This window comes from Pseudomonas graminis, assembly GCF_013201545.1.
GTDB lineage: Bacteria > Pseudomonadota > Gammaproteobacteria > Pseudomonadales > Pseudomonadaceae > Aquipseudomonas.
This window is the reverse complement of the sequence record NZ_CP053746.1, coordinates 4,846,197-5,076,882: the sequence shown is the minus strand read 5'-3', so window position 1 is coordinate 5,076,882 and position 230,686 is coordinate 4,846,197. Positions and strand designations below refer to the sequence as shown.

At 61.5% G+C, this 230,686-nt stretch carries 177 protein-coding genes and 3 pseudogenes (2 of these 180 only partly in view); 103 read left to right on the top strand and 77 right to left on the bottom strand.

Annotation, left to right across the window (positions count from 1 at the left end; genetic code table 11):
* Positions 1 to 1,767: the 5' portion of an ABC transporter permease gene (locus FX982_RS22530; RefSeq protein WP_172612660.1), read on the bottom strand. The gene continues 747 nt to the left of window position 1, outside the view; 1,767 of the gene's 2,514 nt are visible here — the first part of the coding sequence; its start codon is at positions 1,765 to 1,767; its stop codon lies off the left edge, out of view.
* Positions 1,767 to 2,450: an ABC transporter ATP-binding protein gene (locus FX982_RS22525; protein ID WP_065988527.1), complete on the bottom strand. Its 684-nt coding sequence runs from the start codon at positions 2,448 to 2,450 to the stop codon at positions 1,767 to 1,769. The genes FX982_RS22530 and FX982_RS22525 overlap by 1 nt, the downstream gene beginning before the upstream one ends.
* A 10-nt stretch (positions 2,451 to 2,460) precedes the next feature.
* On the opposite strand from FX982_RS22525, the gene FX982_RS22520 reads away from it, so the two are divergent.
* A complete protein-coding gene (locus FX982_RS22520; protein WP_172612659.1) occupies positions 2,461 to 3,066 on the top strand; it encodes an arylesterase in 606 nt (201 codons plus the stop codon).
* 6 nt (positions 3,067 to 3,072) lie between these two features.
* Here the strand turns inward: FX982_RS22520 and FX982_RS22515 are convergent, their stop codons facing one another.
* Complete coding sequence (locus FX982_RS22515) at positions 3,073 to 3,990, bottom strand: LysR family transcriptional regulator (RefSeq protein ID WP_172612658.1); 918 nt, start codon at positions 3,988 to 3,990, stop codon at positions 3,073 to 3,075.
* Between the two features lie 114 nt (positions 3,991 to 4,104).
* On the opposite strand from FX982_RS22515, the gene FX982_RS22510 reads away from it, so the two are divergent.
* From FX982_RS22510 to FX982_RS22495, 4 genes are all read left to right on the top strand, one after another.
* Positions 4,105 to 4,701 carry a flavodoxin family protein gene (locus FX982_RS22510; RefSeq protein WP_172612657.1) on the top strand — a complete coding sequence of 199 codons (597 nt, stop codon included), beginning with the start codon at positions 4,105 to 4,107 and terminating at the stop codon, positions 4,699 to 4,701.
* 76 nt (positions 4,702 to 4,777) lie between these two features.
* Entirely contained in the window at positions 4,778 to 5,236 is a 459-nt protein-coding gene (locus FX982_RS22505; RefSeq protein WP_172612656.1) for a thiol-disulfide oxidoreductase DCC family protein, read from the top strand.
* Positions 5,237 to 5,307: 71 nt separating this feature from the next.
* Positions 5,308 to 5,604: a hypothetical protein gene (locus FX982_RS22500; RefSeq protein WP_065988524.1), complete on the top strand. Its 297-nt coding sequence runs from the start codon at positions 5,308 to 5,310 to the stop codon at positions 5,602 to 5,604.
* An 83-nt stretch (positions 5,605 to 5,687) separates the two neighbouring features.
* Positions 5,688 to 6,656 (top strand): L,D-transpeptidase family protein, encoded by a 969-nt coding sequence (locus FX982_RS22495; protein ID WP_172612655.1) that lies wholly within the window; start codon positions 5,688 to 5,690, stop codon positions 6,654 to 6,656.
* A gap of 89 nt (positions 6,657 to 6,745) precedes the next feature.
* Here FX982_RS22495 and oprI read toward each other — a convergent pair whose 3' ends face one another.
* The gene (oprI, locus tag FX982_RS22490) at positions 6,746 to 6,997 is read right to left on the bottom strand and encodes an outer membrane lipoprotei OprI (RefSeq protein ID WP_003199355.1); all 252 of its coding nucleotides are present in this window, start codon (positions 6,995 to 6,997) and stop codon (positions 6,746 to 6,748) included.
* Positions 6,998 to 7,614: 617 nt separating this feature from the next.
* Between oprI and FX982_RS22485 the strand changes: the two genes are divergently transcribed.
* Positions 7,615 to 7,896, top strand: coding sequence for a GNAT family N-acetyltransferase (locus tag FX982_RS22485; RefSeq protein WP_172612654.1), 282 nt, complete (start codon positions 7,615 to 7,617; stop codon positions 7,894 to 7,896).
* 65 nt (positions 7,897 to 7,961) lie between these two features.
* Here the strand turns inward: FX982_RS22485 and FX982_RS22480 are convergent, their stop codons facing one another.
* Positions 7,962 to 9,038: a 3-deoxy-7-phosphoheptulonate synthase gene (locus FX982_RS22480; RefSeq protein WP_172612653.1), complete on the bottom strand. Its 1,077-nt coding sequence runs from the start codon at positions 9,036 to 9,038 to the stop codon at positions 7,962 to 7,964.
* A gap of 212 nt (positions 9,039 to 9,250) precedes the next feature.
* Between FX982_RS22480 and FX982_RS22475 the strand changes: the two genes are divergently transcribed.
* From FX982_RS22475 to cysB, 5 genes are all read left to right on the top strand, one after another.
* The gene (locus FX982_RS22475; protein WP_172612652.1) at positions 9,251 to 9,586 is read left to right on the top strand and encodes a thioredoxin family protein; all 336 of its coding nucleotides are present in this window, start codon (positions 9,251 to 9,253) and stop codon (positions 9,584 to 9,586) included.
* A gap of 12 nt (positions 9,587 to 9,598) precedes the next feature.
* Positions 9,599 to 10,567 (top strand): putative 2-dehydropantoate 2-reductase, encoded by a 969-nt coding sequence (locus FX982_RS22470; RefSeq protein WP_172612651.1) that lies wholly within the window; start codon positions 9,599 to 9,601, stop codon positions 10,565 to 10,567.
* Between the two features lie 46 nt (positions 10,568 to 10,613).
* Positions 10,614 to 11,534, top strand: a complete 921-nt coding sequence (locus FX982_RS22465) for a 5'-nucleotidase (protein WP_172612650.1) — start codon at positions 10,614 to 10,616, stop codon at positions 11,532 to 11,534.
* Between the two features lie 94 nt (positions 11,535 to 11,628).
* Positions 11,629 to 12,123: a universal stress protein gene (locus FX982_RS22460; protein ID WP_172612649.1), complete on the top strand. Its 495-nt coding sequence runs from the start codon at positions 11,629 to 11,631 to the stop codon at positions 12,121 to 12,123.
* Between the two features lie 151 nt (positions 12,124 to 12,274).
* On the top strand, positions 12,275 to 13,249 hold the full coding sequence (cysB, locus tag FX982_RS22455) for an HTH-type transcriptional regulator CysB (RefSeq protein WP_122534560.1): 975 nt from the start codon (positions 12,275 to 12,277) through the stop codon (positions 13,247 to 13,249).
* 123 nt (positions 13,250 to 13,372) lie between these two features.
* Here cysB and FX982_RS22450 read toward each other — a convergent pair whose 3' ends face one another.
* The 9 genes and pseudogenes from FX982_RS22450 to FX982_RS22410 all read right to left on the bottom strand — a co-directional run bounded on the left by FX982_RS22450 (position 13,373) and on the right by FX982_RS22410 (position 24,376).
* Positions 13,373 to 14,107, bottom strand: coding sequence for a phosphoadenylyl-sulfate reductase (locus FX982_RS22450; RefSeq protein WP_172612648.1), 735 nt, complete (start codon positions 14,105 to 14,107; stop codon positions 13,373 to 13,375).
* A 391-nt stretch (positions 14,108 to 14,498) separates the two neighbouring features.
* On the bottom strand, positions 14,499 to 15,842 hold the full coding sequence (gene pabB, locus FX982_RS22445; protein ID WP_172612647.1) for an aminodeoxychorismate synthase component I: 1,344 nt from the start codon (positions 15,840 to 15,842) through the stop codon (positions 14,499 to 14,501).
* 61 nt (positions 15,843 to 15,903) lie between these two features.
* Complete coding sequence (locus tag FX982_RS22440) at positions 15,904 to 16,965, bottom strand: ABC transporter substrate-binding protein (RefSeq protein ID WP_172612646.1); 1,062 nt, start codon at positions 16,963 to 16,965, stop codon at positions 15,904 to 15,906.
* A 17-nt stretch (positions 16,966 to 16,982) separates the two neighbouring features.
* A complete protein-coding gene (locus FX982_RS22435) occupies positions 16,983 to 19,094 on the bottom strand; it encodes a TonB-dependent receptor (RefSeq protein WP_254074855.1) in 2,112 nt (703 codons plus the stop codon).
* Positions 19,095 to 19,102: 8 nt separating this feature from the next.
* Positions 19,103 to 19,867, bottom strand: a complete 765-nt coding sequence (locus tag FX982_RS22430; RefSeq protein WP_254074854.1) for an ABC transporter ATP-binding protein — start codon at positions 19,865 to 19,867, stop codon at positions 19,103 to 19,105.
* Positions 19,864 to 20,883, bottom strand: a pseudogene (locus FX982_RS22425) (FecCD family ABC transporter permease). The gene FX982_RS22430 and the pseudogene FX982_RS22425 overlap by 4 nt, the downstream one beginning before the upstream one ends.
* 391 nt (positions 20,884 to 21,274) lie before the next feature.
* Entirely contained in the window at positions 21,275 to 22,243 is a 969-nt protein-coding gene (locus FX982_RS22420) for an alpha-L-glutamate ligase-like protein (protein ID WP_172613146.1), read from the bottom strand.
* Entirely contained in the window at positions 22,243 to 23,793 is a 1,551-nt protein-coding gene (locus FX982_RS22415) for an inactive transglutaminase family protein (protein WP_172612645.1), read from the bottom strand. The genes FX982_RS22420 and FX982_RS22415 overlap by 1 nt, the downstream gene beginning before the upstream one ends.
* Positions 23,794 to 23,797: 4 nt before the next feature.
* Positions 23,798 to 24,376, bottom strand: coding sequence for an ATP-dependent zinc protease family protein (locus FX982_RS22410; RefSeq protein ID WP_172613145.1), 579 nt, complete (start codon positions 24,374 to 24,376; stop codon positions 23,798 to 23,800).
* Positions 24,377 to 24,673: 297 nt separating this feature from the next.
* Here FX982_RS22410 and FX982_RS22405 point away from each other — a divergent pair, with 297 nt between their 5' ends.
* From FX982_RS22405 to prpF, 5 genes are all read left to right on the top strand, one after another.
* Positions 24,674 to 25,381, top strand: a complete 708-nt coding sequence (locus FX982_RS22405) for a GntR family transcriptional regulator (RefSeq protein WP_172612644.1) — start codon at positions 24,674 to 24,676, stop codon at positions 25,379 to 25,381.
* Positions 25,378 to 26,268 (top strand): methylisocitrate lyase, encoded by an 891-nt coding sequence (gene prpB, locus FX982_RS22400; RefSeq protein ID WP_172612643.1) that lies wholly within the window; start codon positions 25,378 to 25,380, stop codon positions 26,266 to 26,268. Before FX982_RS22405 ends, prpB begins: the two co-directional genes overlap by 4 nt.
* 186 nt (positions 26,269 to 26,454) lie before the next feature.
* Positions 26,455 to 27,582: a bifunctional 2-methylcitrate synthase/citrate synthase gene (gene prpC / locus FX982_RS22395; protein WP_172612642.1), complete on the top strand. Its 1,128-nt coding sequence runs from the start codon at positions 26,455 to 26,457 to the stop codon at positions 27,580 to 27,582.
* 62 nt (positions 27,583 to 27,644) lie between these two features.
* Complete coding sequence (gene acnD, locus FX982_RS22390; RefSeq protein ID WP_172612641.1) at positions 27,645 to 30,239, top strand: Fe/S-dependent 2-methylisocitrate dehydratase AcnD; 2,595 nt, start codon at positions 27,645 to 27,647, stop codon at positions 30,237 to 30,239.
* Positions 30,240 to 30,291: 52 nt separating this feature from the next.
* A complete protein-coding gene (prpF, locus tag FX982_RS22385) occupies positions 30,292 to 31,482 on the top strand; it encodes a 2-methylaconitate cis-trans isomerase PrpF (protein ID WP_172612640.1) in 1,191 nt (396 codons plus the stop codon).
* 63 nt (positions 31,483 to 31,545) lie between these two features.
* On the opposite strand, the gene ppsR is transcribed toward prpF, so the two are convergent.
* Positions 31,546 to 32,364: a posphoenolpyruvate synthetase regulatory kinase/phosphorylase PpsR gene (gene ppsR / locus FX982_RS22380; RefSeq protein WP_074887131.1), complete on the bottom strand. Its 819-nt coding sequence runs from the start codon at positions 32,362 to 32,364 to the stop codon at positions 31,546 to 31,548.
* 150 nt (positions 32,365 to 32,514) lie between these two features.
* On the opposite strand from ppsR, the gene ppsA reads away from it, so the two are divergent.
* The 8 genes from ppsA (at position 32,515) to FX982_RS22340 (ending at position 40,818) form a co-directional block, all read left to right on the top strand.
* Positions 32,515 to 34,890, top strand: a complete 2,376-nt coding sequence (ppsA, locus tag FX982_RS22375; protein ID WP_074887134.1) for a phosphoenolpyruvate synthase — start codon at positions 32,515 to 32,517, stop codon at positions 34,888 to 34,890.
* Positions 34,891 to 35,061: 171 nt separating this feature from the next.
* Positions 35,062 to 36,057, top strand: a complete 996-nt coding sequence (locus FX982_RS22370) for an alpha/beta fold hydrolase (RefSeq protein ID WP_172612639.1) — start codon at positions 35,062 to 35,064, stop codon at positions 36,055 to 36,057.
* A gap of 220 nt (positions 36,058 to 36,277) precedes the next feature.
* Entirely contained in the window at positions 36,278 to 36,766 is a 489-nt protein-coding gene (rraA, locus tag FX982_RS22365) for a ribonuclease E activity regulator RraA (RefSeq protein WP_172612638.1), read from the top strand.
* Between the two features lie 51 nt (positions 36,767 to 36,817).
* Positions 36,818 to 37,813, top strand: a complete 996-nt coding sequence (locus FX982_RS22360; protein ID WP_172612637.1) for a zinc transporter ZntB — start codon at positions 36,818 to 36,820, stop codon at positions 37,811 to 37,813.
* 86 nt (positions 37,814 to 37,899) lie between these two features.
* Positions 37,900 to 38,169: a CrfX protein gene (locus FX982_RS22355; protein WP_122534576.1), complete on the top strand. Its 270-nt coding sequence runs from the start codon at positions 37,900 to 37,902 to the stop codon at positions 38,167 to 38,169.
* Between the two features lie 2 nt (positions 38,170 to 38,171).
* Positions 38,172 to 38,996 carry a mechanosensitive ion channel family protein gene (locus FX982_RS22350; RefSeq protein WP_172612636.1) on the top strand — a complete coding sequence of 275 codons (825 nt, stop codon included), beginning with the start codon at positions 38,172 to 38,174 and terminating at the stop codon, positions 38,994 to 38,996.
* An 89-nt stretch (positions 38,997 to 39,085) separates the two neighbouring features.
* Complete coding sequence (gene sigX, locus FX982_RS22345; RefSeq protein ID WP_122534578.1) at positions 39,086 to 39,676, top strand: RNA polymerase sigma factor SigX; 591 nt, start codon at positions 39,086 to 39,088, stop codon at positions 39,674 to 39,676.
* 107 nt (positions 39,677 to 39,783) lie between these two features.
* Entirely contained in the window at positions 39,784 to 40,818 is a 1,035-nt protein-coding gene (locus FX982_RS22340) for an OmpA family protein (RefSeq protein WP_065988496.1), read from the top strand.
* Positions 40,819 to 40,988: 170 nt separating this feature from the next.
* Here FX982_RS22340 and FX982_RS22335 read toward each other — a convergent pair whose 3' ends face one another.
* From FX982_RS22335 to FX982_RS22320, 4 genes are all read right to left on the bottom strand, one after another.
* A complete protein-coding gene (locus FX982_RS22335; RefSeq protein WP_172612635.1) occupies positions 40,989 to 42,641 on the bottom strand; it encodes a bifunctional protein-serine/threonine kinase/phosphatase in 1,653 nt (550 codons plus the stop codon).
* Positions 42,642 to 42,692: 51 nt separating this feature from the next.
* Positions 42,693 to 43,904, bottom strand: coding sequence for a nitrate/nitrite transporter (locus FX982_RS22330; RefSeq protein WP_172612634.1), 1,212 nt, complete (start codon positions 43,902 to 43,904; stop codon positions 42,693 to 42,695).
* Between the two features lie 292 nt (positions 43,905 to 44,196).
* Entirely contained in the window at positions 44,197 to 44,772 is a 576-nt protein-coding gene (locus FX982_RS22325; RefSeq protein WP_172612633.1) for an ANTAR domain-containing response regulator, read from the bottom strand.
* 12 nt (positions 44,773 to 44,784) lie between these two features.
* Positions 44,785 to 45,993 (bottom strand): CmpA/NrtA family ABC transporter substrate-binding protein, encoded by a 1,209-nt coding sequence (locus tag FX982_RS22320; RefSeq protein ID WP_172612632.1) that lies wholly within the window; start codon positions 45,991 to 45,993, stop codon positions 44,785 to 44,787.
* Positions 45,994 to 46,265: 272 nt separating this feature from the next.
* Between FX982_RS22320 and FX982_RS22315 the strand changes: the two genes are divergently transcribed.
* The gene (locus tag FX982_RS22315; RefSeq protein WP_172612631.1) at positions 46,266 to 47,288 is read left to right on the top strand and encodes a quinone-dependent dihydroorotate dehydrogenase; all 1,023 of its coding nucleotides are present in this window, start codon (positions 46,266 to 46,268) and stop codon (positions 47,286 to 47,288) included.
* A 154-nt stretch (positions 47,289 to 47,442) separates the two neighbouring features.
* On the opposite strand, the gene rmf is transcribed toward FX982_RS22315, so the two are convergent.
* On the bottom strand, positions 47,443 to 47,658 hold the full coding sequence (gene rmf / locus FX982_RS22310) for a ribosome modulation factor (RefSeq protein ID WP_074887169.1): 216 nt from the start codon (positions 47,656 to 47,658) through the stop codon (positions 47,443 to 47,445).
* A gap of 570 nt (positions 47,659 to 48,228) precedes the next feature.
* Between rmf and rlmKL the strand changes: the two genes are divergently transcribed.
* Entirely contained in the window at positions 48,229 to 50,499 is a 2,271-nt protein-coding gene (gene rlmKL, locus FX982_RS22305) for a bifunctional 23S rRNA (guanine(2069)-N(7))-methyltransferase RlmK/23S rRNA (guanine(2445)-N(2))-methyltransferase RlmL (RefSeq protein ID WP_172612630.1), read from the top strand.
* 169 nt (positions 50,500 to 50,668) lie between these two features.
* On the opposite strand, the gene FX982_RS22300 is transcribed toward rlmKL, so the two are convergent.
* The 4 genes from FX982_RS22300 to xylA all read right to left on the bottom strand — a co-directional run bounded on the left by FX982_RS22300 (position 50,669) and on the right by xylA (position 56,128).
* Positions 50,669 to 51,805 (bottom strand): sugar ABC transporter permease, encoded by a 1,137-nt coding sequence (locus tag FX982_RS22300; RefSeq protein ID WP_172612629.1) that lies wholly within the window; start codon positions 51,803 to 51,805, stop codon positions 50,669 to 50,671.
* Positions 51,802 to 53,394 carry a D-xylose ABC transporter ATP-binding protein gene (gene xylG, locus FX982_RS22295; protein WP_254074853.1) on the bottom strand — a complete coding sequence of 531 codons (1,593 nt, stop codon included), beginning with the start codon at positions 53,392 to 53,394 and terminating at the stop codon, positions 51,802 to 51,804. The genes FX982_RS22300 and xylG overlap by 4 nt, the downstream gene beginning before the upstream one ends.
* A 115-nt stretch (positions 53,395 to 53,509) precedes the next feature.
* Positions 53,510 to 54,511 carry a D-xylose ABC transporter substrate-binding protein gene (gene xylF, locus FX982_RS22290; protein WP_122534585.1) on the bottom strand — a complete coding sequence of 334 codons (1,002 nt, stop codon included), beginning with the start codon at positions 54,509 to 54,511 and terminating at the stop codon, positions 53,510 to 53,512.
* 300 nt (positions 54,512 to 54,811) lie between these two features.
* Complete coding sequence (xylA, locus tag FX982_RS22285; RefSeq protein ID WP_172612628.1) at positions 54,812 to 56,128, bottom strand: xylose isomerase; 1,317 nt, start codon at positions 56,126 to 56,128, stop codon at positions 54,812 to 54,814.
* Between the two features lie 189 nt (positions 56,129 to 56,317).
* Between xylA and FX982_RS22280 the strand changes: the two genes are divergently transcribed.
* The 19 genes and pseudogenes from FX982_RS22280 to FX982_RS24950 all read left to right on the top strand — a co-directional run bounded on the left by FX982_RS22280 (position 56,318) and on the right by FX982_RS24950 (position 105,511).
* Positions 56,318 to 57,505 (top strand): XylR family transcriptional regulator, encoded by a 1,188-nt coding sequence (locus FX982_RS22280; protein ID WP_172612627.1) that lies wholly within the window; start codon positions 56,318 to 56,320, stop codon positions 57,503 to 57,505.
* Between the two features lie 66 nt (positions 57,506 to 57,571).
* Complete coding sequence (locus FX982_RS22275) at positions 57,572 to 58,498, top strand: Gfo/Idh/MocA family protein (RefSeq protein ID WP_172612626.1); 927 nt, start codon at positions 57,572 to 57,574, stop codon at positions 58,496 to 58,498.
* Positions 58,499 to 59,155: 657 nt separating this feature from the next.
* Positions 59,156 to 59,743, top strand: a complete 588-nt coding sequence (gene nudK / locus FX982_RS22270) for a GDP-mannose pyrophosphatase NudK (RefSeq protein WP_172612625.1) — start codon at positions 59,156 to 59,158, stop codon at positions 59,741 to 59,743.
* A gap of 1,186 nt (positions 59,744 to 60,929) precedes the next feature.
* Positions 60,930 to 61,160, top strand: coding sequence for a hypothetical protein (locus FX982_RS22265; protein WP_172612624.1), 231 nt, complete (start codon positions 60,930 to 60,932; stop codon positions 61,158 to 61,160).
* Between the two features lie 21 nt (positions 61,161 to 61,181).
* Complete coding sequence (locus FX982_RS22260) at positions 61,182 to 62,861, top strand: hypothetical protein (RefSeq protein WP_172612623.1); 1,680 nt, start codon at positions 61,182 to 61,184, stop codon at positions 62,859 to 62,861.
* Positions 62,858 to 63,328: a toxin-activating lysine-acyltransferase gene (locus tag FX982_RS24680; protein WP_367948764.1), complete on the top strand. Its 471-nt coding sequence runs from the start codon at positions 62,858 to 62,860 to the stop codon at positions 63,326 to 63,328. Before FX982_RS22260 ends, FX982_RS24680 begins: the two co-directional genes overlap by 4 nt.
* A 43-nt stretch (positions 63,329 to 63,371) precedes the next feature.
* On the top strand, positions 63,372 to 64,646 hold the full coding sequence (locus FX982_RS22250; RefSeq protein WP_172612621.1) for an HlyD family secretion protein: 1,275 nt from the start codon (positions 63,372 to 63,374) through the stop codon (positions 64,644 to 64,646).
* Positions 64,643 to 66,748, top strand: a complete 2,106-nt coding sequence (locus FX982_RS22245; protein WP_172612620.1) for a peptidase domain-containing ABC transporter — start codon at positions 64,643 to 64,645, stop codon at positions 66,746 to 66,748. The genes FX982_RS22250 and FX982_RS22245 overlap by 4 nt, the downstream gene beginning before the upstream one ends.
* A gap of 40 nt (positions 66,749 to 66,788) precedes the next feature.
* Positions 66,789 to 68,177, top strand: coding sequence for a TolC family protein (locus tag FX982_RS22240; protein WP_172612619.1), 1,389 nt, complete (start codon positions 66,789 to 66,791; stop codon positions 68,175 to 68,177).
* A 203-nt stretch (positions 68,178 to 68,380) separates the two neighbouring features.
* Positions 68,381 to 68,950 (top strand): sigma-70 family RNA polymerase sigma factor, encoded by a 570-nt coding sequence (locus FX982_RS22235; RefSeq protein WP_163022028.1) that lies wholly within the window; start codon positions 68,381 to 68,383, stop codon positions 68,948 to 68,950.
* Between the two features lie 45 nt (positions 68,951 to 68,995).
* Entirely contained in the window at positions 68,996 to 70,690 is a 1,695-nt protein-coding gene (locus tag FX982_RS22230; protein ID WP_172612618.1) for a multidrug ABC transporter permease/ATP-binding protein, read from the top strand.
* A 163-nt stretch (positions 70,691 to 70,853) separates the two neighbouring features.
* Positions 70,854 to 72,200, top strand: a complete 1,347-nt coding sequence (locus FX982_RS22225) for a lysine N(6)-hydroxylase/L-ornithine N(5)-oxygenase family protein (RefSeq protein WP_172612617.1) — start codon at positions 70,854 to 70,856, stop codon at positions 72,198 to 72,200.
* Between the two features lie 129 nt (positions 72,201 to 72,329).
* Positions 72,330 to 82,064 carry a non-ribosomal peptide synthetase gene (locus FX982_RS22220; protein ID WP_254074852.1) on the top strand — a complete coding sequence of 3,245 codons (9,735 nt, stop codon included), beginning with the start codon at positions 72,330 to 72,332 and terminating at the stop codon, positions 82,062 to 82,064.
* Entirely contained in the window at positions 82,064 to 98,248 is a 16,185-nt protein-coding gene (locus tag FX982_RS22215; protein ID WP_254074851.1) for a non-ribosomal peptide synthase/polyketide synthase, read from the top strand. Before FX982_RS22220 ends, FX982_RS22215 begins: the two co-directional genes overlap by 1 nt.
* On the top strand, positions 98,241 to 99,671 hold the full coding sequence (locus FX982_RS22210) for an aspartate aminotransferase family protein (RefSeq protein ID WP_172612616.1): 1,431 nt from the start codon (positions 98,241 to 98,243) through the stop codon (positions 99,669 to 99,671). Before FX982_RS22215 ends, FX982_RS22210 begins: the two co-directional genes overlap by 8 nt.
* Before the next feature lie 317 nt (positions 99,672 to 99,988).
* The gene (locus tag FX982_RS22205; protein ID WP_254074945.1) at positions 99,989 to 102,064 is read left to right on the top strand and encodes a TonB-dependent siderophore receptor; all 2,076 of its coding nucleotides are present in this window, start codon (positions 99,989 to 99,991) and stop codon (positions 102,062 to 102,064) included.
* Between the two features lie 634 nt (positions 102,065 to 102,698).
* Positions 102,699 to 103,400, top strand: a complete 702-nt coding sequence (locus tag FX982_RS22200; protein ID WP_172613142.1) for a hypothetical protein — start codon at positions 102,699 to 102,701, stop codon at positions 103,398 to 103,400.
* A 104-nt stretch (positions 103,401 to 103,504) separates the two neighbouring features.
* A pseudogene (locus FX982_RS24955) lies at positions 103,505 to 104,590 on the top strand (cache domain-containing protein); the annotation flags it as partial.
* A gap of 75 nt (positions 104,591 to 104,665) precedes the next feature.
* Positions 104,666 to 105,511 (top strand): methyl-accepting chemotaxis protein, encoded by an 846-nt coding sequence (locus FX982_RS24950; protein WP_420793089.1) that lies wholly within the window; start codon positions 104,666 to 104,668, stop codon positions 105,509 to 105,511.
* Between the two features lie 68 nt (positions 105,512 to 105,579).
* Here FX982_RS24950 and FX982_RS22190 read toward each other — a convergent pair whose 3' ends face one another.
* The 3 genes from FX982_RS22190 to ppnN all read right to left on the bottom strand — a co-directional run bounded on the left by FX982_RS22190 (position 105,580) and on the right by ppnN (position 108,364).
* Complete coding sequence (locus FX982_RS22190) at positions 105,580 to 106,026, bottom strand: CBS domain-containing protein (protein ID WP_172612613.1); 447 nt, start codon at positions 106,024 to 106,026, stop codon at positions 105,580 to 105,582.
* Positions 106,027 to 106,173: 147 nt separating this feature from the next.
* Positions 106,174 to 106,767: a GNAT family N-acetyltransferase gene (locus FX982_RS22185; RefSeq protein WP_172612612.1), complete on the bottom strand. Its 594-nt coding sequence runs from the start codon at positions 106,765 to 106,767 to the stop codon at positions 106,174 to 106,176.
* A 223-nt stretch (positions 106,768 to 106,990) separates the two neighbouring features.
* Complete coding sequence (gene ppnN / locus FX982_RS22180) at positions 106,991 to 108,364, bottom strand: nucleotide 5'-monophosphate nucleosidase PpnN (RefSeq protein ID WP_172612611.1); 1,374 nt, start codon at positions 108,362 to 108,364, stop codon at positions 106,991 to 106,993.
* A 200-nt stretch (positions 108,365 to 108,564) separates the two neighbouring features.
* Here ppnN and FX982_RS22175 point away from each other — a divergent pair, with 200 nt between their 5' ends.
* Entirely contained in the window at positions 108,565 to 109,092 is a 528-nt protein-coding gene (locus tag FX982_RS22175; protein ID WP_172613141.1) for a sterol desaturase family protein, read from the top strand.
* A 131-nt stretch (positions 109,093 to 109,223) separates the two neighbouring features.
* Complete coding sequence (locus tag FX982_RS22170) at positions 109,224 to 109,943, top strand: dienelactone hydrolase family protein (protein ID WP_172612610.1); 720 nt, start codon at positions 109,224 to 109,226, stop codon at positions 109,941 to 109,943.
* 21 nt (positions 109,944 to 109,964) lie between these two features.
* Here the strand turns inward: FX982_RS22170 and FX982_RS22165 are convergent, their stop codons facing one another.
* The 5 genes from FX982_RS22165 to FX982_RS22145 form a co-directional block, all read right to left on the bottom strand.
* Complete coding sequence (locus tag FX982_RS22165) at positions 109,965 to 110,684, bottom strand: SDR family oxidoreductase (protein WP_172612609.1); 720 nt, start codon at positions 110,682 to 110,684, stop codon at positions 109,965 to 109,967.
* Between the two features lie 22 nt (positions 110,685 to 110,706).
* On the bottom strand, positions 110,707 to 111,687 hold the full coding sequence (locus tag FX982_RS22160; RefSeq protein WP_172612608.1) for a sugar-binding transcriptional regulator: 981 nt from the start codon (positions 111,685 to 111,687) through the stop codon (positions 110,707 to 110,709).
* 36 nt (positions 111,688 to 111,723) lie between these two features.
* Positions 111,724 to 112,590 carry a carbohydrate ABC transporter permease gene (locus FX982_RS22155; protein ID WP_172612607.1) on the bottom strand — a complete coding sequence of 289 codons (867 nt, stop codon included), beginning with the start codon at positions 112,588 to 112,590 and terminating at the stop codon, positions 111,724 to 111,726.
* Position 112,591: 1 nt separating this feature from the next.
* A complete protein-coding gene (locus FX982_RS22150) occupies positions 112,592 to 113,497 on the bottom strand; it encodes a carbohydrate ABC transporter permease (protein WP_172612606.1) in 906 nt (301 codons plus the stop codon).
* 91 nt (positions 113,498 to 113,588) lie between these two features.
* Complete coding sequence (locus FX982_RS22145) at positions 113,589 to 114,923, bottom strand: ABC transporter substrate-binding protein (protein WP_172612605.1); 1,335 nt, start codon at positions 114,921 to 114,923, stop codon at positions 113,589 to 113,591.
* Positions 114,924 to 115,165: 242 nt separating this feature from the next.
* Between FX982_RS22145 and FX982_RS22140 the strand changes: the two genes are divergently transcribed.
* Both FX982_RS22140 and FX982_RS22135 read left to right on the top strand, forming a co-directional pair.
* Complete coding sequence (locus FX982_RS22140) at positions 115,166 to 116,317, top strand: ABC transporter ATP-binding protein (protein WP_301952915.1); 1,152 nt, start codon at positions 115,166 to 115,168, stop codon at positions 116,315 to 116,317.
* 146 nt (positions 116,318 to 116,463) lie between these two features.
* A complete protein-coding gene (locus tag FX982_RS22135) occupies positions 116,464 to 117,063 on the top strand; it encodes a hypothetical protein (RefSeq protein WP_122534605.1) in 600 nt (199 codons plus the stop codon).
* Between the two features lie 44 nt (positions 117,064 to 117,107).
* Here FX982_RS22135 and FX982_RS22130 read toward each other — a convergent pair whose 3' ends face one another.
* Positions 117,108 to 117,905, bottom strand: coding sequence for a CAP domain-containing protein (locus FX982_RS22130; protein WP_438826348.1), 798 nt, complete (start codon positions 117,903 to 117,905; stop codon positions 117,108 to 117,110).
* A 353-nt stretch (positions 117,906 to 118,258) separates the two neighbouring features.
* Here FX982_RS22130 and FX982_RS22125 point away from each other — a divergent pair, with 353 nt between their 5' ends.
* Positions 118,259 to 118,990 carry a GNAT family N-acetyltransferase gene (locus FX982_RS22125; protein WP_172612603.1) on the top strand — a complete coding sequence of 244 codons (732 nt, stop codon included), beginning with the start codon at positions 118,259 to 118,261 and terminating at the stop codon, positions 118,988 to 118,990.
* 8 nt (positions 118,991 to 118,998) lie between these two features.
* Here FX982_RS22125 and FX982_RS22120 read toward each other — a convergent pair whose 3' ends face one another.
* Genes FX982_RS22120 through FX982_RS22110 form a run of 3 tightly spaced genes read right to left on the bottom strand, consistent with a single transcriptional unit; the run spans position 118,999 to position 121,384 of the window.
* Complete coding sequence (locus FX982_RS22120; protein ID WP_172612602.1) at positions 118,999 to 119,598, bottom strand: class I SAM-dependent methyltransferase; 600 nt, start codon at positions 119,596 to 119,598, stop codon at positions 118,999 to 119,001.
* Positions 119,595 to 120,356: a PIG-L deacetylase family protein gene (locus FX982_RS22115; RefSeq protein WP_172612601.1), complete on the bottom strand. Its 762-nt coding sequence runs from the start codon at positions 120,354 to 120,356 to the stop codon at positions 119,595 to 119,597. The genes FX982_RS22120 and FX982_RS22115 overlap by 4 nt, the downstream gene beginning before the upstream one ends.
* Positions 120,353 to 121,384 carry an acyl-CoA dehydrogenase family protein gene (locus FX982_RS22110; RefSeq protein WP_254074849.1) on the bottom strand — a complete coding sequence of 344 codons (1,032 nt, stop codon included), beginning with the start codon at positions 121,382 to 121,384 and terminating at the stop codon, positions 120,353 to 120,355. The genes FX982_RS22115 and FX982_RS22110 overlap by 4 nt, the downstream gene beginning before the upstream one ends.
* Before the next feature lie 439 nt (positions 121,385 to 121,823).
* Between FX982_RS22110 and FX982_RS22105 the strand changes: the two genes are divergently transcribed.
* Together FX982_RS22105 and FX982_RS22100 are read left to right on the top strand one after the other, a co-directional pair.
* Entirely contained in the window at positions 121,824 to 122,432 is a 609-nt protein-coding gene (locus tag FX982_RS22105; RefSeq protein WP_172612599.1) for an SCO family protein, read from the top strand.
* Entirely contained in the window at positions 122,432 to 122,932 is a 501-nt protein-coding gene (locus tag FX982_RS22100) for a copper chaperone PCu(A)C (RefSeq protein WP_172612598.1), read from the top strand. The genes FX982_RS22105 and FX982_RS22100 overlap by 1 nt, the downstream gene beginning before the upstream one ends.
* Before the next feature lie 317 nt (positions 122,933 to 123,249).
* Here the strand turns inward: FX982_RS22100 and FX982_RS22095 are convergent, their stop codons facing one another.
* From FX982_RS22095 to FX982_RS22080, 4 genes are all read right to left on the bottom strand, one after another.
* Entirely contained in the window at positions 123,250 to 124,524 is a 1,275-nt protein-coding gene (locus FX982_RS22095) for an Nramp family divalent metal transporter (RefSeq protein ID WP_216843222.1), read from the bottom strand.
* A 151-nt stretch (positions 124,525 to 124,675) separates the two neighbouring features.
* Complete coding sequence (locus FX982_RS22090) at positions 124,676 to 125,341, bottom strand: glycosyltransferase (RefSeq protein ID WP_172612596.1); 666 nt, start codon at positions 125,339 to 125,341, stop codon at positions 124,676 to 124,678.
* Between the two features lie 197 nt (positions 125,342 to 125,538).
* Positions 125,539 to 126,102: a type 1 glutamine amidotransferase domain-containing protein gene (locus FX982_RS22085; RefSeq protein ID WP_172612595.1), complete on the bottom strand. Its 564-nt coding sequence runs from the start codon at positions 126,100 to 126,102 to the stop codon at positions 125,539 to 125,541.
* Between the two features lie 217 nt (positions 126,103 to 126,319).
* Entirely contained in the window at positions 126,320 to 126,667 is a 348-nt protein-coding gene (locus tag FX982_RS22080) for a hypothetical protein (protein WP_122624867.1), read from the bottom strand.
* Positions 126,668 to 126,966: 299 nt separating this feature from the next.
* On the opposite strand from FX982_RS22080, the gene FX982_RS22075 reads away from it, so the two are divergent.
* The 4 genes from FX982_RS22075 to FX982_RS22060 all read left to right on the top strand — a co-directional run bounded on the left by FX982_RS22075 (position 126,967) and on the right by FX982_RS22060 (position 130,459).
* Positions 126,967 to 128,052, top strand: a complete 1,086-nt coding sequence (locus tag FX982_RS22075) for a glycoside hydrolase family 3 protein (protein WP_172612594.1) — start codon at positions 126,967 to 126,969, stop codon at positions 128,050 to 128,052.
* 136 nt (positions 128,053 to 128,188) lie between these two features.
* A complete protein-coding gene (tam, locus tag FX982_RS22070; protein ID WP_172612593.1) occupies positions 128,189 to 128,953 on the top strand; it encodes a trans-aconitate 2-methyltransferase in 765 nt (254 codons plus the stop codon).
* A 71-nt stretch (positions 128,954 to 129,024) separates the two neighbouring features.
* Positions 129,025 to 129,528, top strand: coding sequence for a cupin domain-containing protein (locus FX982_RS22065; protein WP_172612592.1), 504 nt, complete (start codon positions 129,025 to 129,027; stop codon positions 129,526 to 129,528).
* A 145-nt stretch (positions 129,529 to 129,673) separates the two neighbouring features.
* Positions 129,674 to 130,459: a sulfite exporter TauE/SafE family protein gene (locus tag FX982_RS22060; protein ID WP_172612591.1), complete on the top strand. Its 786-nt coding sequence runs from the start codon at positions 129,674 to 129,676 to the stop codon at positions 130,457 to 130,459.
* A gap of 427 nt (positions 130,460 to 130,886) precedes the next feature.
* On the opposite strand, the gene FX982_RS22055 is transcribed toward FX982_RS22060, so the two are convergent.
* The gene (locus tag FX982_RS22055; protein ID WP_172612590.1) at positions 130,887 to 131,318 is read right to left on the bottom strand and encodes a potassium channel family protein; all 432 of its coding nucleotides are present in this window, start codon (positions 131,316 to 131,318) and stop codon (positions 130,887 to 130,889) included.
* A gap of 14 nt (positions 131,319 to 131,332) precedes the next feature.
* On the bottom strand, positions 131,333 to 131,467 hold the full coding sequence (locus tag FX982_RS24640) for a hypothetical protein (RefSeq protein ID WP_301952914.1): 135 nt from the start codon (positions 131,465 to 131,467) through the stop codon (positions 131,333 to 131,335).
* 269 nt (positions 131,468 to 131,736) lie between these two features.
* On the opposite strand from FX982_RS24640, the gene adhP reads away from it, so the two are divergent.
* Positions 131,737 to 132,768 carry an alcohol dehydrogenase AdhP gene (adhP, locus tag FX982_RS22050; protein WP_172612589.1) on the top strand — a complete coding sequence of 344 codons (1,032 nt, stop codon included), beginning with the start codon at positions 131,737 to 131,739 and terminating at the stop codon, positions 132,766 to 132,768.
* Between the two features lie 227 nt (positions 132,769 to 132,995).
* Here the strand turns inward: adhP and FX982_RS22045 are convergent, their stop codons facing one another.
* From FX982_RS22045 to glgA, 8 genes are all read right to left on the bottom strand, one after another.
* On the bottom strand, positions 132,996 to 133,301 hold the full coding sequence (locus FX982_RS22045; RefSeq protein ID WP_172612588.1) for a DUF6482 family protein: 306 nt from the start codon (positions 133,299 to 133,301) through the stop codon (positions 132,996 to 132,998).
* A 209-nt stretch (positions 133,302 to 133,510) separates the two neighbouring features.
* Positions 133,511 to 133,840, bottom strand: a complete 330-nt coding sequence (locus FX982_RS22040; protein ID WP_074885710.1) for a hypothetical protein — start codon at positions 133,838 to 133,840, stop codon at positions 133,511 to 133,513.
* Positions 133,841 to 134,504: 664 nt separating this feature from the next.
* Positions 134,505 to 136,691: a glycogen debranching protein GlgX gene (glgX, locus tag FX982_RS22035; RefSeq protein WP_122534623.1), complete on the bottom strand. Its 2,187-nt coding sequence runs from the start codon at positions 136,689 to 136,691 to the stop codon at positions 134,505 to 134,507.
* A 174-nt stretch (positions 136,692 to 136,865) separates the two neighbouring features.
* The gene (locus FX982_RS22030) at positions 136,866 to 137,312 is read right to left on the bottom strand and encodes a DUF2934 domain-containing protein (RefSeq protein ID WP_172612587.1); all 447 of its coding nucleotides are present in this window, start codon (positions 137,310 to 137,312) and stop codon (positions 136,866 to 136,868) included.
* Between the two features lie 16 nt (positions 137,313 to 137,328).
* A complete protein-coding gene (locus FX982_RS22025) occupies positions 137,329 to 140,115 on the bottom strand; it encodes a malto-oligosyltrehalose synthase (protein WP_172612586.1) in 2,787 nt (928 codons plus the stop codon).
* Positions 140,112 to 142,184, bottom strand: a complete 2,073-nt coding sequence (malQ, locus tag FX982_RS22020) for a 4-alpha-glucanotransferase (protein WP_172612585.1) — start codon at positions 142,182 to 142,184, stop codon at positions 140,112 to 140,114. The genes FX982_RS22025 and malQ overlap by 4 nt, the downstream gene beginning before the upstream one ends.
* Positions 142,174 to 144,000 (bottom strand): malto-oligosyltrehalose trehalohydrolase, encoded by a 1,827-nt coding sequence (gene treZ, locus FX982_RS22015; protein ID WP_172612584.1) that lies wholly within the window; start codon positions 143,998 to 144,000, stop codon positions 142,174 to 142,176. Before treZ ends, malQ begins: the two co-directional genes overlap by 11 nt.
* A gap of 26 nt (positions 144,001 to 144,026) precedes the next feature.
* On the bottom strand, positions 144,027 to 145,613 hold the full coding sequence (gene glgA / locus FX982_RS22010) for a glycogen synthase GlgA (RefSeq protein WP_172612583.1): 1,587 nt from the start codon (positions 145,611 to 145,613) through the stop codon (positions 144,027 to 144,029).
* 604 nt (positions 145,614 to 146,217) lie between these two features.
* Here glgA and FX982_RS22005 point away from each other — a divergent pair.
* Positions 146,218 to 146,709, top strand: a complete 492-nt coding sequence (locus tag FX982_RS22005) for a GNAT family N-acetyltransferase (protein ID WP_122534629.1) — start codon at positions 146,218 to 146,220, stop codon at positions 146,707 to 146,709.
* Between the two features lie 289 nt (positions 146,710 to 146,998).
* Positions 146,999 to 148,555 (top strand): TerC family protein, encoded by a 1,557-nt coding sequence (locus FX982_RS22000; RefSeq protein ID WP_172612582.1) that lies wholly within the window; start codon positions 146,999 to 147,001, stop codon positions 148,553 to 148,555.
* A gap of 93 nt (positions 148,556 to 148,648) precedes the next feature.
* On the opposite strand, the gene FX982_RS21995 is transcribed toward FX982_RS22000, so the two are convergent.
* Both FX982_RS21995 and FX982_RS21990 read right to left on the bottom strand, forming a co-directional pair.
* Positions 148,649 to 150,394, bottom strand: a complete 1,746-nt coding sequence (locus FX982_RS21995; protein WP_172612581.1) for a phosphoethanolamine transferase CptA — start codon at positions 150,392 to 150,394, stop codon at positions 148,649 to 148,651.
* Positions 150,395 to 150,744: 350 nt separating this feature from the next.
* Positions 150,745 to 150,918 (bottom strand): DUF6026 family protein, encoded by a 174-nt coding sequence (locus FX982_RS21990; RefSeq protein ID WP_254074848.1) that lies wholly within the window; start codon positions 150,916 to 150,918, stop codon positions 150,745 to 150,747.
* 321 nt (positions 150,919 to 151,239) lie between these two features.
* Here FX982_RS21990 and gnd point away from each other — a divergent pair, with 321 nt between their 5' ends.
* The 4 genes from gnd to FX982_RS21970 all read left to right on the top strand — a co-directional run bounded on the left by gnd (position 151,240) and on the right by FX982_RS21970 (position 156,457).
* Positions 151,240 to 152,217, top strand: coding sequence for a phosphogluconate dehydrogenase (NAD(+)-dependent, decarboxylating) (gene gnd, locus FX982_RS21985; protein WP_172612580.1), 978 nt, complete (start codon positions 151,240 to 151,242; stop codon positions 152,215 to 152,217).
* The gene (zwf, locus tag FX982_RS21980) at positions 152,217 to 153,740 is read left to right on the top strand and encodes a glucose-6-phosphate dehydrogenase (RefSeq protein ID WP_172612579.1); all 1,524 of its coding nucleotides are present in this window, start codon (positions 152,217 to 152,219) and stop codon (positions 153,738 to 153,740) included. The genes gnd and zwf overlap by 1 nt, the downstream gene beginning before the upstream one ends.
* Entirely contained in the window at positions 153,737 to 154,555 is an 819-nt protein-coding gene (locus FX982_RS21975; protein ID WP_172612578.1) for an HAD family hydrolase, read from the top strand. Before zwf ends, FX982_RS21975 begins: the two co-directional genes overlap by 4 nt.
* A 96-nt stretch (positions 154,556 to 154,651) precedes the next feature.
* Complete coding sequence (locus tag FX982_RS21970; RefSeq protein ID WP_172612577.1) at positions 154,652 to 156,457, top strand: glycoside hydrolase family 15 protein; 1,806 nt, start codon at positions 154,652 to 154,654, stop codon at positions 156,455 to 156,457.
* 572 nt (positions 156,458 to 157,029) lie between these two features.
* Here FX982_RS21970 and alkB read toward each other — a convergent pair.
* The 3 genes from alkB to FX982_RS21955 all read right to left on the bottom strand — a co-directional run bounded on the left by alkB (position 157,030) and on the right by FX982_RS21955 (position 158,303).
* Positions 157,030 to 157,713: a DNA oxidative demethylase AlkB gene (gene alkB, locus FX982_RS21965; RefSeq protein ID WP_172612576.1), complete on the bottom strand. Its 684-nt coding sequence runs from the start codon at positions 157,711 to 157,713 to the stop codon at positions 157,030 to 157,032.
* Positions 157,714 to 157,737: 24 nt separating this feature from the next.
* A complete protein-coding gene (locus FX982_RS21960) occupies positions 157,738 to 157,917 on the bottom strand; it encodes a hypothetical protein (protein WP_172612575.1) in 180 nt (59 codons plus the stop codon).
* 80 nt (positions 157,918 to 157,997) lie between these two features.
* Positions 157,998 to 158,303 carry a DUF1883 domain-containing protein gene (locus FX982_RS21955; protein ID WP_037010615.1) on the bottom strand — a complete coding sequence of 102 codons (306 nt, stop codon included), beginning with the start codon at positions 158,301 to 158,303 and terminating at the stop codon, positions 157,998 to 158,000.
* 202 nt (positions 158,304 to 158,505) lie between these two features.
* Here FX982_RS21955 and FX982_RS21950 point away from each other — a divergent pair, with 202 nt between their 5' ends.
* A complete protein-coding gene (locus FX982_RS21950; protein ID WP_122534636.1) occupies positions 158,506 to 158,862 on the top strand; it encodes a hypothetical protein in 357 nt (118 codons plus the stop codon).
* 55 nt (positions 158,863 to 158,917) lie between these two features.
* On the opposite strand, the gene FX982_RS21945 is transcribed toward FX982_RS21950, so the two are convergent.
* Both FX982_RS21945 and FX982_RS21940 read right to left on the bottom strand, forming a co-directional pair.
* Positions 158,918 to 159,199 carry a hypothetical protein gene (locus FX982_RS21945; RefSeq protein WP_065987192.1) on the bottom strand — a complete coding sequence of 94 codons (282 nt, stop codon included), beginning with the start codon at positions 159,197 to 159,199 and terminating at the stop codon, positions 158,918 to 158,920.
* A gap of 181 nt (positions 159,200 to 159,380) precedes the next feature.
* Entirely contained in the window at positions 159,381 to 159,566 is a 186-nt protein-coding gene (locus tag FX982_RS21940) for a hypothetical protein (protein WP_172612574.1), read from the bottom strand.
* Between the two features lie 349 nt (positions 159,567 to 159,915).
* Between FX982_RS21940 and galU the strand changes: the two genes are divergently transcribed.
* The 6 genes and pseudogenes from galU to FX982_RS21910 all read left to right on the top strand — a co-directional run bounded on the left by galU (position 159,916) and on the right by FX982_RS21910 (position 167,028).
* Positions 159,916 to 160,758, top strand: coding sequence for a UTP--glucose-1-phosphate uridylyltransferase GalU (gene galU / locus FX982_RS21935; RefSeq protein ID WP_172612573.1), 843 nt, complete (start codon positions 159,916 to 159,918; stop codon positions 160,756 to 160,758).
* Positions 160,759 to 160,894: 136 nt separating this feature from the next.
* Complete coding sequence (gene gorA / locus FX982_RS21930; RefSeq protein WP_172612572.1) at positions 160,895 to 162,250, top strand: glutathione-disulfide reductase; 1,356 nt, start codon at positions 160,895 to 160,897, stop codon at positions 162,248 to 162,250.
* 168 nt (positions 162,251 to 162,418) lie between these two features.
* Positions 162,419 to 164,077, top strand: a pseudogene (locus FX982_RS21925) (ATP-binding protein); the annotation flags it as partial.
* Positions 164,078 to 164,233: 156 nt separating this feature from the next.
* Positions 164,234 to 164,797, top strand: a complete 564-nt coding sequence (ahpC, locus tag FX982_RS21920) for an alkyl hydroperoxide reductase subunit C (RefSeq protein ID WP_122534640.1) — start codon at positions 164,234 to 164,236, stop codon at positions 164,795 to 164,797.
* A gap of 158 nt (positions 164,798 to 164,955) precedes the next feature.
* Positions 164,956 to 166,518: an alkyl hydroperoxide reductase subunit F gene (ahpF, locus tag FX982_RS21915; protein WP_172612570.1), complete on the top strand. Its 1,563-nt coding sequence runs from the start codon at positions 164,956 to 164,958 to the stop codon at positions 166,516 to 166,518.
* Between the two features lie 204 nt (positions 166,519 to 166,722).
* The gene (locus FX982_RS21910) at positions 166,723 to 167,028 is read left to right on the top strand and encodes a DUF1883 domain-containing protein (RefSeq protein ID WP_172612569.1); all 306 of its coding nucleotides are present in this window, start codon (positions 166,723 to 166,725) and stop codon (positions 167,026 to 167,028) included.
* Positions 167,029 to 167,097: 69 nt separating this feature from the next.
* Here FX982_RS21910 and FX982_RS21905 read toward each other — a convergent pair whose 3' ends face one another.
* A complete protein-coding gene (locus FX982_RS21905; RefSeq protein WP_172612568.1) occupies positions 167,098 to 168,834 on the bottom strand; it encodes a dipeptidase in 1,737 nt (578 codons plus the stop codon).
* Entirely contained in the window at positions 168,798 to 169,094 is a 297-nt protein-coding gene (locus FX982_RS21900) for a hypothetical protein (RefSeq protein WP_172612567.1), read from the bottom strand. Before FX982_RS21900 ends, FX982_RS21905 begins: the two co-directional genes overlap by 37 nt.
* Positions 169,095 to 169,142: 48 nt before the next feature.
* Between FX982_RS21900 and FX982_RS21895 the strand changes: the two genes are divergently transcribed.
* Positions 169,143 to 170,171, top strand: coding sequence for an alpha/beta fold hydrolase (locus FX982_RS21895; RefSeq protein ID WP_172612566.1), 1,029 nt, complete (start codon positions 169,143 to 169,145; stop codon positions 170,169 to 170,171).
* A gap of 210 nt (positions 170,172 to 170,381) precedes the next feature.
* Positions 170,382 to 170,996: a hypothetical protein gene (locus tag FX982_RS21890; protein WP_172612565.1), complete on the top strand. Its 615-nt coding sequence runs from the start codon at positions 170,382 to 170,384 to the stop codon at positions 170,994 to 170,996.
* 960 nt (positions 170,997 to 171,956) lie between these two features.
* On the opposite strand, the gene FX982_RS21885 is transcribed toward FX982_RS21890, so the two are convergent.
* The 8 genes from FX982_RS21885 to FX982_RS21850 all read right to left on the bottom strand — a co-directional run bounded on the left by FX982_RS21885 (position 171,957) and on the right by FX982_RS21850 (position 181,494).
* Positions 171,957 to 172,892, bottom strand: a complete 936-nt coding sequence (locus FX982_RS21885; protein ID WP_172612564.1) for a carbohydrate kinase family protein — start codon at positions 172,890 to 172,892, stop codon at positions 171,957 to 171,959.
* A 32-nt stretch (positions 172,893 to 172,924) separates the two neighbouring features.
* Entirely contained in the window at positions 172,925 to 174,406 is a 1,482-nt protein-coding gene (xylB, locus tag FX982_RS21880) for a xylulokinase (protein WP_172612563.1), read from the bottom strand.
* Between the two features lie 8 nt (positions 174,407 to 174,414).
* Entirely contained in the window at positions 174,415 to 175,932 is a 1,518-nt protein-coding gene (locus FX982_RS21875) for a mannitol dehydrogenase family protein (protein WP_172612562.1), read from the bottom strand.
* A 34-nt stretch (positions 175,933 to 175,966) separates the two neighbouring features.
* Positions 175,967 to 177,070 carry an ABC transporter ATP-binding protein gene (locus FX982_RS21870; RefSeq protein ID WP_172612561.1) on the bottom strand — a complete coding sequence of 368 codons (1,104 nt, stop codon included), beginning with the start codon at positions 177,068 to 177,070 and terminating at the stop codon, positions 175,967 to 175,969.
* Positions 177,071 to 177,165: 95 nt separating this feature from the next.
* Entirely contained in the window at positions 177,166 to 177,999 is an 834-nt protein-coding gene (locus FX982_RS21865; RefSeq protein WP_065991391.1) for a carbohydrate ABC transporter permease, read from the bottom strand.
* Positions 178,000 to 178,009: 10 nt separating this feature from the next.
* The gene (locus FX982_RS21860) at positions 178,010 to 178,942 is read right to left on the bottom strand and encodes a carbohydrate ABC transporter permease (RefSeq protein ID WP_172612560.1); all 933 of its coding nucleotides are present in this window, start codon (positions 178,940 to 178,942) and stop codon (positions 178,010 to 178,012) included.
* Between the two features lie 81 nt (positions 178,943 to 179,023).
* A complete protein-coding gene (locus FX982_RS21855) occupies positions 179,024 to 180,346 on the bottom strand; it encodes an ABC transporter substrate-binding protein (protein WP_172612559.1) in 1,323 nt (440 codons plus the stop codon).
* A gap of 242 nt (positions 180,347 to 180,588) precedes the next feature.
* The gene (locus FX982_RS21850; RefSeq protein ID WP_172612558.1) at positions 180,589 to 181,494 is read right to left on the bottom strand and encodes an AraC family transcriptional regulator; all 906 of its coding nucleotides are present in this window, start codon (positions 181,492 to 181,494) and stop codon (positions 180,589 to 180,591) included.
* Positions 181,495 to 181,969: 475 nt separating this feature from the next.
* Here FX982_RS21850 and cobF point away from each other — a divergent pair, with 475 nt between their 5' ends.
* Positions 181,970 to 182,731: a precorrin-6A synthase (deacetylating) gene (gene cobF, locus FX982_RS21845; RefSeq protein WP_172612557.1), complete on the top strand. Its 762-nt coding sequence runs from the start codon at positions 181,970 to 181,972 to the stop codon at positions 182,729 to 182,731.
* Positions 182,732 to 182,741: 10 nt separating this feature from the next.
* Here the strand turns inward: cobF and FX982_RS21840 are convergent, their stop codons facing one another.
* Both FX982_RS21840 and FX982_RS21835 read right to left on the bottom strand, forming a co-directional pair.
* Positions 182,742 to 183,956, bottom strand: coding sequence for a glycosyltransferase family 4 protein (locus FX982_RS21840; protein ID WP_172613140.1), 1,215 nt, complete (start codon positions 183,954 to 183,956; stop codon positions 182,742 to 182,744).
* Between the two features lie 88 nt (positions 183,957 to 184,044).
* Positions 184,045 to 184,407, bottom strand: a complete 363-nt coding sequence (locus FX982_RS21835; RefSeq protein ID WP_172612556.1) for a response regulator — start codon at positions 184,405 to 184,407, stop codon at positions 184,045 to 184,047.
* A gap of 268 nt (positions 184,408 to 184,675) precedes the next feature.
* Between FX982_RS21835 and FX982_RS21830 the strand changes: the two genes are divergently transcribed.
* From FX982_RS21830 to FX982_RS21790, 9 genes are all read left to right on the top strand, one after another.
* On the top strand, positions 184,676 to 188,185 hold the full coding sequence (locus FX982_RS21830; protein WP_172612555.1) for a response regulator: 3,510 nt from the start codon (positions 184,676 to 184,678) through the stop codon (positions 188,183 to 188,185).
* Positions 188,186 to 188,233: 48 nt separating this feature from the next.
* Positions 188,234 to 189,055 (top strand): CheR family methyltransferase, encoded by an 822-nt coding sequence (locus tag FX982_RS21825; RefSeq protein WP_172612554.1) that lies wholly within the window; start codon positions 188,234 to 188,236, stop codon positions 189,053 to 189,055.
* Positions 189,052 to 189,669 (top strand): chemotaxis protein CheB, encoded by a 618-nt coding sequence (locus tag FX982_RS21820; protein WP_172612553.1) that lies wholly within the window; start codon positions 189,052 to 189,054, stop codon positions 189,667 to 189,669. Before FX982_RS21825 ends, FX982_RS21820 begins: the two co-directional genes overlap by 4 nt.
* A complete protein-coding gene (locus tag FX982_RS21815; protein WP_122534659.1) occupies positions 189,663 to 190,844 on the top strand; it encodes a hybrid sensor histidine kinase/response regulator in 1,182 nt (393 codons plus the stop codon). Before FX982_RS21820 ends, FX982_RS21815 begins: the two co-directional genes overlap by 7 nt.
* 586 nt (positions 190,845 to 191,430) lie before the next feature.
* Positions 191,431 to 192,270: an alpha/beta fold hydrolase gene (locus FX982_RS21810; protein ID WP_172612552.1), complete on the top strand. Its 840-nt coding sequence runs from the start codon at positions 191,431 to 191,433 to the stop codon at positions 192,268 to 192,270.
* A complete protein-coding gene (locus tag FX982_RS21805) occupies positions 192,267 to 193,121 on the top strand; it encodes an alpha/beta hydrolase (RefSeq protein ID WP_172612551.1) in 855 nt (284 codons plus the stop codon). Before FX982_RS21810 ends, FX982_RS21805 begins: the two co-directional genes overlap by 4 nt.
* 186 nt (positions 193,122 to 193,307) lie before the next feature.
* A complete protein-coding gene (locus tag FX982_RS21800; protein WP_172612550.1) occupies positions 193,308 to 194,150 on the top strand; it encodes a DUF4892 domain-containing protein in 843 nt (280 codons plus the stop codon).
* A gap of 73 nt (positions 194,151 to 194,223) precedes the next feature.
* On the top strand, positions 194,224 to 195,144 hold the full coding sequence (locus FX982_RS21795) for a cation diffusion facilitator family transporter (protein ID WP_172612549.1): 921 nt from the start codon (positions 194,224 to 194,226) through the stop codon (positions 195,142 to 195,144).
* A gap of 164 nt (positions 195,145 to 195,308) precedes the next feature.
* A complete protein-coding gene (locus FX982_RS21790; RefSeq protein ID WP_172612548.1) occupies positions 195,309 to 196,361 on the top strand; it encodes an AI-2E family transporter in 1,053 nt (350 codons plus the stop codon).
* Between the two features lie 99 nt (positions 196,362 to 196,460).
* Here FX982_RS21790 and FX982_RS21785 read toward each other — a convergent pair whose 3' ends face one another.
* Both FX982_RS21785 and FX982_RS21780 read right to left on the bottom strand, forming a co-directional pair.
* Positions 196,461 to 197,540: a sensor histidine kinase gene (locus FX982_RS21785; RefSeq protein WP_172612547.1), complete on the bottom strand. Its 1,080-nt coding sequence runs from the start codon at positions 197,538 to 197,540 to the stop codon at positions 196,461 to 196,463.
* Positions 197,537 to 198,289 (bottom strand): response regulator, encoded by a 753-nt coding sequence (locus FX982_RS21780; RefSeq protein ID WP_122538444.1) that lies wholly within the window; start codon positions 198,287 to 198,289, stop codon positions 197,537 to 197,539. The genes FX982_RS21785 and FX982_RS21780 overlap by 4 nt, the downstream gene beginning before the upstream one ends.
* Before the next feature lie 1,146 nt (positions 198,290 to 199,435).
* Between FX982_RS21780 and kdpF the strand changes: the two genes are divergently transcribed.
* The 6 genes from kdpF (at position 199,436) to FX982_RS21750 (ending at position 207,436) form a co-directional block, all read left to right on the top strand.
* Positions 199,436 to 199,531 (top strand): K(+)-transporting ATPase subunit F, encoded by a 96-nt coding sequence (kdpF, locus tag FX982_RS21775; protein WP_037009437.1) that lies wholly within the window; start codon positions 199,436 to 199,438, stop codon positions 199,529 to 199,531.
* Positions 199,532 to 199,536: 5 nt separating this feature from the next.
* On the top strand, positions 199,537 to 201,231 hold the full coding sequence (kdpA, locus tag FX982_RS21770) for a potassium-transporting ATPase subunit KdpA (RefSeq protein WP_172612546.1): 1,695 nt from the start codon (positions 199,537 to 199,539) through the stop codon (positions 201,229 to 201,231).
* Positions 201,232 to 201,241: 10 nt separating this feature from the next.
* On the top strand, positions 201,242 to 203,338 hold the full coding sequence (gene kdpB, locus FX982_RS21765; RefSeq protein WP_172612545.1) for a potassium-transporting ATPase subunit KdpB: 2,097 nt from the start codon (positions 201,242 to 201,244) through the stop codon (positions 203,336 to 203,338).
* A 65-nt stretch (positions 203,339 to 203,403) separates the two neighbouring features.
* A complete protein-coding gene (kdpC, locus tag FX982_RS21760) occupies positions 203,404 to 203,970 on the top strand; it encodes a potassium-transporting ATPase subunit KdpC (protein WP_172612544.1) in 567 nt (188 codons plus the stop codon).
* A 55-nt stretch (positions 203,971 to 204,025) separates the two neighbouring features.
* Entirely contained in the window at positions 204,026 to 206,683 is a 2,658-nt protein-coding gene (locus FX982_RS21755; RefSeq protein WP_172612543.1) for a sensor histidine kinase, read from the top strand.
* A gap of 63 nt (positions 206,684 to 206,746) precedes the next feature.
* Positions 206,747 to 207,436 (top strand): response regulator, encoded by a 690-nt coding sequence (locus FX982_RS21750; protein ID WP_172612542.1) that lies wholly within the window; start codon positions 206,747 to 206,749, stop codon positions 207,434 to 207,436.
* Positions 207,437 to 207,684: 248 nt separating this feature from the next.
* On the opposite strand, the gene FX982_RS21745 is transcribed toward FX982_RS21750, so the two are convergent.
* Positions 207,685 to 208,746: a patatin-like phospholipase family protein gene (locus FX982_RS21745; protein ID WP_172612541.1), complete on the bottom strand. Its 1,062-nt coding sequence runs from the start codon at positions 208,744 to 208,746 to the stop codon at positions 207,685 to 207,687.
* 160 nt (positions 208,747 to 208,906) lie between these two features.
* On the opposite strand from FX982_RS21745, the gene FX982_RS21740 reads away from it, so the two are divergent.
* The 6 genes from FX982_RS21740 (at position 208,907) to FX982_RS21715 (ending at position 214,991) form a co-directional block, all read left to right on the top strand.
* A complete protein-coding gene (locus FX982_RS21740) occupies positions 208,907 to 209,185 on the top strand; it encodes a hypothetical protein (protein ID WP_062381160.1) in 279 nt (92 codons plus the stop codon).
* Between the two features lie 175 nt (positions 209,186 to 209,360).
* Positions 209,361 to 210,278, top strand: coding sequence for an AAA family ATPase (locus FX982_RS21735; protein ID WP_172612540.1), 918 nt, complete (start codon positions 209,361 to 209,363; stop codon positions 210,276 to 210,278).
* Positions 210,248 to 211,231 (top strand): DUF58 domain-containing protein, encoded by a 984-nt coding sequence (locus FX982_RS21730; RefSeq protein ID WP_172612539.1) that lies wholly within the window; start codon positions 210,248 to 210,250, stop codon positions 211,229 to 211,231. Before FX982_RS21735 ends, FX982_RS21730 begins: the two co-directional genes overlap by 31 nt.
* A gap of 13 nt (positions 211,232 to 211,244) precedes the next feature.
* Positions 211,245 to 213,245, top strand: coding sequence for a transglutaminase TgpA family protein (locus FX982_RS21725; protein WP_172612538.1), 2,001 nt, complete (start codon positions 211,245 to 211,247; stop codon positions 213,243 to 213,245).
* A gap of 45 nt (positions 213,246 to 213,290) precedes the next feature.
* Entirely contained in the window at positions 213,291 to 214,061 is a 771-nt protein-coding gene (locus FX982_RS21720) for a CHAD domain-containing protein (RefSeq protein ID WP_172613139.1), read from the top strand.
* 135 nt (positions 214,062 to 214,196) lie between these two features.
* On the top strand, positions 214,197 to 214,991 hold the full coding sequence (locus tag FX982_RS21715; RefSeq protein WP_172612537.1) for an acyl-CoA thioesterase: 795 nt from the start codon (positions 214,197 to 214,199) through the stop codon (positions 214,989 to 214,991).
* A 65-nt stretch (positions 214,992 to 215,056) separates the two neighbouring features.
* Here FX982_RS21715 and FX982_RS21710 read toward each other — a convergent pair whose 3' ends face one another.
* Both FX982_RS21710 and FX982_RS21705 read right to left on the bottom strand, forming a co-directional pair.
* On the bottom strand, positions 215,057 to 215,278 hold the full coding sequence (locus FX982_RS21710; RefSeq protein WP_172612536.1) for a hypothetical protein: 222 nt from the start codon (positions 215,276 to 215,278) through the stop codon (positions 215,057 to 215,059).
* A gap of 201 nt (positions 215,279 to 215,479) precedes the next feature.
* Positions 215,480 to 216,304 carry a TatD family hydrolase gene (locus FX982_RS21705; protein WP_172612535.1) on the bottom strand — a complete coding sequence of 275 codons (825 nt, stop codon included), beginning with the start codon at positions 216,302 to 216,304 and terminating at the stop codon, positions 215,480 to 215,482.
* A 197-nt stretch (positions 216,305 to 216,501) separates the two neighbouring features.
* Here FX982_RS21705 and FX982_RS21700 point away from each other — a divergent pair, with 197 nt between their 5' ends.
* From FX982_RS21700 to FX982_RS21690, 3 genes are all read left to right on the top strand, one after another.
* The gene (locus FX982_RS21700; RefSeq protein WP_172612534.1) at positions 216,502 to 217,905 is read left to right on the top strand and encodes a transglycosylase SLT domain-containing protein; all 1,404 of its coding nucleotides are present in this window, start codon (positions 216,502 to 216,504) and stop codon (positions 217,903 to 217,905) included.
* 104 nt (positions 217,906 to 218,009) lie between these two features.
* The gene (locus FX982_RS21695; RefSeq protein WP_172612533.1) at positions 218,010 to 218,447 is read left to right on the top strand and encodes a DoxX family protein; all 438 of its coding nucleotides are present in this window, start codon (positions 218,010 to 218,012) and stop codon (positions 218,445 to 218,447) included.
* Between the two features lie 283 nt (positions 218,448 to 218,730).
* Positions 218,731 to 219,048: a class I SAM-dependent methyltransferase gene (locus tag FX982_RS21690; RefSeq protein WP_122538480.1), complete on the top strand. Its 318-nt coding sequence runs from the start codon at positions 218,731 to 218,733 to the stop codon at positions 219,046 to 219,048.
* Here the strand turns inward: FX982_RS21690 and FX982_RS21685 are convergent.
* From FX982_RS21685 to FX982_RS21675, 3 genes are all read right to left on the bottom strand, one after another.
* Positions 219,035 to 219,973, bottom strand: a complete 939-nt coding sequence (locus FX982_RS21685; RefSeq protein ID WP_216843200.1) for a hypothetical protein — start codon at positions 219,971 to 219,973, stop codon at positions 219,035 to 219,037. The genes FX982_RS21690 and FX982_RS21685 overlap by 14 nt on opposite strands.
* Positions 219,974 to 220,201: 228 nt before the next feature.
* Positions 220,202 to 221,218, bottom strand: a complete 1,017-nt coding sequence (locus FX982_RS21680; RefSeq protein WP_172612532.1) for a zinc-dependent alcohol dehydrogenase family protein — start codon at positions 221,216 to 221,218, stop codon at positions 220,202 to 220,204.
* Positions 221,219 to 221,350: 132 nt separating this feature from the next.
* Positions 221,351 to 222,253, bottom strand: a complete 903-nt coding sequence (locus tag FX982_RS21675) for a LysR family transcriptional regulator (protein WP_172612531.1) — start codon at positions 222,251 to 222,253, stop codon at positions 221,351 to 221,353.
* A 99-nt stretch (positions 222,254 to 222,352) separates the two neighbouring features.
* Between FX982_RS21675 and FX982_RS21670 the strand changes: the two genes are divergently transcribed.
* From FX982_RS21670 to FX982_RS21645, 6 genes are all read left to right on the top strand, one after another.
* Positions 222,353 to 223,537 (top strand): aspartate aminotransferase family protein, encoded by a 1,185-nt coding sequence (locus FX982_RS21670; protein WP_172612530.1) that lies wholly within the window; start codon positions 222,353 to 222,355, stop codon positions 223,535 to 223,537.
* A gap of 440 nt (positions 223,538 to 223,977) precedes the next feature.
* Positions 223,978 to 224,661, top strand: coding sequence for a type VI secretion system protein TssL, short form (tssL, locus tag FX982_RS21665; protein ID WP_172612529.1), 684 nt, complete (start codon positions 223,978 to 223,980; stop codon positions 224,659 to 224,661).
* Between the two features lie 2 nt (positions 224,662 to 224,663).
* Positions 224,664 to 227,390 (top strand): type VI secretion system Vgr family protein, encoded by a 2,727-nt coding sequence (locus tag FX982_RS21660; RefSeq protein WP_172612528.1) that lies wholly within the window; start codon positions 224,664 to 224,666, stop codon positions 227,388 to 227,390.
* On the top strand, positions 227,387 to 229,309 hold the full coding sequence (locus tag FX982_RS21655) for a phospholipase D-like domain-containing protein (protein ID WP_172612527.1): 1,923 nt from the start codon (positions 227,387 to 227,389) through the stop codon (positions 229,307 to 229,309). Before FX982_RS21660 ends, FX982_RS21655 begins: the two co-directional genes overlap by 4 nt.
* Positions 229,309 to 230,592 (top strand): SEL1-like repeat protein, encoded by a 1,284-nt coding sequence (locus FX982_RS21650; RefSeq protein WP_172612526.1) that lies wholly within the window; start codon positions 229,309 to 229,311, stop codon positions 230,590 to 230,592. The genes FX982_RS21655 and FX982_RS21650 overlap by 1 nt, the downstream gene beginning before the upstream one ends.
* A protein-coding gene (locus FX982_RS21645; RefSeq protein ID WP_216843199.1) for an SEL1-like repeat protein crosses the window boundary here: on the top strand, positions 230,589 to 230,686 show its 5' end (the start). The gene runs 946 nt beyond the window's last position; the window shows 98 of its 1,044 coding nt (coding positions 1–98); the start codon lies at positions 230,589 to 230,591; the stop codon falls past the right edge of the window. The genes FX982_RS21650 and FX982_RS21645 overlap by 4 nt, the downstream gene beginning before the upstream one ends.

The window sequence follows — 230,686 nt, the reverse complement described above, 5'->3', positions numbered from 1 at the left end:
ACCGGCGGTGATGCTGTTGCCTTCCGGCAACGTTGCTGCCCACGTCAGGTTGAGGTCACGCTGAGTGGCGTTTTCGCCACGGGAGTCTTTGGTGACAAACTTGCTCACCGGCTCGCCGTTGATCGTCATCAAACGCCCTGGAATCATCGGGTACAGCGGCGCGCTGTGGGTCGACAGGCGGCCCATCCGTTCGGCGAAATGATCCTTGTCGTTGGGCAGGATGTTCAGCGCGAAGTAGTTCGGCGCATCCTTGGGCAGCTGGTTCTGCCAAGTGTCGAGCAACTCGCCGCGCAGCAGCGCAATCAGCCCCATGGACAGCAGAATCAGACCGAACGCCAAGGACTGGCCGGCGGCGGCCATGGGGTGGCGCAGCAGTTGACCCAGGCCCAGACGCCACGGCAGCGAGGCCCCGGCGAGCAAACGGCGCAGGCTTTTCAGGGCCAGCAGCAACACGCCGCCGAGTATTAGCGCCGCGATCAGACCGCCACCGAGCAGGGCGAAGGTCAGCACCAGGTCCAGACTCAGGCGCCACATGATCAGGCCCAGTGCGAGCAGCGCCGCGCCGTAGACCAACCAGGTGCTGGCCGGGATGGGCAGCATGTCCCGACGCAATACCCGCAGCGGCGGCACGCGACCCAGCGCAGCCAGCGGCGGCAGTGCGAAGCCGGCGAGGGCGACCAGCCCGGTGCCGATACCGGCGACTGCCGGCAGCCAGCCCCCGGGCGGCACCGCAGCAGGCAGCAGGTTTTCCAGCAAATGAAACAGCCCGAGTTGGGCGAACCAGCCGAGCAACGCGCCGGCCGCGCTGGCGACTACGCCCAACATGGCCAGCTGCAAACCGAACAGCACCAGCGCTTCGTTGCGCGACAGGCCCAGGCAACGCAATAGCGCGCTGGCGTCAAAGCGGCGCACCGCGAATCGCGCCGCCGACAAGGCCACGGCCACGCCTGCCAGCAGCACGGCGACCAGACTGGCCATGTTCAGATAACGCTCGGCCTTGCCCAGTGCGCCGCCGATCTGTTGATTGCCATCCCGGGCGTCGTCGATTTTCTGGTTAGGCGCCAGCCCGGGTTCGATCGCTTTGCGATAAGCGGCGAGGTCCTGCGGCGTGCCGCGCCATAGGTCCCGATAACTGACACGGCTACCGGGCTGCACGACCTTGGTGGCTTCAAGGTCGGCCATATTGATCATCACCCGGGGCGTCAGGCTGTAGAAGTTGCCGGCGCGGTCGGGCTCGTAGGTCAGCACGCGGGTCAGCTTCAATGTCTTGGAACCGACGTCAATGCTGTCGCCGACTTTCAGGTTCAGCGCCACCAGAATTCGCGCTTCCGCCCAGGCCTCGCCGGCTTGGGGCTCACCGCCAACGGTTTCGGCTTCATAGGGGGCAGGGGCGCTTTTCAGCTCGCCGCGCAATGGATACGCCCCATCGACGGCCTTGACGCTAGCCAGCTGAATGCCGTTGTCGGTGGCCACAACGCTGGAGAAAATCACGATCTGCGAATGATCCAGCTTCAGCGCCTTGCCGGCGTCGATCTGCGCAGGGGTGGCTGGCGTGGAACCGCCGAGGATCAGGTCGGCGCCGAGAAACTCGGTGGCTCGCAGCAGCATGGCGCTGTTGAGGCGCGCGCCGAAATAGCCGATGGCCGTGCTGGCGGCAACTGCCACCACCAAGGCGAAGAACAGCACGCGCAGCTCGCCGGCGCGGGCATCGCGCATGAGCTGACGCGCCGCAAGGCTAAGCAGACGGGAAAAAGGCAGGCGTGCCATCAAGGCTCCATGGGGGCGACCAGTCGGCCACCCTCGAGACGGATCAGGCGCCGGCAACGGTGGGCCAGACGCTCATCGTGGGTGACCAGCACCAGGGTGGTGTTGCGTTCCTGGTTCAGCTCGAACAGCAGGTCACTGATGCGCTCGCCGGTGTGGCTGTCCAGGTTGCCGGTGGGCTCATCGGCAAACAGCACGTCCGGGTCGGCAGCAAACGCCCGGGCGATGGCCACCCGTTGCTGCTCGCCGCCCGACAACTGGCGTGGCGTGTGGGTCAGGCGCTGACCCAGGCCGACGCGCTCCAGCAGATGCCGGGCCTGATCGCGGGCGTCTTTGCGGCCTTCCAGCTCCATCGGCAGCATGACGTTTTCCAGCGCGTTCAGGCTGTCGAGCAACTGGAAGGACTGAAACACAAAGCCCACATGTTCGGCGCGAACCCGGGCGCGTTGATCTTCATCCAGCTCGCTGAGGTTGCGCCCGGACAGGACGACGGAGCCGGCGCTGGGCAGGTCGAGGCCGGCCAGCAGACCGAGAAGGGTGGATTTGCCTGAGCCCGACGCGCCGACGATGGCCAGCGTGTCGCCCTTGTTTAGTTCCAGGGAGAGTTCGTGCAGGATGGTCAAGTCACCTTCGGTGCTTGGGACCACTTTGCTGAGGTTCCGAGCACTGAGAATACTTTCGCTCATGGAGAATCCGATGCGTGCGTGGTTTTTAAGTGCTGGCCTGGGTTTGCTGCTGTTGTCACAAGGCGCGATGGCAGGCACGGTATTGATCGTTGGCGATAGTATCAGCGCGGCTTTCGGCCTGGATACCCGCGTCGGTTGGGTCAGTCTGCTGGAACAGCGCCTGGCGAAGGAAGGCTTCAAGGATAAAGTGGTCAATGCGTCGGTCAGCGGCGACACCAGTGCCGGGGGCCAGGCGCGGCTGCCGTCGCTGCTTGCCGAGCACAAACCGGATCTGGTGATCCTCGAACTGGGCGGTAATGACGGCCTGCGCGGGCAGCCGCCGGCGCAATTGCAACAAAACCTTACTGACATGGTTGAGCAGTCCAAAGCGGCCGGCGCCAAGGTGCTGTTGCTGGGCATGAAAATTCCGCCCAACTATGGTGAGCGTTACACCACGGCCTTTGCGGCGGTGTACCCGAAAGTCGCCGAAGCCACCGATGCCGCGCTGGTGCCGTTCATGCTGGAGGGTGTGGGCGGCAGGCCTGACATGACGCAGCAGGATGGCATTCACCCCAACGTCCAGGCTCAGCCTTACCTGCTGGATAATGTCTGGCCGGTGCTCAAGCCATTGCTCTAGCCGCTCTCACGGAATCGGGTGATCAAGGTACGGCTCTAGAACCCCTTCGAGCCACGTCATGAACGCCCGGACGCGCGGCGACAAGTTGCGCCGATGGGCCACCACGAGGTATGCGTTCAAGGGTTCCGGCCTCAGGTGCGGCATGACTTCCACCAGCGCGCCATTGGCGATGTGCGGCGCGAGGGCCGAGTGGCCACCCTGAATCAAGCCAATCCCGGCAAGCCCCGCCGCGTGATAGGTTTGCACATTATTGACCTGCATCGCGCCGGGCAGGTCAAGCGTCCCGTAACCGTCTCCTTCCGGGTATTCCCAACCCGCCAGGCGAGCGCCGAGCGTCGGCGCGTAATGCACCATTCGGTGACCCTGAATGCGCAAATCCGCCAACGAGTGCGGCGTGCCGTGACGCGCCAGGTAATCAGGGCTCGCGGCGTTGATCATGCGCAGTTTGCCCAGCGGGCGTGCGATCAGCGTTTCGTCCAACACAGCCCCCAGCCGGATTACGCAATCGAAACCCTCCTGAACCAGATCGACGCGGCGGTCTGTGCTGGACAGTTCGATTTCCAGCTGCGGGTGGACCGCGAGCAGTTGCGGCAGGGCGGGGATGATGACCGTTTGCGCCAGCTCGGTGGGCATGTCCACGCGCAACTTCCCACGGAGCGGCGCGCCGTTGCTTGCGAACATCGACTGCAGGTCCTGGACTTCGGCGAGCAGGTCCAGCGTGCGGGCATAAAACGCGCGGCCGTCCTCGGTCAGTCGCACGGTTCGGGTGGTGCGATGCAGGAGGGTGGCGCCCACCTCTCGTTCCAGCTGACGAATTGCCGTGGACACGCGGCCTTTCTGGATGCCGAGGGTTTCCGCCGCGCGGGTGAAGCTCATTAATTCGGCGACACGCACAAAAATAAACAGGACGAAGAGGTCGGGCATTGTTCTCTCAGGGTGTAACAGTGCGTTCGGTTTGCCGTGATTTATAGCGCATTTCTCAATCAGTAGAGTGGTTCCCCTGTCATCCATCCGCACATTTCACACAGGGCGCCCCCCATGGACTTCCACGCCACACCCGTCAAAACCGTCATCATTTATCACTCTGGCTATGGTCATACCGCGCGGATGGCCAGCGCGGTTGCTGAAGGGGCGGGTATGGGTGCCGAACTGATCGCCATCGACGCCGAGGGAAACATTCCGGACGCCGCATGGCAGAGCCTTGAAGACGCAGACGCCATCGTGCTGGGCTCGCCCACTTACATGGGCGGCCCCAGCTGGCAGTTCAAGAAGTTCGCCGACGCGTCTTCCAGGCCCTGGTTCGAGGGTCAGTGGCAGAACAAGGTCTTCGGCGGCTTCACCAACAGTGCCAGCGTCAACGGCGACAAGCTCAATACGCTCGAGTATTTCGTCCTGCTCTGCGGGCAGCACGCTGGCATCTGGGTCGGCCTTGATATCAAACCCGCGAACGTCAAGGCATCAAAGCGCGATGACCTGAACCGCATGGGATCCTACATCGCGCCGATGGCCCAGACGCCGGCCGATGCGACGCCGGATGAAATGTCGGCGGGGGATCTGCAGACGGCGCAACTATACGGCGCACGCGTGGCATTGATTGCCGGGCAGTTGCGCGCAGGAAAGCTTCAAACGGTTTGACGCTCTGGTGCGAGCATCCGTTGTCAGCGGCCGGGTTTGCGCCTATGGTGGACCAAACCTATACAGGACCAAAAAGATGTACAAGAAAGAGCAGTGGCCACTCACGCTGTACTTCGACGGTGACTGTCCGCTGTGTGCGCGGGAGATCAAACTCCTGCGTTCCCACGCGTCGGCCCACTCGACGACTGACGCCACACAGGCGCGGCTTCAGCTCGTCGACATGAGCGAAGAGGGGTTTGATGCCCCGGCGCTCGGATTCACTTACGAGCAGATGCAGTCTGTGTTGCACGCCCGGTTCGGCGATGGCACCTGGGTGACGGGCCTGGATGCAACGCTCTGGAGCTGGCGGGCAGCCGGCCTCGGCGCGTGGGCTGCGCCGCTGTCATGGCGGCCACTGAGGCCCTTGCTGAACCTCGGTTACCGCTTGTTCTGCCGCTGGCGTCCCCATCTGGCATGGTTGCCTCATCCGGACGGCAGTCGTCGATGCCGCGACGACCGTTGCGCGATTTCCAGACCCTCAGACGAAAACCGCTGATTTAAAGGCCTGCAGGCCTTTTCCGGACGGGGGCTTTCGGCTAATGTGGCGCCCCCGCTCTGGAGCCCCCGATGCCGCGCCGTCCTGCCTGGTCCCTTTATGCCTATCAACTGATCGAGCCTGACGAACAGCTCGACCTGTTCGCGTGCCAGGAAATCCTTGTGCATCTGGTCGCTCGTCAGCTCGAACTGGCAGGCTCCGCTGATCGCACCTTGTGCGGCACCTTGCTGCCCGCCCAACCACGCTGGTCGGAAGTCCAGCAGACGGTTTATCAGGATGAGCGGCTGTGCCCGCTGTGCCGGGCGATCATCGACGCGCAACGGCGCGGCTGGCACCCGATCTGGCCTGAACTGGAGGCCGGTGTTTAAGGCCGCGCGAACACTCCCGGACGCGCAGGGGTGCGTGTACAATCGCGCACAATCAAGCCTTCCGTTTACCAAGGATTCTCCGGATGTTGTCGCGCATTCCAGCTTTCGCCCGCTGTCTGTCGCTCGCTGCGCTGTGCGCGGCCGGCCCCGTCTCCGCCCTGGAGTTTCCGTTGCCGCCGCCGGGCGAGGACATCATCGGCCAGGTGCAGACTGTCACTGCCAGGTACGAAGACACCTTCGCCGACCTGGCCACCCGCTACGACCTGGGCTATCTGGAAATGATTGCCGCCAACCCCGGTGTCGATGCCTGGCTGCCGGGCGCAGGCACTCAAATAGTGTTGCCGACGCGTTTCATCCTGCCGCCGGGTCCGCGCGAAGGCATCGTCATCAACCTCGCCGAGTACCGCTTGTATTACTACCCGAAAGGCCGGAACGTGGTGTACACCTTTCCGCTGGGCATTGGTCGCGAGGGCTGGGGTTCGCCGGTTTCCACCACCAAGGTGACTGCCAAAACGCCCAACCCGACCTGGACGCCGCCGGCTTCAGTCAAGGCCGAGCACGCCGCCGACGGCGACATCCTGCCCAACGTGGTGCCGGCCGGGCCGGACAACCCGCTGGGCCCGTTCAAATTCGGCCTCGGCCTGCCGGGCTACCTGATCCATGGCTCGAACAAAAAGTTCGGCATCGGCATGCGCACCAGCCACGGCTGCTTCCGCATGTACAACAACAACGTGCTGGAAATGGCGGACATGGTCCCGGTGGGCACCACCGTGCGCATCATGAGCGAGCCCTACAAGTTCGGCGTCAGCGGCGGCAAGGTCTACCTCGAGGCGCATACGCCGCTGGACGAAAGCGGCAAGCCCTCGGTGGTCGACAAGCACACCGCCGTGATCAACGCTCTGCTCAAACGTGAAGACTTGGCCAACAGCTTGCGCATCAACTGGGATGAGGTGCGAGACGTGGTGGCTGCCGAAGACGGCATGCCGGTCGAGATCGCCGTGCCGACCACGCCGGCGCCTGTGGTGGGCGGCGCGCCGATGACACTGCAATAAGACGACGCTGCGGCGCTTGGCAAAAAAGGTCAGGCAATAAAAAAGCCGACCCGTTAACGGATCGGCTTATCAATAATCCCGAGGGATTATTACTTGCGGCTAGCCTTGTCCAACATACGCAGAGCGCGTTCGTTGGCTTCGTCAGCAGTTTGCTGAGCTTTTTGAGCTGCAGCCAGCGCTTCGTCAGCCTTGCGATAGGCTTCATCGGCACGGGCTTGCGAACGAGCGGCTGCGTCTTCAGTTGCGGTCAGACGAGCTTCTGTTTCTTTGGATGCGCTGCTGCAACCGGTAGCCAGAACTGCGGCCAGGGCCAGAGCAGAGAATTTCAGAACGTTGTTCATCGTGTTCCCCTTAAAGGACTTCTATCAAATTAGTCATCTCTCGAAAGTGAGAAAATGACCGGCGTACATCTTACTCATTGTTTGTAGTAAGTAAACGGAGCGCGCGCAAGATCTGCAGAAAATTCTTGGGTTTGAACGAGTTCCGTGCAACTCCTCACGCTTTTTCTTCGTCCAGAAAAAGCCCCCGGCAGAGGCGTCTGTCAGGTGACTCCGGTCAAGGCGACTCCGCGGTACGGGCGACCTTTTTTGTATAGCCGATTATCGTGACAGGCGCATCTTTGAGGGCCGTTTAAATGACCTTCAAGTGACGGGTGTCCGGGCGTTGCGTCTCAGTGGACATTCATCGGCGACAACAGGTTCCATGGGTTACGCAGCAGATGTGCGGCAGCGCAATTAACAGTTGATTCACTTGAGCGCACTCGCCCAGGGCGCCTACTATTTGCCTGTGCTCAAATTGTTTGAGAACAGCGATGCTCTTCGCAGTGTCCAAACGGCACAGGGTGGCGCAGTCGGCTCTATTGCAGCAGCAATAGTTCTCTTCCTGCCTGTAAAGGTTCCTTCGCCGGGAAAATGTCGATAAGGTAAGGGTCCAATTCCAAGACCCGCGAGGAGTAGTGATGAGCGAGGCGTTGTCCATTCACCATGACGAGACCGGTCACCAGTTCGAAGTCAGCATCGACGGCTACCGTGCCTATCTGACGTACATGGACCTGGGTAAACAGACCCTGGATATCTACCGTACGTTTGTACCCAACGAGTTACGCGGAAAGGGCATAGCGGCAGCATTGACCAAAGTGGCCCTGGATTATGCCGACCGGATCGGCTACACCGTGATTCCTTCGTGCTCCTATGTGGAGCGCTATATGGAGCGCAACCAGCGGCAGGCGGCGAAGATCTGAACCCACCGCGGTCCATACAGTAAAACGCCGAGCATGGGCTCGGCGTTGTCGTTTCTGCGGTCAGGTCAATTGCGTGTGCGCTTGGGCAGTACGTCCTTGAGCTTGGCGTGCATGCTACGCAGGGTTTTTTCAGTGCTTTCCCAGTCGATGCAGGCATCGGTGATGGACACGCCGTACTGCAAGTCGGCGAGGTCTTTGGGAATGGCCTGGCAGCCCCAGTTCAGGTGACTCTCGACCATCAGACCGATGATCGACTGGTTGCCTTCGAGAATCTGGTTGGCAACGTTCTCCATCACCAGCGGCTGCAGCGCCGGGTCCTTGTTGGAGTTGGCGTGGCTGCAATCAACCATAATGTTCGGCTTGATCTTTGCCTTGTTCAGCGCCTGTTCACACAGGGCAACGCTGACCGAGTCATAGTTGGGCTTGCCGTTGCCGCCGCGCAAGACCACGTGACCGTAGGCGTTGCCTTTGGTGGTGACGATGGACACGCCGCCTTCCTGATTGATACCCAGAAAGCGATGAGGGCTGGACACCGATTGCAGGGCGTTGATCGCGACGGTCAGGCCGCCGTCCGTGCCATTCTTGAAACCGACTGCCGAGGACAGGCCGGAGGCCATCTCCCGGTGAGTCTGGGACTCAGTGGTGCGCGCGCCGATGGCCGACCAGCTGATCAGGTCTTGCAGGTACTGAGGTGAAATCGGGTCGAGCGCTTCGGTCGCGGTCGGCAGGCCTTTTTCGGCCAGGTCGCGCAGCAGTTGACGGCCGATGTGCAGGCCATCCTGAATCTTGAAGGAGTCGTCCAGGTACGGATCGTTGATCAGGCCTTTCCAGCCGACAGTGGTGCGTGGCTTCTCGAAATAGACGCGCATGACCAGATACAAGGTGTCGGACACCTCGGCCGCCAGCGCTTTCAGGCGATCGGCGTATTCGTGGGCGGCCTTGAGGTCGTGGATCGAGCAGGGTCCGATCACGATGAACAGGCGGTGATCCTTGCCATCGAGGATGTTGCGGATGACTTCGCGGCCCTGGCTGACAGTGGCCTGGGCGGCGGCGGTCAGCGGGATTTCGCGTTTCAGCTGATCCGGGGTGATCAGTGTCTCGTTGGACGCAACGTTGAGGTCGTCAATCGGTAAATCAGCCATCGTGTTACTCATCAGGTCACGGATGCTGGCCGCCAGCGTCCCCGTGCGGCGGAGCCGAGCATGATTGAGCGCAACGGGGGAGCCGAACCTTAGCGCGTTAGCCGGTGGTTCGACAATGGGTAAACGTGGCTTTCGTCCAACGGTTGCGGCATTGTCTGACCTGTCTGGGGTTGCGACAGGCATCACCCGAACATCATTCAGAGGAGAAGCGCGTGGATCAATTGCAACTGACGGACTTCGACCTCGATCAGCAACTTCTTGACCTCCCCGGCGTCTCACTGCTGATTTTCACCAGCCTTGGCTGCTCCAGTTGCCGCTGGGCCCGACAGCATTTGCCCGAGCAATCCCTGCCGCTCGACCGGTTGTGCTGGATCGATGCCGAGGAAAACGGCGGCGCGGTGCAGCGTTATGGCGTGTTTCACCTGCCGGCGATGTTTGTGGTGCGCGACGGCGCCTTCTTTGGGCCCCTGCGCACGCAGATGTCCGCCGACGCCATTGTCACGGGTCTTGGACACGCGCTGGCGACGCCGCCAGACGAATTACCCTGAAGCGGAGTTTCCATGAGCGAAAGCGCAGCGAGCGACAGCGCAACCATACCTCGGATCGGCATCATCGGCACCGGCGCGATCGGCGGCTTCTACGGCGTGATGCTGGCCCGGGCCGGCTTTGATGTGCATTTTCTGTTGCGCAGCGAGTTCGACGCCGTCGCCCGCAACGGCCTGCGCGTGGACAGTCAGGTGCACGGCCCGTTAGTGCTGGAAAATGTCCAGGCCTACGCCTCCGCCGCCGACATGCCGCGCTGCGACTGGCTGCTGATCGGGGCCAAGACCACCGGCAACGGCGGCGTCGCGTCTGTCATCGTTCAGGCTGCGGCGCCGGACGCCAGGGTTCTGCTGCTGCAAAACGGGTTGGGTGTCGAGGAAGAGCTGCGGGCCGAGCTACCGGATTCCCTTCATCTAATGGGCGGCCTGTGTTTTGTTTGCGTGCATCGAACAGGGCCAGGCCGGATCACCCACCAGGCCTTTGGCGCCGTGAATATCGGCTACCACAGTGGGCCGGCCGATACGGCTACACGCGGGAAATGGGTCGAGGAGGGGGCGTCACTGTTTCATCAGGCCGGCATCGACTCTGTGGCGATGGACAATCTCGACAAGGCGCGCTGGCAGAAACTGGTGTGGAACGTACCCTACAACGGGCTTTCCGTGCTGCTCAACGCCAGTACCACGCCGTTGATGGCCGATGCCGACAGCCGCGCGCTGGTCCAGGGCCTGATGGCGGAGGTGGTGCAGGGCGCCGAAGCATGCGGCCACGTGCTGCCGGAGGGCTATGCCGAGCAACTGCTCAAGGTCACCGGCCATATGCCGGATTACCGGCCGAGCATGTACCACGACTTGACTGAAAAACGCCCGCTGGAACTCGATGCCATCTACGCCCGGCCCCTCGCGGCTGCGCTCGCCGCCGGCTGCGACATGCCCAAGGTGCGCGCCCTGTATCACGCGCTGGCGTTTATTGATCGCGGCAATCGCTGACGGCGATTGCCGTGCGCTTGCCCACCTCCCGCTTTAAGGAAGACTGATGAGCACTGAGCTGAACGTTAAAACCCCGGGGAGCAAGCTGGTGCTGGCGATTTCCTCGCGGGCGCTGTTTGATTTGCGCGAAAGCCATGACGTTTACATGGCCAGCGGCGTCGCGGCCTATCGTCAGTATCAGATCGACCACGAGGATGAAATCCTCGAGCCCGGCGAAGCGTTCCGCCTGGTGGAAAAACTACTGAGCCTGAATGCCAGCCTGAACCAGTCCCGGGTGGAAGTGGTGCTGGTCTCCCGCAACAGCGCCGACACCGGCTTGCGCGTGTTCAATTCGATTCAGCACTACGGCCTCGACATTTCCCGCGCGGCGTTCGTCGGCGGCCGTAGTCCGTTTCCGTATCTGGCCGCTTTCGGCAGTCATCTGTTCCTTTCGACCCACGCCGACGACGTGCGCAGTGCGCTGGACGCGGGGTTCGCCGCGGCAACCATCCTCTCCGGTGGCGCCCGTCGCGCGGCCAGTGCCGAGCTGCGCATCGCTTTCGACGGCGACGCCGTGCTGTTTTCCGATGAGTCCGAGCGTGTGTATCAGTCCGGTGGGCTCGAGGCGTTTCAGGCCAACGAGCGCGAGGCGGCGCGACGGCCATTGCCCGGCGGTCCTTTCAAACCCTTCCTCGCGGCACTGAACGCCCTGCAGCGTGAATTCCCCGAAGAGTCCTGCCCGATCCGTACGGCACTTGTGACCGCGCGCTCGGCTCCGGCTCACGAGCGAGTGATCCGTACGTTGCGCGAGTGGGACATTCGTCTGGATGAGTCGCTGTTTCTCGGTGGCCTGGACAAATCGGCGTTTCTGGAAGCCTTCGCGGCGGACGTGTTCTTTGACGATCAACCGGGCCACTGTGAGCGCGCGCGCGACGTCGTGGCGACCGGGCACGTGCCCCATGGCATCAGCAACGAGCTAAAACCCTGAGGCGTTAGACCGAAAAGCAGCAGTCGGCCGTCGGAATGCGCGACGCGCTGCTACGCTGATGAAGTCTTCACTTCAATGGCAGACCGGGGGTCCCATGATCCGCTCGATGCTCTACGCCACGGACCTTGGTGCTTATGCGCCCTACACGCTGCAGCATGCGCTGATCCTGGCGCGTACCTTCGATGCCGAACTGCACGTCGTGCATGTGGTAGAGCCGATGGGCGTGTTCGCCGAGTCCGTGCTGCAGAGTTACCTCGCCGCAGACGTGCTCAAAGCGCTTCACAGCGAAGGCATCAACACGGTCATCGACGGCATCGAGGCGCGGGTGATGGCCAGTTTTCGCGAGGAGCTGGGCGAGGGGCATGAGGACCTGTCGCTGATCTGCAGCGTTCGCGTGGTCCAGGGCGATCCATCCAATGTGATACTCGATCAGGCGCGCCTGCTGGGTGTCGACCTGTTGGTGGTGGGCAGTCGCAGCCACGGCGGAGAGGGGGATACGCCGATTGGCCGAACGGCCGCGCGGGTCCTGCAACTGTCCGACGTGCCGGTGTACATGGTGCCGATGCTGCAAAGTCGTACACAAACGTGATCGCGTTCCGGGAATGTGCCAAGGGCGTTAAAAGCTGCGTGCCATTACCGGATAAAAGTGATAAAAAGTTCTAGCTTTGCCTTCCTGACCAATAATCCAGTTATATACCGTCGCTGATGCCTGTGGCGTCTTCCGGCTTTGAGGGATACATATGAAGCTTCAACAATTGCGCTACATCTGGGAAGTGGCGCACCACGACCTCAACGTTTCAGCGACCGCGCAAAGCCTCTACACCTCGCAGCCAGGTATCAGCAAGCAGATCCGCCTGCTGGAAGACGAGTTGGGCGTCGAAGTCTTCGCCCGCAGCGGCAAGCACCTGACCCGCGTCACCCCGGCAGGCGAGCGCATTATCACCACCGCCGGCGAGATCCTGCGCAAAGTCGAGAGCATCAAGCAGATCGCCCAGGAATTCTCCAACGAGAAAAAGGGCACGCTGTCCATCGCCACGACCCACACCCAGGCGCGTTATGCGCTGCCGCCGGTGATCAGCAATTTCATCAAGCAGTACCCGGACGTCGCGCTGCACATGCATCAGGGCTCACCGATGCAGATCGCCGAAATGGCCGCCGACGGCACGGTCGATTTCGCCATCGCCACCGAAGCGCTGGAGCTGTTCGGCGATCTGGTGATGATGCCGTGCTACACCTGGAACCGCTGCGTGGTCGTGCCCCAGGGCCACCCGCTGACCAAGGTGCCGAAGCTGACCCTCGAGATTCTCGCCGAATACCCGATCGTGACCTACGTGTTCGGCTTCACCGGCCGTTCCAAACTCGACGAAGCGTTCAGCCACCGCGGCCTGACGCCGAAAGTGGTGTTCACCGCCGCCGATGCGGACGTGATCAAAACCTACGTGAGACTGGGATTAGGCGTCGGCATCGTCGCGAAAATGGCGGTCGACCCGAAGCTGGACAGCGATCTGGTGGTGCTCGACGCCAGCGAATTGTTCGAAGCCAGCGTGACCAAGATCGGCTTCCGCCGCGGCACCTTCCTGCGCGGTTTCATGTGCGACTTTATCGAGAAATTCGCCCCGCACCTGACCCGCGACGTCATGGCCAAGGCCATTCAGTGCCACAACAAACAGGAACTGGAAGAGCTGTTTGCCGGGGTTGAACTGCCGGAGCATTGATAGGCTGCGCACGCAAAACCTGTAGGAGTGAGCTTGCTCGCGATGCGTCGGTTCAGACGCTGAATGCCGCGTGCTAGACCGTCATCGCGAGCAAGCTCACTCCTACAACGTTGCGATTTGCTCTCAGGACTTCGCGATCATATTCCCGGCGTGCAACCCGCATTCCTTCTGCGTCGCTTCTTCCCACCACCAGCGGCCTTCGCGTTCGTGCTGATTCGGCAGGACAGGGCGTGTGCAGGGTTCGCAGCCGATGCTGATGAAGCCGCGCTCGTGGAGGGTGTTGAAGGGCAGTTCGAGCATGCGGATGTAGTTCCACACGTCGGCACTGCTCATCTGGGCCAGCGGGTTGAATTTGTACAGCGTGCGCTCCGGGGTTGAGAACGCGCTGTCGATTTCGACCACGGCGACGTTGTTACGCGTGCTCGGGCTCTGATCACGACGCTGGCCGGTCGCCCAGGCGCTCACGCCGGACAGCTTGCGGCGCAACGGCTCGATCTTGCGGATCCCGCAGCACTCGCCATGGCCGTCGCGGTAGAAGCTGAACAAGCCCTTTTCCTTGACCATAGGCTCCAGCTTCTCGCGGTCCGGGCTGACGATGTCGATGTCGATCTTGTACTGCTCGCGAACCTGATCGATGAAGCGATAGGTCTCCGGGTGCAGCCGGCCGGTATCCAGGCTGAACACCTTGACGTTCTTGTTGATTTTCCAGGCCATGTCCACCAGCACCACGTCTTCCGCGCCGCTGAAGGAAATCCACAGGTCGTCGCCGAAGTGCTGGAAGGCGAATTTGAGAATGTCGGAAGGGGATTTGTTCGCGTAGGTGGCGGCGATGTCGTCGACGTCGAAAGGGTGGTTCATCTGGGCGGCTTCCTGATCAGGGCTGGCGCTTAGGCGCTCGTAATGGCGCAGATGGTAACAAAAACGTCGGGCCGTTTGGTTGAAAGCGGGGATTGGGCGGGGCGAGAAGCAAGGAGCAAGCGCGGAAAGAACGCTCATGGTGCGGCGACCGCAAGTCCAACGAACCGGCCGAGTTTCTGAGGCGACCCACGATCCTGTGGGAGCAAGCTTGCTCGCGAATGCTTACTGTCATTTCCCAGAGAAAGTGGCTGGCTGTCCTGGCGTCTTCGTGAGCAAGGTGGAGCGCCACCCCGGTCACTCTCACATGTACGGTGTTTGCCACCCAGCACCGCAGTGTCTGCTCGACCGGGAGTCCTACCATCACCTCGGGTCATCACACCCGCCACGCCTCTCACAACCCCTCAAGCGTCTCCATCAACACCCGCACTTTGGTGAAGGTCTCCTGATATTCCGCCTCCCACTGCGAATCAGCGACAATGCCGCCGCCGCCCCAGCAGGCCATCTGGCCGTCTTTGGCCAGCAGGCTGCGGATGGCGATGGAACTGTCCATGCTGCCGCGCACGTCGAGGTACATCAACGAACCGCAATACAGCGCCCGACGATTGCGCTCCAGTTCGTCGATGATCTGCATGGCGCGTATCTTCGGTGCACCGGTGATGGAGCCGCCGGGAAAACTGCCGCCAATCAGGTCCAGCGCGTCCTTGCCCTCGGCCAGTTCGCCCGTCACCGCGCTGACCAGATGATGCACGTTGGGATAGCTCTCCAGGCTGAACAGCTCCGGCACTTTTACCGAACCGATGCGGCAGGTCCGGCCCAGGTCGTTGCGCAGCAGGTCGACGATCATCAGGTTCTCGGCGCGGTCTTTCGAACTCGAAAGCAACTCCTGAGCAAATGCGGCGTCCTCATCGGCATCCCGCCCGCGCGGCCGTGTACCCTTGATCGGCCGGGTCTCGACCTGACGCTGACTGACTTTGACGAATCGCTCCGGTGATAGGCTCAACACTGCGTCGCCTCCTGGCAACGTTAAAAACCCGGCGAACGGCGTGGGGCAAGCCACTCGCAGCGCTTGATACGCCGCCCACGGATCACCGATGTACTGACCGCGAAAGCGCTGGGCGAAATTGACCTGATAGCAGTCGCCGGCCTGAATGTAGGCGTGAATCCGCTCGATGGCCTGCCGGTACTGCTCGGCATCGATGTCCGGTGCAAAGGGCGTTGTCAGCGTGAACGATGAGTCCGGTTGCGCCACCGGTTGCTCGAACAGCGCGATCAGGCGCTGGCGTTCGGCCTGATCAAGGGCAGGATGAAACACCAACTGGCTGGTGTGCTCGTGGTGATCGCTGATCAGTGCCCAGGCGTAGAGCCCCAGCCGGGCCGAGGGCAGGTGCAAGTCGTCGATGGCCTGATCGGGGAGAGGTTCGAACAGACGGCCGAAGTCATACCCCAGATAACCGAGCAATCCGCCGGCGAACGGCAGCGCGCAGTGCTCGGGTAGCTCGGCTTCACCGAGGCGCGCCAGTGATTCACGCAGGCGCTGAAGAAAGGCCGAACCGGATTCTTCCGCCACCGGCTGCAGGGTGTCCAGCGGCCAGGCGCTGAGCAGATCGAAGCGGCCACGATCCGCAGTTGGACGACCGCTGTCCAGCAGCACGGCGCCCGGGGCAACGCGCACGCGGGCGAAGTAACCGCTGGGGTCGGCGTGATAGGGCAGTGGATGTACGGAGCAAGTTGGCATGCGAGGCGTGGATCAGTCAGTGCGCGAGGATGGCGATTGTAGTCTTCCCCAAGGTCGAGTCCTAGGGGGAAGGCGCAGTCACCGGCGGCTCGCCTTGCAGAATTCTGCGGGCATCGTCAGGCGTGAGGGGGAAATCGAAAAAGCGCCGGTAAAAGTCCATTGTCTGTGCCGCCATGTCCACGTCCGGAAACAACGCGGGATGTAACTGCTGCGCGGCCCAGGCAACCTGAAGCGCCACTTCGGTGCCGTACCGATCCCACGGGAAAACCCCGGCAGGGTTGCGCAGCACGCGCCCGTTGCGCACGGCCGCAAGCTGGTTCAGCAGATGCGGTTGCGCTGCCTGGTCCAGCCGGCCTGCGCTGGCCGCGAGGAGGACGACATCCGGCTGCCAGGCCAGCAACTGCTCAGCCGACACGATCTGCAGATTGCCCTTGAGCCCCGTCGCGGCATTTCGGCCTCCGGCGAGCTTGATCCAGTCGTCGATCAGCGTGTTGGCGCCGTCCACTTTCAGCGGATTGACCGACGCGATGTGCAGCACTTTCGGTCGTTGCTCCGCCGGGATGCCGGCCACTGCGTCATTGACCGATGCCAGTTGCTGATCCAGAAACCCGTTGTAGGCGAGGGCCCGCGTGCGTGGTTCAGCACCGCCAAGGGCCTCGGCCGTGTTGAGCATCGAGCGTTTCAGCCCGGCCAGGTCGGTGTAGCCCATCTGCATGACCGGCAGGCCGAGCTGGCGGTAGGCGACGGCCTGCCGATCGCCGAGGGCGGTGAACACCAGATCGACGTGCTCGGCCAGCAAGGTCTCGGCATTGAACGCGGTGCCCTCGATGGCCGTGGCCTGGTTGAGCGCCGGAAGGACCTTGAACATCCACGGCTGGCTTTCGGGATGGTTGACCGTCGCGACAATGCGCGAACCGGCGCCCAGGGTCATCAGCAGCACATGATGGGCGTACCAGGCGTCGGCGATGCGCGCGGGTTCGGCCGACACGTTCGCCGGTTGACCGCTGTCGTCCTGCACCTGTCTGGATTCACGCGCGCTGGCCGGCGCGTTGTTGCCGCCATCGCCTGCCACGACGCTCGCACTCAGGCTGACAAGCAGCACACCGCTCAGCAAACGGCGCATGCCGAGCTGCCGTATCTTCACAGGTCCACCTGAATCGACGCCTGCACCATACGCGGCGCGGCCGGTGTCGCGCTGGCTTGCCCGGCACCGGTGTAGCCGTTCAGCCCGCCGGGGACGATGTTGGTCCAGTAGCGTTCGTTGGCCAGGTTGGTGACTTCGAGCCGGTAGACCGTGTCGCGCTTCATCAACCGGGTGCTGTAGCTGGCGCCGGCATCGAAGGTCTTATAGCTGCCCACCCAGTGATCGTTGCTGTCGTCGGTGGGGCGGGCGCTGGCGTAACGGGCATTCAGGTTGACCGCGAGGCCCGGCACCTGATCGATGCGGTATTCGGTCAACAGGCTGGCGGTAACTCGCGACAACCCGACAATGCGCGTGTCTTCCGTGCTTTCGTTGCCAGTGGACAGCAGTTTCGGGTCCAGCCAGGTGATGCCGCCGAACATCTTGAGATTTTGAGTCAGGTCACCGTCGGCGAGGAATTCCACCCCGCGATTGCGCTGATCCCCCGCCACGGCATAGACGTTATCCGGCTGTGTGTAGGCGAAGGGGCGTTTGATCTGAAACGCCGCCAGCGACAGGTTGACCCCGCGCGCGACCCATTTGCCGCCCAGCTCCCACATCCGGCTGCGATAAGGCGACAGGATCTCCCCGGCGTTGCTGCTGCCGGCCGCGGCGCTGTCGCCCTGTTGCAGGCTGTCGGCGTAGGTCAGGTACAGCGTCAGGTCGTCCATCGGCTTGTACATGACGCTGCTTGCCGTGCTGATGCCCGAGTCCCGGGATGACGTGTGGACGCCCGCTTGAGAATAGTTGTCGGCGGTCAGACGGCTCTGGCTGCCGCTGACCATCAGGCTCCATTTCGGTGTGAGCGTCAGGGTGTCGCCCAGCACGAAGGAACGCTGGCGGGCGTTGGCCGAGTGGTATCGGTCGGTGAAGTCGGGGAAATCCGGCTCGTCGAAACCGGCCGGGTTTCTCAACGACGCAGTGCCCAGGGTTTTCGTGCCGCCGGCCACGGGGTTGTAGTTGTCCCAGTCGAAACCGGTGACACCGACGGTCAAATCATGGCGAATGCCGGCGGTGTAGACGCTGCCGTTGAGGTTGGCGAGATAGCTGTTGATGGTGAAGCGGCTGGCGGTCGCGCTTGCCACCGAGCTGCGGTAGGTGCCGGCGTTATTGATCAGCGTGTTGGTCACCGCAGTGGATTCACGGTCGGCGATCTGCCGCAGTGCGCCGACGTCGAGTTTCCAGTTGCCGTCGAAGTCGTGCTTGAAGTGCGCGCTGGCGGTGTCCGTGGTGTTGTTGTCGCCGGAATAATTCTGCCCGAGGTTGCTGCGGGTCGGGTCCGGCGCGTGGGGCAGCGTCACGCCCGAGGCGACGGCAAACTTGCCCGGCAGGCCCTTGGACAGGTAGTTGTAGTGGCTGACGTTGGTTTCGATGACGCTGTCGTCACTGATCTGGAAGTCCGTGGCGAGGCTCACCAGCTGCCGGCGCAACGTGCTGCCAGGGGCATAACTGTGGCCCTGTTCGTCGGCCACGTTGAGGCGGTATTTGATCTTGCCGTCCGGATCGAACGGGCCGCTCAGGTCGGCGGCCTTGAGCCAGGTCAGCCCGGTGCCTACGCCGACCGTCACCCGATTACGGGTGAAAGCCGTCGGTCGTTTCGACAGCAGGTTGAAGGTGCCGGCCGGATTCGCCGGGCCATACAGCGACCCCGACAGCCCGCTCAGCACTTCGACGCCGCCCAGTTGCTCGGCCGGGTAGTCGGTGGTCGAGACCACATTGAGGCCGTCCAGCCGGCTGTTCTGCACCACGCTGCCCTGCAACCCCCGGGTCTGCGGCCGGGCGCCGTCGGCCTGCACCGAGGGCATGTAGCGGATGATGTCCTTGAAGCTTTTCAGCTGCTGGCTGTCGATCAGCTCCGATGACAGCACGCTGATGGAATAGGGCGTGTCCAGCAGCCTGCGCTCACCCATGGGGCCGAGGGTCGCCGACTTCTCCCGCGCCCGATCAGCAATCGACTGGTCGGCGGTGATGTCCATCGGCGCGAGGGTCATTTCTTGCGCCAGGCTGACCTGGGCGAAGCCGCCAAACAACAGCGGCGCGAAGGCCAGGCGCGATGGGAAGAATCGGGTCATGTAAACACTCAGCAAGGAATAAAAAAGCGGTGGCCGCCGGTGTCGATCTGCTCGACGGCGACCTGGTAAAGGCGCGCCATGAGGGCGCTGTCGATGACGTCGTGGGGCGCGCCGTCGGCGATGAGTCGGCCTTCGTGCAGGACCAGCACGCGATTGGCCGAGGCAAGGGCGTGTTCAGGGCGATGGGTGCTGGACAGAATGCTGATGCCTTGGGCGGCGAGGCGCTTGAGCAAGGCCAGCAGGCGCAACTGGTGGCCGTAGTCGAGCCCGGTGACCGGCTCGTCGAGCACGATGATATTGGCGCGCTGGACCATGGCCCGGGCGATCAGCACCAACTGACGCTCGCCACCGGACAGCTCGGTGTACGGCCGTTCACTCATTTGCAGGATGCCCAAGTCGGTCAGGGCCTGCTGCACAGAGGCCTTGTCGTCGCGGCTCGGCCCATGGCCCAGTCCGACCGTGGGCAATCGGCCCTGGCCGACGATGTGGGCGACGCGGAACGGGAAGCTCGGGACATGGCTCTGCGGCACGTAGGCAATCTGCCGGGCCACGGCGCGGCGCTTCATCGCGCGCATCGGTTGACCGTTGATCAGCACCTCGCCGGTGTGGGGCGCCAGCAACCCCAGCAGCAGTTTCATCAACGTGCTTTTTCCGGCGCCGTTGGCCCCCAGCAGCGCGATGTTGTCACCGGCTTTTATGTCCAGGCAGATGTTGTCGAGAATCACGCGGTCGCCGACTCGATAGCTGAGTTGGCGGGCCTGCAAGCGCTTCATAGCCAGCCCTTGCGCACGCGATGCAGCACCAGCACAAAGGCGATCGCGCCGAACAGTTCGGTGATGATGCCGAGGGGAATTTCGCCCGCCGACACGCTGCGAGCGACGCCGTCAGCCGCCAGCAGGAAGATCCCGCCCAGGCAGGCGCTGAGGGGCAGCAAGCGTGAATTGCCGGGGCCGACCAGCAGCCGCGCCAGGTGCGGAATCAACAGACCGATCCAGCCGACCATGCCCGCCAGACTCACAGTGAGTGCGCAGATCAGCGTGGTCAGCACGATTAGGCCGCCACGGATCTGCTCGACCGGCACGCCCAGGCTCAGCGCCTCGTCATCACTCAAGGACAGCGCATCGATGGCGCGGCCGGTCAGGCACAACAGCACGATGGCCACGGCCAGAATCGGCCCGATGATCCACAACGCCTGCACGTCGACGGCGCTGAGGCTGCCGAGCAGCCAGTAGACGATGCTTGGCAACTGATCGACCGGATCGGCCACGTATTGGGCGATGGACAGCAGCGAGGTGAAGAGGGCGTTCGCTACGATACCGCCGAGCACCAGCAGCAGGATGGAGCGGGTCTGGAACATGTGGGCGATGCCAAGACCGACCGCCACGGCGATGAGCCCAGTCACGCACGCCACCAGCGCAATGGCCAGGGGCGGCAGGTGCCAGATGATCCCCAGCGCAGCGCCGAACGCGCAGCCGCTCAACACCCCCAGCTAGCCCGGCGACACCAGCGGATTGCGGAACACGCCCTGATACGCCGCGCCCGAGACCGATAGCCCGGCGCCCACCAGTACCGCGGCAATGACCCGAGGCAGGCGCGCCTCGATGATCAGGCTGTGGAGCAGGTCGTAGCGGTGGGCGGGCATGTCGCTGATGCCCAGCATCGTTGCGATGAACATCAGGAATTCGTGGATTGAGATTTGATAGCGACCCAGCAACAGCGCGCAGATGGCCGTTGCGATCAAGGCCAGGAGGCTGAGTAACAGAGTGGGGTGCAGCCTGGGAGAGGACATCTGTTGCTCATTGTTTCGGTATGTAAAAAACTATACAGCGATGGGCGAGGCTTCTCTAGGGACGGAATGCCGCATGGGGTGAATCTTCATTTATCGGGGGGAGCGGCGGTGATGTTCGGCTCGGGTTTCGCGGAATGACGACTGACGTCTTCCCGGCTAAAGCCAGTCCTACGAATGTGAGCGGTGGTCTAGTGGGACCGGCTTCAGCCGGGAAGGGGCCGGTGTGAGCGCCATCCATTTTGCGGTGTGACGGATGATGCCTTCCCGGCTACAGCCGGCCCTACGAAATGCGCGCGGTGCCTGTAGGACTGGCTTCAGCCGGGAAGAGGCCGGCATGTTCGCCATCAATCTGTTAGGGGATCACCGATCCGCAAGATCAATAGACAAAAACTCAAACGTGCCCGAACAACCCCTGAGCAAACTTGACCCGCTCTTCCGGGTTTTCGTGTACACCTTCCGCCGCCAGCTCTTCCAGCCGCTTCTCCACGGCAACCGTGCGGTGAGTCAGCCCGCAGTCGTTGGCGATCTGGATGTTGAGCCCCGGCCGGGCGTTGAGCTCCAGAATCAGCGGCCCGCGATCCTGATCCAGCACCATGTCCACGCCGATATAACCCAGGCCACACAGCTCGTAGCACTCTGCCGCAAGCTTCATGAAACCGTCCCAGTTCGGCAGTTGCACGCCATCCACCGCATTGGTGGTGTCGGGGTGCTTGCTGATGATGTTGTTCAACCAGGTGCCGCGCAGCGTCAGGCCAGTGGCCAGATCGACGCCGACACCGATGGCGCCCTGGTGCAGGTTGGCCTTTCCGCCAGACTGCCGGGTGGGCAGGCGCAGCATGGCCATCACCGGATAACCCATCAGCACGATCACGCGGATGTCCGGGACGCCCTCGTAGCTGATGCTCTTGAAAATCTGATCCGGCGTGACCCGGTATTCGATCAGCGCCCGGTCGCGGTGGCCGCCCAGGGAATACAGCCCGGTGAGGATGCTGGAAATCTGATGCTCGATTTCGTCGTGGCTGATGATGCGCCCGGAGACCGTGCGGAAGCGCTCTTCGAACCGGTCGGCAACCACCAGGATGCCGTCGCCGCCTGCGCCCTTGGCCGGCTTGACGACGAAATCACTGCGCCCGCCAATGATCGTGTCGAGCTTGTCGATTTCCTTTTCGGTGGAAATGATCCCGTACAGCTCGGGCACATGAATGCCGGCGGCGATGGCCCGCTCCTTGGTGATGATCTTGTCATCCACAATGGGGTAGAGGCTGCGCTTGTTGTACTTGAGCACGTAGTCGGCGTTACGCCGGTTGATGCCCATGATCCCTTTGGCTTCCAGCGCCTTCCAGGTTTTCCACCAGCCGATCATTTGGGGGTTTCCCGCTCGGCGTCTTCCTTGAGGAAGGCCTTGAAGCGAATCAGCTCGGTCAGCCGATACCCGCGATAACGCCCCATCGCCAGCATGAAGCCCACCAGAATCAGCAAGATGGCCGGGAAGGTAAACACGAAGTAGATGAACTCCGGAATGCTCATGATGATGTGCGCCAGGGACGCCGCGAACAGCGTGCCGATGGCGACTTTCATGGCATGGCCGCCGCCGCGCTCCTCCCAGGTGATCGACAGGCGTTCGATGGTCATGGTCAGAATCACCATCGGGAACAGCGCCACCGACAGCCCGCGCTCAAGCCCCAGCTTGTGGCTGAACAGGCTGATGGCGGCAATCAGCACCACCACGAAGGTCAGCACCACCGACAGCCTCGGCAGCATCTGCAGCTTGAGGTGTTCGAGGTACGAGCGCAGGGACAGGCCCAGCGCGGTGATGATGGTGAACAACACGATGCCGAAGCCCAGCTGTGTCTCGCGGAACGCCAGCGCGATCAGGACCGGGGTGAAGGTCCCGAGGGTCTGCAGGCCTACGAGGTTGCGCAGGATCAGGATCACCAGCACGCCGATCGGGATCATCACCATGATCATGAAGGTCTGCTGGGTTTGCAGCGGCAAGCTGTACAGCGAGTATTCGAGGAAGTCGGCGTCGGTGCTTTCGTCGGTCAGTTTGGCCAGGCGAATGGCGTTCATCTCGCTGTTGTTCAGGCTGAAGCTCACAGTGGCCTTCTTGCCGCCCTCCACGGAGATCAGGTTGTCGTTGCCGGTCCACCACAGCAGTCGGTCCTGGGGCAGGCCCGCCTCGCCGGTTTCCGGATTGAAATACAGCCAGTCCTTGCCATTGAAGCTGCGCAGCCACAGTTCGGGTGACTGCGGCTGATCGGCAACCAGACGGATCGTGTGGACTTTCTCCACCGGCACGTGCGCTATGGACAGCAGCGTTTCGGTGATCCGCGCCTTGTTCTGCACCGACGTATCACCGGCCAGCAGCAGCTTGACGTTGTCATCGCTCAGGTTGTTGACGCGCTTGATGGCCTCGCTGACGAAAGTTTCGACGTCGGCCGAGTGCTGCCGGATCGGCGCGAGCAGTGCGTCGGCGGCGATTTTTTCCGGGCCTTCCACAACGATGCTGTCGCGGAAGATCGGGCCTTTGATCTTGGCTTTCTCGCCGCTGTAGCGCTTGGTCAATACCAGCCGGTAGTAGAGCGTCTGGTTGCCGTTGGCCCGGCGTGCGGACCAGGTCACCTTGCGATTGCCATCGGCGCGATTGACGTTCACGCCATAGTTGTTGGAGATGAAGCTTTCGTTGAGGCTGATGTAATCCCGCGAAAGGGGCGGCACGTACATTTGTACCTTGACCGTGTCCTTCGGGTTGGCGATGAACTCGACCTTGGCGTCGATGTTCCACAGGTCGTCGGTTTCGTCTTCGGTCACCGGAATGCCGAGTGCCAATATCTGATAAGCCGTGATCGCGATGCCCAGCGTGACGAGGGTCGCGATCAGGATTTTCAGATGGAGGTTAAGAGAGCGCATGTTGTTACTCTGCGGTTTGAGCATCGGTGACGCAGGCAGGCTTGCCTGCTGCGTATTTCAGGCTTGGGTCGACCAGCGCATCGAAGTGCTTGAGGGCTTCGGAGCCAATCAGAAGCGGGTATTGGAATGCGCTGCGGTCGGTCAAGTTCACTTCTATGGTGCGCAGCGCGCTGCCCATGCACACATCCAGGCTGATGACTGGGCGGGCGGTGTATTTCCTGTCGTCATCGGCGTCGATATCCCCCGCACGCCGCTTGATCCTGCTGACCCGGGCCAGGGGGCGTTCGATGGGGTGTTCGTGGGCATCGTCGATGGCCAGGTAAAAACGCACCCAGGATTCGCCATTGCGCTTGAAACGCTTGATGTCGCGGGCACTCAGGGAGGCGGTTTTCGCGCCGGTGTCCAGCTTGGCGGCGACTTGCAGGTCGATGTCGGCCAGTTCTGCGTACTCGTTCAAGCCATACACCGTCTTTTCAGCGGCCAGGCTCAGGCCGGGCAGAAAAAGCCCGGAAAGAAAAAGTCCGGGCAGAAAGAAGCCTGGCAGGTACAGGGATAAGAGAACGAGAGGGGGGTGACGGCTCATAAGTCCAGGTGCGATGAAAAGGTGAAAGAGCTGCTTTGACGTCGAAATACGGTTTTGGTTTGAACCAAGGTGCCGCGCCTGGGCAAGCCGTCTGTTGCCTGCATGGGTGATCTTCAACGGGCCGCATCTTAGCATGAAGCCTTTATGACGCCAGCGAAGGGCGTAGCGGACAGGTACGGTCAGACGCTTCATCAAAGGGTGTCGCCATTAGACGATTGTCGACAATCAGCCATTTAGCTTTGACGGAACGGCCTTCATTCGCTAGATTTGCTGGCATTCGATCATAAGGTGTCAACAATGTTGGATGCCGCAGAAACTCTGCCTGCTACGTCGTTGGACGCCGAGACGTTGTCCGAGAACGTCTTTCGTCGTATTCAGGCGGCCATCGTCAAGGGCGACATCGCCCCCGGCAGCAAGATCTCCGAGCCTGAGCTGGCGCGCACTTACGGCATCAGCCGGGGGCCTTTGCGCGAAGCCATCCACCGGCTTGAAGGTCAGCGCCTGTTGGTGCGCGTGCCCCACGTCGGCGCTCGCGTGGTTTCCCTGAGCCATGCCGAACTGGTCGAGCTGTACGAAATTCGCGAATCCCTCGAAGGCATGGCCTGTCGCCTGGCCGCCGAGCGCATGACCGTCGAAGAAGTCAACGAGCTGCGCCGCGTGCTGGAAACCCATGAATGCGACAGCGCCTTTCAGGCCGGCGTCGGCTATTACCAGCAGGAAGGCGACTTCGACTTTCATTACCGGATCATCCAGGGCGCGCGTAACAGCACGCTGACCCAGATGCTCTGCGATGACCTGTACCAACTGGTGCGCATGTACCGCATCCAGTTCTCGACGACGCCCAACCGCCCGCGCCAGGCGTTCGCCGAGCACCACCGTATTCTCGATGCCATCGCCGAACGTGACGGCGAGCTGGCCGAGCTGTTGATGCGCCGCCACATTGCCGCGTCCAAACGCAACATTGAGCAGCACTTTCACGCTGCAACTGCCCGAGGTGAACAATGACCACAAGAACCACTCCCGGCCAACGCTTCCGTGACGCTGTCGCCAGCGAGCATCCGCTGCAGGTGGTCGGCACGATTAACGCCAACCACGCGCTGCTGGCGCAACGGGCCGGCTTCAAGGCCATTTATCTGTCCGGCGGCGGTGTCGCGGCGGGTTCGCTGGGTGTGCCGGACCTCGGCATCACCGGCCTGGATGACGTGCTCACTGACGTGCGCCGCATCACCGACGTCTGCGACCTGCCGCTGCTGGTGGACGTCGACACCGGCTTCGGTGCCTCGGCGTTCAATGTGGCGCGTACGGTGAAGTCGATGATCAAGTTCGGCGCGGCGGCAATGCACATCGAAGACCAGGTCGGCGCCAAGCGCTGCGGTCACCGGCCCGGCAAGGAGATCGTCTCGCAACAGGAAATGGTTGATCGCATCAAAGCGGCGGTGGACGCGCGAACCGACGACAGTTTCGTGATCATGGCGCGCACCGATGCGCTGGCGGTGGAAGGGCTGGAATCAGCACTGGACCGAGCCGCTGCGTGCATCGAAGCGGGCGCGGACATGGTCTTCCCGGAAGCGATCACCGAGCTTGAGATGTACAAGCTGTTTGCCTCGCGGGTGAAGGCGCCGATCCTCGCCAACATCACCGAGTTCGGCTCGACGCCGCTGTTCACCACCGACGAGCTGAAGTCCGCCGAAGTGGCGCTGGTGCTCTACCCGCTGTCGGCATTCCGGGCGATGAACAAAGCCGCGGAAAACGTCTACACGGCGATTCGTCGCGACGGCACCCAGAAGAATGTCATCGACACCATGCAGACGCGCATGGAGTTGTACGAGCGCATTGACTATCACGCGTTCGAGCAGAAGCTCGATGCGCTGTTTGCGCAGAAGAAATCTTAGAAATGAAGTCACTGTGGGAGTGAGCTTGCTCATGAAGAGGGCGGTACATTCGAACCACTTCTATTAATTGCACCATTGCCTTCGCGAGCAAGCTCGCTCCCACGGGCCTATTTGTTGGCGTGAAGGCTGCGTAAAACACAGAAAAGAATTGCCGATTCCCACACAACTACAAGACTGGAGACAGCAATGGCTGAAGCAAAAGTATTGAGCGGCGCAGGCCTGCGAGGCCAGGTGGCCGGGCAGACCGCGTTGTCCACCGTCGGCCAGGCCGGCGCCGGATTGACCTACCGCGGCTATGACGTGCGTGAACTCGCCGCCGACGCCCGTTTTGAAGAAGTCGCGTACCTGCTGCTGTACGGCGATCTGCCGACCCAGGCGCAACTCGACGGCTACCTGAAGAAACTCCAGGGCCTGCGTGACCTGCCCCAAGCGCTAAAAGAAGTGCTGGAACGCATTCCCGCCGACACCCACCCGATGGACGTGATGCGCACCGGCTGCTCGATGCTCGGCAATCTCGAGCCCGAAGCCAGCTTCGCCCAGCAGCTCGATTCCACCGACCGGCTGCTCGCCGCGTTCCCTGCGATCATGTGCTATTGGTACCGCTTCAGCCACGAAGGCAAGCGCATCGACTGCGTCACCGACGAAGTGTCCATCGCCGGGCACTTCCTGAAACTGCTGCTGGACAAGGCGCCAAGCGAACTGCACCGCAAGGTCATGGACGTCTCGCTGATTCTTTACGCCGAGCACGAATTCAACGCCTCGACCTTCACCGCCAGGGTTTGCGCATCGACCCTGTCCGACCTGTTTTCCTGCATCACGGCCGCCATCGGCACCTTGCGCGGTCCGTTGCACGGCGGCGCCAATGAAGCGGCGATGGAGATGATCCAGAAGTTTTCCTCCGCCGAAGAAGCGACGAAGGGCACGTTGGCGATGCTGGAGCGCAAGGACAAGATCATGGGTTTCGGCCACGCGATCTATAAGGACAACGACCCGCGTAACGAGGTGATCAAGGGCTGGTCGAAAAAGCTCGCGGAGGAGGTGGGCGACACCGTGCTGTTCCCGGTGTCCGAAGCCATCGACAAGACCATGTGGGAGCAAAAGAAGCTCTTTCCCAACGCCGATTTCTACCACGCCTCGGCGTATCACTTCATGGGCATCCCTACCCAGCTGTTCACCCCGATCTTCGTCTGCTCGCGCCTGACCGGTTGGGCTTCCCACGTGTTTGAACAGCGCGCCAACAACCGCATCATCCGACCGAGCGCCGAATACATCGGCGTCGAACAGCGCAAATTCGTGCCCATCGAACAGCGCTGATGGGGAAAGGGGAGTTCCACGGGGCTCTCCACCCGTAACTTTTCCGTGATCGAGTCCTGACGATGAACACTGAATACCGCAAAGCCCTGCCCGGCACTGCGCTGGATTACTTCGATGCCCGCGCGGCGGTCGATGCGATCAAGCCCGGCGCCTATGCCACGCTGCCGTACACTTCCCGCGTGCTCGCCGAAAACCTGGTGCGCCGTTGCCATCCGACCACGCTGACCGCCTCGCTAACGCAACTGATCGAACGCAAGCGCGACCTGGATTTTCCGTGGTTTCCGGCGCGGGTGGTCTGCCACGACATTCTCGGCCAGACCGCGCTGGTGGACCTGGCCGGCTTGCGCGATGCCATTGCCGACATGGGCGGCGACCCCGCGCAGGTCAACCCGGTGGTGCCGGTGCAGTTAATCGTCGATCACTCGCTGGCCGTCGAATGCGGGGGTTACGACCCGGACGCGTTCAGCAAGAACCGGGCGATTGAAGACCGCCGCAACGAAGACCGCTTCCACTTCATCAACTGGACCAAGCAGGCCTTCAAGAACGTCGAAGTGATCCCGCCGGGCAACGGCATCATGCATCAGATCAATCTGGAGCGGATGTCACCGGTGATCCAGACGCTGAACGGCGTCGCCTTCCCGGACACCCTGGTCGGCACTGACAGCCATACGCCTCACGTGGATGCGCTGGGCGTCGTCGCCATTGGCGTCGGCGGTCTTGAAGCCGAGAACGTCATGCTCGGTCGTGCCTCGTGGATGCGCCTGCCGGACATCATCGGCGTTGAACTGTCGGGCCGTCCGCAGCCGGGCATTACCGCCACCGACGTGGTGCTGGCGCTCACCGAATACCTGCGTCAGCAGAAGGTTGTCGGCGCGTACCTGGAGTTTTACGGCGAGGGCGCCCGCGCGCTGACCCTTGGCGACCGCGCGACCATCTCGAACATGGCTCCAGAATACGGCGCGACCGCCGCCATGTTCAGCATCGATCAACAGACCATCGATTACCTCCGGCTGACCGGTCGCGAAGACCAGCAAGTGCAACTGGTCGAGACGTTCGCCCGCCACACCGGGCTCTGGGCCGACAGCCTGGTCACCGCCGAATACGAGCGGGTGCTGCGTTTCGACCTGTCCAGCGTGGTGCGCAACATGGCCGGACCGTCCAACCCCCACGCACGTGTGGCGACCGCTGATCTGGCCGCCAAAGGCATCGCGGCGCCGTGGGAGGAAACCCCGGGCGAAATGCCGGACGGCGCGGTGATCATCGCCGCCATCACCAGCTGCACCAACACCAGCAACCCGCGCAACGTCATCGCCGCAGGTTTGCTGGCGCGCAATGCCAATCGCCTGGGCCTGACGCGCAAACCCTGGGTCAAGTCGTCCCTGGCGCCGGGCTCGAAAACCGTCGCCCTGTACCTGGACGAAGCAGGGCTGACCGACGAGCTGGAGCAACTGGGTTTCGGCATCGTCGCGTTTGCCTGCACCACCTGCAATGGCATGTCCGGCGCGCTGGATCCGCTGATCCAGCAGGAAATCATCGACCGCGACCTGTACGCCACGGCGGTGTTGTCAGGCAACCGCAACTTCGACGGGCGCATTCACCCCTACGCCAAGCAGGCATTTCTCGCTTCGCCACCGCTGGTGGTGGCCTACGCCATCGCCGGAACGATCCGCTTCGATATCGAGAAAGACGTGCTGGGCCTTGGCCCGAATGGCGAAGAGATCCACCTGAAGGATCTCTGGCCTAGCGACGCCGAGATCGATCAGGTGGTAAAAGCCTCGGTCAAGCCGGAGCAGTTCCGTCAGGTGTACATCCCGATGTTTGCCATCCACGAAGACACCGGCCCGAAAGTCGCGCCGTTGTACGACTGGCGCCCGATGAGCACCTACATTCGTCGACCGCCGTACTGGGAAGGCGCGCTTGCCGGTGAACGAACCCTGCGGGGCATGCGGCCGCTGGCAGTGCTGCCGGACAACATCACCACCGATCACCTGTCGCCGTCCAACGCGATCATGCTCGACAGTGCGGCCGGCGAATACCTGGACAAAATGGGCCTGCCGGAAGAGGACTTCAACTCTTACGCCACCCATCGCGGCGATCACCTGACGGCCCAGCGCGCCACGTTCGCCAACCCCAAGCTGTTCAATGAAATGGTCGTGGAGAACGGCAAGGTCAAGCAGGGTTCCTACGCGCGGATCGAGCCAGAAGGTCAGGTCACGCGGATGTGGGAAGCCATCGAAACCTACATGGCCCGCAAGCAGCCACTGATCATCATTGCCGGCGCCGATTACGGCCAGGGTTCGTCCCGGGACTGGGCGGCCAAGGGCGTGCGCCTGGCGGGTGTCGAAGTCATCGTCGCCGAAGGCTTCGAGCGCATCCACCGCACCAATTTGGTGGGCATGGGCGTGCTGCCGCTGGAATTCAAGCCGGGCACCAATCGCCTGACCCTGGGCATCGATGGCAGTGAAACCTATGACGTGATCGGCACGCGCACCCCGGGGGCCACGCTGACGCTGATCATCCAGCGCAAGAATGGCGAGCGCGTGGAGGTGCCGGTGACCTGCCGCCTCGACACGGGGGAAGAGGTGTTGATCTACGAAGCCGGCGGCGTGCTGCAACGCTTCGCCCAGGACTTCCTCGAATCCTCGGCCGTCGCCTGAGCCGACGCCTGCGCTGCTCTCTATATACGAAAGAATCAGAAGGAACAGCTCCATGGCTTCCACAGCACAGATCAAAATTCCCGCGACCTACATGCGCGGTGGCACCAGCAAGGGCGTGTTTTTCCTCCGGGACGATCTGCCCGAAGCCGCGCAAACCCCCGGCGCTGCCCGTGACACCTTGTTACTGCGGGTGATCGGCAGCCCCGACCCCTACGCCAAGCAGATCGATGGCATGGGCGGCGCGACGTCGAGCACCAGCAAAACGGTGATCCTGTCAAAGAGCGAGAAAGCCGATCACGACGTCGATTACCTGTTCGGCCAGGTCGCCATCGACAAGCCCTTCGTCGACTGGAGCGGCAATTGCGGCAACCTGTCAGCGGCGGTCGGCCCGTTCGCCATCAGCAACGGTCTGGTCGACCCGGCGCGCATCCCCCGGAACGGCGTCGCAGTGGTGCGCATCTGGCAGGCCAACATCGGCAAAACCATCATCGCCCATGTGCCGATGACTGACGGCGCAGTGCAGGAAACCGGCGACTTCGAGCTCGACGGCGTGACCTTCCCGGCGGCGGAAGTGCAGCTGGAGTTCATGGACCCTGCGGCGGACGAGGAGGGCGCTGGCGGCTCGATGTTCCCCACGGGCAATCTGGTGGACGAGCTCGACGTGCCGGGCGTGGGCACGTTCACGGCGACGATGATCAATGCCGGCATCCCGACGATCTTCGTCAACGCCCGGGACATCGGCTATACCGGCAGCGAATTGCAGGACGCAATCAACAGTGACCCGAAGGCCTTGAGCATGTTTGAAACAATCCGGGCCTATGGCGCGGTGCGCATGGGGCTGATCGGCACGGTCGAGGAGGCAGCGACGCGTCAGCACACGCCCAAAGTAGCGTTCGTGGCCGCGCCCGCTGAATACCTGTCTTCCAGCGGCAAACGGGTCACCACCGCAGACACCGATCTGTTGGTGCGCGCCATGTCCATGGGCAAGCTGCATCACGCGATGATGGGCACGGCGGCAGTGGCCATCGGCACAGCGGCGGCGATACCGGGCACGCTGGTCAACCTGGCAGCGGGCGGCGGCGAGCGCAGTGCCGTGCGCTTCGGCCACCCCTCCGGAACTCTGCGTGTCGGCGCTGAAGCGGTATTGGTCGACGGCGAATGGCAGGTCAAAAAAGCCATCATGAGCCGCAGCGCGCGGGTGTTGATGGAAGGATGGGTGCGCGTGCCGGGCAACAGCTTCTGACCGGAGCGCATGGCCTGCTCCGGCCAACTTGCAGCTTGCAGTTTCAAACTTGCCGCTGCGCAGCTACTTAAACCGCCGCTCGACCCCTTTCTCCACCAGCACTTTCGCCGAGATTTCCTCGACCGAGAAATGCGTGGAGTTGATGTGCGGGATGTTCTCGCGGCGGAACAGGCCTTCGACTTCGCGCACTTCGAACTCGCACTGGGCGTAACTGGCGTAGCGGCTGTTGGGTTTGCGTTCGTGGCGGATCGCAGTCAGACGGTCGGGATCGATGGTCAGGCCGAACAGCTTGTCCCGGTGCAGTTTCAGCGCGGCGGGCAGCTGCAGACGCTCCATGTCGTCTTCGGTCAGCGGGTAATTGGCGGCGCGGATGCCGAACTGCATGGCCATGTACAGGCAGGTCGGGGTCTTGCCGCAGCGCGACACGCCCACCAGGATGATGTCGGCCTTGTCGTAATAATGGGTTCTGGCGCCGTCGTCGTTGTCCAGCGCGAAGTTCACCGCCTCGATCCGCTCCATGTAATTGGAGTTGTGCCCGATGGAGTGGGATTTTCCCACCGAGTAGGAAGAGTGTGAACTAAGCTCCAGCTCCAACGGGGCGAGGAAGGTCGAGAAAATATCGATCATGAAGCCGTCGGAGGTCGCGAGAATCTCGCGGATGTCCTGATTGACGATGGTGTCGAAAATGATCGGACGGGCTTCGTCCTTCTCGGCGGCCTTGTTGATTTGCTGAACCATGGCCCGGGCCTTCTCGACGCTGTCGATATAGGGCCGCGTGAACTTGTTGAAAGTAATGTTTTCAAATTGCGCTAGCAGACTCTGGCCAAGGGTTTCGGCGGTGATGCCGGTGCCATCGGAGATGAAAAAAGCGGATCGTTTCATTTGCGCCCCGGGGCCTTAAGCTGAAGACAATTTGTGGATATGATAGGCCGGCTTGCGGGCCATGACTGGCCGCATTCTACCTGTTTTCAATCGCCGCGATTCCCGCACCAAAAGCGTTTCCAACAATAACCGGTTAGTGGAGAGATCACCTTGGTAGAGTACGTAGTTTCCCTCGATAAGCTCGGCAAACATGATGTTGAGCACGTGGGGGGCAAGAACGCATCCCTCGGCGAGATGATCAGCAACCTGGCGGGTGCAGGCGTGTCCGTCCCCGGTGGCTTTGCCACTACCGCTCAGGCCTACCGTGATTTCCTCGAGCAGAGTGGCCTGAACGATCAGATCCATCAGGCCCTCGACGCGCTGGATGTCGACGACGTCAACGAGCTGGCCAGAACCGGCGCCAAGATTCGTCAGTGGATCATGGAGGCTGAATTCCCCGAAAAGCTCAACGCCGAGATCCGCACCGCCTTCGCCGAGCTCTCGGCGGGCAACCCGGACATCGCCGTGGCCGTGCGCTCTTCCGCCACCGCAGAAGATTTGCCGGACGCTTCCTTCGCCGGCCAGCAGGAAACCTTCCTGAACATTCGTGGCGTCGAAAACGTCATCCGCGCGGCGAAAGAGGTGTTTGCGTCGCTGTTCAACGACCGCGCCATTTCCTACCGCGTGCACCAAGGGTTCGACCACAAGCTGGTGGCGCTGTCCGCTGGCGTGCAGCGCATGGTGCGTTCTGAAACCGGCACCGCAGGCGTCATGTTCACCCTGGACACCGAATCCGGTTTCCGCGATGTCGTCTTCATCACTGGTGCCTATGGCCTGGGCGAGACCGTCGTCCAGGGCGCGGTCAACCCGGACGAATTCTACGTTCACAAAAACACCCTTGAAGCCGGTCGCCCGGCGATCCTGCGCCGCAACCTGGGCAGCAAGGCGATCAAGATGATCTACGGCGAAGAAGCCAAGGCCGGTAAATCGGTCAAGACCATCGACGTCGACCTGGCGGACCGCGCGCGTTTCTGCCTCAGCGACGAGGAAGTCAGCAACCTGGCCCGCCAGGCGATGATCATCGAAAAGCACTATCAGTGCCCGATGGATATCGAGTGGGCCAAAGACGGCGATGACGGCAAGCTCTACATCGTGCAGGCGCGGCCGGAAACCGTAAAAAGCCGCACCTCGTCCAATGTCATGGAACGCTACCTGCTGAAAGAGAAGGGCACCGTTCTGGTGGAAGGCCGCGCCATCGGCCAGCGCATCGGCGCCGGCAAGGTGCGGATCATCAAGGACGTGTCCGAGATGGACAAGGTTCAGCCGGGTGACGTGCTGGTCTCCGACATGACCGACCCGGACTGGGAACCGGTCATGAAACGCGCCAGCGCCATCGTCACCAACCGTGGCGGACGCACTTGCCACGCGGCGATCATCGCTCGCGAGTTGGGTATCCCGGCGGTAGTGGGTTGCGGCAACGCCACCGAGCTGTTGCAGGAAGGTCAGGGCGTCACCGTGTCCTGCGCCGAGGGCGACACCGGTTACATCTTCGAGGGCGAACTGGGATTCGACATCAAGCAGAATTCTGTCGACGCCATGCCTGATCTGCCGTTCAAAATCATGATGAACGTCGGCAACCCGGATCGCGCCTTTGATTTCGCCCAGTTGCCCAACGCCGGTATCGGCCTGGCGCGCCTGGAATTCATCATCAACCGCATGATCGGCGTGCACCCCAAGGCGCTGCTGAACTACGCCAATCTGCCCCAGGACATCAAGGAAAGCGTCGACAAGCGCATCGCCGGTTACGACGATCCGGTTGGTTTCTACGTCGAGAAACTGGTGGAAGGCATCAGCACCCTGGCGGCGGCGTTCTCGCCGAAGAAGGTCATCGTGCGTCTGTCGGACTTCAAGTCCAACGAATACGCCAACCTCATCGGCGGCAAGCTCTACGAGCCGGAAGAAGAAAACCCGATGCTGGGCTTCCGTGGCGCGTCGCGGTACATCAGCGAAAATTTCCGCGACTGCTTCGAGCTGGAATGCCGCGCCCTCAAGCGCGTGCGCAACGAGATGGGCCTGACCAACGTCGAGATCATGGTGCCGTTCGTCCGCACCCTGGGCGAAGCAAGTCAGGTCATCGATTTGCTCGCTGAAAACGGTCTGGCCCGTGGCGAGAACGGTCTGCGCGTGATCATGATGTGCGAGCTACCGTCCAACGCGCTGATGGCCGATGAATTCCTCGAATTCTTCGACGGCTTCTCCATTGGTTCCAACGACCTGACCCAGCTGACCCTGGGGCTGGACCGCGACTCCGGGATCATCGCTCACCTGTTCGACGAGCGAAATCCTGCGGTGAAGAAGCTGCTGTCCTACGCCATTCAGGCCTGTAACAAGGCCGGCAAGTACATCGGCATCTGTGGCCAGGGCCCGTCCGATCACCCGGATCTGGCGCGCTGGTTGATGGAGCAGGGCATCGAGAGCGTGTCCCTCAATCCTGATTCGGTACTGGAAACCTGGTTCTTCCTGTCCGAAGAGGACGCTCCGACCTGATCCATATCGAGTAAGATGCCGGCCCGTTTCCATGGGCCGGTTTCCCGACAGGGCGGTTTTTAACGAATCCGCCCTTTTTTGTGGGTGATTTTCAGCGCGCTGGCAGCGTCAACCTGCTGTCCCGCCCAACCGCCATTTACCCATCCACCAAGAGCGTCCAGCAAAAGCACCATGCAAAGCAGCAGTCATCTCTTTCCCGTGGCCCTGATCAGTGCCGAGCGTCGTGGCGACCTGACCGAGGACGTCTATCGTTTGAAGCCCGGCAACAGCCCGGATTTCACTGTCGAAATCGCCGTCACCCGGCTGGGTCTTGTGGCTGCGCCGGATGCCCGAGGCGTGCCGGTGGTTCTGCTGCACGGCAGCTTTTCCAATCGGCGCTTCTGGTACTCGCCCAAGGGCATCGGCCTGGGCGCGTATCTGGCCCGCGCCGGGTTCGATGTGTGGATCCCGGAAATGCGCGGTCACGGCCTGTCGGCGCGCAACAGTGCGTACAAAACCAATTGCGTGGCCGATTACGCACGCTTTGATCTGCCGGCCATCGCGGCGTTCGTGCGCGAGCAGACCGGCGAGGCGCCCCACTGGATCGGCCACTCCCTGGGCGGCACGACCCTGGCCGCAGCATTCGGCGGGCAGTACCTGACGGCGGACGATGCGGCCTCGGTGGCGCTGTTCGGCAGTCAGGTCACCCGCAGCCACTGGCCGCTGAAAGTGCCGCCGCTGCAATGGGCTGCACGGCTGCTGCTCAAACGCTTCGAGCACGTGTCAGGCCCCCGCTTCAAGCGCGGCCCGGAAGACGAGCCCATGGGCGTCCTGCTGGAAAGCATGCGCTGGCATGGCCTGTTCGGCGGCTTCGGGCACAAGAAGGAGGACTGGTGGGCCGGGCTGCAACAGGTGACGGTCCCGCTGCTGTGCGTGGCTGGCGCTGGCGACCATCAGGATCCGGAATGGGCGTGCCGCGAGCTCTTCGAGCGGTTCGGCAGCGAAGACAAGACGTTTCTCGTCCTGGGCCGCGAACAGGGCTTCAGCGAAGACTTCGGCCACGTGCCGATGCTGGTCAGCAAAGCCGCGCAAACCCAGGTGTGGCCGCGCGTAGCGGACTGGCTGAACCGTCATGTGGCTGTAGAAGAGGCTGAATCAACGCTGAACATGATGGCAACTCCGTCATAGTCACGGTTTCAGCCATTCCTTGGGCGCCGACTTGTCGCTAAGCTGCACACATTCTCATCACCGGGGCCGAACGGCAGGTGGCGACTCGTTGGTCAGATGTGTGTTCTGTGTGAGGTGCTATATAAGGATGCAGCCCGTTGAAGCGTCGGCCGTTGACGCAGGCCGTCTATCCTTGTAGTTGTTTTCCCCCATCACAGAGCTTTCCTGACAGGAGTTACCCATGCATTACATCACCCCGGACTTGTGCGACGCCTACCCTGAGCGGGTTCAGGTGGTGGAGCCGATGTTCAGCAACTTTGGTGGCCGTGATTCATTTGGCGGCGAGATCGTCACGCTCAAGTGCTTCGAAGACAATTCGCTGGTGCGCGAGCAGGCCGAACAGCCTGGTCACGGAAAAGTATTGGTCGTGGACGGCGGAGGCTCGCTGCGTTGCGCATTGCTGGGCGACATGATTGCCGAAAAAGCAGCGAAGAACGGTTGGGAGGGCATGGTGATCTTCGGCTGCGTCCGCGACGTCGATGTATTGGCACAGACCGACTTGGGTGTGCAGGCATTGGCCAGTCACCCGCTCAAGACCGAAAAGCGTGGCCTCGGTGACCTGAACAAGGTGGTGACCTTCGGCGGTGTGACGTTCAAGCCGGGCGAATTCATCTATGCCGACAACAACGGAATCATCGTTTCGCCCAGCGCACTGAAGATGCCGGACTGATCGGTTTTATCCCTCTTCACGCTGGTAGCCATTCACTCAGCAAGGACACGAATGTTCGACGAAACAAACGCGCAGTGGGGGCTGGTTCATGCCCTCGTGTTGGACGGGAAGGGCGGGGCGCGTTCAATCCCCCGAACTGCACTGGATGGCCTGCAGCTGGAGCCCCACGAAAGCGTGTGGCTCCACTGGGACCGCAGCCATCCGCAGACCCAGACGTGGTTGCGCAAGACCAGCGGTCTGAGCGAGTTCGTCTGCGACCTGATGCTGGAAGAGAACACCCGGCCGCGGCTGCTGGCTTTGCCGGACAACGAATTGCTGCTGTTCCTGCGCGGGATCAACCTGAACCCGGGTGCCGAGCCGGAAGACATGGTTTCGGTGCGCATTTTTGCCGCCGCCCAGCGCGTTATCTCATTGCGCCTGCGCTCGCTGCGGGCAACCGATGAGCTGATCTCGTCATTGAATGAAGGAAAGGGACCGAAAACGGCGTCGGAGCTGCTGCTGTATCTGGCCCAGTTTCTGACTGACAAGGTTCAGGCCGTGGTCAGCGAGCTGACCGAACTGGTCGATGACATGGAGGAACGCATAGATGCCGACGAGCGGTATCTGCCCGAGCACGGCAATATGGTGCATATCCGCAGACGAGCGGCGGGACTGCGTCGGTTTCTGGCGCCTCAGCGCGAACTCTACGCCCAGCTGACGCGCAGCAAGATGCCGTGGTTCGTGGAGGACGATGCGGATTACTGGAACGAATTGAACAACAGCCTGACGCGTTACCTTGAAGAGCTGGAATTGACCCGAGAGCGAGTGGGGCTGGTGCTTGAGGCTGAAGACAGGCGCCTCAACGAGCGGATGAACAGGACCATGTATCGGTTTGGGGTCATCACCGGCATCTTCCTGCCGATGACCTTCCTGACAGGTTTGCTGGGCATCAACGTGGGGGGTATCCCCGGGTCGGAAAATCCCTATGGATTTCTGTACGCCTGCGGCTTGATGCTCATCGTGGCCGTCGGCCAGACGTGGTTGTTCAAGCGGTTGCGGTGGGTGTGAGCGTAAAAAATCGGGAGGCGTTCGTGTGTGTCGTGTGACTCCGGCAGAATGGGATGCGTCTTTCAGTGACATTGCGTGAGGTGCCTATGCACGACCCGTTTGAAGAATCACTGCGAGACATGCTCAATGCTTCGTCCAGCAGCCGGGACGATGATGCCGTTCTGGGCCGAGTGTTGAAGACTGCCAACCGTCAGGTGGGCGCCGGTGATCTGTTCAGTCTTCTGGGTCGTTGCACGCAGGCTTTGATGATCGCCCTGAACAATGGCTCCGCTCACGTTTCACCTGTTTCCCGCCGCAAGGCGACCCGTGCCGGTACTACGTTTACCGGTACCGGTGCACAAGACAAGGCTGATTGAATATGGAATTGGATCTCTGGACGCAGAGCCTGGTTACTGCAATGACTGCGTTGTGGACCAAAGTCGCGAACTTCATCCCGAATCTGTTCGGCGCGCTGGTGGTAGTGCTTTTGGGTTTCGTGGTGGCAAAGCTGCTCGACACCCTGCTGTCCAAGTTGTTGGCCAAACTCGGTCTGGATCGCCTGATGGGTGGCACCGGGTTGACCAAGCTGATCAGCCGCGCGGGGGTTCAAGTCCCGATTTCGACGCTGATCGGCAAGATTGTGTATTGGTTCGTGCTCTTGATTTTTCTGGTGTCGGCGGCAGAATCGCTCGGGTTGGAGCGGGTGTCGGCAACGCTGGACATGCTGGCGCTGTACCTGCCGAAAGTTTTCGGCGCCGCGCTGGTGCTCCTAGTGGGTGTATTGCTGGCGCAACTGGTCAACGGTATTGTGCGGGGCGCCGCCGAAGGGGTGGGGCTGGATTACTCGGCCGGCCTGGGGCGAATCGCCCAGTGGCTGGTGATCATCATCAGTATTTCGGTAGCGATCAGTCAGCTCGAGGTCAAAACCGACCTGCTGAACCATGTGATTGTTATTGCGTTGATTACCGTTGGTCTGGCCGTTGCGCTGGCCATGGGGCTCGGCAGCCGCGAAATCGCGAGCCAGATCCTCGCAGGAATTTATGTACGTGAGTTGTACCAGGTAGGGCAACAAGTGCGTGTGGGTGAGGTCGAAGGGCAGATCGAAGAAATTGGCACGGTGAAGACCACCCTGCTGACCGAGGAAGGGGAGCTGGTGTCTTTGTCCAACCGGATCCTCCTCGACCAGCGAGTGAGCAGCCGTTGAGCCGGCGAATCTGCTAATGTATGCCGCCGCAAAACCCGGGCGATTCCCGGGTGCGGCGGACATCTATCCGACTGTCGGCACGACTTGTTTTGAATAACGCTCAATCGCCCTCTCTGCGCTACGACCCACGCGAGCTCTCCGATGAGGAGCTGGTTGCGCGTTCGCACGCCGAGCTGTTTCATGTGACGCGTGCCTATGAGGAGCTGATGCGTCGTTACCAGCGGACACTTTTTAACGTCTGCGCACGGTATCTGGGGAACGATCGCGATGCTGATGATGTCTGTCAGGAAGTGATGCTTAAGGTGTTGTATGGCTTGAAGAACTTCGAGGGTAAATCGAAGTTCAAAACCTGGCTCTACAGCATCACGTACAACGAATGCATCACGCAGTACAGGAAGGAGCGGCGAAAGCGTCGGTTGCTGGACGCTTTGAGTCTTGACCCCCTCGAGGAAGCGTCGGAAGAAAAGACGCCAAAACCAGAAGAAAAGGGCGGGCTTGATCGTTGGCTTGTGCATGTGAATCCGATTGACAGGGAAATTCTGGTGCTACGATTTGTCGCAGAGCTGGAATTTCAGGAGATCGCAGACATCATGCACATGGGCCTGAGTGCCACGAAAATGCGTTACAAGCGGGCACTTGATAAATTACGTGAGAAATTTGCAGGCGTTACCGAAACTTAACTCGGTGCAAATATCTCTAACGAGCAGGCAAGTTCTGATAGACTTGCCGACGAGTTGTCTCTCGCTAAGGGGGACTGCTTTACAATCACCAGATGGGGATTTAACGGATGAAACTGAAAAACACCTTGGGCTTGGCCATTGGTACTATTGTTGCCGCAACTTCGTTCGGCGCTCTGGCTCAAGGCCAAGGCGCAGTCGAAATCGAAGGCTTCGCCAAGAAAGAACAGTTCGACAGCGCTCGTAACTTCAAAAACGACGGCAACCTGTTCGGCGGTTCTGTTGGCTACTTCCTGACCGACGACGTTGAATTGCGTCTGGGCTATGACGAAGTGCACAACGTCCGTAGCGACAATGGCCAGAACATCAAGGGCGCGAACACCGCTCTGGACGCTCTGTACCACTTCAACAACCCAGGCGACATGCTGCGTCCGTACGTTTCGGCTGGTTTCTCCGATCAGAGCATCGATCAGAACGGCAGCAACGGTCGTAACCGCTCCACCTTCGCCAACATCGGCGGCGGTGCCAAGCTGTACTTCACTGACAACTTCTATGCCCGTGCTGGCGTTGAAGCTCAGTACAACATCGACCAGGGCGACACCGAGTGGGCGCCAAGCGTCGGTATCGGTGTGAACTTCGGCGGCGGTTCGAAGAAAGTTGAAGCAGCACCGGCTCCAGTAGCTGAAGTGTGCTCCGACAGCGACAACGACGGCGTTTGCGACAACGTTGACAAGTGCCCTGACACCCCTGCAAACGTGACTGTAGACGCTAACGGCTGCCCAGCTGTTGCTGAAGTCGTTCGCGTTGAGCTGGACGTTAAATTCGACTTCAACAAGTCGGTTGTGAAGCCAAACAGCTACGGCGACATCAAGAACCTGGCTGACTTCATGAAGCAGTACCCACAAACCACCACCACTGTTGAAGGTCACACTGACTCCGTCGGTCCTGACGCTTACAACCAGAAGCTGTCCGAGCGTCGTGCAAACGCCGTTAAGCAAGTTCTGGTTAACCAGTACGGTGTTGGCGCTAACCGCGTAAACTCGGTTGGCTACGGCGAATCCCGTCCAGTTGCTGACAACGCAACTGACGCTGGCCGCGCTGTAAACCGTCGCGTAGAAGCACAAGTAGAAGCCCAAGCTAAGTAATTAGCCTCGCTTCACGAAAAACCCGGCCTCGGCCGGGTTTTTCTTTGCCTGCGATTTAACCCTGGCTGCGATCCTTTCGCCTGAGAATTCGCTGTCTAGGTGTCTAAGCCAAGAGAGTTGCATCAATGTGGATCCATCTAAGTCGGTGCCCTTAAACGACTAAGTCCGTACTAGCGTTTGAACAGCAACACCCACAAAACCAGATTGATCATCAGCGAGATCAGTGCGACTGCGCGCCAGACCTTGAGCGGCTCACGCTCCAGCAGCGGCGTAGTACGTTGGTTCCGCGGCGTCAGCTCGCCCTGTTTAAAGTGCACGAGCCAGTGCTCGGCGGTTTCGAAGCGCTTCAGCGGATCAGCCTGCAGGGCGCGTTGCAGATGCTGGTCCAACCATTCCGGCACATCTGGACGGTAACGACTGGCGGGCAACGGATTGCCAAAGCGCCGGCGCTGGAAGGGCTCGACTTCGCCGTAGGGATAGTGACCGGTCAGCAGGAAATACAGCGTGACGCTGGCGGCATACAGGTCGAAACCAGGGCTGGGTTCTGCGCCTTCGAAAGCTTCAGGCGCCATGAAGCTGGGCGTGCCGGGCACGTCGCTGGCTTGATCCACTGACAGACCTGGGCTGTAGGCGAGCCCGAAATCCAGAATGCGCACACCTCCCGCCTCCTCAAGCAGCACATTCTCCGGCTTGATGTCACGGTGAATGATGTTGCGCCGGTGCAGCAGACCGACGGCAGCGATCAGTTCCCGGGCCAGATTCAACCACGGCGACAGCGCCATCGGCCCTTCCTGATCGAAGCTGTCAGCCAGGGTATGGCCGGCATACTCGCGCATCACGTAGTACAGATGCTGGCGCTGGCCGAGGGGGTGAAGCTCGGGAAAGAAGCGACCGGCGACGCGACGCACGAACCACTCTTCGAGCAGCAAGGCCTCCGCCGCGCCGGCCTCGTCAACCCGTGAGGGCGGCAGCGTCTTCAGTAACCACGGTCGCTGTTGACTGTCGCGTACGCGGTAGAGCAGCGATTGTCGCGAGTCGCTCAAACGCGTTTCGACCTGCCAGCCTTCAAACATCTGGCCTGCCTTGAGAAAGGGTGGAGCTGGCCACTGCTGCAGTTGCAACAGCGTCTCGCCCAGGCTGTCCGAGCCCAGTTGATCGACCTGAATCATCAAGGCGCTGGCGTTATCGGCGCTGCCAGACAGATGCGCGGCGTTGACCAGCGTTCTGACGGCCGTGTCCAGATCGGCCTGCTCGTTGAGAATCGAACCGATTCGGTCATCGCCCAGCGTTGCCCACACGCCGTCGCTGACCAGCAGCAGCCGCTCGCCGATGCGCAGTTCACCGTCCCGATAATCCATGACCACGTATTGATCCAGGCCCAGCGCCCGTTTCAGCACATGCTGCATGTCCGGCTGTTCCCAGACATGGTCCTGGCTGATGCGCTGGAGCAGCCCTGCATGCCAGCGGTACACGCGGCAGTCGCCGACATGGGCGAGGGTGAAGCGACGCCCGCGCAGGATTAGGGCGCTGAGGGTGGTCAACAAGCCATTGGCCAGCAGCCAGCGGTTTTGTGCCAGCAGCAGGCGGTCGAGGGCCTGGACGACGCTCCAGGTTTCCGGCGTCGCGTAGTAGTCCATTGCCAGCGCTTGCAGCGTGGCGCGGGATGCCAGGCCGCCGTCGGCGCACTGGCTGACGCCGTCAGCGAGGGCGAACAGATAACCCTTGCTGGCGGCCAGCGCCGGAGCAGGAGTGACCACGCGAATGGCATCCTGATTTTCCGCCCTGGGCCCGGTGGCGCTGAACTCGGCGACGCGGAGTTGCAAGCCGTTCGCTCTGGCAGCAACTGCCGGAATCGGCTGATCGACACTCACGGCCTAGACGCGGGCGGCGGTAACGGCGGCCGAGCCCCAGGTGGTTCTCCAGCGACGCTTGACGTTCATCAGGCCGAACCAGGCCAGCACGCCAAGGAATGCGAACAGCCACAGGCCCAGTTGGTACTCGCCGGTGTTCTGCTTGATCGCGCCGAGCCCGGCGGCCAGCAGGAAGCCACCGATGCCGCCGGCCATGCCGATCAGGCCGGTCATCACGCCGATCTCTTTGCGAAAACGTTGCGGCACCAGTTGAAAGACCGCGCCGTTACCAGCGCCCAGGCCGAGCATGGCCGCGACGAACAGCGCCAGTGCGGCCCATGAGCTGGGCAGGTTGAAACCCACGGCGGCGATGCAGATCGCGGCGACGGCGTACATGCCTGACAGCGTGCGAATCCCGCCAAAGCGGTCGGCGAGGGCGCCGCCCAGTGGCCGCATCATGCTGCCGCCGAAGACGCAGGCGGCGGTGTAGTAACCGGCGGTCACCGGGCTCAAACCGTATTGATCGTTGAAATAGCCGGGCAGGGCGCTGGCCAGGCCGATGAAGCCGCCGAAGGTCACGCTGTAGAAGAACATGAACCACCAGCTGTCGCGGTCGCCCAAGGCCTTGAAATAGTCAGCCATGGATTTGGCTTTGGGCCGTTCGGGGGCATTCTTTGCCATGAGCGAGAACGCGATGAGGGTCAACAGCAGCGGCGCCACGGCAAAACCGAACACGTTGTTCCAGCCGAAGCTGGCCGCGAGTACGGGTGCGATCAGGGCCGCGAACACGGTGCCCGAATTGCCGGCACCGGCGATGCCCATGGCTTTGCCCTGGTGCTGCGGCGGGTACCACTGGGAGGCCAGCGGCAGCGCCACGGCGAAGGACGCGCCGGCCATGCCGAGGAACACGCCGAGCAGTAGCGCCTGTTCATAGCTGTGAATACCCAACTGCCAGGCGCCCAGCAGCGCGGTGATGACGATGACCTGGCCGATGATCCCGGCGGTCTTGGGCGAAAGCTGGTCGGCGAGCATGCCCATGATGAAACGCAGCACGGCGCCCGCCAGAATCGGCGTTGCGACCATCAGGCCGCGTTGCTGGGTGGTCAGGTGCAGATCGGCGGCGATTTGCACGGCCATGGGACCGAGCAGGTACCAGACCATGAAGCTCAGGTCGAAATACAGGAACGCTGCGAACAGTGTCGGTTTATGGCCGGCTTTCCAGAAACTCGTGTTCATCTAACACCTCATCTGCAGGGATTCGCGTTCGGTCGAGAGGTTGCTCGCACCGCTACGGGTCAGGTCTTGCAGGTGAAGCACCAGACCGGTACTCCACCCGCCCCGATGTGTTCAGGGCAAAAACGAAAAAACGCCGCAGCCCTGTGCGCTTTCGCGAAGGGGTGCGACGTCTTTGTCGTGAGTGGGCAACCGCCGTTGGTTACCTGTTGGTTCTACTTAGCAATACGTGGGCCAAATGAGCGACGGGCCGCGGTCTGGACTGAATAAGCAGGCGCGGCCCGGAAAGGAAGGCTCAGCCCAGCAGTTCACTCATGGCAATGATCTGCTCCGCCACTTGAATCAGCTTCTGCTGCCGGCTCATGGCCTGACGTCGCATCAGGGTGTAGGCCTCTTCCTCGTTGCACTGCTTCATCTTCATCAACAGGCCTTTCGCCGTCTCGATACGCTTACGTTCTGCCAGTTGCTGATCGCGGGCGTGCAATTGCGCGCGTAGGTCCTGATCGCTTTCGAAGCGGGCCATGGCGACGTCGAGAATCGGCTGCAGGCGTTGTGCGTGGATGCCTTCGACGATGTAGGCGCTGACCCCGGACTTGATCGCCTGGCGCATCACAACGGGGTCGTGCTCGTCGGTGAACATCACGATCGGGCGCGGCAGATCGCGGGTCACCAGCACCACTTGCTCCAGCACGTCACGGCCCGGCGATTCGGTGTCGATGAGAATCACGTCCGGACGCACGGCCTGGACCCGGGCGGGCAGGTCGATGATGAGCCCGGATTCGTCGATCACCTCAAAACCGGCTTCGGTCAGCGCGGCCTTAAGGCGCCCGACCTTTTTGGGCGTGTCGTTGATCAGCAGGATTCGCAGCATGGTGGCGTCTCCTCAGCGATCAGCATGAACGGGGGCGGAATCGGCCAGCGCGTGCAGCTTGAAGCTGCGGGCGTAACGCGCCGGGTCGCTGCCGTCCCAGATTTTGCCGTCGATCAACTGGCTGCTGCGCATGGGCGAAGGCGGTACGGCAATGCCCAGCGCCTCGGCGGCCTGGCTGTACAGCCCCAATTGCTGGACGCCGCGGGCGACGCCGAGGTAATCCGGGTCTTCACGCAGCAAACCCCAGCGGCGGAACTGGGTCATGAACCACATGCCGTCGGACAGCCAGGGCATGTTGACCCGACCGTCGCCATGGAAGCGGATGGCGTGGTGGTCGTGCCACTGGTTGCCGAGCCCGTCGTCGTATTCGCCGAGCAGCCGCGATTCGATGGTGCCCACCGGTGCATTGACGTACTCGGCGGCGCTGAGTAATTGCGCGGTGCTGCGCCGGTTGTCAGCGCTCTCTTCGATGAAGCGACTGGCTTCGAGCACGGCCATCACCAGCGCCCGTGCTGTGTTCGGGTACTGCTCGGCGAATTCCAAGCTGCAGGCCAGGACCTTTTCCGGGTGATCCGGCCAGATGGCCTGGGACGTCGCCAGGGTGAAGCCCAGGTTCTGCTGAACCGCGCTGGCACCCCACGGCTCGCCGACGCAAAAGCCGTCGATGCGTCCGGCCTGCAAGTGCTCGACCATCTGCGGCGGCGGCACCACCACGCTGTCGACGTCGCGCAACGGATGGATGCCCTGACTCGCGAGCCAGTAATACAGCCACAAGGCGTGATTGCCGGTGGGGAAGGTCTGGGCGAAGGTCAGTTTTGAGTCGCTTTGGTGCGTGCGCCGGTCCAGTGCATCAGGAGTGGTCACGCCCGCGTTTTGCAGCGACCGCGACAAGTTGATGCTCTGACCGTTCTGATTCAGCCCCATCAGCACCGCCATGTCCTTCGCCGGTCCGGCCAGCCCCAGCTGGACGGCGTAGACCAGACCGTAGAGGCTGTGGGCCGCATGCAGCTCGCCGCTCACCAGTTTGTCGCGCAGGTTGGCCCACGACGTCTGCCGGTGCAGGTTGATGTGCAGGCCATAGGGCTGGGCGAAGCCTTGGGTCGCGGCGACGATCAGCGAGGCGCTGTCGGTGAGCGCCATGAAGCCAAGGTCGACGCTGGCCAGTTCGGGTGCATCGCTGCCGTCGACCCACGTCAGCGAGGGGGTGAGCGTGTGGTTCATGAGTGCCATTCCGCGTGGAGGCCGAAGCGGCTTACAGCGCTGCCGATCGTCCAAAAAAAACGTCGCCTCGCCCAGGTTGAACCGGGGCGACAGCGACGTCATTGTCCTGTGTCTCGCTCCGCCGTTGGATCGAGTCGATGCAAGGATTAAAGCAAGCGATATGCCAGCGGCGAGCGGGGGTGCCAGCAAAGTTCTCGACATGCCTCGCGCTCCCCTGCAGCGGCGTTTATAATCCGCCGCTGATCCCAGCCGCAAACGAGCCGCGCCCGCCCATGTATAACCTGGCCCGCCAGTTACTGTTCAAACTCTCCCCGGAAACTTCCCACGACCTGTCCATCGACCTGATCGGCGCGGGCGGGCGTCTGGGGCTCAACGGCCTGTTCAACAAGGCGCCGATGCAATTGCCGGTGACCGTCATGGGCCTGCGCTTCCCCAACCCGGTCGGGCTGGCGGCGGGGCTGGACAAGAACGGCGCGGCCATTAATGGTTTTTCCCAGCTGGGCTTCGGTTTTGTCGAGATCGGCACCGTCACGCCGCGTCCGCAGCCGGGCAATCCGAAACCGCGCATTTTCCGTCTGCCCCAGGCGGATGCCATCATCAATCGCATGGGCTTCAACAACCTGGGCGTGGACAATCTGGTCAGCCGGGTGCAGGCCGCGCAGTACAACGGCGTGCTGGGCATCAACATCGGCAAGAACGTCGACACTCCGGTCGAGCGGGCTGTCGACGACTACCTGATCTGCCTGGACAAGGTCTACGCCCACGCCAGTTACATCACCGTCAACGTCAGCTCGCCCAACACACCGGGCCTGCGCAGCTTGCAGTTCGGTGATTCGCTCAAGCAACTGCTGGAAGCCCTGCGGGTGCGCCAGGATGCGCTGACTCAGATCCATGGCAAGCGCGTGCCGCTCGCCATCAAGATTGCCCCGGACATGAGCGACGAAGAAACCGTGCTGGTGGCCAGCGCGTTGCTGGAGTCGGGGATGGACGCGGTGATTGCGACCAACACCACCCTCAGCCGCAAGGGCGTTGAAGGTCTGCCCCACGGCGATGAAGCGGGTGGCCTGTCAGGCGCGCCAGTGCGCGAGCAGAGCACGCACATCGTCAAGGTGTTGGCCGCTGAGTTGGGTGGGCGCTTGCCGATCATTGCGGCTGGCGGCATCACCGAGGGCAGGCACGCGGCCGAGAAAATCGCCGCTGGGGCGAGTCTGGTGCAGATCTATTCGGGCTTCATCTACAAGGGGCCGGCGCTGATTCGCCAGTCGGTGGACGCTATCGCAGCAATGCCTCGATAATCATCTGAAACGAAAAGAGGGGTTCCGACTGGAACCCCTCTTGGGCCTTGGCCCGCCGCCCGGGTGGGACGTGCGTGGTTACGGTGAAGCGGTCAGATGTTTTAAAAACGTTGGTTCAAGAAGCTTTAGGTCAGGCTGTAACGTGAGGGTTGCGTCAGCCGACCGCGTGAAGTTCGTTGAGTCTGTGAATGCCCGCAGTGCCGGTCATACCGTCCCAGTTGTCGCCGCGTCCTTCTCGCCAGCCATTGATCCAGGCTTGACGCACTGACGGTAGAGTAAATGGGCAAAGCTCACGGGATTTACCGGATACGCCGTACTGGTATCCGCGCGAAAATGCTCTTTCCATCGGATCACGCTTAAGTCTTCTCATAGGGTGTTGCCCTCGTTTGTTGACTGTAATGTCCCTGGAGACCTCAGGTTGAGGTCCGGCAGAAAATCTTCTGCCGTTAGCGGCCCGCTGCCGGCGTCGCGGGCTTGATGCCACCGCCGTTGCGGCGATGACCTTGGGTGATTTCTAACCAATGAGCGGTACGCTGTGAATGATCGTTTTGTCATAAGAACGTAACCATTCAGGCATTACGACCATAAGCGCTGATCCGTTTCAGCGGTATTTTGACAGAGAGCCCCCTCAAAACGGGGCTTTCACGTGGTAGTGCAAGTGTTTCGCAATTGAGAGTGCTGGCCGTTGGCAGCCGGTGTAAAAACGACGAAGGGTCAGCGATGTGACTTTTTATTGCCGCCGCCGTCGTGCTGAATAGCGTTTTTTAATCATTTGTCGTCAGCGCTCACGTGCTGGCGGACCGTCGCACTCGAAATGTATCGGTGCGAGGGACAGGCACAAATTGTGTGCCGCGCAGGCGTCCTCCCTGAAAGGCGTCTGTTGCAATCGGGCCGGACAATGCGTTGTCCGGCCGCTATAGCCCAAGGCTCTGGAATACTCATGTCGGACCGTTACGAACTTTTCCTCACCTGCCCAAAAGGCCTCGAAGGCTTGCTGGCTGAGGAAGCCACCGCCCTTGGTCTCGAGGAAACCCGCGAACACACTTCCGCCATCCGTGGCACCGCCGACATGGAAACCGCCTACCGGCTGTGTCTGTGGTCGCGTCTGGCGAACCGGGTGCTGCTGGTGCTCAAGCGTTTCCCGATGAAAGACGCCGAGGACCTTTATCACGGGGTTCACGACATCGAGTGGGCGGACCATCTGGAGGCGGAAGGCACGCTGGCCGTTGAGTTCAGCGGTCACGGTTCGGGCATCGATAACACCCATTTCGGCGCCTTGAAGGTTAAAGACGGCATTGTTGACCGCCTGCGCACGGCAGACGGCATACGCCCCTCGGTCGACAAACTCAATCCTGACCTGCGCGTGCACCTGCGTCTGGACCGGGGCGAAGCGATTCTGTCCCTGGACTTGTCCGGCCACAGCCTGCACCAGCGCGGCTACCGTTTGCAGCAGGGCGCCGCGCCGCTCAAGGAAAACCTGGCCGCCGCGATCCTCATCCGCTCGGGCTGGCCGCGCATTGCCGCTGAGGGTGGCGCGCTGGCTGACCCGATGTGCGGCGTGGGTACTTTTCTGGTCGAAGCCGCGATGATCGCCGCCGACATCGCGCCCAACCTCAAGCGCGAGCGCTGGGGTTTCTCCGCCTGGCTGGGCCACGTGCCGGCGATCTGGCGCAAGCTGCATGACGAAGCGCTGGAACGTGCGCAAGCGGGTCTGGCCAAGCCGCCGCTGTGGATTCGTGGTTATGAAGCCGATCCGCGGCTGATTCAGCCGGGCCGCAACAACGTCGAGCGCGCCGGCCTCAGCGAGTGGATCAAGATCTACCAGGGCGAAGTGGCGACCTTCGAGCCGCGTCCCGACCAGAACCAGACCGGTCTGGTGATCTGCAACCCGCCTTACGGCGAGCGTCTTGGCGACGAAGCCAGCCTGTTGTACCTCTACCAGAACCTCGGTGAGCGCCTGCGTCAGGCCTGCCTGAACTGGGAAGCGGCCGTGTTCACCGGTGCGCCCGATCTGGGCAAGCGCATGGGCATTCGCAGCCACAAGCAATACGCGTTCTGGAACGGCGCACTGCCGTGCAAGCTGCTGTTGATCAAAGTGCTGCCGGATCAGTTCGTGACCGGCGAGCGTCGCACCCCGGAGCAGCGTCAGGCCGAGCGTGAGCAAGCCGCTTATGACCAGACGCCGGACATCGCCCCGGAGCGCCAGTACAACAAGAACGGCAACCCGATCAAGCCGACGCCCGCACCTGCGCCGGTCATTGAGCAACCGCGCCTGAGCGAAGGCGGGCAAATGTTTGCCAACCGCCTGCAGAAGAACGTCAAGGCGCTGGGCAAATGGGTCAAGCGCGAGGCGATCGATTGCTACCGCGTCTACGATGCGGACATGCCCGAGTACGCCATGGCCATCGACCTGTACCACGACTGGGTCCACGTCCAGGAGTATGTGGCGCCGAAGTCCATTGATCCGGAAAAAGCGTCCATTCGCATGTTCGACGCCCTGGCAGCCATTCCCCAGGCGCTGGGCATCGACAAGAGCCGCGTGGTGGTCAAGCGTCGCGAACGCCAGAGCGGCACCAAGCAGTACGAGCGCCAGAGCGCCCAGGGCAAGTTCAATGAGGTCAACGAAGGCGGCGTGAAGCTGCTGGTCAACCTCACCGATTACCTGGACACCGGTCTGTTCCTCGATCACCGGCCGATGCGCATGCGCATCCAGCGCGAAGCGGCGGGCAAGCGCTTCCTCAACCTCTACTGCTACACCGCGACCGCCAGCGTGCACGCGGCCAAGGGCGGCGCGCGCAGCACCACCAGCGTCGACCTGTCGAAAACCTATCTGGACTGGGCGCGTCGCAATTTGTCGCTGAACGGCTTCTCGGACAAGAACCGTCTGGAGCAGAGCGACGTGATGGTGTGGCTGGAGGCCAGTCGTGAAGAGTACGACCTGATCTTCATCGACCCGCCGACGTTCTCCAACTCCAAGCGCATGGAAGGCGTGTTTGACGTGCAGCGCGATCAGGTGCAACTGATCGACCTGGCCATGGCGCGCCTGGCGCCCGGCGGCGTGCTGTATTTCTCCAACAACTTCCGCAAATTCCAGCTCGAAGAGACGCTGGTGGAGCGTTACGCGGTAGAGGAAATCACCCAGCACACCGTCGACCCGGACTTTGCGCGCAACGGCAAAATCCACCGCGCGTGGAAAATCACCGCGCGTTAACCGCTTGGTAGGGCGGATACAGCTCTGTTACTGCAGGACTGTATCCGCCTCTTCGCGAGCAAGCTCGCTCCCACAAGGGTCGTGTCCGACGCGGTCATTCGGTCGTACGCGCCTCCTCCGTTCGCTCCCACCCATTTCGCTTCCAATACAGACATTCAGGTGTCTGCACTTAACGCCGCCCAGCCCGGGTACTGACATCGACCCACACCGCCAGCACCAGAATGCTGCCCTTGACGATCATCTGCCAGTAGCTGTCGACGTCGAGCATGGACATACCGTTGTCGAGGCTGGTGATGACGAGGGCCCCGAGCAAGGCGCCGTAGACGGTGCCCGAGCCGCCTCGCATGGAGGTCCCGCCGATGAAGCAGGCGGCGATGGCATCGAGCTCACCCATGTTGCCCGCCGACGGCGAGCCCGCGGCCAGGCGTGCGGTGTTGACCAGGCCGGCGAGGGCGCACATGACACCCATGATGCCGAAGATCCACAACTTTACGGCCTGCACGTTGATGCCGGAGAGGCGCGTGGCCTCCATGTTGCTGCCCACCGAGTAGATGCGTCGGCCGAACACGGTCTGGCTGGTGATGTAGCTGAACACCCCAAGCAGGACCAACAGCAGCAGCACCGGCACCGGAATCCCGTCGTAGCTGTTCAGGGTGTAGACGAACCCGGCCAGGACGGCACCGATCGCCACCACCCGCACTGCATCCCGTGCCAGCGAGTGGGCGGCCAGCCCGTGCAATGCGCGGTTGGTGCGCTGACGCCAGGTCAGGAACAGCGTCAGGGCGAAGAGCAGCACGCCAAGCACGATGCCCACCATTGGCGGCAGATAACCCTGGCCGATGTAGACCAGTTCCGGCGACACCGGCGCGATGGTGGTGCCGCCGGTGATCCCCAGCAGAATCCCGCGAAACGCCAGCATGCCGCCCAGGCCGACGATGAATGACGGGATGCGCAGGTACGCCGTCATGCAGCCGTTGGCCAGACCGATCAACAGCCCGCAGCCGGCGACGATGCACAGGTTCAGCGGCAGCGGCACGTGGTACACCACGTCGAGAATCGCCGCCACGCCGCCGAGCAGGCCGAGCAACGACCCCACCGACAGATCGATCTCACCGCTGATGATCACCAGCACCATGCCGCAGGCGAGAATCCCGGTAATCGACATCTGCCGCAGCAGGTTGGACAGGTTGCGCGGCGTCAGAAAGCCTCCGTCGGTTTCCCAACTGAAGAACAGCCAGATGACCGCGATGGCGATCACCAGCGCGAGCATTTTGTAGCGGGTGAACAGTTGCTTGAGTTGATTCATTGACGCGCGTCTCCCACAGCACCGGGTCGGTCGTTATTGTTTTTGTCGGTCGCAGCCAGGCAGTCCGCGGACTGGCTGAGTGCGGCCGCGAGCAGCTGTTCCTGGGTCAGACCTTGGTTGATGAAATCCCCGCGCAGCTGGCCTTCGCCGATCACCAGCACCCGGTCGGAGACGCCGAGCACTTCGGCCAGCTCCGACGACACCATGATGATCGACACGCCGCTGGCCGCCAGCGCGCCCATCAGTTTGTAGATTTCGTATTTGGCGCCAACGTCTACGCCGCGGGTGGGCTCGTCGAGAATCAGCACCCGCGGCTTCGTCAGCAGCATCTTCGCCAGCACGGCTTTTTGCTGATTGCCGCCGGACAGGCTGGTGATCGGCAGGAACGGGCTCGCAGTCTTCAGGTGCATGCGCGCGATCTCCTTGTCGATGCTGCCCAGTTCGGCCTCGGCGTCGATCCGGGTCAGGTGGGCGAAGCTGTCGAGCACGGCGAGGGTGATGTTCTGGCCCACGCCCAGGTCGGGAATGATGCCCTGACGCTTGCGGTCCTCGGGGACCATGCACAGCCCTGCGCGGATGGATTTGAGCGGGGTGCGCGTGTCGATGGATTTGCCGTCCAGCCACACTTCACCGGTGTAGCGCCCCGGGTAGGCCCCGAACAGCGCCGAGACCAGTTCGGTGCGGCCGGCCCCGACCAGCCCGGCGATGCCGAGGATTTCCCCGCGCCTGAGCACGAATGAAATGTCATCCACGCGCTTGCGTTTCGGGTTGTCGACGTCGTAGCAGGTGACATGGCGCGCTTCGAAAATCACCTCGCCGACGGCGTGCGGTTCGGTGGGGTAGAGGTTGCTCATCTCGCGGCCGACCATCTGCGTGATGATTCTGGGGATGTCCATGTCGGCCATGGCCGTGGTTGCGATGTGCTTGCCATCGCGGATCACCGAGATGGTGTCGCAGACGGCGGCGACTTCATCGAGCTTGTGGGAGATGTAGACGCAGGCGACGCCCTTGGCTTTGAGCTCGCGAATGATGTCCAGCAGGACTTCGATTTCCGAGCGGGTCAGGGCCGAAGAGGGCTCGTCGAGGATCAGCAGGCGCGCCTGTTTGTTCAGCGCCTTGGCGATTTCCACCAATTGCTGATAGCCGCCGCCGTATTGCGAGACCGGCAGGGCCACGTTCATGTCCGGCACTTTCAGTTCGCGCATGAGGGCTTCGGCGCGGTGGATCATCGCCGGGTAATTCATGCGCCCGCCCGGCAGGGTCAGTTCGTGGCCCATGAAAATGTTTTCGGCCACCGACAGGTCGGGGACGAGGGTGAGTTCCTGGTGGATGATGACAATCCCGGCGGCCTCGGTTTCGCTGATGGATTGCGCCTTCAGCGGCTGGCCGTCCCAGAGGATTTCACCCTCCCAGGTGCCGTGGGGATAGACCGCCGAGAGGACTTTCATCAGCGTCGATTTGCCGGCGCCGTTCTCACCGCACAGGCCGACGCATTCGCCGGCCCGCACCTTGATGTCGATGCCATTGAGCGCCTTGACGCCGCCAAAGGATTTGACGATGCCGTTCATTTGCAGCAGGTAATCGGACATTTCGGGATCTCGCGCAGAAGCAAGCCAGTGAGGGATCAAGCTTCGCCCGCACTGGTTTTTACACAGCAGCTCTCACGGCCTCGTATTTGCTGAGACGGCGGGCAAATTGAGAAGACTACTTACCCGCGATCTGATCCTTGGTGTAGAACCCGTCCTTCTCCAGCAGATCGATGTTGTCCTTGGTCAGCGGCGTCGGGGTCAGGAGGATGGTGTCGACCTTTTTGGTGCCGTTGTCGTACTGCGAGCTGTAGGTCGGCTTCTCGTTGCGCGCCAGTTGCACCGACAGTTTTGCCGCTTCCGAGGCGATCAGTTTCAGCGGTTTGTAGACGGTCATGGTTTGGGTGCCGTCGATCACCCGTTTGACGGCTGCCAGGTCGGCGTCTTGCCCGGAGATCGGCACCTTGCCGGCCAGCTTCTGCGCGGCGAGGGCCTGAATCGCGCCGCCGGCGGTGGCGTCGTTGGAGGCGACGATGCCGTCGATCTTGTTGCTGTTTTTGGTCAGGGCGTTTTCGACGATGCTCAGGGCTTCGGTCGGGTTCCATTCCTTGACCCATTGCTGGCCGACGATCTTGATGTCGCCCTTGTCGATGGCCGGTTGCAGCACTTTCATCTGGCCTTCGCGAAGGACCTTGGCGTTGTTGTCGGTGGGCGCGCCGCCGAGCAGGAAGTAATTGCCTTTGGGCGCGGCCTTGAGCACGCCGGCCGCCTGCATTTCGCCGACCTTTTCGTTATCGAAGGAGATGTAGGCGTCGATGTCGGCATTGAGGATCAGCCGGTCGTAGGACACCACTTTGATGCCGGCCTTCTTGGCTTCGGCGACGGCGTTGGTCAGCACGGTGGCGTTGAACGGCACGATGACGATCACATCGACGCCGCGGGAGATCAGGTTTTCGATCTGGGAAATCTGTTTGCCTTCGTTGGCATCAGCGGACTGGACGTACACCTTGGCGTCCATTTTTTCTGCCGCTGCGACGAAGTAGTCGCGGTCCCGGGACCAGCGTTCGAGGCGCAGGTCATCAATGGAAAAGCCGATTTTCGGATGGGCCGAATCGGCCATGACGGGCAGGCTGAGCAGGGCCAGGGCACTGGCGAGCAGGGTGGTCTTGAAACTCTTCATGGGGTTGCGTCCTGTTATTTTTGTTTAGAGACACTTTTCGAGCATGTATGGGTTTGCCGGTGGAACTGTAGATACTGGCCGCGCGCCGCGAGCAGGGAATTGTCGTGAGAATGTAACCAACGCTATTCCCTTAGTAGGACCGGCTTTAGCCGGGAAGCTGTTGGCGTCACACCGCAAGATGGATGTTGCACGCATTGGCCTCTTCCCGGCTAAAGCCGGTCCTACGAAAAGCATCGCGTCCATCCAGCGGATTTGGTGATGACCTCGCCGGTCCTGCATGGGGATCGCGGGCGCCTGCTGTCAGGGATAGATAAACCGGTTCACCACGCCTTCGAGCATTTCCTGGCGGCCGCTCACGGCTTGCGGGTTGAGTTCGTTGTCCATGGCGTGCTGTGCCAGGGCATCCAGGCTGAAATCTCCCGACAGGACGGCGCGCCCGAACGGCTGGTCCCAGCCGGCGTAGCGCTGGTCCTTGAACGCCTGCAGCTTATCGTCCTGAATCATCGCCGCCGCCCGCTCCAGCGACAGCGCAAGCACGTCCATGGCCGCGACGTGGCCGTAGAACAGGTCGACCTCATCGAGACTCTGCCGGCGTACCTTGGAATCGAAGTTGTAGCCGCCATTTTTGAAACCGCCGGCCTTGAGGATCTCGTAGGTGGCCAAAGTCAGCTCTTCGACGCTATTGGGAAACTGATCGGTGTCCCAGCCGTTCTGCGGATCGCCGCGGTTGGCGTCGATGCTGCCGAAGATGCCGAGGGACGCCGCCGTGGCGATTTCATGGTGAAAACTGTGGCCGGCGAGGGTGGCGTGGTTGGCCTCGATATTGACCTTGATCTCCTTCTCCAGACCGAACTGCTGCAGAAAGCCGAACACCGTGGCCGTGTCGTAATCGTACTGGTGCTTGGTAGGCTCCTGGGGTTTGGGCTCGATCAGCAGGTCGCCGGTAAAACCGATCTTGTGTTTGTGCTCGACCACCATGCCCATGAATCGTCCCAGCTGTTCGCGTTCGCGTTTGAGGTCGGTGTTGAGCAGCGTCTCGTAACCCTCGCGACCGCCCCACAGCACGTAGTTCGAGCCCTTGAGCCGATGGGTCGCGTTCATCGCGCTGAACACCTGGGCGGCGGCGAAGGCGAACACTTCCGGGTCCGGATTGCTTGCGGCACCGGCCGCGAAGCGTGGGTTGCTGAAGCAGTTGGCGGTGCCCCACAGCAGGTGAATGCCGCTCTGTTCCTGATGGCGTTCCAGTTCGTCGACCATCTGCGCGAAGTTGTGGCTGTACTCTTTCAGGCTGGCGCCTTCGGGGGCGACGTCGGTGTCGTGGAAGCTGTAGTAGTCGATGCCCAGTTTGGAGAAGAATTCAAAGGCCGCGTCGGCTTTCAAACGCGCCAGCTCCATGGCGTCCCCCGGTTTGACCCATGGCCGCTTGAAGGTGCCGACGCCGAACATGTCGGCCCCCGGCCAGACGAAGGTGTGCCAGTAGCACGCGGCCATGCGCAGGTGTTCGCGCATGGGCTTGCCGAGGATAATTTTGTCGGCGTCGTAATGGCGGAAGGCGAGGGGCGACTCGCTGCCGGGGCCTTCGTAACGGATGGTGTCGATATCGGGGAAGCAGGGCATCGGGGTTTCCTTATTGTTTTATCGGCGGCGTTCTGCACGTTGTTGTTCTTGGCTGCTCCCGATACTAGCAACGGCCTCGTCGGCGCCGATTGCGAAAATCACCAACTCGGTGTTCGATTTTGAGTATTGAGATTCCCCCGGCGCAGGCCTAGTCTGTGCCGACTCGTTTCACAGGCCCTGGGAACAATAATGAAAACCGTCCCGCCCGCTCACCGCATCGCGCTGTTGTTCAACGGCGGCAAGGTCTACGACCGCGGCATCATCACCGGCATCGGCAACTACCTGAGCAGCACCCGGGCCTCCTGGGATCTGTTTCTGGAAGAAGATTTTCTCTGCCGGCTCAAAGGCATCGAGCGCTGGCAGGGCGACGGCATCATTGCCGACTTCGATGATCCGCTGATCGGCGAGGCGCTGGCCGGAAGTACTTTGCCGGTGGTGGCCGTGGGCGGTTCCTACGAGGACGAGCGGGCCTATCCGAAACACATTCCCTACGTCGCCACGGACAATTTCGCACTGATCAGACTGGCGTATGAGCACCTGATCGAAGCCGGTCTGACGCGCTTCGCCTGTTTCAGCCTGCCGGAAGCCCAGAGCAATCGCTGGGCCCAGGAACGTGAGAAAGCCTTCCGCCGGCTGTTGCAGCGCGATGGTTTGCACGGCGAGGTCTATCGCGGCCTGAGCACCAGCGCGCCGATGTGGGACAGCGCCGTGGAGCAGCAAATCACCTGGCTGCAAAGCCTGCCCAAACCCATCGGCATCATCGCCGTCAGCGACGCCCGCGCGCGTCAGTTGCTGCAGGCGTGCCTGACGGCGGGCATTGCGGTGCCCGAGCAGGTTGCGCTGATCGGCATCGACAACGACCCGCTGACCCGCACCCTCACGCGCGTGCCCCTCAGTTCGGTGACCCAGGGCACGCAAAGCATGGGGCGAACGGCGGCGCAGTTGCTGCACCAGATGCTCCACGGCATGCCCTCGACGGCCCGCCAGATTCTGGTGCCGCCCGAGGCCATCAACGTTCAGGCTTCCAGCCTGCATCAGCCGTTGGGTAATCCCTATGTCATGCAGGCGCTGCACTTCATTCGCCAGTACGCGTGCCAGGGCATCAAGACTGCCCAGGTTGCGGGCTACGTCGGCATTTCCCGTTCTTCGCTGGAATCGCACTTTCGCAAGGAGCGCGGCTGCAGCGTGCACGACGAGATTCTGAGTTTCAAACTCACGGCCGCCGCGTCAGGGCTGAAACACGGTGACGCGGCCATCGCCGAGATCGCGCAGAACTGCGGCTTCAAATCCGCGCAATACCTGCACACGGTGTTCCGCCGGGAATTCGGCTGCACTCCCCGCGAATTTCAGCAGGGCGAAGCAGCACCGATTCATTGATTTGCTTTAGGGCGCCCCGTTTGGGACGCGTCTGTCATAACAACGACAACATCACAGGAGTCATCGATGCATCCGATTCGTTTAGGGCTGGTGGGTTACGGCAAGATCGCCCAGGACCAGCACGTGCCGGCCATCCACGCCAGTGACCGCTTTGAGCTGGTGGCGGTGGCGACGCTGGGTCAGCGCTGTCCGGGCGTGCCCAATTTCAGCTCTCTGGCTGAGCTGCTCGCAGAAGGTCCGGCGGTGGACGCCATCGCCTTTTGCACCCCGCCCCAAGGGCGTTTTGCGCTGGTTGAACAGGCGCTGAAGGCTGGCAAACACGTGCTGGTGGAAAAACCGCCGTGCTCGACCCTGGGCGAAGCGCTCGCCCTGATCGACGAGGTCAATGCGGCGGGTGTCAGCGGATTGTTCGCCTGGCATTCACGCTTCGCCCCGGGCGTGCGCAACGCAGTGCAATGGCTGGAGGGCAAGACCCTTAAGCAGGTGCGGATCGACTGGAAAGAGCAGGTGCGCAAATGGCACCCGGGCCAGGCGTGGATCTGGCAGGCGGGCGGGCTGGGGGTGTTCGATCCGGGGATCAATGCGTTGTCGATCGTGACCGAATTGCTGCCCCGCGCGCTGTTCGTCGAATCGGCGAACCTCAGCGTGCCGAGCAACTGCCAGTCGCCGATTGCGGCGTCGTTGCAGATGCGCTCGGGTGAGAACGTTCAGGTGGTTGCCGAACTGGATTTCGATCACAGCGTCAACGAGCAGTGGAGCATTGAGTTGCATTGCGACGAAGGTGTGATGCGACTGGACGCGGGCGGCGCGCAGGTCAGCATCGACGGCGTGGCGCAGAGCGTTTCGGAGGAGGGCGAGTACCCGGCCATGTACGGGCACTTCGCGCGCCTGATCGACGCGGGCAAAAGCGATCTGGACCTGCAGCCGCTGCGCATCGTCGCCGACAGCTTTTTTGTCGGCAGCAAGGAGACGGTGGCAGCTTTCTACGAATGATCAGCGACTGTTGCCCGGTCTGGCGTACCGGATCGGGCTTCGGCGCTGACTGCAGGTCTGCGCGAAAGCGTTAGATATGCACCACGCCGGCCAGGGCGATGGAAAACGAAACGATAAGGGTCAACAGAATGGTCATGTTGATGGACATTGCGGGCAAATCCTTGTCTGGTTAATCAGTGCCGCCATCATCCGGATTTGCACAGGCAAACAGAACGGCGTTCGTGACTATGTTGGCAATCGATGGAAACAATAGTTCGGGGTTTTGCCAGGAACGCAGATGAAGTGGCGCATGCAGGTAATGTGGGAGTGAGCTTGCTCGCGAAGACGGCATTTCAGGCGCTGAAGATGCGGCGGATTTACCCAGGCCTTCGCGAGCAAGCTCGCTCCCACAGGATTTGCGGCAACTGATACATCTCTGGTGTGGTCATGATTGAGCAGAGCCCATCTTTCTGACGCGCTGCTTTCGCAAGGCAAACGCTGCCCTTGTGGGAGTGAGCTTGCTCACGAAGATGGCATTCCAGCCGCCGGAGATGTGGCGGATGTACCGGCCTCTTCACGAGCAAGCTCACTCCTACAAGGTTTGCGTCATTGCCTAATCCTCGGTAGCTGCCCCAGTCCAAGCCCAATCCAGCTAACCCCCTACCCATAAGGACCACCATGCCTTCCACCCCCATCCGCATCACCGATGAACAACTCCTCTCCGACAACTGGTACGTGCTCAAGAAATACAGCTTCGAGCTGCAACGCCGTGACGGCAGTTGGCAGTCCCAGACCCGCGAGGTCTACGACCGGGGCAATGGCGCGACGATTCTGTTGTACAACCTCGAACGCCGCACCGTGGTGCTGACCCGCCAGTTCCGCATGCCGGCCTTCGTCAATGGCCACAGCGGTTATTTGATCGAAGCGGCAGCAGGATTGCTGGACAACGCCAGCCCTGAAGAGCGCATCCGCATGGAAGCCGAGGAAGAAACCGGCTACGTCGTGCGTTCGGTGAAGAAGATCTTCGACGCCTTCATGAGCCCCGGTTCGGTGACCGAACGCATTCACTTTTTCATCGGCGAATACCAGCCCCATGATCGGGTCAGCGACGGCGGCGGGCTGGAAGAGGAGGGCGAAGACATCGAAGTCCTGGAGCTGGATTTCGAGCGGGCCATCGCCATGGTGGAAAGCGGCGAAATCAACGACGGCAAGACCATCATGCTCCTGCAGTATCTCGCGCTGAAATTGGTGCAGCTGGATGTCTAGTATTAAAACGCTGCGCAAGCAGAGACGCTGCGCGCGCCAGGTGACGGTTGAGCATAGCGATCGACTCTGGCAGACATAGGTCCTTTAGCTGCAAGCCAGTCATGCGGAGCCCTCTCACGTCTATATGTCGGGAAAAAAGCATTCACAGCTGAAACGTTTAACCATCGTTGCCACATTTATCCCGCCGAGACAGGATTTCTAAATAATGTCTAAAAATGCAGTTGAAGGATTTAAATGGCGAAGTAATGAGTTCTACCACTATCGGGTAATGGTTGGGGGAGGGGAATCAAACTTCGCCCCGTGGTTTCAGGGTAACTAGCAGGTAATTAACGACGTCTTCAGGATTTTTGAAAAAAAATTGTGCCGGGATTTCGATAATTATTGATTGACTCTAAAGCTCCCTTTGTTAATATTTTTCGAAAGGCCTGTTCGATGGTTTCAATAAAGACAAGGTGGTAAGACAGATGACTACACATAGGCGTAGGTGCTGGTCACATATAGCAGCGGGGGTGTTTGAAAGTGGTAATTCGCATAATGACTCCGTTGGGCAAGCATTGCTTCGTAGAAGTGGCTTAGAATTGGAGCGCATATTAGGTGAGGAAAGGCAGGAATTAGAGGCGTATTACTATATGCAGGGATCTATCAGAAGAATAAGCTGGCTCAAAAAAATGTCCGCTTGAACGGCGAGAACTACAAAGCATGTGTATTTTGTCTTTGTATGTAGTGAGGAAGTCTGTAGCAGACTTACCAGAATATAGATAGTTTAGCTCACGTTGCGAAGATGCTGACTGAGCCTGACTGAGGAACTGGTTGTAAATAACCGATTAAAAACCTCAGCTAAAACTTATGTTAAGGATAAAATCTTAATTCGTACAATTTCCCGAAGGGAGGAAGGACATGAGGCCATTAACGGCATACGAGATAGACTTGATTACGGGGGCGGATGGGCTAGCCGATGCAGCTGGTCTTGCCGCAAACATGGCTGGCGCCGGCGCTGCGCTTGGCGCTGGAATCGGGTCTGGAATTCCGGGCGTCGGGACAGCTGCAGGCGCAATAGCTGGAGGCGCATTAGGAGCATCATTTGCGGTGGGATATAGCATTGGTAAAGAAATAAATAGCGCAGCAAAATCATAAGTCGGCGACTGTAGGGACCTTAACATGGGTCCCTTACCAAGGTGGTGTGATTATGGAACATTTCATTAGAGATAAAACAGCTAAAATGACAGATCAAGAGAGACGTAAATTTGTCATTCAAGCCTGGTCAACGTCTTCATTGGTGTTTTCACTGATAGTATTAATGACGATATTCAATGACGGCGTATTTGGTGTGGACAAGTTGGTAGTGGCAGGCACAGTTGTGATGGTGGTATCGCCTATGTTGTTCGCTTTTTTCAAAGCCCATAGTCGGGCCGGTTAGTAATAAATGGTTCTAAACATAGTGGATAAACTGCCTGAATTATTGGTGCCTTTCTCAGCCTCATTTGTGCCATCGGCCAAACTGGTTTTTAGCAAAAAAAAAATAAGTTCACGTCGGCAAAAACAGTTGTTGAACGCGTATGCATATGTGGTCGAAGCCACCACACGGGCAGAAACGCATAAGGTATTTTACGCAGAGCGCTACGGAGGAAGCGGGATACTCCACAACGGAGGTGGTGGGCGATGCGGGATCGGGAATCAGCTTCAGGTGAAGGGGATAGGACTTACTCCTTTGATAGGAGACGGGTACGATATTTCTCAATTAGACGGAAAATTAACGTTGCAGAGTGCTGTTTGTGAAATCGTATGGTCAAGAATATTTAAAAATATACTGCCTTATGGTGTAGTAGATATTGAGCATCTACTTGCTTTGCCCTCAGGTGGGGTCGAAGATGAAATTTACAGTTTGATGTTAAGGTCTCAGCATCTGAGATTAGCACATTTCCAACGGGCGATCTATTTCAAGTCTCGCTTAGGTGGGTTAGCTGATGCTGAACGTGTGAAAGTCTCGGTCCAGAAACTAGCAGCTTACCTGCCCTATACTAAAACTGGTTGTGCATTAGATCGGGCCGGAATTGGCGCGATGCGTGATATACGACATGGATTGTTCGAGCTGGTGCAACGGTTCTTAGTTCAGTATGCAGAACTCAAAATCAGGCGGCTTGTGCATACCGCGTCACCATCTAACTTGACTATTGAAGGACGTTTGTTAGATTTCGGCACAGTAGATATCCTTCCAGCGTCTGAATCGACAACCTTTGTATGGGATCGCGAGCTAAAAAATCAAGATATGGTACTTATCGCAGCCATTGTTGACGTTGCGTATAACTGTGAAAAGTATTGTGCTGGCTGTGCAGGATTGACGGCGGAGGTACGAAGAGACGTTCAACGCCTATATGCGGAGAAATCGAAAACTATTCTGTTCAGCGCTTTGCTCAACCTTTTAGGGCTAGATCAGGGCATGTTGTCGGATGGTCTGAATGGGAGGGTGGTGGTTGAATCTATCACTCTACTACTAGAAATAGAAACAGCTCGTCGTTTCAAAGCTGGAGATGACGGATACCTAGGGGGTGCCAAGATCAGCTCATTAGGAAAAGTGCTGCTGTTAATTTTTTTTGAAGAGGGATCGATAGCCCAGCTGAAAAGGAGTCTCATGTCGTATGTGGATAGTTGCGCGTCAGACAAGTTAAGTTCAAATAAACACAATTTAAGGAATGAGCTAGCTGAATACTGTCTATTAAAGGGATACCGATTGGAATCTTTTTTGTATTTCCTAAACACTAGTATAGTAAGAGCTTTTCAGTGCAGGGAACAGATCGTCGTTAGTCAGAAGATGAATGAGATGCTGCGCTATTCTAATAAGCCTGGCCGGGGTGATATGTCTTGGATAGCCCACTATGTTGATGAGAAAGTTTGTGAGGGGGATTTTTTGTTCGGTCGTTCGTGTTTTTATGAACAGATAGTTTGGCCGGCTTCGCCCAAGATTGTCTACAAGGGGAGCGATAATCTATTTATAATCACAATTGACGGTGTGACTAGAACGGAGGGCTTTGATCGTATGATAACTTTTGGCCATCTTAAAGCCATCGCATATGATTGCTATAAATTTTATCTCCCGTGGTTAGTAGGGGTGGCAAGATGACTTACTGCAATTCGACAAGTAATACTGCGGTTGTTAGGCATGCGCACGACCTTGGCTATGCGGTCATGCTGATTACCAACTCACCTACCTACAGATTTTCGCAGGTACTGGCTTTGAAGATCTGGATCGAACCAGCAATATTACATCAGCAGATAGCCTTTATATTCTCAGGTTTTGGCGACGTTCGAGGATATTATACCTGGGCTTTATTAAGTGATGAGGTATCAAGTAGATTAATCAATGACGCTGATTTTATGCTTCATCCCTCCGAATGGAATGAGGGGAGTAGCCTATGGATCATAGACTTTTGCTTTCCATATGGCGATCTTAGTGCAGGAATACAAGATATTCGTTGCCGTTTTAGGGGTGATGACATTTCCTGGGTAAGAAGGGATGTAAGATTGGTACCTCGAAAAATAATTCGCAGTGGCAAATCTGGCTTTTCGTCTGAGATAATTTCTGCCTAGCAACGTTGAATGCATATTTTGGAGGCGTATCTAAGGTGCTGAGTTGAATCCAAGAGCAGGGTTATTTCGAACGGAGGCAGTCAAGGATTTCAATGCACTTGAAGTAGGCGAAATATTGATTGTACGCCCTATAACATTTAAGTATGTAGTGACTTTTAGCATGCTAGTAGTGGCGGCTTTAATTGTCTTATTTGGAGTAGGTACATTCAATAAGCGAACTCTGGTGGTGGGTGAAATTCTACCTGAGAAAGGCCTGATAAGAATCACTCCCGCGAGAGCTGGGTTAGTCGTAGCGCGACATGTCGAAGTAGGCAGTGTGGTGAAAAAAGGGGACGTTTTGTTTGTGGTTTCGAGTGAACGATACGATTTAGATAAGAAACCACTTATCAAGGCGGAGGTTGATGGGTTGGCTAAGAGCATTGAGCTACTTCAGGCGGAAATCAATCAACTGGAAATTCAGTCGGCCCACGAGGCTAGTGCGCTGCCACAGTCACTGAGCAGGCTTAAAGAGAAAGCCGCTCGTATTGAAAGCCAGATTAATAGTCAAAATCAGCTTTTGGCGGTAAGCTTAAACGCGGTCAGTAGGTATAGTGAATTATTAAAAAAAGGTTATGTGTCTGTAGAGCAGGTTCAGATTAAAAAAACAGAATATAATATTCAGCTTCAGCGTCGTGAGAGATTGCGGAGTGAAACGACAGCTGTCGATATTGAAGCAGATGAGTTGCGTGAAAAAAGTAGGCGAGCTGTCGTTAACCTTGGAACTCAAATCTCAACACTCAGAAGGCAGTTGGGTGTAATCACTAACAGCGCTAGACAAAAAGATCATGAGCGGGATTTTCCAGTTACTGCAACAGTAGCCGGGGTTGTCAGTTCCATTTCTGTTGGCGTCGGCCAGTCCGTGCTGGTGGGCGGTGAAGTGCTAACCCTTGTCCCTGAGCATTCAACAATGGAAGCGGTGCTATATGCCTCAAGTTCTGCAGTGGGCTTCGTAACGGCGGGGGACGAGGTCGAACTGCGGTTTGATGCTTATCCTTATCAGCACTATGGGTTTGGAAGGGGAAGGGTAATATCTGTAACGGGCTCTACCGCCAATCCTTATAACTCAGCAGGTCGCCACTATGTTGATGGAGCAAGCGCAAAAAGCGATTTCTTCTTGATTCGTGTTGCACTGCAAGATCAATCTATCACTGTTAATGACGTGCGCTATCAATTAAAGGCGGGCTTAACGGTGCAGGCTAATTTGATGAGGCCTAAACAACGATTATACGAACTATTCTTAGAACCTTTTTATAGAAAGCGCGATTTGGATATTAGATGAGTGTCTACGAGAGTTTAGTGTTTAGCGCTAAGAAAAAAGTTAAAATCGTTTATCAGTCTGAAATCTCCGAGTGCGGTTTGGCCTGTGTAACAATGATCAGTAATTATCACGGCAACTGCGTGCAGCTCAATGAAATGCGGGGCAAGTACGGTTCGTCTAATCAAGGCGTAAGCCTACGACATTTGATCGAGGTAGCAGCAGCTGAAAAATTAGGAAGTAGGGCACTGAGCGTTTCGCTTCCTGAATTGAGGAAGCTTAGTATGCCTTGCATTCTTCACTGGAAATTCAATCATTTTGTAGTGCTGCAGTCAGTGACTGAAAAGGGCGCAGTCATTTGCGATCCTGTCAAAGGTGTAGAGCGTCTCCCCATTAAATTACTGTCAAAGAGTTTTACCGGTGTTGCATTAGAACTTTGGCCAAAACTGGACTTCCAAAGAGTAAGTCGTCGCGAAAGGCTATCTCTGAAACACTTAAAGGCGTCTTTCATTGGTCTTGGGGGGTCTTTAACGCAAATCCTGATAATATCTTTTGTGCTTGAATTGCTAATGATCATAAGTCCATTGTATTTTCAGTGGTTGATAGATCACATTATACTAAATAATGATAATGAGTTTCTGCCCACCCTTGCGGGTGCGTTCATTTTTTTGTTATTAATACAACAGGCTCTCAAGTTCGCGCGCGAGTGGATGGTTATGTATTTTAGTACGTTGGCGGGAGTTCAATGGCGTTCTAACGTCCTAGATCATCTAATGAGGTTACCGATAAGCTTTTTTCAAAATCGTTCATTGGGTGATTTAATATCAAAATTTGGAAGTGTGAACGCTATTCAGCAAACTCTGACCTCGGGATTTTTAGTATCAATTTTGGATGGTTTCATGGCGCTTGTTACTATTGTAATGATGTTTTATTACAGCGCCGGGCTCGCCCTTGTAAGTGTTGCTGCAGCGTCGGCGCACTGCGCGTTGCGTTTTTTCTGGTTTGCACCTTTAAAAACTGCGACTGCTCAGCATATTGCATGCGCGACACGACAGGAAACTAACTTGATTGAGTCATTGCGCGGAATTAGAACGCTCAAAGCATTTGGTCGACAAGGTGATCGACACTCATCGTGGGTTGCCTTATATGTGAGACAGGTAAACGCTGGTACTAAATCTCACCGTCTGAACTTGTGCTACCAGCAAGCTACTGGTCTTATAGGTGGTTTAGAGCACATTATTGCCTTATGGATAGGGGCCGAGATGGTAATGGCGGGTTTTTTTTCAATTGGCGTATTAACTGCCTACAATTCATACAGAGTTCAGTTTGGTGCAAGATTGGTAAGCCTGATCGATAAAGTGCTGGAGCTTTGTGTGATGCGCCTTGAAGTAGAGAGGTTGTCAGACATCGTGCTGTCAGAGCCAGATTCGGTTCAATTATCCTGCGCAGAACCTAGCGGGTTTAAATTTGATCTGCTTGAGCTGCGTGACTTGAGTTACCGTTATGACAGCTCATCGCCATGGATATTAAGAAACTTGAATCTCACCATTAAGGCTGGCGATTTTTTGGCCATAACCGGCTCGTCCGGCAGCGGTAAGAGCACGCTTCTTAACATTTTGTTGGGCTTGTTGCGGCCCACTGAGGGGCATGTACTTCTCAATGGCATTGATGTCACTAATGGGCTCTCACTTCAAAAAATCTCTTCCTGCGTATTTCAAGATGACGTCTTGTTCGCTGGATCGCTTTTTGAAAATATTACATTTTTCGATCCTTCATTTGATGAGGAGAAAGTCGTAGATGCTGCTAAGTTTGCCGCCATTCACGAAGATATCATCAAGTTGCCGATGGGGTACCAAACTCTTGTAGGCGACATGGGAGTAGCTCTATCAGGCGGGCAGCGCCAGCGTGTAATGCTTGCGCGAGCTTTTTATAAACAGCCGTCGATTCTTTTTTTAGATGAGGCGACGAGTCATTTAGATATAGCTAACGAGTTCCTTGTTAATGAAGCTTTAAGCTTGTCGCATATAACGAAAGTTATGGTGGCTCATCGACCGCAGGCAATAGCGGCGGCTAACCGCGTTGTGATTCTCGAAGAAGGTGCCATAAAACATAACTTTAAGGCATAGCACGCAGGCGCTATGCCGGTGAAAGGATAGGAATTTTGGCTTGAACAAGTTGAATTTTTTAGCTGGTCTGATTTTAATTTCATTTGTTGGAGCGCTCAACGCTTCCCCAATAGCGATGCTTACTGAGCTTGGGTATCAACATCCCAAGTGTCCTTCAGATGTAAGTCTGAAACTTCTCTCATTGAAGGAGGTTCTCCTTTTGAGTATGGGGAGCAGTTCACATCGCCGTATTGCGCTTGTTGAACTCGACCAAAGTAGGCGAAATCTAACCATCGCGAAGTCGGATTATTACCCAGAGCTTAATTACTCAGTTGATTCCACTGTAAGTTCTTTAAATACCAGCTATAATGCTGGCCCACCTAAAAACAGAACGGCTGAAATATCGCAGAAGCTTTCTGCCCGTTGGTTGCTATTCGACTCAGGTGCCCGACGTGCTAACGTGGATCACTACAAAGCGCTTGACGAGGCTAAATTCTGGCATTGGACAGTGGTTTCTAATGATATATTGCTTCAGTCAGCAGCTTTATATTATGACGTGTTGTTAAGTCAGAATCGATTGCGGTCCTATGTGCAGGTTTCAGATGTATTGGAACGAAGTCTAGCTGTTGCCGATGCGCACTTCAAAAAAGGATTGTCGCCTTACTCTGATGCCCTTAAGGCAAAAATCGCCTACGACAAATCTGTCGCAGATGTGAATAGGGCACGCGTGATATTCAGCAAAAAGACAGGCCATCTCGCGACGCTGATAGGATGTCACTCTTCGGTAGAGATCCAACTCCAAGAAAACATCAGAGACACGTTCACTCGAGACATTTTTTCCGACTTAGACCAGCTTTTAGAGTTATCCCAAGAATTTAACCCTCAAATCAAAGCTGCGAGGGCGCGGGTTCAGGCTTCGTTACATGTTGTCGAAAGTGAAAGAGCATCGGGCAGGCCTACAGTGATGCTGGCAGCAAATGTTTCTAATAGCCGGGTCTATAAGTCTGACGTTCTGCCTGGAAACAGAAACAACAATCACAATGCAATTATGTTTAGTTTGAATATACCTCTTGATCCATGGGGAAAGCGCCGAATGTTAATGGAACGAGCGGCTCAACAAGCAAACATTCGGCTGATTGAGGCAGAATTCATCGAAGAAACAGTTCGCGCAAAACTATGGTCTGACTACCAAGAATTAATGGGCGCAAGAAAGCGCATAGAGCAATCTGGCCATCTGGTCCAGAATTCTCTCTTATCGCTAAATATCATTGAGGGACGCTACCGCTCTGGCGTTGGCTCGCTAGCCGAAGTGCTCCAGTCTACCGAGACCTACTCAACACTTGCAGAACAAAGCTTTGAAGATATTGTTGACTTGAATTTGTCTCATCTACGGATCGCTACTGCCATAGGGAGGGCTAGTATTGGGAACTCGCTTGAAATTGGTCCGTAGCGTCAGCGACTCTTACGACATTGCTTATCACTGTTCACATGCCCATCCACCTTTAGCTCTAGCGTCGATGTTGAGCAACCCTTGCTCGAGGAGTCATGATCGACAGGACTGGCTTTGCACATTTGTGGGAAAATTCCTACGTTGCAATGAGAATCGTTTGCGTTATCCTTCGCGTTCCTTTGTAACCAGGGATGTCGAACAAGATGGATTTTCGCCCTGCAACGGGCCACCCCACCCGGGTCGGCTCACCGTGTGTTGGCGCCACCCGTGGCGCGAGAGACCCGCGCCTCGACGCGCTGATGGGCACCTACAACACCCACCGCGAAGCGCTGTTGCGGCTGGCGGCAAAATTCCTCGGCTGTCGCGCTCGCGCCGAAGACGTGGTGCAGGACGCTTTCGTGAAGATGCTCGAAAGCGACCTCGCATCGGCGGAGCCTGCACGCTACATGTTTCGCGTTGTGCGCAATCTGTCCATCGACCGTCTTCGCCGCCAGCGTCTTGAACGCAACCACGGCGCTGAAGCCGAGCAGGAAGAGCAGATACGTTTCGAGGTGTCCCCCGAGCGTGTATTGGCGGGCCGCGAGTCCCTCGATCAACTGGTCGGTGCGCTCAACGAATTGCCCAAACGCATGCGCATTGTCTTCGACCTCAGCCAGATCCAGGGCTACACCCAGCGCGACGTGGCCAAGGTCATCGGCACCTCGCCGACCATGGTCAATTTCCTCCTGCGCGACACCCTCTCTCACTGCCGCGCGCGGCTCGGCGAGCTCTAGGCATCGCCGCGTCATGTCTTTCGTTTTCACTGCCCGGAGTCATTCATGAAATTAGTTCGTCTGGTCTTCCAGCAATACCGCTGGCCGCTTGCGATGGTGCTGCTGCTGAGCGTCAGCAGCGGGCTGTTGAGCGTCGGCGTGATTGCCTTCGTCAACCAACGCATGATCAGCAGTCACGACGGCCTCGGCACCGCGCTGTGGCAATTCGGCCTGATGCTCGCCGTGCTGCTGGCGCTGGCGTCCGGGGCGTCGCTGTCGCTGACCGCGCTGGGTCACCGGTTCGTTTATGGCCTGCGTCGGGTGATGGTCAAGCGCCTGCTGGACACCAACATCGAGCGCATCGAATCCATCGGCGGGGCGAAGATCTTCGCCAGCCTGTCCAGCGACATTCGCGCGGTGACCATGGCCTTCGTACAGCTGCCGGACCTGATCTACGGCTCGGTGCTCAGCGTCGCGTCGTTCAGTTACCTGGCCTGGCTGTCGCCGTCGCTGTTCATCACCACGCTGTGCTGGATGGCGTTCACGTTGGGGGTCGGCTGGCTGCTGGTGGGTAAACTCAACGCCCACATCCGCGCGCTGCGTGAGTCCGAAGACAAGCTCTATCAGAGCTATCAAGGGGTGATCGACGGGCGCAAAGAGCTGACCCTCAACCGCGACCGCGCGCGCCGTCTGTACGAAGAAACCTTCGACGTCGCCGCCCAGCGCTACCGAGAGCATTTCACCCTGGCCGACCGTTATCACGGACTGGCCAGCAACTGGGCCAACATCATGGTCCTCGGCACCATTGGCCTGGCGTTTTACCTGGCCAACGGCCTGGGCTGGGCGCCGACGGAAGTGGCGGCGACCTATGCGCTGACCGTGCTGTTCATGCGCACGCCGCTGGTGCTGGCGGTGGCGGCGATCCCGGCGCAGATCTCCGGGCGCGTGGCGCTGGATAAAGTCGAGTCGCTGGCCCTGGCCGACCATCACGAAAGCTTCGACGTCGCCCCGAGCCATATCGCCGGTCACTGGCAGACCCTCGAACTGCGTGACGTCGAATACCACTATGCGCCCCAGGGCGACGAGCCCGGTTTCGATGTCGGCCCGGTCAACCTGATCCTGCGCCGGGGCGAAACCGTGTTCCTTATGGGCGGCAACGGCAGCGGCAAATCCAGCCTGGCGCGCTTGCTCAGCGGCCTGTATCGACCGTCGGCAGGGACGATTCTGATCGACGGCCAGGTCATCGGTTCAGCCGACTGGCTGGCCTATCGTCAGCTGTTCGCCAGTGTGTTCACGGACTTCCACCTGTTTGCCCAACTGCTCGGGCCCGATGGGCAAAACGCTGACGTGGCTGACGTCGAGCATTGGCTGGAAAAGCTGCACATGAAGCACAAGGTGCAGCTCGCCGATGGGCATTTGCTCGACACCCGATTTTCCCAGGGGCAGCGCAAACGCCTGGCGCTGATGCTGGCGCTGCTGGAGAAACGCGACATTCTGCTGCTGGACGAATGGGCCGCCGACCAGGACCCGTTGTTCCGCCGCTTCTTCTACCGCGAGCTGCTGCCGATGTTCAAAAAGGCCGGCGTCACGGTGTTCGCCATCAGCCACGACGACCAGTACTTCGACCTCGCCGACCGCCTGGTGAAGATGGAGTCCGGGCAGCTCAGCGAGCTGCAAGGTGATCGCCGCGAAAACGCCAGCCGCGACGCGGTGGAAGAGATCGGCGCCGCGTATCAGCTCAAAACTGTAAAGGCTTTGTAAGTTTTTCGGCGACCGGGACTAAACAGCCGTCAGCTTCAGTCGTCATGTTAATGAGAATCAGTCTTAAACATTTTTGATGCGCGTGAACGGCCATCCGGCGCCAGCGACCTGGTCGTTCGGCCTGCCGGAGTCGATCGCGCATCGCGCCTTACGAGAGGGAAGCATGGAACTCGTCTACGACTTCATCGGCATCGGTTTCGGCCCGTCGAACCTGGCTTTGGCCATCGCCACCCGGGAGCATGCACAGCGCAGCGGTCTGGCGCCCCACGTGTGTTTCCTCGAGAAAAAGCCGGCGTTCAACTGGCACGAAGGCATGCTGATCGACGGTTCTACCATGCAGATTTCCTTCCTCAAGGACCTGGTGACCCTGCGCAATCCGGCCAGCCGTTTCACCTTCGTTAACTACCTCAACGAGCGCGGCCGCCTGCAGGACTTCATCAACCTCAAGACCTTCTTTCCGACCCGCGAGGAATACACCGATTACCTGACCTGGGCGGCCTCGCACTTCACCGATCAAGCCCATTACGGCGCCGAGGTGATGTCGGTGGAGCCGCATTTCGAAGACGGCCGCTTTGTCGCCATGGACGTGCTGTCCCGCGATGCGAACGGTGAAGTCTCACGCCGCCGCGCGCGCAATCTGGTGTTCGGCATCGGCGGCATTCCCCAGGCGCCGGCGGCCTTCGACGGCCTTGAAGATGCGCGCGTGCTGCACTCTGCGGGCTATCGCGGCGGCATCGAAAAGCTCCTCGCCAATCGCCCCGGCCCGGTGCGCGTGGCGGTGGTCGGCGGCGGTCAGAGCGCGGCGGAAATCTTCGAAGACCTGGCCTCGCGTTTCGACAACGTCGAGGCCACCCTGGTGATTCGAGGCAGCGCGCTGAAGCCCTCCGATGACAGCCCCTTCGTCAATCAGATCTTCAACCCGTCGTTCACCGACACGATCTTCAATCACAGCCAGGAGCGTCGCGTCGCGCTGTTCGACGAGTTCCGCAACACCAACTATTCAGTTGTCGACACCGACCTGATCGAGACGATTTTCCAGCGCATGTACCAGCAGAAGGTGCGCGGCGAAGAGCGTCACCGCATGCTCACCAACCGCGAAGTGGTGCACGCCGAAGTGGCCGCCGACGGCATCGAGCTGTTCCTGCGCGACGCGCCCCATGACCAGATGCACAGCGAGTCCTTCGACGTTGTCGTGCTCGCCACCGGTTACCGCCGCGACTACCACCTGGAACTGCTCTCGGGCATTCAGGAATACATCCAGGGCGCCAATGTCGACCGTCACTATCGCTTGCCCCTGAGCCCCGGCAGCGAGGCCGGCATTTTTCTCCAGGGTTGCTGCGAAGACAGCCACGGTTTGAGCGACACGCTGTTGTCGGTGCTGGCGATCCGCTCCCAGGAGGTCGTCGAATCGATCTTCGGCGATCAGGCGCAACCGTGCTCGGCGCGCTCTGCCCATGGGTCGTTGCAGGTGCAGACCGAGCCGCGCGTGGCACTCAAGCTGGCGCGCTAAGCCCGGGCCGATAAACAAAGCCCGTCATAGCGGTGGTCGTCAGCGGCCACCCACTCTTTTCTCACAACGTTGTGGGCCGCCTTCGCGCTGCCTGCGGGTTGAGCCTTGCCGATACAAACAGGTGAAAGAATGAAATCCATACGAGATCAGGCCGCGCATTTTCCCGAACTGGTGGGCTTTTATGCGCAGACCCAGCCGGACCGGATTGCCCTTCGACACATCGTCCACGAGGACCAGCCGCCGCTGCTGACCACCTATGCCCAGCTGGATGCCAAGGCGCGCTCGATTGCCGCGCACCTGCAGCAACACCTGGGCGTGCAGGGCGGTGAGCGTTGCGTGCTGATCCTGCCGACCGGCGCGGATTACGCGGCGGCGTTCCTCGGCTGTTTGTATGCCAAAGTCATCGCCGTACCGGCCTTCGCCCCCGAATACAACCGGCAGACGCACTTGGACCGGCTCACCGGCATCCTCCACGACGCCGCGCCGCAGATGGTCATCGGGCGTCGGGAAGATCTGGATAAATTCCAGCACCTGTTGCAGCCGTTCATGCCCGCTGGCGGGCGTTTCGCTGCCGTCGAGGAGATCAGCGACGGCCACGCAAGGTTTCTGGCGCCGCTGATCGACACCGCCTCGCTGGCCTTCCTGCAATACACCTCGGGCTCCACCAGCGCACCGAAAGGCGTGATGGTCTCCCACGACAACCTCATGGCCAACGAAGTCGCCATGGCCCGGCATTTTGTCTCCGATTCAGGGGTGGAGAGCTGGGTCAGCTGGCTGCCGCTGTACCACGACATGGGCCTGATGTGTGGCCTGCTGTTGCCGCTGTACTACGGCGGCACGCTGACGCTGATGTCGCCGAACTATTTCCTCGGCCGCCCGGCGCGCTGGCTGGAAGCGATGAGTCAGTACGGCGGGACCTTCTCTGGTGGCCCGGATTTCGCCTATCGCCTGTGCGTCGAACGCATCAAACCCAGCGCCGTGAAAGGCCTGAAGCTGGACCCTTGGAGCCTGGCGTTTTCCGGCTCCGAGCCCATCCGCATCGCCACCCTGGATGCTTTCAGTGAGCATTTTGCGCCGGCCGGCTTCGACCGCCGCGCCCTGACGCCGAGCTATGGCCTGGCCGAAGCGACCCTGTACGTGAGCGCCGCCGAGCGCGACAGGCCGTTCGGCATCAAGCATTTTGACGGCAGCCAGCTGGCCGCCGGTGAGGCCGCCGAGGCGGTGTTTGCCAACCAGAATTCGAAAAGTCGTTTGCCGGGGTGCGGCTGGTGTCGGCCCGATCACGACCTGAAGATTGTCGATCCGGCCACGCTGCAGCCCCTCGCCTCGGGCAACGTGGGCGAGATCTGGATTGCCGGGCCGAGTGTCGCCCAGGGCTACTGGCAGAACGCAGAAGCCACCGCCCAGACCTTCGTCGAGGAAGACGGCCAGCGCTGGCTGCGCAGCGGCGATCTGGGCATTGCCCGCGACAACGAGCTGTTCATCACCGGCCGCTTGAAGGATCTGATCATCCTCAACGGCCAGAACCTCTACCCCCAGGACATCGAGCAGGCGCTGGAGAAGAGCGTCGAGCTGCTGCGTCGCGGGCGCATCGCCGCCTTCCCGGTGACCGACGAGCAGGGCGTGGAAGGCGTCGGCCTGGCCCTGGAAATCAGCCGCAACGTGCGCCGCCTGATGAAGCCGCCGATGATCTGCGAAGCGGTGCGCGACGCGGTGTCCGAGCTGTTTCTGGTGGCGCCGAAAGTCATTGTGCTGCTGGAGCCGGGCGCACTGCCGCGCACCACCAGCGGCAAGCTGCAACGTTCCGCCTGCCGCAGCGGCTGGCAGAACGGCAGCCTCGACAGCTTCGCGATCTGGCAGGACGGCCGCGTGCTTGGTGCTGACAGCGCGAACGCCTCGCTTGAGGCTTCGCTGTTGCTGCCGGAAGTCGTCGCCGCGTGGCAGGAAGTCCTCGGCAAAAGCGACCTGAATGCCGCCGACCACTTCTTCGCCCGTGGCGGTGATTCGGTCGGCGTGGTGCAAGTGCTGTCGCGCCTGAACAGTGAGCTGGGCCTGACACTTGAGCCCGCGCACCTGTTCGAGCACCCGACCCTCGGCGCCTTCAACGCCCACGTAGCGGCGCACGTCTCCACCCACGGCCGCAGTGCCGAAGCCTCAGCGGGCGTGCCGCGTATTTCCCGCGACACCGATCCCGAGCAGTCCTTTGCCCAGCAGCGCCTGTGGTTCCTTGCGCAACTGGAACCGGACAGCAGCGCCTATCACCTGTGCGGCCAGCTGAGTCTGAACGGCGCGCTGGATGACGCCGCGCTGCAACGCAGTTTCGATGGCCTGGCCGCCCGCCACGAAAGCCTGCGCACCACCTTCGCCATCGACGCCAACGAACAACTGGTGCAGCGCCTTCACGCCCCGAGCCCGGTGCTGATCGAACGCCATTACCTGAGTGAGGACACCGATCCGCAGGCAGCGTTGGCCGAGCTGGCCAGAGCGGCCGTCGAGCAGCCAATGGATTTGCAGAACGGCCCGCTGTGGCGCGTGCTCAACGTGCGACTGGCCCCAGACCGGCAGCAATTGGTTTTGGTGCTGCACCACATCATCGCCGACGGCTGGTCGGTGCAGGTCATGCTCAAGGAGTTCGCCGCGCTGTACAGCGCCCACACTCAGGGGGCAGAGCCGGCATTGCCGCCGCTGCCGATTCAATACGCCGACTTCGCCGCCTGGCAGCGCGAGCGTCTGGCCGGAGGGGAAGGGCAGCGACAGCTGGCCTACTGGCGTGAGCAACTGGGTGATGCCCAGACCGTTCTGAACCTGCCTGCCGACCGCCTCCGTCCGGCCCAGCAAAGCCATCGCGGCGCCCGTTACGCCATCGCCCTCGACCGTGACTTGAGCCAGGGCCTGCGCGACCTCGCCAGCCGCCACGGCGCGACCCTGTTCATGGTCATGCTTGCCGCCTACAAAACCCTGTTGCAGCGCTACAGCAGCCAGACCGATCTGCGCGTCGGCGTGCCGGTGGCGGGGCGTACCTGCACCGAATCCGAAGGGCTGATCGGGCTGTTCGTCAACACCCTTGTGCTGCGCAGCGAGGTGTCGCCGCAACAGTCGTTCAGCACGCTGATTGAGGCCGTGCGCCACACCGCGCTGGGCGCGCAACACCATCAGGACCTGCCGTTCGAGCAACTGGTCGAAGCCCTCGGCGTGTCGCGCAACCTCAGCCACAACCCGCTGTGCCAGGTGAAATTCACCCAGCAGTTCCCGCTGCCACAGAACGTTGAAATGGCCGGCGTGCGCATGGACGTCAATCAGCTCGACGACTACTCGGCGCACTTCGATTTGGGGCTGGACATCACCGACGACGCCGACGGTATTCAGGCGGTGTTCACCTACGCTTGCGACCTGTTCGACGAACTGCGCATCGCCGGTCTTGCCGGCGACCTGCTGCGGATCTGCGCGCAAGTGGTGGCGCAACCTCAGGTGCGTCTGGCTGATCTGCAGATCGGTGCCGAGCCGTCATCCATCGCTGCCGAAACCGCGGTGTTCCCGGCCACCGATGTGCTGAGCCTGTGGAATACCAGCGTCCATGCACAGCCGAATCGTCTGGCCCTGCAAGACGAACAGCGCAGCGCCACTTTTGCCGAGCTCGATGCCCAGGCCAATCAATTGGCGCAGCACCTGCGCCAAGCGGGTGTGGGAATGGAAAGCCGCGTCGGCATTCTGCTTGAGCGCTCCCTGGAGTTCGTCGTTGGCCTGCTGGCGGTGCTCAAAAGCGGTGCCGCCTATGTGCCGCTGGAGCCGAAATGGCCGGCCGAGCGTCAGGCATTTGTCCTGGCCGACAGCGGCGCAAGCGCGTTGATCAGCGATGGGGCTGCGCCGGGTGACTTCCATGGCGACGTCATCAGCGTGGCTGCCGATGCCGCGTGGCGCTTGTTGCCGGCGCGAGCCACGGACCTGCGCCCCCACGCCGATCAAGCCGCGTACCTGATCTACACCTCCGGCACCAGTGGCACGCCAAAAGGGGTGGTCATCAGCCACGGCGCCTTGGCCGATTACGTGCAAGGCTTGCTCGCCCGTCTTGATCTGGCCCCCGAGGCGAGCATGGCGATGGTTTCCACCGTCGGCGCCGATCTGGGCCACACCGTGCTGTTCGGCGCGCTGTGCTCGGCGCGTTCGCTGCACCTGATCAGCCCCGACCGTACCAACGACGCCGACCGCTTCGCCGCTTACATGGCCGAGCACAAGGTCGGCGTGCTGAAGATCGTGCCGACCCATTTGAACGGCCTGTTGCAGGCGACGAATGCCGTCGATGTGCTGCCTGAACACGCGCTGATCCTTGGCGGCGATGCGCTGCCGTGGGAGTTGGTGGCTCAGGTGAAACGCTTGAAGCCCGGCTGCCGGGTGATCAACCACTACGGCCCAACCGAAACCACCGTCGGCGTGCTGAGCAATGAGGCTTTCCAAGAGTCGGTGGGCGACAGCGTGCCCGTCGGCCGGCCGCTGCCGAACGCCGTGGCGCTGATTCTCAACGACCACTTGCAGCCGGTGGTGCAGGGCGACATCGGTGAGCTGTACATCGGCGGGCCGGGGCTGGCGCGGGGGTATCACCAGCGTCCGGCCATGACCGCTGCGGCCTTCATTCCGGACCCGAGCGGCAGCGGTGCGCGGCTGTACCGCAGCGGCGACCGCGTGCGCTTGCTGGCCAACGGGCAGGTTCAATTCCTCGGCCGTGGCGACGATCAGGTCAAAGTGCGCGGCTACCGCGTGGCCCTGGGTGAAATTGCCCAGCGCCTGCGCCAGCTGAACGGCGTTCGTGACGCCCATGTGCGCGTCGACGATCGCGGTCAGTTGATCGCTTATGTGCTGGTAACAAGTGGTGCCACCGTAGACGGCGAGTCGCTGCGCGCGCAGCTGGCGCAAAGCCTGCCGGACTATATGGTGCCCAGCCACATCCTGACCCTCGACGCCTTCCCGCTGACCGCCAACGGCAAGCTCGACGCCAGCGCGCTGCCGACGCCGACCACAACCTCCGACGATTTCGAAGCGCCCCACGAAGGGGTCGAAGCCGCACTCGCAGCGCTGTGGCAAGCGGCGCTGAACGTCGAGGCGGTCGGTCGTCATGACAACTTCTTCACCCTCGGCGGCGATTCGATTCTTAGCCTGCAGATCATCGCCCGTGCTCGTCGTCAGGGCATTCGCCTGACACCCAAGCAGCTGTTCGAAAAACAGACCATCGCCGAACTCGCCCAGGTCGCCACGGTGGCCGAAGCCAAGCCTGCCGCCGCGCCTGTCACGGCAGCCGTCGCACCCCGCGAGTTTGCTCTGACGCCGATTCAGGCTCGCTTCTTCAGCCTGCCGGTCGCCCAGCGTCAGCACTGGAACCAGTCGCTGCTGCTCGACGTGCCCCAAGCGCTGGACACCGCAATGCTGCAGCAGGCCCTCGCCGCCGTGCTGGCCCATCACGACAGCCTGCGTCTGAGCTTCCATCAGAATGATGCAGGCCAGTGGCAGCAGCGTTATCGCGACAGCGAAAGTGCCGAGCGCGTGCTGTGGACCTGCGAACTGAGCCGCGAAGATGACCTCGATTCGCTCAACGACGAAGCCCAGCGCAGCCTGAACATCGACACCGGTCCGCTGCTGCGGGTGGTCCATGGGCGCCTGGCGTCAGGCGAAGCACGGCTGCTGCTGGCGATCCATCACCTGGCCGTGGACGGCGTGTCGTGGCGGGTGCTGCTGGAAGACCTGCAACTGGCTTACAGCCAACTGGCGGCTGGAAAGAGCGTGGCCCTGGCTGACAAAACCGCCAGCTTCCAGGCCTGGTCGCAGTCGTTGAGCAGCCTGGCGCGCAGCCCTGAGCTGCAACAACAACTGCCGTACTGGCAAGGGCTGAACGCTGCCGATGCCATCCTGCCCGGCGATGCGTCGGTGCAAAGCCTTGTTGGCGACAGCGAAACCCTGCACCTGACCCTCGACGCAGCTAACACCCGTCGCCTGCTCAGCGAAGCCCCGGCGGCGTATCGCACGCGCATCGACGACCTGCTGCTGGCGGCGCTGTCCCAGGCGCTGTGGCAGTGGAGCGGCCGTCGTCGCCACGTCATCAGCCTCGAAGGCCATGGCCGCGAGGACGCTACTGGCAACCTGGACCTGAGCCGCAGCGTCGGCTGGTTCACCAGCCTGTACCCGCTGGCGCTGGACGCGGCGGATGACGCGATCGCGACACTCAAGGCAGTCAAGGAAGCTGTGCGCGCCGTGCCGGAAAAAGGGCTCGCCTATGGCGTACTGAAATACCTGGCCGGCGCAGAGTTGCCGGATTTGACCGGTCAGGGCGTGACCTTCAACTATCTCGGGCGTTTCGACGACAGCGAGGGCGCGCTGTTCTCCCTGTCGAGCCGCACGCCGGGGAGTCTGCGTGACCCCCAAGGGCCGCTGGCCAATGCCCTGGCGCTCGACGGTCAGGTGCGCGACGGCCAGTTGCAGCTGGACTGGACCTTTAGCCGCGAACGTTTCAGCCGCGACAGCATCGAGCAACTGGTCGCGCTCTATAAAGCACAGCTGCTGCAGCTGATAGCCCATTGCGGCGACGAAAACAACGCCGGCCTGACGCCGTCGGATTTCCCGCTGGCGGGCTTGAATCAGGCCCAGCTCGACGGGCTGGGCATCCCCGCGCGGGAGATCGAAGACATCCTGCCGCTGGCGCCCATGCAGCAGGGCATTTTGCTGCACAGCCTGCTGGAGCAGGGCAACGGCATCTACCTGATGCAGGACCAGTACGACGTTGGCGCCCCGGTGGATTTCGACGCGTTCAAGTTCGCCTGGCAGCAAGTGGTGCAGCGCCACCCGGCGTTGCGCACGGCGTTTCACGGCCTGGAAAGCGGGGTGCAGCGTCAGATTGTCATGCGTCGCGTGCCGTCGCCGGTGCAACTGATCGACCTCAGCCATCTGTCCCGCACCGCCGCCGAAGCGGAGCTTGATGACCTGCTGAAAAGCGAGCGCGAGCAGGGCTTCGATTTCGCCCGGGCGCCGTTGCTGCGCCTGCGCCTGATCAAGTTCGGCGAGGCGGATTTCCGCATCGTTCAGAGCCACCACCACGCCTTGATCGACGCTTGGTGCCGGGGGCTGATGCTCACTGAATTCTTCGCCCATTACCGCGGGTTCCTCGAAGGTCGTCAGGTCAGCCTGCCGCCGGCGCGGCCGTTCCGCGACTTCCTCGCCTGGCTCGCCGAGCAGGACGAAGCGGTGAGCCGCGATTACTGGCGCAACGCGCTGGCCGGCTTCACCGACGTCACGCCGCTGCCGTACCGCAACAGTCCGCATGGTGAAGCGCAGATGCGCGACGTCACTCTGGCGCTGGGTGTCGAGCAGACTGCGAAGCTGGCCGAACAAGCCCGTCAGCATCGCCTGACGACAAACACCTTCGTGCAGGCCGCCTGGGCCTTGTTGCTGATGGGCCATGCCGACCGCGACGAAGTGCTGTTCGGCGTCACCGTGGCCGGTCGTCCGACCGAGCTGGAAGGCATCGAAGGCGCGCTGGGGCTGTTCATCAACACCTTGCCGCTGCGCATCCGCCGGCCGGGCATGGGCGCCTCGGCGCTGGAGCTGCTCAATGCATTGCAGGGGCAGAACGCCGACATGCGCCAGCACGAACACCTGTCCCTGGCCGACATTCAGCTGCTCGCCGACACCCCTCGCGGTCAGCCGCTGTTCGACAGCCTGTTTGTTTTCGAGAACGTTCCGTTGGGCGCCGAGGTGCAGCAGGCCGTGAACGAATACCGCATCAAGCCGCTGGCCAACCGCACCCACACCAACTACCCGCTGACCGTGGTGTTGCTGCCGGGTGAATCCCTGCAACTGCAGCTGACCTACGACACCCGGCACTTCAACGACGCCGACATGGGCACGCTGGTCGGCCACTTCCGTCGTCTGCTCACGCAGTTGATCGACAACCCGCAGCAGACGCTGAGTCAGTTGCAGATTCTTGAGCAAACGGAGCGCGAGCAGTTGCTGGCCCAAGGGCTCGGCCCGGTGCAAAAGCACTGGTACGACATCAGCTACCTGGAGCGTTTCGAGGCGCGGGTGCTGGCCCATCCGGCCCAGGAAGTGGCGCGCTGTCAGGGTCAAAGCCTGAGCTACCGCGAACTCAATCGTCAGGCCAACCGCGTTGGTCACGGCCTGATCGCGGCGGGCGTGCAGGGCGATGACGTGGTGGCGCTGTTCGCACCGCGCGGCCTGCCGTTGTTGAGCATGATCGTCGGCGCGTTCAAGGCCGGTGCAGCCTATCTGGCGCTGGATGATCGTCACCCGGCCGGTCGCAGTGCGCGCATGCTGGTGAGCAGCGCCGCGCCGGTATTGCTGACGCCCCGCGAGTGTCTGCCCCAGGTCGAGGCGATTGTTGCGCTGGCCGAACCCACGCCCCGTGTGCTGGTGCTTGAGGACGTGCTGACTGGCGCCGATCTGCTCGCTGACGAAAATCCGGGCCGCTACGCGACAGCCGAGCAACTGGCATACGTGATCTACACCTCCGGCTCCACCGGCGAGCCAAAAGGGGTGATGGTCAACCAGCGCGGCATGCTCAACAACCAGATGTCCAAGCTGCCGTACCTGCGGCTGGGCGAGGGCGATGTGATTGCCCAGACCGCTGCCACCGGGTTCGACATTTCCGTGTGGCAATTCCTCACCGCACCGCTGTTCGGCGGGCGCGTGGAGATTTTGCCCGACCCCGTGGTGCAGGACCCGCAACGCCTGCTGGAGGAAGTCGCTGCCAATCAGGTCAGCGTGCTGGAGTGCGTGCCGGCGGTGATCGACGCGATGCTCGTGGTCGCGCCCCAGCGGCTCGATGCCTTGCGCTGGCTGCTGCCAACCGGCGAAGCGCTGACCACCGACCTCGCCGCGCGCTGGTTTGCCCGCTACCCCGAAGTGCCGCTGGTCAACGCCTACGGCCCGGCGGAGTGCGCCGACGATGTCGCGCTGCACACCCTGACCGCCGCACCCGCCCTCAACGCCAACATGCCGATTGGCCGGCCCACCGACAACAACTGCCTGTACGTGCTGGATTCCAACCTGCAACTGGCCGCGCCGGGCGTGGTGGGCGAGCTGTACATCGGCGGCGTTGGTGTGGGCCGTGGCTATGCTGCCCGACCTGGACTGACCGCCGAGCGCTTCTTGCCCGATCCGTTCGGCGAAACCGGTGCGCGGCTGTATCGCAGCGGCGACCTGGCCCGCTGGAACGCCGACGGCGCGCTGGAATACGTCGGCCGCGCGGACTTCCAGGTGAAGATCCGCGGCCAGCGCATCGAGCTGGGCGAAATCGAAAACCTGCTGTTGGCGCAACCCTCGGTGCATGACGCCGTGGTCAGCGCGCAACCGACGGCCCATGGCCCACAACTGGTGGCCTACGTGGTCGCCGAGGCGCAGCAGGCGTTGTCCAGCGACGTGCTGAAAACCGCGCTGTCGCAAACCCTGCCGGCGTTCATGGTGCCGGCGCACATCGTCGTGCTGGCGCAGATGCCGCGCAACGCCAACGGCAAGCTCGACCGCAAGGCGCTGCCGGCGCCGAGCCTGGAAGAACGCGTGTTCGAAGCGCCACAGGGCGAGCGTGAGGAAGTCCTCGCCGAACTCTGGCAGAGCCTGCTGAAGGTTGAGCAGGTCGGCCGCCACGACAACTTCTTTGAACTCGGTGGCCATTCGTTGCTGGCGACGCGGCTGCTGTCGCGCATTCGCGAGCGCCTTGGGGTGAGCATCCCGCTGGCCCAGGCTTTCGAAGCCACCACCGTCGCCGCCCAGGCGTCGCTGATCGACACCTTGCAGGGGCAGACCCTGACACTCGACCGGCTCGATGCCCTGGACGAGTTAATGAATGAGCTGGAGGAAAGCAACTGATGTCGCAACCGAGCATGACTTCACAGAGCAAGCTGCTGGCCCTGGCCACGCGGTTCCTCAGCCTTGGCAGCGCTCAGCGTCGGGTGTTTTTGAACAAACTGCGTGAGCAGGGCCTGGACGCGTCGTCACTGCCGGTGCCGCCGGGCGTCGCGGGCGAGCGCAGCCCGGCGTCGTTTTCCCAGCAGCGTCTGTGGTTTCTCGAGCAACTGGAACCGGGCAACAGCACCTATCACCTGCCGGGTGCGTTGCGCCTGAAGGGCGAGTTGGATATCGGCGCCGTGCAAACGGCTTTCCAGCGCGTGGCCGAGCGTCATGCCAGCCTGCGCACGGTGTTCGCCACCGCTGAAGACGGCACGCCGGAGCAGGTGATTCTCGGCGATCAGTCGTTGCCATTCGAACGTCTGCACGCAGACGACGAGGGCGAGATGCAGGCACTGGCCGACGCCTTCGCCCGACGCCCGTTCGACCTGGCCCAAGGCCCGCTGTGGCGCGTGGCGTTGATCGAGCGCGCGGCAGACGATCACGTGCTGCTGGTGTGCCTGCACCACATCATCGCTGACGGTTGGTCGATTCAAGTGCTGCTGCTGGATTTCGTCGAGGCCTATCGCGCTGCCATTCAAAACGACACTGACTCACTGCCACCGCTGCCGCTGAGCTACGCCGATGTCGCCCTGTGGCAGCGTGCCTGCCTGGACGCAGGCGAGGGTGATCGGCAACTGGCCTACTGGCAGCAGCAACTGGGCGACGAGCCGCCGGTGCTGGAACTGCCGGCGGACCGTCCGCGCCCGGCGCGCCAGAGTTTCCGCGGCGCGCGCCTGCCGTTCAGCTTTGACAAGGCGCTGTCCGGCCGCATGCGCGAACTGGCTCGCCAGCGCGGCGTGACCTTGTTCACTGTCCTGCTCGCGGCTTATCAAGTGCTGTTGCAGCGGATGAGCGGGCAGACCGATCTGCGCATTGGCGTGCCCATTGCCGGGCGTCAGCGCGCCGAAACCGAGGGCCTGATCGGCTTCTTCGTCAACACTCAGATCCTGCGCGGCGAGGTCCAGGCCGACGCCAGTTTCAACCAGATCATCGACGGCGTTCGCCTGGCCTCCCAAGGCGCACAAGCCCATCAGGACCTGCCGTTCGAGCAACTGGTGGACGCCCTGGCGCCAGAACGCAGCCTGAGCCACAACCCGCTGTTTCAGGTGCTCTACAACCACCAGCAACGCCAGGACGAAGCGCTGCAATTGATGCCCGGCCTCAACGCCACGCTGATGCCGCTGGACAACGGCAGCGCGCAGTTCGACCTGGCGCTGCACACCTGGGAAAACGCCGCGGGTGAACTGGCGGGCAACTGGAACTACGCCACGGATCTGTTTGATCACGGCAGCATCGAGCGGCTGCATGGGCGTTTCGAGCAGCTGTTCGCCGCGTTGCTGGAGCGGCCGGATGCAGCGATTGGCGACTTCGAGTTGCTGGATGCTGAAGACCGCGCGCAGTTGCTGGCTGTGAATGACACGGCGCGGGATTGGGATTCCGAACCCTTTGTTCATCGCCACTTTGAGCGGCTGGCGCAGCTGCATCCCGAGCGGGGGGCGGTGCGCTTTGGCGATGAGTTGCTGAGTTATCAGGCGCTGGATCAGCGCGCGAATCAACTGGCGCATTACCTTCGGGAGCAGGGCGTCGGCCGGGAGTCGCTGGTCGGCGTCGCGGCGTTGCGTTCCGTGGAGATGGTGGTTGCGCTGTATGCGGTGCTGAAAGCCGGTGCCGCCTATGTGCCGCTGGACCCTGAATATCCCGCTGATCGTCTGCGCTACATGCTGGAAGATGCCGGAATTGGTCTGCTGCTGAGCCACGATGCGGTGATCGACGATCTGCCGGTTGTGGAAGGCCTGCAGGTGGTGAATCTGAATCATCTGGCGTTGACGTCTTATCCCGTCACCGCGCCTAAGGTTGATCTGCACCCCGAGCAACTGGCCTACATGATTTACACCTCGGGCTCGACCGGTAAACCCAAGGGCGCGGGCAACACTCACGCGGCGCTGTTCAACCGTCTGGCCTGGATGCAGGACGCTTATTCCCTCGACACCACCGACGCGGTACTGCAAAAAACGCCATTCAGTTTCGACGTGTCGGTCTGGGAGTTCTTCTGGCCGTTGATGGTCGGCGCGCGTCTGGTTGTCGCTCAACCGGGGGATCACCGCGATCCGCTGGTGTTGAAGACGCTGATCGAACAACAGCAGATCACCACGCTGCACTTCGTCCCGTCGATGCTCGGTGCCTTCATGGCTCAGGACGATCTGAGCGGCTGCGCCTCCCTGAAACGGATCGTCTGCAGCGGCGAAGCGTTGCCTGCCGAACTGGCGCGGGAAACCCTGCAGCGCCTGCCCAACGCCGGCCTGTTCAATCTGTATGGCCCGACCGAAGCGGCCATCGATGTCACCCACTGGACCTGCGTTGATGAACCGGGCGCTTCCGTACCCATCGGCGCCCCCATCGCCAATCTGCAGATCCACATCCTCGACAGCCGTCTCAACCCGCAACCCGTCGGCGTGCCGGGCGAGCTGTACATCGGAGGTGACGGTTTGGCTCGCGGCTATCACCTGCGTCCGGGCCTGACTGCTGAACGCTTTGTCGCCAGCCCATTCGGTAAAGGCGAGCGCCTGTATCGCACCGGCGATCTGGCCCGCTGGCGCGCCGACGGTGTAGTCGAATACCTCGGCCGTCTCGATCACCAGATCAAGCTGCGCGGCTTGCGCGTGGAAATCGGCGAAATCGAAGCGGCGCTGCTGGATCACCCAGCGGTCAGCGAAGCCGTGGTCATCGCCCGTGAACTCGCCACCGGCATGCAGCTGGTCGGCTATCTGGTCGCCGACGATTTCGACGATGAACACCTGCGGATCCAACTGAAACAACGCCTGCCGGACTACATGGTCCCGGCGCACTTCGTCACCCTGGACAGCCTGCCGCTGTCGGCCAACGGCAAGCTCGACCGCAAGGCACTGCCAGACCCGCAGATCCAGCAGCGTGCCTTCGAAGCGCCGCTGTCTGGGGTCGAAACCCAGCTCGCCGCGCTGTGGCAAGACCTGCTCGGCGTCGCGCAAATCGGTCGCCAGGACAACTTCTTTGCCCTCGGCGGCGACTCGATCCTCAGCCTGCAAATCATTTCCCGCGCTCGCAAGGCCGGCATCGTGCTGTCGCCCCGGCAGATGTTCGAACGCCAGACCATCGCCGAGCTGGCCCAGGTCGCTCAGGTGGTCAGTCAGGAAACGCCTGCGGTTGAGCGCATCGAGCTGAACCGCGACATCCCGCTGACGCCGATTCAGCACTGGTTCTTCCAGCAGCCAATGCGCAACCGCAGCCACTGGAACCAGTCGCTGCTGTTGAACCCGAGTGAAGCGCTGGACCTTCCGGCGCTGACCCAGGCCCTTCACGCGCTGGTAAACCATCACGACGCCCTGCGCATGAGGTTTGTGCAGCAGGACAACGGCCAGTGGCAGCAACGCTATCGTGCAGAGCTTTCTACTGACGAGCAGACCCGAAACGGCCTGGTCTGGCAGCGTGAAATCCCTCTGAACGAGCTGACCGCAGCCTGCGACGAAGCCCAGGCCAGCCTCGATCTGAGGGACGGCCCGTTGCTGCGCGCCGTGCATTTCGCCCTGGCCGAAGGCGGCGAGCGTCTGTTGCTGGTGGTGCATCACCTGGTGGTCGACGGCGTGTCGTGGCGCACCCTGCTGGAAGACCTGCAAAACGCCTACACCCAGGCGCAAGCGGGCCTCACCCTCGACCTCGGCGACAAGACTGCATCGTTCCAGCGCTGGGCCAACCGCCTGCTGGATTTCGCCTACAGCGACGCCGTGCTGGCGGAAGCTGATTACTGGCGCAATCTGCCCTCGGCCGCCGCATTGCCTTGCGGCAATCCCCAGGGCGAAGCGCGACAAGGCAATGTGCGTCAGCTGCATTTGCAACTGGACGCTGCTCGTACCGAAAAGCTGATCAGCGAGGCGCCGGCGGCGTACCGCACGCAAATCAACGACCTGCTGTTGACCGCGCTGGTCCGTGCAATGAAGCGCTGGAGCGGCGAAGCCCAGGCGATGATCGCCCTGGAAGGCCACGGCCGCGAAGACCTGTTCGACGGCGTTGATCCGGCGCGCACCGTCGGCTGGTTCACCAGCCTGTACCCGGTCAGCCTGCACGCCCACGACGACCTCGATGCTGCACTCAAACACACCAAGGAAACCCTGCGTGCCGTGCCCAACGGCGGGCTCGGTTATGGCCTGTTGCGCCACCTGCGTGGCGAAGCGTTGCCGGCGCTGGACGGCTGCGTGCTGTTCAATTACATGGGGCGGCTGCAACACAGCTGCGGGCTTTTCAATCTGGCCGAGGAGGGCAGCGGTGCCCAGCGCGCCGCCGATGCGCCGCTCAATGGCGAGCTGTCCATTGATGCGCGAATCCGTGGCGGCCAGTTCAGCCTGACCTGCAGTTTCAGCGGCGAGCGCCATGAGTCGGCGTCGATTCAACGCCTGCTTGATGCCTACGGCGAAGCGCTGGACGAGGTGATCGAACACTGCCGCCGCCACGCTGCGGTCACCCCCTCGGATTTCCCGGCGCTGGCGTTGACTCAGGTGCAACTCGACGCACTGCCGGTCGCCGCCTGGGACATCGAACAACTGTACCCGCTGACCCCGATGCAACAAGGCCTGCTGTTTCACACCGAGCTGAGCGGCAGCGAGGTCGTCGACACCGGCAGCGCCCGCGACCTGTACATCAATCAGGTCGCGCTGGACATCGAGCACCTGCCGGTGGCGCGCTTCACATCGGCGTGGGCGGCGGCGGTTCAGCGTCATCCGATCCTGCGTGCGGCGTTCCTGCGCGTGCCTGGCAGCGAACAGCCGGTGCAGTTGATCCGTCGTGATGCGGCGTTGGTGGTGCGGGAGCTGGACCTGCGCGACAGCGATCAGGTATTGACCGATGTATTGGCGAACGAGCGTGAAGCCCCCTTCGACCTGCACGCCGCGCCGCTGATGCGCGTGCTGCTGGTTCGCCAAAGCGAGACGCTGTGGAAACTGGTCTGGACCTTCCACCACATTCTGCTTGACGGCTGGAGCAGTGCCGCAGTGCTGGGCGATGTGATTCAGGCGGCAATGTCCGACGCCACGCCGCAACCCGCCGGGCATTACGCCGACTACGTGGAGTGGCTGCTGAGCCGCGATGCCGAGGGCAGCAAGACCTTCTGGCAGAACCATCTCGCCGGCTTCGACCAGCCGACGATGATGGCGGCGGCGCTGACCGCGCCGACCTCCAGCACCGGCGAGCCGCTGCCGAATCAGGTGCGGGTCACCTCCATGGATCTGAACAGTGAACTGCTGAACAGCGCCGCCCGCCGTCAGCGCGTGACCGTCAACACGCTGATTCAAGCGGTCTGGGTCCTGCTGTTGCAGCGCTACACCGGGCAGCAGCGGGTCGCGTTCGGCGCCACCGTGTCCGGTCGTTCCGCGCAGGTGCCGGGCATCGAGCGCATGCTCGGGCTGTTCATCAACACCCTGCCGCTGGTGCAGGCGCCGCAAGCGCAGCAGAAGGTCGGCGACTGGCTCAATGACCTGCAAGCCCACAACCTGGAACTGCGCGAGCACGAACACACGCCGCTGTTCGAGGCCCAGCGTTACGCGGGCCACGCCGGCCGTGACCTGTTCGACAGCCTGCTGGTGTTCGAAAACTACCCGGTGGACGCGGTGCTGCGGGACAAGCAGGCCAACGGTGTCAACCTGGGTTCCGTCGAACTCAGCGACAAGACCCACTACCCGTTGAGCCTGGCGGTGGTGGCGGGCGAGCACGCCCACGTTCACGTCAACTACCACAGCAACGTGTTCAGCGCCGAACAGATCGAGCGTTTGTGCGGGCATTTTCAGGCATTGCTGGACGGCCTCTGCCGCTTCCCCGAGGCGCGCATCGGCGAGCTGTCGATGCTCACCGAAGGCGACATCGACGCCATGCACGCCTGGAACACGCCGCCGTTTTCGCCTTACGTGGATCGGCCGATTCATGAGCTGATCGCCGACCACGCGCGTATCCGACCTGACGCCATCGCGCTGGTCCATGGCGAACAGCGCCTGACCTTTGCCGAGTTCGACCGTCGTGCCAACCAACTGGCCCACGCGTTGCGGGCCCGGCGCATTGGCACCGAAGTGCGGGTGGCAATCGCGATGGAGCGCGGAATTGATCTGTGGCTGGCGTTTTATGCCGTGCTGAAAGCCGGTGGCGCCTACATTCCGCTGGACCCGGATTACCCGACCGAGCGCCTGCGCTACATGCTGGAAGACGGCGGCGTTAAGTTGCTGATCAGCCATGACGCGGCGCTGGATCGCGTGCCGGTGGGTGATGTGCCGCTGCTGAATATCGACCAACTGGATTGCTCGTCCGAGCCGGTGACAGCGCCGGATGTGGTGATTCATCCGCAGCAACTGGCCTACCTGATTTACACCTCAGGCTCGACCGGCAAGCCCAAAGGTGCGGCCATCGCCCACGCCGACATCTCGATGCACATCCAGACCATCGGCGAGCGTTACCGCTTTACCCCGGAGGACCGCAAGTTCCACTTCCTGTCGATCAGCTTCGACGGCGCCCACGAAGGCTGGATGATGCCGCTGTGTTACGGCGCTCGCGTCGTGCTCCGCGATCAGGAATTGTGGAGCGTTGAGCAAACCTACGACACGCTGATCCGCGAAGGCATCACCGTCGCCTCATTCCCGCCGAGCTACCTGCGTCAGCTCTCTGACTGGGCTGGGGTGCAGGGCAAGGGGCCGGGGGTGAAGACCTACTGCTTCGCCGGCGAAGCCTTCAGCCGCGAGATGCTTCACGACGTGATCCGCAATTTGCAGCCGCTGTGGATCATCAACGGCTACGGCCCGACGGAAACCGTGGTCACACCGACCTTGTGGCTGGCCTCCGCCGAGACCGCTGATTTCAACACGGCCTACGCGCCGATTGGTGATCTGGTCGGCGATCGTCAGGGCTACGTGATGGACGCGGACCTCAATCCGCTACCCCAGGGCATTGCCGGTGAGCTGTACCTCGGCGGTGCCGTGGCGCGGGGTTATCTGGATCGTCCGGGCGCAACGGCTGAACGCTTCCTGCCGCACCCGTTCCGCGCCGGTGAACGCCTCTACCGCAGCGGCGACCGCGTTCGCCTGAACAGCGAGGGGCTGCTGGAATACCTCGGCCGTATCGACCACCAGATCAAAATCCGTGGCTTCCGCATCGAGGCCGGCGAAATCGAAGCAGCACTCAAGGCCTGCGACGGTGTGCGTGAGGCGCTGGTGATCGTCCGTGACAAAGGCAACGGCAAGCAGTTGCTCGGCTATGTCGGCGGCAATGACCTGTCTGAAGACAGCCTCAAGCAGCAGCTGAAAAACACCCTGCCGGAATACATGGTGCCGGCGCACATCGTGGTCATGGAACGCCTGCCGCAGTTGCCCAACGGCAAGCTCGACCGCAACGCGCTGCCTGACCCGCAGGTGATCTCCAGCGATTATCAGGCGCCGCAAACGGTGCTTGAACAGCAATTGGCGGCGCTGTGGCAGCCACTGTTGGGCATCGACGCCGTGGGCCGCAACGATCACTTCTTCGAACTCGGCGGCCACTCGCTGCTGGCGATGCAGCTGATCTCCCGGCTGCGTCATGAGCATCAATTGAGCGTGCCGTTGCGGGTGCTGTTCGACGCGCCGCGCCTCAGTGATTTCGCCCAGCGCATTGCGAATTTGGCATCCACCGAGGCCAGCCAACTTGAGCTGACCCCACGCCGGCAGGCCCTTGCCGTGCAGTCGTTTTCCCAGCAGCGCTTGTGGTTCCTCGATCAGCTGCAACCCGGCGGCCACGCCTACAACCTGCCGGGCGCCGTGCGCTTGTGCGGCGAATTGAACGAGGCTGCGTTGCAGGCGGCCTTCGACGGCCTGGCCGCGCGCCATGAAGTGCTGCGCACGCGGTTCCTGACGGTCGACGGCGTGCCGATGCAACAGGTCGAGCCTGCCCGGTCCGTGCAGATTGAGCGGATGGATATCCGTGATGAAGGGGATGTCGACGCCGCGTTCAACACCCTGGCCCAAAACTTCGTCAGGCGCCCCTTCGATCTGTCGAGCAGCCCGGTCTGGCGGCTGGCACTGGTGCGTGTTGCAGACGACGAACAGCGTTTGCTGCTGTGCCTGCACCACCTGATCTCGGACGGCTGGTCAGTGCGCGTGCTGCTGCAGGAATTCTGCGAGCTGTACCGCGCGGCCGTGGAAAACCGCGCGCCTAACTTAACGCCATTGCCGGTGCAATACGCCGACTTCGCCGCCTGGCAGCGCCAATGGCTGGCGGCGGGCGAGGGCGAGCGACAGCTGAACTACTGGCGCGAGCAACTGGGGGACGAGCACCCGGTGCTGGAGCTGCCCACCGATCGACCGCGTCCGCCCCAGCAGAGCTATCGCGGTGATCGCGTGCTGTTCGCCTTCGATGCCGCATTCAGCCAGCGCGTGCGTGAGTTCGCCAGACAGCAGGGTGTTACGCCGTTCATGGCGATTCTGTCGGCTTACCAAGTGTTGCTCCATCGCCTGAGCGGGCAGAACGACCTGCGCATTGGCGTGCCCATTGCCGGCCGTTCGCGGCTGGAAGTTGAAGGGCTGATCGGCTTTTTCGTCAGCACCCAAGTGCTGCGCGCCGAGGTGTCTGCCGAGCTGAGCTATTGCGAGGTGCTGGAGCAGGCCAAGGCGCGGACCCTCGGCGCGCAAGCCCATCAGGACTTGCCGTTCGAGCAATTGGTCGAAGCGCTGCAACCTGCGCGCAGCCTGAGCCACAACCCGTTGTTTCAGGTGGCCTACGACCATCAGCAGCAGAACTTTGAATCCCTGTCAGGTCTGCCCGGCCTGCGCGCCGAGGTGCTGCCGCTCGACGACGGCAGCAGCCAGTTCGACCTGGCGCTGAACACCTTTGAGGACGCCGAGGGCGGGGTGGGTGGGTCGTGGACTTACGCCACGGATCTGTTTGATCACGGCAGCATCGAGCGTTTGCATGCTCGCTTTGAGCAACTGTTTGCCGAGTTGATCGGGCGGCCGGACGCGGCGATTGGCGACTTCGAGTGGCTGGATGCTGAAGACCGTGCGCGGTTGGCGTTGGTCAATGACACGGCGCGGGATTGGGATTCCGAGCCATTTGTTCATCGGCAGTTTGAGCGGCTTGCCCAGACGCATCCGGAGCGGGAAGCCTTGCGCTTTGGCGAGGAGGTGTTGAGTTATCGCGAGCTGGATCAGCGTGCCAATCAGCTGGCGCATTACCTGCGGGAGCAGGGCGTAGGGCGGGAATCGTTGGTGGGCGTGGCGGCGTTGCGTTCGGTGGAAATGGTGGTTGCGCTGTATGCGGTGCTCAAAGCCGGTGCTGCGTACGTGCCGCTGGATCCCGAGTATCCCGCTGATCGTCTGCTTTACATGCTCGAGGACGCAGGGATTGGTTTGTTGCTGAGCCACGATGGGGTGATCGCTGATCTGCCGGTTGTGGAAGGCCTGCGGGTACTGAATCTGGACCATCTGGCGTTGGCGGGTTACCCCGTCACGGCGCCTGTCGTAGAGCTGCGCCCCGAACAACTGGCGTACATGATTTACACCTCCGGCTCGACCGGCAAACCGAAAGGCGCGGGCAACACCCACGCAGCGCTGTTCAACCGCCTGGCCTGGATGCAGGACGCCTACGCACTCGACGTATCGGACGCCGTGCTGCAAAAAACGCCATTCAGTTTTGACGTGTCGGTGTGGGAGTTCTTCTGGCCGTTAATGGTAGGTGCGCGGCTGGTTGTCGCCCAGCCGGGGGATCATCGCGATCCGCTGGTATTGAAAACGCTGATCGATCAGCAGCAGATCACTACGCTGCACTTCGTCCCGTCGATGCTCGGCGCCTTCATGGCCCAGGACGATCTGAGCGGTTGTGCTTCCCTGAAACGCATCCTCTGCAGCGGCGAAGCTTTGCCTGCCGATCTGGCGCGGGAAACCTTGCAGCGCCTGCCGAATGCCGGTTTGTTCAATCTCTACGGCCCGACCGAAGCCGCCATCGACGTCACCCACTGGACCTGCGTTGATGAGCCGGGAGCTTCTGTGCCCATCGGCCGCCCGATAAACAACCTGCAGATCCACATCCTCGACAGCCGCCTGAATCCTCAGCCCATCGGCGTGCCCGGCGAGCTGTACATCGGCGGAGACGGCCTCGCTCGCGGTTACCATATGCGTCCCGGCCTGACCGCCGAGCGCTTCGTTGCCAGCCCGTTCGGCACCGGCGAGCGGCTCTATCGCACCGGCGACCTGGCGCGCTGGCATGCGGACGGCGTGGTGGAATACCTCGGCCGTCTTGATCACCAGATCAAACTGCGCGGCCTGCGGGTTGAAATCGGCGAGATCGAAGCGACGCTGCTGGATCACCCAGCGGTCAGCGAAGCGGTGGTCATCGCCCGTGAACTCAGCACTGGCATGCAGCTCATTGGCTATCTGGTCGCCGACGATTTCGACGAAGAACACCTGCGCGGCCAACTGAAACAGCGCCTGCCGGACTACATGGTCCCGGCTCACTTCGTCACGCTGGACAGCCTGCCGCTGTCGGCCAACGGCAAGCTCGACCGCAAAGCGCTGCCCGACCCACACATCCAGCAACGGGCCTTCGAAGCGCCGCTGGCCGGCGTCGAAACCCAGCTGGCCGCGCTGTGGCAAGACCTGCTTGGCGTCGCGCAGATCGGCCGTCAGGACAACTTCTTCGCCTTGGGCGGGCATTCGCTGCTGGGTATTCAACTGGTGGCGCAGATCCGCCGCGACCTGAAACGTGAGCTGCCCCTGCGTGCACTGTTCGAGTCGCCGGTGCTGGCTGACCTCGCTCACTACCTGAACACCCAGGCGGTCGCCGCAGCGATGCCGGTTCTGCAGCGTCGCACCGACCGGGAGTTCGCGCCGCAGTCCTTCGCCCAGCAACGCCTGTGGTTTCTCGCGCAGCTGGAGCCCGAGAGCGTCGCGTACAACCTGCCGTGCGTGCTGAACCTCAGCGGCGCGCTGAGACTCGATGCCCTGCAGCAGACCTTCGACGCCCTGGCGGCCCGTCACGAAACCCTGCGTACCTGTTTCCGCCCGTCCTCGATGCACGGCGGCGAAGCGGTGCCCCAGCAACGGATTTTGCCGGTCAGCAGCGTGCACATTGCCCGCCACGACCTGCGCGACAACGCTGCGCCGGATGCCGCTTTCGACATGCTGGCCGAGGCGTTCATGAACCAGCCCTTCGACCTCGACGCCGAGCGCGCGCCGTGGCGGGTAGCCCTGGCGCGGGTGGCGGACGATCAATGGCGCCTGTTGCTGTGCATGCACCACATCATCTCCGACGGCTGGTCGGTGCAGGTCATGCTCGAAGACTTCGCCGCGCTGTACCGCCGCTTCGCCCAAGGCAGCGACGTGCAGTTGGCTGAGCTCAGCGTGCACTACGCCGACTACGCCCGCTGGCAGCGCGAACACCTGAGCGGCGCCGAGCGCGAGCGCCAGTTGAACTGGTGGCGCGAGGCATTGGGTGACGAGCAACCGGTGCTGGAACTGCCGGCGGACCGTGCGCGTCCGGCCGACCGCGATGGCAAGGGCGGGCGCCACGCCTTCGTGCTGCCGCAAGAACTGGCCGACACGCTGCGCCAGACCGCGAAAACCCACGACGCCACGCTGTTCATGCTGTTCCTGGCCTCGTTCGACACCCTGCTGTATCGCCTCAGCGGCCAGCGCGACCTGCGCATCGGTGTGCCGGTGGCCGGCCGCGCCGAGGTGCAGACCCAAGGCCTGATCGGCTTCTTCGTCAACACCCTGGTGCTGCGCGCCCAGGTCAGCGGCGACCAGCCGTTCACCGCGCTGCTCGCCCAGGTCAAGGACAACCTGCTCGGCGCCCATGCCCATCAGGACCTGCCGTTCGAGCAACTGGTGGAAGCGCTGCAACCGGCGCGCAGCCTGAGCGTCAACCCGCTGTTCCAGGTCAGCTACAACCACCAGCAGCAGCCGGATCTGTCCCTGCTGCAATTCGACGGCCTGAGCTGCGAAGCCCGCCAGTGGGACATCAAGGGCGCGCAATTCGACCTGGTGCTGGGCACCTTCGAACACCGCGACGGCCGCATCAGTGGCTACCTCGATTACGCCTCCGACCTGTTCGACGCGTCGACCGTGGCGCGTTTGTTCGAGCAACTGGTCACGCTGCTGCGGGCGATCTGCGCGCAACCTGAAGCTGCCATCGGCGACTTGCCGTTGCTCGGCGAGACCGACCTGGCCGCGCTGGATCAATGGAACACGCCGCCGTTTTCGCCTTACGTGGATCGGCCGATTCATGAGCTGATCGCCGACCACGCGCGCATCCGACCTGACGCCATCGCGCTGGTCCATGGCGAACAGCGCCTGACCTTCGCCGAGTTCGACCGTCGTGCCAACCAACTGGCCCACGCGTTGCGGGCCCGGCGCATTGGCACCGAAGTGCGGGTGGCAATCGCGATGGAGCGCGGAATTGATCTGTGGCTGGCGTTTTATGCCGTGCTGAAAGCCGGTGGCGCCTACATTCCGCTGGACCCGGATTACCCGACCGAGCGCCTGCGCTACATGCTGGAAGACGGCGGCGTTAAGTTGCTGATCAGCCATGACGCGGCGCTGGATCGCGTGCCGGTGGGTGATGTGCCGCTGCTGAATATCGACCAACTGGATTGCTCGTCCGAGCCGGTGACAGCGCCGGATGTGGTGATTCATCCGCAGCAACTGGCCTACCTGATTTACACCTCAGGCTCGACCGGCAAGCCCAAAGGTGCGGCCATCGCCCACGCCGACATCTCGATGCACATCCAGACCATCGGCGAGCGTTACCGCTTTACCCCGGAGGACCGCAAGTTCCACTTCCTGTCGATCAGCTTCGACGGCGCCCACGAAGGCTGGATGATGCCGCTGTGTTACGGCGCTCGCGTCGTGCTCCGCGATCAGGAATTGTGGAGCGTTGAGCAAACCTACGACACGCTGATCCGCGAAGGCATCACCGTCGCCTCATTCCCGCCGAGCTACCTGCGTCAGCTCTCTGACTGGGCTGGGGTGCAGGGCAAGGGGCCGGGGGTGAAGACCTACTGCTTCGCCGGCGAAGCCTTCAGCCGCGAGATGCTTCACGACGTGATCCGCAATTTGCAGCCGCTGTGGATCATCAACGGCTACGGCCCGACGGAAACCGTGGTCACACCGACCTTGTGGCTGGCCTCCGCCGAGACCGCTGATTTCAACACGGCCTACGCGCCGATTGGTGATCTGGTCGGCGATCGTCAGGGCTACGTGATGGACGCGGACCTCAATCCGCTACCCCAGGGCATTGCCGGTGAGCTGTACCTCGGCGGTGCCGTGGCGCGGGGTTATCTGGATCGTCCGGGCGCAACGGCTGAACGCTTCCTGCCGCACCCGTTCCGCGCCGGTGAACGCCTCTACCGCAGCGGCGACCGCGTGCGCCTGAACAGCGAAGGGCTGCTGGAATACCTCGGCCGTATCGACCACCAGATCAAAATCCGTGGCTTCCGCATCGAGGCCGGCGAGATTGAAGCGGCGCTCAAGGCTTGCGACGGCGTACGTGAAGCGCTGGTGATCGTGCGTGACAAAGGCAACGGCAAGCAGTTGCTCGGCTATGTCGGCGGCAACGGTCTGGCTGAAGACAGCCTCAAGCAGCAGCTGAAAAACACCCTGCCGGAATACATGGTGCCGGCGCACATCGTGGTCATGGAGCGCTTGCCGCAGTTGCCCAACGGCAAGCTCGATCGCAATGCATTGCCTGATCCGCAGCTCGGCAGTCAGGCCTTCGAAGCGCCGGAAGGTGAGCGCGAAGTCGAGCTGGCGCGGATCTGGCAGCAATTGCTGGGCGTCGAAACCATCAGCCGTCAGGACAGCTTCTTCGAGCTGGGCGGCGATTCGATCCAGTCGTTGGCGGTCATCACCCGTCTGCGTCAGGTCGGTTTCAAGCTGCTGCCCAAAGACGTGTTCAGCCATCCGCGGCTCAAGGATCTAGCTTTGCGCTTGACGGTCATTGAGGCCAGCGCAGCGCTGTTGATCGAAGACGCGCCCACTGGCGAGCTGCCGTTGACGCCGATTCAGGCGCATTTCTTCGAGCAACCGATGAGCAACCGCGCGCACTTCAACCAGGCGTTGTTGCTGGACGTGCAGCGTTCCTTGGAGGCGCCATTGTTGAGCCAGGCGCTGGCCGCGCTGCTGAGTCATCACGATGCCCTGAACCAGAGTTTCCATCAGCACGCCGACGGTCGCTGGCAGCAGCAGTATCGAGCAACACCGGCAGCCGACAGTCTCTGGTTGCGTGACGTGGCCGACGACCGCGCCATGACTGCGCTGTGCGAACGGGCCCAGCGCAGCCTTGATCTGCAAAACGGCCCGCTGCTGCGCGTGGTGCTGGCGCAGATGCCGGAAGGGCAAAAACTGTTGCTGGTCGCCCATCACCTGGTGGTCGATGGCGTGTCGTGGCGGGTGCTGCTGGAGGATCTGGCGCGGGCTTACGCCCAGGTCGCTTCGGGCAGTGCGGTTGATCTCGGGCCGAAATCCAGCAGCTTCCAGCGCTGGGCGCAGCATCTGGTCGATGCGGCACAGGCGCCTGAGCGCCAGGCCGAAGTCTTGCAGTGGCGAGAACAGGTCGGCAGCACCGAGCCGCTCTGGCCGGTGGACCACCCTGAGGGCCGCGCCACGCAACAGGACCTTGAGCAGTGCGAACTGCTGCTGGACGCCGGCCTGACCCGTCGCTTGCTGCGCGAAGCCCCGGCTGCACTGGGCGCGCGCACCGATGAAATCCTGTTGGCGGTGCTCGCCGACGCGCTAAAGGGTTGGAGTGGCCAGTCCGACACGCTCATCGCGCTAGAAGGCCATGGCCGCGAAGCTCTGGCTGACGGCCTGGATGTGGGCCGCACGGTGGGCTGGTTCACCAGTCTGTTCCCGCTGCGGGTGCGTGCCGCTGCCGATATCCGGCAGTCCCTGATCGGGGTGCGCGACAGCCTGCGGGGCTTGCCGGACAAGGGCGTCGGCTTCGGCCTGCTGCGCTATCTGGGCAACGATTCGGCGCGCCCGTCACTGGCCGCGCTGCCGGAACCCAAGGTGGTGTTCAACTACCTCGGTCAGTTCGATCAGGACCTGGGCGATGGCCGCTTCTCGCCGTCGAAGGCCTCGGCTGGCGCGCTGGTCGACCCGTCCACGCCGCTGAACCGCGAGCTGGAAATCAACGGTCAGGTGTTTGCCGGGCAACTGGGGCTGACTTTCCGTTTCAGTGGTCAGCGTTACCAGCGCCAGACCATCGAACGCCTGCAAACGGCCTATCGCGAGGGGTTGGTGGCGTTACTGGAAAGCCTGCCGTCTGCGCAGCCGGCTGCACCGCAATCTGCTCCATCGCAAAGCCAGCCTGTCAGCCGCGACGGCGCGCCGAATCCGCTGATTCGTCTGAGCAGCGGCGCCAGCGACAAGCCGCCGGTGTTCTGTGTGCACCCGGTCAGCGGCACGGTGGTCGGCTACTACGCGCTGGCCCGGCGGCTGTCCGCGCAATGGGACGTCTGGGGCATTCAGAACCGTCAGGTGCTGGACGGCCAGTGGCGCGACAGTTCTATCGAGCAAATGGCCCGGGACTACGTCAAGGCGCTGCTTGAACAGCAACCGTCCGGCCCCTACCGGCTGATCGGCTGGTCCATGGGCGGAACCATGGTCCTGGAAATGGCGCGACTGCTGACCCGACTCGGCAAGCGCGTGGAATTCGTCGGCCTGATCGACGGCTACGTGCCGGGCGCCGGCCAGCCGCGTCCTGCGGTGCCGGAAAGCGTGGCCCTTGACGCTGTTGACGGCGATGAAGGCCTGGAAGCCGACGCCCACTGGCAACAGTTGCTAGGCGTTGAGCGGCATATGCGCCAGTTGGCCAATCAATGCCGCGAGATCCACGCCCTCAGCGTGCCGGTCTACGCCTGGTGGGCCGAGCGCTCGCCGGAAAATAACGATAACGCACCGGCTCTTCTGGAGCAGGGCATGGGTGTTCGCTTGCAGGTTTCGGCCTGGATCGACGCCGACCACCTTTCGATCGTCCGTGATCAGCTGTTCATCACTCAGCTTGCCGAGGCCCTCGCGCGAGTCAACGAACGCCCTCATTCCCACGATTTCCAGGAGCACGAACATGCATAGCCAACACAACGTGACGCCGATTGCCGCCCGCCACAGCGAGGCGCTGTCGAGCAGCCCGGACGCCGCCGTGGCCAACGCCGACTACCGCTTTGCGCCGACCCCGCGACTGGAGCGCCAGGCCGCCGTGGAATCCAACGCGCGCAGCTACCCGCGGCGCATCCCCCTGGAACTCAAGCGCGCCCAGGGCATTCACGTGCAGGACAGCGAAGGGCGCTGGTTCATCGATTGCCTGGCCGGCGCCGGCACCCTGGCGCTGGGGCACAACCACCCCGAGGTGATCCAGGCCATGCGCGCCACCCTGGACGGTCAGCGTCCGCTGCACACCCTGGACCTGATGACCGAAGCCAAGGACGACTTCATCAACGAGCTGTTCGCCCTGCTGCCGGCGGAATTCGCCAAGGACGCGCGCATTCAGTTCTGCGGCCCGGCCGGCACCGATGCGGTGGAAGCGGCGCTGAAACTGGTGCGCACGGCCACCGGGCGCAGCAACCTGATGGCCTACCACGGCGCCTACCACGGCATGACCCAGGGCGCGCTGGCGCTGATGGGCAACCTCGGGCCGAAGACCTACCTGGACGGCATGGCCGGCGGCGCGCAGTTCCTGCCGTTTCCCTACGACTACCGCTGCCCGTTCGGCGTCGGTGGCGAAGCGGGCGAGCGCATCGGCCTGCACTACATCGAGAACCAGCTGACTGACCCGGAGAGCGGCGTGTTGCCGCCGGCCGGGATGATTCTGGAAACCCTGCAGGGGGAGGGCGGTGTGGTGCCGACCTCGGCCAACTGGCTGCGGGAAATCCGCCGCATCACCCGCGACGCCGGGGTGCCGCTGATTCTCGACGAGATCCAGTGTGGTGTGGGCCGCACCGGCAAGCCGTTCGCCTTCGAACACGCGGGCATCGTCCCGGACGTGCTGGTGCTGTCCAAAGCCATCGGCGGCAGCCAACCCATGGCGGTGGTGGTTTACAACAAGTCCTTGGACGTGTGGAAACCGGGCTCCCACGCCGGCACTTTCCGTGGCAATCAGCTGGCGATGGTGGCCGGGTCCACCACGCTGCGCATCGTCCGCGAACAGCAGCTGGACCTGCACGCCGCCGCCATGGGCGAGCGCCTGATCGGGCACCTGCGCTCATTGCAGAAGGACTTCCCGCAGATGGGCGATGTGCGCGGCATGGGCTTGATGCTGGGGGTGGAAATGGTCGATCTCGACGGCCTCCCCGACGCCCTCGGCCACTTCCCCCACAGCGGTGCGATGGCCTCGACCATCCAGCGTGAATGCCTGCAGCGCGGCTTGATCATCGAAGTGGGCGGGCGGCACTCGTCGGTCATCCGTTTCCTGCCACCGCTGATCGTCACCGCCGCGCAGATCGACCAGATCGGCGACATCTTTGCCGCCGCCGTTTCAGCGGCTGTTAAACACCGTTAAACCCTTGTTGTAACAGCGTTGAAACAGGGCGTAGGACCAGCGATGGCCCTTCGCCCTTTTTTTGCGATAAGAATGGTAATGAGAAACGTTCTTTGTTACATTTTCACGCTTTTTTGACATAAGCGGCCAATTTTGGGGCATTGCCCCGTGTGATATCAAAGGGAGGGGGAGTTCGGATGGCGAGCAATAACAAGGGTCAATTCAAGGTCAATGCCTTGGCAGCGTTGGTCGCAACGGTCGCCTGCCATGGCGCGGCCTGGGCCGCGGATGCCCCGGCCAAGGCCGAGCAGGGCGCCACCATCGAACTGCAGAATTCGATGGTCACCGGGGAAGCACCCGAAGGGGAGCAAACCGTTGGCTATCAGGTGAAAAACAGCACGGCTGGCACCAAGACCAGCACACCGCTGTCGGAAACCCCGCGCTCGGTGTCAGTGGTGACACGCCAGCGCATTCAGGATCAGGGCTCGCAAACCCTGACCGACATTCTCGGTTACGTCCCTGGTATCTTCGCCCCGCCATTCGCCGTCGGCGACGGACTCGCCGGCGACCTGTTCTCCATTCGCGGCTACAACGCCACTGACTACGGTTACGGCCTGCTCAAGGACGGCCTGCGTCTGCAAGGCAACCGCTACGACACCACCACCGAACCCTATGGCCTGGAGCGCACCGAAGTGTTCCGTGGCCCGAGCTCGATCCTCTACGGCGAAAACGCACCGGGCGGTCTGGTCAATCTGGTCAGCAAGCGCCCGACCGAAACCGCCCAGGGCGAAGCCAAATTCACCTACGGCAGCAACAACCGCCGCCAGCTGTCCCTCGACGTCTCCGGCCCGCTGACCGACGACAATCGCGTCCTCGGCCGCGTGGTCATGCTCGGCCGCAACGCCGACACCCAGGTCGATTCAGTACCGGACGACCGCATCTATATCGCGCCGTCGATGACCTTCAACTTCGACGAAGACACCGCGCTGACCCTGCTCTCGTCCTACCAGCGCGACCGCACCAAGCTGCTGCTCGGCTACCCCGCCGCAGGCACCTTGCTGAACAACGTCAACGGCAAGATCGGCAAGGACCAGTTCAATGGCAACCCGAACTGGGACGACTTCGAGCGGGAAACCTGGACCCTGGGTTACGAGTTCAAGCACCAGCTCAACGACACCTGGCAGTTCCGCCAGAACTCGCGGTTCATGGAATCGCGTCTGGACCGTCACGAGACCTGGCCGAACAACCTGAACAACCGCGGCTTCGGCAGCACGCTGAGCAGCACGGCGTACGACCGCGACAATAAATCGGTCACCTACTCGGTGGACAACCAGTTTGAAGGCCACTTCACGTCCGGTGCCCTGGATAACACCCTGTTGTTGGGCGTGAGCTACGACCGCACCTCGTTCAATCAGGACTGGAATGCAGGGCTCGGCGGAACCTACAACGTCTTCAATCCGGTGTTTTCGTCGGTTCCTCCGAGAACCACGCAATACGTGCAGAACTCGCAACTCGACCAGCACATGTATGGCACCTACACGCAGCTGCAAAGCAAGTATGACAACTGGATTTTCCTGCTGGGCGGCCGCCAGGACTGGGTGCACAGTGAATACCGTAACCGCGCCAGCGCCGCGCGGGCGGGCAGTGCTGCCGTTGCCGGCACCGATCTGGATGGATGGGATAACGAGTTCAGCTGGCAAACCGGATTGATGTACCAGTTTGAAAACGGCTTGTCGCCGTATGTCAGTTATTCCACTGCGTTTACCCCGGCACAGCAGTCGTCGAGTCCGACCGGAGGGCTGTTCGATCCGATCAAGAGCGAGCAGTACGAGATGGGTCTGAAGTATGAGCCGAGGGGCTGGAACACGACCTTCAGCGCGGCGGTGTTCAATCTCACCAAAACCGACGACGTCGTGCCCGATAGCACCGGTTTCAGCCGTCAGGTCGGCAAGAGCGAGTCCAAGGGCGTCGAGCTCGAGATGAACAGCGATGTGACGAAGAACCTCAGTTTGACGGCTTCGTATACGTACACCGATGCCCGCGTGACCAAGGACACAGCGGGTTCGCTGTTCAAGGATCATCAGTTGACCGGCATACCGCGTAATCAGGCGAGTACGTGGGCGACGTATCGGTTCCTTGATGGTCCGATGAGCGGTTTCCATGTGGGTGGCGGGGTGCGTTATTTCGATAATACTTTCGCGTATACCGCGCCGACGCTGTACGGGAAGTTGAAGACGGGTGATGTGACGCTGGTGGATGCATTGGTGGGGTATGACATCGATAAGCATTGGTCGGTGGATGTGAATGCGAAGAATCTGTTCGACAAGGAGTATGTGAGCGGCTGCAATAACGCGGGTCGGTGTTATTGGGGCGAAGAGCGGACCGTGCTCGGGACCGTCGCGTTTCGCTGGTAATCCGCTCTTAACATCAACAGCGTCTGCCTGGGGGCAGACGTTTCGCCTTCGGCGAGTTACTTGGAAAAGCACCCCAAGTAACCAAGGGTGCTTTGCTCCTGGTTGGGTTCCTCCTTCGTCGGAATACCTTCACTCCGGTCCCGCTCCGTGGGCCCGCGCCGAACGGACATCCATGTCCTGACGGCACTCTCGCCGCATCCATGCGGCTCGGCCCACTCCGCGGGACCTCCGTCCAGCCTGCACCCAAGTCGCGATGGGTGTCGTCTGGACTTCCTGCGTATGAAGATCAAAAGCAACGGCCACGGCAACGGCCACGGCTTCCCGGCTGAAGCCGGTCCCTCAGTCGAGGTCGCCGCGATGCTTGCTGACTGTACGCGCTGCTTTTAGTAGGACCGGCTTTAGCCGGGAAGGCGTCGGCAATCACACTGCGAGATTGATGGCGACCTAGCTGATCATTGAGCTGCGGCCCGACGCACGATCTATGGAAGCTTGCCGCCCGAATTGCACTTTTTGGCCGTGAGCCGTTCTGACCTTGGCCGGGACGCGGCGATTCACGCGGCGTCCAGTCCGTTGAAGCTTGGGATTGATGCTCGCCGTGTTCACTGTTTTTTCCGTTTGCCGACGCCTTCGCCCGCTGTTCGCCCTGTGCATTTTTGGGCTCGGCGCGGCAGGTTGTACCCGCCAGGACGGTCAGGACGTCGCCACGCAGTTCAGCGAGACGCGCCCCCAGGAGTTTTTCCAGACCAGCGTGGACCGCATGGCGACACTGGCCATGCGCGATAACCTCGACAGCCTCTATCTGCTGATGAACAAGCTCTACCTGCGCAATCCTGGTGAGTGGCGCAAGTCCGGCTTTGTTGACGCCGCTGCCGCAGAGCGCAACGTGCGCGAGGCCGTTGAGCAGCGAAAGCCGTTGCCGCAGCTGGGCACCCGGCGCGACCTTGCGGCGCTGAGCTACGCCCTGAGCCCGGAGTTTCTCGGCGATCGCGTAGGCGCCTTCATTTATGCCATTGGCAGCATGCTGGTCACGGCCCACGGCGGGCGCTTTGAATTCTTCATGACCGACCAGATCAACCCGACCTTCGTCAGCAACGCCGCGCGCAATATCGAGAAGGCCACCTGGCTGCTGAGCCAGCGCCAGAACGCCAATGGCGAGCTGTTGCTGTTCTCCAACGAGATTTCGGAGGAGGGCAGCAACCTCAGCTTCGCCACCGAATTTGGCAAGATCGTGGCGCGCCTTGATCTGCTCACCCAGATGCTCGACGAGCGATATAGACGCATCGGCTTGAATTACGCCCAGAGCCTGCTGTTCCTGAACTTCCTGCCAGTGCAATGACGCCCCGCTGCGCGGTGAAAAAACCTTTCCGCAGCCCCTCATCCTTGTCGACTTGCGGTCGATAGCTCATCAGGAGTACGCAAAACAATTACAAAATATTTGGCATGGGGTCGACGATGTTTAAAACAGTGCAGGCGCGCTACACGGTCATATTTGTGGCCTTGATTGTGGTGATCGCGGTGATCACCGAGCAGGGCATCGTGCATCTGGTCACGCCCAAGGTCCGCGCGACCCAGGAGCAGGTGGTGCTGAGCCAGGTCGACCAGATCGGTTCGCGCATCCTCTCGGACCTGGCCCGCGTCGAGGCCCAGTCCCGGGCGATCACCCAGGCGGTGCCGCTGCTGGACAGCGATGGCATCGACAAAGTGTTGCCAGGCCTGGTCGATCAATATGGCGATCAGAAAGTCTTTGGTGGCGGCGTCTGGCCGATGCCGGACAAGCGCACCCCGGGGCGCAACAAGCACAGCTCGTTTGTCCACCGCGACGGCAGCGGCCAGTTGGTGGTGAGCACGTTCTGGAACTCCGACCCTGCACCCAACTACTGGGAACAGCCGTGGCACCGTGCCGGGCAGAACGCACCCAAGGGCAAATGCGCCTGGGCCGCTGCCTATCAGGACGAAGCCAGCCCGCAGCCGCGCACCAACTGCGCCATGGGCATTTACAAGGATGGCGCGCTGTATGGCGTCTCGACCATCGACGTTACCCTGGGCTTCTTCAACGGCCTGATCCAGGAGAAGGAAAAAGACATCCAGGGTCAGGTGATGATCGTCGAGCGTGACGGCAAGATCCTCACCAACCAGAGCCGCATTCCCGGCGAAATCATCCTCAAGAACATTTCCGGCTTCAGCGGCCAGTCGATGTTCGCCAAGGCCATTCAGGACGGCCTGGGCAAAGTCTCCGGCGACGCTGTCTATTCCCAAGAATACATTGACCCGCAACTGGGTGACCTGACCTTCTTCCTGCGGCCGGTCGTGGGCACGCCGTGGGTCATCGCCACGTCGCTGCCGACGGCCATGCTCACCGCCAGCAGCACCGAAGTGCTCAAGACCCTGGGCTGGTTGCAGATTCCACTGGTCATTCTGCTGCTGGTGGTGCTGGGCTTTGCTTTCCATCGCCTGCTGGCACGCCTGACCGTGCTGCGCACCAACATCGACGCGCTGTCTTCGGGTGAAGCCGACCTGACCCGCCGTATTCCGATCAAAGGCCAAGACGAACTGGACGCTGTCGGCCATTCGGTCAACAAGTTCATTGCCTTCCAGCAAGCCATGATTGTCGAGGTGCGCAGCGGCACCGAGCAGATCTCGGCCGGGCTGGTGCAGTTGCAGGACCAGTCGCGCAACATCAACCAGATCCTTAACCGTCACGCCTCGGAAACCGATCAGGCCGTGACCGCGATCAACGAGATGAGCGCCACCGCCGACAGCGTCGCCGAGAGCGCGACGCAGACGGCGAGCTTTACTCAATCGGCGAACGATGCCGCCCAGCGTTCCCGTGACGTCGTCGACGAAGCGTCGGTCAGCGTGCGGGCGTTGGTGGCGGAAGTCGAAGACGCCACTAAATACGTGCAGGAAATGCAGGTTGACGCCAAGCGCATCACTGATGTGCTTGGGGTCATCGGCGGCATCGCCCAGCAAACCAACCTGCTGGCCCTGAACGCAGCCATCGAAGCCGCGCGGGCGGGCGAGCAGGGCCGTGGCTTCGCGGTGGTGGCCGATGAGGTGCGGGCGCTGGCCGGTCGCACTCAGCAGAGCACGTCGGAGATCAACGAGATGCTCGCGCGGCTGGAGCAGGGCGTGAGCACCGCGGTGGGCGCCATGGAAAAAACCAAGGTCAGCTGCCAGTCGACCGCGGACCGCACGTCGCGGGTCAACGAAGGCCTGGATGGCATGGCCGGTTCGGTGCTGCGCATCCATGATTTGAGCGCGCACATTGCAACTGCGGCAGAGGAGCAGAGCGCCGTGACCGAGGAGATCAACCAGAACATGATCGCCATTCGGCACATGGTCGGTGAACTGGTGGGCTGTGGTCAGCAGACCGACACCAGCGTTGACGCGCTGATGGCATCCAACGAGCGGCTGGTGGCGATGATCGATCGCTTCAAGGTTCGCTAAGCAGCGACCCATTCACTGCGCAAGACAAAGCCGGAGCCCATGAAGCTCCGGCTTTTTCGTCTGAGGGCTCAGTAGCTTTCGCCGCGAATGTATTCCTGCATTTTTTCGATCAGCCTGGCCTGCTCGGCGATGGCCGCCTTGACCAGGTCGCCGATGGATAACAGGCCGATCAGCCGGCCCTCGTCCACCACCGGCAAGTGGCGCAATCGGCGGTCGGTCATGATGTTCATGCAGTGCTCGACGGTGTGCTGCGAACCCACGGTCTGTACCTCGTGGGTCATGATGTCGCTGACGGGGGTCCCGGCCGAAGCGCGGCCCTTTAGCTCCATCTTGCGGGCGTAATCCCGCTCGCTGACGATGCCGACCACCTTGCCGGCCCGGACCACGGGCACGGCGCCGATGTTTTTCTCGGCCATCAATTTGATCGCCTCGATGACCATCTGTTCGGGCCCGACGGTATGGACGTCAGCGTGGTGTGAGTCTTTCAACTTCAGTAGTTCGGCTACGGTCGTCATGCTGGCCTCTCCGGCGCGTTTCTTGTGAGCACGGCCGGTCTGGCCGTGCATAGAGAATCGTCGAGAGATGGCATTCCGGCAAGTTTGAAAGCGCCATGCAGCGCCCCAAACGCGCCATGCCGGCGTGGGGAGTCGATGCCGGAAAGATCAGACAGGCCCGTCAGAGGGCTTGCGCCGGGGGCGGGAGATCACCGATTCGATGTTCTTGCGCCCGATCAGCAACGGGCTTTTGGCTTTGCGCGAGGACGGCATGTCCGCCAGCCATTTGTACATCACCAGACAATCCACCAGCCCGAGCCGGGCATGGCGGTAAGCGCGGGGCAGACGGCCGACGATCTCAAAACCGAGTTTCTGCCAGAGCGCGACGGCGACGTCGTTGGTGGCGACCACGGAGTTGAACTGCATGGCCGAGAAGCCGCTGTCCAGCGCCAGTTGCTGAGAGTGCTCGCACATCAGGCGCGCGACGCCACGACCGCGCGCGGCCGGGGTGACCATGTAGCCGCAGTTGCTGACATGGCTGCCAGGGCCGGCCGCGTTGGCCTTGAGGTAATAGCTGCCCAGCAATATGCCGTCTTCTTCGGCGATCAGTGTGTGCAGCGGATATTCCAGCCACAGGTGCCGGGCTTGCTCGACGCTCAGGTCGGGGGCGTAGGCGTAGGTTTCCTGCGCCAGAACAACAGCCTGAAAGGTGGGCCAGAAGACCGCGAAGTCGTCGGCGGTCATGGGGCGGATGTGGATCATGGGTGGGTTCCGGAATTTCGTGGAGATGCTGGTACTTGCGGCATAACACTTGTGGGAGTGACCGGGGTGGCGCTCTACCTTGCTCACGAAGGCGGCTACACAGCCGCCAGAGATGAGTTGGCTGAGCGGGCCTCTTCGCGAGCAAGCTCGCTCCCACAGGAACTGCGTTTATTCCAGACAGCGTGGCAGATCGCCGGATGTCAGAGAGCTCGCGTCAGCTGAGTCAGGAAACCACTCGATAACACGGCACATACGCCGCGCCGCCCGGCAGTTTCATCCGGTGCTGCTCGACGAAGGCCTGCAACAGCTTGTCGAGCGGCTGCATCACTTCCGCGTCGCCGTGGATTTCGTACGGGCCGTGTTCCTCGATCAGGCGAATGCCCTTGTCCTTGACGTTGCCCGCCACGATCCCGGAGAACGCCCGGCGCAGGTTGGCGGCCAGTTCGTGGGGCGGCAGGTCGCGGCGCAGTTGCAGGCTGGCCATGTTGGCGTGGGTCGGATCGAACGGACGCTGGAAGCTCTCTTCGATCTTCAGCAGCCAGTTGAAGTGGAACGCGTCAGCGCGGTCGCGGCGGAACTGGCGAACCGACGCAAGGCCCAGGGTCATCTGCCGCGCCACTTCAGACGGGTCGTCGATGATGATCTGATAATGCTTGTGCGCGGCGTCGCCCAGTGTCGCGCCGACGAACGCGTGCAGTTGCTCCAGGTACGGCGCCGTGCTTTTCGGGCCGGTGAGAATGACCGGGAACGGCAGGTCCTGGTTGTCCGGGTGCATGAGGATGCCGAGCAGGTAGAGGAATTCCTCTGCCGTGCCTGCGCCACCCGGGAAAATGATGATGCCGTGGCCGACACGGACGAAGGCTTCCAGGCGCTTTTCGATGTCCGGCAGGATGACCAGCTCGTTGACGATCGGATTCGGCGCCTCGGCCGCAATGATGCCCGGCTCGGTCAGGCCCAGATAACGGCCGCCGGTGATGCGCTGCTTGGCGTGGGCAATGGTCGCGCCCTTCATCGGGCCTTTCATCACGCCAGGGCCACAGCCGGTGCAGATGTCCAGCTTGCGCAGGCCCAGCTCATGGCCGACTTTCTTGGTGTATTTGTATTCTTCGGTGTTGATCGAGTGACCGCCCCAGCACACCACCATCTTCGGTTCGACGCCGGGGCGCAGGGTCCGGGCGTTGCGCAGCAGGTGGAAAACGTAATCGGTGATGCCCTGGGAGCTGCTCAGGTCGATGCGCTGGCTGTCGAGCTCGCTCTCGGTGTAGACGATGTCGCGCAGGGCGCTGAACAGCATTTCCCGGGTGCTGGCGATCATCTCGCCGTCGACGAAGGCGTCGGCCGGGGCGTTCAGCAGTTCGAGGCGCACGCCACGGTCCTGCTGGTGGATGCGCACTTCGAAGTCCTGGTAGGCCTCGAGGATGGTTTTGGCGTTATCGACATGGGCGCCGGTGTTGAGAATGGCCAGGGCGCACTGGCGGAAAAGGGTATAGATGCTGCCGGAGCCTGCGGCGCTGAGTTGCTGGACTTCACGCTGCGAGAGTGTTTCCAGGCTGCCCTTGGGGCTGACCGAAGCGTTGATGACGTGTCTTGGAGCCATTCTTGATTCCTTGAAAGCGGTGCCGGCCGCCGCGAGGGGGCAGGGCACGAATACAGTGAACGTCCGGGACGCTCACCCATGGGGCCATTTTTTACATCGGTTGGTCAGGAAAGCAAACGTTGTGAGCGCGAATCTGGAAATTTCCCGTGACCCCGGTATGCTGCACGTCGACGTCCAGACCCATCGGCCTTCCCGACGCTATGATCTTCAACTTCACGATTTTTCTCCTCACCCTTGTCGCCATGGAAGGGGTCGGCTTTCTGGCCCACAAGTACGTCATGCACGGCTGGGGCTGGTTCCTGCACAAATCCCACCACGAAGAACAGCTCGGCGCCTTCGAAACCAACGATATTTATTTGCTGGCCCTGGGCATGGTGGCGGTCGCGCTGATCGTTGCCGGCAACCACGGCCATGACCCGCTGCAATGGGTGGGCGCAGGCGTCGCGGCGTTCGGCCTGATTTACATGCTGTTCCACGACGGAATGGTCCATCGCCATTGGCCTTCGAGACCACGGCCGCGCAGTCGCTACCTCAAACGCCTCTACCACGCACACTTGATGCACCACGCGGTGAAAGGCCGACGCAACAGCGTGTCGTTCGGCTTTCTTTATGCGCCCTCGGCGGCCACCCTGAAAAAGCAGTTGCGCGAGCATCGCGCTGCCCCACGTGACGAGCGTCGTCGAGACATGACCGGCGCTGCCATGGGCACGGATCTGCAAAACGGTTGAACGGGGTTCACGCCGAACCTGTCAGTAATTTCACGTGGGTCACGCTGTTCACCGTCGTGTTGCTGCCGTAGAACTGACGGTCAGTCGTCTCACGCTGCTGATCCAACCGAATTTCTTTTCCGGAGAACCCCATGACTCAAGCATCGACACAAGCAACGGGCAAGACCATCACGTTCAAACGCCCGGACGGCAAAGAACTGAGTGGCTACCTGGCCAGCCCGGCCAAGACCGAAGGCGCACCGGCCGTGGTGGTGATTCAGGAATGGTGGGGCCTGAACGATCAGATCCGTGGCGTGGCTGATCGGCTGGCGGCGTCCGGGTACCTGGCGCTGGTGCCTGATCTTTATCGCGGCGAAATGACGGTCGAGGAAGAAGAAGCCCACCATTTGATGGACAAACTCGACTTCGCCGATGCCGCCAACCAGGACATCCGCGGCGCCGTGCAGTACCTCAAGGGCCACAGCCAGAAAGTCGGTGTCACCGGCTTTTGCATGGGCGGCGCACTGACCCTGCTGGCGCTGAACTTCATCCCCGAGCTGTCCGCCGGTGTGGCCTTCTACGGCATGCCGCCGCTGGAATTCCTCGACCCTGCCGCGATCAAGGTGCCGGTGATGGCGCACTGGGGCACCCAGGATGAATTCTTCCCGGCGGACGGCGTCGATCAGCTCGAAGCCAAGCTCAGCGAAGGCGGCGTTGACATCGAATTCCATCGCTACCTGGCGCACCACGCCTTTGCCAACGAAGAAGCCGTCGGCCCTGGCCGGATTCCGGGCACGCAATACGACCCGGTCTGGGCGCAACTGGCCATGGACCGCACGCTGACCTTCTTCGGCCGCACCTTGTGGGCCTGAGCCAGGCCTTGGGCGCGGGCATCAACCCGCGCTGAAACCGCCGTCCACGGTCAGGGTCACGCCGTTGATCATGCCGGCGTCTTCGCTGAGTAAAAAGGCGATGGTCGCGGCGATTTCCCCGGGCTGAACGAAGCGGCCCAGGGGAATCCGCGACAGCATCGCGCCGGCCTTGACCGGGTCGCTCCAGGCCTTGTCTGCCATCGGCGTCAGTGTCACCACCGGATTCACACTGTTGACCCGAATGCCGTAGGGGCCAAGCTCAACGGCCATGACCCGGGTCATGGCATCCAGCGCGGCTTTCGACGCGCAGTACGCCAGATGATCCCGGGTGCCCACCGCAGCGGCGAGGCTTGAGACGTTGACGAAGGCGCCCGGTACGCCGCGAGCGATCAGGTCGCGGGCGACAATTTGCGCAACGACCATGGGCGCCCGGGTGTTGACCGCCATCAAGTGATCGAAGGTCTCGACCGACGTGTCGAGAAATGATTCCAGCTCGACCACCCCCGCGCAGTTAACCAACAGGTCGATGGGCAGCACCGAGGCCACGGCCGCGCGGGTGGCGTCGACGTCGGCCAGGTCCGCCACCGCCGAGTGTGCGCAATAGGCCAGATCCTTCGGATTGCGCCCCATGGCGATCACCTCTGCACCGCAGCGCTCCAGCCACTGCACGGTTTCCCGGCCAATGCCCTTGCCTGCGCCGGTGACCAGAATCCGCTTGCCGGCAAAGTCATGATGGGCCATCGCGATCGCTCCAGAAGGGGATTTATTTGTCCTGATCGAGCAGTTGCCGGGCCGCGCTTTCGTCGATGACCAGCTCGTGGACGAAATTGCGCAGCAGCACCCCGCGAATGATGTCGGCCTTGTACGGCCCGCCGGAGACCAGCACGACCTTCTTGATCCGCCGCAGGTCTTCGAGGTCCAGGGATACGGCGCGACGGTTCAGCGGGTGATCGACTTCGATGCCGTCGCGGTCCAGCCAGCGGCCGAGCAGGTCACCGACGGCACCGGCGGCACGCAGCGAGCGCGCGTCCTCACCGTTGACCAGCCCCAGTTCCAGCATCAGTGAGCGCTCGCTCAAATCACCGACGGTGAGCAAGGCCAGGTCGGCCTGCCGCGCCTTGCCGAGCACGGCTTGCACCGAGGCTTCTTCGAGGTACATGTCGCGGTATTGCTCTGAAGGTGCGAACACCGGCGCGGCGAGGTAGTACCAGGAGCCGCCGAACAGCCCGGCAAAACTCGAGGCGATTTCCACCGTGTTGTTGGCCGAGCCGTAATGCAGGCCGCCGAGCAGCGACAGCACGGTCAGGTTTGGCAGCGCCCGCGCGGACAGTTCGCGCACGGCCTGGCGCAGGGTGCGGCCCCAACCCACGGCGACGATGCTGCCGTCGGTGAGGTATTCCTCGATGCTCGGCGCAATGCCGACGCCCAGCACGCGGAAGATGGTCGACGGATCGTCGGGTGATGGCACGACGGTGACGCGACGCAGGCCGAAGCGATTCTGCAGACGCTCTTCGAGTTCGATGCAGGCCGCCAGCGGCGAGGTGATGCGAATCTGCACCACGCCGGTTTCGCGGCAGGTCGCCAGGGCCTTGTTGACCCGAACGCGGGTGATGCCCAGCCGGTCGGCGATCTGCTGCTGGGTCATGCTGTTGACGTAATAGGACCAGGCGATGCGGATATTGAGCTGATCCTCGGCGTTCACCGGTTCGGTGGTGAAGGGGGTGTCCGGGTAAAGGTTTTGCACGGCGGTGTCCTTACTGTGGCCGGTAAAGCGGGGCGTCTATTTCACGGCGCCCATGGTCAGCCCTTGTACCAGATGCCTGGATACCATCAACGCGAAAATAATCACCGGGAACACGATCAGTGTGCCGGTGGCCATGATCTCGCCCCAGGGCAAGTCGTAGCCGCTCATGAAACTGGTGGCGGTTACCGGCGCGGTGCGGGCGGTATTGCGCGTCAGCACCAGCGCGTAGAGCAGCTCGTTCCAGGAAAAGATGAACGAGAAGATCGCCGACACCGCCACCCCCGGCATGGCCAGGGGCAGGGCGATGCGCCAGAAGATGGTGAAGCGCGACGCGCCCGACAGCCGCGCGGCTTCGTCCAGGTCCTTCGGCACGCCGCGAAACTGGTCGGTGCAGATCCACACGACGATGGGCAGGTTGAAGGTCAGGTAGATCAGGATCAGCACCAGATGGGTGTCGATCAGGCCCATGTTGCGCGCCATCAGAAAAATCGGTAGCGCCACGACAATCGGACTGAGCATGCGGTTGGTGATGAACCAGAACCACAGGTCTTCCTTGCCCTTGAATTCGAACCGCGCCAGCGCGTAGGCCGCCGGTGTGCCGAGGCCGACAGCGAGCACCGTGGTGCAGACCGCGACGATCAGCGAGTTGCCAAGGCTGTGCAGCACGTCGCGCTCGAACAGCACCTTTACGTAGTTATCCAGGTGCGGCGTGAACGCCCAGATCGGCGGCGAGGCGAGGGCTTCGGCCTGGGTCTTGAGGCTGGTGGCGACCATCCAGTAGAACGGAAACACCGCGAACAGGAAGATCGCCAGCAGGCCGACCAGATGCCAGGCATTGACCCTTTTGCGTGGGCGAGCGAGGGCGGGGGTGGCCGGGTTTTGTGCAGTCGCAACGGTGGCCATGTCAGATCTCCCGATAAACGAATTTGATGTACAGCCGGGCCAGCACGATGGTCAGGATCAGCATGAGAATCGCCTGCGCCGAGGCGACGCCCTGATCAAACACCCGAAAGCCGATGCGCTGGATGTACACGCTGACCAGTTCGGTCGCCGCGCCCGGCCCGCCGCGGGTCATGGTGAACACCGTGTCGAACATCTTGAGGATGTCAGCGGTGCGCAGAATCAGAATCACCGTCGCGCTGGGCAGCAGGAACGGCAGCTGCACGTAGCGCACGATCTGCCAGCGACTTCGGGTTTCCAGGCGCGCGGCCTCTTCGATTTCATTGGGGACCATGGTCAGCCCCGCCAGCAGCACCAGCGCGCAGAAGGGCGTCCATTGCCAGATGTCCATCAGTGCCACGGCAATGAAGGCATTGGTGGTGTCGCCCAGCCATTCGACCGGTCCGGCATTGACCACTGAGAGCAGCGCGTTGGCGACGCCGAAATCGCGGTTGAAGATCAGCCGGCCAATCAGCCCGGCCACGGCGGGCGCGGTCGCCAGCGGGATGACCAGGCTCATGCGCGCCAGCAGTTTGAATCCGGAAAGGCCGGGCTTGTGCAGCATCAAAGCGATGATCAGGCCCAGAGCGAGCTGGATCGGCACCACGGTGATGAGAAACAGCCCGGTTCGCCCCAGCGCCGTCCAGAACGAAGCGTCGTTGAGCACGTTGAGGTAGTTGTCGAAGCCAATGAACGGCGTCGCGTCTTTTGGCCGGGCGAGGTTGTACTGGCGGAACGAGTTGACCAGCGCAAACACCGTCGGAAAGATGCCGATCAGTGCCAGGGCAACGGTGGCCGGCGCGAGAAAGGCAAAGGCCGCGCGGGTGTTGTTCCACAGGGTCGGGAAGGGTGGTTTTTTCTTGTTGGTCATGGGAAGTCTCGAGGGTACGGACATCTCGCGGCGTTTTGCTGATTCACCGTGGGAATCGGCAGCCGCCGCCCCACGGTGGATGTTCAGCCCGTCACTTCAGCAATTTGACCTTGCCGTCGTAATACCCGGCCTTCTTCAGGATCTCCTCCATCCTGCTGCCTATCGCCTTGGCACCGTCTTCCACGCTGGTTTTGCCGAGCATGATCGCCGTGCCGTTTTCGCCGACCACTTCGGAAATTTCCGGCCATTGCGGGAAGCGCGGGCGGTAGTCAGGCACGCCGCCTTCCCACGAGGTCACCATCGGCTGCACGAATGGGTATTTCTTCTGCACGTCGGCGTCCTTGTACACCGACATCCGGCCGCTCACGCCACCGGCGTCCAGGTACGGCCGGGCCATGGCTTCGGAGGTGACCCACTGAATAAACAGCCACGCTGCCGCCTTCTGCTTATCGTCGGACTTGGCGTTGACGCCCAGCGAGAACCCGCCAAGCGCCGGCTTCAGACCGGCCGGGCCTTTTGGCTCGGTGGCCACGGCCAGGCAATCGGTGATCTTGGATTTTGTCGGGTCAGCCAGGGTGCCGTAGAACGCCGACCATTCGGTGATCATCGCCACTTTGCCCTGGGCAAGGGCGTTGACCGCTTCGTTGTGGTCGTAATCGACGATACCCGGCGGCATGTATTTCATCAGGTCCTGACGAAATTGCAGGCCTTGTTGGGACGCCTTGGAATTGAGATTGGATTTGAATTGATCGTCCAGCAGTGAGCCACCGAACGGCCAGAGGAAGCGCATGAAGCTGTCCGCCGATTGGGTTTCACCGCGCCGCGATTGCAGGGCGTAGGCGTAGCGGTCTTTGGTCTTGTCGGTGAGCTTGGGCGCGTAGTCCTTGAGCAGCTCGTCCCACGTGGCCGGCGGTTTGTCGAAGCCGGCGTCCTTGAGCATGCACTTGTTGTAGAACAGCAGGCCGGAGTAGTTATCGAAGGGCAGGCCGTAGGTCTGTTTGTCCCAACTGCCGAAGGACTCCAGCAGGATCGGGAAGAAACCCTCCAGCTTGAGGTCCGGGTCGGCGAGCTTGGCGTCCTGGGTGAACGTGGTGACCGGTTCAAGCCAGCCGTTGCCCGCGAACTCGCCGATCCACACCACGTCCGTCAGCACAACGTCGAGCTGCTCGCCGGAGGTGAAACTCAGCACCTCGCGTTCGCGGCTATTCTCGTAGGGGACGGTTTCGTAGCTGACCTTGATGCCGGTTTTCTTTTCGAACTCGGGCAGCAGTTTGATGGCGGCGGCATAACCGGGGCGGTCGAGGAAAATCGCCTTGATTTCGGTGCCCTTGTATGGCGCGGCGGCCTCTTCCAGTGTCCAGGCCTGTGCGGCGCCGGAACCCAGCGCAATCGACAGGGCGAGGGCATTCCAAACCAGCTTCTTCATTTACGTGACCTCATTATTGTTGTGGGTGAGGGTTACGCGGGGACATGTGCTTGCGATGCTGCAGGGGGTGCTGATGGTGATTTCTGGCTGACATGCTCGGCGGGCCAGCCGCTTTTGATGAGCTCCTTGACATTTGTAATTTACGAATTACAAATGATCGTAGGACAAAATACATCGCTGTCAAATCACGGCGCCATTGCGGTAAAAGATGTCCAAACAACAATAATTCAGGGGATACGATTTTGACTGAACTCAGTTTGAGTGGCGTCGAGAAGGCCTATGGCGAGATCAAGGTCTTGCATGACATCCACCTGAGTATCGAGAGCCGCGAGTTCGTGGTGTTCGTCGGGCCTTCGGGGTGCGGCAAGTCAACCCTGCTGCGCTGTATCGCGGGCCTGGAGAGCATCACCCAGGGCCAGATTCGCATCGGCGCTCGCGATGTGACCTACCTGGAGCCGGCCGATCGCGGCGTGGCCATGGTGTTCCAGTCCTACGCGCTGTACCCGCACATGTCGGTCTACGACAACATCGCCTTCGGGCTGAAGATGCAAAAGACCCCCAAGGACCAGATCGAAGCCAAGGTGCGCAACGCCGCACGCATCCTGCAGCTCGAACCGCTGCTCGACCGCAAGCCCAAGGCATTGTCCGGCGGACAGCGTCAGCGCGTCGCCATCGGCCGGGCCATCGTTCATGAGCCGGAAGTCTTTCTGTTCGACGAACCCCTTTCCAACCTTGATGCCTCCCTGCGCGTGCAGATGCGTATCGAGATCGCCAAGCTTCATGCCGACCTCCAGGCAACCATGGTTTACGTCACCCATGACCAGGTCGAAGCCATGACCCTGGCCGACAAAATCGTCGTGCTCAACAAGGGTTGCATCGAACAAGTGGGTTCGCCGCTGGAGCTCTATCACCATCCGCGCAACCGTTTCGTTGCCGGCTTCATCGGCTCGCCGCAGATGAGTTTTCTACCGGTCAAAGCGGTCGCCATCAGCACCGAAGCCGTTCAGGTCAGCCTGCCGGGTGGCGAGCTGTTGTGGGTTCCGGTGACGGGCGAGCAGGTGAAAGCGGGCGACGCGTTGACCCTGGGCCTGCGGCCCGAGCATCTGTCGGATCGGGGCGAGGGCGATGCGCAGATTCCGGTAAAAACCCTGGTGGTCGAGCATTTGGGCGGGGAGACGTTTACCCACGCACAGACGGACGAGGGCCATGATCTGATGGTCAAAGGCGAGGGCATGTCGGCGGTCAAGGCGGGGCAATTGCTGCGCGTCGGTGTGCAGGGCCACCGTTGCCATCTGTTCGATGAACAGGGTCAGGCGCTGGCGCACCGGCAACATTACACCGAGGCGAACGTGAGTGACGGGCAGGTTCCGGCGTCGGCGATCCAAGCGGGGTAATATGCCTGAGCTTCGATCAAGGCCCCTTGGGACGCCCGTTCCAGAGGCCTTGCGCTGATTTTTCATTCAAGAGAAAAGTGTCAGCGCCGATACAGCCCCGGGCTCGATCCGTTTTCGGGCCGGATGTTTATCTCAAGGAGCTGTAAATGCGCATTACCCACCTTCTGGCGTTGGTCGGCACCGTACTGCTGACCGGCTGTTCGTCCATGATGAAACCTGCCGACAACCAGGTTATCGAAGCCAGTCCCCAGGACAGCGCACAGGTTGTTTTCATGCGCAGCGCGTTCATGGCCAAGGCCATCGATGCCTCCGTGTATGACGTGACTGGCGGCAAAACCCAGTTCATCGGCATTCTGGCCAACGGCACCAAGGTCGCCTACCCGACGACGCCGGGCCACCACACCTTCATGGTGGTCTCCGAAGCGGCGGACTTCATGGAAGCCGACCTTGCCCCGGGCAAGACCTACTATTCGATGGTCATCCCGCGCATGGGCATGTGGAAAGCGCGCTTCTCGCCATGGCCGGTCGCCCGCGATCCGAAGGCTGAATACAGCTCTCAGTCCAGCGACTTCAAGGACTGGATCGCCGACACCAAGTTGATGACCAACTCGCCGAAATCCCTGAGCTGGTTCGAGAGCAACAAAACCTCGGTCGAGTCCAAGCGGGTTGAGTACTGGCCGGTCTGGCAGAAGAAAAGCGCGGCGGACGTTGAACTGCGCACGTTGCACGCTGCTGATGGCCTCTGATCGAGGAGCCGCCTGCTAAAGCGGCTCGCACTCGCGATCAGTCTTCACTGCACCCCGAACAGCGCCGTCCAGTAAATGCCGGCGTCGCTTTTCGGGTCGGTGGCGTACGCAGCGCCGAGGTCATGAAACTGAGGGTTCATGAGGTTGGCGCAATGGCCGGGGCTGGCCAGCCAGCCTTCGACCACCTTGCGCGCGTTGTCCTGCCCGGCGGCAATGTTCTCGCCGATCTGCTGGCCGATGTACCCGGCCAGTTCCGCGCGATCCCCCGGCGTCCCGCCGTTGCGGCCCTTGTGATCAAAATAGTTGTTGTTGGCCATGGAGCGCGAATGGCTTTCGGCTGCGCTCATCAGGGTGTCGTTCCACACCAGCGGGGCCGCAGCGGAAAACGACTGAGCGCCGCATTGCTGAGGCTGCCTGCGCGCTTCATTGATCAGGCCCAGCAGTTTCTGTCCCTCGGCCTGCGCATTGCCCAGGCCGCCTGCCAGCAGTGGACGCGCCAGTACGATGCGCCAGTCACGTTCGTTGCGGCTGACGCCGATGTCGACGAACTGCGGATTGAGCACCACCTGACAAAAACTTTCCTGAATCGCCGCCATGGCCGCTTGCGCATCGCGCGGGCCCGAGAGGGTGATCGCCTGAACGCTGACCATCGGATACGACGCCCGGGCCAGCATGGGTTGCAGATCGACCGTGCCGCTGGCGGGCAGGTTGAGGCGCGGGTCGCTGTTCAGCGGCGGCAGCTCGTTCGACGCCACATTGGCGCAAGGCTGGGCCTGGCTGCGGTATGAATTGATTGACTGGATCAGCTGCGTTTCTTCGCTGGCCACGGCTGTCCCTGCCATCAGCAATGCCAGGGGCACAACGGCGAGACACTGGATGAATGATCTGAAACCCATGGAAAATCTCCCTCGAACTGACGCGCCCACGGTGCGCGATTTTACCTGTCGCGAATAGTCTGAGCCGCACAAACCGTGGAGGTTGCAGCGATCAGCAAGGATTTTGCAATAGCCGGCGCGAAAACCAGGTGAATCGGTCAGTGACGAGCGCTTCTGAGTGGAGGTCAGCCGACGCGCTGTATCCATTTCAGCCTGCGCAGACCTTGATGAGTGCCGCGTGCCGGGCCGGCAGGTATGATGCAGCGCTCTACAAGTTACCGTTCTGTACGCTACCGCCAACGCCCGGATTCAGGATCACAATGCCCAGCCCCACGTTTACTGTCATGCGCCTCGACGCCACACCACCGGAATCGATCAAGAGCCAGATCATGCAGATGGTGATCGACTACGTCACCGAGCTCAGCATGGTCGCCATCGCCCCGAGCAATCCGCTGTACCCGCTGTATCAATACGGCGTCGGTCACGAAGTGCATCAGTACGTGCAGGCGATGGACGGTTCCCGCGGGATTGCGGTGGAACTGATCGTGGCGCTGGATGCCGAGGACCCTTCGATCGTCATCGGCTTTTTGCTCTATCTGCCGGTCCAGCAGGACCCGCAGGCGTGCGCCGTGGCGTACATGGCGGTGCAGACGGCGCGCCGTCGTCAGGGCGTGGCGCGGACCATGCTGGAGAAAATGACCGAACGCTACCCCCATGCCGAGCTGGCGTGCTTCGTCGCCAAGGTGCCGGTGTTCGAGGCGCTGGGCTTTCAAGTATTGGGCGCGCGCGGTCCACAGGTGCTGATGAACACCCGCGAGCAACAGACCGAGGGATTATTGGCGGTGCTCGACATCGCGCCGATCTACAACTCGCTGGAGGTGCGGCAAATCCACAGCTATCTATTGAAGCAGCACGGCAAGCGCGCGATGACCGATGCGGAAAAACAGCGTGATCGGCACATCGACCAGTTGACCCGCCAGGCGCGTCTGTTCGTGAACGGATTATTGGGCGAGTCGGGGGCGGACGCCTTTATCGGTCCGCGGCTGGTTTAACTCACGCTTCAGCGAACGGCCTCATTGAGGTCGATCCCGCGCGGGTCCTTGCTCCACATTTCCAGCAGGAAATCCCGCTCTGCGTGATGCAGCGAGCGTTCCATGGCCAGATGCCGCGCCAGGACCTGATGCACTTCGTGGCCTTCCATCGGGCAGCCTTCGATCGGGTGCAGCCAGTGGCAGGCGAGCACCGCGCCATCGGGGGTCAGGCTTTCGCGAATGCGCTCGATGATTTCCCCAAAGGCATCCGGCGTCAGGTAATAGGCCCATTCGCTGATGACCACCAGATCGAATTCCCCCGCCGGCCAGTCCCGGGGCAGACAGCCTTCCAGCACCTGAACATGGGCGTGCCCGCTCAAGCGGTCGCGGGCCAGGGTGACGGCCCGGGGGCTGAGGTCCATGCACAGTAGCGCGTCGCAGCGTTCGGCCAGGCGCAGGCTCAATTCCCCATTGGCACAGCCAGGCTCAAAGATGCGTCCATAGCGCTGGCGCGGCAGGGCGGCGAGGGTCAGGTCGCGTTTGCGGTGTTCGTACCAGCGCGTGCGGAAGGCCCACGGGTCGTCGCTGTTGGCGAACAATGCGTCGAAATACTCACCGGAAACGCTCACAGAAACACCAGTTCGAAAGGTTGCAGCAGACGCTCCAGCGTCTGGGGGTTCAACACCGCAGGCGCGCCGGTGCTCGGGTCTTTTTCCAGCTGGCTCAAGTGGGCGCCGATGGCCTCGCGCTTGCGCCGCAGTTGCTCATCGCTGAGCCAGAATTTGCGGGCCTGTTCCCAGGGTATGCGCGGGTCGTTCGGCTCCGCCCAATGCCAGGCCCATACCGGAATTTCTACCAGCGTTGCGCCGGTGTTGGCGACCGCCTGGGCCGCGCAATGACCAACGGCTTCGTGGTCACAGTGACCGTCGTGGCGCCAGGTGGTCAGCAAGACGTCCGAGGGACGCAGGTCTTCGCTGAGCAGGGCAATCAACGACTCGGCATGCTCGGCCACCTGGCCGTCGCCCATGCCGAGGCGTTGCCAGGACAACCTCGACACGTCCAGGCCGAGGTGCGCGACGGCCTGCTCGCTTTCCCGCCGACGCTCGGTGCGCAGGCGCTGCACGGGCCACAGCGGTGATTGCGGGTGGCTGCCTTCTCCATCGGTGACGGCAACCAGCTGCACATCGTTCTGCCGCCTGGCCATCGCCGCGAGCAGGCCGCCGCAGGTCAGAATCTCATCGTCGGGGTGCGGCGCGAGCACGATCAGGCGCGCACCCGGCGGGACCAGTTCTTCCAGGGTGATGGTGCGTACGCCGCGTAACGCCACGCTGTTTTGCCAGGCGCTCAACGGTGTCCCGCTGACGCCGAATGGGTGTGCTTCGTTCATAGTGACCAATCCTCGGTTTCGCCCGTAGCGACGCGCTGGCCCAGATGCGCCAGGTCACGTTCGGCGTGGCTTTGTCGGATAAACACCTGCAGGTCGGCAGCCAGGCGGGCAAAGTGCGGATCGCGGCAGAACGGCGTGGCGCCCAGCGCCCGGCCGACATGCCGGCACACCTGTTCGACCGCCATTTCGACCTGCGCCCGCAGGCGCTGCACCGGCAGGCTCGCGTCCTTGTGCGGATGCGCGTCGATCCATTCGGCGCATTCGCGCAGGGCCGCCGCCGCGCCACACAGCGCTGCATCGACGCTGCCCAGATGAGCGTCGGCGTGGGGCTCGGGCCGTCCATTGTGTCGGTGCGCGCGCAAGGTCTTCGCCAGCGCCACTGCCGCGCCGTACCAGGCAGCAGCGATGCCGGCGCCGCCTTGCCAGAACCCTGGCCGGGTCAGATAGTCGCCGTTATTGCCCACGCAAATGCCGACCGCGCCGTCGAAGTGCACGTCGCCGCTGGCGGTCCCGGCCATGCCCACGGCCTGCCAGGTCTCGCTGCTGAACCGCACGCCAGGCTGCTTCAAATCGACGGCCACCAGTTGCGGCGCCTCGTCGTTGGCCCAGGCGGTGAGCAGTGCGTAATCCAGCTGTTGGGCGCCGGAGCACCAGGCCTTGCGGCCGTTGAGGCGCACCTTGTCGCCGTGGCGTTGACTGACGCCGACCTTGGCGTCAGGCGGCTCAGCGGCCCACACACCCCAAATGCCGGGTGCCTCGAAAGGCGCGGCATTGAGTTCATCGAGAATGGCGAGGGCGTCGGTATGGCCTTCGTAGAGCTTGAGCAGCGCCAGATCGACGCCCGCCACCGTCGCCAATTGGCGCCAGCGTTCGAGGGTGTGACCGCCGCCGGGCAACGGCAGTTGGTCAAGGCCGCTGTTGAGGCAGCGCTGCATGGCATCACGCAGGGGAGCGGCCGATACCTGGAGATTGTCACGCTGGGCGAAATCCGCCAGAAGTGATTCAAGTCCTTGTGCATCGTCCCGCATGGCTGACTGCCTCCGTCCCGTTGACGCCGACGCGAGGTGCGCGGGCTGTGGCATGGCCCGCTTGCGTGGCCTGCTGATGGCATTCGGCAGCGCCAGCGGGGCGGGGTTCAAACATTTCGTCTGCCCGACCGGTCGGATGATTTCCACAGGGAGAATCTGCCAGCCCGGTGGTCGACGGTAAACGCCCGGGTGCGCGGTTTTGTCGCAGCGGGCGTTTCTCGACCCATGGGCGTCAAGGGGTGCAGCGCCATCGAGTGGTGTCGGTGAAATGCGCTCGTAACCCATTCAGCCCGGTTTTGCGCGACACTGTGGGGCACCTGTTTTTTTCGCTTCGTCCCTTGCTGCTGCAGTGCGACTGCCAATAACGCCTGCGCTACTGCAAGGTGGACGAAAAAAGGGTTGGCGTGGGCGCCAGCCGCTGCTTTCGAGAGTTCGCGAGATGAATGAGTTTCTGACCCGCCGTCAGGTGGTCACCGGCATGGGCCTGTTGGGGTTGGGCCTGCTGGCCGGCTGTGACGGTTCGACCACTGCGCTGGATTTCAAGTACGGCAAAGATCTGAGCAACAAGATCATGGGCCGCACCTTCAAGCTGACCGACACCGACGGTGAGGTCAAAACCCTGTCGAGTTATCGCGGGTTGATGCCGATGGTGTTTTTCGGCTTCACCCAATGCCCGGCCGTGTGCCCGACGGCACTGGCCCGGGCTGCGCAGATCAAAAAGCTGATGGGCGAAGACGGCAAGACGCTGCAGGTGATCTTCATCACTGTTGATCCCGAGCGCGACACGCCGCAGGTCCTCGACGCCTACGTCAAACAGTTCGATCCGACCTTCGTCGCCCTGCGCGGCACGCTGGAACAAACCGTTCACGTGGCCAAGGAATTCGGCGTGTTCTACGAAAAGGTCCCGGCGGGGAACACCTACACCATGTCCCACACCGCCACCAGCTTCGTTTTCGACTCCCGGGGTAACCTGCGCCTGGGGCTGTCGCCTTCGCTTTCCGCCAAGCAATGTGCGGAAGATTTGGTCACTGTCATGGAAGTCTGCTGATGAATGCTTTGTTGAATGCTGTCTCGCGCTCATTCGTTTCACGTGCCGTTGCGGTTGCGCTTCTGGCTGGGGTCAGCCTGACTGCTGCCGCGCAGACGCGGGTCGAGGATCCGTGGGTGCGTGCGACGGTGGCCGGTCAGCCGTCATCGGGGGCCTTCATGCGTATCACCGCCGACACCGACAGCACGCTGCTCAACGTCACTTCGCCGGTGGCCAAAGACGTGCAGATCCACGAAATGAGCATGACCAACGACGTCATGCGCATGGGCCCGGTCGACGCCGTGCCGCTGCCGGCTGGCAAGACCGTGGCCCTGGACCCGGATGGCTACCACGTGATGCTCATGGGCCTGAACGGCCAGATCAAACAGGGCGATCAGGTGCCACTGACCCTGACCGTGAAGAATGCCAGGGGCGAGACCGAGGTCGTGAACGTCACCGCCCCGGCCCGCGCCGCGGCAGCACCGATGGACATGGCCCATGACCACGGAATGACGCATTAAGCAGGACCGCGGATGTGTAGGACCGGCTTCAGCCGGGAAAGCGTCAGGCGCCATACCGCAGAATTGATGGTGCTCAAACCGACGTCTTCCCGGCTAAAGCCAGTTCTACAAATGCACCGCGTAGGCTCAGTGGGACCTGACAGTTCCACCAACATCCAGTTTCCGGCCCTGACCGAATATCTGCATGAAATGAAAAACCGGTGGGAGTGAGCTTGCTCACGAAGACTTTAGTCCGGTCCCTGAAAATTCAGTGGATGTACCAGCGCCTTCGCGAGCAAGCTCGCTCCCACAAGACCGCATTCGCTATTGGGCATGCCTTAATCCCCAAACGCCCCCAGCAGCAACACCACGTTCAGCACGATGATCAGCAGCGCGATGCCCCAGGCCAGGGTCGTCAAGATTGGCCCGGTCACGAAATCCCCCATCAGCTTGCGGTCCGACACGAAGCGCACCAACGGCACAATGGCGAAGGGCAGTTGCATCGACAGGATGACCTGGCTCAGCACCAGCAATTTCGCGGTGCCCTGAGCGCCATAAATGCTGGTCACCACAATCACCGGAATGATCGCCAGACCCCGGGTCAGCAGGCGGCGGATCCAGCCCGGCAGGCGCAGACGCAGAAAACCTTCCATGACGATCTGCCCGGCCAGGGTTGCCGTGACCGTGGAATTGATCCCCGACGCCAGCAACGCCACACCGAACAGCATCGACGCCATGCCCACCCCCAGCATCGGCGAAAGCAAATGGTAGGCCTGCTCGATTTCCACCACATCGGTCTTGCCGGCCTTGTGAAACACCGTGGCCGCGGTGATCAGAATCGCCGCATTGACGAACAGGGCCAGGGTCAGCGCGATGGTGCTGTCGGTCACCGCCCAGCGCAGGCCGATGCGCCGGCCTTCATCCGTGCGCGGGTAGGCGCGGGTCTGCACGATGGAGGAGTGCAGATACAAGTTGTGCGGCATCACCGTTGCACCAATGATGCCGATCGCCAGGTACAGCGCCTCGGGGTTGGTGACCACCTCGGCCTTGGGGATGAAGCCGGCAAACAGCTCCGCCAGATCAGGCTGGGCCAGCACCATCTGGATCGCGAAGCAGCCAAAGATAACCAGCAGCAACGCGATGACAAACGCCTCCAGCGCCCGAAACCCGCGGCCCATGAGCAGAAAGATTAGGAACACATCGACGGCCGAGATCACCGCGCCCCAGATCAGCGGAATGCCGAACAGCAGGTTCAGCGCAATGGCGGTGCCGATCACCTCGGCCAGGTCGCAGGCGATGATCGCGATTTCGCAGGCCATCCACAGCGCGATGCACACCGGCCGGCTGCAGCGCTCGCGGCAGGCCCGCGCCAGATCCCAGCCGGTAACGATGCCCAGCCGAGCCGACAGTGCCTGGAGCACGATGGCCATCAGGTTCGACAACAGGATCACGGACAGCAGCAGGTAGCCAAATTTCGAACCGCCGGCGATGTCGGTGGCCCAGTTGCCCGGGTCCATGTAACCCACGGCGACCATGTAGCCGGGGCCGGTGAACGCGAGCAGCCGCTTGAACCAGTTGCCGGTCTTGGGCATGGCGACACTGGCGCTGGGCATGCCCCCGCCGAGAGTGTCGTCGCCAGGGCTGGCAGGGTGATCGATGGGCGGCATCAAAGAATTCCGGCGTTGAAGAGCAAAGAGTCAAAAGGGGTGGGGGAGGCAAGGCGCCTGGCGCCAATGAACGGTACCGCGGAAAACCCGCTAAGCCTCAGCGTGACAACGACGTTGCTGCCAGGGAGTTTAGATAATCCCCAAAGCCTTCCTTGCAGCGGTAGTCCTTGCGTGCGCTGGTGGTAACGCTGTTCCCGGAAATCCACGCAATCGACGCACCCACACGTTGCAGGTCGGCGACCAGATGCACGTCCTCATGGGCGGCCAATGCCTTGAACCCGCCAGCGCGCCGATAGGCATCGGCACTCACCCCCAGGTTGGCGCCGTGGATGTGCCGGTGGTCATCGACCGGGCGGTACAGCGAATCGTAACGTTGGCGCACATGTTCCGGATGCCCTGACCAGTCATCGACATCGACGATGCCGCAGACCGCGTCGACGTTCAGGCTGACCTGATGGGCCAGCCAGGCATAGGGCACCACGCTGTCGGCATCGGTGAATGCCAGCCAGCGAGCACCGCGCTCGAGCATCAGCCGTGCGCCCTCCGCGCGGGTCATGCCAACGTTGCGGTAGGCGCAAACGTGAGTCGTGATGCCATGGGCTGCGGCGACCCGGGCCGAGGCATCGGAGCAGTCGTCAAGCATGATGAGGATTTCCACGGGCTCGCTGTGAAGGTCTTCGTGGACGGAAGCGGCGATCAGGGATTTGATGCAGTCGTCCAGGAACTCTTCTTCGTTGTGCGCGGGGACAATAATTCCAATCATCGAAGTGTCTCGTCTCGGCACCTGCGCTGATCGCGGCGTCCTTCGATGTCGACCGAAGCGAGGGAAAATTGGTTTCAACTATTTTCGTTTGCGAAGACTAGCGTTTCGCTTGTCAGAGTCTGAGCCTTACCCCAAACGCACCGACGCCGCTGGTCAGCGGCGTCGGTGGCGTTACGTTATGGCGTGCGAATCAGGCCTCAGCCCGCCAGCAGCGCCTTGGCAATGGCCTCGTTGAACGCCGGCAGATCGTCCGGCGTACGGGAGGTGATCAAGGTCCAGCCGTTGGCCGGGCATTCCTTGACCTCGGCGTCGACCCAATTGGCCGCGCCGGCATTGACCAGGTCAGTGCGCACGCTCGGGTATGAAGTCAAGGTCTTGCCTTCGATAACGCCGGCATCAATCAGCAGCCATGGACCATGGCAGATCGAGGCGACGGTTTTGCCGGCATCGGCGAACGCCTTGACCAGCTTCTGGGCATCGCTGTCCTGGCGCAGGGTGTCGGCGTTGACCGTGCCGCCGGGGATGACCAGTGCGTCGAAATCATTGGCAGACAGGCCGGCCAGCTTGGTGTCGGACGTCACGACGGCGTCTTTGTCGGTGTCGTTCAGGAACAGTTGCGCAGTGCCGCCTTCGATGGAGGCGTGGGTGACCGCAGCCCCCTGACCCTTCAACGCTTCCAGCGGCTTGAGCAGTTCGTCGCGCTCGATGCCGGTATTGGACGTGATGATCAAAACCTTCTTGCCGTTCAATTGATTGCTCATGCTTTCGCTTTCCTCTGAATTGAAGTGCTGAAGTTGAAACTGCACCTGCTGCGAGCAGGCGGTGTCACTTTCAGAGGAAGCTGGAAAAGCAAAAGTTCAGCCCGATTGCGTGGCCGGGCTTGAGGACGGTGTCCTGCAACCCAGGCCGCGCACCCGGATTTCGGGGTCTGGGAACAACGTCGTGCGACGAAACGGCGCAGCGTGATTTACATCGTCGTCACAGGCATTCGCGAACGGCTTTTTCCAGCGCATTACGGCCGAAAGCTGACGACAGCGGGGCGCGTTGATACAGGAAAACCCGGGTATTGGGGTTGCCTTTGTAGACCTCGAGAATCTCATCGGACGCGATCTTCCCGGAGACCAGCAGTTTGTAGTGGCCTTTGCTCTCGGTCATCGTCGTGCCGGGCTTGAGTTGTTGCCACTTGGGGTAGATGCACTTGGCGTAATCGGACGGCGTCTTGGCGGTGTCGAAATTGAACGAGGGGTTGTTCGGTGTGGAGTTGCAACCCGTCAGTACCACGGCCATGGCGCAGCCCAGTAATGAGTACGGAAATAAACGGCGCATCAATTCATCCTGAATAAGAAAACGGAACAGTTCGACCGGGTCGATGGGCGCCTATGTTGACCAGCAACTGTGCAAATGAAAAGCACGGGTGATCAAAATTTTTATCTCTCGTCCACGCCTGTTGGCTGCGGCGTGCGTCGAGCCGGTGAGGGTTTTTTTAAGCGTTTGACCCTCCACGCCACTCCGCCGCATGTTGCTCGGTTCGATTGACATTGCTCGTTTAATGAATAAAGTGAGCATAAACGAGCAGTCGTAGTGTTGCGGCTTCTGCTCGTCATCGCCTGATTGACGGAGAGCATATGCCACACGATGAATTGCAAAGGGCTGCGCGCTCAGTCCTCATGCCCGCGATTTCCGGACTGGCGCTGGATGAACCCCTGCGTCGCCATCTGCAAGCCGGCGGGGTGTCGGTTTTACTGGGCGAGACCCGCGACGAATACCTGGCCCGGAGCATGAGTTTCGAGCGCCGCCGCGCAGAGACCCATGGGCATTTTTCCGCGATTGCCAGGGAGGCGGCGCTCTTCGCGGCGGCACCTGTGCTGATCGCTGTGGACCAGGAGCTCGGCGGTATCCAGCGCCTGCACGGTCTGGTCCCCGGCATGCCGAGCTCGACCGAACTGAAGCAGATGAGCACCGAAGACATCGAGGCGCGCTGTTATGAAATGGCCAGCTCGGCGCGGGTCATGGGCGTCAATCTCGTTCTGGCGCCCATTGTCGACGTGGTCACCGGGGTCAACCCCTGGCTGCATCAGCGCAATCTCGGTCCCGATCCCGTCGAAGTGGCGCGCATTGCCTGCGCATTCATCCGGGGTGTGCAGCGTGCCGGCGTGATCGCCACGGCCAAGCACTTTCCCGGTCATCACCGGCTCGAGCACGACCCGGCGACAGCGCGGGCATTCGTGCCCGATGACGCCGCCGCGCTCAGCGACGGGATGGACGTGTTCAGGCAGGTCATTGCAGCCGGCGCCGGGGCGATCATGCCCGGGCCTGCGGTGTTCCCGGCGCTGGATCCGCAGCAGTCGGCCAGCACCTCGGCGGCGGTGATCGGCATGCTGCGAGAGACCTTGGGTTTTGATGGGCTCATCGTGTCCGACGACCTCGACGCCGTGTCCATCCTGCGCGGCAACAGCATCGCCGACACCGCCATCGCGGCCCTGAATGCCGGCGCGCATCTGTTGCTCCTGTCAGCAGACGCTGGCCTGGACGACCTCGCCCAAGCCATCGTCGATGCCGTGTCTCAGCGAGCACTTGATGCGCAACGCCTGCTGGCAGCGGCGCACAAAGTCCGCGCCCACGCCCATGCATCCCGGGCCCAGGTGGAGGCAGGCCTGTACGTGTCCTACCCGGTCTCGGGCGGGCACCTGACCCGCCGAGTCATGATCTGAACCCCCGCTGCTTGCTGCCGACCACTTGCAGCTTGCAGCTTGTGGCTTGCCGCTCACCTCATTTGTACTCCCGGCCCGCGCGTTCTACTCTCGCCATTCTGTACACCCCACTCTGTACACCCAAAAGGAAGGCCCGATGAGCTGGTCCGCCACGCAGTACTCCCTGTTCGAGCAGCAACGCACCCGACCGGTCCGCGACCTCGTCGCCGCCATTCCTCTGGCGTCCGCACAAATCGCCGTCGACCTCGGCTGCGGTCCCGGTAATTCAACCGAAGTCCTTGCCGAGCGTTTTCCCGATGCCACGGTGACGGGGCTGGACAGCTCCGACGACATGCTGCGTGACGCCCGTCAGCGGCTGCCAAACGTGGCATTCGAGCTGGCCGACATCGGCGCCTGGAACCCGGCGCAGACCTACGACGTGATCCTTGCCAACGCCTCGCTGCAATGGGTGCCCGACCACGCGGCGCTGTATCCGCGGCTGGTCAGCCGGCTGAATTCCGGTGGCGTGCTGGCGGTGCAGACGCCGGACAACCTGGAGGAGCCAGCCCATCGTCTGGCACGGGAAATCGCCGCGAGCAGCGAGTGGGCGAGCAGGATCGGCGACGTCACACACCCGGACCGACACCCAGCGGCCTATTATTTCGAGCTGCTGCGACCCCATTGCGCTGAGGTCGATGTCTGGCGCACCACCTATCATCACCCACTTGCCGGTGGGCACGGGGCGGTGGTCGAGTGGTTCAAGGGATCTGCGCTGCGGCCCTATTTGCAAAAGCTCGACGAGGCTGCGCAACAAGCGTTTCTCGAAACGTATCTGCGGGCGATCAGCCAGGCCTACCCGGCGCTGGACGACGGCACGGTGCTGCTGCCGTTCCCGCGCTTGTTCATCGTTGCGACACGTTGAAGCGTGCGGCTTGCGCTAAGCCTCTGTTGTGCGAGCCGTGATCGATACCGCCGTTTCCTGATGGAGTGAGCATGAGCAATGACCCCGCCGAACTGGCCGCGCGCCTGATTCGCAATTTCAACGATGTGCCGCTGCAGCACGAGCGCCGCGACCCGCTGTACGAGAGCGACGCCGCACGCCTGGGCACCGACACCGCCGCGCAGAAGCTGGGCGCGTCGGTGGACATCGTCGCGCCGGGCAAGCGTTCTTGCCCCTATCATTTTCATTATGCTCAGGAAGAGATGTTCGTCATCCTCGACGGCGAGGGCACACTGCGGGTTGCAGGGCAAATGCTGCCGATCCGCAGCGGCGATGTGATCTTCATTCCGCCCGGTCCGGAGTACCCCCATCAGATCATCAACACTTCTGACGCGCCGCTGAAGTATTTATCCATCAGCACCCGCGAGACGCCTGAGGTGTGCGAATACCCGGACTCCGGCAAGTATCAGGCGATGGTCACCATCAATGGAGCACGCGCTTTTGCGGCCGTGCAGCGCCCCGACGCGACACTGGATTACTGGGAGGGCGAGCCTTGATACAAGGGCCATGTGTGCGCCGTTGGTTCGTTTGGTTATAACCATAGAACGTCTCGATCTAGGCTCGATATAAGAAAAACCGCAGTCCCTAGAGCAAAAATCGCTATCCTGCCCGCCGGCTTTTGAATGTGCAGTCAGGCAGAGCATGGATTTTGGCAACGCAGGTTTCGTCGTCGCAGGGCTGGTGGTCGGTTTCATCGTTGGCATGACCGGGGTAGGCGGCGGATCGCTGATGACCCCGATTCTGCTGTGGTTCGGCATCAACCCCGCCACGGCGGTCGGCACCGACCTGCTGTACGCCGCCATCACCAAAAGTGGCGGCGTGCTGGTTCACAAAAAGAACGACAACATCGACTGGGGCATTACCGGCTGGCTGACCCTGGGCAGCGTGCCGGCTGCCGGGCTGACGCTGTGGTACCTGAACACCCTGCACACCGCACCGGACGCGATGAACCTGGTGATCAAACAGGCGCTGGGCGTGGTGCTGCTGCTGACGGCCCTGGCGATCTTTTTCAAGAAACGCCTGCTGGCATTTGCCCAACGCCACGCCGGTGATCGTTACCGCCTCAGTAGCCGAAGCCTGAACGGGCTGACGGTGCTGACCGGCGTCATCCTGGGCACCATGGTTGCGCTCACGTCCATCGGCGCCGGCGCGCTCGGCACCGTGGCGCTGTTCCTGCTTTACCCCTTCCTCGAAACCCGGCGCCTGGTCGGCACCGAAATCGCCCATGCCGTCCCCCTGACCCTCGTCGCCGGCGTCGGCCACGCCAGTATGGGCAACATGGACTGGTCGATGCTCGGCTACCTGCTGATGGGCTCGCTGCCGGGGATCTATATCGGCAGCCACCTGACCGGCCGCATCCCCGACGCCATCCTGCGTCCGTGCCTGGCGCTGATGCTGCTGGCGATCGGGTACAAATTGGCATTCTAAAAGCTGTTCAGAGGCGCCTGCCGACATAGCGGTCATGGGCGTCGGTCTGCTGGGGGTGGGAACATCCGCTGGATCTTCAGCGACTGGAATGCCGTCTTCGTGAGCAAGGTGGAGCGCCACCCCGGTCACTCCCACAGGATCCGCGAACAATCAAATGTTCGGGTTTGATACGGATGCGTGGGAGTGACCGGGGTGGCGCTCCACCTTGCTCGTTTCCGTGAGCAAGCTCATTCTCATCAAACAACAACGCGAATGTGGGGACGGATACACGAATTGTGGGAGCGAGCTTGCTCGCGAAGGGTTGGGAACATCCGCTGGATCTTCAGCGACTGGAATGCCGTCTTCGTGAGCAAGGTGGAGCGCCACCCCGGTCACTCCCGCGGGGTATGTGTTTGCTGCAAGACATTCAGCGCCCCCACGCCCGGGCTCACTCCTTCTCCGCCCCCCAGTAACGCTGCATCTCAATGAACAGAAACGATGCGGTCCAGGTGATCAGAACCAGCCCCGTCAACGCTTCCAGCCCCGTCAGGTATTTCAGGTGCCCGCTGGGCGTGATGTCGCCAAAACCGATGGTGGTGTAGGTCGTGAACGAGAAGTACACCGAGTCCATGAAGCTGCCGTCGAAATTTCCTGTCAGGCGGCCCAATGTGTCTGACCGGTTCATCAGGTAATAGCCCAGGGCAAAGATCCAGACTTCAACGGCGTGGGCGACCAGTGCACCCAGCACGCCGATGACGACCCTGAACCGATGCCGAACCCCAAGCCTGGGCATGAGCTGATTGAGGCGAATCAGGCATTCGTAGTGCACGAGCACCACCGTGGTGATGATCACGATATTGATGAGGGTGACGGCGAACATCGCGCTTTCCCCGATCAAAGCGTCATAGAGGACAAGCGTTCGGTGTCCTGCACGCTAATGCCAGGGGAAAGGCGCAGATCATCGCCATCGAAGAAAACGCAGTCTGATTTGAAAAGTAAACCGGGAACGGCAGCCAGATGGGCATTCATGTGCATCTCCTTGAGCGGTGCAGCATAGGCACGTGCGCTGGTCGGTGACAGCGGACATTGCTGAAGTGGATGAGTGGGGAGGGCTGAGTCAGGCCGTCTTGATCCAGATCAATGGCGGCCCGTTTCAGGCGAGCACACTGGCCGTAGGTTGATTCAAGTCAGCCACTGCCAAACCCATCGCGATCATGGGAGGCTCATGAGGCAACTCCATGACTGATCATGCGCGCCCCCTACTCGAACTTACCCCGTCCCAGGCGAAGGCAGACTCTATGAAAGGCAAAATGAAGGCGGCAGTTGTAGAAGCGTTCGGCAGCCCACTGGTGCTCCGTGACTGGGACATCCCCACGCCGGGCCCCGGGCAAATTTTGATCAAGACCGAAGCGTGCGGGGTCTGTCACACCGACTTGCACGCGGCGCGGGGCGACTGGCCGGTGAAGCCGACGCTGCCTTTCATTCCGGGCCATGAAGGCATCGGCATTGTGGTCGCCCTGGGCGCTGGCGTGACCAGCGTAGGCGAGGGGGATCGCGTCGGCGTGCCGTGGCTGTATTCCGCCTGTGGTCATTGCGAGTATTGCCTGAGCGCCTGGGAAACGGTGTGCGCCAGCGCCGAGTTCGGCGGCTACACCCGCAATGGCGGGTTCGCCGAATACATCCTCGCTGACCCTGAATACGTCGCGCACATTCCGGCCGGACTCGCCCCCCATGAGGCCGCTCCGATCATCTGCGCCGGGGTGACCACCTACAAAGGCATCAAAGAGGCCGATGTGAGGCCGGGTCAGTGGATCGTGATCTCTGGGATTGGCGGGCTAGGGCATCTGGCGGTGCAGTACGCCAGGGCGATGGGCCTGCGCGTGTGTGCGGTGGACGTCGACGACGGCAAGCTGGCCCATGCCACCAGGCTGGGTGCGGATGCGGTGGTGAATGTCCGCCACGGCGATCCGGTGCAAGCTGTAAAGGACCTCACCGATGGCGGGGGCCATGGCGTGCTGATCACCGCGCCTTCGCTGGCCGCCTTCAAGCAAGGGGTGGGCATGACGCGGAAACGCGGCACCTGTGTGTTGGTGGGATTGCCACCGGGCGAGTTCCCCTTGTCGTTGTTCGAGGTGGTCGCCAATTGCATCACCGTGCGCGGATCGTTCGTCGGTACCCGGCAGGACATGGCCGAAGCGCTGGCCTTCGCCGCCGACGGCAAGGTGAAGGCCGACATCGAGGTGCGGCCGTTGGCCGAGATCAACCAAGTGTTCAGAGAATTGGGTGACGGCGAAGTGCAGTCGAGGATCGTCATCGATTTTCGCGGGTGATCGACCCGGCCACTTCCCGGCTGAAGCCGGTCCCACTAAATGTCTTGCATGCATCCAGTGAAAGCTGCTTCGTCGCGAACTTGTGGGACCGGCTTTAGCCGGGAAGGGGTCATGCGTCACGCCGCAGAATCGAGGGTGCTCATGCAGGTCTCTTCCCGGCTGAAGCCGGTCCCACTCATGCAATGTGTGCATTCAGCAAGAACCGGCACGCACTCGACGCGTTTAGATCAGTTACCCGAGCGAAACGGAATGGGCTGGCGGGGCGCTTCGGGAGTAGTGTGCGGCTGCCCGACCATTTCGTCGTAGACCACCGGGTGGACGATGAACAGTTTTACTTCCTCGGTGGACGACAGGCATTTGCGCGCTTCGTCGACCGAGGCTACGTGCAGGACTTTGCCGTCCGGGCTGGTAATGGCATTGGATTTGCCGTCCATGAGCGCATGTATGGCGTACGAGCCACCTTCGATCGACATGAGGTTGATCTCGGTGATCTCGCCGGCTTTGACGTGTTTGCTGAGCTTGTCCAGATCCATTACGGCACCTTAATTACGCACACGGGCGTTGTCTGTTCCATGGATTGATGCGAAACCGTTGAAGCGGCCTGCATGCATTGGAAGAGCGCGGTGGTGCCAAGTTCAAGACAAAACGGGGGAGGCGGATGAGGGGGCTTGCAACAGGAGCAGCGCCGCGAAAAAATCGCCGTTGCCTGCCCATCGAAGACAGGCAGGCAACGGCGTTTCCATCAGCAGAGCTTGTCAATGACCCGCAGGCCAGGCGCTTGCTGAACGGCGCCCCACTCACTGCTCAGGGTTTCCAGCACCTGACCGAGGAACTGCTTGTCCGCTGCGGCCTTCTTGCCGACGTAGCCGTGGCCCTTGCGGTACATCTTCAGCCGGGCACGCATATGCGGGTGCTGACTCTCGAACTGTTCTTCTTCGGTGCAGGCACCCAGGCCGTCCATGTGCACGTTACCTTCCTCGCACACCCAGAGGATGTGGCTATCAAGGGAGTCCTTGCGTGCGGCGAACAGTCGAGCCAATTGATCAATGGTAGGTTGGTTGTTCAGGTTCATGGTTGTTACCCCTTTTTGACCACTGGTTAATCTATCGAGTGAGTTCAAACGCAATGGCGAATCGTCCGTCGATTCGCAGTCCTTCCAGTCGCTGACAGGCAAGGTCCGTCGGTACACAGAGCCGGTGCCGGGCCGCGAGGGTGTGGGTATTGATGAGCGCAGAGAAGGAAGGTCGAATCCGGTAGAGCAAGGGCGGACGTCTTGAGGACACGTGCGACTGAGTGGTCGACCACAAGTGTCATGAGGACGTTTCGCCAGCACTCGGCCTGGTGGGTCGATCTTGCAGGTTCCGCTTCATCAATCTGCCTTGTGGGCAGCCCACATCCAGAGGTTGTTCGACGGCTGTGTCGAACGGGCCCGGAATACTTTTGCCAGCTCTCCCGATCGGGGAGACGCCTGCACTATGCCGTCGGCAAAAGCCCTCGTCAACGGTTTTGTAGTGATTATTTTAAGGCACTACATAATTTGTAGTTCAGAACACGAAGGTCGATTCGTGACTACAAAGTCAATGAATCCGGGGGGCACAGCACAGGGACGGAACGCAGAGGGGAAACGGGGGGCTTGAAACGACACTTGCCCGCGACCGGATCAGTCAGCCCTTACATCTGGCTCACTGACCCCATCGCGGGCAAGCGGGTGTCGCTTGGACTGCAGGCGAAACGCGTTACGCCTGTGGAGCCTTTTGCAGTTCAAACAGCAACAGCGAACGCGGCGTCACCGTGTACTCGCTGCCGAACTCGAACTGATCCGTGCCATCGATCTCTGGCTGATTGGTGTCAATCAGGCTGGTCCAGTTGAGACCTTCCGGCACCTCCGGCAGCGTGAAGTTGACGCCGTCGTGGTGGGAGTTGACCAGCAGCAGCAGCGTGGCTTCAGAGCCGCGACGACGGATACCGGTTTCCTGCGCGCGGCCATCCATCAGCATGCCCAGGCAGCGACCATTTGGATCTTCCCACTGCTCGATGCTCATCTCTTCGCCGCTTGGCGACAGCCAGGTCACGTCTTTTACGCCCAGTGCCTCGTTGTAATCGCCTACCAGGAAGCGGCTACGACGCAGAATCGGGTACGACTGACGCAGCTTGATCAGGCGCTTGACGAAGGCCAGCAGGGCCTTGCCGTCTTCGTCCAGGTCCCAGTTGACCCAGCCGATCTCGCTGTCCTGGCAGTAGGCGTTGTTGTTGCCGTGCTGGGTGCGGGCGAACTCGTCACCGGCGACCACCATTGGCGTGCCCTGGGCCAGCAACAGCGTTGAGAAGAAGTTACGCATCTGACGCAGGCGCAGCGCGTTGATTTCCGGATCATCCGTCGGGCCTTCGACGCCACAGTTCCATGAACGGTTGTCGTTGCTGCCGTCCTGGTTGTTCTCGTCGTTATCCTCGTTGTGCTTGTCGTTGTACGACACCAGGTCGTGCAGCGTGAAGCCGTCGTGGGCGGTGATGAAGTTCACCGACGCGTACGGCCGACGGCCACGCTGGTTGAACAGGTTGCCGGACGCGGTCATGCGGTTGGCGAAGTCGGCGAGCTGGCCTTCGTCGCCTTTCCAGAACGCACGGATGTTGTCGCGGAATTTGTCGTTCCACTCCGCCCAACCCGGCGCAAAGTTGCCGACCTGGTAACCGCCCGGGCCGCAGTCCCATGGCTCGGCGATCAGTTTCACCGAACGCAGCACAGGGTCCTGGCGGCAGGCCACGAGGAAACTGTGGCGCTCGCTGAAACCATCGTGGTAGCGGCCGAGGATGGTGGCCAGGTCGAAGCGGAAGCCGTCGACATGCATTTCGGTTGCCCAGTAACGCAGCGAGTCGGTGACCATCTGCAGGACGCACGGGTGGCTCAGGTCGAGGGTGTTGCCGGTACCGGAATCGTTGATGTAGTAACGCTTGTCATCCGGCATCAGGCGGTAATACGAGGCGTTGTCGATACCGCGCATCGACAGGGTCGGGCCGCGCTCGTTGCCTTCGGCGGTGTGGTTGTAGACCACGTCCAGAATCACTTCCAGGTTGGCATGGTGCATGTGCGCAACCATTTCCTTGAACTCGGAAATCTTGCCGTGGGCCAGGTAGCGCGGGTCCGGTGCAAAGAACGCCAGGGTGTTGTAGCCCCAGTAGTTGGTCATGCCTTTTTCCAGCAGATGCTGGTCGTTGACGAAGGCGTGGATCGGCAGCAATTCGATCGAGGTCACGCCCAGACCTTTGATGTGCTTGATCACGTCATCGACCATCAGGCCGGCGAACGTGCCTTTGACTTCATCGGGCACGGACGGGTGACGCATGGTGAAACCGCGGGTGTGGGTCTCGTAGAAAATCGTCTTGTCCCACGGTACGTCCACGCGCTGTTCACGGCCCCAGGTGTAGGCAGGGTCGATGACTTTGCACTTCGGCACGAAGGGCGCGCTGTCACGTTCGTCGAAGCTCAGGTCGTCGTCCGGGTGACCGATGGTGTAACCGAACAGCGCCTCGGACCACTTCAACTCGCCGACCAGTTGCTTGGCATACGGGTCGATCAGCAGCTTGTTGTGGTTGAAACGATGGCCGTTTTTCGGATCGTACGGACCGTAAACGCGGTAGCCATACACCTGACCCGGGTGGGCGTCGGGCAGGTAACCGTGGTAGATCTCGTCGGTGTATTCCGGGAGCTCGATACGCTCAAGCTCAACTTCGCCGGCCGAGTCGAACAGGCACAGTTCGACCTTGGTGGCGTTGGCGGAGAAGATGGCAAAGTTGACGCCGAGGCCGTCCCAACTGGCGCCGAGCGGGAAGGGCAGGCCTTCCCGAATGCGCGAGGCCGTGACTTCGGGGCTGCCAGCGTTGCCGGATTCATTCTGTGTAGCGGATTTCTTATCTTGCGTGCTCATGTGTATTCCTGACGTGCGAATGAGTTCCTGAAGGCGAACAAAGCCGTGGCCTCAGTACAGGACTGCGCCATCGATGCAACAGGGTTGAAAGTTACCGCAGGGTCAAGACCGTTTTAAGGCGATCCCTGCGGTAGGGGTGTTAGCTGCGCAGCAGTGACGCGTTAGGGCATGCGATCAAGGTGCAGGCTTAGCTGCGGCAGGCTTCTTGGCAGAAGGCTTGGCGGCTGGCTTGGCCGGTTTAGCGGCAGCACCGGTTGCGGCGGACTTGGGCTTTGCAGGTGCCTTCGCTGCCGGTTTGGCGGCGGGCTTGGCATCGGCTTTTGGCTCAGGCTTGCTCGCAGTCTGATCAGCGGACTTCTCTGCAGGCTTTGCAGCAGACTTCGCAGCCGGTTTTGCAGCAGCCTTAGGGGCAGATTTGGCGGCGGCAGCCTTGGGCTCCGCTTTGCCGTCAAGCTTGGACTTCGCCGTCTTTGCAGCCGCCGGTTTCTTAGGCGATTTCGCCTCGGCGGCGGCCAGCTTGCGAGCCATTTCCCAGTGGCGGGCGTCTTGCCCATGTGGCTTGCCTTCCGTTTCCCAGATCTGGTGGGCAAGCTCGCTGATTCTTTTTTCGTCGGCACTCATCTCGACACTCCCGGTATCACAAGGTTTGTATAAGCAGGTTTACAGAAATTTCCTTGAGCGCTGCGCTGAGCAACATTTCCTTGCTGGATGTGACTGTAGCCTGTGAAAAAAGTCCCTTCCAATTTGGATGTGAATCAGCGAACGGCAGGTTGATTCGTGTATCGCCCCAATTTGCTGCATTGATGAATGGAGTTTGCGCAGTGCCCAATAGTTCAGCCGGCAAGCGCGGAACCACAACAATAGCCCGCATCTTTTTCGTCACTCGGGCAAAAGCGATGACGTGGTCGGCTTTTTCACCCACCACTTCAAGGGGTTGGTATTCGCCTTCACTAAACAGCGCGGGATGCTCATTGCGCAAGTTAAGCACCTGGGCGACCAACGCCTGCTTGATCCGGCCGTCGTGCCACTGGTTCAACAGCTCGGCGACCGGCACGGACGCCTGCAACGCACGTTCGCGAGCGGGGTAATCTACCGGACGACGGTTGTCCGGATCCACCATGCTGAAGTCCCAGAATTCGGTGCCCTGATACAGATCAGGCACACCGGGCGCGGTCATACGCAGCAAAGTTTGCGCCAGACTGTTGAGCGCGCCGGCCGCTGCGATGCGATTGGCCGTCGCACCGATGGATTGGCGCAGTGCCAGGCCGTCAGCGTTCAGCAGCACGTGCTGAAGAAACTCGCGGCAAGCGGTCTCGTAGGCTTCGTTGGGCGCGCTCCAGCTGCTGTGCAGTTTGGCTTCGCGCAGGGCCTTTTCCTGCCATTGAGTCAGGCGTTTTGCGTAGGCTTCGAAGGCCGGCTCGCCTTCGAGGTCCAGCGGCCAGCTGCCAATGATCGCCTGATACAGCATCAACTCGTCACCGGGGCTGATGTGGGTGTCGCCCGACTTGAGCGGTGCCGACAACTGCTGCCAACGCTCGACTTGCTCGGCATACCACGGCGCCAGCTCGCTGAGCACAGCCAGGCGGGTGCGGGTGTCTTCGCCGCGCTTGTGGTCGTGGGTCGCGGTGGTCAGCAGGTTGTTCGGGAAGCTCTTGTGCCGCTCGATGGAGACCTGATGAAACGCCTCCACCGGCGCACTGAAATGTTGCGGATGGAAGCCCACGTCGTTGCGTGAGAGCAGCACGGCAGAGCGATAGAACGAGGTGTCTTCTACCGACTTCGCCGCCACCGGGGAGGTCAGCTGCTGGAAACGGTTGCCAGCCTTGCGGCGCATTTCGCGCAGCGGGCCCGTCGGGTAGTCGCGGAGCTTCTCGCCACCCAGCCACAGCTTGAGCGAGTCCAGCACCGGCCAGTCGCCTTCGCTGAGCATTTCGCGTGCACCGTCCATGGCCTGCTGAAAGAAACGCTCGTCTTCAGCAGAACGGCCGCATGCCGTCAGGTAGGTGCGGTAAACCGGGAAGTTGCTGACCAGCGCCAGCAACGCACGGCGAATGGCACCGAGGGTCAGGTCGCGGGTCATCACGTCACTGCGGGACACCTGTAACAGCGCCTGGGCCAGGTTTTCGAAATCCCCCGCCAGGGTGCCGTGCAGGACCAGATCGCGGGCTTCCAGCACTTCCTTGTTGAAGTCGGCCGTGCGCCCGCTGACGCGGCTCCACAGCTCGCCCAGCACGGCTTCGCCTTTCGGGTCGTGCTGCAACAACGACACCTGGTTCATGAATTCATAACCGGTGGTGCCGTCGACGTTCCAGTCAGTGCGCAGTTGCTCATCAGGGCCGAGGATCTTCTCGACGAAGATCGGCAGGCGATCCACCTCAGTGCCCGCCGGGCGCAGCTTCATCAGGCTGTCGACGCGACGGCGCAGCTTACGGCAGTAACCGCGCGGATCGGCCAGGCCATCGATGTGGTCAATGCGCAGGCCGTCCACGAGGCCTTTGGCGATGAGTTCGAAAATCTTCCCGTGGGTGGCCTCGAACACCTGCGAGCGCTCAACCTTCAGGCCGCCCAGCTCGTTGATGTCGAAGAAACGCCGCCAGTTGATGTCGTCACCCGCCGTGCGCCAGCTGGCCAGACGGTAATCCTGCTGCTCAAGCAAACGGTGCAGGCGATCGAAGCCTTCGGGTTTGCTGGAATCAAAATCCGCCAGGCCTTGTTCCACGGCTTTGACCAGCTCGGGCTTGGCTTTGACCGCTTCGGCCAGTTCCGCCTTGGCCTGACGGGCACGCTCGTAGGCCTGGGGGTAGTGATCGAGCTCCGCGAAACGCTGGGCCAGTTCCTCCAGTTCGGGACGTTTCGCCGCCTTCAGCAGCGGCGCATACGTGGCCGGGTTGATCGGGAAGTGATGCTGATAGTGCTCGGCATGGAAGCTGCCATTTTCAGCATCGAAGCGCAGGGGCACTTCGCCGTTCTGCAAGACGGTGCCGTAGTCGGTGCTCAGGAACGGCAGCAACAGTTGGCCCTTGAGCAGCGGGTCCGGGGAATTCCACTGAATGTCGAAAAACTTCGCGTAGGGACTGCGCTGACCCCATTCGAGCAGGTCAAGCCACCACGGGTTGTCATTGCCGCCGACCGCCATGTGGTTGGAGACGATGTCGAGAATCAGGCCCATGCCGTGCTCACGCAGCGCCGCAACCAGGCGCAGCAACGCTGGCTCACCGCCCAGTTCGGGGTTGATCACCCGTGGGTCGACCACGTCATAACCGTGCATGGAACCGGCGCGGGCTTTCAGCAGGGGCGAGGCGTAGATGTGGCTGATGCCGAGGCTGGCGAAGTACGGCACCAGCCTGGTGGCGTCGTCCAGCGTAAAGTCTTTGTGAAACTGCAGGCGCTGGGTGGCGCGCAGGGATTTAAGAGGGGTACTCATTTTTGATCACGCTCCGCGGCTTGTTGCCGTGCCGCTGCCAGAATTTTCAGACGTCGCGCTGCGTCGGCGTTGTTCAGCAGAGAACCGCTGTCGCCGTTGAGCCGACGTCGCCAGTTAGGGTGGCTGTCGATGGTGCCGGGGAAGTTCGCCTGCTCTTCGATACCGAGGGCGTCCTCGATAGGGAGCAGCACCAGCGGTGCCGGGGTGTGGCCGAGGTACGCAATGCTGTAATCGATGACGTCCTTCGCAGCATCGCTAGGCAGCGTGTAGTTCTGCTTAAGCGCTGTAATCAGCCCCTTGCGTTCCCTGTCGCGGCCGTCGCGCATTTTTTGCTCGGCTTCGTCATCGACAAGCCCAAGCTTCTTGTTCCAATCCACATCCAGCTCGCTCAGCCAGCCGGTGAGGGTGGGCAGGTCGTGGGTGCTGGTGGTCGCCAGTGCGTCCCTGGACCACTTCGTGATGGGCTTGAACGTCGCGTCGTCCTGTTCAAACAACAGCACGCGCATGCCAAGAATCTCGCGCTCGGACAGCTTCTCGTGCAGGCCCTCAGGCACGGTGCCGAGGTCTTCGCCGAGCACGATCGCCTCGTGACGCCAGGACTCCAGGCTCAACAGGCGAAGCATGTCGTCCAGCGGATAGTTCAGGTAAGCGCCCTCACTGGGCGGTGATCCCATCGGAATCACCCACAGACGCTGGAGCCCCATCACATGGTCGATGCGCAGGCCACCGGCGTGGGCGAAATTGGCGCGGAGCATTTCAATGAACGCTTGAAAGCCGTTGCGCTTGAGGCCCGTCGGCGAGAACGCCGAGATGCCCCAGCTTTGACCCGAGCGGTTGAGAATATCCGGCGGCGCGCCCACGGTCAGCGCCGAAAGCAGCTCGTCCTGACGACTCCAGGCCTGACTGCCGGCACCGTCGGCACCCACGGCCAGATCGCCGATCAGGCCGACGCTCATGCCGCTCGTACGGGCAGCGGTCTGCGCGCGCTCAAGGCCGCGAGCGATCAGCCACTGGGCGAAAGCGTGGAAGCCGATCTCTTCCTCGTGCTTGGCGGCGAAGGCGTCGAGAGCAGGGTTCTTCGGATTCTTGAACTGCTCCGGCCACTCATGCCAGTTGCCGCCAATGCCCAATTCGTCGCCCGCATCGCGCAAGGCTTCGAAACGGCAATGGTTTGCCAGGGCTTCACCGCCTGCACGGCGGAAGCTTTTGAAGTCCTCATGGAAGGGGTGATCGCTGCCGATGAAACCGGCATACAACTCACGCAGCAGGGCATATTTTGCTTTGGCCGCGGCGGGCCATTCGATGAGCTCAAGAGATTCCAGACGCTTGAACTCGTCGGCCAATCCGGCTTTCTCGATTGCCAGCTCGACCGCGCGGTCACCGAGAATGGTGCCCGGCGCTGCGTACAGCGCATTGAGGAACAGGCGGCTGGACGGCGAGTACGGGCTGTAGCGCTCGCTGTCGTTGGAGAACATCGCGTGAACCGGGCTGATCGCCACGGCCGAAGCGCCGCGCGTGCCGGCGTCGCGAACGAAGGCTTCCAGCCCCTGGGTGTCGCCGATACCGCCATCGCCTTCGCGACGCAGGTAGTACAGCTGAGTGGTCAGGCCCCAGTCGCGGGCAATCGCTTTCTCGCCGGCCATGGTCAGGCTGAAGCAGGTCTTCGGCGCGACGGCGATGGTCAACTGCTGGCCATCGACTTCCAACTGGTGATAGCCGACGGCGGCCAACCCGGGCAGGGCGGCCTTGTCGGTGAGTTTGGCCTCAAGCAGCGAGCCGTCTTCCAGCGTCAGCTTGAACGCGGTGGCTGGCGCAAACCAGCTCGACAGGTCCAGATCTTTGCCATGGTCGACGGTCATCAACGGTGGCGGGGTGGCCGGCTGGCTTTCTTCGTTCAGGCGTTTAAGGCTCGCCTCGACGTCTTGTTCGGTATCGGCGGGGTAACCCAGACCGCCGAGCACCTTGCGCAGGACCTCGGGGCTTACGTGTTGCGGTTTGGCGTTGGCGTCCTTCCAGTCAACCGACAGGCCCGCCTGGGCTGCCAGCGTTTCCAGTTGCTCATTGCTCATCCTGTTCCTCCACAACGTCACTCGATTTCAGGCTGACAACGGCCGTGTAGGGATTGAGGGTGGCGGAGGGGGAAAGTTCTGCGGACTTGGCGTGTGATTGATGAAGCACTCGGTAAGCCGTGAAATCGTCAGTCTCGATCGATTCGGCGCTGAGGTTCAGGTCAATCCGCAGCTCGCTGCCGTCGCCCAGCGCCCAGCGTGCGCTGACGGCTTTGTCGCCCAGCTCTTTGACGCCAAGCGCACTCGCGCCGTGCAGGCGAGGGAAGAGCTCGGTTTTGCGGATTTCCAACAGCGTCTTGTAGAGCGCCAGCCAGGTGCGGTGGTCCTGACCCTTGTCGGTTTCCAGCAGCAACGCATCGAACGCCGGGCGCGACGCTTCGAACGTTTTCAGCGCGTTGGGATCAGGGATCTGCTCGCGCTTGGCCGGATCCTTGAACGCGGCGAAATCCTTGAACTCGCCCCGACGTCCTTCACGCACGGCGTCTGCCAGCTCGTCATGGAAGTCGGTGAAGAACAGGAATGGCTCGCTCGCGCCCCACTCATCGCCCATGAACATCAGCGGGATCATCGGTGAGAGCAGCAACAGCGCGGTTGCGGCCTGCAACGCCTGGGGCGGGCAGAGTTGCACCAGACGTTCGCCGAAGGCGCGGTTGCCGATCTGGTCGTGGTTCTGCAGAAACAACACGAAGGAGGTCGGCGGGAGGTGGCCGCTCGGCTCACCCCGCACATGACCATGGCGGGTGGCTTCGCCTTGATAGACAAAGCCTTCGCCCAGCAGGCGCGCGAGCTTTTGCGTCGGTTTCTCAGCGAAATCGGTGTAGTACGCGTCAGTCTCGCCGGTCAGCAGGACGTGCAGCGTGTTGTGGCCGTCATCGTCCCACTGGGCGTCGTAGCCCTGGTCCATGCGTTTGGCTTCGTTGAACTCGTTTTCCAGGGTCAGCCAGACGTGGCGCTCTGACGGAATCGTCTCGCGTACGTGTCGGGCAAGGTCTTCGAGGAAGGTCGGGTCTTCGATGGCATGCACGGCGTCGAAGCGCAGGCCGTCGAACCGGTAATCCTGGAGCCACATCATCGTGTTGCCGATGAAGAAGTCGCGCACTTCGCTGCGACGGAAATCGATTGCATCGCCCCACGGGGTCTTTTTGTCGCTGCGGAAGAAGTGCTTGGCGTAGGCGCCGAGGTAATTGCCGTCCGGGCCGAAGTGGTTGTAGACCACGTCGAGAATGACCGCCAGACCCAGACCGTGAGCGGTGTCGATCAGGTGCTTGAGTTGCTCGGGCGTGCCATAGGATGACTGCGCAGCGTAGGGCAATACGCCGTCGTAGCCCCAGTTGCGATCACCCGGGAATTGCGCAATGGGCATCAGCTCGATGGCGGTGATACCGGTGTCCACCAAATGCTGCAGGCGCTGTTCAACGCCTTTAAAGCCACCCAGTGCACCGACGTGCAGCTCATAAATGACAGCCTCGTGCCAGGGCCGTCCCTGCCACTCGGTGTTCTTCCATTGATAGGCGGCCTGGTCGACGACGATGCTGTAGCCGTGCACGTCGCCGTCCTGAGCCCGGGAAGCCGGGTCGGGAACGGTGAGGTTGTTTTGTCCATCGAGGGCGACGTTGAAGCGATAGCGCGTGCCAGCGCCGCAGTCGGTGTCGAGGACGAACCAGCCGTCCTGCTCTGACTGAAGGGCCTGGGCAGGCCCGTTTTCGAATTCGACGCTGACGCTTTTGGCATCGGGTGCCCAGAGGGCGAACCGGGTATGTTGTGAATCCAGCATGATGGCGCCGTGGCGCCAGTTTTGATCCGTGCGCGAAGGCATCCGTCATTCCTTAATCAGTTGTGCAATCAATAGTGCAGAGCCGCACCTGCGTTTTTCTTCAGCAGCTCCTGGTACAGATCAGCGTAGGGTTCTACCGCTTTGTGCCAATCGAACGGAGCGGCCATGGCGCGGCAACGCATGGCGTTGAGCAGCAATGGACTCTCGAAGACCTTGAACGCACGGGTCAGCGCTTCGCTGTAGCTCTCAACGGTAGATTCATCGAAGAGAAAACCGGTGCAGCCGTCTTCAATGGTGTCAGCCAGGCCGCCGGTGCGGCGTGCAATCGGCAGCGAGCCGAAGCGCTGCGCGTACATCTGGCTTAAGCCGCAAGGCTCGTAGCGCGACGGCATCAGCAGAAAGTCACTGCCGGCGAACATGCGACGTGCGTCGGTTTCGTTGAAGCCCACTCGGACACTGACCTGGCCCGGGAAACGGGCGGCAAGTTCACGCATGGCGTCTTCTTCTTCAGGCTCGCCACGGCCGATAATCGCGATCTGCCCGCCGTTGTTGACGATGTGCTCAGCAACCCCGATGGTCAAGTCAAGACCCTTTTGGTAAACCAGGCGGGACACCACCGCGAACAGCGGGCCGGTGGACGGCTCCAGCTCGAACAGCTCGCGCACGTAGTCAGCGTTGATTTCCTTGCGGGTCCACTCGTTCGGAGCGAAGCGGCAGATCAGGTGCTCGTCGGTGGCAGCGTCCCAGCTCTCGTCGATGCCGTTGGGGATGCCGCTGAGCTGACCGCGATCGGCTTTGCTCTGCAGGAAACCTTCCAAGCCACAGCCAAAATCAGGGGTGGTGATTTCTTTGGCGTAGGTCGCGCTCACGGTCGTGATATGGCTGGAGTACGCCATGCCGGCCTTGATGAACGACAGCTGGCCGTAAAACTCCATGCCTTCCGGGCTCAATGCCGAGTCGGGAATGCCCAGCTCACGGCTGGAAGCAATGCTCACAAAGCCCTGATACGCCAGGTTGTGAATGGTGAAAATCGACGGCGTGGTCTGCCCGCGCCATTTCATGTACGCCGGCGCGAGGCCCGCTGGCCAGTCGTGGGCGTGAACCAGCTCGGGGCACCATTGGGTCTTGACCGCGCCGGCTGCGAAGTCGGCAGCCGCCAGGCCCAGGCGGGCAAAGCGAATGTGGTTGTCGGACCAGTCGCGACCGTCATTGTCACCGTAGGGCGTGCCTTCACGCTCATACAACTCGGGACAGATCAGGACGTAGATGACCAGACCGTCTTTCATGTCCATCCGGCCGATCTTGCACGGAGGCAGCGCGGCATGGCCGGGCAGCTCACTGATGATGTGGATCGGGTTGCCACTGTTGATGACCTGTGGATAGCCGGGAATCAGCACGCGTACATCGTGCAGGTGGCGCATGGCGCGCGGCAGTGCGGCAGACACGTCGCCCAGGCCGCCGGTTTTCACCAGGTCGGCCATCTCTGAAGTCACGAACAGGATCTTCTTGCGGGTAACCGAAGAAATCACTGGTTGAACAGGAGGCAGTTGCAGCACAGGTGCGCTCGTCGTTGCGAAGACCGGCAGATGGGTCAGCTCGCTGGCCGGCTGATTAAAACTCTCTCCCTTCTGGGTTTTGACAGCGGCACTAATCATCGTTTTCTCCAGTTCGATATGCAGTGTTGGTACAGCACTTGGTTGTAAACGGCCATTCCCTATGGCCAGGCACACAAGACCTACGCAAGATCGATACCCATTTACCGACTGCACATTAAGGGACAAGGTGAAAGCGGACTCTGCTTCGATTTTTCTACAGCATAGTTGCTCTATTCACATGACCTCTGCGCCCACGCAGAAGTTTCGACTATTTTTGGGTGTCATCTCTGGCCCGCGGGGTTGCGCCGGGGTGCATCGTCGAATCCGAGGCACTGCATCGATCTGCAAGTCCCTGAATGCGCCGTTGTGGAGCATGGGGTCTGGGCCTTTATTCAGGGGTGCCGCCGGTCGGATTGTTGGACAATGAACGGGCCAATGGTCTACTCCCGGCCGGCCCCTGCGCTTTTATGGGTCGAGGAAAGAACAATCTGGCCGAGTTGCCTTTTCTCGGTGCGTGCAGGACGAATTCCTGCCCCATCAGAGACATTTCCTACTTCCGTATAAGGATATTTTTTCGGCCAGGGCGTTAGAATCGCCGCCACGCGGCACGTCGGCACACTGAGTCGAGCGCCTGTTGAGGTTTCACCAGCGGTAGAGGAAGTCAATGCAAGCCCCTGAGGTTCTGGTACTGCAAGCCAGCTACAGCAATTCGGTACACGCCCAAGCCATCGGATTCCTGCTCAATCACTACGCCGAAGATGCCATGGGAGGCGGACAGTCCCTGTCTGCTGATACGCGTCAGCAACTGGCGATTGAACTGGCCAAGCGCCCCCATGCGTTCAGCGTGCTGGCGTTCATCGCTGGCGAGCCGGTTGGGCTGGTCAACTGCTTCGAGGGGTTCTCGACCTTCGCTTGCCGGCCATTGGTCAACGTTCATGATGTCGTGGTGATCGCCTCGGCGCGAGGCCAGGGCATCAGCCAGAAGATGTTGGCAAAGGTCGAGGAAATCGCCCGTCAGCGCGGCTGCTGCAAAATCACCCTCGAAGTACTGGAAGGCAACGAAGCTGCCAAAGGCGCCTACCGCAAGCTCGGCTTCGCCGACTACCAGCTGGACCCGCAAATGGGCCGCGCGTTGTTCTGGCAGAAAGCGCTGTAGCGTGCAGGTGATGGCCACAACTGGTCCCACTCGATGCGCAAACCCTTTGTAACAGTTCTTTCCTGTAAGACGATTCCGGGAGCGCGATAGGATCGCCTCCCGTATTGCTTTCAGGACTCACATGTCGCTCTCTCTGGAACCTTCCAGTCGCCGATTCCCTTCATACAGGGTTGCAGGTGTTCACCTCGCTTTATCCCGTCTAATCAGAATTTCTGTCTGGCTCGACCTGCCCTCCGGCACGTCGGGCCTTTTCATGTCTGTCCCATCGACCGAGAAGGGGCGCTGACCCATGGAATGGATCGCTGATCCCACGGCCTGGCTTGGCCTGTTGACCCTGATCGTGCTCGAACTGGTGCTGGGCATCGACAACCTGGTGTTCATTGCCATCCTCGCCGACAAGTTGCCGCCCGAGCAGCGCGACCGCGCGCGTGTCCTGGGCCTGTCGCTGGCCTTAATCATGCGTCTGGGCCTGCTCGCGAGCATTTCGTGGATGGTCACGCTGACCGAGCCACTGTTCGAAATCTTCGAGAAGAGCTTCTCCGGGCGCGACTTGATCATGCTGTTCGGCGGTGTGTTCCTGCTGTTCAAGGCGACCATGGAATTGCACGAGCGCCTCGAAGGCCACGTTACCCAGCGCGCGGGCAGCACGACCTACGCGCTGTTCTGGCCGATCGTCGCGCAAATCGTCGTACTCGACGCGGTGTTCTCCCTGGACGCCGTGATCACCGCCGTGGGCATGGTCGATGAACTGTCGATCATGATGATCGCCGTGGTGTTCTCGATCGCCATCATGATCATCGCCAGCAAACCGCTGACCGCCTTCGTCAACGCCCATCCGACGGTGATCATGCTGTGCCTGGGCTTTCTGATGATGATCGGCTTCAGCCTGACCGCCGACGGACTGGGTTTCCATATTCCCAAGGGCTATCTGTACGCCGCCATCGGTTTCTCGATCCTGATCGAGGTGTTCAACCAGATCGCCCGGGCACGGCGTAAACGCAGCGTAAAAGGCGACCTGCCACGCCGCGAGCGCACCGCCCATGCCGTGTTGCGCCTGTTGGGTGGGCGCAGGCCGAGCGCAGAGGAGGTCGGCGAGGAAATCGCCGACATGCTCGAGGGCGACAGCGACGAGGTGGTTTTCGACCGCCGTGAGCGCGTGATGATCAGCGGCGTCCTGCAATTGGCGCAGCGGCCCATTCGCGGTGTGATGACGGTGCGCAGCGACGTCGACGTAATCGATCTGGACGACACGCCGGACTCCATTCGCCAGCGACTGGTCAGCTCGTCGTACTCACGGCTGCCGCTGATCCGCGGCGGGCGCATCGACGAGCCGCTGGGCTTCGTGCACAAGAAGGAAATGCTCAACGCCTGGCTGTCCGGCGTCGAGCCGAACATCGAACACTTGGCCCGACCGACGCTCAACCTGCTTGAGAGCTTCTCGATCCTCAACGCCCTGGAACAGATGCGCGCGCAGTCCACGCACATTGCGTTCGTGATCAACGAATTCGGCGATTTCGCTGGCATCCTGACCATGACCGACATTCTCGAATCCATCGCCGGCGAACTGCCGGACGCCAGCGAGATCGAGGGGCCGGACTTGATCGAAGAAGGCGAGGGCGTGCTGGTCAATGCCGCCATGAACCTGAGTCATTTGCGCGAGCGCATCGGCTTCAAAGCGCGGGCGACGGATGACTATCAGACCTTGGCCGGACTAGTGGTAAGCCTGCTGGATCGATTGCCGGTAATCGGCGATGAGGTGCAGTGGCAGGGTTGGCACATGAAGGTCGTGCACGTGCAGGAGCGGCGGGTGACCCGCGTGCTGTTGCGCCAGACGCCTTCTTCATGATCGTCGCTGACGCATAAGCTTCCCGACACGAAAACAAAAAAGGCCTGCATTGCGCAGGCCTTTTCGTTTGCAGCGAACGCTCATTCGCTTCAGTTACTTCTGCACCACCTCGGGCATCGCGCCGGGCTGGCTGGCCGCTTTCTCCATGTGGGCATAATCACTCAGGCCTTTCGGCGCGTAGGGGTCGCCGATCAAGCGGGGCCGTGCCTTGAAGTCCAGGCTGACCAGGCTTTTCGTGGTGTCGAGTTCATCAAAGCTCAAACCCGCCAGTTGCGCCCATGTATGGATCAGGTTCGAGCTGGTGTAAGGCCGGTCGTGGATGCTCTCGAAATTCCAGTCATGGCTCTGCTTCCACTTCGGCGAGGCGTAGGCAATGAAGGGCACGGTGTACATCGGGATGGTCGGCTTGTTCTCGTTGCGGCCCAGGGTGTTGCGGCCTGGCGAGTCATAGACGTCTTCGCCGTGGTCCGAGAGGTACAGCAGGAAGCCGTTCGGGTCGGCCTTGCCGTACTCCTTGATCAGGCTGGACACCACGAAATCGTTGTACAGCACCGCGTTGTCGTAGCTGTTGTAGAACTCCAGCTTGCTGTCATCGATGTCCGCCGGCACGCCGTCACGTCCGCTGAATTTCGCGAACTCCTCCGGGAAACGGTACTGGTAGGCCATGTGCGTACCGAGCAAATGCACCACGATCAACTTGCGCGGCGCGGCGTCAGTCAGGGCCTTGGCGAACGGCGCCAGCACGTCGCCGTCGTACTGGCGGGCGTTCTGATTACGGTTGTTGTTCAGATAGACCTGCTCGTCAGCCTGCTCGGAGAAGGTGGTGAGCATGGTGTTGCGCTTGGTCATCGTCTGCTGGTTGGTGATCCAGAAGGTCTTGTAACCCGCCTGTTTCATCACGCTGACGATTGATGGCGTCTTCAGGTAAAGGTCCGGGTTCTCTTCGTCGGCGAAGGTTAATACCTGCTGCAGGGCCTCGATGGTGTAAGGCCGTGGCGTGATGACGTTGTTGAACACCTGCAGCTGATCCTTCATGGCGTCCAGGTTCGGTGTGGTCTGGCGCGGGTAGCCATATAGGTGCATCCGGCCGCGGTTGGTCGACTCGCCGATCACCAGCACCAGAGTGGTCGGCAGGTTGGCCTGCTGGTCCTTGAGGTTTTTCAGCGGCGCGATGTTGTTGCTGCTGGTCAGCATGTCCTGCATGCCGTCCAGTTGCTGGGTGTAACGGTGGTAGGCAACGATCATCTGCCATGGCACCGCCGGCTCGATACGTGATTCAAAGGCTTCCAGCGCGGTCGATGCTTCGTCGAACCGCGCAAACTGTTTGGCGAGCGGGTAGCCGATGATGCCGATCAACAGCGCCGCTGCAACGGCGTAGGCGCGGGGGCGCGGCATGTACACCGGACGCAGGCGTGTCCAAAGGAAAATCGCAAAAGCGGTGTGGGCGATGAACGCCAGTACGATCCACCACGCAAAGTACTGGGTCATGTACTCGCCGGCTTCAGAAATGTTCGATTCGAACATGATGAAGATGACGCTCTGGGAAAACTCCTGCTGATAAATGAAGAAGTAACCCAGGCTCGCCATGGAGCAGGCCCACAGAATCACGCCGATGACGGCGGCCATGACGCGGGTCTTGCGGGGAAACAGCAACATAGGTGCGAGCCAGATGCCGCTGATGACGAATGCCTGGCGGAAGCCGGCAAAACCGGTGATGCCGGTGAGCTGGATAAGCAGTTGGGTGATGCCGGAGAAGTACCAGAAAAACACAAACAGCCAGATCACGCCGGCCCAGTCGAACCCTTTCGGAGTCGCAGTGCTCCGTTTCATCGTTGCCATCAAGCGCTCCGCTACAGACCTTTCAGGCGACGAAGGACCGCCCGAATTCATTCAAGTGCCAGCAATTGGCCAGCAACCTATACGTTGAGGGTCGGGATTATGTTTTCAGGCGAGTGAAAATTTTGTCAGGGGAGGGTGGTGAAACTGGAAAAAGCTGCTACAAACGCGCACAACAGAGCGGGGCGGGGAACGTAACAGCGTGTGTCGGGTCCGACGAAGGTCGAAATGCGTGCCAGGCGTGCGGCACTACAAGAAGGACGCGAGCAAGGACGCGAGCGGGATCGAACGTTGCGCCGGCAAGCCTGCAAATCGGGCTTGCCTGGTAATGCGTGGCGAAGGAGCGTCGTGGGTCAGGCGTGCAGGGCTGTGCCGCTGCCGATGAGCTGGGCGTGCTGCAGCATCGACGTCAGCTGGGCGACTTTCTTCTGCAATACGGCGCGTTCTTCCCTGAGCTGGCGCAGCTCGTCACGACGGATGGTGACGTAAAGGGTCTGTGGAGCATTGGCTGTCATTACTGTACCCATTGCACACCTCGCAAATGGCGGATTCAACTTCATAAGGTTCTAGCAAGGACGTCTGCTACTCGGCATGTCCTGCTCACTACCTCTATCGGCCGGGATTCTGATTTCTTTTGCGTAAAAAAGGAACTTTTTTATTTACGATTGTCGCGAACGTTTCTTGATCGCGAAAACCTGCGTCATAGGGCAGTCTTGCAGACCTCTGTGCCGATGCACATGAAACATTTTTCACCGGGAAACCATAGTTTGCCTCCCCGGACTAACCCACTATGCGGCACTGGGCTATAAACTGAGGCACCTCTGAATTTGATTAAGGAGCACCTCTACATGCAACTCGGGATTGTTGGACTAGGCCGCATGGGCGGCAACATCGCACGTCGACTGATGCTCAATGGCCACACGACTGTGGTCTATGATCGCGATGAGACGTCTCGCACCACGCTTGCCAACGAAGGTTCGACACCAGCCCACGACCTCGCGTCACTGGTCGCTGCCCTGGAAAAACCGCGAGCCGTCTGGGTGATGTTGCCTGCTGGCGCTCCAACCGAAGACACCATCAACGAGCTGGCGTCCTTGCTCGATGCCGACGACGTGATCATTGACGGCGGCAACACCTTCTACAAGGACGACGTCCGTCGCTCCCTCGCGTTGAAAGACAAAAATCTGCACTACGTCGATGTCGGCACCTCCGGCGGCGTCTGGGGTCTGGAACGCGGCTACTGCATGATGATCGGCGGCGAAACCGACGTCGTCACGCGCCTCGACCCGATCTTCAAGACCCTGGCCCCGGGCATCGGCGACATCCCGCGCACCAAAGATCGTTCCAAAGACGCCGATCCGCGCGCCGAGCACGGTTACATCCACGCCGGCCCGCCGGGCGCCGGGCACTTCGTCAAGATGATTCATAACGGCATCGAGTACGGCATGATGCAGGCCTTCGCCGAAGGCTTCGACATCCTCAAGACCAAGAATTCGGACAACCTCCCGGCTGAACAGCGCTTTGACCTGAACCTGGGCGACATCGCCGAAGTCTGGCGTCGCGGCAGCGTGGTGTCCTCCTGGCTGCTGGACCTGACCGCCGATGCGCTGGCCGCCGACCCACAGCTCAACGCCTATTCCGGCTCCGTGGCCGACAGCGGTGAAGGCCGCTGGACCATCGAAGCGGCCATGGAACAGGCGGTACCGGTTCCGGTCTTGTCCACTTCGCTGTTCGCCCGCTTCCGCTCACGTCAACAAAGCACGTACGGCGACAAAATGCTGTCCGCCATGCGTTTCGGATTCGGTGGTCATAAGGAACCAAAATAATGGGTCTGTCCCGCAGCAAGCAGAATGCGCCGGTCGCTCCGGCGACCACGCTGTTTCTCTTCGGCGCCCATGGTGATCTGGTCAAACGGCTGCTGATGCCGGCCCTCTACAACCTGTTTCGCGACGGGTTGGTGGGGGAGGACCTGCACATCGTCGGCGTTGACCACAACACCGTCAGCGATGCCGATTTCGCCAAAAAGCTCGAGGACTTCATTCGTCAGGAGGCGGCCAGCAAGGTCGCCCAGGGCGGCGAAGAGCCTCTGGATCCGGCGCTGTGGGGCAGCCTGTCGAAGCGCATCACGTACATCACCGGCGATTTTCTCGACGATTCCACGTACGCGGACATCGACGCAAAGATCAAGAGCACGGGCACCCGCAACGCCGTGTTCTACCTGGCGACCGCGCCGCGTTTCTTCAGTGAAGTGACGCAGCGTCTGGGCTCTTCCGGGCTGATGGTCGAAGACGACGAGAGCTTCCGTCGCGTGGTGATCGAGAAGCCGTTCGGCCACGACCTGCCCAGCGCTGTCGCACTGAACAACTGCTTGCTGAAGGTCATGAGCGAGAAGCAGATCTACCGGATCGACCATTACCTGGGCAAGGAAACGGTGCAGAACATTCTGGTTAGCCGGTTCTCCAACGGTCTGTTCGAGTCGTTCTGGAACAACCATTACATTGACCACGTGCAGATCACCGCGGCCGAAACCGTGGGCGTTGAAACCCGTGGCAGCTTTTACGAGACCACTGGCGCGCTGCGGGACATGGTGCCCAATCACCTGTTCCAGCTGCTGGCGATGGTGGCAATGGAACCGCCCGCTGCTTTCGGTGCTGATGCTGTGCGCGGCGAGAAGGCCAAGGTGGTGGGTGCGATCCGGCCCTGGTCGGAAATGGAAGCGCTGGCCAACTCGGTGCGCGGTCAGTATTCCGAGAGCAGCGTCGACGGCAAGGCGGTCACAGGTTATCGCCAGGAAGACCGCGTTGATGCCGAGAGCAACACTGAAACCTACGTCGCGCTCAAGGTGATGATCGACAACTGGCGCTGGATGGGCGTGCCGTTCTACCTGCGCACCGGCAAGCGCATGAGCGTGCGCGACACCGAGATCGCCATCTGCTTCAAGCCGGCGCCGTACGCGCAGTTCCGTGACACCGATGTCGACAGCGTCGCGCCAAACTTCCTCAAGATCCAGATCCAGCCTGACGAAGGCATGTGGTTTGATCTACAGGCGAAAAAGCCCGGTCCGACCCTGGATATGCAGACCATCGAGCTGGGTTTTGCCTACAAGGACTTCTTCGAGATGCAGCCGTCGACCGGGTACGAAACCCTGATCTACGACTGCCTGACCGGCGACCAGACCCTGTTCCAGCGCGCCGACAACATCGAGAACGGCTGGCGTGCCGTGCAGCCATTCATCGATGCCTGGGCCAAGGATCCGCAAGTGGAGCTGTACCACGCGGGTGAAGACGGACCGGCGGCGGCCGATGAGTTGCTGGCCCGTGACGGTCGCACGTGGCAGCGTCTGGGATGACTGAGGTCTCGCAACCCCTCATCCAGTTCATGTTGTCCGACATCGACGGCACGCTGCTGCACCCCGATCACAGCCTCAGCCAGGCCAATATCGACGCGGTGCGCAAACTGCAGAAGGCCGGGATTCATTTCTCGGTCGCCAGCAGCCGTCCGCCACGGGCCATGCGTCAACAGATCGAGGCCCTTGGCATCAAGCTGCCAACCGTGGCGTTCAACGGCGCCAATATCATCAACCCGGACGGCAGCCTGTTGAAGGCTCACCGCATCCCTGCCACCGCGGCGCGCACCAGCCTTGAGCTGTTCGCCAGCGAGGCGGTGGCGGTTTGGGTGTTTGCGGATGACCAGTGGCTGCTGCTCAATCCCGAAGGGGATTACGTGGAGCATGAGCGCAACACGCTGGGCTATGACTTCGTTCAGGTCGACAGCTTCGACGACTACCTGGACCGCATCGACAAGATCGTCGCGGCGAGCAAGGACTTCGAGCTGCTCAAGCGCCTTGAGGTCCAACTCAACCCGCTGATTGCCAAGTCTGCACTGGCAGCGCGTTCGCAATCCTACTACCTGGACGTCACCGCGCTGGACGCTAACAAGGGCACAGCCCTTGAGACGCTGGCCGATGCGTTGGGCGTGCCGCTGTCCCACACGGCTGCAATCGGTGATGCGGGCAACGACGTGGCAATGTTCCTGCGCGCCGGGCTGTCGATCGCGATGGGGCAGGCCGAAGTCGGCGTCAAGACTCAGGCCAATTACGTCACCGACAGCAATGCCGATGACGGGTTGGCCAAGGCCATCGAGCGATACATCCTGCCTCGATAATCGGGGCAGCGATTGCGCTGCTACTCACGGGTACCGCCACTCGAGGGCGCGGCGGACAACAAGAATAAAGTGCTCAACAAGAGGGATAATTGCCCGATGGCTGTGTTGATTGAAGACTACGCGCTGCTCGGCAACTGCCGAACTGCAGCGCTGGTGGCCCGCGACGGGTCGCTGGACTGGCTGTGTTTCCCGCGCTTTGATGCGCCCGCCTGTTTTGCCGCGCTACTCGGCGACAGCAACAACGGGCGCTGGAAGCTGGCCCCGGTGGACGGCAGTGCGCAATCACGCCGTCGCTATCGGGACGGCACACTGATTCTCGAAACCCTCTTCACCACCGACACCGGACAGGCGCTGCTCATCGATTTCATGCCCATGGAAATCGACAGCAGCGTGGTCCGGATCGTCGTTGGCGTGGAAGGGCGTGTGGATTTCTCCATGGACCTGGCGATTCGCTTCGACTACGGCAGCACCGTGCCGTGGGTCGAGAAACGCGAGCCGCACACCATGACCGCTGTTGCAGGGCCGAACATGCTGGTGCTGAGCACGCCCGCCGAACTGCACCCGATGGACCATCACACCGAGAGTCTCTTCAGCGTTGAAGCCGGCCAGCGCCTGGGTTTCGCGCTGTCCTGGCAGGTCTCCCATGACCCGGTGCGCGCTGGCTTCGATGTTGAGTCGGCGCTGCAACAGACCGAAAGGTTCTGGCGTGAATTTTCCGACCGCTGTCCCGATGTCGGTCCCTGGACGGATCAAGTCAAGCGCTCGCTGATCACCCTCAAAGCCATGACCTACGCGCCAACCGGCGGGATTGTCGCGGCGGTGACCACCTCGTTACCGGAGCAACTGGGCGGCGAACGCAACTGGGATTACCGCTTCTGCTGGCTGCGCGATGCGACCATGACCCTGCTGGCGTTCATGAACCTGGGCTACTTCGAAGAAGCGACCGCGTGGCGCAACTGGCTGCTGCGCTCCATCGCCGGCAACCCGGAGCAGGTGCAAATCATGTACGGCCTGGCAGGCGAGCGGCGCTTGCTGGAGTATGAGTTGCCCTGGCTGGCCGGTTACGAGCAGTCGCGTCCCGTGCGGATCGGCAATGGCGCGGCCAGTCAGGTGCAGCTTGACGTGTACGGCGAAGTGGCCGACGCCATGACCCAGGCACTCAAAAACGGTTTGCCGGCGTTGCCGCGTAGCACGGAAATCCAGAAAGTGATCATGCCGTTTCTGGAAAAGGTCTGGCACCAGCCGGACGCCGGCATCTGGGAAATCCGCTCGGCGCCACGGCATTTCACCCATTCCAAAGTCATGGCGTGGGTGTCGTTCGATCGTAATGCCGGTGTGCTGGCGCACAGCGAGAGCCCTGAAGACCGCGAGCGGGGACGGCATTATCGGGCGGTCGCCGATGAGATCCACGCCGACGTCTGCGCCAACGGTTACGACACCGCGCTGGGCAGCTTCGTGCAGACCTACGGCGGTCAGGAAATGGACGCCAGTCTGCTGCAGATTGCGCTGACCGGCTTCCTCCCCATCGACGACCCCCGCGTCACCGGCACCGTCACACGGATTGAACAGTCGCTGATGAAGGACGGCCTGCTGCTGCGCTACGACAGCGAACGCAGCACCGATGGCGTGTCGGGCAGCGAAGGGACCTTCCTGGTCTGTTCGTTCTGGCTGGCTGACGTCTACGTGCTCCAAGGCCGCGACGAAGAAGCCCAGGTTCTGTTCGAACGCCTGTGCGGCTTGTGCAACGACGTCGGCCTGCTCGCCGAACAATACGACCCCCGGCAAAACCGCATGCTTGGCAACTTCCCCCAGGCCTTCAGCCACATCGGCATCATCAACACAGCCCTGAATCTTCACCGCGTCGTCTGCCCCGTGAAGAGCCGCGCGGCCACACCCTCCTAGCGGAAACGGCATCAGCCGGGAAGGCGTCAGGAATCACACCGCTGGATTGAGGGTGCCCGCGCCGGCCTCTTCCCGGCTAAAGCCAGTCCTACCAAGAATTCGTGCAGCCAGCCGGATCGGCCTCAGCCTGAGATGGACGCGGAGCGTCCGAGGATGCATACCCACGCGGAGCGTGGGCACGATCAGCATGGGATCGGCTACGCACCCTGTGGGACCGGCTTCAGCCGGGAAGCTGTTGATCTGCTTTTGATGTTGATCTTCAAACACATAACGCCCAGACGACACCCATCGCGACTTGGGTGCAGGCCGAACGCAGACGACGCGCAGTGGGCCGAGCCGCATGGATGCGGCGAGAGCGCCGTCAGGACATGGATGTCCGTTCGGCGCGGGCCCACGGAGCGTCGTCGGAGTGAGGGTATTCCGACGAAGGAGGAACCTAGCCAGAAGCAAGCACCCTTGGTTACTTGGGGTGCTTTTCCAAGTAACTCGCCGAAGGCGAAACAGTCTGCCCCCAGGCAGACGCTTGTGATCTTAAGGATCTTCGACGCCGTCCGCGAGCAACGCCCCGATGATCACCGCGCCTTGCGAAACGTAAAATTAATCCGCTGCTCCCCCAACTGCGGATGCTCCGCCTGCCGAACCGGCATCACCCCATGAAAGCGCAACCGATCAACCCCGCCCCACACCACCACATCCCCATGAAACAACGGCACCCGCTCGGTTGGATCACTGCGCTGATGCCCGCCAAACAAAAACATCGCCGGCAACCCCAGCGACACCGACACCACCGGCCACTCATAACCGCGCTCATCCTTATCCTGATGAAGCGACATCTTTGCCCCGGGGATGTATCGATTGATCAGGCACGCATCCGGCGCAAAGGCCGCAAACCCCGCCTCTGAAGCGGCCGCCACCGCCAGCTCCAGAAACACCTCGGGCATCGCCGGCCACGGCTGACCTGTAAGAGGATCGATCGGAGAATATTGATAGCCACTGCGATCAGTGGTCCACCCGAACTCCCCGCAACTGCTCAAGGCCACCGACATCGTGTAACCGCCGGGCGTGACCATGTTGCGGAACGGTGCCTGAGTCAGAACCGACTCCAGCGCAGGCAGTAAACGCTTGATGAAGGGCAGGGCGAAGCCACGGAACACGAACGACTCCGGCCCGATCTGCTCCCGTGAGGGCGCTTGCGGGGTATCCTCCGCGAACAGATCGAACGTCGCCGGCGTCGTGCCTTTGCGCTGCATCACCATGGGCTTCCCCGGTTCAGATTTCGCTTACAGGGCCTTGCTGACCTTCACATCGCTGATGATATCGGCGCTGTCACCGTGCATCTTCTGCAGGGCCGCCAACGCCTCATCGGCGGAAGGCGACTGCAACAGGGCGAATTCAAAACGACGCTCGCCGTTGAGCTTGTAGCTGATGGCATATTTGGCGACGGGGGCAGGGGTGCTCACATTTGACTCCTTGGAAACGCTGACCGGATGACCGCGAAAAAAACACGAAGCTTTCACGCTAGCCGGTGTTCAATGGCGCATCAGCTCAGACGCGAGGACGAGCGGCGGACGATTTTGATCGAATGGGTGAAGGCAGTCTTGCGCCCGCCATGGCTGTCGAGTTTGCGGCCGGCGGTGTCGATGGTGATGTTCCAGAAGCCGGTGCTGGGCACCGCGATCTTGGCAGGGAAACGATCAAATGCGCCGCCGTGGTAGGTGTGACGGCCGCCGTTTTTGAAGCTGCGGAAGTTGGCATCACTCATCAGGCGTATGTTGCAAAGCTGGGAGCATTCGATGACGACCATGTCGTCTTCGTTGAGATGCTCGCGCTGGTGAACGAATTTCATGGGTGTCTCCGGAGACAGCGTTCTCGAAAACCCGAAACGATAGCACGGCGAGCCTGAGCATTGATCATCACGGCGGGTTTAATTAAACAAGGACTCGCTTGATCGACGCGGCCTTGACAGCCAGCCTGGCAGTTAAAAAAGCTGACGCGCGGGATTTAATCCGGATCAGGCTTGTCGTAAGCACCTTTACTGGAGGGATTGTATGAAATTGGCGGTTGTTATTCTGGCACTGGCGATGACCGGTTGCGCCACAGTCACGGACATCGAACACACCCCGGCGACCATGAGCGTCATGTCCGGCAAGTCGCCGAAAGATTATGCCGCATGCTTTGTCGGACGCATCTCTGACAGCCGCAAGCCGCCGCAGATCGAGCCCCACAAAGAGGGCTTGCGCATCATCGTTCCACAGAAGTTGCTGACCAGTGACCCTGCTGCCATCGTTGACATCGAGACCCGCTCCAGCGGCAGCTCGATCAAGCTGTTCGAGCGCTTGTCGAATAACCCGCTGCGGCCCAAAGACGTGCAGCACGCCGTGACAGCCTGTATTTCGGGCGAGTGACGCGGTTACGGGCGGATCAAGCGTGACGCGTGTCAGCGGTTAGACGGGTGATACGTTATTTGCAGACCACCAGCACCGTGCGGTTTTTATAATTGCCGACATCTACACCCAGGGTCTTGTCATCTTCCTTGGGTTGCGGTGTGCCGTTGGTGCTGACGATGTTGTAACCGGTGCCCGCGCAGGAGGCGTCAGCCTTTTCGTAGCAGGCGGCCCAGGACATGGCTTCGCCGGAGCAGTCGATGCTCAACGCCTGCTTGCCGTCTTTGAGGTAGGTGTTCTGCGCAGTCGCGCAGCCGGTCAGGGCCAGTACAGCAATGACGGATAAGATCTTGATCATGGTGGAATGCTTCGCGATGAGGGCCGGTGTGGGAATTGCTAATCTGAGACTGAAAGGCAGTGCCATCGTTCCGGCATCACCGTAGATTTTTTGCAGGCCTCCTGCGGCCACATTCGAGGCCGAAGCCGCGCAAGAAAGGCCTCGGCCGCACTCCATTGCAGAGCGGGCCGGGGCCGCCTGATCAGTCCTTCTTGTCAGCCCGACGACGCGGGGCTGGCGTGTCCTCAAACACGGCGGCGACTTCAATGGCGCTGCTCTCGCTGGCGAACGGGCCTGCCACGGCTTCACCGTCGTGGCCTACCAGCCACCATTGGCCGTCCTGGAGCTTTTTGATCTGGTACCCGTTAACGCTTTTGACTTCAGACATCGACTCGTCTCGATTGATAATTCAGGCGTCCATGATAATCGGCAAATGCCAAAGGGCAATCGCACAATTTCCCACGCGTGGTGGCGAACAGGGCTACGCTTGCGAAGGTCAACGAACGGCGGTTACGGGGCGCGGGATGCACTCGTACGAAGGACAGCATGGAATTCCAATAATCAGTGGGTGAAGCGTGGCGAGAGATCGGGTTGCTGAGCTATTTGCGCAGCCATTTGCGGAACTATCCGCGTCAGCGTTCCTCTACCTAGGCAGCGAACGGCCAGTAGCGGCATTGTAAGGTTATCGCCGCCTCATTAGACTGCGCCGCAACACCCCCAGCTCATCAAGGATTTATATGATCAAGAAATGCTTGTTCCCTGCAGCCGGTTACGGCACTCGCTTTTTGCCAGCGACCAAGGCCATGCCCAAAGAGATGCTGGCAGTTGTCAACAAGCCGCTGATCCAATACGGCGTGGAAGAAGCACTGGCTGCGGGTTTGAACCAAATTTCCATCGTCACCGGCCGCGGCAAGCGCGCGCTGGAAGACCATTTCGATATCAGCTACGAGCTGGAGCACCAGATCAAGGGCACCGACAAGGAAAAGTACCTGGTCGGTATCCGCAAGCTGATCGACGAGTGCAGCTTTTCCTACACTCGCCAGACCGAAATGAAGGGGCTGGGGCACGCGATTCTGAGCGGTCGTCCGCTGATCGGTAACGAGGCATTTGCCGTGGTGTTGGCGGATGACTTGTGCGTAAACCTGGAAGGCGATGGCGTTCTGGCACAGATGGTCAAACTGCACCAGCAGTACAAGTGCTCGATCGTTGCGATTCAGGAAGTCGACCCGAACGAGACCAACAAGTACGGCGTTATTGCTGGCGAAGAAATCAAGCCAGGCCTGTTCCGCGTCACTGACATGGTCGAGAAGCCGGCGCCGGACGTTGCCCCGTCCAACCTCGCCATCATCGGTCGTTATATCCTGACCCCGGACATCTTCGAGAAGATCGAAAACACTGAGCCAGGCAAAGGCGGCGAAATTCAAATCACCGACGCCCTGATGAAGCAAGCGGCTGAAGGCAACGTGCTGGCCTACAAATTCCAGGGCAAGCGCTTCGACTGCGGTGGCGCTGAAGGCTACGTTGAAGCCACCAACTTCTGCTTCGAGCACTTCTACAAGACCGGCAAATCGACTCAGTGATGCATCTGTATCGGTAGTCAGCGTTTAGCTGTGCTGTCAGACAAAGCCACCTTCGGGTGGCTTTGTCGTTTCTGTCCTACGGAACTTGCCGAGCGCGCTCAAGCGGTTATGCTAGCGCATCGCTTAGGAGAGACACATGAGCTACGACTTTGACCTTTTTGTAATTGGCGCAGGCTCGGCCGGCGTTCGGGCGGCGCGGTTTTCCGCCGGTTTCGGCGCGCGCGTGGCGGTGGCCGAGAGCCGTTATCTGGGGGGCACGTGCGTCAACGTCGGTTGCGTACCGAAAAAGCTGATGGTCTACGGCGCGCACTATTCGGAAGACTTCGAACAGGCGAAAGGGTATGGCTGGAGCAGTGGCGAGGCGCATTTCGACTGGCCCACCCTGATCGCTAACAAGAACCGTGAAATCAGCCGTCTCAACGGCGTCTACCGCAAGCTGCTGGACAACAGCGGCGTCACGTTGATGGAAGGCCACGCGCGCCTGCGCGGCCCCCACGAAGTTGAAATCAACGGCCAGGTTCACACTGCTGAACACATCATGATCGCCACCGGTGGCTGGCCTCAGGTTCCGCAGATTCCGGGCCGTGAGCACGCCATCACCTCCAACGAAGTGTTCTTCCTCGAACAGATGCCCAAGCGCGTCGTCGTGGTCGGCGGCGGCTACATTGCGGTGGAATTCGCCTCGATCTTCAACGGCCTGGGGGCTGATGTCTCGCTGATGTACCGCGGCGAATTGTTCCTGCGCGGCTTCGACGAAAGCGTGCGCACCCATCTCCACGAAGAGCTCGCCAAGCGCGAGATGGACATTCGCTTCAAGACCGAAATCAACAGCATCGAGAAGCTGGCCGACGGCACGTTGCAACTGAGCCTGAATGACGGCAGCAGTTTCAACACCGATTGCGTGTTCTACGCCACCGGACGCCGTCCGATGCTGGACAACCTGGGCATGGACACCGTCAACGTCGAACTGGATGACAAGGGCTTCATCAAGGTCAACGGTGACTACCAGACCACCGAGCCGTCGATCATCGCCGTCGGCGACATCATCGGTCGCGTGCAGTTGACGCCGGTGGCCCTCGCCGAAGGCATGGCCGTCGCGCGGCGTCTGTTCAAACCCGAGCAGTACCGCCCCGTGGATTACCGCCACATTCCCACTGCCGTGTTCAGCCTGCCGAACATCGGCACGGTCGGCCTCACCGAGGCCGAAGCCATGAAGGACGGGTATGAGGTGCAGGTATTCGAAAGCAAGTTCCGGCCAATGAAGCTGTCGTTGACCGACAACCAGGAGCGCACCCTGATGAAGCTGGTGGTCGACGCCAAAACCGATCGCGTGCTGGGTTGCCACATGGTTGGCCCGGACGCCGGCGAGATCATCCAGAGCCTGGCGATCGCACTCAAGGCCGGCGCCACCAAACAGATTTTCGACGACACCATTGGCGTGCATCCTACGGCGGCGGAAGAATTCGTCACCATGCGCACGCCGACGCGCTAAGCCTTTCGCAGCACGCGTCACTGAACATCGCACACAGCACAACGCACACGTGAACGGTCCGGCCTCCATGGAGGGAGCTGGACGAGCCATTGTTTTTAGGGACGGACCCACTCTTTGACCAGCACGAGTTTTTCGGCAGCCATGCCTTTGAATCCAGCAGGACCTGACGACCAGGCGCTTTCCAGAACCGAAGCGCTCGAAGAAAGTGAACGGCAGTTTCGCAGCCTCGCCGACAACATGAGTCAGTTGGCCTGGATCGCCGATCCCGCCGGGCGCATCCATTGGTACAACGAACGCTGGTACAGCTACACAGGCACCTCTCACGAGGCGATGATGGCGCTGGGCTGGCGATCACTGCATCACCCTGACCATGGCCAGCGCGTCGAGTCGCGTCTGAAGCGCTGCTTCGCCACCGGCTCGTTGTGGGAAGACACCTTTCCCCTGCGAGGCAAGGACGGCCAGTACCGCTGGTTCCTCTCCCGTGCGTTGCCGATCCGCGATGAGCGCGGCAGCATCATCCATTGGCTGAGCACGAGCACGGACATCACGGCGCAGGTCAGTGCCGAGGACGCGCTGCGCGAGCTGAACGAGAGCCTTGAGCAGCGCGTCGCCGCGCGTACCCGCGAACTGGCCGAAAGCAACCAGCGCCTGCAGGTCGAAATCAGTGAGCGTGCCCAGGCCGAAGAAGCGCTGCGCCATGCGCAGAAGATGGATGCCATCGGCCAGTTGACCGGTGGCATAGCCCACGACTTCAACAACATGCTGACCGGGGTGCTCGGCGCGCTGGATCTGATTCAACGTCGTGTGGCGGCAGGGCGAGTGTCGGAAATCGATCGCTACATCGAGGCCGCGATGAGTTCCGCCAACCGCGCCGCGTCGCTCACCCACCGCCTGCTCGCGTTCGCCCGTCGCCAGTCGCTCAATCAGTGCCCCGTCGACGTCAACCACATGGTGATGTCCATGGAAGAACTGGTGCGCCGCACCATCGGTGAAAGCATCGAGCTGGAAGTCGATCTGCACGCGACGTCGTGCCTGACCAACACCGATGAGCATCAGCTCGAAAACGCTTTGCTCAACCTGGTCATCAATGCCCGCGACGCGATGCCCGATGGTGGCCGGCTGTTGATCCAGACCGAACTCACCCACATCCCGTTGTTGCAGGACGCTCTGGCGCCGGGTGACTACGTTCGCCTTCGGGTGCAGGACACCGGGCTGGGCATGTCCAGCGAAGTGATTGCGCGAGCGTTTGATCCGTTTTTCACCACCAAACCGATCGGGCAGGGCACCGGACTGGGTCTGTCGATGGTGTATGGGTTCATCAATCAGACCGGGGGCCGCGTCAGCATTACCAGCGAAGAAGGGCGCGGCACGCGGATCGATTTGCTGCTGCCCTGTCATCACGATGCGGCGGAGCAGGCGCCTGCCGTCGATCGCAGCATCGAGCCGCTGCGCGCCAGTCAGGGCGAGCGGGTCCTTGTGGTCGAAGACGAGCCCGATGTGCGCATGCTGGTGGTGGATGTGTTGAAGGACCTGGGCTATCGCGTCCAGGTGGCCTGCGACAGCCATGAAGCGCTGCTGGTCCTGCAGGGTGCCGAGCCGATCGATTTGCTGGTGACGGATGTTGGGCTGCCGGGTTTGAATGGCCGCCAGTTGGCAGAAGTCGCCCGCCAGCATCGCCCCGGGCTGAAGGTGTTGTTCATGACCGGTTATGCGCGCGAAGCGCAAGTGCGCGGCGACTTTCTCGACGATGGCATGGAATTACTCACCAAGCCGTTCGGCATCGACGAACTTGCCCGGCGAGTGAGTCGGCTGATCGAGGTCCTCTGACTACGCTCACAACGTTTTCTATTAATAATCCATGTTTATAGTCAAAACCAATCGTAAGCATGAGCTTTGCCAATGAGTCTCGGCCGACGATTTTGCGTAGTATCCTCCCCATCGAATTTGTAGCACCTATTTTCACAACCCTCAGGAGATTCACCGATGCCTATCATCAACAGCCAAGTCAAACCGTTCAAAGCAACTGCTTACAAGAACGGCAACTTCGTAGAAGTGTCGGACGCCGACCTGAAAGGCAAATGGTCTGTGGTGTTCTTCTACCCGGCTGACTTCACCTTCGTTTGCCCGACCGAGCTGGAAGACCTGGCCGACAACTACGCTGCCTTCCAACAGCTGGGCGTCGAGATCTACAGCGTTTCCACCGACACCCACTTTGCCCACGCTGCCTGGCACAACACTTCGCCAGCCATTGGCAAAATCCAGTACACCATGATCGGTGACCCGACGCTGACCATCTCCCGCAACTTCGACGTACTGATCGAAGAAGCAGGTCTGGCTGACCGTGGCACTTTCGTGATCAACCCGGAAGGCGAAATCAAAATCGTCGAACTGAACGACGGTGGTGTTGGCCGTGACGCTTCCGAGCTGCTGCGCAAAATCAAGGCCGCTCAGTACGTTGCTGCACACCCGGGCGAAGTCTGCCCAGCCAAGTGGAAAGAAGGCGAGGCCACTCTGGCTCCGTCCCTGGACCTGGTTGGCAAGATCTAAGTCGTCATGACCGGATCGGGGGCGATGAGCCCATAGGCACGTAAACCGCATCGCCCCCAAAAAACGCCCGGGCGGTTATCGCTCGGGCGTTTTTTTTGTAGAACTCGCTGGATTCTGAACAGGATCCAGACCCTGAAAGTGAAGAAGGAAGCCGAACCATGTTGGACGCCAATCTTAAAGCTCAGTTGAAATCTTACCTGGAGCGGATCACTCGCCCGATCGAGATCATTGCGTCCCTTGATGACGGCGCAAAATCTCAGGAAATGCTGGCCCTGCTCAATGACATCGTCAGCAGCTCCGACAAGATCACCCTGGACACCACTGGCAGCGATGCACGCACGCCGTCCTTCGCCCTGAACAGCCCGGGCCAGGACATCAAGCTGCGCTTTGCCGGCTTGCCAATGGGTCACGAATTCACCTCGCTGGTATTGGCGCTGCTGCAAGTCGGCGGCTACCCGTCCAAATCCTCCGAGGAAACCATCGAGCAGGCCCGCAGCCTGACCGGTGAGTTCAAGTTTGAAACCTACTTCTCGCTGACCTGCCAGAACTGCCCCGACGTGGTCCAGGCGCTGAATCTGCTGGCCGTGCTCAACCCGAACGTGCAGCACGTCGCCATCGAAGGCAGCCTGTTCCAGCAAGAAGTCACCGACCGCCAGATCATGTCCGTGCCTAGCATCTACCTGAACGGCGAGTTGTTCGGCCAGGGCCGCATGAACCTGGAAGAGATTCTGGCGAAGATCGACACCAGCGCCGGTGATCGTCAGGCCGAGAAGCTCAATGGCAAAGAAGCGTTCGACGTGCTTGTCGTCGGCGGCGGCCCGGCCGGTTCTGCCGCAGCGATCTACGCTGCCCGCAAAGGTATCCGCACCGCGGTGGCGGCCGAGCGTTTTGGCGGCCAGGTGCTCGACACCATGGCGATCGAGAACTTCATCTCGATGCAGCATACCGAAGGGCCAAAGCTGGTGGTCGCGCTCGAAGAGCACGTCAAGCAGTACGAAGTCGACGTAATCAACCTGCAGCGCGGCGAGCAATTGATTCCGGGCAAGAACGGCGAGCTGCATCAGGTCAAGTTCGCCAGCGGCGGCGTGCTCAAAGGCAAGACCGTGATCCTGGCGACCGGCGCACGCTGGCGTGAAATGAACGTCCCGGGCGAACAGCAATACCGCAACAAGGGCGTGGCGTACTGCCCGCACTGTGACGGTCCGTTGTTCAAAGGCAAGCGCGTCGCGGTGATTGGCGGCGGCAATTCCGGCGTCGAAGCGGCCATCGACCTGGCGGGTATCGTGTCCCACGTCACCCTGCTGGAATTCGACGCCAACCTGCGCGCCGACGCGGTGCTGCAACGCAAGCTGCACAGCCTGCCAAACGTGACGGTCTTGACCAGCGCGTTGACCAGCGAAGTGACCGGCGACGGCCAGAAGGTCAACGGCCTGCGCTACAAGAACCGCCTCACCGGTGAAGAAATCACCGTAGAGCTGGAAGGCATCTTCGTGCAGATCGGCCTGCTGCCGAACACCGAGTGGCTCAAGGGCACCGTCGAGCTGTCGCCACGGGGTGAGATCATCATCGATCAACGCGGTGAGACGTCCATCCCGGGCATCTTCGCTGCCGGTGACGTGACCACCGTGCCGTACAAGCAGATCGTGATCGCGGTCGGCGAGGGCGCCAAAGCGTCGCTCAGCGCCTTCGACCACCTGATCCGCACCAGCGCCCCGGCGTAATGGTTTATTAGTGGGACCGGCTTCTGCCGGGAAGGCGTCATCCGCCATACCCTTGAACCCATGGCCAGAAACAAAAAAACCTCATGAGCGATCATGAGGTTTTTTTTGGGTCTGTCACTTATGCGTTCATGAGATATCTGCCTTGTAGGGGCGGGCCTCCGTGCTATTCTCGCGCCCGTTTTTATTCACTGCCGTGGAAACCCCGTGAAATTCATCCATCAACGCGAACACCTGAATGAAGGCGACATCGTGGTGATCGAGTCCTCGAACACCTGCAACATCCGCCTCATGAGTGACGCCAACTTCCGCAGCTTCAAGAACGGCGGCCGGCACACCTATCACGGCGGCGCCTTCGACCGTTTTCCGGCGAAAATTGCCGTGCCCAGCACCGGCTTCTGGAATATCACTCTCGACACGGTCACGCAGCGGGCGATCAGTGTGACGCGCAAGCCTAATCTCAAACACTCGATCAAGATCGTGCGTCGGTCAGGTTCGACGCTTCAGCACTGAAGTCTCTGATGATTGCGCATTCACCGGCGTGAACCGGGCCCGCCATTGCAGCGGGCCCGGGCAGGGTGGTCAGAGTTTCGGCAGCTGACCGATGCGGCCCATCATTTCGGTGACGATCTGCAGGTCCAGCAGGAACTGCTCGGTGGTCTTGAACTCGGCGTCGGTGTGACCGGTGTATTTGACGTCGGGTTTGGCCAGACCGAACTGCACCCCGTTGGGCAGCTCGTGCACTGACGTGGCGCCGGCGGACGTGCCGAACTTGTGCTCCATGCCCAGGTTCTCGGTGGCGACGGCCAGCAGCGCCTTGACCCACTCGCCCTCGGGATTGCGGTACATCGGCTCGGCGATCGAGTAATTAAAGCCCGGCGTGATGTGGCTCTGCTGGGTCCAGGCCGTCAGCTTCTGAGCGATTTCCGCCTTCAGCGCTTCCGGTGTTTTGCCCCTTGGTACACGCAGGTTGACCGCCAGCTTGAAGGCTTTGTCGTCCATCGCCACGTAGGTCTGCGAGGCCGTCAACGGCCCCATGAACTCATCGCTGAAGCCAACGCCCAGTTTGGCGCCCAGGTAATCCAGGCCCCAGTTGTCAGCGGCGTAGTGCGCGGCGTCGGTGATCGCGTTGTGCTTGAGCGCGACTTTGCCGTCCAGGCCGTTGATGAAATCGAGCATCCGCGCCACCGGGTTAACCCCTGATTCAGGTTCGGAGGAGTGGGCCGAGACGCCGGTGACCGTCAGCTTGACGTCCTGGCCCGCGACTTCTGCGTCGACCTTGAAGTTGCCACCGTTGCGCTGGGCGTAATCGGCGCCGGCTTTCTGCAACTCGGCTGCCAGTTCAGCGGGGTGATCGCTGACCAGCGTCACGACTGATTTCGACGGGATCTGGTTGGTCGCCATGCCGCCGGTCATCGAGGTGATTTCGGCGCCAGTGCCTTCGGCGGTGCGACGGGGAAAGCTGGCCATGACCGTGCCGTAACCTTTCTCTGCGATGACCACCGGGTAGCTGCCGTCGAGCGCCAGGTTGTAGGCCGGCGTCGGGTTGCGCTCGAAGTAATAGGGAATGGCGTCACCGGAGGTTTCTTCAGTGGTGTCGATCAGCAGCTTGAAATTGCGCGCCAGGGGCAGCTTTTCTTCCTTGATCACCTTCATGGCGTACAGCGCGACGACGATGCCGTTTTTGTCATCCTCGGTGCCACGCCCGTACATGCGGTCGCCGATCAGGGTCACTTTGAACGGATCGAGGCGAGTGCCGTCGGCCAGCAACCAGTTTTCCGGGGTGACCGGCACGACGTCGGCGTGGGCGTGAATCCCCACTACCTCAGGGCTTGAGCCCTCAAGCGAGACTTCATACACGCGATTGTCGATGTTGCGGAAGGTCAGGTTGAACGACTGGGCGAGGGTTTTGATTTTCTCGGCAATCTTGATGAACGCCGGGTTGTCGTGCTGCGCGATGCCAGCGGTCTGGAACGTGGGGATGGCGACCAGCTCACGCAGGGTTTCGGTGGCGGCGCTGCCGTATTTCACCCGCGCGTAAATGCCCAGCAGGCGATGGATATCGTTCTGCTCATCGGCTGAAAGCTTCTTGTTGGCGAGGAAAGCGTTGATCGCCGGTTCGATGCCCGCAGCCTTGGCCACGTCGGTGGTGCTGACGGTCTTGAGGAACTGGCGGAAATCCGTAACGGCGTTTTCCTTGAAACTGCCGACAATCGTGCCGCTCTGTTGCGCGGTGAGGTTGGCGAAAGCGGCGGGTGCGAAAGAGGATACGCCGGCCAGCATCAGTGCAGCGGCGATTTGCTTGAGCGAAAAGTCCATTGGGTGGGGCATTCCTTGGCAGGCATGTTGAGAGAAATGTCTGATCGTTCGATCAGAAACCACCGCACGCTACCATCGCCGGTGGAGCAGGGGGAGTCCTCAGTCGGATATCTGTCGCCTTGAAGGGTAAAAGCGGCGCAGAACCATAAATCATTCAGGCTGTTGAATGGCCTGAAAAAATAGGTGCGAATTGGCCTCACCCGTCCGACATAACCGGCTACGCTGATGGCGCAGCGCGACGGCATGGTGTTGATGTACATGGTTTTCCGTAGCCGCAAACCATTAAGGTCTTACCTCTAAGGAAATCCATGAAACTGCGTCAATACGCTGACCGGACGCTGTGTGCGTTACTGGTTCTAATGAGTGTGGGCATTTGCCAGGGGGCAGAGCAGCAGCGCGTAAACATTGGCTCGGTGAACATGACCGGCGGCAAAATCTCACAATGCGCGTTGGGTTATCGCACCTACGGCACCCTGGCAGAAGATCGCAATAACGTCGTGCTGGTGACAACCTGGCTGGCCGGACGGACGTCCGATCAGGCTGACATGATCGGCCCCGGCAAGTTGGTCGACACCAATCGCTGGTACGTGGTGGCGATGGACGCCATCGGCAACGGCGTGTCGTGCTCGCCGTCCAACAGCCCGGTTGCGCCGCGCCTGAAGTTTCCGCAGTTCGGCATCCGCGACATGGTCAAGGCGCAGCATCGCTTGCTCGCCCTGTACTTGGGCATCGACCACGCCCACGCCATCGTCGGCATTTCCATGGGCGGCATGCAGGCCCTGCAATGGGCGGTGATGTACCCGGACTTTGCCAGCAAAGTGGTGACCATCGTCGGCACGCCTCACCCAACCGAACGCGACCTTCAGGCGTGGAATGCGGAACTCGCCGCCATCGAGCGGGCCCCCGGCTGGAACGATGGCAACTATGCGCCGGGCACGGTGTTCAAGCAGCTCACGGCGGTACACAACGGTTATCTGTGGACGCCGGAGCGTGCCGCAGCCAAGCCGGCGGGGAACAAGCCTGCGCCTGGCGGCAATGTCACTGCCTCTACAGGTGGCCAGGCGTTCAGTACGGTCGACTGGTACCGGCAATTGCAGGCGATGACGTCCTTCGATCTGGTGCGCCAGGGCGACATGGCCACGCTGGCCAAGAAGATCAAGGCGCAATTGTTAGTCATCACTTCAGAACGGGACCGCATGGTAGACCCGGCACCTTCCAAGGCGCTGGCCGCTCAAAAGCGCGCTCAGTTGCTGGTGCTCAACAGCGATTGCGGGCACATGGCGCCGGCATGTGAAGCGGACAAGGTGAACGAGGCGGTGAAGGCGTTTCTTAAATAGGTCGGCGTTATCGGTGGCGGCCTGGCCAGTATGGCAACCCGGCGGCGAGAATCTGCCGCAGACGGCAAGCATTGTCGATTACGCGGCCCGTCACGGCTTGACGCGTGGTCTGCAAGCCGCTGCTGGCGTACGTTTCAGCTGGGTAACGCTGTATGGCATCGGTTTTGCTGCTGTCGGGGTACATCGGACAACCTGAACAGGAGGTGAAAGATGTTAATCGGCAACAGTGCCATCCAGCAGTTCGTGTCGAAGGCGGTGAGCCACACTCATTTCGCCACGGCGGACACGGATGCCTACACCAGCGCCATGGCCGGCGCTGCCACACCCGTGGCGGCGATTGCGAGCAATGGCGAAGGCGCGACGCAAAGCAGTAATGACGGCAAGCAGGGCTATGACGAGTCGTTTGCCAAGATGATGGTGAATCTGAAAGCGGCGGCGGCCACCACCGCGTCGTCGGTGACGGATGATGACAAGGCGGCAGCGGCTGCGGCGTTTGTGTCCAGCGCTGACAAGCAGGTCGCCTCGTCTGACAGCGTCAGCAAGACCGTGTCCGATGAACTGGCGGCCAGTGATGGCACGGCGGGTTCTAACGGCGTGGGTTCGGCGAAGGATCAGTTTCTGTCGTACATGAATCAGACCGATGCGGAGAAGGTGCGGCAGCGATTGACGGGGGTCAGCAAGGAGGAATACGACGCCATGACGCCGCAGGAGCAGGCGGCGGTGGACAAGCAGGTGACTGAGCTGCAGAAGCAGAAGACGGATCAGCAGGTGGCTGAGCAGGAGGTGAAGACCAGGATCGCCATGGCAAAGGCGGAAATGGCCTGACGCTTTTTTGGTGGGGCTCTGCCTAACGGCAGAGCGTTTCGCCTTCGTGGGTTTTTTTAGATCAAGAGCGTCTGCCTAACGGCAGACATTTCGCCTCCGGCGAGTTACTTGGAAAAGCACCCCAAGTAACCAAGGGTGCTTGCTCTCGGTTTGGCCCGACTTCGTCGGGTTCCTTCACTCCGTTCCCGCTCCGTGGGCCCGCGCCGAACGGACATCCATGTCCTGACGGCGCTCTCGCCGCATCCATGCGGCTCGACCCACTCCGCGAGACCTCCGTTCAGCCTGCACCAAAGTCGCGTTTGGCGGTGTTTGAACATTTTGCGTAGGACGATCAAAAGCAAATCAAGAGCAGATCAAAGGCGGATCAAAGGCAGATCAAAGGCACATCAAAGGCAGATCGAGGGGGGCAAGCGCTAAGGACTTGTGGGAGTGAGCTTGCTCACGAAGGGGCCGGTACATCCATCGGATATCTGGCGTGTTGGATAAAGCATTCGCGAGCAAGCTCGCTCCCACAAGGAGGGGGGCTATCAGCAAAAATATCGGCGCCTGGGCTCGCCTCTTCCCGGCTAAAGCCGGTCCCACTAACAGCAGCGCGTGCAATCAGTGGGACCAGCTCCGACTGTGGGACCGGCTTTAGCCGGGAAGCTTTTGCTGTTGATCTTCTACGCGATAGCCCAGACACCGCTAATCGCGACTTGGGTGCAGGCTGAACGCAGGTCTCGCTCCGTGGGCCGAGCGGCATGGATGCCGCGAGAGCCGCCCCCCGCCATGGATGGCGGATGGCGGCGGGCCCACGGAGCGAGACCGGAGTGAAGGAACCCTGAGGAACGAAGGGCCCAACCAGGAGCAAGCACCCTTGGTTACTTGGGGTGCTTTTCCAAGTAACTCGCCGAAGGCGAAACAGTCTGCCCCCAGGCAGACGCTGTTGATCTTGATCTTGATCTGAAAAGGGCCAGACGCCTAGACGACCTCCGCCCGATAGGGCAAATCTGGCCCCTCACGCGTACAGGTCACCGCCGCCGCCGTCACCGCAAACTCGAGCATCTTCGTCAGCGTCTCGCGATCTACCCCCGCCAAAGCAGAGGGCGCATCGAGACCCCGCTCCGTCAGAAACGCAATCAACGCCGCCTGAAACGTATCCCCGGCCCCCACCGTATCAACCGTCTCCACCTTGCGCGCCGCCACCGACCACGTGCCCAGCGCCCGCGTAAACACGGTGGCGCCCTGACGACCGCGGGTCATGATCACCCACTGGCAATTGTCCTTCAGCCAACCCTCGGCCACCGCCGCCGCATCCTTCTGCGGATACAACAGCTCCAGATCCTCATCACTGACCTTGATGATGTGCGCATGCTCGGCAAACTTCGCCACCTGACTGCGCCACAGCTCGATGCTCGGCGCCGGATTCAGCCGTACGTTGGGATCGAACGTAATCAGCCGCTTGCCGCTTTCCCGCCGCACCAGCGTCAGCAGCGCCTCGGCGACCGGCTGCACCACCAGTGAAAACGAACCCACATGCAAGCCGCGCACGCTGTCGTCCAGCGTCGGCAGATGCTCGACGCTCAGCATCCGGTCCGCGCAGCCTTCACCGCGAAAGCTGTACTGCGGCGAGCCGTCCGCGCCCACGGCGACCATCGACAGCGTGGTGGGCGCGTCGATATGCACGAGAAAGTCATCGCGCACGCCTTCTTCCGCCAGCACCGTCAGCAGGCGCTTGCCCAGGTAATCGCTGGAAATCCCGGCGAAGAACCCGGCATCGATGCCCAGCCGGCGTAGCCCCACCGCGACGTTGAATGGCGAACCGCCGGCGATGGCTTGATAACCCACTTTGTTGCTTTGTCCGCTGTCCGGCTGACAGAAAAAATCAAACAGTGCTTCGCCACAGACCAGATACATAGTTGCTCCATAAAGGCCGACGGGGCTGTCCGTCAGAGGCCCTGCAATTGAGTGCGATAGTGCTGATACACCGCGTGATACGCCGCAACGTGTTCGGGAACCGGCCGGGTTTCGCTGGCCGGATCAAGACTGACGCAACGCTCGGTCAGGGCCTGCAGCGATTCACCGTCACCTTTGGCGTGGGAATGACACCACGCCGCCTGAATCGCCGCGCCCAGGGCGGCCGCTTCGGTGCCGGTGGTGCAGATGACCGGCGTGTCCATGATGTCGGCCACGATCTGCCGCCAGACTGCGCTTTTGGCGCCGCCACCGATCAGGCGGATGTTATCGCTTTTAATGCCGCTGTCACGCAACAGGTCCAGACCGTAACGCAGCCCGAAGGTAGTGCCCTCGACCACCGCGCGGCACAGGTTGGCCTGGGTCAGATTAGTGCTGTCCAGCCCGAGGATGCTGCCGGTGGCGTGGGGCAGGGCGGGCACGCGTTCGCCGTTGAGGAATGGCAGCACAAGCACGCCTTGGGCGCCTATCGGTGACGACGCGACCGCTGCGTTGAAGGCGCCGATGTCCAGCGCGAACAGCTCGCGGATGGCACTGGTGGCGTTGGTCAGGTTCATGGTGCAGATCAGCGGCAGCCAGCCGCCCGACGAGGAGCAGAAGGTTGCCACCGACGGCTGCGCACTGACGTTGCCTGCCTCGGCAAAGGCGTAGACCGTGCCCGACGAACCCAGGCTCATGGTGATCGAGCCCGGCGCAATATTGCCGGTGCCGATCGCGCCCATCATGTTGTCGCCACCGCCGCTGGAGACGATGGCCTTCGGGTTGAGGCCCAGCCGCTCGGCGATGGCAGGAAGAATTGTGCCCACCGGCTGATGCGCCTCGATCAGCTCCGGCAGCGCCTTGACCAGCCGGCCAGTGGGGTCGATGTGCTGAAGGATGTCGAGATCCCACTGGCGGGTGCGCACGTTGAAATAACCGGTGCCCGACGCGTCGCCGAACTCGCTGCAGCTGCGGCCGGTCAGCCAGTAATTGAGGTAGTCATGGGGCAGCAGGATCTTATCGATGCGGGCAAACAACTCGGGAAACTGCTCTTTGCTCCACAGCAGCTTGGAAACCGTGTAGCCCGGCGCGATGGCGATACCCAGACGCTCCAGCGACCCGGTTTCACCGCCCAGATATGCCAGCAGGCGATCATTTTCGGGCGAGGATTCGGTGTCGCACCACAGCTTGGCCGGGCGCAGCACCTGGCCGGACTCATCGAGCATCACCAGGCCATGCTGCTGCCCGGACACGCCGATCGCCTGAATGTCCGTGCCGGACACTCCTGCCTGCTGCAACGCCGCCGCCGTCGCCTGCTCGAACGCATCGAGCCATTCCTGCACATCCTGCTCGCGGCGCCCGTTGGCGCCGCTGATCATGTGATGGGCCGCCGAGCCTTCGCCCAGAACCTTTCCGCTGACGGCATCCAGAACAATCGCCTTGGTGCCTTGGGTGCCGCAATCGATGCCGAGAAACATGTTCCACCTCAGACGGTTTTCGCCAACAGGTTTTCCAGGGTTTTGCTGACGCCCAGCTGCTTCAGGCTGTTCAGGTTGTGCTCGAACGATGCCACGAACTCAGGGGACTGGGGAATCGCCGCACCGAAGATTTCTTCGACTTCAAGCAGCCGCTGAGTGACCAGCACATCATCGGCCACCAGCGCCTTGCAAAAGTCCGCGCGCGGGTCGACGACGGTGTACGGCACGCCGTTCTCGCCGGTGAAGTCGCCGTTGCGGTTGCCTTGCAGGTACAGCGCCCAGGCCGCGACAACCAGTGAGGCGCGGTCCATGTTGCCGCTGTCGACGATGAGACGATTGATCGTCGGCACGGTGAATTTCGGGAATTTGGACGAGCCGTCGGAGCACACGCGCTCAAGCTGGTCGGCAATGGCCTGATTGGAGAAACGCTCGATCAGGGTCTGTTTGTACTCGGTCAAGTCGATGCCGGGCACCGGCGCCAGTTGCGGGGTCACGTCCAGGTCCATGTAGGTGCGGATGTACTCGACGAACAACGGGTCATTCATGGTTTCGTGGACGAAGCGATAGCCCTTCAGCGCGCCGAGATAGGTCAGTGCCAGGTGGCTGCCATTGAGCAGCTTGATTTTCATCTCTTCATACGGGGTCACGTCGTCGGTGAACTGCACGCCGACCTTTTCCCAGGCTGGACGGCCGTTGACGAATTTGTCCTCCAGGACCCACTGCACGAAGGGTTCACAGACCACCGGCCAGGCGTCGTCGATGCCTTTCTGATCGTGCAGTTGCAGGCGGTGGGCGGTGCTGGTCATCGGTGTGATGCGGTCGACCATGGCGTTGGGGAAGCTGACGTTTGCAGCGATCCAGTCGTGCAGTTCCGGGTCGCGCAGTTGGGCGAACGCCAGCAGCGCCTTGCGTGTCATCGCGCCGTTGTGCGGCAGGTTATCGCAGGACATCAGGGTGAACGCTGGCGTGCCTTCTGCACGGCGTCGGGTCAGCGCCGCGCACAGATAACCGAACACGGTCTTTGGTGTGGCGGGGTGTTCGAGGTCGTACTGGATCTGTGGCAGGTGGCTCATGAATTCGCCGGTGCTGTCATCAATGCAGTAGCCGCCTTCGGTGATGGTCAGCGAGACGATGCGGATATCCGGGCTGGCGAGTTTGTCGATCAGCGCCAGGTCACTGTCGGTGGACATGAGCATCTGGCTCATGGCGCCGATCACGCGGGTTTCGGTGTCCGGGGTGTCGCCCAGTTCGAACAGGGTGTAGAGGAAGTCCTGGCCCTTCAATGCTTCGAAATTGCCGCGGTCTTCCTCGCGCAGGCTGACCCCGCAAATGGCCCAGTCCAGGCCTTCGCCACTGCGTTCATTCGCCCCGAGGGACATCAGCGCATCGGTGTAAAACGCCTGGTGGGCGCGGTGGAAACCGCCAACGCCAATGTGCGCGATGCCTTGGCGACGCTCATCGAGGGAGTAGGCAGGGATGGCAATGCCGGCGCCCAGGTTGGAGAGGTTCTGCTTGTTCAGTTTCATGACAGTGTTCCCGAATGCAGTGGAGGGCGGTGACTCAGGCAGCGGCCTGCAGCGCGCGGCGGATGACCTGGCCCTGAGCGTCGAACAGGTGGCAGTGCGCGCTGTTCAGATGCAGTTTCAGGGTTTCGCCGTACTGGCTGGCCAGGTCACCGCGAATCCGCATGGTCAGCGGCTCGCCGGAAGTGGTGCGCACGTGGCAATAGGTGTCGCTGCCCAGGCGTTCGCTGACGTCGGCGATGACGGTCAACTGGCAATCGCCCTCGCTGGCCAGCTCCAGATGCTCGGGACGAATGCCCAGGGTCACGGCATCGCCCACGCTCTGTTGCGCGTTGGTGAAGGGCAGCAGCACTTTTGTTCCCGCCTCCAGAGTAACTTCACAGGCCGACGTTTCGACGCGACTGATGGTGCCCTTGAGGAAGCCCATTTTCGGCGTGCCGAGAAAGCCCGCGACGAACAGGTTGGCCGGATGGTGGTACAGCTCCAGCGGCGAGCCCACTTGCTCGACGCGACCACCGTTGAGCACGACCACCTTGTCGGCCAGGGTCATGGCTTCGACCTGATCGTGGGTCACGTAGATCATCGTGGCTTGCAGCTCTTTGTGCAGGCGCGACAGTTCCAGCCGGGTCTGCACGCGCAGGGCGGCGTCGAGGTTGGACAAGGGTTCGTCGAACAGGAAGATTTTCGGGTTGCGCACGATGGCGCGACCGATCGCGACGCGCTGGCGTTGTCCACCCGACAGTTGCTTGGGCTTGCGCTCCATCAGCGGGCCCAGCTCGAGGATGCGCGCGGCTTCGTCGACCTTTTTCTTGACCTCGGCCTTTGGCGTGCCAGCCAGGTCCAGGGCGAAGGACAGGTTTTTGCCAACGGTCATGTGCGGGTACAGGGCGTAGGTCTGAAACACCATTGCCAGGTCGCGCTTGGCCGGGGTGACTTGGGTGATCTCGCGGCCATCGAGCTCGATGCTGCCGCTGGTGACGTCTTCCAGGCCGGCGATCAGGCGCAGCAGGGTGGATTTGCCACAGCCCGACGGACCGACGAAGACCACGAACTCGCGGTCTTTCACGTCCAGGTCGATGCCTTTGATGATCTGGTGGCCGTCGAAGCCTTTTTGCAGATTTCTGATTGTCAGGTTAGCCATGATGGGCTCCGGTTTTATTCTTCAAAATGTCGAAATCATCAACGGCTGGATCGTCCCCACGCTCTGCGTGTGGACGCCGTCCTTGACGCTCTGCGTTATTTCACGGCACCAAACGACAGCCCGCGGACCAGTTGTTTCTGGCTGATCCAGCCGAAGATCAGGATCGGCGCGCAAGCCAGGGTCGACACCGCCGACAACTTGGCCCAGAACAAGCCTTCAGGGCTCGAATACGAGGCGATCAGCGCAGTCAGCGGCGCGGCGTTCGAGGAGGTCAGGTTCAGCGACCAGAACGCTTCGTTCCAGCACAGGATCAGCGACAGCAGCGCCGTCGATGCCAGCCCGCCCTTGCAGATCGGGATCAGCACCCGAAAGATTTCCTGGCGCGTGGTGGCACCGTCCAGCCGCGAGGCCTCGAGGATTTCCCCGGGGATGTCCTTGAAGTAGGTGTAAATCATCCACACCACGATCGGCAGGTTGATCAGCGTGTAGATCACGATCAGCGCAATGCGCGAATCCAGCAGGCCGAAGGTCTTGGCCAGCAGGTAGATCGGCATCAGCACGCCCACCGGTGGCAGCATCTTGGTGGAGAGCATCCACAACAGCGTGCCCTTGGTCCGTTTGGTTTCGAAAAACGCCATGGAGTAGGCCGCCGGCACCGCGATCAGCAGGCACAGGATCGTCGCGCTGAAGGAGATCAGGATCGAGTTCCAGGCGAAGTGGAAGTAGTCACTGCGCTCCTGGATGTGCAGGTAGTTTTCCAGGGTCGGCGTGAAAATGAACTGCGGCGGCGTGGCGAACGCATCGATCTCGGTCTTGAAGCTGGTCAGGACCATCCAGAAGATCGGGAAGAAAATCAGCGCTGCGATCAGCCACGACAAGGTGCCAAGCAGGGCACTTTGCAGGCGACGGGATTGTTTGAGCGTCATCATGACCTTGCCCTCAAGACTTGTCGGTGAGGTTTTTGCCGATCATCCGTACCAGGATAATCGCGGCAATATTGGCGATCACGACGGCTATCAGACCGCCTGCCGATGCCATGCCCACGTCGAATTGCAGCAGTGCCTGGTTGTAGATCAGGTACGCCAGGTTGGTGGAAGCGAAGCCCGGGCCACCGTTGGTTGTGGTGAAGATTTCGGCGAACACCGAGAGCAGGAAGATCGTTTCGATCATCACCACCACGGCGATCGGGCGCGCCAGGTGGGGCAGGGTCAGGTGCCAGAAGATCGCGATCGGGCCGGCGCCATCCAGACGCGCCGCTTCCTTCTGTTCCTGATCCAGGGACTGCATGGCGGTCATCAGAATCAGGATCGCGAAGGGCAGCCACTGCCACGACACAATGATGATGATCGATAGCATCGGGTAATTGGCCAGCCAGTCCACCGGCTGGGCGCCGAACAGCTTCCAGACCCAAGCGAGGATGCCGGACACCGGGTGGAAAATCAGGTTCTTCCAGATCAGCGCGCTGACCGTCGGCATGATGAAAAACGGCGAGATCAGCAGCACGCGCACGATGCCGCGGCCGAGAAACTCACTGGCTTCCAGCAGCGCCGAGATCAATACGCCGAGGATGACGCTGATGGCCAGCACGCTGCCGACCAGCAACAGGGTGTTCATCGCGCCGGGCAAAAAGCCTGCGTCGGTCACGAAGAATTCGAAATTCTCCAGCCCGACAAACTCGTTTTCGCCGGGATTCAGGAGGTTGTAGCGGATCAGCGAGAAGTAAATGGTCATGCCCAGCGGCACAATCATCCAGACCAGCAGCAACAGCACCGAGGGGCTGACCAGAAACCAGCCGGGCTTGGTGACGCGGCCTTTGGCGGCTGATTGATCGTCGGCCGCTGTGGTGCGCGGGGGCAGGGTTGAGGTGTTCATGTTGACTCCGAACCGGGCAAACGCGTGAGCGTGAACGTGTGCGGCAGGCACTCAGCACCTGCCGCCTTCAAGCAGCGGGTGTCAGCCCTTTTTCGGGTAACCCGCGCGCTTCATTTCACGCTCGGCCACGCTTTGCGCGCTGGTCAATGCCTGATCCACGCTGGAGGTACCCACGAGTGCCGCGGAGAACTGCTGGCCGACCGAGGTGCCGATCGACTGGAACTCGGGGATGGTCACCAGCTGGATGCCCACGTACGGCACCGGCTTCAAAGTGGGCGTTTTCGGCGTCACGGCCTTGAGGGATTCCAGGGTGATGTTGGCAAACGGCGCGGCTTGTTTATACGCATCTGTGTAGGTCGAGGCGCGGGTGCCTGGTGGCACGTTGGACACGCCGTCTTTCTCGGCGACCAGCGCAGCGTACTCTTTGGACGTCGCCCATTCGGTGAAGGCGCGCGCGTCCTTGTCGTTCTTCGCGCTGGTCGGGATCGCCAGTGCCCACGAGTACAGCCACGCCGAGCCCTTGTCGGTAACTTCGTGCGGCGCATAGGTGAAGCCTACGCTGTCGGCCACTTTGCTTTGGGACTTGTCGGTGACGAACGAGCCCGCGACGCTGGCGTCGACCCAAATCGCGCATTTGCCGCTGTTGAACAGCGCGAGATTTTCGTTGAAGCCGTTACTGGAGGCGCCGGGAGGGCCGTCTTTCTTCATCACGTTGGTGTAGAAGTTAAGGGCGTTTTTCCACTCAGGCTGGTCGAATTGCGGCTTCCACTGTTCGTCGAACCAGCGCGCGCCAAAGGAGTTGGCGATGGTGGTGATCAGCGCCATGTTCTCGCCCCAGCCGGCCTTGCCGCGCAGGCAGATCCCGTACTGTTCCTTGGACTTGTCGGTGAGCTTGTCGGCGAATTCGGAGATCTGCGTCCAGGTCGGACGCTCCGGCATGGTCAGGCTGGCGGCCTTGAACAGGTCTTTGCGGTAGTAGGTGATCGAGCTTTCTGCATAGAACGGCAGGGCGAAGAGTTTGCCATCAACCGACAAGCCATCGCGTACCGAAGGAAACACGTCGTCCAGCGCGTAGGACGCAGGCAGGTCGTTCATTTCCTTGAGCCAGCCCTTGGCGCCCCAGAGTGAGGCTTCGTACATGCCGATGGTCAGCACGTCGAACTGGCCGCCCTTGGTGGCGATGTCGGTGGTCAGGCGCTGACGCAGCACGTTCTCTTCCAGCACGACCCACTTGAGCTTGATGTCCTTGTGCTGTTCTTCGAAGGTCTTCGACAGCCGCTGCATGCGGATCATGTCGCTGTTGTTGACGGTCGCGATGGTGACTTCACCGGCTGTGGCGGTGGTGCAGAGAGACAGGAGGGTCAGACAGGTACCGGCAAGGAGAACATTTGCAGAGGTCTTCATTTATCACTCCTCTTCTGCGCCAAGGCTGACGTCAGAAGCTTGGTTATTGTTTTTGTTTCTTCCGGAGGCCAGGAAGAATGTCAGCTGATTACAGCCTTGTACGCGCTGGTTGACAAATCCTGCGGCGCACTTGAACTGATACTTTTTTGCACCTGGAATTCAGCCGGCCACGTCGTAGAACTGCGCCCGCGCATGGTGCGGGGCAGTTCCAGCGTAGTTGAAGGGTGCGAAGGGGTAACGAATCAGTACAGGTTTTGTTCGGTCAGGCGCTGTACGGCGAGGCGGCGATAGTGGGAGGGGGTCATGCCTTTGAGCTTCTGGAAGCGTCGATTGAAATTGGAGATGTTGTTGAAACCCGACTCGAAGCAGACGTCAGTCACCGGCCGGTCGCCATCGGCGAGCAGTTCGCAGGACTTGCTGATGCGCAAGCGGTTGACGAATTCCACAAAGCAGCGCCCGGTGGCTTGCTTGAACACGCGGGAAAAGTAGGTGGGCTTCATGCCCAGGTAGTCCGCCACTTCTTCCAGCGGCAGTTCGCGGGCGTAGTGGGTAAAGATGTATTCCACCGCCTTGTTGGTGCGCTCCACGGCGTGATCATCCGACAGTTGCGACGCAGTGGTACCGGACAACAGCTGGAAATCGTCACTGGCGGCCAGCAATTCCAACAGGATGAAGAAATGACCCAGGCGCGTCATGCCAGTGGTGTCGGCAATCTTTTGCATCAATTTGGTGGCCTGGCGGATCGTTCGCTTGCAGCGAAATTCGATGCCGTATTGCGCGCGGTCGAGCAACGGCGCGAGGGCCTTGAGTTCGGCGAACACCTGATTGCCGCTTTCGAGCAGCTCTTCGGTGAAATTCACCAGCATGTCGCGCTTTGGTATGACCTCGTCTTCTTCGATCTGACTGATCCAGTTGTGCGGAAGATTGGGGCCGGTGAGAAACAGCGTCTCAGGGTAGAAATTGCCGATGTAATCGCCGACGAAGACCTTGCCGGAACTGGCAACAATCAGGTGCAGCTCGTATTCCTTGTGGAAATGCCAGCGCACCAGCGGGCAGGGAAAACCGTGCTCGCGGTAGATGATCGACAGCCCATTGTGGTCGTCCATCAACTCGTAGGAAGGGTCGGTGACTCTTGTTGTTTTGGTCATGCGAGTGCCGATCTGGAGAGTGGCGTGGGGCTAATGTGCACTATTTGCTGGGCGGAATACAGATGCGGGCTTTAAACAGATGCAGATGGATGCGTGACTTCAGTGGGACTGGCTTCAGCCGGGAAGAGGCCGTTTTGAGCACCATCATTTCTGCGGTGTGACGCCCGACGCTTTCCCGGCTAAAGCCGGTCCCACTATGTGACCGCGGTGTTCAGTGGGACCGGCTTCAGCCGGGAAGAGGCCGTTTTGAGCACCCTCAATTCAGCGGAGTGACGTCCGATGCTTTCCCGGCTAAAGCCAGTCCTACTAGGGGACCGCGGTGTTCAGTGGGACCGGCTTCAGCCGGGAATAGGCCAGAGTGGGCGCCATCAATGCTGCGGCTTGACGCTCAGCTGCGCAGTGGACTAACCATACCCCTCAACAACCCGATACGCTGGTGCCCCTTCCGCGAACGCCTCCAGAGAGCCGCCACCCCATGAAAAAAATCCTCGTGATCGGCATCGGCGCAGGCAATCCCGAGCACATCACCGTTCAGGCGATCAAGGCGCTGAACCGTACCCAGGTGTTTTTCATCCTCGACAAGGGCTACGCCAATGATGACCTGCTGGCGTTGCGCCGGGACATTTGCGAGCGCTACATCGAGGGGCGTGACTATCGTCTGGTGCAGGTGAGCGATCCCCGGCGCAAGGACGATTCGTCGTCTTATCGCAGCGGCATCGAGCACTGGCACGAGCAGCGCGCCGTGCTGTTCGAGCAACTGATAACCGATGAACTAAAGGCGGGCCAGACCGGGGCGTTTCTGGTGTGGGGCGACCCGGCGCTGTACGACAGTACGATGCGGATTCTCGATCAGGTGCTGGCCCGCGGCCGGGAGTCATTTGGCTATGAGGTCATCCCCGGCATCACCAGCGTGCAGGCGCTGGCCGCCGGGCATCGCATCGGCCTGAATCGCATTGGTGAGCCGATCCACATCACCACTGGGCGAGAGCTTGCGGCGGAGCAGGGTGCGCAGATCAGCAACAGCGTGGTGATGCTCGACGCCCACTGCACCTTCGAGCGGTTTATCGACGAAGCGCTGCACATCTATTGGGGGGCTTATCTCGGCACCCCTGACGAGATGCTCATTTCAGGCCCGCTGCGCGAAGTGAGCGCGCAGATACGTCAGGCGCGTGAAACAGCGCGGGCGCAGAAGGGCTGGATCATGGACACCTATCTGCTGCGCCGCGCCGTTTTTTAGACAAAACGCTTCAGGTGTTCTTGTTCTTGGCTTCGATCCACTGCGACATGTACTGCGTGCTCTTGTGCTGATGATGGCGAAGCATGGTGCCCGTGAAGTTGGCCGTGCGATGGGCCGGTAGCGTCTCCCGCAGCGCAAGGATGCGTTCGATCAGCGCGGCGCAATGGCGATCATGGCTGTAACGCGCCGGCAGCAGGTGCCAGCCGTCCCGTTGCGCCCGTTCCCAGCGTGCCTGATCGGTGTAGAGGCTGACGGCGGCGTCGGCGAGCCCTTGGGCATCACAGGCCACCGCGCCGGGAAAGGACAGCTCGCCGTGCATGGCTTCGGCACCGATGGGCGTCGTCACGGTAGGTGTGCCGCAGACCATGGCGTCGATGATCTTGCCCTTGATCCCCGCGCCGAATCGCAGCGGCGCCAGGGAAACCCGCGCCGCACCCATCACCTCCAACGCGTCTTCAGCCCAGTTCATGATGTGGAACCCCTGGGCAGCATTATGCAGTGCTGCAGCCTTGGGCGGCGTATACGCGCCATACACACGAAGCTGAGCTGCCGGCAATTGCGCGCGGATCAGCGGCCAGACGGTGTTTTTCAGCCACAGCACCGCATCCCAGTTCGGTGCGTGGCGAAAGTTGCCGATGGTGATGAAGTGCGCACGTTCTTCGAATCCACGCGGGCTGGCGGGCGCCGTGTGGTTCTCTCGCACAAGCAACGGTACCCAATGGAGCTGAGCAGCAGGCACTGAAAATGCCTGGGTCAGCAACTCGATTTCGACGTCGGACACCATCAGGCTCAGGTCACTGCGGTGGATCGCGGCGACCTCGCGCTGGGCCAGGTCAGTGGACGCCATTCGCGTGAACAGTTGATCCTGCGACGTCTGAAAATAACCGGTCAGATCAGCATCGGGCTTACCGTCCAGCCGTTCCTTGACCGCCTGATGACGGGCGTGGCGCAGGCTCTGCAGGTCGGAAGTCTCAAGCAGGCGGATCGCGTTCGGGCAATGCTTCTCTACCCGCCAGCCGAATTGCTCTTCCATCAGGAACTGGTCGAACAACACCACGTCAGGCTGCAGCTCACTGATAAAGGCATCAAAACTGCCGTGATTGAGGGTAATGGTGACTTCGGTGATCCCCAGCCCCCCAAGATCGGCCTTGTGCTCGCCTTCGGTGGCCGCGCTGGCGAAGGTGATCTGCCAGCCCTGTTCGAGAAAACAGTCGATCAGTTGCATGACGTGGCCACTGGCCGCAGACGATCGCGGCTCGGGCCAGACGTAGCCAATGATCAGCACATGGATCGGGGTGGGCTGCGCCGGTTGTTCAGTTGCCAAGAATGCCCTTTACCTTGTCACGCAGCTGATCAATGGAAAACGGCTTGCCGATGTTGTGCATGCCTTCTGGCACATCGACGGAATCCGCGTAGCCACTGGCGAACAGCACCGGGATGTCGGGGCGAATTTCACGCGCCCGATTCGCGAGATCTTTACCGTTCATGTCGGGCAGGCCCAGGTCGGTCATCATCAGGTCAATGGTCTGGTCAGCGTTGTTCAGAACCGCAAGCGCCTCGGCGGCGTCGGCCGCTTCCAGCACGGTGTACTCAAGCTCTTCGAGGACGTCGACAATCAACATCCGGACGATGTTGTCATCTTCGACCACCAGAATCGTGCGGGGTGAATCGGACATGGCAGGTTCCTTAATTGGGCAGGGAGCGCATCGCACGGCATTGGGTGTACAGCGTTTCGCTGGGGGCGCAATTGTGCCAACTTCCGCGCCGCAACAACACGATTCAAACGAGTGTAGTAGCTATTAAGCTGCACTCAAATGTACAGTTCCGGCCGAATTAGTCTCTCTGTAATGTGAGAAAATTCAACCTTGTACGTCGGAAGCTGGAGTTTTTGTCGAGATTTGCGGCAAACTCCGTCGTTTAGACGAATCCGCCTGAGCCCTCGCGATGATCACCAACTCTGCAGTCGATGAGCAACGTTTCCGCAAACTGTTAAGCCGCAACGTCAGTTTACCTTTGGCTGTCGGCGTGCTGAGTGCGGCTTTCTTCGTCATTTTGATTTCCTACCTGTTGTCCGCCATCCAGTGGGTCGAACACACCGACCGGGTGATCAACAACCTGAATCGCTCGCTCAAGCTCTCGGTGGACATGGAGACCGGGATGCGCGGCTTCCTGCTGACCGGCGATGAGCGTTTCCTCGACCCCTACGAAGTCGCCAAACCGGCCATCAGCACCGAACTCCAGGGCCTCGAAGAACTGGTCGCCGACAACCCGGAACAGGTCGATCGCTTCAAGCGACTGGCCGCGCTGCAATCCTCCTGGAACGAGTTCGCCCAAGAGATGATCACCCTGCGACGCACCGGCGGCGATTACCAGACGCCGATCCAGAATCGTCGCGGCAAGCGCCTGGCTGACGAGATGCGTGAGCAATACGAGCAAGCGGCCAACGTCGAGCATCAGCTGCGTCTGACACGCAACACCGACGTGACCCACACCACCGTGTTGTCGGTCTCGCTGTATATCGCGTTCATTCTGTTGGTCAGCGGAATTCTGGCCTGGGTCGGGCGTCGGGACATGACCACGCTGTCCGATACCTACGCCGCCAACCTCAAGGCGCAACAGTTGGACGCCGAGCGCCTGTCCCACGTCGCCTGGCTGCGCAATGGCCAGAGCGAACTGGCCGAGCAGGTCATCGGCCAGCTCACCCTCAATCTACTGGGCCGCAACGTGCTGCATTTCTTCGCCCAATACCTGGGCGCGGTGGTCGCGGCGGTGTACGTGCGCCAGGAGCACGGCGGTCTGGTGCGCGTGGCTTCCTACGGTTTCTCCCGCGAGCAGGAGCAGCACGAGCAGTCGATCTACAGCGGTGAAGGCGTGGTTGGCAAAGCGGCCGAGCAGGATCAGATCATCACCCTGGACAACGTGCCCCAGGACTACTTCAAAGTTACTTCCGGCTTGGGCGAAGGCTCGCCGCGCAGCGTCGTGGTGGTGCCCACCAGCAACGATGATCACGTCAACGGTGTGATCGAACTGGGCTTCCTTCGTGAACTGGCCCCCCGTGACCTGGAGTTTCTCGAGCTGGTGGCCGAGAACGTCGGCACGTCCATCGAGGCGGCGCGCTACCGTCAACGCTTGCAGGAAGTGCTCGCCGAAACCCAGCAGCTCAACGAAGAGCTTCAGGTGCAGCAGGAAGAACTGCGCACGGCCAACGAAGAGCTGGAAGAGCAGTCGCGGATCCTCAAGGAATCCCAGGCCCACCTGGAAACCCAGCAGGCGGAGCTGGAGCAGACCAACGAGCAACTGGCCGAGCAGGGCAAGGCGCTGGCCGACCAACGTGATGCACTGGACCGCAATAACGAAGAATTGCACATCGCCCAGATTGAGCTGGAAGCCCGCGCCGACGAGTTGCAGCGCTCCAGCAAATACAAATCCGAATTCCTCGCCAATATGTCCCACGAGCTGCGCACGCCGCTGAACAGCTCGCTGATTCTGGCCAAGCTGCTGGCGGAAAACCCCCAGGACAACCTTTCCGAAGAGCAAGTCAAGTTCGCCGAGTCGATCTACTCGGCGGGCAACGATTTGCTCAACCTGATCAACGACATTCTGGATATTTCCAAGGTCGAGGCCGGCAAGCTGGACGTGCGTCCGGAAAACAGCAGCGTCAGCCGTCTGGTCGAAGGCTTGCGCATGACCTTCCAGCCTCTGGCGGCCGAAAAGAAGCTGGAATTCTCGGTGGAGATCCAATCGGGCACGCCGGTTTCGCTGTACACCGATCGCCAGCGCCTGGAGCAGATCCTCAAGAACCTGCTGTCCAACGCCGTCAAGTTCACCGAAAGCGGCGCTGTCAGCCTGACCGTTTCCCGCCAGCCCGGCGAGGGCGTGGCGTTCACCGTTCGCGACTCCGGCATCGGCATCGCCGAGGAGCAGCAGGAAAGCATTTTCGAAGCGTTCCGTCAGGCCGACGGCACCACCAATCGCCGTTACGGCGGCACCGGCCTGGGCCTGTCGATTTCCCGGGATCTGGCGCGTCTGCTCGGCGGTTCGATCAGCGTCACCAGTGCGCCGGGACAGGGCAGTATTTTCACCCTGGTCCTGCCGGAAGAGTACGTTGAACAGGAGCCTTCGCAGTACGCCGAGGCGCCAGTGATTGCCGTGCCGCCCGCGCCAGTTCCCACCCGCGTCACGCCGCCCGCGCCTGTTGCGGTGAGGGTTTCGCCGCCTGCCGAGCCTGTTCCGCGCTTTGCCGACGACCGCGAAAAAGCGCCGTTCACCAAACGCTGCATTCTGGTCATCGAAGACGAAGTGCGATTTGCCCACATCCTCTACGACCTGGCCCACGAGCTCGGCTACAACTGTCTGGTGGCCCATGCCGCCGACGAAGGCTTCGATCTGGCCGCATCGTTCATCCCGGACGCGATCCTGCTGGACATGCGCCTGCCGGACCATTCCGGTCTGACCGTGCTGCAACGCTTGAAAGAACTGCCGAGCACCCGACACATTCCGGTGCACGTCATTTCCGTCGAGGACCGTCAGGAAGCCGCGCTGCAAATGGGCGCCATCGGCTATGCGGTCAAGCCCACGACCCGCGAAGAGCTCAAGGACGTCTTCGCCCGGCTGGAAGCCAAGCTCACGCAGAAGGTCAAACGCATCCTGCTGGTGGAGGACGACGCCTTGCAGCGTGACAGCATCGCGCGGCTGATCGGCGATGACGACATCGAAATCACCGCCGTCGGTTTCGCCCAGGATGCCCTCGAGCTGCTGCGCGACAACGCCTACGACTGCATGATCATCGACCTGAAGCTGCCCGACATGCTCGGCAATGAACTGCTCAAGCGCATGTCCATCGATGACATCTGCGCGTTTCCGCCGGTCATCGTCTACACCGGGCGAAACCTGACCCGGGACGAAGAAGCCGAGCTGCTGAAGTACTCGCGCACCATCATCATCAAGGGCGCACGCTCGCCGGAGCGCCTGCTCGACGAGGTGACGCTGTTCCTGCACAAGGTCGAGTCGCAGCTGTCGAACGAGCGCCAGAAGATGCTCAAGACCGCGCGCAGTCGCGACCGGGTGTTCGAAGGACGCAAGATCCTGGTGGTCGACGACGACGTGCGCAACATCTTCGCCCTGACCAGTGCGCTGGAGCACAAAGGCGCCATCGTCGAGGTGGGGCGCAACGGCCTGGAAGCGATCGAGAAGCTAAACGCCGTCGATGACATCGATCTGGTGCTGATGGACGTGATGATGCCGGAGATGGATGGCTACGAAGCCACCATCGAGATCCGCAAGAATCCGCGCTGGCGCAAGCTGCCGATCATTGCCGTGACGGCCAAAGCGATGAAGGACGATCAGGATCGCTGCCTGCAGGCCGGTTCCAACGACTACCTGGCCAAGCCGATTGACCTGGACCGGTTGTTCTCGCTGATTCGTGTGTGGCTGCCGAAGATGGAACGTATCTGAGTGAATCGGATCAATTGACCACGCCCGCTGCCCGACAGAGTTTTGCTGATGCACCTTGAGAGAGACGCCGATATCGAGTTGCGCTTGCTGATCGAAGCGATCTACTTGAAGTACAGCTACGATTTTCGCGATTACTCAGGCGCCTCGGTGAAGCGTCGGGTTGCCCATGCATTGCGTCAGTTTGAACTGAAGACCATTTCCGCGTTGCAGGAGCGGGTGCTGCATGACCCCTCTGCCTTTATGCAGCTTTTGCAGTTCCTCACGATTCCGGTCAGCGAGATGTTCCGCGATCCGACGCACTTCCTGGCGATCCGCGAGGAGGTCGTGCCGTTGCTGAAGACCTATCCGTCGTTGAAGATCTGGATTGCCGGCTGCAGCACCGGGGAGGAGGTCTATTCAATGGCCATCCTGCTGCGGGAGGAGGGCCTGCTCGAACGCACGATCATCTACGCCACTGACATCAACCCCAATTCCCTGGAAAAAGCCAAGCAAGGCATCTTCTCCATGGAAAACATGCGCGGCTACAACGAGAACTACCTCAAAGCCGGCGGCAAGCGGCTGTTTTCGGAGTACTACACCGCTGCCTATGATTACGCGATTTTCGATAAGACCCTGCGCGAAAACGTGACCTTCGCCGATCACAGCCTGGCGACCGACAGCGTGTTCTCCGAAACCCAGTTGATCTCCTGCCGCAATGTGCTGATTTATTTCAACAAGAAGCTGCAGGACCGCGCCTTCGGGCTGTTTCACGAGTCCCTGTGCCATCGCGGGTTTCTCGTGCTGGGCAGCAAGGAGACCCTGGACTTCTCCGGGTACAAGGGCCACTTCGATCCTTTGGTCAAACTCGAGCGGATCTACCGCAAATCATGAGAACGTCGTTCCCTGACACCACCCCGGAGCCGCCCGCGCTCCCGGCGGTGGACGCCATTGTGGTGGGCGCGTCGGCCGGTGGTGTCGAAGCCCTGCTGAAGATTTTTCGTACATTGCCCAGAGGATATCGGCTGCCGATCCTCGCGGTGCTGCACGTGCCGGATCAGCGTCGCAGCCATCTGGCCGAGGTGTTCGCGGCGAACCTGGCGATACCGGTCAAGGAAGCGGACGACAAAGAAACCATCAAGCCCGGCACGCTGTATTTTGCCGGGCCCAGTTATCACCTCTCCATCGAGAACGATCTGAGCCTGTCCCTAAGCCAGGAGGAACGGGTGCATCATTCGCGCCCGAGCATCGACATCCTGTTCGAATCGGCCGCAGACGCCTATGGTGATCGGCTGGCCGGTGTGTTGTTGACCGGTGCCAACAGCGATGGCGCGCGCGGGATGGCACGAATCAAGGAGTACGGCGGTCTGACCGTGGTCCAGGACCCGGCCCGGTCGCTCGCGCGGACCATGCCGGAAGCGGCGCTTGCTCTTCATACGCCGGATTTTCTATTGCCTTTGCCCGACATCGGGTCCTTGCTTGTCGAGCTGGAACGAATTGCATGCTGAGTGATATCAAAGCCAAACTGCTGATCGTGGATGATCTGCCGGAGAACCTGCTCGCCCTCGAAGCGCTGATCAAGCGTGAGGACCGTCAGGTGTTCAAGGCGTTGTCTGCGGACGAGGCCCTGTCGCTGCTGCTTGAACACGAGTTTGCGATGGCGATTCTCGACGTGCAGATGCCAGGGATGAACGGCTTCGAACTTGCCGAGCTGATGCGCAGCACCGAGAAGACCAAGAACATTCCCATCGTGTTTGTCAGTGCTGCCGGGCGCGAGCTGAATTACGCGTTCAAGGGTTATGAAAGCGGTGCAGTCGATTTCCTGCACAAGCCCCTCGATATTCATGCGGTAAAGAGCAAGGTCAACGTCTTCGTCGATTTGTACCGCCAGCGCAAGGCCCTCAAGCAGCAGCTTGAGGAGCTGGAACGCAGCCGCGCAGAGCAGGAAGCGCTGATGCGCGAGCTGAAATCGACGCAGAGCGAGCTGGAGCGTGCGGTTCGCATGCGCGATGACTTCATGTCGATCGTTTCCCACGAAGTGCGCACGCCGCTCAACGGGCTGATTCTGGAAACCCAGCTACGCAAGCTGCATCTGGCCAAGGACAATGCGTCGGCGTTCACCATGGAGAAACTCCGGGCCATGGTCGACCGCGATGAGCGGCAAATCCAGAGCCTGATTCGCCTGATCGAGGACATGCTTGACGTGTCGCGGATTCGAACGGGCAAGCTGTCGATTCGTACCAGCCCCTTCGATTTGTCGGAGCTGGTGGTCAATCTGGTGGAAAGCTATTCGGCGCAGATCGCTGCCGCCAGCAGTGTGGTGACGTTGCACGCCACGGCGCCGGTGATTGGCGTGTGGGACGAGTTTCGCATCGAGCAGGTGGTGGCGAATCTGCTCACCAATGCGTTGCGCTACGGCGCGCGCAAGCCGATCGAGTTGCGGGTGTACAGCGAGGCAGGCGAGGCGCGGATCGAGGTGCGCGATCACGGGATCGGGATCAGTCCGGAAAATCAGAAGCGCATTTTTCAGCAATTCGAGCGTGTTGCTGCCAGTCATGCGGTGGCCGGCCTCGGCCTTGGGTTGTTCATTTCCGATCAGATCGTCAGTGCTCATGGCGGGCGGATCAGTGTCGAGAGCGAGGAAGGGGCGGGGTCGATGTTTCGGGTTTCGTTGCCGCTCTGATCGATATCTCTAAGACCAAGATCACAAGCGTCTGCCTGGGGGCAGACTGTTTCGCCTTCGGCGACTTACTTTTGAAAAGTCGAAAGTCGCACCCTCCAAAAGTAAGCAAAAGTGCCTGCTCCTGGCTTGGTTCCTCCTTCGTCGGAATCCCCTCACTCCGGTCCCGCTCCGTGGGCCCGCGCCGAACGGACATCCATGTCCTGACGGCGCTCGCGCCGCATCCATGCGGCTCGTCCCACTGCGCGAGACCTGCGTTCAGCCTGCACCCAAGTCGCGATTGGCGGTGTTTGAGCCTTTTGCGTATGAAGATCAAAAGCAGATCAAAGGCTTCCCGGCTGAAGCCGGTCCTACAGTCGGAGGCGATCCCATTGAATGCATGCGCTGCTGTTAGTGGGACCGGCTTTAGCCGGGAAGAGGCCCCTGATAGCACCAGAACTTTGGCGGTGTGACACCCGATCGCTTCCGCTCAAGCAGATATACCTCCCCATGACCGGAGTGGCCTCATCGATGGCAGTTCCGGTCATTGCCGCCCAGCCCGGCGGTGCGCACAATCGCGGCTTGTTCTGGTTGCCCTGGATGCGTCGGCATGGCCCAACTCCTGTTTTTCGCTCACGCCAACGGCTTTCCGTCGGGTACGTACGGCAAGTTGTTTGCCGCGCTTGGGCCTGAGTTCGAGGTTCGGCATCTTGAGCAGCATGCTCATAACCCGCAATTTCCGGTAACGGACAACTGGCCGCAGCTGGTGGATGAGTTGATCCACCACTTGCGCGAGCAGCCTGAACCGGTGTGGGGCGTGGGCCATTCGCTGGGCGGCGTGCTGCATTACCACGCGGCGCTGCGTCATCCGGAGTTGTACCGGGGCGTTGTCATGCTGGATTCACCGGTGCTGACGCGGTTCGATCAATGGATGATTCGTGCCGCCAAGCGCTTCGGCTTCATCGATCGCATCACGCCCGCAGGCCGCACGTTGGGGCGTCGTGAAGTGTTCAGCAGTGTCGAGGCGGCCCGGGAGTACTTTGCCGGCAAGTCGCTGTTCCGGCGTTTCCATCCCGAGTGTTTCGAGGCGTATCTGCTTCATGGGCTGCAAGCCGAGGGCGACGGGTTGCGCTTGCGTTTCGATCCCGCCACCGAAATCAGCATCTATCGCAGCGTGCCCCACACCAGTCCGGGCCTTGCCCGTCAGTTGCGGGTGCCGTTGGCCATGGTGCGCGGCGAAAGCAGCGATGTGGTGCGGCGCCACCATGCGTTGTCGGTCAAGCGCATGCGCGAGGGCGTGTATCTTTGCGTGCCCGGCGGGCATATGTTCCCGCTCGAACATCCCGAGGACACCGCCCGCCTGCTCAAAACGCTGTTTTCACGCTGGACGGCCAGAGCCGACGCCGCCACCGCTGACGCTAACGCCGCGCTGCACCGAGCCGGCGCATGACCTGCTCGGTGGAAGAAATCCGTCTGAGTCTGCCCCATATTGAGCTGGCGGCTCATCTGTTCGGGCCCCAGGATGGCATTCCGGTGATCGCCCTGCATGGCTGGCTGGACAACGCCAACAGCTTCGCGCGGCTGGCGCCCAAGCTTGAAGGGCTGCGGATCCTGGCGCTGGACATGGCCGGGCATGGCCACTCCGACCACCGCCCGCCGGGATCGGCTTATGGTTTGCCGGACTACGCCCACGATGTTTTGCAGGTAGCGGGCCAGATGGGCTGGGAACGGTTTTCCCTGCTGGGGCATTCCTTGGGGGCGATCATTTCGGTGATCGTTGCGGCCGCGATCCCCCAGCGAGTCAATCGTCTGGCCTTGATCGACGGTGTGGTTCCGCCAGTGGCCGAGCCGGAGTCTGTCGTCGAGCGCATGGGCGCGGCGCTGCAGGCGCAATTGACCCAGCAGAGCAAGCGCAAGCCGGTGTATGCGGACATGGACCGGGCGGTGGAGGCGCGGATGAAAGGCATGGTGGCGGTCAGTCGCGAGGCGGCGGAACTCCTGGCCCAGCGTGGCTTGATGCCGGTGCCGGGTGGTTACACCTGGCGCAGCGACAGCCGACTGACCTTGCCCTCGGCAATTCGTCTGACGGGAGCGCAGGCGCTGTCTTTCGTCACGGCGGTGCGTTGTCCGGCGCAGTTGATCGTCGCCGAGGAGGGCATGCTCGTGCAGAACCGGGAGCTGCTCGCCAGTGTTCCTTTTACGGTGACGGCCTTGCCGGGCGGGCACCATCTGCACCTCAACGATGAGACGGGCGCGCGCTCTGTTGCAGACTGTTTCAATCGCTTCTTCGCCGTTCCTTGACTTGCGACCTGCAACTGCCGAGGCTGGGGCAGTTGAAACAGGAGACTGCAAGATGGACCACTGCCCACGCCGCACCGTTTTATTTTCATGTTCGCCGCGCGTTGTCGCGGCTTTGTTTTGCCTGCCGATTATGTTGCCTGCGGGTTTATCCGCCGCATCAACCCCCGCCTCGCCGATTGCCCTGTCATGAGCGCATCCCTAACGTTCAGCCACGCCTTCACCCGCACGCTCGCGCTCACGTTGCTGCTCACCGGCATCAGTACTGTCGCCCATGCAGCCGACGTTCCCGGTAGCCAGGATCTGCCCAATCTGCCGCGACTGGAAGACGCCGAAATCGTCGATTACCGGCCCTCCGTCGAGCTGGAACGCATCTACCCGCTCGGCTCGATTCGCAAGATCAGCGGCCAGTTGCGCTTCGACGGGCAGGTGTCCGGGCGCGGCAACGTCACCGGGATCACTTACCAGTTGCCGGTCGAGCACAGCGCCGACGAGGCCTTCACCGCCGCCCGTGAAGCCTTGCAGCAGCAGGGTGCGCAGTTGCTGTTCTGGTGCCAGGCCCGCGATTGCGGCGAAAGCAGCCTGTGGGCCAATGAGGTGTTCGGCAACGCCAAGCTGTATGGCGCCGACAACGGTCAGTCCTATCTGCTGCTGCGCCTCGCCGCCCCGGCGGACAACACGCTCGTGGCGTTGTACGGCATCACCCGGGGCAACCGTCGGGCGTTCCTTCACGTCGAGCAATTTCAGTCGAGCACCCCGCTGGGGGATTTGTTGCCGACCTCCGCCACCCTGTTGCGCGAGCTGAAAAGCACTGGCGAGCTGGAGCTGCCGATGCTGACCGCAGCACCGCAGGAGCCCTGGATCACGTTGCTGTCACGTGGCCTGAATCTGGACAGCACCTTGCGCGTTACCCTGTCCGGGGACCAGCGCGAGGCCTGGCGTCAGGCGCTGGTCGCCAAAGGCGTGCGCGCTGCCCGGCTGGAAGCGGGCGATCGGAAAAACCCCGGCCTGACCCTCGAACTCATTCGCTGAGGGTGCATTCCAGCTTTGGGCTGACTTCACTGTGTGTTTACAATGCCGCCCTTTAATCGCCCCCGTGAGTCAGATGACAGAGCCAAGCGTGCTTCGCCTTTCCATTTTTGTGACGTTTGCTCTGGCTGTTTTTGGGGTGGTTTTCGGTCTGCTGACCGGATCTGCGTCGATTATTTTTGACGGTGTATACACCCTGATCGACGCAATCATGACGAGCTTTGCTCTGCTCGTCGCAAAGCTGATTGCCGTCTCTCACAACGATTTCGGTCAAGCCCGCCTGACCAGAAATTTCACAATGGGGTTCTGGCACCTTGAGCCCATTGTGCTCGGGTTGTCCGGGACTCTATTGGTGGGCACCGCTGGCTATGGCCTGATCATGGCCGTGGGAAGCCTGATGGCGGGCGGGCGACACCTGGACTTCGATCTCGCGCTCATTTTTGCGCTAGTGGCCCTTGTGAGCGCAGTGGGAATGATCATCTATGGCCGACGCGCCAACAAACGACTCAATTCAAGCTTCATTGCCCTGGACGTAAAGGCCTGGACGATATCTGCCGCAATGACCGGCGCTCTGTTACTCGCGTTCCTGACTGGCTGGATGATCAGGGGCACAGCGCTGGAATGGTTATCGCCTTATATAGATCCAGCGGTCCTGGCGCTTGTCTGCCTCATCGTTTTGCCCTTGCCGCTGCCGACGATTCGTGACGCTCTCGCCGATGTTCTGCTGGTGACCCCGCCAGAAATGAAGAAAAGAGTCGACGAGGTTGCAAGCGATGCTGTCCAGCGACATGGCTTCCTTTCCTACCGTGCCTATGTGGCCCGTGTGGGGCGCGGGAGACAGATCGAGATTTACTTCATCGTTCCGCCGGGCTTGCCGCCACGGTCCCTGGAGGCATGGGATCTGATCCGGGATGAAATTGGCGAAGAGGTTGGAGGTACCGGCCCTGATCGTTGGCTGACAATAGCCTTTACCGTTAATAAAGAATGGGCTGAATGAGAGAAGGTCAATTCGCCCGCTGACATCACCGGTCAAGTCATCAGCACCCATAGAAATGGGCTCTGTTCCCGTCTTGAAGTCAGGCCCAGGTATCCGCACAACGCGGGCTGCGCGGTTCGACGGTATGCTTGTCGGATTCAACCCCTTTTGTTGCGGAATGACCGATGTTCAATAACGATCGCCTGTTGGTGCAGATTCTCCTGCTCGCGCTGCTCGGCGCCTGCCTGTGGGTGATGGTGCCGTTCTGGTCGGCGCTGTTCTGGGGGGCGGTGCTGGCATTCGCCAGTTGGCCGCTGATGCGTCTGCTGACCCGCGCGCTCAAGGGGCGGGAGTCCCTCGCGGCCGCCATTCTGACCCTGGGCTGGATGGTGCTGGTGCTCGCGCCGCTGGTCTGGCTGGGCTTCAATCTGGCGGACCACGTGCGCGACGCAACCGCGTTCGTCAAGGACGTGCAAGTGGACGGCCTGCCCGATCCACCCACCTGGCTGGCGGGCGTTCCGCTGGTGGGCGAGCGGCTGGTGGGCTACTGGAACACCATCGATCAACAAGGCGCTGCGTTACTGGTCAGCGTCCGACCTTACCTGGGCCAGGTCGGCAACTGGCTGCTGGCGCGCAGTGCGCAGATTGGCGGTGGCATTCTCGAGCTGACCCTGAGCATCATTTTCGTGTTCTTTTTCTACCGCGACGGGCCGCGGGTGGCGGCGTTTGTGCTCAGTTTGCTGGAACGACTGATCGGCGATCGCGCCCAGTACTACCTCGATCTCGTGGCGGGCACGGTGCAGCGGGTGGTCAACGGCGTTATCGGCACGGCAGCGGCACAGGCGGTGCTGGCCTTGATCGGTTTCCTGATTGCCGGCGTGCCCGGCGCGCTGGTGCTGGGGATCGGCACTTTCCTGCTGAGCCTCGTGCCTATGGGCCCGCCGCTGATCTGGATACCGGCCACGGCGTGGCTGGCCTGGAGAGGCGATTACGGCATGGCGATCTTTCTCGGCCTCTGGGGGACGTTCATTGTCAGTGGCGTCGACAACGTACTGAAGCCGTATCTGATCAGTCGCGGCGGCAACCTGCCGTTGGTGATTGTCCTGCTCGGTGTGTTTGGCGGGTTGCTGGCGTTCGGCTTTATCGGCCTGTTCATCGGCCCGACGTTGCTGGCAGTGGCTTACAGTTTGTTGCTGGACTGGGTTGGAGACAGCCGCGCGCGGCAGCCGGTCAAGTAATTAAATTCAATAAAAAACTGCCGTCGTCCGGGGCACTCGGTCAATTTTGCGCGCGGGTTTGCCCCGGCGCCGTCATGACAGGCTTTGGTGACGCGGGGGTCAGGTTCGCGGCAGATCCAGCACCGCGGTCAGGCCGCCTCCCGGGGTTTGCTCGAGGCGCAGGTCGCCGCCCATTCGGCGTGCGGCTTCCCGGGCGATGGTCATGCCGATGCCGACGCCGCCCGAGTTGCGATTGCGCGAGCTTTCGACGCGATAGAAGGGCTCGAACACCACTTCACGCAGGTCTTCGGGAATCCCCGGGCCGTGATCGATGACGCTGACCCGCAGGCGATCGCTGGCGTCCTCGATCTCTACCCGCGCGTGGCCTGCGTAACGCAGGGCGTTGTCGATGAGGTTGTTCAGGCACGAACGCAGGGCCATGGGCTGGGATTTCAGCGGCCGGCAGTTGCCGCTGGCCTGGATATCATCGCCGTTGTCCTGGGCGTTTTCGGCCAGGGATTCGATCAGCGCCTGCACGTCGAAATACTGCAGGGCTTCGCTGGTGCGCTGTTCGTTGAGGTAGGTCAGGGTCGCGTCGAGCATGCCGATCATGTCGTTGAGGTCCTGGCTCATCTGCCCGTGCAGCCGCGGTTCGTCGATCTGCTCGACCCGCAGTTTCAGGCGCGCGAGGGGCGTGCGCAGGTCATGGGACACGGCAGCGAGCATGCGCCCGCGCTGTTGCACTTGGTCGCGAATGCGCTCCTGCATCAGGTTGAACGCCTGCGCCGCCTGACGTGCCTCGCGAGGACCATTGGCGGCCAGCGGCGGACTGTCGAGGTTTGCACTGAGGCGCTCGGCCGCTTCGCTCAGTCGGCGGATCGGCCGGCTCAGGGCCTTGGCGCCGAACCAGGCAGCAAGCACCAGACTGATCAACTGGAACAGCAGGGGCACCAGCGGAATGCCGAGCATTGGCGGGCGGCAAGGCGGCCGGCGCCTGTCGTTCTGGTCTGCCTCGGCGGCAGGATCGCGGTCGGACGGCGCTTGCATCTGGCTGGCCGTCGGCCGATCGCAGCCGGGCGGGGGCGGCATTCTCGGGCCGTAGTAGTGAAACCAGACGAACGCCAGCAGGTGCGCGAGGACGATCGCCAGCAGCGCCCCGCCAAACAGCCGGGCAAACAGGGTGTCGGCCGAGCGGATCAACCAATCTCCCGGGCGTCGAACATATAGCCTTCGCCGCGCACGGTTTTGATCAGTTGCGGGGATTTCGGGTCATCGCCCAGCTTCTGGCGCAGGCGCGAGACCAGCAGGTCGATGCTGCGATCAAACGCTTCGATGGAGCGACCGCGGGCGGCGTCGAGCAATTGTTCGCGGTTGAGCACGCGACGCGGCCGCTCGAGGAAGACCCGCAGCAGGCGGAATTCGGCGTTGGACAGGGGCACGACGAGGCCGTCCGGCGCGGTGAGTTGGCGCAGCACGCTGTTCAGGCGCCAATTGTCGAAGCGCAGAGTGGTGCGTTCTTCGGTGCGGTCGTCGCGCACGCGGCGCAGGATGGTCTGGATCCGCGCGACGAGTTCGCGGGGCTCGAAGGGTTTGGCCATGTAGTCATCGGCACCCAGTTCCAGGCCGATGATGCGGTCGGTGGGTTCGCAGCGGGCGGTGAGCATGAGAATGGGGATGTCGGAGGTGCTGCGCAGCCAGCGGCAGAGGGAGAGGCCGTCTTCGCCGGGGAGCATGAGGTCGAGGACGACGACGTCGTAGGTGTCTTCGGTCAGGGCCAGGCGCATGGCGTTGCCGTCGGTGACGCCGGTACTGTGGATGTTGAAGCGGGCGAGGTAGTCGCAGAGCAGTTCGCGGATGGGGATGTCGTCATCGACGATGAGGGCGCGGGTGGTCCAGCGGCGCTCTGCGCTCGGTGCGGTGGCGGTGGGGCTGTCGGGTGTTGTCTGCATGGTGCTGCCGCCGTGTGGTGCCGCCGATTGGGCCGCGGATAGGAGTCGACGCTGCCATGCTACTTCGCTGGCGAGCGGGGCGGAAGGGTGGGGTGGGGAGGTGTCGGTGGGTTGTCTTGAATGTATCAAGACCGGTACATCGGCGGTGTGGCTCAGAAAGATCAAAAGCGTCGGCCTAACGGCCTCTGGTTTCGCCTTCGGCGAGTTACTTGGAAAAGCACCCCAAGTAACCAAGGGTGCTTGCTCCTGGTTGGGCCCTTCGTTCCTCAGGGTTCCTTCACTCCGGTCTCGCTCCGTGGGCCCGCGCCGAACGGACATCCATGTCCTGACGGCGCTCTCGCCGCATCCATGCGGCTCGGCCCACTCCGCAAGACCTGCGTTCAGCCTGCACCCAAGTCGCGATTGGTGTCGTCTGGACGTCTTGCGTATGAAGATCAAGATCTAAAGCGAATCAACAGCTTCCCGGCTGAAGCCGGTCCCACTAAATGCGCGTGCTGCTGTTAGTGGGACCGGGCTTTAGCCGGGAAGAGGCCAGCCCAAGCGGCGACAGTTTTGCTGATTGGACACCCCATCTGTGGGAGCGAGCTTGCTCGCGAATGCTTTATCTCAAACACCAGATATCCGATGGATGTACCGACCCCTTCGTGAGCAAGCTCACTCCCACAAGTCCCTGGCGCTTGACCCGCCCTTGATCTGCTTTTGATCTTCTACGCGGTAGGTCAAACACCGCGAAACGCGACTTGGGTGCAGGCCGATCGTAGACGACGCGGAGTGGGCCGAGCGGCATGGATGCCGCGAGAGCGCCGTCAGGACATGGATGTCCGTTCGGCGCGGGCCCACGGAGCGTCGTCGGAGTGAGGGAACCCGACGAAGTCGGGTCAAACCAGGAGCAGGGCCTTTTTGGTTACTTTTTTCTGGGCCGGCAATCCGGGCTCTTGAAAAAAGTGACCCGCCGTAAGGGCGGAACCATAACAACAACCCACACAAATAACGGATATGCCCACGGTGTAAAGCTTCTAAACGCTCCGATTTATTCACTCTTTACGCTTTCTTTATGCCCCCCACCCCCCGTCGCTCTCGTTCCTTTACACCCCCACTGCAGACAATTGCCCCACACGGCAGTCGCCGTATGACGGAGAGTTTTTCATGAGCGTTCTGGATGGGGTGTCACTGCTGCTCGCAGCAGGGTTATTCGTTTACTTGCTGGTTGCGCTCCTGCGCGCTGGCCGGGTCGAGGAGTAACGGCCATGCACGGTTACGACTACCTGCTGATACTGGCGTTTTTCGCCCTGGTGCTACTGCCCGCGCCGCTGCTGGGACGGTTCTACTACAACGTCATGGAAGGCAAGCGCACCTTTCTGACCCCGGTCATGGGCCCGGTCGAGCGCATCTGCTATCGCCTGGCCGGCGTCGACCCCACGATCGAACACAACTGGAAAACCTACACAATCGCCCTGCTGGCGTTCAACCTGGCCGGGTTCGTCGTGCTGTTCTCCATCCTGCTCCTGCAAGGCTCGCTGCCGCTTAACCCACAGGGTCTGCCGGGCATGGAGTGGTCGCTGGCGTTCAACACCACCATGAGCTTCGTGACCAACACCAACTGGCAGAGCTACAGCGGCGAATCGTCCCTGAGCTACCTGAGCCAGATGGCCGGCCTGACCGTGCAAAACTTCGTCAGCGCCGCCACCGGCATCGCCGTGCTGGTCGCGTTCTGCCGAGGCATCAGCCGTCGCTCGACGCAGCACCTGGGCAACTTCTGGGCGGACATGACCCGCGCCACCCTCTACGGTCTGCTGCCGCTGTGCCTGGTACTGGCGCTGCTGCTGGTCTGGCAGGGCGTGCCGCAAACCTTCGCTCATTACATGGACGCCGTCACCCTGCAAGGCACCGACCAGACCCTCCCGCTGGGCCCGGCCGCCAGCCAGATTGCGATCAAGCAACTGGGCACCAACGGCGGTGGCTTCTTCGGCGTCAACTCGGCGCATCCGTTCGAGAACCCGACCATCTGGAGCAACCTGTTCGAGCTGGTGTCGATCATCCTGATCCCGGTGGCGCTGGTGTTCACCTTCGGCCATTACGTCAAGGACATGCGCCAGAGCCGCGCGATCATCGCCTGCATGCTGGTGCTGTTCCTGATTGGCGGCGCGACGGCGATGTGGGCCGAATATCAGCCCAATCCTGCGCTGAACATCGCGTCGGTCGAGCAGACCGCGCCGATGGAAGGCAAGGAAACCCGCTTCGGCACCACCGCCACTGTGCTCTGGGCGGCGACCACTACGGCGGCGTCCAACGGTTCGGTCAACGGCATGCATGACAGCCTCAACCCGCTCACCGGGATGATCGCCCTGGCCAACATGATGGTCGGCGAAGTGATCTTTGGCGGCGTCGGCGCAGGCCTCTACGGCATGTTGCTGAACGTATTGATCGCGGTATTTCTCGCCGGCCTGATGATCGGCCGCACCCCGGAATACCTCGGCAAGAAGCTGCAGGCCCGTGAGGTCAAGTTGCTGGTGGCGACCTTGATCGTGATGCCGGTCGGCGTGCTGGTGTTCGGTGCGCTGGCGGCCTCGTTGCCCGGCCCGGCGGGGGCGGTGAGCAATCCCGGCGCCCACGGTTTCAGTCAGTTGCTTTATGCCTACACCTCGGCGACCGCCAACAACGGTTCGGCCTTCGGCGGCTTCAGCGCCAACACCACCTTCCACAACCTGATGTTGGGCCTGTCAATGTTCATCGGCCGCTTCGGCTACATCCTGCCGGTGCTCGCGCTGGCCGGCAGTCTGGCGGCGAAGAAGAGCTCGCCGCTGGGCCAGAACAGCTTCCCGACCCACGGCCCGCTGTTCGTCACCCTGCTGACCGTGACCATCTTGCTCGTGGGTGGCCTGACGTTCCTGCCGACCCTGGCACTGGGACCGATCGCCGAACACTTGAGCCTGGGCTTCTGAGGACCACACCATGAACATGCAAGCCCCCGTAACAAAGAGCGCGAACAGTAAAAGCCCGGCCAGCGAGACAGCACGCCATGACGCGCAGCCCGTAGCGGCCAAAACCGGTCTTGCTGCCCTGTGGCGACCGGCGCTGGTGCAGGCGTTCGTCAAGCTCGACCCGCGTCAGCTGCACCGTGCGCCGGTGATGCTGGTGGTCGAACTGACCGCGATCCTGACCACCGTGCTGTGCCTGATCCCCGATCCGGCCGTGCCAACCTCCGTCGCCGTGCAGATCGCGGTCTGGCTGTGGTTCACCGTGTTGTTCGCCAACTTCGCCGAAGCCTTGGCCGAGGGTCGCGGCAAGGCCCGCGCCGACAGCCTGAAAGCGGGCAGCGAAGGCCTGAAGGCGCGGATCCAGAGCGCCAACGGCGGTTACGAAATGGTCAACGCCGCGACCCTGCGCAAGGGCGATGTGGTTCGCGTCGAAGCCGGGGAGTTGATTCCGGGCGACGGTGAGGTCATCGAAGGCATCGCGGCGGTCAACGAAGCGGCGATTACCGGTGAGTCTGCGCCGGTGATTCGCGAGTCCGGCGGCGACCGTTCGGCCGTGACCGGTAACACGCGACTGGTGTCCGACTGGCTGCTGGTGCGCATCAGCGCCAACCCCGGCGAATCGACCCTGGACCGCATGATTGCGCTGGTCGAAGGGGCCAAGCGCCAGAAGACCCCCAACGAGGTGGCCCTCGATATTCTGCTCATCGGCCTGACGTTGATCTTCCTGCTGGTGGTCGTGACCCTGCAGCCGTTCGCGCACTTTGCCGGCGGTAACCTGCCGCTGGTGTTCCTCGTGGCGCTGTTGGTCACCCTGATTCCGACCACCATCGGCGGCCTGCTCTCGGCCATCGGCATTGCCGGCATGGATCGCCTGGTGCGCCTCAACGTGATCGCCAAATCCGGCCGTGCGGTAGAGGCGGCGGGTGACGTGCATGTGTTGCTGCTGGACAAGACCGGGACCATCACTTTTGGCAACCGTCGTTGTGCGGCGGTGTATGCCGCGCCGGGCGTGACGCCGAAAGAGCTGAGCGAAGGCACGCTGCTGGCCTCGCTGGCCGATGACACGGCTGAAGGCAAGTCCATCGTTGAATACTTGCGCGGTCTGCACCCGATGACCGAGCCTGCACCGAGCCAGTTGACGGCAGTACCGTTCACGGCGGAAACCCGTCTGTCTGGCGTCGATTTCGAGGGCCGTGTGTACCGCAAGGGCGCCGTGGACTCGCTGCTGAAATTCCTCGGCCGTGACCGCAATGACCTGCCGCCGGTACTGGCGCGGGAGATCGACAAGATCGCCAAGACCGGCGGCACGCCGCTGCTGGTCTGCGGCGATGGCAAACTGCTGGGGGCGATTCACCTCAAGGACGTGGTCAAGCCGGGCATTCGCGAGCGCTTCGAGGAACTGCGCAAACTGGGCATTCGCACGGTTATGGTCACCGGCGACAACCCGCTGACGGCGGCAGCGATCGCGGCAGAAGCAGGCGTTGATGACGTGCTGGCCGAAGCCACTCCCGAGAAGAAACTGGAGCGCATCCGTCAGGAACAGAACGACGGGCGATTGGTGGCAATGTGCGGCGACGGCGCCAATGACGCCCCGGCGCTGGCCCAGGCCGACGTCGGCATGGCGATGAACGATGGCACCCAGGCGGCGCGGGAAGCGGCCAACATGGTCGATCTCGACAGCGACCCGACCAAGCTGCTGGACGTGGTGCAGATCGGCAAGGAATTGCTGGTGACCCGCGGCGCCCTGACGACCTTTTCCATCGCCAACGACGTGGCCAAATACTTCGCCATCCTGCCGGCACTGTTTGCCTCGATCTACCCGCAACTGGGCGTGCTCAACGTCATGCACCTGGCCAGCCCGCAGAGCGCGATTTTGTCGGCCATCGTCTTCAACGCGCTGATCATCGTCGTGCTGATCCCGCTGGCATTGCGCGGCGTGCGGGTGCAGGCCGCCAGCGCTGCGCATCTGCTGCGCCGCAATCTGCTGGTGTACGGACTGGGCGGGATTGTCGTGCCGTTCGTGGGGATCAAGGCAATTGACCTGCTGTTGACCGCCTTGCATCTGGTTTAACCCGCTGATCGTGCCGCGTGGTGACTGATCCCGCGCGGCGCTCACTTCGAAATGAGGAATGAATGATGTCCAGCGTATTGCGTCCGGCCCTGAGCCTGATCGTTCTGATGACCCTGATCACCGGCGTGGCTTACCCGCTGGTGGTGACCGGCGTCGCCCAGGTGGCGTTCCCGGACCAGGCCAATGGCAGCCTGGTCTACGACGACCATGAAAAGGTGCGCGGCTCGGAGTTGATCGCGCAGAATTTCACCGGCGAAGAATGGTTTCATCCGCGTCCGTCTGCCGGGGCCTACGCCACCGTCGCCAGCGGCGCGAGTAACCTGGCGCCGAGCAATCCGGCGCTGGCGACGCGAGTGACCGAGGATACCGCCAAGGAAAAAGTCGACAGCCAGGGTCCCGTACCGCTGAACCTGCTGACCACGTCCGCCAGCGGTCTTGATCCGCATCTGTCGCCGGCTGCGGCGGAATATCAGGTGTCCCGCATCGCAGCGGCGCGTAACCTGCCGCGCGAATCGGTGCAGAAACTGGTGGCGGACAACACCCAGACCTCGCTGATCGGCCCGCCGGTGGTGAACGTACTGGACTTGAATCTGAGTCTGGATCGGTTACCGTCTGGCAAAGCCGTGAACTGACGCCAACGGGCGACGCCACACGAGCTCACATCACCCTGCATCAGGACAACTTTTCGTGAATTCAACCACCCGCGCCGACGCTTTGCTGGTCAATCTTCCTCGGGACGATCGCGGGCGGCTGAAGGTGTTTCTCGGCGCTGCACCCGGCGTGGGCAAGACCTACGCCATGCTCCAGGCCGCGCACACCCAGATGCGCCAGGGCGTGTCGCTGCTGGCCGGGGTCGTCGAAACCCACGGCCGTGCCGAAACCGAAGCACTGCTGGGCGGTTTGCCCCAGCAACCCATGGTCCGTTCCGAATATCGCGGGGTCATGCTCGAAGAGATGGACCTGGACGGTATTCTTGCGGCCAAGCCCAAACTGGTGCTGGTCGACGAACTCGCCCATTCCAACGCGCCTGGCAGTCGCCACGCCAAGCGCTGGCAGGACATTCAGGAGCTGCTCTCGGCGGGGATAGACGTTTACACCACGGTCAACGTTCAGCACCTGGAAAGCCTCAACGATCAGGTGCGCGGCATCACTGGCGTACAAGTGCGCGAGACCCTGCCGGACTGGGTGTTGCAGGAAGCCTACGAACTGGTGCTGATTGACCTGCCGCCCCGGGAGCTGCTGGAGCGGCTGCGCGACGGCAAGGTCTACGTGCCTGAGCAGGCGCGCGCGGCCATTGATGCGTTCTTCACCCAGACCAACCTCACCGCGCTGCGGGAAATGGCGATGCAGACCGCCGCCGCCCAGGTGGACAACGATCTGGCCCTGGGTTATCGGCAGTTGGGCCAGGCGGCGCCGGCGGTGCGGGGTCGTCTGCTGGTCGGCATCGACGGCGACGCCCAGGCCGAACGTCTGGTGCGCCACGCCAGCCGCGTCGCCCAGCGTCGGCATCTGCCGTGGAGTCTGGTGCATGTCGACAACGGGCGCTTTTTGGATGAACTGGCGCGCAGTCGTTTGCAGAATGCCCAGCAGCTCGCCGAACGCCTCGGCGGGGAGGTGGTGGTATTGCGCGCGCCGGAAGTGGCGAAGACGCTGATTCAGCACGCCACCGAGCGCCGCGCGAGTCTGGTGCTGGTGGGGCAGTCGCGGCCATCCCTGCGACGGCGGGTGTTGGGCGGCGGGCTGGCGTCGCGTTTGCTGCGCAATGCCCATGGCCTGGAAATCAACGTCCTCGACAGCGAGTCGCGCCCCGATCAGGCGCAATCCACCTCGCCGCGCAATCTGGTCTGGTTCGATTACGCCCTGGCGCTGTTTGCCACCCTTGGCGCCAGCGCGCTGGCCTGGGCGGTGTCCAGCTGGTTGGCGCTGCCGAACATTTCCCTCGTCTTTCTCGCCGCCGTTTTGCTGGTGGCCGTGCGCAGCAGCGTCGGCCCGGCGATGGTCTGCTCGGTGCTGTCATTCCTGGCCTATGACTTTTTGTTCATTCCGCCGAATTTTTCTTTGAGCATCCAGCGCGAAGAAGACGTGCTGACGCTGTTGTTCTTTCTGCTGATGGCGGCACTGACCGGCAATCTCGCCGCCCGCCAGCGGCGCCAGTTGCAAGCACTGCGCGACACCCAGGAGGAGACCAGCGAACTGCTCGATCTGTCCCGCCGCCTGACCGCCGCCACCGATCGCCAGGCGGTGCTCAGTGCAGCCGATCATCACTTGGCCGGCTGGAGCGAATTGCAGCTGTGCGTGCTGGACAACGTCCGCGAGCAGGGCTGGAAGGTGGAGGTGGGCGGGCCGCTGGAGTTTTCCGAATTCGAGCGCGCGGCGGCGGACTGGGCCTGGCAGCACGGGCAACCGGCGGGCAGGGGCACCGGCACACTGCCGTCGGGGAGTTGGTGGTGGCTGCCGTTGTGGGTGGACGATGCGCCGCTGGCGTTGGTGGGGATTCGTGCGAAACAGGGCCAGACCTTCACCCAGCAGCGTCGGCGTTTGCTGACCGCATTGAGTCAGCCACTGGGGCAGGCCCTGGCGCGGGCTCGTCTGGCCGAAGACCTGGAAGCCGCGCGCTTGCATGGCGAGACCGAACAACTGCGCAGCGCCTTGCTGGCCTCGGTGTCCCACGATTTGCGCACGCCGCTGACGGCAATGCGCGGCAGCATCGACAGCCTGTTGGCGCTGGGCGAGGCGATTCCGCTGGAAGACCGTCGCGAGTTGCTCGAAGGCACCCGCGACGAGGCCGAGCGTCTGGATCGCTACATTCAGAACCTGCTGGACATGACGCGCCTCGGTCACGGTGCGCTGAAACTGGCACGGGACTGGGTCTCGCCGGGTGACATCGTCGGCAGCGCACTCAATCGCCTCCGCGCGGTCCTCGCGCCGCTGCAAGTCATGACCGAGTTGCCGGCGGAATTGCCGCTGCTGTATGTCCACGCCGCGCTGATCGAGCAGGCGCTGATCAACGTGATCGAAAACGCCGCGCGCTTCTCGCCGGTCAATGGCCGTCTGCAGATGGCGGTCACTGCGCAGAACGAGGAGATTATCTTCGCCGTCAGCGATGAGGGGCCGGGAATACCCGAGGGTGAGCGGGCGAAGATTTTCGACATGTTCTACACCGCCGCGCGGGGTGACCGAGGCGGGCAGGGCACGGGGCTGGGTCTGGCGATCTGTCAGGGCATGGTCGGCGCCCATGGCGGGCGGATCAGCGTGGGCGATGGCATCGACGGTCGCGGCACCTGCATCAGTCTGCACCTGCCGCTGCAAGCGCAGCCCGAAGCGGAAATGGACCAGGCGGTCTGAACCGGCTTTGCGCTACGCTGACGGGCGTTTGTAACCGACCTTTTCTTTTATGACAGGACACCCATGAGCCAGACGGCGACCATTCTGGTGATCGATGACGAGCCGCAGATTCGTAAATTCCTGCGCATCAGCCTCGCGTCACAAGGCTACAAGGTGCTGGAAGCCGGCACCGGCAACGACGGCCTGACCCAGGCCGCATTGAATAAACCGGACTTGCTGGTGCTCGACCTGGGCCTGCCGGACATGGACGGACAGGACGTGCTCAGCCAGTTTCGCGAGTGGTCGACGGTGCCGGTGCTGGTGCTCTCGGTGCGTGCCAGCGAGGGTGAGAAAGTCCGCGCGCTGGACGCCGGCGCCAACGATTACGTGACCAAGCCGTTCGGCATTCAGGAGTTTCTGGCGCGGATTCGTTCGCTGTTGCGTCAGGCGCCGGAGAGCGGTCAGGTGGAGTCGGCGGTGGTTATTGGCCCGTTGAACATCGATCTGGCCTACCGCCGGGTGTCGCTGGGCGATGCTGAAGTCGCCCTGACCCGCAAGGAATACGCGGTGCTGGCGCAACTGGCGCGGCATCCCGGCCGGGTCATCACCCAGCAGCAACTGCTCAAGGACATCTGGGGCCCGACCCACGTCGAGGACACCCATTACCTGCGCATCGTGGTAGGGCACCTGCGCCAGAAACTCGGCGACGACCCCGCCGCGCCGCAGTACATCGTGACCGAGGCGGGGGTCGGGTATCGGTTGATGAATGGGTGATGGATGAGCGCAGTGCCGGCGCTTACACGACGGCCTCGGCAGCGCCTGTAGGACTGGCGTTGACCTCGACTGTGGGACCGGCTTTAGCCGGGAAGGCGTCGGTGTTCACACCGCATGATTGATGGCGCTCATACGGGCCTCTTCCCGGCTGAAGCCGGTCCTACTCAGGTATTGCGTCCAGTCTGCGATTGGCGGTGGCCTCGACTGTAGGACCGGCTTTAGCCGGGAAGGCGTCGGATGTCACCCCTTTAGTGCTCCTGCTCATACCGATCCAGCGTTTCCCTGGCGATCTGCCGCCCGAGCGCGATTAGCTCCGGCGCTTTGTAGAATTCGAAGAATCGGCATACGCGTTTCGGGACGTTGATCAGGATATCCGGCGGGTAGCCGGCGATCTTGTACTGCGCCAGGGAGGTCTGCATCACCTCGAAGCTCTGGTTGATCAGGTCCAGCAGCGAAGCCGGGCCGACGTTGTCGATGATGATTGAGCCGCTGGCCGATCTGGGCGCCCCGACCTGGGTGGGCGCAGCGGAAGGTTGCTGGCCCTGGGGGTCGGCGGATTCGATGTCGGCCATCAACCACGGATTGCCCGGCAGCGCGGCGGCGCTGGGTTTCAGGCTTTCCTGCGCCAGACGCACACCATCCTCGCCGGTCAGGTCCAGCTTGCGGCGGAACGGCAGGTGCGAGCCGATGGAATTCATCAGCCCGTCGAAACGCTTCTTCACCGCCGGCGGACGCTCGATCACCGGCAAGGTGTAATGCTTCTGGGTGGTGGAGTTGAGGTTGACCGCGACGATCAGGTCGCAATGGCTCGACACCACCGGCACGATCGGCAACGGGTTCAGCAGGCCGCCATCGACCAGCGTGCGATTGCCCTGAACCACCGGGGTGAACAGGCTCGGGATCGCCGCCGAGGCGCGCATCGCCGAATGCAGATTGCCTTCCTGAAACCAGATCTCCTGCTGGTTGGTCAGGTCCGTGGCCACGGCGGTATAGGGGATCGGCAAGTCCTCGATGTTGATCTCGCCGACGATGTCGCGAATCTTGCCGAACACCTTTTCGCCGCGAATCGCCCCCAGCCGAAAGCTCACGTCCACCAGCCGCAGCACGTCCAGGTAATCCAGGCTTTCGATCCACGCCTTGTACTCGGGCAGCTTGCCCGCCGCGTAGATCCCGCCGATCACTGCGCCCATGGAACAGCCGGCAATGCACGCAATGTCGTAGCCGCGATGTTCGAGCTCTTCGATGACGCCGATGTGCGCATAACCCCGTGCGCCCCCGGAGCCGAGGACCAGCGCGATGCGTTTATTCATGTGCGGTTTCCCATTGTCAGCACTCAGTCAGCCGATTCGTCACACACCAGCGTAACGCCAACGGCCCGAAACAGGTATCGTGCATCCCCCCGGTGTGGCACTTTTGCATCGCCGCACCGTCAAAGCCGCATCAATGATTTCCTTAGTTGAGGTAACACCCATGAAAGCCTGGATCTGCCTGCCCCTGTTGGCGCTGGTTCTCACCGGTTGCGCCGGCAAAACGGCCTACCGCGACAGCTGCGCCACCAACCTTGACGCGGCCTGGCATGAGCTCGATCTGGCCAAGGCCGAAGGTTTCGCCGGTACGGTCAGCTACTCCAAGGCCCTGTCGCTGCTGACTGGCGCCAAGACGCAGCAGCAGTTCGAGGCGTTCGAGGGTTGCTCCGAGAAAGCCGAGAAAGCCCGTTTCTATATCCGTGAGTCCCGCGCGGGTCGCTGATCTGCTTTACCCCGCGCGGTGCCTGACACCGCGCGTCCCTCCCTTCACCCCGCACGTCCCTCAATTCACCGAACCCGCTCTAGCGAAAACGCCTACGCTGACCTTACAGTGGCTGCACGTCTGGCATCGTCTGCAGTCCTATTAGCCATGAGCAGTCGCCTGGGGAGGCCTTCCGATGGGCAGAAAACTGGATGCGTGTCTCAACGCAATCAATGAAGTGGTGCTGGGCAAGGAGCCACAGGTCAGGCTGGCGCTGACCTGTCTGCTGGGCGGCGGGCATCTGTTGATCGAAGACTTGCCCGGCATGGGCAAAACCACCCTCAGCCATACCCTCGCGCGGGTCTTGGGCCTGAGCTTTCAGCGCATTCAATTCACCTCCGATCTGCTGCCGGGCGACATCCTCGGCACGTCGGTGTTTGATCGCGACACCGGGCAATTCACTTTTCACCCCGGGCCGATCTTCGCCGAGCTGGTGCTGGCCGACGAAATCAACCGCGCCACCCCCAAGAGCCAAAGCGCACTGCTGGAAGCCATGGAAGAGGGCCAGGTCACCATCGAGGGCGCGACCCGTTTGCTGCCCGACCCGTTTTTCGTCATCGCCACCCAGAACCCGTTCAGCCAGGGCGGCACCTTCGCTTTGCCAGAATCTCAACTGGACCGCTTCCTCATGCGCCTGTCCCTTGGCTATCCCGCGCGTTCGGCGGAAAAAGCTCTGCTGCTGGGTGAATCCCGCCGCGACCTGCTGCCGCGCCTCGAGCCGTTGCTGGACCACGCCGAACTCGCGTCCCTTCAGCAACAGGCGCGTCAGGTACGGGCCAGCGACGCTCTGGTTGATTACGTGCTGCGGCTGGTCGATGCCACGCGCAGCCAGCCGCAATTTGCCTATGGCCTGTCCCCCCGCGCGAGCCTGGCGATCCTGTCGGCGGCGCGGGCCTGGGCGTTGCTCGCCGGACGGGATTACGTGATTCCCGAAGACGTGCAGGCGATTCTGCCCGCCGTCATCGGCCACCGCCTGCGCGAACGCACCGACCCGACCGGGCATGGCGGCGGCGCGCTGGTCCAGTGGCTAATGCGGGAGGTGCCGGTGCTGTGATCGAACGCTTCGAACCGGTCTGGCAGCGCTGGGTGGGACGCCGCATTCCCCCGGCGTCGCGAGTCGAGCTGGATCACCGCCGAATCTTCATCCTGCCGACCCGGGTCGGCGGTACCTACGCGCTCATTCTGTTTCTATTGCTGTTGGTCTCGATCAACTACCAGAACAGCCTCGCCTACGGCCTGACGTTCCTGATGCTGTCGGTGGGTGTGCTCGCCATTCTGCACACCTACCGCAATGTCAGCGGGCTGATTCTGAGCGGCGGTCATGCGCGTTCGGTGTTCGTCGGCGAACCGGTGCAACTGCGCCTGCGTCTGGAAAGCAGCGGCCATGGCCATCAGGCGATTGCCTTGGGCTGGGACAGCGAACAACTGGAGCAGACCGACGTCGAGGCCGAGCGGCTGGTCGACGTCAGCCTGACCTTGCCGGCGCTCAAACGCGGCTGGATGCGGGCGCCGCGCTTGCGCGTGGAAAGCGTGTTTCCGCTGGGGATCTTTCGAGCCTGGAGCTGGCTGGACCTGGAACAGACCGTGCTGATCTACCCGCAACCGCTGGCCGGGAAGATGCCGCTGCTGCAAGGGGTGCAGCCCCATGCCGAGGACGACGGCCACGCGACGACGGGGCCGGGCGTCGATGATTATCAGGGCCTGCGCCTGTGGCAGCCGGGTGATTCGATGCGGCGCATGCATTGGAAAGCCTGGTCGCGAGGGCAGGGGTTGATGTTCAAAGAGTTCAGCGACCTTAGCGGCCATGATCTGTGTCTGGACTTCATGGCCCTGGGCGGGGATATCGAAGAGCGGCTGTCGCGCTTGTGTTACTGGGTGCTGGAATTGTCCCAGCGTCAGCAGCCGTTCGCCCTGAAGCTGCCCGGTTTCCTTTCGGCGGTGGACAGTGGCGACGCCCACCGCGAAGACTGTTTGCGCCAGCTGGCGCTGTACGGGGTGCGGGCATGAAAGGCGACGCGCGATGACCTCTTCAAGCCTCGCCAGACCGATCCCTCGGGTCAGCCTCAACTGGCTGCTGATCGCCCAGGCGCTGGTGATCGTGCCGTTCGCTTTGCATGTGCCGGTGGCGTTGATCGTGCTGTGGCTGGTCTGTTCGTTCTGGCGGATTCAGATCTTCCGCATGCGCGTGAGGATGCCCGGCACCTGGATCAAATCGGGACTGCTGGTGGGTACCGCCGGGGGCATTTATCTGGCGCGGGGCAGTTTGATTGGTCTGGATGCAGGGGCGGCGCTGCTGATCGCCGCGTTCATTCTGAAGATGCTGGAAATGCAGAATCGCCGCGATGCCCTGGTGCTGATCTTTCTCGGCTTCTTCTGCATCGCGGTCGGCTATCTGTTCGAAGACTCGCTGCTGTGGGGCCTGTTCACCTTGCTGCCAATCACCACCCTGCTGGCCGCGCTGATCGGCCTGCAACAGTCCGGCATCTCCGGCAAGCCGGGGGCCACGTTGCGACTGTCGGCCAAACTGCTGTTGCAGGCCGTGCCGCTGATGCTTCTTCTCTTTCTGTTCTTTCCGCGTCTTGAGCCGCTGTGGTCGTTGCCACAACCGAGCAACAAGGCGCTGACCGGGCTGTCCGACAGCATGGCGCCGGGGGACATCGCCGAGCTGAGCAAATCTGCGGAGCTGGTGTTTCGCGCGAGTTTTGAGGGCCCGCTGCCGCCGCGCAATCAGCTGTACTGGCGCGCGCTGACCCTGGAGCAGTTCGACGGCAGACGCTGGTCGCAATCCTCGCGGGCGCAAGTGCCTGACGCGCCGTTGTGGCGTCGGGAAGGCGAGCAGGTCAGCTACAGCGTGGTGCTGGAGCCGACCGGCAAGCCGTGGCTGATGACCCTCGACGTGGGCCAGATCGATCTGGCTGGCGTACGGCAGATGAGCGATTTCCGCTGGCAACGTCGGCGACCGCTCGAACAATCGATGCTCTATAGCGTCGAGTCCTGGCCTGACGCCGTGCGGGAAACCGTGCTCAGCGACGGCGCCCGGTTGCAGGCCCTGCAGCTGCCGGCCAAGGGCAATCCCCAGGTGCGCGAATGGGCAGCGGACCAGCATCGGCGCCATGCCGGCACCGACGCCGTGGTGGACGCGCTGCTGTCATATTTCACCTCGCAGCCGTTTCGTTACACCCTCAAACCTCCCGCGCTGGGGGCCAATAGCATCGATGATTTTCTGTTCGGCAGCCGTGCCGGTTTCTGTGCCCACTACGCCGGCGCCATGACCTTCGCACTCCGGGCGGCGGGCGTGCCGGCGCGGGTGGTCGCCGGTTATCAGGGCGGCGAGCTGAACCCGGATGGCAATTACCTGACCGTGCGCCAGTTCGATGCCCACGCCTGGGTCGAATACTGGCAACCGAACGTGGGTTGGCGCAGTGTCGACCCGACCGCCGCGGTGGCACCCGCGCGGGTCGAGCAAGGGCTTGAACAGGCGCTCGCCGCTGACGAGGACTTTCTTGGCGATTCGCCAATGTCCCCGCTGCGCTATCGGCACCTGGCCTGGGTCAATTCGATCCGCATGAGCTGGGACACCCTCAATTACGGCTGGCAACGCTGGGTGCTGGGCTATCAGGGGCAGCAGCAACTGCAAGTGCTCGGCCGCTGGTTTTCAGGGTTTCAGGCGCCGGTGTTTGCTGGCGGCGCAGCGATTATTCTCGGCCTGCTGGCGCTGTGGCTGTTCAAGCCGTGGCGGCGCGAAAGTGATTCGCAGCTGCGCCTGTTCAACCATTTCGAACGTCTGCTGGCCAGGCAGGGTCTTAAACGTCAGCCGGGTGAAGGCGCTCAGGCGTTCGCGCAACGAGCTGCCGAGCAGCTTCCGGTGCACGCCGGGGCGATCAGGGATTTCGCCCACGAGTTCGAGGCCCAGCGCTATGCCGGGGCAGACGGCTCCGTCGGCGCTCTGCGCCAGCGCCTGAAATCCCTGCGCCGCAGCCTGCCGTGGCGTTTGTCCGCTGTGAAGGGCAAGCGGCCGTAAATCATCAGACATTCATCTTCAACCAAGGAGTGCTTCATGTCAGCGATGGTCGATCACCTGGTCGCCGAGATTATCGGTCTCAACATCAAACTGCTTGCCTGCCACGCGCGGCTGGAAGTCTCCACCGACAGCGAAGCGCTGCACGACCTGCGCACCAACGTCCGCCGCCTGCGCAGCGTTTTGCGCCCGCTGCGGGGTCTGCCGGGGCTGGATCAGGTGGAAGCGGCGGCGAAGGAGGTCGGTGCGCTGACCACGCCTTTGCGTGACATGCAGGTGCTGGCCGCATTCCTTGATGAGCAGGGTCTGCCCGAGGCGGCGGCCAAACGCGATCAGTACCTGAACACTGCGTGCCCGGAAGTGGCCGGTTCTGCAGAACTGAATCGGCTGTTTGGCGTGCTCGATCAATTGCCGGCGCTGCTGCGCACCCAGGAGCGCCATGGCTTGCTCGACACGCTGGAGCGGCGCATTGAAAAACGTCTGGACAAACAGTGGAAGCAACTGCGCGAAGCCATGGGCGACCCTGCCCACGACCGTCATCGTCTGCGCCTGCTGATCAAGCGCGTGCGTTACGCCGGCGAGGCCTACCCGGAACTGAGCCATCAGCCGAAAGACATGCAACGCCGTCTCAAAGCGGCCCAGGGCGCCCTGGGCGATTGGCATGATCATCTGCAATGGCTGGAACAGGCCCGGCATCAGGCGGATCTCGCGCCTTGCGTAGCAAGTTGGGAATTGGGCATTCATCGTGCCGAACAAAAGTCCGACACAGTACTGGAGCGCTTGTACAAGGCCTGCTTTGGTAAACATTCTCCGCGCTGAGGCCGGCTGGCCCGCAGGGTTGTCGAGCCCGGCGGTTTTAAACAGTCTGGTCCGCAGGATTGGCGGTTATAAACCCTGTCCTGCGGCGGCTCACTCGCTACCATTCGCACATCCCGCCGCCACCCTGGAATGCGCATGAAATTTTCCGAGCTGCTCGACGCTGTCCGCACCCATCCCGAATCCGTCAGCATCCCTGCCTCGTGGGCCCAGGGCCGCGCCTGCTTCGGCGGGCTGATGGCGGCGTTGATGTATGAAACGATGCGCGCGAGGGTGCCAACGGAGCGGCCGGTTCGCTCGTTGGCGATCTGTTTTGTGGCACCGCCGGCCATCGACACGCCGATTTCCTTTAAAGTGGAGATCCTGCGCAAAGGCAAGGCTGTCAGTCAGGTCCTGGGCCGGGCGATGCAGCACGGCGAGGTCATGACCCTGATTCAGGGCAGCTTCGGCGCGCCCCGTGAGTCGGTTATTTCAGTGCAGGCCGAGCCTGCACCCGTGTTCAAGCCGGTGAACGACATCCAGCCGTTTCCGTTTGTCTCGGGCGTGATGCCGGAATACCTGCGCTTCATTGACCTGCGTTGGGCGCTCGGCGGCCTGCCGTTTTCCAACACGCCATCGGGGGCGATCGGCGGTTACGCGCGCTTGCGTGACGTGGAAGAGGAGCCGTTGACCGAAGCGCATCTGCTGGCGCTGGTCGACACCTGGCCACCGGCCGTGCTGCCGCATCTAAGCAAGCCGGCGCCGGGGAGTTCTTTAACCTGGACGATCGAGTTCGTGCAGCCGTTGCCCGCGATGACGACCCATGACTGGACGCAGTACCGAGCGGTGATCGAGCATGCCCGCGATGGTTACGGTCATACCGCCGCGGCGCTGTGGACGCCGAAAGGGGAGTTGGTGGCGATCAGTCGTCAGACGGTAACGGTCTTTGGCTGATCGGAAGCAAGTGAGCTCACGCAGGTCCACGCGACGCATACAGAGAGCGCTAAAAACCTGAGGCCTTATTGACCTCGGGCTTTTAGGGCTTGGGCAGCGACCAGCCCTAGCACGCCAATGGCGGCGGAGGTCAGGCTGCCGTTGAACGCGCCGTCCAGCAGCAACAGGCCGGAGACGATGGACAGCGGGAACGCCAGTGACGACAGCACCGCACTGGATGGCCGGCCTTCTTTGCGGGTTGAGTGAAAGAATTCGCCGATGTGAAGATCCGTGATGAACTTGGGCATGACGCTTACCTCGGTGAAACGTAAACAAGAAGTGTTTTCGATAGAGGTGAGAATAGGCCTGGAGGTTCACTTCGGCGAATCGAGGATTGCTATCAGCTCGATAGGCAGCATTTCAGCCGCTGACGTTTGAACGGACGAGTCGACGCATTCGCGAGCAAGCTCGCTCCCACCATGTCAGGGCGTTCTTGCCAGGTCGCACGTTCAGGATGCTTGAACGAGGGCCGCAACCACCGGCAACGAAAAGAACCCCCGAGCGCAATCGGTGGTGTGGCCCGCAACGTCGTCGTAGCTTTCACCTCGGTGCAGCGCCACTTCGCGCAAGACCTCGGGCAGGTAGGCCGGCTCGTTGCGGCCGTTTTTCGGTTTGGGTCGCAAGGTGCGGGGCAGCAGGTAGGGCGCGTCGCTCTCCAGCATCAGCCGGCCGCGGGGAATCTCGCGGACCAGCGGGTGCAGGTGCGTGCCCCGGCGTTCGTCGCAGATCCACCCGGTGATGCCGATGTGCAGATCAAGGTCCAGGTAGTTGAACAGCGCACGTTTCTCCCCGGTGAAGCAGTGAATCACCGCCGCCGGGAGCTGATCACGAAAATCCCGCACAATCGCGAGCAGGCGCTCGTCGGCGTCGCGCTCATGCAGAAACACTGGCAGCTGCAGCTCGACGGCCAGCGCCAGGTGCGCTTCCAGGACTTTTTCCTGCTGCGGGCGAGGGGAGAAGTCTCGATTGAAATCCAGCCCGCATTCACCCACGGCGCAAACGGTTTTTTCACGCAACAGCGCCCTGAGCTGGCGTTCGGTTTCGCTGGTCCAGGCACTTGCCGAATGGGGATGAATGCCGGCGGTGCTGAACAACCGCTCTGCGCTTTCGTCGAGCCTGCGGGATAAGGCCAGGGCCTGTTCGCTGCCTTCGACGTCGGTGCCGGTGAGGATCAACTGGCCGACGCCGGCGGCGTACGCGCGTTCCACCACCGCGCGTTCGCGGCCGGCGAAGCTGGGGTTGGTCAAGTTGACGCCAATGTCTATTAGTTGCATGGTGCTACCTCAGGCCAGAGGCCGAGAAGAATACCAGAGCGATTGAAGCGATAAAAAACAAGCAGGCTCAACTGCTTGGAATACCCAATCCTGTGACCCCGCTTTTGTTGACGCATGCCGCGATCCTTACGGCCAGCCGGTCAGCTGCGGGGCACAGACTTCAAGCCCGTTTTTTTCGGCCTTTCATCGGAGCGTCAATGATCCGCGCGTCCCTGTTTTCCCTGATGTGTGTCATGGCCGTGCCCAGCCATGCGTCGCCGCGCCCTGCCGGCCCGCCCGTGGTGATTAAAAAGAATCAGGTGCGCGACCTGCCGGCGATTCGCAGCGGCAAAGTCCTGCGGGTGCTGGTTAATCAAAGCCGCAACAGCTCCGCTGAAGTTCAGGGTGAGCCTATTGGCGTCGAGTGCCGTCGCTTGCAGGCGTTCGAAACCTACCTCAACAGCCACGCCCGCGACGGTCAGAAGATCTCCCTCAAACTCATTCCCAAAGCCAAGGACCAACTGCTGGCCGCGCTGCAGCGGGGCGAAGGTGACATGGTCGCGCCAGGCGAAATGCTCGATGCCAGTGCTGCGCGCTATGTCGACGCCTCTGAACCGGTGGTCGCCCAAGTGCCGCTGGTGGTGGTCGGTGTCAAGGGTGAGCGGGGCCTCAGGCATCCCGAACAGCTCTCCGGCCGCACGCTGATGCTGTCCAGTGGCAGCGCCGCTGACCAAGCCATCCTGCAGCTGAATCAGAAACTGGCCCTGCGCAAGCTGCCGCCGGTGAAGATCGAATGGGTTGATCCGAGCCTGGCCGTGGAGGACGTGCTGGAAATGGTTCAGGCCGGGGTTTACCACTTGACCGTGGTCGAGCAACCCATTGCCGAGCGCTGGGCCAAAGTGATGCCGAAACTGCGCATCGACCGCACCGCCGCCCTGAGCGACCCGGGGGAGATGAACTGGTTCGTGCGCAAGGACGCGATCATGCTGCGCGGCGCTGTTGACCGTTTCCTGCAAACCTACGAACCGCCGCGCAATCAGGACGCGGCCTTCCAGACCGCCTACAAGGATCGCTATCAGATCCACAATCCGTTGGCCCGCGAAGACCGTCAACGCCTGGAAAAACTGCGCCCTACGCTGCAACTGCATGCCGACAAACAAAAGATGGACTGGCTCGACCTCGCTGCCGTGGCCTTCAAGGAGTCCGCGCTCAACCCGGTTGCCAAGGGTGGCAGCGGCGCCACCGGTCTGCTGCAGATCACGCCGTCGGCTGCCCAGCGCGTCGGCGTCGACAACATTCACGACCTCGACGGCAACGTGCAGGCGGCGAGCAAGTACATGGCGCTGCTACGGCGCAAGTTTTTCGCCAGCCCGAAAATCAATGAACGCGAGCGCATGGCCTTTACCCTGGCCGCCTACAACCTGGGCCCCGAGCGGGTGCAGGCCATGCGCATGGAAGCGAAGCGACAGGGGCTCAACCCGAATCAGTGGTTTTTCCAGGTCGAGCGCGTCGCCATGGAGCAGGGCGGCAAGAACGTCGTGAGTTACGTCAACAGCGTCAACAAGTACTACCTCGCATTTGATCAGGCGCGCAGTTCATTGGAGCGTCCTGCGACACGCTGACATATCAGTGCATTCGATACGTATGGCGGGTATTTTGCGATTTTCATATTTGTAGAAACGATTATCATGGCGGCATTCTCCCTACTCAAACGGAACTAACCGCCATGAATGCTCAACTTAAATCGATCTTCAACACCCATGCTGGCTTCGGCATCACCGGCTTGCGGATTCTCATCGGCATCATCCTTATGGCCCATGGCAGCCAGAAACTGTTTGGTATGTTCGGCGGCTATGGCCTGGAAGGCACTGGCCAGTACATGGCGAGCCTGGGCCTGAACCCTGGCTACCTGATGGCGTTGATGTCCGGCAGCGCAGAATTCTTCGGCGGCCTGGCGCTGTTCCTTGGCTTGCTGGCACGGCCTGCTGCGTTGGTGGTAATCGTGATGCTCGTGGTGGCGATTCTCTCGGTGCACATCCACAACGGTTTGTTCATGGCCAACAACGGTTATGAGTTCGGCCTGGCGCTGATTGCCGGCGCGGTGGCGGTGCTGTTCGAGGGTGCGGGTCGCCTGTCCCTGGACCGGTTGATCGCCCGCGGCTGATCCTCCCCGTCACATGCGTTGCATCCAGATTCGTAGCACACAAGAAACCCGGCCTCTCAAGATGCCGGGTTTTTTTGCGTTCGATTCAACAGGCGAACGACAGGAGCCGCCGATTGACAATGGCTACACCGCTTCTCTAGGATGCCGTTCATGCGCCGATTTAAACAGCTACTTGCGGGGCGCCGGGTGACGGTCATTCGTCATCGAAATTCCGCTAAAGCGCTGGTTCGGTGTTGCCTCTCACCGCTGCCCAGCGGATCAATGAGGCAGAGAAAACGACACTATGAGCAGTCATTCCCACCCGCGTCCCCTCGTACGTCTGGCCCCCATCGCCAGCCAGTTCAATCGTCGTAATCCACAAATTCTTCTGGGCGGTGCCCATCAGCCGACACTGCTGCGTTATCTCGACGGCTGGCCGCGTCGCCAGGGCGGCCCACACGCCTTTCTCATTCAGTTTATCGAAACCGACGACGCCCTTGAGCGCTTCAGCAACGACCAGTTCGACCTGGCGGTGATTCAGGCGCCCGCTGCCGAGCGCGCGGAGGCGGTGATTCACCACCTGATCCGCGTCGCCCGACAGGGTTTGATCACGCGCTGCTGACGGCTCGCCGCTTGGGTTGCAGCGGCTGATCGGGGTTGCGCAGGTTGAATCGGGCGCGCACACCATTGGCGTGACGGCACTGGGTGACCAGCGTGCTGCGCAGGGTCCAGTCGGTGTTGATGATGTAAAAGTTCTGAATAAAGCTGTTTTCATCCGTCGATGCGAACCACTGATCGATCTTCAGGCTCAAGTCACTGGGCGCGTGCAGCGGCAGTGAATACTTGGCGCATTGAATGGCAGTCAGGCTGAATTCGGGTTTGTTTTCCACCGCCACTTCGTTCACGAAAGCTTTCAAAGTGTTGGTGTTGAACAGGTTCTCTCCCGGCCAGCGCTGCTTGACGCCGTGCCACAGCAACTCGTCGCCCGAGCTGTGGTTATAGGCGATTACGACGTTCTTGCCCGCATGATCACGCCAGATGTTTTCCAGCGTCAGCCTGCTCAGGCGCTGAGGGACCGCCCTCGGGCCGAGGGTGTTTGTCAGCAGGTTCTGAAACTCCCGGTGGACGATTTCGCTGAAATTCTTGAATCGGTGGAAGTCGAGAATGACTATTTCCCGAGCGGGCGAGCCGTTCTGCTCCAGTTCTTCAAAGAATGCATGGACGCACGCCAGAATGTCTCCGGCGACCGTGCGTCCTGACGAGGTCAGATGAAACAGCTGGAAACGCCGCGGGTCACCCTTTTCATACTTCGAATAAAACGCCACGCGCAAATCCAGCGCGCGCACTCCCTGGCGAAGTTGCTCCAGGGGCGCGACGTCCTGGGCCATCTCCTGGGGGACCGCGAAGTTGGGTGATAGCTTGTCGCTGCCGGCATTGTGGGCGCCGGGGAGGATGAGTTGGTCGATGCGCAACTGGGAGAGTTCGGGGATGTGAGCCATCCAGTCGAGATGGGGCGGACGGGGTGAAGCGGGTGCGATAGGGGGCATACAGTCATTCCTTGACGTGTCATGAAGCTCCGAGGGCGGAGCGGGGTGAGCGGTCATTCGCTCGCAATTTCTTTTCTAAAGTCTGGCTGCCGCCTCGCGGGCGTCAACTGAACAGTCGCTGCCCGACTGTTGCTTAATGTGAGAGGGCGGCTCGAGCGCAGGTGTCAAGTCTTCCTGCAGTCGCGCGTCGGGCAGCGTTGCCCGGCGCAGGGTTGCTCTGCACGTCGCTCATTTGACTTTGAGCACCACCCGCCCGCGCACCGGGTGTTCGTCGAGGTGGTTGTGCGCCTTGCCGAACTGCTCGAACGGCCAGGTGCGGTGAATGTCCGGCTTGAGCAGGCCCTTGGCGGTCAGCGCGTTGATCGCGTCCAGTGCACGCTCCAGCGCTGGGCCATTCTGCTCGATGCCCAGCTCCGGTTTACCGGTGAAGTTTTCCAGGCAATGCACGTGAAAACGCATGTTCTTGCGGAATGCCTGCTGCGCCGGGAAAGGCGTTTTGTTGCCGCCCCGCAGGCCGTACAGCACCAGACTGCCGCGCGGGGCCAGCACGTCGCCGAGCATCGACATCTGCATCCCGCCCAGGCCGTCGAACACCGCTTCGATGCCGTGGCCGTGGGTCAGGGATTCGATGCGCAGGCAGATGTCGTCTTCGTCGGTGACGATCACTCGATCGGCGCCGTTCGCCATCAGGTATTCCCGGTCTTCCCCATGGGCCGTCGCGGCGATGACCCGCAGGCCCAACGCTTTACCCAACTGCACAAAGGCAATCCCGGGGCTGTATGCCGCGTCGGTGATGAGCACGGTCTGGCCGGGTTGCACATTGGCCAGGTCGACGAAGGCAAACCAGGCCAGCAGCATCGGCGTGTAGTGAACGCTGGCTTCCACCGGCGTCAGTGCGTCCGGGTAGCGGGTCAGCGCATTGCGCGGCACCATTACATGATCGCCACACACCGGATACTGGTTGGCGCTCATGGCTTTGAAGCTCGCCACTTTGTCGCCCACTTGCAAGTCGCTCACGCCGGCGCCCACGGCTTCGACGACGCCGGCCATTTCGCTGCCCAGCCCCGCCGGCAACTGCACCGGCGCCAGTGACAGGTTCTGCCGCCACAACACGTCGTCCCAGCTGATGCCGATGGCTTCGGCACGAACCAGCACTTCCTGTGGGCCGGGGGACCGGTCAGGCTGCTCCTCGCAACTGAGCACATCGGCTTTGCCGAAGCGATGAAATTTGATGGCGCGTGACATTGTCGACCTCGATGCCTGTCGTTGAGTGTTGCAACGACTGTATCGACGCGGCCCACTGGGCACTATTTCTGTCGGTCGATACCCGACATGCCTGCTATCAATTCGCGTTGACGACTTGGCTGACGTGAGCGCTTATTTGCCCCAGGCCCGCAACGCCTGTTCGACAAACTGGCGCACCTTGGGCAGGCGATAGCGGTCCTGGGGGTACATCAGCCACAGCGTGCGGCTGGGCGGCTGGTAATCCTGCAGCAACGGCACGAGTCTTCCGCTGGCGATGTCCTCGCTGATCAATACGTCGGGCAGCATCGACACGCCCATCCCGGCGAGCACGGCCTGGCGCAGCGCCGGCGTGCTGTTGACGATCATCGAGCCTGATACCGGCACTTCCATCACGCCGTCGGGGCCGGTCAGTCGCCATAACTTGTCGGCGGCACGCCAGTCGTCACCGGCCGGGTAGGCGAACGCCAGGCAGTCGTGATCCCTCAGGTCATCGGCGCTCTGCGGCGTGCCTCGGCGTTTCAGGTACGCGGGCGCGGCGCAGATGGTCAAGGTGTAGTCCTGCAGGGGTCGGGCGATCAACGCCGATGATTCCGGGGTGCCAAGGCGGATGGCGGCGTCGAAGCCGTGCTCGATCAGGTCCATCGTCTGATTGCTGAGCACCACCTCGACCTTGATCTGCGGGTAGCGCTGAACGAAATCGCTGAGCATCGGGGACAGGCGTTCGGCGCCGAAGGCCGGCGGCGCGGTGACGCGCAAGGTGCCGCTGGGTTCGGTCTGTGCCTGCTCGGCCATGCGTTCGGAGTCGTTGACCAGCCCCAGCACTTCGACGCAACGCCGGTAGTATTCGACGCCAAATTCAGTGAGGTTTTGCCGGCGGGTGGTGCGCTGCAACAGGCTTACCCCCAAGCGTTGCTCCAAGGCTTTCAAGTGATTGCCGACCATGGTCGTCGACATTTCGCACTGGCGCGCAGCCGCGGTCATGCTGCCGCCTTCCACCACTTTGACGAAGACCGTCATCGCCAGAAACACGTCCATTATCAAGCCCTGCTTTAAAGTCACTGAAGGATGGTGGTCTTTATACATCAGAACGGGCTAACGATACTGGCCTCACTGACCCGTGATGGAGCTACCGACATGACCGCCGTCTGCCTGATGAATACCTACAAACCGATGCCCTTGAGCTTCATTCGCGGCGAAGGCGCGCGGCTGTGGGATGACAGTGGCCGTCAGTACCTGGATGCTGTCGCGGGTGTCGCCGTGACCAACGTCGGCCACAGCCATCCCAAGATTGTCGCGGCGATCAGCGAGCAGGCCGGGCTGCTCTTGCACACGTCCAACCATTACCGCATCGACTGGCAACAGAAGCTGGCGCAACGGCTGACGCAGCTGTCCGGTCTGGAACAGGTGTTTTTCAACAATTCCGGCGCCGAGGCCAATGAAACCGCGCTCAAGCTGGCGCGTTTGTATGGCTGGGCCAAGGGCATCGAGCACCCGCTGGTGCTGGTGATGGACAACGCCTTTCACGGCCGCACTCTGGGTACGTTGTCGGCCAGCGACAACGGCACCGCGCGGCTGGGTTATCAGCCGATGTCGGCTGAGTTCGTCAAGGTGGCGTTTGGTGACATCGTCGCGATTAAGCAGGCGACGCGGGTGTATGGCGAGCGCATCGTCGCCGTGCTGGTCGAGCCGCTTCAGGGCGAGGGCGGCGTGGCGTTGCCTCCACCGGGGTACCTGAAAGCACTGCGCGGGCATTGCACGCAGAACGGCTGGCTGATGATGCTTGACGAGATCCAGACCGGCATCGGTCGGACGGGGCGCTGGTTTGCGTATCAGCACGAAGGGATCGTGCCTGATGTGATGACCCTGGCGAAGGCGCTGGGCAATGGCATTCCCATTGGTGCGTGTCTGGCGACGGCGGCGGTGGCGCGGTTGTTCACGCCGGGCAGTCATGGCAGTACGTTCGGCGGTAATCCGCTGGCGTGCCGGGTCGGCTGCACGGTGCTGGATATCGTTGAGGGGGAGGGGCTTTTGCACAATGCGGCGGTGCAGGGCGAGCGGTTATTGGCGGGACTGCGCACTGCGCTGGCGGGACACCCCGATGTGGCACAGGTGCGGGGCATGGGGTTGATGATCGGGATTGAATTGACGCGGCCGATTCGGGAAGTGTGCCTGGTGGCGGCGCGGGAATATGGCGTGCTTATCAACGTCACTCGCGGGCAGACGATTCGGCTGTTGCCGCCGTTGGTGATTGATGCAGCGGATGTGGACAGGATTGTGGCAGGGGTGGTAGGGGCGCTGGGCCAACGCGTAACGGGATGAGCCTTTGATCTGCCCCGGGCGATCTCATCACAGGGCAATTAACTTGAATATTAAACGCGTCAGTAAACAGTATGTTTGTTGGCGCGTTTTGCTATTCGCCAGGTGTTGTCACGGTTCATTAATAAAACCTCTGGCGTCAGGTTAAATGTCATTGAATTTGGATTCGGATGCATATTACCTAGCCTGTCAGACCCATCTGTCAGAAGCCTCCTGATATTTGTAAGAAGTTTCCTGATATGAAAACGAGGGTAGTATTTTAATTTTTCAGTGATTAGCCTTTCCCTCCAATGCCGGGCTTACCCCGGCGATGCTCGTCACACGCGCCAATAAACTTGAGTCCCATCACGAATTGCGGCGGATGTTTTGAATATATCCCGCAGCTGCGTCCCATGGGGTAGCTCTTCAATAACCTAATTACGCAACTGCTCGCGGTGTTTCCTATGACTTCAGTTAATCATGAGCGATCCGGTATTGCCGCGATTGATATAGATCTAATATTCCAGGACACCTATTTGCTGGCCGTTCAACTGCGTCATGGCCCGGTAATGACCGACAGCAAAACATTGCGTCAGACCTGTATTGCGCAGGTCGAAAGCGCCCGTGAAGCATTGCAGCAGGCGGGCATGGACTCACGCAGTGTCGACTTGATCACCCATGCGCAATGCGCGCTGCTCGACGAATCCGTTTTGGCCAACGTCGGGGACGGGGTCCGAGAGCTATGGATCACTGAATCCTTGCAGGCGCGGTTCTGCGGGCATCACCGAGCGGGTGAAATTCTGCATGAGCAAATGCGGGAAGTGCTGCGCGAGCCTGCGCCGGACATGCACGTCGTGACCCTATTCCAGCGGGTGATGATGTTGGGCTTTCTGGGCGGTTATCGATCGCTGGATGACGAAGAGCGCCTGGTCCTGAAAAACCGGCTGGACGCACTGGCAGGGCCGCACCTGTTCCCGGTGCGGCCGACCTGGATAGACGCCAGAGGGCCTGTCCGCACATTCCCCTGGTGGCTACGTTCTCCACTGCTGCACCTGGCAATCGCGGGGCTGGCGCTGGCCGTCCTGTGGTGGTTCCTGAATCGCACGCTCGCCAACATGGTCGAAGAGCTTGTCGTGAGGGGTGTCTGACCATGACGGACTCACTCCCGGCCTTTTTTGACCACAGCCGTCACACCCTGCGCGTCGACGATTTGAATGCCGACCTCGACGTACTGACGTTCACGGGCGAAGAACAGCTCAGCCAGCCATTCACCTACGTCATCGAGTTCACCTCGACGGTTCAGGATATAGGCGCCGGGCACATGCTTGGCAAAGAGGCGCAGTTCACGCTGCACACCGCGGCGCATCTGCTGCCCGGTGCGGCGCGCGGGTTGCCGCTGCCATCCACCGAGCCGCTGCGCACTGTTTGCGGCGTGGTCACGGGTTTCAAGTGCCTGTCAGCCTCCAAAGACGAGGCGCGTTACGAAGTCACGCTGGAACCGCGCATGGCGTTGCTGTCCCGCGGCCGTCAGTACCGGATCTACCAACAGAGGTCGGTGCCGGAGATTGTCGAGAGCATTCTGCGCAGTCGCCACGGCATGGAGGGGCAGGATTTCCGGTTCAACCTCGTTCGTGACTACCCTCGCCGAGAGCAAGTGATGCAGTTCGGTGAAAGCGATCTGGCGTTCATTTCACGGCTGCTGGCCGAGGTGGGCATCTGGTTTCGGTTCGCCCACGACGCCCGTCTCGATATTGATGTGATCGAATTTCACGACGACCAGCGCCACTACCAATGGCCTCAAATCAAGGTGCCGTATCGCTCGCCATCGGGGCTGGACAGCCATGATCAGGACGCCGTGTGGCAGTTGCAATCCGATCATTGCGTGGTGGAAAAGCACATTCACTTTCGTGCCTATGACCCACGGGATGCCAACGCCTGGCTCGACGGCGAAGTCGACCAGAGCCGCCGCGCCACCACCACCTATGGCGAGGCCTACCACTACGCCGAGCCCTACACCGTGCTCGGCGACGCACGGGATCTGGACGAGGACCTTGAGAGCGAAAGCGGCTTTTTCTATGCGCGCCTTCGCCACGAACGTTATCTCAATGCCCAGACGCGACTCAGCGGCGTCAGCAGCAGTGCGACCCTGGCGCTGGGGCAGATGCTCAGCGTCACCGGCGATCCCCCCCATGCGTTCGAACCCGGTGCGGTGATCACCGGCCTGAGTCTGCGCGCTGCCCGGGACCGCAGTTTCGAAGTCAGCTTCGTCGCCATTCCCTACAGCGAGAACGTTTGCTTCCGGCCGCCGGTGCCGCGCAAGCCACAGCTTGCCGGCACCGTTGCCGCCCGTGTGACCAGCGTCATCGCCAATGACCCCTACAGCCACATCGATAAGGAAGGTCGCTACAAGGTCAACTTCCTGTTCGACCGGGACAGCTGGGAAACCGGTGAAGAAAGCGCGTGGCTGCGGCTGGCCCGCGCCTACGCCGGCGACACCCACGGCCTGCACCTGCCGCTGATTGCCGGCACCGAAGTGGCCGTGGCCTTTGAGCACGGCGACCCCGACCGGCCCTACATCGCCCATGCCTTGCACGACGACCGGCACCCGGATCCGGTGACCCTGGCAGACCGGGACTTCACCCGCAACGTGCTGCGCACGCCGGCCAACAACAAACTGCGCATGGAAGACGAGCGCGGCAAAGAGCACGTCAAGCTCAGCACCGACCACAGTGGCAAGAGTCAGCTGAATCTGGGGCATCTGGTGGACGCGAGCAAGCAGAAGCGCGGCGAAGGCTTCGAACTGCGCACCGATGGCTGGGGGGCAATCCGCAGCGGCAAAGGGCTGTTCATCAGCGCCGATGAACAGGCCGGCGCCCAGGGCCAGCAACTTGAGATGGCAGCGGCGATTGCTCACCTGCAGCACGCGGTGGAGCAACTGCAAGGGCTGTCCCAGGATGCCCAGGCGAGCAGGGCCGAACCCGCTGCGGTTCAGGCGCAAATGGACCTGCTTGAACAGAACCTCGAACAGCTCAAATCCGCCGTGCTGTTGCTCAGCGCCCCCCAAGGCATTGCCCTCACCAGCGGCAAGCACCTGCAACTGGCGGCACACGACAACCTGATGCTCAACGCTGGCGGCGAAGCCGACATCGGCGTCGTCAAGCGAATGTTCATCGGCGTCGGCAAAGGCTTGAGCCTGTTCGTGCGCCAGTTGGGCATCAAGCTGATCGCCAATCAAGGGCCGGTCACCGTGCAGGCGCAGAACGACACGCTGGAGCTGCTGGCCCGGCAAGGCCTGAGCATCACCAGCACCGAAGACGAGATCCACATCGTCGCCAAGAAGAAGATCGTGCTGAACGCCGCAGGCAGTTACCTGACGCTGGAGCAGGGTCTCATCGAGTCGGGGACGGCGGGCGACCATCTCCTCAAGGCCGCGACTTTTCAGTTCCTCAAGGGCGGCGCGACCATGGCTGCCGACCATCCCGATTCCCCGAAACAGCTGACTCGTCAGCCTCTGCGCCTGAAGCTGGCCGCAGCGCCCAACCTTGGCGGCAGCTGGACTCACATGCCCTACAAGCTTTATGCCGATGGTGGGTTGATCAGCGAGGGCGTCATGGACACCAGCGGGCATGTCGAGGTTGATCATCAGCCGACGACGCAGGAATACCGGCTGGAAATGGCCAACGGCGTCAGCTACCGCATTCCCGCCGTGACCACCTACCGCCATCCCGAGCAGGGGAGGCTGGCCAATCAGGGCCTGCACCACCACCGTTCTGCGCCCGACACCCCGGTCAATCAACCCGCCTCGCACGCCGACCACCGCACGCAGTATGCCGCCGTGCTGAATAACACCGCCGATCAGGAAGAGGAGGCTCCATGACGCAGCCCGAAATTGTCGCGCCCGTATCGTTTCAAGAAACCGACACCGTGACTCTGACGCCCCCTTGGTTTGTGCAGGACTCTGAGTACCCGCCAGCTTTGACGACGTACATGCCGCTGGTAAACGGCGAAGAGACCTTTGGTGCCGTGCACCGTGCCATTGCAAGCGCGACACGTTCGGTTGATATCATTTGTTGGGGCTTTCAGCCGTCGATGTATTTCATTCGCAACGGGGGGAAGCACCCCAGCATCGGCGCGCTACTCATGGAAAAGGCCAAGGAGGGTGTAAAGGTACGCGTATTGGGCTGGGAGGCGCCGTTCAATACCGCAGGCATGGCGGGCGAAGCTAACCTTCCAGGCAAGGGGTTGCTTGCGCTCGACGATCGTAAAATGCAACACACCGCCGACGTCGAATACGGCTATGACCGTTATTGGTTCGCCAAGTGTGCCATTGCCGCTGGCCAGGCGCCCAAGCGCATCAGTGAACAATACCCGGCTTACGCCAGTCGCGGCTTCAGCCTGTTCGACCGCGCCGAGATCGTTCACCAGGCCCGGTATCACAGCGCCGATCCGAACCTGAGCGCCATCACGTTCGCAGCCCTCGGTATTGCCGTCACTCACCATCAGAAAACCGTGCTGGTGGACTATGAAGCCCCCGAACACGCGGTGGGTTTCGTCATGGGCCACAACACCCTCGACGAATATTGGGACACGGATCGGCACTCGGCGCTCAAGCGCGACAAAGCCAGTAAACCCGCGCCCAATGCCGGGCCTCGGGGTGACACGCCGCGTCAGGACATTTCCAGCCAGGTGGCCGGGCCGATCCTTGAGCACCTGCACCACAACTTCGCTACGGCCTGGTTCGACGCGACGGGCGAAGACCTGATGACCACCCGTGACGCCATGGCCCTGGGCAAGCGCCTGAAATGCCCGCCGAACGAGCAGCGGCACTTCGCCCAGATCCTGCGCACCCAGGCCCAGGAAGGCCGACGCGACATCGAGAAGCTTTACCTGCAAGCGGTGAACAACGCCACGGGCTTCATCTACATCGAAAACCAGTATTTTCGCTGGCCGCCTCTGGCCGAAATGATCAAGAAGGCCGCCCTCGCCCAGACCCAGGGCGGACGCGACCCCGGCAAGCACGGCGCATTGCACCTGTTCGTGATCACCAACGTGACCGACGACGGCATCGGTAAAGGCACGGTCAACACCCACCGCATGCTCGACAGCCTGGGGCGCGCCGACACCATGCCGAAAATCACCCAACTGCAACGCATCGAGGCAGCCAAGGCAAAAGCCGCCGCACAAGAGCAGGATCTGAGCGAACTGATCGCGGACCAGGCGACAACCCTCGCCACCGAGCTGTTGTCACTCTCGACGACACTGCTGACCGGGGGCGACAGCGCGATCAGCGAGAAGGCCCGCGAAAAGCGACGCGACGCCGAAAGCGCGGCGGCCTTCCGGATGGCTGTGCTCGAAGACCAGATCAAGGCCATCCAGCAAGAAGTGCTCAAGCCCGAGGAAATTCCCAATCTGAAAGTGCACATCTGCTCGCTGGTGGCGCCCGACTCACCTCCTGGCAACTGGATGCCGGTGTACATCCATTCCAAGTTGATGATCGTCGACGATGTCTTCACCACCCATGGCTCCGCCAACATCAACACCCGCAGCATGCAGGTGGACAGCGAATTGAACATTGCCCATGAGTGGGCCAGTGAGACTCAGGCGTTGAGGAGAAGGCTGTGGGATCTGCATACGGCGGGGAGGGGGATGCAGGATGAGCCCAAAGAGGCTTTTGATGCTTGGCAAAACATAATCAATAAAAACAAAGTTCGGAAGAGCGATAAGACGAAGGACAAACCCTACGCCCCCCTCGTCGAATTTCATTACGCCCCCGCCACGCTGACGAACCTCGACTGATGCGCCGATTAGTGCTGTTCGCCTGCCTGACTCTGACTGCCTGCGACAACGGCAACGGATTACAACCACCACCGGACAAGGACATCCAGATGAAGTCTCTCGCTGCAATCAAGGACAACCTGGCCTTCACTTGCAAACACGAAACGATCCCTTCGGCCAGTGCCGACAGCGATGTGTTGTTCCAGTACGCCCGTTGGTTGGAAAAGAACAACCAGCTCAAACAGGACCCTACTACCGAACTGGAGATTACCCGGCTGTACCGCATTGCTGCCGAGAACGGCCATGTTAAAGCCACTATCAACCTGCAGAACGGAAGCCTGCGCGGGAAATACAAACTGCGAGGTCACGAACACCTGCGCTTCAGTCAAGACCTGATCGATGCCAACGTGGCAACGGGTCACTACTTCGTGTCGCAGTTTTTAAAAAACGGTATCGCCGATCTCAAGCAGGACATGGAGATGTCGTTGCGCTATTTGCGTAAGGCCGCTGACGAAGGCAGTGCCCAAGCGCAATACGAAATTGGTGATGCGCTAGCGCCAAGCGACAGGGCGCCGGATGTCGCTCAACAGATGCGCCATTGCGCGGCTGAACAAGGACATGGAGCGGCCGCAAATATTTTAGGCGTCTACCTGCAAGACAACGGCAAATATAAAGAAGCGTTGGAAGTGCTCCAACTTGGTGTCGGCGCAGGCGACGCTAGTTCTGCCAGCCTTTTACGAAAAGGCTTCCGAGGGCCGGAAGCCACCGACGAACTGTATTACCTCGCTTTAAAGGAAGATAACGAGCGGGCCGACCGCTACCACAAAATCTGGAGCATACTTGCCGACTACTCCTACGCCCACCCCAAAGTCCCAGAAATCAACGACATCCTTCCGCTGCCCCCGGCCAAGCTGCCGCCGTGGGACGGCAAGCTGCAATGGCTGGAAGCTCGCGAAGCCAATGTCCCGCCTGAAAAGCCTTCGCCGGAGCTGATCCAGCGCCTGACCCAGGAGCTTAAACTCGACCCCGCCACCGGCAAGCCGATGCCGGGCGCCAAGGGCTTCAGCCAGGCAGACCTGTCGGCCGACCCATGCGTCGCCGGGACCAAGTGCCCGGTCAGCGGTTGGTGGCAGGTGGTCGTTCACCGAGAGCTGCACACCCCCAACGGCCAGCCGATTGTTCGTCATTTCGAGCAAGGCGACGTTTTCCCCGTCGAGCGCATGCGCTATTACCGTGACCGAATCTGGCCGCTGCCCGAGAGCCAACATGAAGGCCCGGTGCGGGTCTGGTGGAGGCTGGCATGAGGAACCGTGCTTGGGTTTTGTCATGCCTTTTGCTGGCAGGTTGCGATGCACCTCTCACGCAGCGCCCGCATAGCGCTGCGGTGCCGTCGCTCAG

What these genes read in the sequence shown, in the direction of transcription:
- prpF (WP_172612640.1), top strand. Translation starts at nt 30,292, where the DNA reads ATGGCTTCCACAGCACAGATCAAAATTCCCGCGACCTACATGCGCGGT.
- FX982_RS22265 (WP_172612624.1), top strand. Translation starts at nt 60,930, where the DNA reads ATGGAACATTTCATTAGAGATAAAACAGCTAAAATGACAGATCAAGAG.
- FX982_RS21735 (WP_172612540.1), top strand. Translation starts at nt 209,361, where the DNA reads ATGGGCAGAAAACTGGATGCGTGTCTCAACGCAATCAATGAAGTGGTG.
- ppsR (WP_074887131.1), bottom strand. Translation starts at nt 32,364, where the DNA reads ATGAAACGATCCGCTTTTTTCATCTCCGATGGCACCGGCATCACCGCC.
- FX982_RS21820 (WP_172612553.1), top strand. Translation starts at nt 189,052, where the DNA reads ATGAGAACGTCGTTCCCTGACACCACCCCGGAGCCGCCCGCGCTCCCG.
- FX982_RS22080 (WP_122624867.1), bottom strand. Translation starts at nt 126,667, where the DNA reads ATGCGCCGTTTATTTCCGTACTCATTACTGGGCTGCGCCATGGCCGTG.
- xylG (WP_254074853.1), bottom strand. Translation starts at nt 53,394, where the DNA reads ATGTCCGATTACCTGCTGCAAATGAACGGCATCGTCAAATCCTTTGGC.
- FX982_RS24640 (WP_301952914.1), bottom strand. Translation starts at nt 131,467, where the DNA reads ATGAATGCCCATCTGGCTGCCGTTCCCGGTTTACTTTTCAAATCAGAC.
- FX982_RS21715 (WP_172612537.1), top strand. Translation starts at nt 214,197, where the DNA reads ATGAAATTTTCCGAGCTGCTCGACGCTGTCCGCACCCATCCCGAATCC.
- FX982_RS22430 (WP_254074854.1), bottom strand. Translation starts at nt 19,867, where the DNA reads ATGAAGCGCTTGCAGGCCCGCCAACTCAGCTATCGAGTCGGCGACCGC.
- FX982_RS22000 (WP_172612582.1), top strand. Translation starts at nt 146,999, where the DNA reads ATGGAATGGATCGCTGATCCCACGGCCTGGCTTGGCCTGTTGACCCTG.
- FX982_RS21860 (WP_172612560.1), bottom strand. Translation starts at nt 178,942, where the DNA reads ATGAACACCTCAACCCTGCCCCCGCGCACCACAGCGGCCGACGATCAA.
- FX982_RS22235 (WP_163022028.1), top strand. Translation starts at nt 68,381, where the DNA reads ATGGATTTTCGCCCTGCAACGGGCCACCCCACCCGGGTCGGCTCACCG.
- FX982_RS21905 (WP_172612568.1), bottom strand. Translation starts at nt 168,834, where the DNA reads ATGGACTTTTCGCTCAAGCAAATCGCCGCTGCACTGATGCTGGCCGGC.
- malQ (WP_172612585.1), bottom strand. Translation starts at nt 142,184, where the DNA reads ATGAGCAATGAGCAACTGGAAACGCTGGCAGCCCAGGCGGGCCTGTCG.
- FX982_RS22110 (WP_254074849.1), bottom strand. Translation starts at nt 121,384, where the DNA reads ATGCGGGACGATGCACAAGGACTTGAATCACTTCTGGCGGATTTCGCC.
- FX982_RS22370 (WP_172612639.1), top strand. Translation starts at nt 35,062, where the DNA reads ATGCAAAGCAGCAGTCATCTCTTTCCCGTGGCCCTGATCAGTGCCGAG.
- FX982_RS22165 (WP_172612609.1), bottom strand. Translation starts at nt 110,684, where the DNA reads ATGGCCCATCATGACTTTGCCGGCAAGCGGATTCTGGTCACCGGCGCA.
- FX982_RS21945 (WP_065987192.1), bottom strand. Translation starts at nt 159,199, where the DNA reads ATGATCAAGATCTTATCCGTCATTGCTGTACTGGCCCTGACCGGCTGC.
- FX982_RS22155 (WP_172612607.1), bottom strand. Translation starts at nt 112,590, where the DNA reads ATGGCCACCGTTGCGACTGCACAAAACCCGGCCACCCCCGCCCTCGCT.
- FX982_RS21875 (WP_172612562.1), bottom strand. Translation starts at nt 175,932, where the DNA reads ATGAAACTGAACAAGCAGAACCTCTCCAACCTGGGCGCCGGCATTGCC.
- FX982_RS21750 (WP_172612542.1), top strand. Translation starts at nt 206,747, where the DNA reads ATGAGCCAGACGGCGACCATTCTGGTGATCGATGACGAGCCGCAGATT.
- FX982_RS21705 (WP_172612535.1), bottom strand. Translation starts at nt 216,304, where the DNA reads ATGCAACTAATAGACATTGGCGTCAACTTGACCAACCCCAGCTTCGCC.
- FX982_RS22225 (WP_172612617.1), top strand. Translation starts at nt 70,854, where the DNA reads ATGGAACTCGTCTACGACTTCATCGGCATCGGTTTCGGCCCGTCGAAC.
- FX982_RS21805 (WP_172612551.1), top strand. Translation starts at nt 192,267, where the DNA reads ATGACCTGCTCGGTGGAAGAAATCCGTCTGAGTCTGCCCCATATTGAG.
- rraA (WP_172612638.1), top strand. Translation starts at nt 36,278, where the DNA reads ATGCATTACATCACCCCGGACTTGTGCGACGCCTACCCTGAGCGGGTT.
- FX982_RS21895 (WP_172612566.1), top strand. Translation starts at nt 169,143, where the DNA reads ATGAAACTGCGTCAATACGCTGACCGGACGCTGTGTGCGTTACTGGTT.
- FX982_RS21815 (WP_122534659.1), top strand. Translation starts at nt 189,663, where the DNA reads ATGCTGAGTGATATCAAAGCCAAACTGCTGATCGTGGATGATCTGCCG.
- glgA (WP_172612583.1), bottom strand. Translation starts at nt 145,613, where the DNA reads ATGATTAGTGCCGCTGTCAAAACCCAGAAGGGAGAGAGTTTTAATCAG.
- prpB (WP_172612643.1), top strand. Translation starts at nt 25,378, where the DNA reads ATGACCACAAGAACCACTCCCGGCCAACGCTTCCGTGACGCTGTCGCC.
- FX982_RS22480 (WP_172612653.1), bottom strand. Translation starts at nt 9,038, where the DNA reads ATGGCTGATTTACCGATTGACGACCTCAACGTTGCGTCCAACGAGACA.
- FX982_RS22280 (WP_172612627.1), top strand. Translation starts at nt 56,318, where the DNA reads ATGAAAACCGTCCCGCCCGCTCACCGCATCGCGCTGTTGTTCAACGGC.
- FX982_RS21650 (WP_172612526.1), top strand. Translation starts at nt 229,309, where the DNA reads ATGCGCCGATTAGTGCTGTTCGCCTGCCTGACTCTGACTGCCTGCGAC.
- FX982_RS22105 (WP_172612599.1), top strand. Translation starts at nt 121,824, where the DNA reads ATGAATGAGTTTCTGACCCGCCGTCAGGTGGTCACCGGCATGGGCCTG.
- kdpF (WP_037009437.1), top strand. Translation starts at nt 199,436, where the DNA reads ATGAGCGTTCTGGATGGGGTGTCACTGCTGCTCGCAGCAGGGTTATTC.
- rlmKL (WP_172612630.1), top strand. Translation starts at nt 48,229, where the DNA reads ATGTCGGACCGTTACGAACTTTTCCTCACCTGCCCAAAAGGCCTCGAA.
- FX982_RS22245 (WP_172612620.1), top strand. Translation starts at nt 64,643, where the DNA reads ATGAGTGTCTACGAGAGTTTAGTGTTTAGCGCTAAGAAAAAAGTTAAA.
- FX982_RS22025 (WP_172612586.1), bottom strand. Translation starts at nt 140,115, where the DNA reads ATGAGTACCCCTCTTAAATCCCTGCGCGCCACCCAGCGCCTGCAGTTT.
- FX982_RS22500 (WP_065988524.1), top strand. Translation starts at nt 5,308, where the DNA reads ATGCCGCGCCGTCCTGCCTGGTCCCTTTATGCCTATCAACTGATCGAG.
- FX982_RS21990 (WP_254074848.1), bottom strand. Translation starts at nt 150,918, where the DNA reads ATGGGTACAGTAATGACAGCCAATGCTCCACAGACCCTTTACGTCACC.
- oprI (WP_003199355.1), bottom strand. Translation starts at nt 6,997, where the DNA reads ATGAACAACGTTCTGAAATTCTCTGCTCTGGCCCTGGCCGCAGTTCTG.
- FX982_RS22045 (WP_172612588.1), bottom strand. Translation starts at nt 133,301, where the DNA reads ATGGATCTGGACAAGCTCAGCAAACACGTCAAAGCCGGCGAGATCACC.
- FX982_RS21900 (WP_172612567.1), bottom strand. Translation starts at nt 169,094, where the DNA reads ATGTACATCAACACCATGCCGTCGCGCTGCGCCATCAGCGTAGCCGGT.
- FX982_RS21720 (WP_172613139.1), top strand. Translation starts at nt 213,291, where the DNA reads ATGGTCGATCACCTGGTCGCCGAGATTATCGGTCTCAACATCAAACTG.
- FX982_RS21955 (WP_037010615.1), bottom strand. Translation starts at nt 158,303, where the DNA reads ATGAAATTCGTTCACCAGCGCGAGCATCTCAACGAAGACGACATGGTC.
- FX982_RS21680 (WP_172612532.1), bottom strand. Translation starts at nt 221,218, where the DNA reads ATGTCACGCGCCATCAAATTTCATCGCTTCGGCAAAGCCGATGTGCTC.
- FX982_RS24680 (WP_367948764.1), top strand. Translation starts at nt 62,858, where the DNA reads ATGACTTACTGCAATTCGACAAGTAATACTGCGGTTGTTAGGCATGCG.
- FX982_RS21825 (WP_172612554.1), top strand. Translation starts at nt 188,234, where the DNA reads ATGCACCTTGAGAGAGACGCCGATATCGAGTTGCGCTTGCTGATCGAA.
- FX982_RS22005 (WP_122534629.1), top strand. Translation starts at nt 146,218, where the DNA reads ATGCAAGCCCCTGAGGTTCTGGTACTGCAAGCCAGCTACAGCAATTCG.
- tam (WP_172612593.1), top strand. Translation starts at nt 128,189, where the DNA reads ATGAGCTGGTCCGCCACGCAGTACTCCCTGTTCGAGCAGCAACGCACC.
- FX982_RS21940 (WP_172612574.1), bottom strand. Translation starts at nt 159,566, where the DNA reads ATGTCTGAAGTCAAAAGCGTTAACGGGTACCAGATCAAAAAGCTCCAG.
- rmf (WP_074887169.1), bottom strand. Translation starts at nt 47,658, where the DNA reads ATGAGAAGACTTAAGCGTGATCCGATGGAAAGAGCATTTTCGCGCGGA.
- FX982_RS21870 (WP_172612561.1), bottom strand. Translation starts at nt 177,070, where the DNA reads ATGGCTAACCTGACAATCAGAAATCTGCAAAAAGGCTTCGACGGCCAC.
- FX982_RS22440 (WP_172612646.1), bottom strand. Translation starts at nt 16,965, where the DNA reads ATGCGCCGTTTGCTGAGCGGTGTGCTGCTTGTCAGCCTGAGTGCGAGC.
- FX982_RS21660 (WP_172612528.1), top strand. Translation starts at nt 224,664, where the DNA reads ATGACGGACTCACTCCCGGCCTTTTTTGACCACAGCCGTCACACCCTG.
- FX982_RS22100 (WP_172612598.1), top strand. Translation starts at nt 122,432, where the DNA reads ATGAATGCTTTGTTGAATGCTGTCTCGCGCTCATTCGTTTCACGTGCC.
- xylA (WP_172612628.1), bottom strand. Translation starts at nt 56,128, where the DNA reads ATGCCCTGCTTCCCCGATATCGACACCATCCGTTACGAAGGCCCCGGC.
- nudK (WP_172612625.1), top strand. Translation starts at nt 59,156, where the DNA reads ATGCCTTCCACCCCCATCCGCATCACCGATGAACAACTCCTCTCCGAC.
- FX982_RS22040 (WP_074885710.1), bottom strand. Translation starts at nt 133,840, where the DNA reads ATGAACCTGAACAACCAACCTACCATTGATCAATTGGCTCGACTGTTC.
- FX982_RS22515 (WP_172612658.1), bottom strand. Translation starts at nt 3,990, where the DNA reads ATGCCCGACCTCTTCGTCCTGTTTATTTTTGTGCGTGTCGCCGAATTA.
- FX982_RS22205 (WP_254074945.1), top strand. Translation starts at nt 99,989, where the DNA reads ATGGTCACCGGGGAAGCACCCGAAGGGGAGCAAACCGTTGGCTATCAG.
- FX982_RS22485 (WP_172612654.1), top strand. Translation starts at nt 7,615, where the DNA reads ATGAGCGAGGCGTTGTCCATTCACCATGACGAGACCGGTCACCAGTTC.
- adhP (WP_172612589.1), top strand. Translation starts at nt 131,737, where the DNA reads ATGAAAGGCAAAATGAAGGCGGCAGTTGTAGAAGCGTTCGGCAGCCCA.
- FX982_RS21700 (WP_172612534.1), top strand. Translation starts at nt 216,502, where the DNA reads ATGATCCGCGCGTCCCTGTTTTCCCTGATGTGTGTCATGGCCGTGCCC.
- pabB (WP_172612647.1), bottom strand. Translation starts at nt 15,842, where the DNA reads ATGCCAACTTGCTCCGTACATCCACTGCCCTATCACGCCGACCCCAGC.
- FX982_RS21710 (WP_172612536.1), bottom strand. Translation starts at nt 215,278, where the DNA reads ATGCCCAAGTTCATCACGGATCTTCACATCGGCGAATTCTTTCACTCA.
- FX982_RS22210 (WP_172612616.1), top strand. Translation starts at nt 98,241, where the DNA reads ATGCATAGCCAACACAACGTGACGCCGATTGCCGCCCGCCACAGCGAG.
- FX982_RS21885 (WP_172612564.1), bottom strand. Translation starts at nt 172,892, where the DNA reads ATGTATCTGGTCTGTGGCGAAGCACTGTTTGATTTTTTCTGTCAGCCG.
- acnD (WP_172612641.1), top strand. Translation starts at nt 27,645, where the DNA reads ATGAACACTGAATACCGCAAAGCCCTGCCCGGCACTGCGCTGGATTAC.
- FX982_RS21780 (WP_122538444.1), bottom strand. Translation starts at nt 198,289, where the DNA reads ATGCAGACAACACCCGACAGCCCCACCGCCACCGCACCGAGCGCAGAG.
- treZ (WP_172612584.1), bottom strand. Translation starts at nt 144,000, where the DNA reads ATGCCTTCGCGCACGGATCAAAACTGGCGCCACGGCGCCATCATGCTG.
- FX982_RS22300 (WP_172612629.1), bottom strand. Translation starts at nt 51,805, where the DNA reads ATGAATCAACTCAAGCAACTGTTCACCCGCTACAAAATGCTCGCGCTG.
- gorA (WP_172612572.1), top strand. Translation starts at nt 160,895, where the DNA reads ATGAGCTACGACTTTGACCTTTTTGTAATTGGCGCAGGCTCGGCCGGC.
- FX982_RS22090 (WP_172612596.1), bottom strand. Translation starts at nt 125,341, where the DNA reads ATGATTGGAATTATTGTCCCCGCGCACAACGAAGAAGAGTTCCTGGAC.
- FX982_RS22360 (WP_172612637.1), top strand. Translation starts at nt 36,818, where the DNA reads ATGTTCGACGAAACAAACGCGCAGTGGGGGCTGGTTCATGCCCTCGTG.
- ahpC (WP_122534640.1), top strand. Translation starts at nt 164,234, where the DNA reads ATGCCTATCATCAACAGCCAAGTCAAACCGTTCAAAGCAACTGCTTAC.
- kdpC (WP_172612544.1), top strand. Translation starts at nt 203,404, where the DNA reads ATGTCCAGCGTATTGCGTCCGGCCCTGAGCCTGATCGTTCTGATGACC.
- tssL (WP_172612529.1), top strand. Translation starts at nt 223,978, where the DNA reads ATGACTTCAGTTAATCATGAGCGATCCGGTATTGCCGCGATTGATATA.
- FX982_RS21835 (WP_172612556.1), bottom strand. Translation starts at nt 184,407, where the DNA reads ATGTCCGATTCACCCCGCACGATTCTGGTGGTCGAAGATGACAACATC.
- FX982_RS22325 (WP_172612633.1), bottom strand. Translation starts at nt 44,772, where the DNA reads ATGCTGCGAATCCTGCTGATCAACGACACGCCCAAAAAGGTCGGGCGC.
- FX982_RS22495 (WP_172612655.1), top strand. Translation starts at nt 5,688, where the DNA reads ATGTTGTCGCGCATTCCAGCTTTCGCCCGCTGTCTGTCGCTCGCTGCG.
- FX982_RS22130 (WP_438826348.1), bottom strand. Translation starts at nt 117,905, where the DNA reads ATGGCAGGGACAGCCGTGGCCAGCGAAGAAACGCAGCTGATCCAGTCA.
- FX982_RS21690 (WP_122538480.1), top strand. Translation starts at nt 218,731, where the DNA reads ATGAGCAGTCATTCCCACCCGCGTCCCCTCGTACGTCTGGCCCCCATC.
- FX982_RS21975 (WP_172612578.1), top strand. Translation starts at nt 153,737, where the DNA reads ATGACTGAGGTCTCGCAACCCCTCATCCAGTTCATGTTGTCCGACATC.
- cysB (WP_122534560.1), top strand. Translation starts at nt 12,275, where the DNA reads ATGAAGCTTCAACAATTGCGCTACATCTGGGAAGTGGCGCACCACGAC.
- FX982_RS22135 (WP_122534605.1), top strand. Translation starts at nt 116,464, where the DNA reads ATGCGCATTACCCACCTTCTGGCGTTGGTCGGCACCGTACTGCTGACC.
- FX982_RS22170 (WP_172612610.1), top strand. Translation starts at nt 109,224, where the DNA reads ATGACTCAAGCATCGACACAAGCAACGGGCAAGACCATCACGTTCAAA.
- galU (WP_172612573.1), top strand. Translation starts at nt 159,916, where the DNA reads ATGATCAAGAAATGCTTGTTCCCTGCAGCCGGTTACGGCACTCGCTTT.
- FX982_RS22125 (WP_172612603.1), top strand. Translation starts at nt 118,259, where the DNA reads ATGCCCAGCCCCACGTTTACTGTCATGCGCCTCGACGCCACACCACCG.
- alkB (WP_172612576.1), bottom strand. Translation starts at nt 157,713, where the DNA reads ATGGTGATGCAGCGCAAAGGCACGACGCCGGCGACGTTCGATCTGTTC.
- ahpF (WP_172612570.1), top strand. Translation starts at nt 164,956, where the DNA reads ATGTTGGACGCCAATCTTAAAGCTCAGTTGAAATCTTACCTGGAGCGG.
- FX982_RS22145 (WP_172612605.1), bottom strand. Translation starts at nt 114,923, where the DNA reads ATGAAGAAGCTGGTTTGGAATGCCCTCGCCCTGTCGATTGCGCTGGGT.
- FX982_RS21725 (WP_172612538.1), top strand. Translation starts at nt 211,245, where the DNA reads ATGACCTCTTCAAGCCTCGCCAGACCGATCCCTCGGGTCAGCCTCAAC.
- FX982_RS22405 (WP_172612644.1), top strand. Translation starts at nt 24,674, where the DNA reads ATGTTGGATGCCGCAGAAACTCTGCCTGCTACGTCGTTGGACGCCGAG.
- FX982_RS22470 (WP_172612651.1), top strand. Translation starts at nt 9,599, where the DNA reads ATGAGCGAAAGCGCAGCGAGCGACAGCGCAACCATACCTCGGATCGGC.
- FX982_RS21840 (WP_172613140.1), bottom strand. Translation starts at nt 183,956, where the DNA reads ATGCAACTGATCGACTGTTTTCTCGAACAGGGCTGGCAGATCACCTTC.
- FX982_RS21795 (WP_172612549.1), top strand. Translation starts at nt 194,224, where the DNA reads ATGACAGAGCCAAGCGTGCTTCGCCTTTCCATTTTTGTGACGTTTGCT.
- FX982_RS22525 (WP_065988527.1), bottom strand. Translation starts at nt 2,450, where the DNA reads ATGAGCGAAAGTATTCTCAGTGCTCGGAACCTCAGCAAAGTGGTCCCA.
- FX982_RS22185 (WP_172612612.1), bottom strand. Translation starts at nt 106,767, where the DNA reads ATGATCCACATCCGCCCCATGACCGCCGACGACTTCGCGGTCTTCTGG.
- glgX (WP_122534623.1), bottom strand. Translation starts at nt 136,691, where the DNA reads ATGAGCACGCAAGATAAGAAATCCGCTACACAGAATGAATCCGGCAAC.
- prpC (WP_172612642.1), top strand. Translation starts at nt 26,455, where the DNA reads ATGGCTGAAGCAAAAGTATTGAGCGGCGCAGGCCTGCGAGGCCAGGTG.
- zwf (WP_172612579.1), top strand. Translation starts at nt 152,217, where the DNA reads ATGGGTCTGTCCCGCAGCAAGCAGAATGCGCCGGTCGCTCCGGCGACC.
- FX982_RS22115 (WP_172612601.1), bottom strand. Translation starts at nt 120,356, where the DNA reads ATGAACGAAGCACACCCATTCGGCGTCAGCGGGACACCGTTGAGCGCC.
- FX982_RS24950 (WP_420793089.1), top strand. Translation starts at nt 104,666, where the DNA reads ATGATTGTCGAGGTGCGCAGCGGCACCGAGCAGATCTCGGCCGGGCTG.
- FX982_RS22150 (WP_172612606.1), bottom strand. Translation starts at nt 113,497, where the DNA reads ATGACCAACAAGAAAAAACCACCCTTCCCGACCCTGTGGAACAACACC.
- FX982_RS22320 (WP_172612632.1), bottom strand. Translation starts at nt 45,993, where the DNA reads ATGAACCACACGCTCACCCCCTCGCTGACGTGGGTCGACGGCAGCGAT.
- FX982_RS22215 (WP_254074851.1), top strand. Translation starts at nt 82,064, where the DNA reads ATGTCGCAACCGAGCATGACTTCACAGAGCAAGCTGCTGGCCCTGGCC.
- FX982_RS22415 (WP_172612645.1), bottom strand. Translation starts at nt 23,793, where the DNA reads ATGCGCTCTCTTAACCTCCATCTGAAAATCCTGATCGCGACCCTCGTC.
- kdpA (WP_172612546.1), top strand. Translation starts at nt 199,537, where the DNA reads ATGCACGGTTACGACTACCTGCTGATACTGGCGTTTTTCGCCCTGGTG.
- ppnN (WP_172612611.1), bottom strand. Translation starts at nt 108,364, where the DNA reads ATGGCTCCAAGACACGTCATCAACGCTTCGGTCAGCCCCAAGGGCAGC.
- FX982_RS21685 (WP_216843200.1), bottom strand. Translation starts at nt 219,973, where the DNA reads ATGCCCCCTATCGCACCCGCTTCACCCCGTCCGCCCCATCTCGACTGG.
- xylF (WP_122534585.1), bottom strand. Translation starts at nt 54,511, where the DNA reads ATGAAGAGTTTCAAGACCACCCTGCTCGCCAGTGCCCTGGCCCTGCTC.
- FX982_RS21995 (WP_172612581.1), bottom strand. Translation starts at nt 150,394, where the DNA reads ATGGCAACGATGAAACGGAGCACTGCGACTCCGAAAGGGTTCGACTGG.
- FX982_RS22330 (WP_172612634.1), bottom strand. Translation starts at nt 43,904, where the DNA reads ATGAACACGAGTTTCTGGAAAGCCGGCCATAAACCGACACTGTTCGCA.
- FX982_RS21855 (WP_172612559.1), bottom strand. Translation starts at nt 180,346, where the DNA reads ATGAAGACCTCTGCAAATGTTCTCCTTGCCGGTACCTGTCTGACCCTC.
- FX982_RS22085 (WP_172612595.1), bottom strand. Translation starts at nt 126,102, where the DNA reads ATGAGCAATCAATTGAACGGCAAGAAGGTTTTGATCATCACGTCCAAT.
- FX982_RS21695 (WP_172612533.1), top strand. Translation starts at nt 218,010, where the DNA reads ATGAATGCTCAACTTAAATCGATCTTCAACACCCATGCTGGCTTCGGC.
- FX982_RS22065 (WP_172612592.1), top strand. Translation starts at nt 129,025, where the DNA reads ATGAGCAATGACCCCGCCGAACTGGCCGCGCGCCTGATTCGCAATTTC.
- FX982_RS21950 (WP_122534636.1), top strand. Translation starts at nt 158,506, where the DNA reads ATGAAATTGGCGGTTGTTATTCTGGCACTGGCGATGACCGGTTGCGCC.
- FX982_RS21970 (WP_172612577.1), top strand. Translation starts at nt 154,652, where the DNA reads ATGGCTGTGTTGATTGAAGACTACGCGCTGCTCGGCAACTGCCGAACT.
- FX982_RS21830 (WP_172612555.1), top strand. Translation starts at nt 184,676, where the DNA reads ATGATCACCAACTCTGCAGTCGATGAGCAACGTTTCCGCAAACTGTTA.
- FX982_RS22230 (WP_172612618.1), top strand. Translation starts at nt 68,996, where the DNA reads ATGAAATTAGTTCGTCTGGTCTTCCAGCAATACCGCTGGCCGCTTGCG.
- FX982_RS22450 (WP_172612648.1), bottom strand. Translation starts at nt 14,107, where the DNA reads ATGAACCACCCTTTCGACGTCGACGACATCGCCGCCACCTACGCGAAC.
- kdpB (WP_172612545.1), top strand. Translation starts at nt 201,242, where the DNA reads ATGAACATGCAAGCCCCCGTAACAAAGAGCGCGAACAGTAAAAGCCCG.
- FX982_RS22315 (WP_172612631.1), top strand. Translation starts at nt 46,266, where the DNA reads ATGTATAACCTGGCCCGCCAGTTACTGTTCAAACTCTCCCCGGAAACT.
- FX982_RS22030 (WP_172612587.1), bottom strand. Translation starts at nt 137,312, where the DNA reads ATGAGTGCCGACGAAAAAAGAATCAGCGAGCTTGCCCACCAGATCTGG.
- FX982_RS22505 (WP_172612656.1), top strand. Translation starts at nt 4,778, where the DNA reads ATGTACAAGAAAGAGCAGTGGCCACTCACGCTGTACTTCGACGGTGAC.
- FX982_RS21670 (WP_172612530.1), top strand. Translation starts at nt 222,353, where the DNA reads ATGACCGCCGTCTGCCTGATGAATACCTACAAACCGATGCCCTTGAGC.
- FX982_RS22075 (WP_172612594.1), top strand. Translation starts at nt 126,967, where the DNA reads ATGCCACACGATGAATTGCAAAGGGCTGCGCGCTCAGTCCTCATGCCC.
- FX982_RS22095 (WP_216843222.1), bottom strand. Translation starts at nt 124,524, where the DNA reads ATGCCCAGCGCCAGTGTCGCCATGCCCAAGACCGGCAACTGGTTCAAG.
- FX982_RS22055 (WP_172612590.1), bottom strand. Translation starts at nt 131,318, where the DNA reads ATGTTCGCCGTCACCCTCATCAATATCGTGATCATCACCACGGTGGTG.
- FX982_RS21850 (WP_172612558.1), bottom strand. Translation starts at nt 181,494, where the DNA reads ATGACCAAAACAACAAGAGTCACCGACCCTTCCTACGAGTTGATGGAC.
- FX982_RS21810 (WP_172612552.1), top strand. Translation starts at nt 191,431, where the DNA reads ATGGCCCAACTCCTGTTTTTCGCTCACGCCAACGGCTTTCCGTCGGGT.
- gnd (WP_172612580.1), top strand. Translation starts at nt 151,240, where the DNA reads ATGCAACTCGGGATTGTTGGACTAGGCCGCATGGGCGGCAACATCGCA.
- FX982_RS22275 (WP_172612626.1), top strand. Translation starts at nt 57,572, where the DNA reads ATGCATCCGATTCGTTTAGGGCTGGTGGGTTACGGCAAGATCGCCCAG.
- xylB (WP_172612563.1), bottom strand. Translation starts at nt 174,406, where the DNA reads ATGTTTCTCGGCATCGATTGCGGCACCCAAGGCACCAAGGCGATTGTT.
- FX982_RS22520 (WP_172612659.1), top strand. Translation starts at nt 2,461, where the DNA reads ATGCGTGCGTGGTTTTTAAGTGCTGGCCTGGGTTTGCTGCTGTTGTCA.
- FX982_RS22340 (WP_065988496.1), top strand. Translation starts at nt 39,784, where the DNA reads ATGAAACTGAAAAACACCTTGGGCTTGGCCATTGGTACTATTGTTGCC.
- FX982_RS21800 (WP_172612550.1), top strand. Translation starts at nt 193,308, where the DNA reads ATGAGCGCATCCCTAACGTTCAGCCACGCCTTCACCCGCACGCTCGCG.
- FX982_RS21890 (WP_172612565.1), top strand. Translation starts at nt 170,382, where the DNA reads ATGTTAATCGGCAACAGTGCCATCCAGCAGTTCGTGTCGAAGGCGGTG.
- FX982_RS21745 (WP_172612541.1), bottom strand. Translation starts at nt 208,746, where the DNA reads ATGAATAAACGCATCGCGCTGGTCCTCGGCTCCGGGGGCGCACGGGGT.
- FX982_RS21740 (WP_062381160.1), top strand. Translation starts at nt 208,907, where the DNA reads ATGAAAGCCTGGATCTGCCTGCCCCTGTTGGCGCTGGTTCTCACCGGT.
- FX982_RS22350 (WP_172612636.1), top strand. Translation starts at nt 38,172, where the DNA reads ATGGAATTGGATCTCTGGACGCAGAGCCTGGTTACTGCAATGACTGCG.
- FX982_RS22060 (WP_172612591.1), top strand. Translation starts at nt 129,674, where the DNA reads ATGGATTTTGGCAACGCAGGTTTCGTCGTCGCAGGGCTGGTGGTCGGT.
- FX982_RS21675 (WP_172612531.1), bottom strand. Translation starts at nt 222,253, where the DNA reads ATGGACGTGTTTCTGGCGATGACGGTCTTCGTCAAAGTGGTGGAAGGC.
- FX982_RS22410 (WP_172613145.1), bottom strand. Translation starts at nt 24,376, where the DNA reads ATGAGCCGTCACCCCCCTCTCGTTCTCTTATCCCTGTACCTGCCAGGC.
- FX982_RS21655 (WP_172612527.1), top strand. Translation starts at nt 227,387, where the DNA reads ATGACGCAGCCCGAAATTGTCGCGCCCGTATCGTTTCAAGAAACCGAC.
- FX982_RS21865 (WP_065991391.1), bottom strand. Translation starts at nt 177,999, where the DNA reads ATGATGACGCTCAAACAATCCCGTCGCCTGCAAAGTGCCCTGCTTGGC.
- FX982_RS22465 (WP_172612650.1), top strand. Translation starts at nt 10,614, where the DNA reads ATGAGCACTGAGCTGAACGTTAAAACCCCGGGGAGCAAGCTGGTGCTG.
- cobF (WP_172612557.1), top strand. Translation starts at nt 181,970, where the DNA reads ATGAAAAAAATCCTCGTGATCGGCATCGGCGCAGGCAATCCCGAGCAC.
- FX982_RS21790 (WP_172612548.1), top strand. Translation starts at nt 195,309, where the DNA reads ATGTTCAATAACGATCGCCTGTTGGTGCAGATTCTCCTGCTCGCGCTG.
- FX982_RS22355 (WP_122534576.1), top strand. Translation starts at nt 37,900, where the DNA reads ATGCACGACCCGTTTGAAGAATCACTGCGAGACATGCTCAATGCTTCG.
- FX982_RS22190 (WP_172612613.1), bottom strand. Translation starts at nt 106,026, where the DNA reads ATGACGACCGTAGCCGAACTACTGAAGTTGAAAGACTCACACCACGCT.
- FX982_RS22175 (WP_172613141.1), top strand. Translation starts at nt 108,565, where the DNA reads ATGATCTTCAACTTCACGATTTTTCTCCTCACCCTTGTCGCCATGGAA.
- FX982_RS22220 (WP_254074852.1), top strand. Translation starts at nt 72,330, where the DNA reads ATGAAATCCATACGAGATCAGGCCGCGCATTTTCCCGAACTGGTGGGC.
- FX982_RS22510 (WP_172612657.1), top strand. Translation starts at nt 4,105, where the DNA reads ATGGACTTCCACGCCACACCCGTCAAAACCGTCATCATTTATCACTCT.
- FX982_RS22435 (WP_254074855.1), bottom strand. Translation starts at nt 19,094, where the DNA reads ATGACCCGATTCTTCCCATCGCGCCTGGCCTTCGCGCCGCTGTTGTTT.
- FX982_RS22460 (WP_172612649.1), top strand. Translation starts at nt 11,629, where the DNA reads ATGATCCGCTCGATGCTCTACGCCACGGACCTTGGTGCTTATGCGCCC.